General features: G+C 58.6%; 215 protein-coding genes, 6 tRNA genes and 3 pseudogenes (1 of these 224 cut by a window edge). 86 read left to right on the forward strand and 138 right to left on the reverse strand.

Annotation, left to right across the window (positions count from 1 at the left end; all coding sequences use genetic code 11):
* The first annotated feature begins 170 nt into the window (after positions 1-170).
* Positions 171-398 carry a YheU family protein gene (locus H8S56_RS04645; RefSeq protein WP_004879420.1) on the forward strand — a complete coding sequence of 76 codons (228 nt, stop codon included), beginning with the start codon at positions 171-173 and terminating at the stop codon, positions 396-398.
* 3 nt (positions 399-401) lie between these two features.
* Here H8S56_RS04645 and csrA read toward each other — a convergent pair whose 3' ends face one another.
* From csrA to H8S56_RS04660, 3 genes are all read right to left on the reverse strand, one after another.
* A complete protein-coding gene (gene csrA / locus H8S56_RS04650) occupies positions 402-599 on the reverse strand; it encodes a carbon storage regulator CsrA (RefSeq protein ID WP_024685494.1) in 198 nt (65 codons plus the stop codon).
* Positions 600-776: 177 nt separating this feature from the next.
* Positions 777-1,589, reverse strand: a complete 813-nt coding sequence (locus H8S56_RS04655) for an SDR family oxidoreductase (protein WP_187518015.1) — start codon at positions 1,587-1,589, stop codon at positions 777-779.
* Positions 1,590-1,692: 103 nt separating this feature from the next.
* Positions 1,693-2,070 (reverse strand): DUF2784 domain-containing protein, encoded by a 378-nt coding sequence (locus H8S56_RS04660; protein WP_187518016.1) that lies wholly within the window; start codon positions 2,068-2,070, stop codon positions 1,693-1,695.
* Positions 2,071-2,360: 290 nt separating this feature from the next.
* On the opposite strand from H8S56_RS04660, the gene H8S56_RS04665 reads away from it, so the two are divergent.
* Positions 2,361-2,519, forward strand: coding sequence for a DUF3309 family protein (locus H8S56_RS04665; RefSeq protein WP_073171148.1), 159 nt, complete (start codon positions 2,361-2,363; stop codon positions 2,517-2,519).
* Between the two features lie 92 nt (positions 2,520-2,611).
* Here the strand turns inward: H8S56_RS04665 and H8S56_RS04670 are convergent, their stop codons facing one another.
* The 3 genes from H8S56_RS04670 to H8S56_RS04680 form a co-directional block, all read right to left on the reverse strand.
* Positions 2,612-4,270, reverse strand: coding sequence for a cation acetate symporter (locus H8S56_RS04670; protein WP_024685497.1), 1,659 nt, complete (start codon positions 4,268-4,270; stop codon positions 2,612-2,614).
* On the reverse strand, positions 4,267-4,578 hold the full coding sequence (locus tag H8S56_RS04675; protein ID WP_187518017.1) for a DUF485 domain-containing protein: 312 nt from the start codon (positions 4,576-4,578) through the stop codon (positions 4,267-4,269). The genes H8S56_RS04670 and H8S56_RS04675 overlap by 4 nt, the downstream gene beginning before the upstream one ends.
* Before the next feature lie 236 nt (positions 4,579-4,814).
* Positions 4,815-5,669, reverse strand: coding sequence for a glycine betaine ABC transporter substrate-binding protein (locus H8S56_RS04680; RefSeq protein WP_024685499.1), 855 nt, complete (start codon positions 5,667-5,669; stop codon positions 4,815-4,817).
* A gap of 1,170 nt (positions 5,670-6,839) precedes the next feature.
* Between H8S56_RS04680 and H8S56_RS04685 the strand changes: the two genes are divergently transcribed.
* From H8S56_RS04685 to H8S56_RS04695, 3 genes are all read left to right on the forward strand, one after another.
* Positions 6,840-8,138 carry a serine/threonine protein kinase gene (locus H8S56_RS04685; protein ID WP_024685500.1) on the forward strand — a complete coding sequence of 433 codons (1,299 nt, stop codon included), beginning with the start codon at positions 6,840-6,842 and terminating at the stop codon, positions 8,136-8,138.
* Complete coding sequence (locus H8S56_RS04690; protein ID WP_187518018.1) at positions 8,131-8,943, forward strand: MlaA family lipoprotein; 813 nt, start codon at positions 8,131-8,133, stop codon at positions 8,941-8,943. Before H8S56_RS04685 ends, H8S56_RS04690 begins: the two co-directional genes overlap by 8 nt.
* Before the next feature lie 198 nt (positions 8,944-9,141).
* Entirely contained in the window at positions 9,142-9,996 is an 855-nt protein-coding gene (locus H8S56_RS04695; RefSeq protein ID WP_187518019.1) for a pirin family protein, read from the forward strand.
* Positions 9,997-10,145: 149 nt separating this feature from the next.
* On the opposite strand, the gene H8S56_RS04700 is transcribed toward H8S56_RS04695, so the two are convergent.
* Together H8S56_RS04700 and H8S56_RS04705 are read right to left on the reverse strand one after the other, a co-directional pair.
* Positions 10,146-11,330, reverse strand: a complete 1,185-nt coding sequence (locus H8S56_RS04700; protein WP_024686329.1) for a patatin-like phospholipase family protein — start codon at positions 11,328-11,330, stop codon at positions 10,146-10,148.
* Positions 11,331-11,380: 50 nt separating this feature from the next.
* Positions 11,381-12,313: a lipid A biosynthesis lauroyl acyltransferase gene (locus H8S56_RS04705; protein WP_024696010.1), complete on the reverse strand. Its 933-nt coding sequence runs from the start codon at positions 12,311-12,313 to the stop codon at positions 11,381-11,383.
* Positions 12,314-12,433: 120 nt separating this feature from the next.
* Here H8S56_RS04705 and minC point away from each other — a divergent pair, with 120 nt between their 5' ends.
* From minC to H8S56_RS04730, 5 genes are all read left to right on the forward strand, one after another.
* On the forward strand, positions 12,434-13,174 hold the full coding sequence (gene minC / locus H8S56_RS04710; protein WP_024686327.1) for a septum site-determining protein MinC: 741 nt from the start codon (positions 12,434-12,436) through the stop codon (positions 13,172-13,174).
* Positions 13,175-13,405: 231 nt separating this feature from the next.
* Complete coding sequence (minD, locus tag H8S56_RS04715) at positions 13,406-14,218, forward strand: septum site-determining protein MinD (protein WP_187518020.1); 813 nt, start codon at positions 13,406-13,408, stop codon at positions 14,216-14,218.
* The gene (minE, locus tag H8S56_RS04720) at positions 14,218-14,472 is read left to right on the forward strand and encodes a cell division topological specificity factor MinE (RefSeq protein WP_004879390.1); all 255 of its coding nucleotides are present in this window, start codon (positions 14,218-14,220) and stop codon (positions 14,470-14,472) included. Before minD ends, minE begins: the two co-directional genes overlap by 1 nt.
* A 90-nt stretch (positions 14,473-14,562) precedes the next feature.
* Positions 14,563-15,198 carry an RluA family pseudouridine synthase gene (locus H8S56_RS04725; RefSeq protein ID WP_187518021.1) on the forward strand — a complete coding sequence of 212 codons (636 nt, stop codon included), beginning with the start codon at positions 14,563-14,565 and terminating at the stop codon, positions 15,196-15,198.
* A 248-nt stretch (positions 15,199-15,446) separates the two neighbouring features.
* The gene (locus tag H8S56_RS04730) at positions 15,447-16,736 is read left to right on the forward strand and encodes a M18 family aminopeptidase (protein WP_024686324.1); all 1,290 of its coding nucleotides are present in this window, start codon (positions 15,447-15,449) and stop codon (positions 16,734-16,736) included.
* A gap of 59 nt (positions 16,737-16,795) precedes the next feature.
* On the opposite strand, the gene H8S56_RS04735 is transcribed toward H8S56_RS04730, so the two are convergent.
* Positions 16,796-17,515 carry a UTRA domain-containing protein gene (locus tag H8S56_RS04735; RefSeq protein WP_024686323.1) on the reverse strand — a complete coding sequence of 240 codons (720 nt, stop codon included), beginning with the start codon at positions 17,513-17,515 and terminating at the stop codon, positions 16,796-16,798.
* A 356-nt stretch (positions 17,516-17,871) separates the two neighbouring features.
* Here H8S56_RS04735 and H8S56_RS04740 point away from each other — a divergent pair, with 356 nt between their 5' ends.
* From H8S56_RS04740 to H8S56_RS04765, 6 genes are all read left to right on the forward strand, one after another.
* Complete coding sequence (locus H8S56_RS04740) at positions 17,872-18,939, forward strand: ABC transporter substrate-binding protein (protein WP_024686322.1); 1,068 nt, start codon at positions 17,872-17,874, stop codon at positions 18,937-18,939.
* Between the two features lie 99 nt (positions 18,940-19,038).
* Positions 19,039-19,845, forward strand: coding sequence for an alkaline phosphatase family protein (locus tag H8S56_RS04745; protein ID WP_024696012.1), 807 nt, complete (start codon positions 19,039-19,041; stop codon positions 19,843-19,845).
* Positions 19,842-20,684: an ABC transporter permease gene (locus tag H8S56_RS04750; RefSeq protein WP_187518022.1), complete on the forward strand. Its 843-nt coding sequence runs from the start codon at positions 19,842-19,844 to the stop codon at positions 20,682-20,684. The genes H8S56_RS04745 and H8S56_RS04750 overlap by 4 nt, the downstream gene beginning before the upstream one ends.
* Positions 20,671-21,468, forward strand: a complete 798-nt coding sequence (locus tag H8S56_RS04755) for an ABC transporter permease (protein WP_024686319.1) — start codon at positions 20,671-20,673, stop codon at positions 21,466-21,468. Before H8S56_RS04750 ends, H8S56_RS04755 begins: the two co-directional genes overlap by 14 nt.
* A 1-nt stretch (position 21,469) precedes the next feature.
* Positions 21,470-22,459, forward strand: coding sequence for an ABC transporter ATP-binding protein (locus H8S56_RS04760; protein ID WP_024686318.1), 990 nt, complete (start codon positions 21,470-21,472; stop codon positions 22,457-22,459).
* Positions 22,460-22,486: 27 nt separating this feature from the next.
* Entirely contained in the window at positions 22,487-23,140 is a 654-nt protein-coding gene (locus H8S56_RS04765; RefSeq protein WP_024686317.1) for an HAD family hydrolase, read from the forward strand.
* 171 nt (positions 23,141-23,311) lie between these two features.
* Here H8S56_RS04765 and H8S56_RS04770 read toward each other — a convergent pair whose 3' ends face one another.
* Positions 23,312-24,274, reverse strand: coding sequence for an NAD(P)H-quinone oxidoreductase (locus tag H8S56_RS04770; protein ID WP_024686316.1), 963 nt, complete (start codon positions 24,272-24,274; stop codon positions 23,312-23,314).
* 137 nt (positions 24,275-24,411) lie between these two features.
* Here H8S56_RS04770 and H8S56_RS04775 point away from each other — a divergent pair, with 137 nt between their 5' ends.
* Together H8S56_RS04775 and H8S56_RS04780 are read left to right on the forward strand one after the other, a co-directional pair.
* A complete protein-coding gene (locus tag H8S56_RS04775; protein WP_187518023.1) occupies positions 24,412-26,493 on the forward strand; it encodes a carboxy terminal-processing peptidase in 2,082 nt (693 codons plus the stop codon).
* Positions 26,494-26,614: 121 nt separating this feature from the next.
* Positions 26,615-28,387, forward strand: a complete 1,773-nt coding sequence (locus H8S56_RS04780; protein ID WP_187518024.1) for a bifunctional diguanylate cyclase/phosphodiesterase — start codon at positions 26,615-26,617, stop codon at positions 28,385-28,387.
* Positions 28,388-28,462: 75 nt separating this feature from the next.
* Here H8S56_RS04780 and H8S56_RS04785 read toward each other — a convergent pair whose 3' ends face one another.
* The 4 genes from H8S56_RS04785 to H8S56_RS04800 all read right to left on the reverse strand — a co-directional run bounded on the left by H8S56_RS04785 (position 28,463) and on the right by H8S56_RS04800 (position 30,858).
* A complete protein-coding gene (locus H8S56_RS04785; protein WP_024696015.1) occupies positions 28,463-28,846 on the reverse strand; it encodes a hypothetical protein in 384 nt (127 codons plus the stop codon).
* Positions 28,843-29,178 (reverse strand): helix-turn-helix domain-containing protein, encoded by a 336-nt coding sequence (locus H8S56_RS04790; RefSeq protein WP_187518025.1) that lies wholly within the window; start codon positions 29,176-29,178, stop codon positions 28,843-28,845. Before H8S56_RS04790 ends, H8S56_RS04785 begins: the two co-directional genes overlap by 4 nt.
* 98 nt (positions 29,179-29,276) lie before the next feature.
* Positions 29,277-29,729: a YkvA family protein gene (locus tag H8S56_RS04795; protein ID WP_187518026.1), complete on the reverse strand. Its 453-nt coding sequence runs from the start codon at positions 29,727-29,729 to the stop codon at positions 29,277-29,279.
* A 364-nt stretch (positions 29,730-30,093) separates the two neighbouring features.
* A complete protein-coding gene (locus H8S56_RS04800; RefSeq protein ID WP_024686310.1) occupies positions 30,094-30,858 on the reverse strand; it encodes an FKBP-type peptidyl-prolyl cis-trans isomerase in 765 nt (254 codons plus the stop codon).
* A gap of 440 nt (positions 30,859-31,298) precedes the next feature.
* Here H8S56_RS04800 and H8S56_RS04805 point away from each other — a divergent pair, with 440 nt between their 5' ends.
* Positions 31,299-31,838: a cupin domain-containing protein gene (locus tag H8S56_RS04805; protein ID WP_408003775.1), complete on the forward strand. Its 540-nt coding sequence runs from the start codon at positions 31,299-31,301 to the stop codon at positions 31,836-31,838.
* A gap of 31 nt (positions 31,839-31,869) precedes the next feature.
* Here H8S56_RS04805 and H8S56_RS04810 read toward each other — a convergent pair.
* The 5 genes and pseudogenes from H8S56_RS04810 to H8S56_RS04830 all read right to left on the reverse strand — a co-directional run.
* Positions 31,870-31,998: pseudogene (locus H8S56_RS04810) on the reverse strand (VOC family protein); the annotation flags it as partial.
* An 18-nt stretch (positions 31,999-32,016) separates the two neighbouring features.
* Positions 32,017-33,207 (reverse strand): CaiB/BaiF CoA transferase family protein, encoded by a 1,191-nt coding sequence (locus H8S56_RS04815; protein ID WP_187518027.1) that lies wholly within the window; start codon positions 33,205-33,207, stop codon positions 32,017-32,019.
* Positions 33,208-33,329: 122 nt separating this feature from the next.
* The gene (locus tag H8S56_RS04820) at positions 33,330-33,725 is read right to left on the reverse strand and encodes a hypothetical protein (RefSeq protein WP_024686306.1); all 396 of its coding nucleotides are present in this window, start codon (positions 33,723-33,725) and stop codon (positions 33,330-33,332) included.
* Between the two features lie 535 nt (positions 33,726-34,260).
* Positions 34,261-34,337, reverse strand: a tRNA-Asp gene (locus H8S56_RS04825).
* Between the two features lie 21 nt (positions 34,338-34,358).
* Positions 34,359-34,434 (reverse strand) — tRNA-Val (locus H8S56_RS04830).
* A 171-nt stretch (positions 34,435-34,605) separates the two neighbouring features.
* Here H8S56_RS04830 and rdgC point away from each other — a divergent pair.
* Positions 34,606-35,526 carry a recombination-associated protein RdgC gene (gene rdgC, locus H8S56_RS04835; RefSeq protein WP_024686305.1) on the forward strand — a complete coding sequence of 307 codons (921 nt, stop codon included), beginning with the start codon at positions 34,606-34,608 and terminating at the stop codon, positions 35,524-35,526.
* A gap of 84 nt (positions 35,527-35,610) precedes the next feature.
* The gene (locus H8S56_RS04840) at positions 35,611-36,576 is read left to right on the forward strand and encodes a bile acid:sodium symporter family protein (protein ID WP_187518028.1); all 966 of its coding nucleotides are present in this window, start codon (positions 35,611-35,613) and stop codon (positions 36,574-36,576) included.
* Between the two features lie 93 nt (positions 36,577-36,669).
* Here H8S56_RS04840 and H8S56_RS04845 read toward each other — a convergent pair whose 3' ends face one another.
* Positions 36,670-38,544: an MFS transporter gene (locus H8S56_RS04845; RefSeq protein ID WP_187518029.1), complete on the reverse strand. Its 1,875-nt coding sequence runs from the start codon at positions 38,542-38,544 to the stop codon at positions 36,670-36,672.
* Between the two features lie 222 nt (positions 38,545-38,766).
* Here H8S56_RS04845 and H8S56_RS04850 point away from each other — a divergent pair, with 222 nt between their 5' ends.
* Positions 38,767-42,240 (forward strand): hybrid sensor histidine kinase/response regulator, encoded by a 3,474-nt coding sequence (locus tag H8S56_RS04850; protein WP_187518030.1) that lies wholly within the window; start codon positions 38,767-38,769, stop codon positions 42,238-42,240.
* Positions 42,241-42,392: 152 nt separating this feature from the next.
* On the opposite strand, the gene H8S56_RS04855 is transcribed toward H8S56_RS04850, so the two are convergent.
* Complete coding sequence (locus H8S56_RS04855) at positions 42,393-43,331, reverse strand: aspartyl/asparaginyl beta-hydroxylase domain-containing protein (RefSeq protein WP_187518031.1); 939 nt, start codon at positions 43,329-43,331, stop codon at positions 42,393-42,395.
* A 166-nt stretch (positions 43,332-43,497) separates the two neighbouring features.
* Entirely contained in the window at positions 43,498-44,472 is a 975-nt protein-coding gene (cysK, locus tag H8S56_RS04860) for a cysteine synthase A (protein ID WP_024686298.1), read from the reverse strand.
* A gap of 123 nt (positions 44,473-44,595) precedes the next feature.
* Here cysK and H8S56_RS04865 point away from each other — a divergent pair, with 123 nt between their 5' ends.
* The 4 genes from H8S56_RS04865 to H8S56_RS04880 all read left to right on the forward strand — a co-directional run bounded on the left by H8S56_RS04865 (position 44,596) and on the right by H8S56_RS04880 (position 48,857).
* Positions 44,596-45,666: an AsmA family protein gene (locus tag H8S56_RS04865; RefSeq protein ID WP_187518032.1), complete on the forward strand. Its 1,071-nt coding sequence runs from the start codon at positions 44,596-44,598 to the stop codon at positions 45,664-45,666.
* 162 nt (positions 45,667-45,828) lie between these two features.
* Complete coding sequence (locus tag H8S56_RS04870; RefSeq protein WP_024686296.1) at positions 45,829-46,674, forward strand: AAA family ATPase; 846 nt, start codon at positions 45,829-45,831, stop codon at positions 46,672-46,674.
* A gap of 39 nt (positions 46,675-46,713) precedes the next feature.
* The gene (locus H8S56_RS04875) at positions 46,714-47,892 is read left to right on the forward strand and encodes a vWA domain-containing protein (RefSeq protein ID WP_187518033.1); all 1,179 of its coding nucleotides are present in this window, start codon (positions 46,714-46,716) and stop codon (positions 47,890-47,892) included.
* Positions 47,893-48,134: 242 nt separating this feature from the next.
* Positions 48,135-48,857, forward strand: a complete 723-nt coding sequence (locus H8S56_RS04880) for a WbqC family protein (RefSeq protein ID WP_187518034.1) — start codon at positions 48,135-48,137, stop codon at positions 48,855-48,857.
* A gap of 57 nt (positions 48,858-48,914) precedes the next feature.
* Here the strand turns inward: H8S56_RS04880 and H8S56_RS04885 are convergent, their stop codons facing one another.
* The 4 genes from H8S56_RS04885 to H8S56_RS04900 are packed head-to-tail and all read right to left on the reverse strand — an operon-like array spanning position 48,915 to position 51,604.
* Positions 48,915-49,667 carry a 5-oxoprolinase subunit PxpA gene (locus H8S56_RS04885; protein WP_187518035.1) on the reverse strand — a complete coding sequence of 251 codons (753 nt, stop codon included), beginning with the start codon at positions 49,665-49,667 and terminating at the stop codon, positions 48,915-48,917.
* A gap of 40 nt (positions 49,668-49,707) precedes the next feature.
* The gene (locus tag H8S56_RS04890) at positions 49,708-50,232 is read right to left on the reverse strand and encodes a DUF2937 family protein (protein ID WP_024686292.1); all 525 of its coding nucleotides are present in this window, start codon (positions 50,230-50,232) and stop codon (positions 49,708-49,710) included.
* Between the two features lie 41 nt (positions 50,233-50,273).
* A complete protein-coding gene (locus H8S56_RS04895) occupies positions 50,274-51,062 on the reverse strand; it encodes a class II glutamine amidotransferase (protein WP_024686291.1) in 789 nt (262 codons plus the stop codon).
* A gap of 59 nt (positions 51,063-51,121) precedes the next feature.
* Positions 51,122-51,604: an MFS transporter gene (locus H8S56_RS04900; protein WP_187518036.1), complete on the reverse strand. Its 483-nt coding sequence runs from the start codon at positions 51,602-51,604 to the stop codon at positions 51,122-51,124.
* A gap of 146 nt (positions 51,605-51,750) precedes the next feature.
* On the opposite strand from H8S56_RS04900, the pseudogene H8S56_RS04905 reads away from it, so the two are divergent.
* From H8S56_RS04905 to H8S56_RS04935, 7 genes and pseudogenes are all read left to right on the forward strand, one after another.
* A pseudogene (locus H8S56_RS04905) lies at positions 51,751-53,798 on the forward strand (S9 family peptidase).
* A gap of 82 nt (positions 53,799-53,880) precedes the next feature.
* Positions 53,881-54,357, forward strand: coding sequence for a cyclic nucleotide-binding domain-containing protein (locus H8S56_RS04910; RefSeq protein WP_024686288.1), 477 nt, complete (start codon positions 53,881-53,883; stop codon positions 54,355-54,357).
* Between the two features lie 65 nt (positions 54,358-54,422).
* On the forward strand, positions 54,423-54,797 hold the full coding sequence (locus tag H8S56_RS04915) for a YajD family HNH nuclease (RefSeq protein ID WP_024686287.1): 375 nt from the start codon (positions 54,423-54,425) through the stop codon (positions 54,795-54,797).
* Between the two features lie 185 nt (positions 54,798-54,982).
* On the forward strand, positions 54,983-56,722 hold the full coding sequence (locus H8S56_RS04920) for a copper resistance system multicopper oxidase (protein WP_187518038.1): 1,740 nt from the start codon (positions 54,983-54,985) through the stop codon (positions 56,720-56,722).
* Entirely contained in the window at positions 56,719-57,627 is a 909-nt protein-coding gene (locus H8S56_RS04925) for a copper resistance protein B (protein ID WP_187518039.1), read from the forward strand. The genes H8S56_RS04920 and H8S56_RS04925 overlap by 4 nt, the downstream gene beginning before the upstream one ends.
* A 49-nt stretch (positions 57,628-57,676) precedes the next feature.
* Complete coding sequence (locus H8S56_RS04930; RefSeq protein ID WP_024686284.1) at positions 57,677-58,177, forward strand: RNA methyltransferase; 501 nt, start codon at positions 57,677-57,679, stop codon at positions 58,175-58,177.
* 77 nt (positions 58,178-58,254) lie between these two features.
* A complete protein-coding gene (locus H8S56_RS04935) occupies positions 58,255-58,635 on the forward strand; it encodes a YgaP family membrane protein (protein ID WP_024686283.1) in 381 nt (126 codons plus the stop codon).
* A 4-nt stretch (positions 58,636-58,639) separates the two neighbouring features.
* On the opposite strand, the gene H8S56_RS04940 is transcribed toward H8S56_RS04935, so the two are convergent.
* Positions 58,640-59,089 (reverse strand): YcgN family cysteine cluster protein, encoded by a 450-nt coding sequence (locus H8S56_RS04940; RefSeq protein ID WP_024686282.1) that lies wholly within the window; start codon positions 59,087-59,089, stop codon positions 58,640-58,642.
* A 211-nt stretch (positions 59,090-59,300) separates the two neighbouring features.
* Between H8S56_RS04940 and H8S56_RS04945 the strand changes: the two genes are divergently transcribed.
* Positions 59,301-59,894, forward strand: coding sequence for a nitroreductase family protein (locus H8S56_RS04945; RefSeq protein ID WP_024686281.1), 594 nt, complete (start codon positions 59,301-59,303; stop codon positions 59,892-59,894).
* A gap of 140 nt (positions 59,895-60,034) precedes the next feature.
* Here H8S56_RS04945 and H8S56_RS04950 read toward each other — a convergent pair whose 3' ends face one another.
* The 5 genes from H8S56_RS04950 to H8S56_RS04970 form a co-directional block, all read right to left on the reverse strand.
* Positions 60,035-60,967 (reverse strand): D-2-hydroxyacid dehydrogenase, encoded by a 933-nt coding sequence (locus tag H8S56_RS04950; protein WP_187518040.1) that lies wholly within the window; start codon positions 60,965-60,967, stop codon positions 60,035-60,037.
* A gap of 72 nt (positions 60,968-61,039) precedes the next feature.
* Positions 61,040-61,333: a YcgL domain-containing protein gene (locus tag H8S56_RS04955; protein WP_024686279.1), complete on the reverse strand. Its 294-nt coding sequence runs from the start codon at positions 61,331-61,333 to the stop codon at positions 61,040-61,042.
* Positions 61,330-62,463, reverse strand: coding sequence for a ribonuclease D (gene rnd / locus H8S56_RS04960; protein ID WP_187518041.1), 1,134 nt, complete (start codon positions 62,461-62,463; stop codon positions 61,330-61,332). Before rnd ends, H8S56_RS04955 begins: the two co-directional genes overlap by 4 nt.
* 141 nt (positions 62,464-62,604) lie before the next feature.
* The gene (locus H8S56_RS04965) at positions 62,605-64,245 is read right to left on the reverse strand and encodes a phosphoethanolamine transferase (protein WP_024686277.1); all 1,641 of its coding nucleotides are present in this window, start codon (positions 64,243-64,245) and stop codon (positions 62,605-62,607) included.
* Positions 64,246-64,479: 234 nt separating this feature from the next.
* The gene (locus tag H8S56_RS04970) at positions 64,480-66,171 is read right to left on the reverse strand and encodes an NAD-dependent malic enzyme (protein WP_024695054.1); all 1,692 of its coding nucleotides are present in this window, start codon (positions 66,169-66,171) and stop codon (positions 64,480-64,482) included.
* 381 nt (positions 66,172-66,552) lie between these two features.
* On the opposite strand from H8S56_RS04970, the gene H8S56_RS04975 reads away from it, so the two are divergent.
* Positions 66,553-67,125, forward strand: a complete 573-nt coding sequence (locus H8S56_RS04975; RefSeq protein ID WP_187518042.1) for a manganese catalase family protein — start codon at positions 66,553-66,555, stop codon at positions 67,123-67,125.
* A gap of 60 nt (positions 67,126-67,185) precedes the next feature.
* Here the strand turns inward: H8S56_RS04975 and gvpU are convergent, their stop codons facing one another.
* Positions 67,186-67,656: a gas vesicle accessory protein GvpU gene (gvpU, locus tag H8S56_RS04980; protein ID WP_024686273.1), complete on the reverse strand. Its 471-nt coding sequence runs from the start codon at positions 67,654-67,656 to the stop codon at positions 67,186-67,188.
* A 310-nt stretch (positions 67,657-67,966) separates the two neighbouring features.
* Here gvpU and H8S56_RS04985 point away from each other — a divergent pair, with 310 nt between their 5' ends.
* Positions 67,967-69,337, forward strand: a complete 1,371-nt coding sequence (locus H8S56_RS04985; protein ID WP_187518043.1) for a GntT/GntP/DsdX family permease — start codon at positions 67,967-67,969, stop codon at positions 69,335-69,337.
* A gap of 12 nt (positions 69,338-69,349) precedes the next feature.
* Here H8S56_RS04985 and H8S56_RS04990 read toward each other — a convergent pair whose 3' ends face one another.
* On the reverse strand, positions 69,350-70,543 hold the full coding sequence (locus tag H8S56_RS04990; protein WP_187518044.1) for a XylR family transcriptional regulator: 1,194 nt from the start codon (positions 70,541-70,543) through the stop codon (positions 69,350-69,352).
* Positions 70,544-70,710: 167 nt separating this feature from the next.
* On the opposite strand from H8S56_RS04990, the gene xylA reads away from it, so the two are divergent.
* From xylA to H8S56_RS05010, 4 genes are all read left to right on the forward strand, one after another.
* A complete protein-coding gene (gene xylA, locus H8S56_RS04995; RefSeq protein ID WP_187518045.1) occupies positions 70,711-72,027 on the forward strand; it encodes a xylose isomerase in 1,317 nt (438 codons plus the stop codon).
* A 168-nt stretch (positions 72,028-72,195) separates the two neighbouring features.
* Positions 72,196-73,197, forward strand: a complete 1,002-nt coding sequence (gene xylF / locus H8S56_RS05000; RefSeq protein ID WP_024686269.1) for a D-xylose ABC transporter substrate-binding protein — start codon at positions 72,196-72,198, stop codon at positions 73,195-73,197.
* 109 nt (positions 73,198-73,306) lie between these two features.
* Positions 73,307-74,863, forward strand: coding sequence for a D-xylose ABC transporter ATP-binding protein (xylG, locus tag H8S56_RS05005; protein ID WP_187518046.1), 1,557 nt, complete (start codon positions 73,307-73,309; stop codon positions 74,861-74,863).
* Complete coding sequence (locus H8S56_RS05010; RefSeq protein ID WP_187518047.1) at positions 74,864-76,000, forward strand: sugar ABC transporter permease; 1,137 nt, start codon at positions 74,864-74,866, stop codon at positions 75,998-76,000.
* Between the two features lie 14 nt (positions 76,001-76,014).
* On the opposite strand, the pseudogene H8S56_RS24470 reads toward H8S56_RS05010, so the two are convergent.
* Positions 76,015-76,104 (reverse strand): annotated as a pseudogene (locus tag H8S56_RS24470) (type VII toxin-antitoxin system HepT family RNase toxin); the annotation flags it as partial.
* Between the two features lie 272 nt (positions 76,105-76,376).
* On the opposite strand from H8S56_RS24470, the gene H8S56_RS05015 reads away from it, so the two are divergent.
* On the forward strand, positions 76,377-76,649 hold the full coding sequence (locus H8S56_RS05015; RefSeq protein ID WP_024686266.1) for a hypothetical protein: 273 nt from the start codon (positions 76,377-76,379) through the stop codon (positions 76,647-76,649).
* A gap of 230 nt (positions 76,650-76,879) precedes the next feature.
* Here H8S56_RS05015 and H8S56_RS05020 read toward each other — a convergent pair.
* The 5 genes from H8S56_RS05020 to dapA all read right to left on the reverse strand — a co-directional run bounded on the left by H8S56_RS05020 (position 76,880) and on the right by dapA (position 80,575).
* Positions 76,880-76,969 (reverse strand) — tRNA-Ser (locus H8S56_RS05020).
* 92 nt (positions 76,970-77,061) lie between these two features.
* A complete protein-coding gene (purC, locus tag H8S56_RS05025) occupies positions 77,062-77,772 on the reverse strand; it encodes a phosphoribosylaminoimidazolesuccinocarboxamide synthase (protein ID WP_024686265.1) in 711 nt (236 codons plus the stop codon).
* A 28-nt stretch (positions 77,773-77,800) separates the two neighbouring features.
* Positions 77,801-78,559 carry an MBL fold metallo-hydrolase gene (locus H8S56_RS05030; RefSeq protein ID WP_024686264.1) on the reverse strand — a complete coding sequence of 253 codons (759 nt, stop codon included), beginning with the start codon at positions 78,557-78,559 and terminating at the stop codon, positions 77,801-77,803.
* Positions 78,560-79,678, reverse strand: coding sequence for an outer membrane protein assembly factor BamC (gene bamC, locus H8S56_RS05035; protein ID WP_024686263.1), 1,119 nt, complete (start codon positions 79,676-79,678; stop codon positions 78,560-78,562).
* An 18-nt stretch (positions 79,679-79,696) separates the two neighbouring features.
* On the reverse strand, positions 79,697-80,575 hold the full coding sequence (gene dapA / locus H8S56_RS05040) for a 4-hydroxy-tetrahydrodipicolinate synthase (protein ID WP_024686262.1): 879 nt from the start codon (positions 80,573-80,575) through the stop codon (positions 79,697-79,699).
* A 325-nt stretch (positions 80,576-80,900) separates the two neighbouring features.
* On the opposite strand from dapA, the gene H8S56_RS05045 reads away from it, so the two are divergent.
* Positions 80,901-81,464, forward strand: a complete 564-nt coding sequence (locus H8S56_RS05045; RefSeq protein ID WP_024695049.1) for a glycine cleavage system protein R — start codon at positions 80,901-80,903, stop codon at positions 81,462-81,464.
* Positions 81,465-81,473: 9 nt separating this feature from the next.
* Complete coding sequence (locus H8S56_RS05050; protein ID WP_187518048.1) at positions 81,474-81,947, forward strand: peroxiredoxin; 474 nt, start codon at positions 81,474-81,476, stop codon at positions 81,945-81,947.
* Between the two features lie 51 nt (positions 81,948-81,998).
* On the opposite strand, the gene H8S56_RS05055 is transcribed toward H8S56_RS05050, so the two are convergent.
* Both H8S56_RS05055 and H8S56_RS05060 read right to left on the reverse strand, forming a co-directional pair.
* Positions 81,999-83,069, reverse strand: a complete 1,071-nt coding sequence (locus tag H8S56_RS05055; RefSeq protein WP_187518049.1) for an AI-2E family transporter — start codon at positions 83,067-83,069, stop codon at positions 81,999-82,001.
* Between the two features lie 36 nt (positions 83,070-83,105).
* The gene (locus H8S56_RS05060) at positions 83,106-83,357 is read right to left on the reverse strand and encodes a sulfurtransferase TusA family protein (protein ID WP_024686258.1); all 252 of its coding nucleotides are present in this window, start codon (positions 83,355-83,357) and stop codon (positions 83,106-83,108) included.
* 140 nt (positions 83,358-83,497) lie between these two features.
* Here H8S56_RS05060 and H8S56_RS05065 point away from each other — a divergent pair, with 140 nt between their 5' ends.
* A complete protein-coding gene (locus tag H8S56_RS05065) occupies positions 83,498-84,931 on the forward strand; it encodes a M48 family metalloprotease (protein ID WP_187518050.1) in 1,434 nt (477 codons plus the stop codon).
* A gap of 79 nt (positions 84,932-85,010) precedes the next feature.
* Here H8S56_RS05065 and nadA read toward each other — a convergent pair whose 3' ends face one another.
* From nadA to H8S56_RS05080, 3 genes are all read right to left on the reverse strand, one after another.
* Positions 85,011-86,069, reverse strand: coding sequence for a quinolinate synthase NadA (gene nadA / locus H8S56_RS05070; RefSeq protein WP_024686256.1), 1,059 nt, complete (start codon positions 86,067-86,069; stop codon positions 85,011-85,013).
* 252 nt (positions 86,070-86,321) lie between these two features.
* Positions 86,322-87,509, reverse strand: coding sequence for an alpha/beta fold hydrolase (locus tag H8S56_RS05075; RefSeq protein WP_408003777.1), 1,188 nt, complete (start codon positions 87,507-87,509; stop codon positions 86,322-86,324).
* An 81-nt stretch (positions 87,510-87,590) separates the two neighbouring features.
* Positions 87,591-88,073, reverse strand: coding sequence for an Lrp/AsnC family transcriptional regulator (locus tag H8S56_RS05080; protein ID WP_187518051.1), 483 nt, complete (start codon positions 88,071-88,073; stop codon positions 87,591-87,593).
* A 188-nt stretch (positions 88,074-88,261) separates the two neighbouring features.
* Here H8S56_RS05080 and H8S56_RS05085 point away from each other — a divergent pair, with 188 nt between their 5' ends.
* Entirely contained in the window at positions 88,262-89,302 is a 1,041-nt protein-coding gene (locus H8S56_RS05085; RefSeq protein WP_187518052.1) for a zinc-dependent alcohol dehydrogenase family protein, read from the forward strand.
* 393 nt (positions 89,303-89,695) lie between these two features.
* The gene (gene katG, locus H8S56_RS05090; protein WP_187518053.1) at positions 89,696-91,966 is read left to right on the forward strand and encodes a catalase/peroxidase HPI; all 2,271 of its coding nucleotides are present in this window, start codon (positions 89,696-89,698) and stop codon (positions 91,964-91,966) included.
* A 163-nt stretch (positions 91,967-92,129) separates the two neighbouring features.
* Here the strand turns inward: katG and H8S56_RS05095 are convergent, their stop codons facing one another.
* From H8S56_RS05095 to H8S56_RS05130, 8 genes are all read right to left on the reverse strand, one after another.
* The gene (locus H8S56_RS05095; RefSeq protein ID WP_187518054.1) at positions 92,130-92,426 is read right to left on the reverse strand and encodes an STAS domain-containing protein; all 297 of its coding nucleotides are present in this window, start codon (positions 92,424-92,426) and stop codon (positions 92,130-92,132) included.
* A 13-nt stretch (positions 92,427-92,439) separates the two neighbouring features.
* On the reverse strand, positions 92,440-92,808 hold the full coding sequence (locus H8S56_RS24825) for a response regulator (protein WP_187518055.1): 369 nt from the start codon (positions 92,806-92,808) through the stop codon (positions 92,440-92,442).
* A gap of 54 nt (positions 92,809-92,862) precedes the next feature.
* Positions 92,863-94,182 carry an HD domain-containing phosphohydrolase gene (locus H8S56_RS05105; protein WP_235986748.1) on the reverse strand — a complete coding sequence of 440 codons (1,320 nt, stop codon included), beginning with the start codon at positions 94,180-94,182 and terminating at the stop codon, positions 92,863-92,865.
* 2 nt (positions 94,183-94,184) lie between these two features.
* Entirely contained in the window at positions 94,185-95,513 is a 1,329-nt protein-coding gene (locus H8S56_RS05110; protein WP_187518057.1) for an ATP-binding protein, read from the reverse strand.
* Positions 95,514-95,526: 13 nt separating this feature from the next.
* A complete protein-coding gene (locus H8S56_RS05115; RefSeq protein ID WP_024686249.1) occupies positions 95,527-96,138 on the reverse strand; it encodes a chemotaxis protein CheC in 612 nt (203 codons plus the stop codon).
* Positions 96,138-96,497: a response regulator gene (locus H8S56_RS05120; RefSeq protein WP_024686248.1), complete on the reverse strand. Its 360-nt coding sequence runs from the start codon at positions 96,495-96,497 to the stop codon at positions 96,138-96,140. The genes H8S56_RS05115 and H8S56_RS05120 overlap by 1 nt, the downstream gene beginning before the upstream one ends.
* 180 nt (positions 96,498-96,677) lie before the next feature.
* Positions 96,678-97,307, reverse strand: coding sequence for a response regulator (locus tag H8S56_RS05125; protein WP_024686247.1), 630 nt, complete (start codon positions 97,305-97,307; stop codon positions 96,678-96,680).
* Positions 97,308-97,309: 2 nt separating this feature from the next.
* Positions 97,310-98,770 (reverse strand): PAS domain-containing sensor histidine kinase, encoded by a 1,461-nt coding sequence (locus H8S56_RS05130; RefSeq protein ID WP_187518058.1) that lies wholly within the window; start codon positions 98,768-98,770, stop codon positions 97,310-97,312.
* A 219-nt stretch (positions 98,771-98,989) separates the two neighbouring features.
* Between H8S56_RS05130 and H8S56_RS05135 the strand changes: the two genes are divergently transcribed.
* Together H8S56_RS05135 and H8S56_RS05140 are read left to right on the forward strand one after the other, a co-directional pair.
* Positions 98,990-101,479, forward strand: coding sequence for an ATP-binding protein (locus H8S56_RS05135; protein ID WP_187518059.1), 2,490 nt, complete (start codon positions 98,990-98,992; stop codon positions 101,477-101,479).
* Positions 101,480-101,550: 71 nt separating this feature from the next.
* A complete protein-coding gene (locus tag H8S56_RS05140; RefSeq protein ID WP_187518060.1) occupies positions 101,551-102,621 on the forward strand; it encodes an HD domain-containing phosphohydrolase in 1,071 nt (356 codons plus the stop codon).
* Positions 102,622-102,906: 285 nt separating this feature from the next.
* Here H8S56_RS05140 and H8S56_RS05145 read toward each other — a convergent pair.
* The 17 genes from H8S56_RS05145 to H8S56_RS05225 all read right to left on the reverse strand — a co-directional run bounded on the left by H8S56_RS05145 (position 102,907) and on the right by H8S56_RS05225 (position 116,592).
* A tRNA-Lys gene (locus tag H8S56_RS05145) sits at positions 102,907-102,982 on the reverse strand.
* Between the two features lie 63 nt (positions 102,983-103,045).
* Positions 103,046-103,720, reverse strand: a complete 675-nt coding sequence (gene queC, locus H8S56_RS05150) for a 7-cyano-7-deazaguanine synthase QueC (protein ID WP_163032189.1) — start codon at positions 103,718-103,720, stop codon at positions 103,046-103,048.
* Between the two features lie 16 nt (positions 103,721-103,736).
* Positions 103,737-104,384 carry a 7-carboxy-7-deazaguanine synthase QueE gene (gene queE, locus H8S56_RS05155; protein WP_187518061.1) on the reverse strand — a complete coding sequence of 216 codons (648 nt, stop codon included), beginning with the start codon at positions 104,382-104,384 and terminating at the stop codon, positions 103,737-103,739.
* A 171-nt stretch (positions 104,385-104,555) separates the two neighbouring features.
* Positions 104,556-105,371, reverse strand: coding sequence for a tol-pal system protein YbgF (gene ybgF, locus H8S56_RS05160; RefSeq protein ID WP_080266022.1), 816 nt, complete (start codon positions 105,369-105,371; stop codon positions 104,556-104,558).
* Positions 105,372-105,377: 6 nt separating this feature from the next.
* Positions 105,378-105,875, reverse strand: coding sequence for a peptidoglycan-associated lipoprotein Pal (gene pal / locus H8S56_RS05165; protein WP_004879156.1), 498 nt, complete (start codon positions 105,873-105,875; stop codon positions 105,378-105,380).
* Between the two features lie 52 nt (positions 105,876-105,927).
* Positions 105,928-107,229 (reverse strand): Tol-Pal system beta propeller repeat protein TolB, encoded by a 1,302-nt coding sequence (tolB, locus tag H8S56_RS05170; protein ID WP_083185900.1) that lies wholly within the window; start codon positions 107,227-107,229, stop codon positions 105,928-105,930.
* Complete coding sequence (tolA, locus tag H8S56_RS05175) at positions 107,226-108,296, reverse strand: cell envelope integrity protein TolA (RefSeq protein ID WP_187518062.1); 1,071 nt, start codon at positions 108,294-108,296, stop codon at positions 107,226-107,228. Before tolA ends, tolB begins: the two co-directional genes overlap by 4 nt.
* Positions 108,296-108,760, reverse strand: a complete 465-nt coding sequence (gene tolR / locus H8S56_RS05180; RefSeq protein WP_002554654.1) for a protein TolR — start codon at positions 108,758-108,760, stop codon at positions 108,296-108,298. Before tolR ends, tolA begins: the two co-directional genes overlap by 1 nt.
* 14 nt (positions 108,761-108,774) lie before the next feature.
* Positions 108,775-109,470 (reverse strand): protein TolQ, encoded by a 696-nt coding sequence (tolQ, locus tag H8S56_RS05185; RefSeq protein WP_004879148.1) that lies wholly within the window; start codon positions 109,468-109,470, stop codon positions 108,775-108,777.
* On the reverse strand, positions 109,460-109,927 hold the full coding sequence (ybgC, locus tag H8S56_RS05190) for a tol-pal system-associated acyl-CoA thioesterase (protein ID WP_024686234.1): 468 nt from the start codon (positions 109,925-109,927) through the stop codon (positions 109,460-109,462). Before ybgC ends, tolQ begins: the two co-directional genes overlap by 11 nt.
* Before the next feature lie 136 nt (positions 109,928-110,063).
* A complete protein-coding gene (gene ruvB, locus H8S56_RS05195) occupies positions 110,064-111,122 on the reverse strand; it encodes a Holliday junction branch migration DNA helicase RuvB (RefSeq protein ID WP_024686233.1) in 1,059 nt (352 codons plus the stop codon).
* Positions 111,123-111,731 (reverse strand): Holliday junction branch migration protein RuvA, encoded by a 609-nt coding sequence (gene ruvA, locus H8S56_RS05200; RefSeq protein ID WP_004879141.1) that lies wholly within the window; start codon positions 111,729-111,731, stop codon positions 111,123-111,125. It abuts the gene before it with no gap.
* A 106-nt stretch (positions 111,732-111,837) separates the two neighbouring features.
* Positions 111,838-112,362 carry a crossover junction endodeoxyribonuclease RuvC gene (gene ruvC / locus H8S56_RS05205; protein WP_024686232.1) on the reverse strand — a complete coding sequence of 175 codons (525 nt, stop codon included), beginning with the start codon at positions 112,360-112,362 and terminating at the stop codon, positions 111,838-111,840.
* Between the two features lie 129 nt (positions 112,363-112,491).
* Entirely contained in the window at positions 112,492-113,238 is a 747-nt protein-coding gene (locus H8S56_RS05210) for a YebC/PmpR family DNA-binding transcriptional regulator (RefSeq protein ID WP_187518063.1), read from the reverse strand.
* Between the two features lie 114 nt (positions 113,239-113,352).
* Complete coding sequence (aspS, locus tag H8S56_RS05215) at positions 113,353-115,128, reverse strand: aspartate--tRNA ligase (protein WP_024686230.1); 1,776 nt, start codon at positions 115,126-115,128, stop codon at positions 113,353-113,355.
* Between the two features lie 290 nt (positions 115,129-115,418).
* On the reverse strand, positions 115,419-115,760 hold the full coding sequence (locus tag H8S56_RS05220; RefSeq protein WP_167525009.1) for a ribbon-helix-helix domain-containing protein: 342 nt from the start codon (positions 115,758-115,760) through the stop codon (positions 115,419-115,421).
* 358 nt (positions 115,761-116,118) lie between these two features.
* On the reverse strand, positions 116,119-116,592 hold the full coding sequence (locus tag H8S56_RS05225; RefSeq protein ID WP_004879132.1) for a Dps family protein: 474 nt from the start codon (positions 116,590-116,592) through the stop codon (positions 116,119-116,121).
* A gap of 468 nt (positions 116,593-117,060) precedes the next feature.
* Between H8S56_RS05225 and H8S56_RS24680 the strand changes: the two genes are divergently transcribed.
* Positions 117,061-117,666: a cold-shock protein gene (locus tag H8S56_RS24680; protein WP_187518064.1), complete on the forward strand. Its 606-nt coding sequence runs from the start codon at positions 117,061-117,063 to the stop codon at positions 117,664-117,666.
* 77 nt (positions 117,667-117,743) lie between these two features.
* Here H8S56_RS24680 and H8S56_RS05235 read toward each other — a convergent pair whose 3' ends face one another.
* Complete coding sequence (locus H8S56_RS05235) at positions 117,744-117,950, reverse strand: SlyX family protein (RefSeq protein WP_187518065.1); 207 nt, start codon at positions 117,948-117,950, stop codon at positions 117,744-117,746.
* Positions 117,947-118,378, reverse strand: a complete 432-nt coding sequence (locus H8S56_RS05240) for an HIT domain-containing protein (protein ID WP_187518066.1) — start codon at positions 118,376-118,378, stop codon at positions 117,947-117,949. The genes H8S56_RS05235 and H8S56_RS05240 overlap by 4 nt, the downstream gene beginning before the upstream one ends.
* A 979-nt stretch (positions 118,379-119,357) precedes the next feature.
* On the opposite strand from H8S56_RS05240, the gene H8S56_RS05245 reads away from it, so the two are divergent.
* The 3 genes from H8S56_RS05245 to H8S56_RS05255 all read left to right on the forward strand — a co-directional run bounded on the left by H8S56_RS05245 (position 119,358) and on the right by H8S56_RS05255 (position 123,588).
* Complete coding sequence (locus H8S56_RS05245; RefSeq protein ID WP_024686224.1) at positions 119,358-120,680, forward strand: OprD family porin; 1,323 nt, start codon at positions 119,358-119,360, stop codon at positions 120,678-120,680.
* 171 nt (positions 120,681-120,851) lie between these two features.
* Complete coding sequence (locus H8S56_RS05250; protein WP_187518067.1) at positions 120,852-122,567, forward strand: proline--tRNA ligase; 1,716 nt, start codon at positions 120,852-120,854, stop codon at positions 122,565-122,567.
* 64 nt (positions 122,568-122,631) lie between these two features.
* Positions 122,632-123,588, forward strand: a complete 957-nt coding sequence (locus H8S56_RS05255; protein ID WP_024686222.1) for a hypothetical protein — start codon at positions 122,632-122,634, stop codon at positions 123,586-123,588.
* A 36-nt stretch (positions 123,589-123,624) separates the two neighbouring features.
* On the opposite strand, the gene dinB is transcribed toward H8S56_RS05255, so the two are convergent.
* On the reverse strand, positions 123,625-124,689 hold the full coding sequence (gene dinB / locus H8S56_RS05260) for a DNA polymerase IV (RefSeq protein ID WP_024686221.1): 1,065 nt from the start codon (positions 124,687-124,689) through the stop codon (positions 123,625-123,627).
* 259 nt (positions 124,690-124,948) lie between these two features.
* Between dinB and H8S56_RS05265 the strand changes: the two genes are divergently transcribed.
* The 4 genes from H8S56_RS05265 (at position 124,949) to H8S56_RS05280 (ending at position 129,598) form a co-directional block, all read left to right on the forward strand.
* Positions 124,949-125,025 (forward strand) — tRNA-Met (locus H8S56_RS05265).
* 159 nt (positions 125,026-125,184) lie between these two features.
* Positions 125,185-125,261 (forward strand) — tRNA-Met (locus H8S56_RS05270).
* 351 nt (positions 125,262-125,612) lie between these two features.
* On the forward strand, positions 125,613-128,255 hold the full coding sequence (gene mprF / locus H8S56_RS05275; RefSeq protein ID WP_187518068.1) for a bifunctional lysylphosphatidylglycerol flippase/synthetase MprF: 2,643 nt from the start codon (positions 125,613-125,615) through the stop codon (positions 128,253-128,255).
* Positions 128,255-129,598, forward strand: coding sequence for a virulence factor family protein (locus tag H8S56_RS05280; protein WP_024695036.1), 1,344 nt, complete (start codon positions 128,255-128,257; stop codon positions 129,596-129,598). The genes mprF and H8S56_RS05280 overlap by 1 nt, the downstream gene beginning before the upstream one ends.
* A gap of 78 nt (positions 129,599-129,676) precedes the next feature.
* Here the strand turns inward: H8S56_RS05280 and H8S56_RS05285 are convergent, their stop codons facing one another.
* From H8S56_RS05285 to H8S56_RS05295, 3 genes are all read right to left on the reverse strand, one after another.
* Positions 129,677-131,572, reverse strand: coding sequence for a potassium transporter Kup (locus H8S56_RS05285; protein WP_187518069.1), 1,896 nt, complete (start codon positions 131,570-131,572; stop codon positions 129,677-129,679).
* Between the two features lie 212 nt (positions 131,573-131,784).
* Positions 131,785-132,108, reverse strand: coding sequence for a helix-turn-helix domain-containing protein (locus H8S56_RS05290; RefSeq protein ID WP_187518070.1), 324 nt, complete (start codon positions 132,106-132,108; stop codon positions 131,785-131,787).
* Positions 132,101-132,412 carry a type II toxin-antitoxin system RelE/ParE family toxin gene (locus tag H8S56_RS05295; protein ID WP_328803363.1) on the reverse strand — a complete coding sequence of 104 codons (312 nt, stop codon included), beginning with the start codon at positions 132,410-132,412 and terminating at the stop codon, positions 132,101-132,103. The genes H8S56_RS05290 and H8S56_RS05295 overlap by 8 nt, the downstream gene beginning before the upstream one ends.
* Before the next feature lie 278 nt (positions 132,413-132,690).
* On the opposite strand from H8S56_RS05295, the gene rimO reads away from it, so the two are divergent.
* The 5 genes from rimO to tsaA all read left to right on the forward strand — a co-directional run bounded on the left by rimO (position 132,691) and on the right by tsaA (position 136,631).
* A complete protein-coding gene (rimO, locus tag H8S56_RS05300; protein ID WP_024686215.1) occupies positions 132,691-134,034 on the forward strand; it encodes a 30S ribosomal protein S12 methylthiotransferase RimO in 1,344 nt (447 codons plus the stop codon).
* Positions 134,035-134,139: 105 nt separating this feature from the next.
* Entirely contained in the window at positions 134,140-134,583 is a 444-nt protein-coding gene (locus H8S56_RS05305; RefSeq protein WP_187518071.1) for a GNAT family N-acetyltransferase, read from the forward strand.
* 91 nt (positions 134,584-134,674) lie between these two features.
* Positions 134,675-135,385 (forward strand): rRNA pseudouridine synthase, encoded by a 711-nt coding sequence (locus H8S56_RS05310; protein ID WP_073164112.1) that lies wholly within the window; start codon positions 134,675-134,677, stop codon positions 135,383-135,385.
* 66 nt (positions 135,386-135,451) lie between these two features.
* A complete protein-coding gene (locus H8S56_RS05315) occupies positions 135,452-135,913 on the forward strand; it encodes a YehS family protein (RefSeq protein WP_024686212.1) in 462 nt (153 codons plus the stop codon).
* A 10-nt stretch (positions 135,914-135,923) separates the two neighbouring features.
* The gene (gene tsaA, locus H8S56_RS05320; protein WP_024686211.1) at positions 135,924-136,631 is read left to right on the forward strand and encodes a tRNA (N6-threonylcarbamoyladenosine(37)-N6)-methyltransferase TrmO; all 708 of its coding nucleotides are present in this window, start codon (positions 135,924-135,926) and stop codon (positions 136,629-136,631) included.
* A 48-nt stretch (positions 136,632-136,679) separates the two neighbouring features.
* Here tsaA and fpr read toward each other — a convergent pair whose 3' ends face one another.
* Positions 136,680-137,459 (reverse strand): ferredoxin-NADP reductase, encoded by a 780-nt coding sequence (gene fpr, locus H8S56_RS05325; RefSeq protein WP_024686210.1) that lies wholly within the window; start codon positions 137,457-137,459, stop codon positions 136,680-136,682.
* Between the two features lie 123 nt (positions 137,460-137,582).
* On the opposite strand from fpr, the gene H8S56_RS05330 reads away from it, so the two are divergent.
* A complete protein-coding gene (locus tag H8S56_RS05330; protein ID WP_004879099.1) occupies positions 137,583-138,509 on the forward strand; it encodes a LysR family transcriptional regulator in 927 nt (308 codons plus the stop codon).
* Positions 138,510-138,515: 6 nt separating this feature from the next.
* Here H8S56_RS05330 and H8S56_RS05335 read toward each other — a convergent pair whose 3' ends face one another.
* The 3 genes from H8S56_RS05335 to H8S56_RS05345 all read right to left on the reverse strand — a co-directional run bounded on the left by H8S56_RS05335 (position 138,516) and on the right by H8S56_RS05345 (position 140,558).
* Positions 138,516-138,881, reverse strand: a complete 366-nt coding sequence (locus tag H8S56_RS05335) for a diacylglycerol kinase (RefSeq protein ID WP_187518072.1) — start codon at positions 138,879-138,881, stop codon at positions 138,516-138,518.
* 82 nt (positions 138,882-138,963) lie between these two features.
* Positions 138,964-139,611 carry a response regulator transcription factor ErdR gene (erdR, locus tag H8S56_RS05340; protein WP_024686208.1) on the reverse strand — a complete coding sequence of 216 codons (648 nt, stop codon included), beginning with the start codon at positions 139,609-139,611 and terminating at the stop codon, positions 138,964-138,966.
* Between the two features lie 236 nt (positions 139,612-139,847).
* Positions 139,848-140,558, reverse strand: a complete 711-nt coding sequence (locus H8S56_RS05345; RefSeq protein ID WP_024686207.1) for a tRNA-uridine aminocarboxypropyltransferase — start codon at positions 140,556-140,558, stop codon at positions 139,848-139,850.
* A 217-nt stretch (positions 140,559-140,775) separates the two neighbouring features.
* Here H8S56_RS05345 and H8S56_RS05350 point away from each other — a divergent pair, with 217 nt between their 5' ends.
* Both H8S56_RS05350 and H8S56_RS05355 read left to right on the forward strand, forming a co-directional pair.
* Positions 140,776-141,192 (forward strand): quorum-sensing-regulated virulence factor family protein, encoded by a 417-nt coding sequence (locus H8S56_RS05350; protein WP_024686206.1) that lies wholly within the window; start codon positions 140,776-140,778, stop codon positions 141,190-141,192.
* Between the two features lie 348 nt (positions 141,193-141,540).
* Complete coding sequence (locus H8S56_RS05355; protein ID WP_187518073.1) at positions 141,541-142,659, forward strand: LOG family protein; 1,119 nt, start codon at positions 141,541-141,543, stop codon at positions 142,657-142,659.
* Positions 142,660-142,661: 2 nt separating this feature from the next.
* On the opposite strand, the gene recX is transcribed toward H8S56_RS05355, so the two are convergent.
* From recX to H8S56_RS05370, 3 genes are all read right to left on the reverse strand, one after another.
* Positions 142,662-143,129: a recombination regulator RecX gene (gene recX / locus H8S56_RS05360; RefSeq protein ID WP_024686204.1), complete on the reverse strand. Its 468-nt coding sequence runs from the start codon at positions 143,127-143,129 to the stop codon at positions 142,662-142,664.
* Positions 143,130-143,134: 5 nt separating this feature from the next.
* Positions 143,135-144,199 carry a recombinase RecA gene (gene recA / locus H8S56_RS05365; RefSeq protein WP_024686203.1) on the reverse strand — a complete coding sequence of 355 codons (1,065 nt, stop codon included), beginning with the start codon at positions 144,197-144,199 and terminating at the stop codon, positions 143,135-143,137.
* 93 nt (positions 144,200-144,292) lie between these two features.
* Complete coding sequence (locus tag H8S56_RS05370) at positions 144,293-144,793, reverse strand: CinA family protein (RefSeq protein ID WP_187518074.1); 501 nt, start codon at positions 144,791-144,793, stop codon at positions 144,293-144,295.
* A 487-nt stretch (positions 144,794-145,280) separates the two neighbouring features.
* On the opposite strand from H8S56_RS05370, the gene mutS reads away from it, so the two are divergent.
* Complete coding sequence (gene mutS / locus H8S56_RS05375) at positions 145,281-147,848, forward strand: DNA mismatch repair protein MutS (RefSeq protein ID WP_187518257.1); 2,568 nt, start codon at positions 145,281-145,283, stop codon at positions 147,846-147,848.
* Between the two features lie 234 nt (positions 147,849-148,082).
* On the forward strand, positions 148,083-148,406 hold the full coding sequence (fdxA, locus tag H8S56_RS05380) for a ferredoxin FdxA (RefSeq protein WP_024686200.1): 324 nt from the start codon (positions 148,083-148,085) through the stop codon (positions 148,404-148,406).
* A gap of 553 nt (positions 148,407-148,959) precedes the next feature.
* Here fdxA and rpoS read toward each other — a convergent pair.
* From rpoS to H8S56_RS05420, 8 genes are all read right to left on the reverse strand, one after another.
* Entirely contained in the window at positions 148,960-149,973 is a 1,014-nt protein-coding gene (gene rpoS, locus H8S56_RS05385; RefSeq protein ID WP_187518075.1) for an RNA polymerase sigma factor RpoS, read from the reverse strand.
* Between the two features lie 103 nt (positions 149,974-150,076).
* Positions 150,077-150,943 carry a peptidoglycan DD-metalloendopeptidase family protein gene (locus tag H8S56_RS05390; RefSeq protein ID WP_024686198.1) on the reverse strand — a complete coding sequence of 289 codons (867 nt, stop codon included), beginning with the start codon at positions 150,941-150,943 and terminating at the stop codon, positions 150,077-150,079.
* Between the two features lie 203 nt (positions 150,944-151,146).
* Entirely contained in the window at positions 151,147-151,782 is a 636-nt protein-coding gene (locus H8S56_RS05395) for a protein-L-isoaspartate(D-aspartate) O-methyltransferase (RefSeq protein WP_175561665.1), read from the reverse strand.
* A 41-nt stretch (positions 151,783-151,823) separates the two neighbouring features.
* Positions 151,824-152,573: a 5'/3'-nucleotidase SurE gene (gene surE, locus H8S56_RS05400; RefSeq protein ID WP_024686196.1), complete on the reverse strand. Its 750-nt coding sequence runs from the start codon at positions 152,571-152,573 to the stop codon at positions 151,824-151,826.
* A complete protein-coding gene (gene truD, locus H8S56_RS05405; protein ID WP_187518076.1) occupies positions 152,561-153,619 on the reverse strand; it encodes a tRNA pseudouridine(13) synthase TruD in 1,059 nt (352 codons plus the stop codon). The genes surE and truD overlap by 13 nt, the downstream gene beginning before the upstream one ends.
* A complete protein-coding gene (gene ispF / locus H8S56_RS05410) occupies positions 153,616-154,089 on the reverse strand; it encodes a 2-C-methyl-D-erythritol 2,4-cyclodiphosphate synthase (protein WP_024686194.1) in 474 nt (157 codons plus the stop codon). Before ispF ends, truD begins: the two co-directional genes overlap by 4 nt.
* A 94-nt stretch (positions 154,090-154,183) precedes the next feature.
* Positions 154,184-155,041 carry an S-formylglutathione hydrolase gene (gene fghA, locus H8S56_RS05415; RefSeq protein ID WP_024686193.1) on the reverse strand — a complete coding sequence of 286 codons (858 nt, stop codon included), beginning with the start codon at positions 155,039-155,041 and terminating at the stop codon, positions 154,184-154,186.
* A gap of 59 nt (positions 155,042-155,100) precedes the next feature.
* On the reverse strand, positions 155,101-156,213 hold the full coding sequence (locus tag H8S56_RS05420) for an S-(hydroxymethyl)glutathione dehydrogenase/class III alcohol dehydrogenase (protein ID WP_024695027.1): 1,113 nt from the start codon (positions 156,211-156,213) through the stop codon (positions 155,101-155,103).
* Between the two features lie 104 nt (positions 156,214-156,317).
* Between H8S56_RS05420 and H8S56_RS05425 the strand changes: the two genes are divergently transcribed.
* Entirely contained in the window at positions 156,318-157,214 is an 897-nt protein-coding gene (locus tag H8S56_RS05425) for a LysR family transcriptional regulator (RefSeq protein ID WP_024686191.1), read from the forward strand.
* Positions 157,215-157,227: 13 nt separating this feature from the next.
* On the opposite strand, the gene ispD is transcribed toward H8S56_RS05425, so the two are convergent.
* From ispD to rpsB, 23 genes are all read right to left on the reverse strand, one after another.
* A complete protein-coding gene (gene ispD, locus H8S56_RS05430; protein WP_187518077.1) occupies positions 157,228-157,938 on the reverse strand; it encodes a 2-C-methyl-D-erythritol 4-phosphate cytidylyltransferase in 711 nt (236 codons plus the stop codon).
* A 15-nt stretch (positions 157,939-157,953) separates the two neighbouring features.
* Positions 157,954-158,232, reverse strand: coding sequence for a cell division protein FtsB (gene ftsB, locus H8S56_RS05435; protein ID WP_004879054.1), 279 nt, complete (start codon positions 158,230-158,232; stop codon positions 157,954-157,956).
* A gap of 188 nt (positions 158,233-158,420) precedes the next feature.
* Positions 158,421-159,707 (reverse strand): phosphopyruvate hydratase, encoded by a 1,287-nt coding sequence (gene eno, locus H8S56_RS05440; protein ID WP_187518078.1) that lies wholly within the window; start codon positions 159,705-159,707, stop codon positions 158,421-158,423.
* 138 nt (positions 159,708-159,845) lie between these two features.
* Entirely contained in the window at positions 159,846-160,691 is an 846-nt protein-coding gene (kdsA, locus tag H8S56_RS05445) for a 3-deoxy-8-phosphooctulonate synthase (RefSeq protein WP_024686188.1), read from the reverse strand.
* 15 nt (positions 160,692-160,706) lie between these two features.
* Positions 160,707-162,338 (reverse strand): CTP synthase, encoded by a 1,632-nt coding sequence (locus H8S56_RS05450; protein WP_024686187.1) that lies wholly within the window; start codon positions 162,336-162,338, stop codon positions 160,707-160,709.
* Positions 162,339-162,602: 264 nt separating this feature from the next.
* A complete protein-coding gene (tilS, locus tag H8S56_RS05455) occupies positions 162,603-163,940 on the reverse strand; it encodes a tRNA lysidine(34) synthetase TilS (protein ID WP_187518079.1) in 1,338 nt (445 codons plus the stop codon).
* A gap of 93 nt (positions 163,941-164,033) precedes the next feature.
* On the reverse strand, positions 164,034-164,981 hold the full coding sequence (locus H8S56_RS05460) for an acetyl-CoA carboxylase carboxyltransferase subunit alpha (RefSeq protein WP_024686185.1): 948 nt from the start codon (positions 164,979-164,981) through the stop codon (positions 164,034-164,036).
* 127 nt (positions 164,982-165,108) lie between these two features.
* Positions 165,109-168,630, reverse strand: a complete 3,522-nt coding sequence (gene dnaE, locus H8S56_RS05465; protein ID WP_024686184.1) for a DNA polymerase III subunit alpha — start codon at positions 168,628-168,630, stop codon at positions 165,109-165,111.
* A 63-nt stretch (positions 168,631-168,693) separates the two neighbouring features.
* Positions 168,694-169,344 carry a ribonuclease HII gene (gene rnhB / locus H8S56_RS05470; RefSeq protein WP_024695024.1) on the reverse strand — a complete coding sequence of 217 codons (651 nt, stop codon included), beginning with the start codon at positions 169,342-169,344 and terminating at the stop codon, positions 168,694-168,696.
* Positions 169,345-169,355: 11 nt separating this feature from the next.
* Positions 169,356-170,498: a lipid-A-disaccharide synthase gene (lpxB, locus tag H8S56_RS05475; protein WP_187518080.1), complete on the reverse strand. Its 1,143-nt coding sequence runs from the start codon at positions 170,496-170,498 to the stop codon at positions 169,356-169,358.
* Between the two features lie 2 nt (positions 170,499-170,500).
* Positions 170,501-171,277: an acyl-ACP--UDP-N-acetylglucosamine O-acyltransferase gene (gene lpxA, locus H8S56_RS05480; RefSeq protein WP_024686181.1), complete on the reverse strand. Its 777-nt coding sequence runs from the start codon at positions 171,275-171,277 to the stop codon at positions 170,501-170,503.
* Entirely contained in the window at positions 171,274-171,714 is a 441-nt protein-coding gene (gene fabZ, locus H8S56_RS05485; protein WP_024686180.1) for a 3-hydroxyacyl-ACP dehydratase FabZ, read from the reverse strand. The genes lpxA and fabZ overlap by 4 nt, the downstream gene beginning before the upstream one ends.
* A 109-nt stretch (positions 171,715-171,823) precedes the next feature.
* A complete protein-coding gene (gene lpxD / locus H8S56_RS05490; RefSeq protein WP_187518081.1) occupies positions 171,824-172,879 on the reverse strand; it encodes a UDP-3-O-(3-hydroxymyristoyl)glucosamine N-acyltransferase in 1,056 nt (351 codons plus the stop codon).
* Position 172,880: 1 nt separating this feature from the next.
* On the reverse strand, positions 172,881-173,384 hold the full coding sequence (locus tag H8S56_RS05495) for an OmpH family outer membrane protein (protein ID WP_002554721.1): 504 nt from the start codon (positions 173,382-173,384) through the stop codon (positions 172,881-172,883).
* A gap of 45 nt (positions 173,385-173,429) precedes the next feature.
* Positions 173,430-175,814: an outer membrane protein assembly factor BamA gene (gene bamA, locus H8S56_RS05500; RefSeq protein ID WP_024686178.1), complete on the reverse strand. Its 2,385-nt coding sequence runs from the start codon at positions 175,812-175,814 to the stop codon at positions 173,430-173,432.
* A 74-nt stretch (positions 175,815-175,888) separates the two neighbouring features.
* Positions 175,889-177,241 carry a sigma E protease regulator RseP gene (gene rseP / locus H8S56_RS05505; RefSeq protein ID WP_024686177.1) on the reverse strand — a complete coding sequence of 451 codons (1,353 nt, stop codon included), beginning with the start codon at positions 177,239-177,241 and terminating at the stop codon, positions 175,889-175,891.
* A gap of 121 nt (positions 177,242-177,362) precedes the next feature.
* Entirely contained in the window at positions 177,363-178,553 is a 1,191-nt protein-coding gene (gene ispC, locus H8S56_RS05510) for a 1-deoxy-D-xylulose-5-phosphate reductoisomerase (RefSeq protein ID WP_024695022.1), read from the reverse strand.
* Positions 178,550-179,365: a phosphatidate cytidylyltransferase gene (locus tag H8S56_RS05515; RefSeq protein WP_024695021.1), complete on the reverse strand. Its 816-nt coding sequence runs from the start codon at positions 179,363-179,365 to the stop codon at positions 178,550-178,552. The genes ispC and H8S56_RS05515 overlap by 4 nt, the downstream gene beginning before the upstream one ends.
* Entirely contained in the window at positions 179,365-180,120 is a 756-nt protein-coding gene (uppS, locus tag H8S56_RS05520) for a polyprenyl diphosphate synthase (RefSeq protein WP_024686174.1), read from the reverse strand. The genes H8S56_RS05515 and uppS overlap by 1 nt, the downstream gene beginning before the upstream one ends.
* 16 nt (positions 180,121-180,136) lie before the next feature.
* Positions 180,137-180,694 carry a ribosome recycling factor gene (gene frr, locus H8S56_RS05525; protein ID WP_024686173.1) on the reverse strand — a complete coding sequence of 186 codons (558 nt, stop codon included), beginning with the start codon at positions 180,692-180,694 and terminating at the stop codon, positions 180,137-180,139.
* Complete coding sequence (gene pyrH / locus H8S56_RS05530; protein WP_024686172.1) at positions 180,691-181,434, reverse strand: UMP kinase; 744 nt, start codon at positions 181,432-181,434, stop codon at positions 180,691-180,693. The genes frr and pyrH overlap by 4 nt, the downstream gene beginning before the upstream one ends.
* Before the next feature lie 208 nt (positions 181,435-181,642).
* Positions 181,643-182,512 (reverse strand): translation elongation factor Ts, encoded by an 870-nt coding sequence (tsf, locus tag H8S56_RS05535; RefSeq protein WP_024686171.1) that lies wholly within the window; start codon positions 182,510-182,512, stop codon positions 181,643-181,645.
* A 190-nt stretch (positions 182,513-182,702) separates the two neighbouring features.
* Positions 182,703-183,446 (reverse strand): 30S ribosomal protein S2, encoded by a 744-nt coding sequence (rpsB, locus tag H8S56_RS05540; RefSeq protein ID WP_005615972.1) that lies wholly within the window; start codon positions 183,444-183,446, stop codon positions 182,703-182,705.
* A gap of 312 nt (positions 183,447-183,758) precedes the next feature.
* On the opposite strand from rpsB, the gene map reads away from it, so the two are divergent.
* The 4 genes from map (at position 183,759) to H8S56_RS05560 (ending at position 189,492) form a co-directional block, all read left to right on the forward strand.
* A complete protein-coding gene (gene map, locus H8S56_RS05545) occupies positions 183,759-184,541 on the forward strand; it encodes a type I methionyl aminopeptidase (RefSeq protein ID WP_024686169.1) in 783 nt (260 codons plus the stop codon).
* Between the two features lie 66 nt (positions 184,542-184,607).
* A complete protein-coding gene (locus H8S56_RS05550) occupies positions 184,608-187,307 on the forward strand; it encodes a [protein-PII] uridylyltransferase (protein WP_187518082.1) in 2,700 nt (899 codons plus the stop codon).
* Positions 187,308-187,339: 32 nt separating this feature from the next.
* Positions 187,340-188,533 (forward strand): succinyldiaminopimelate transaminase, encoded by a 1,194-nt coding sequence (gene dapC, locus H8S56_RS05555; protein ID WP_187518083.1) that lies wholly within the window; start codon positions 187,340-187,342, stop codon positions 188,531-188,533.
* 131 nt (positions 188,534-188,664) lie between these two features.
* Complete coding sequence (locus tag H8S56_RS05560; RefSeq protein WP_024686166.1) at positions 188,665-189,492, forward strand: matrixin family metalloprotease; 828 nt, start codon at positions 188,665-188,667, stop codon at positions 189,490-189,492.
* A 75-nt stretch (positions 189,493-189,567) separates the two neighbouring features.
* Here the strand turns inward: H8S56_RS05560 and H8S56_RS05565 are convergent, their stop codons facing one another.
* Positions 189,568-189,798, reverse strand: coding sequence for a hypothetical protein (locus H8S56_RS05565; RefSeq protein WP_024686165.1), 231 nt, complete (start codon positions 189,796-189,798; stop codon positions 189,568-189,570).
* Positions 189,799-190,027: 229 nt separating this feature from the next.
* On the opposite strand from H8S56_RS05565, the gene H8S56_RS05570 reads away from it, so the two are divergent.
* From H8S56_RS05570 to H8S56_RS05585, 4 genes are read left to right on the forward strand one after another with little or no spacing between them, the layout of a single operon-like run.
* Positions 190,028-190,375, forward strand: a complete 348-nt coding sequence (locus H8S56_RS05570) for an ArsC family reductase (protein WP_024686164.1) — start codon at positions 190,028-190,030, stop codon at positions 190,373-190,375.
* A gap of 45 nt (positions 190,376-190,420) precedes the next feature.
* Positions 190,421-191,455, forward strand: a complete 1,035-nt coding sequence (dapD, locus tag H8S56_RS05575) for a 2,3,4,5-tetrahydropyridine-2,6-dicarboxylate N-succinyltransferase (RefSeq protein WP_024686163.1) — start codon at positions 190,421-190,423, stop codon at positions 191,453-191,455.
* A gap of 59 nt (positions 191,456-191,514) precedes the next feature.
* On the forward strand, positions 191,515-192,720 hold the full coding sequence (locus H8S56_RS05580) for an aminotransferase class V-fold PLP-dependent enzyme (protein WP_187518084.1): 1,206 nt from the start codon (positions 191,515-191,517) through the stop codon (positions 192,718-192,720).
* On the forward strand, positions 192,717-193,124 hold the full coding sequence (locus H8S56_RS05585; RefSeq protein ID WP_187518085.1) for a SufE family protein: 408 nt from the start codon (positions 192,717-192,719) through the stop codon (positions 193,122-193,124). The genes H8S56_RS05580 and H8S56_RS05585 overlap by 4 nt, the downstream gene beginning before the upstream one ends.
* Here H8S56_RS05585 and tcdA read toward each other — a convergent pair.
* The gene (gene tcdA, locus H8S56_RS05590) at positions 193,115-193,945 is read right to left on the reverse strand and encodes a tRNA cyclic N6-threonylcarbamoyladenosine(37) synthase TcdA (RefSeq protein ID WP_024695018.1); all 831 of its coding nucleotides are present in this window, start codon (positions 193,943-193,945) and stop codon (positions 193,115-193,117) included. The genes H8S56_RS05585 and tcdA overlap by 10 nt on opposite strands.
* 237 nt (positions 193,946-194,182) lie before the next feature.
* On the opposite strand from tcdA, the gene dapE reads away from it, so the two are divergent.
* From dapE to H8S56_RS05620, 6 genes are all read left to right on the forward strand, one after another.
* Positions 194,183-195,334: a succinyl-diaminopimelate desuccinylase gene (gene dapE, locus H8S56_RS05595; protein WP_024686159.1), complete on the forward strand. Its 1,152-nt coding sequence runs from the start codon at positions 194,183-194,185 to the stop codon at positions 195,332-195,334.
* Positions 195,334-196,143 (forward strand): putative RNA methyltransferase, encoded by an 810-nt coding sequence (locus tag H8S56_RS05600; protein WP_024686158.1) that lies wholly within the window; start codon positions 195,334-195,336, stop codon positions 196,141-196,143. The genes dapE and H8S56_RS05600 overlap by 1 nt, the downstream gene beginning before the upstream one ends.
* 19 nt (positions 196,144-196,162) lie before the next feature.
* Positions 196,163-196,540 carry a hypothetical protein gene (locus H8S56_RS05605; protein ID WP_024686157.1) on the forward strand — a complete coding sequence of 126 codons (378 nt, stop codon included), beginning with the start codon at positions 196,163-196,165 and terminating at the stop codon, positions 196,538-196,540.
* A 380-nt stretch (positions 196,541-196,920) separates the two neighbouring features.
* Positions 196,921-199,413: a glycerol-3-phosphate 1-O-acyltransferase PlsB gene (plsB, locus tag H8S56_RS05610; protein WP_187518086.1), complete on the forward strand. Its 2,493-nt coding sequence runs from the start codon at positions 196,921-196,923 to the stop codon at positions 199,411-199,413.
* A gap of 62 nt (positions 199,414-199,475) precedes the next feature.
* Complete coding sequence (locus tag H8S56_RS05615; protein ID WP_187518087.1) at positions 199,476-199,880, forward strand: YbaY family lipoprotein; 405 nt, start codon at positions 199,476-199,478, stop codon at positions 199,878-199,880.
* Positions 199,881-199,953: 73 nt separating this feature from the next.
* Positions 199,954-200,643 (forward strand): DUF4197 domain-containing protein, encoded by a 690-nt coding sequence (locus H8S56_RS05620; RefSeq protein WP_187518088.1) that lies wholly within the window; start codon positions 199,954-199,956, stop codon positions 200,641-200,643.
* A 202-nt stretch (positions 200,644-200,845) separates the two neighbouring features.
* Here H8S56_RS05620 and H8S56_RS05625 read toward each other — a convergent pair whose 3' ends face one another.
* Positions 200,846-203,917 (reverse strand): efflux RND transporter permease subunit, encoded by a 3,072-nt coding sequence (locus tag H8S56_RS05625; protein WP_187518089.1) that lies wholly within the window; start codon positions 203,915-203,917, stop codon positions 200,846-200,848.
* Positions 203,918-203,923: 6 nt separating this feature from the next.
* Positions 203,924-205,024, reverse strand: a complete 1,101-nt coding sequence (locus H8S56_RS05630) for an efflux RND transporter periplasmic adaptor subunit (RefSeq protein ID WP_187518090.1) — start codon at positions 205,022-205,024, stop codon at positions 203,924-203,926.
* Positions 205,025-205,114: 90 nt separating this feature from the next.
* On the opposite strand from H8S56_RS05630, the gene H8S56_RS05635 reads away from it, so the two are divergent.
* Positions 205,115-205,753 (forward strand): TetR/AcrR family transcriptional regulator, encoded by a 639-nt coding sequence (locus H8S56_RS05635; RefSeq protein ID WP_024684708.1) that lies wholly within the window; start codon positions 205,115-205,117, stop codon positions 205,751-205,753.
* A gap of 16 nt (positions 205,754-205,769) precedes the next feature.
* Here the strand turns inward: H8S56_RS05635 and H8S56_RS05640 are convergent, their stop codons facing one another.
* The gene (locus H8S56_RS05640) at positions 205,770-206,564 is read right to left on the reverse strand and encodes a class I SAM-dependent methyltransferase (protein WP_187518091.1); all 795 of its coding nucleotides are present in this window, start codon (positions 206,562-206,564) and stop codon (positions 205,770-205,772) included.
* 97 nt (positions 206,565-206,661) lie between these two features.
* Between H8S56_RS05640 and H8S56_RS05645 the strand changes: the two genes are divergently transcribed.
* Positions 206,662-207,282 (forward strand): hypothetical protein, encoded by a 621-nt coding sequence (locus tag H8S56_RS05645; protein WP_024684706.1) that lies wholly within the window; start codon positions 206,662-206,664, stop codon positions 207,280-207,282.
* Here the strand turns inward: H8S56_RS05645 and H8S56_RS05650 are convergent, their stop codons facing one another.
* The 7 genes from H8S56_RS05650 to ppc form a co-directional block, all read right to left on the reverse strand.
* Entirely contained in the window at positions 207,283-207,972 is a 690-nt protein-coding gene (locus H8S56_RS05650; protein WP_024684705.1) for an extensin-like domain-containing protein, read from the reverse strand.
* A 2-nt stretch (positions 207,973-207,974) separates the two neighbouring features.
* Positions 207,975-208,808 (reverse strand): isocitrate lyase/PEP mutase family protein, encoded by an 834-nt coding sequence (locus tag H8S56_RS05655; protein WP_187518092.1) that lies wholly within the window; start codon positions 208,806-208,808, stop codon positions 207,975-207,977.
* Positions 208,809-208,857: 49 nt separating this feature from the next.
* Complete coding sequence (locus H8S56_RS05660; RefSeq protein WP_187518093.1) at positions 208,858-209,724, reverse strand: DUF72 domain-containing protein; 867 nt, start codon at positions 209,722-209,724, stop codon at positions 208,858-208,860.
* Entirely contained in the window at positions 209,724-210,044 is a 321-nt protein-coding gene (locus H8S56_RS05665) for a hypothetical protein (RefSeq protein WP_024684702.1), read from the reverse strand. The genes H8S56_RS05660 and H8S56_RS05665 overlap by 1 nt, the downstream gene beginning before the upstream one ends.
* 199 nt (positions 210,045-210,243) lie before the next feature.
* A complete protein-coding gene (tsaB, locus tag H8S56_RS05670) occupies positions 210,244-210,918 on the reverse strand; it encodes a tRNA (adenosine(37)-N6)-threonylcarbamoyltransferase complex dimerization subunit type 1 TsaB (protein ID WP_024695010.1) in 675 nt (224 codons plus the stop codon).
* A gap of 85 nt (positions 210,919-211,003) precedes the next feature.
* Positions 211,004-211,651, reverse strand: coding sequence for an adenylate kinase (gene adk / locus H8S56_RS05675; RefSeq protein ID WP_024695009.1), 648 nt, complete (start codon positions 211,649-211,651; stop codon positions 211,004-211,006).
* Positions 211,652-211,934: 283 nt separating this feature from the next.
* Positions 211,935-214,571 carry a phosphoenolpyruvate carboxylase gene (ppc, locus tag H8S56_RS05680; RefSeq protein ID WP_187518094.1) on the reverse strand — a complete coding sequence of 879 codons (2,637 nt, stop codon included), beginning with the start codon at positions 214,569-214,571 and terminating at the stop codon, positions 211,935-211,937.
* A gap of 245 nt (positions 214,572-214,816) precedes the next feature.
* On the opposite strand from ppc, the gene H8S56_RS05685 reads away from it, so the two are divergent.
* The 3 genes from H8S56_RS05685 (at position 214,817) to H8S56_RS05695 (ending at position 216,686) form a co-directional block, all read left to right on the forward strand.
* Positions 214,817-215,164 (forward strand): pilin assembly protein, encoded by a 348-nt coding sequence (locus tag H8S56_RS05685; RefSeq protein WP_187518095.1) that lies wholly within the window; start codon positions 214,817-214,819, stop codon positions 215,162-215,164.
* 265 nt (positions 215,165-215,429) lie between these two features.
* The gene (locus tag H8S56_RS05690) at positions 215,430-215,843 is read left to right on the forward strand and encodes a DUF4398 domain-containing protein (RefSeq protein WP_024684697.1); all 414 of its coding nucleotides are present in this window, start codon (positions 215,430-215,432) and stop codon (positions 215,841-215,843) included.
* Between the two features lie 60 nt (positions 215,844-215,903).
* Positions 215,904-216,686, forward strand: coding sequence for an OmpA family protein (locus tag H8S56_RS05695; RefSeq protein WP_024684696.1), 783 nt, complete (start codon positions 215,904-215,906; stop codon positions 216,684-216,686).
* A 64-nt stretch (positions 216,687-216,750) separates the two neighbouring features.
* Here H8S56_RS05695 and H8S56_RS05700 read toward each other — a convergent pair whose 3' ends face one another.
* The 12 genes from H8S56_RS05700 to H8S56_RS05755 form a co-directional block, all read right to left on the reverse strand.
* Positions 216,751-217,077, reverse strand: a complete 327-nt coding sequence (locus tag H8S56_RS05700) for a hypothetical protein (protein WP_187518096.1) — start codon at positions 217,075-217,077, stop codon at positions 216,751-216,753.
* Positions 217,074-217,976: an alpha/beta hydrolase gene (locus tag H8S56_RS05705; protein ID WP_187518097.1), complete on the reverse strand. Its 903-nt coding sequence runs from the start codon at positions 217,974-217,976 to the stop codon at positions 217,074-217,076. Before H8S56_RS05705 ends, H8S56_RS05700 begins: the two co-directional genes overlap by 4 nt.
* A 251-nt stretch (positions 217,977-218,227) precedes the next feature.
* Complete coding sequence (locus H8S56_RS05710) at positions 218,228-219,505, reverse strand: flavohemoglobin expression-modulating QEGLA motif protein (RefSeq protein WP_024694822.1); 1,278 nt, start codon at positions 219,503-219,505, stop codon at positions 218,228-218,230.
* Positions 219,506-219,538: 33 nt separating this feature from the next.
* Positions 219,539-220,084 carry a hypothetical protein gene (locus H8S56_RS05715; RefSeq protein ID WP_024685957.1) on the reverse strand — a complete coding sequence of 182 codons (546 nt, stop codon included), beginning with the start codon at positions 220,082-220,084 and terminating at the stop codon, positions 219,539-219,541.
* Positions 220,085-220,109: 25 nt separating this feature from the next.
* Positions 220,110-220,835, reverse strand: coding sequence for a TetR/AcrR family transcriptional regulator (locus H8S56_RS05720; protein WP_032610477.1), 726 nt, complete (start codon positions 220,833-220,835; stop codon positions 220,110-220,112).
* A 77-nt stretch (positions 220,836-220,912) separates the two neighbouring features.
* A complete protein-coding gene (gene lysS, locus H8S56_RS05725; RefSeq protein ID WP_187518098.1) occupies positions 220,913-222,415 on the reverse strand; it encodes a lysine--tRNA ligase in 1,503 nt (500 codons plus the stop codon).
* A 123-nt stretch (positions 222,416-222,538) separates the two neighbouring features.
* Positions 222,539-223,634 (reverse strand): peptide chain release factor 2 gene (prfB, locus tag H8S56_RS05730; RefSeq protein WP_122697295.1). Its coding sequence is split into 2 segments (ribosomal slippage): positions 222,539-223,561 and positions 223,563-223,634, totalling 1,095 coding nucleotides; the frame shifts between segments, so codons are not numbered across the junction.
* Positions 223,635-223,781: 147 nt separating this feature from the next.
* Positions 223,782-224,786: a response regulator gene (locus H8S56_RS05735; RefSeq protein ID WP_187518099.1), complete on the reverse strand. Its 1,005-nt coding sequence runs from the start codon at positions 224,784-224,786 to the stop codon at positions 223,782-223,784.
* Between the two features lie 45 nt (positions 224,787-224,831).
* Entirely contained in the window at positions 224,832-225,842 is a 1,011-nt protein-coding gene (gene cheB / locus H8S56_RS05740) for a chemotaxis response regulator protein-glutamate methylesterase (RefSeq protein WP_024694825.1), read from the reverse strand.
* Complete coding sequence (locus H8S56_RS05745) at positions 225,839-228,202, reverse strand: hybrid sensor histidine kinase/response regulator (RefSeq protein WP_187518100.1); 2,364 nt, start codon at positions 228,200-228,202, stop codon at positions 225,839-225,841. Before H8S56_RS05745 ends, cheB begins: the two co-directional genes overlap by 4 nt.
* A complete protein-coding gene (locus H8S56_RS05750) occupies positions 228,199-228,888 on the reverse strand; it encodes a chemotaxis protein CheW (RefSeq protein ID WP_187518101.1) in 690 nt (229 codons plus the stop codon). Before H8S56_RS05750 ends, H8S56_RS05745 begins: the two co-directional genes overlap by 4 nt.
* Positions 228,888-229,771, reverse strand: partial view of a CheR family methyltransferase gene (locus H8S56_RS05755; RefSeq protein WP_187518102.1) — the 3' portion only. The gene runs 391 nt beyond the window's last position; only the last 884 of its 1,275 coding nucleotides appear in the window; the start codon falls outside the window, past its right edge; its stop codon occupies positions 228,888-228,890. The genes H8S56_RS05750 and H8S56_RS05755 overlap by 1 nt, the downstream gene beginning before the upstream one ends.

Here is a 229,771-nt window from a genome sequence, read left to right on the forward strand (position 1 = left end):
CGTGAGTCGAGCGTTAGGCTCACTGAGTCCACAACCTGCGCCACGCTCCCTGCTCACACGCAGTAAAGGGCACGGTCACATTCCGTGGGCGGACCCAACTGATAGCCTTATAAATTGCGACATCCGATATCACCGCACTATCATCGCTGGCTATCGACACGAGAACCGCCATGCTCATCCCCTACGACCAGCTTGAACCTGACACCCTCACCCGCCTGATCGAAGACTTCGTCACGCGCGAAGGCACCGACAATGGTGACGAGACCCCATTGCAGACCCGTGTGCTACGCGTCCGCCATGCGTTGACCAAAGGCCAGGCCGTGATCTTTTTCGACCTGGAAAGCCAGCAGTGTCAGCTGATGCTCAAGCACGACGTGCCCAAGGAATTCTTCGACTGATCGTCAGACGGCAGGCGATCCGGACTGCTGCTGTGCCAGCTTGTTGGCGATGCGTCGAAAGACCTCGGCGCGATGGATCTTGATGTCCTTGGGCGCATCGATCCCCAGCCGGACCTGATTGCCGTTCACACCCAGAATCTGCACGGTAATGTCATCACCGATCGAAAAGGTCTCGCCAATTTCCCGCGTCAGTACAAGCATTTGTCGACTCTCTTGTTGTTACAAAAGAGTCAGGGTGCAGCGCAGGACGGGGGGCTTCAATACGGGCATAGCAAATCAGTAACGTCCTGCAAGTGCGCCGGAGCGCACTGACGGAAACGTCCTACCTGCCAGCCAAAATGCAGGAACTTTCACTCCGAACGCGCCGAGCACGCGCTATCAAAGCGCTTGTCGCGCCTTGGCACGCATCTTCGCGCACATGACGGTCATCTCGTCGTACATCGCCTCGGGATGCTTGCGCTTCAGGTCCCACGCCATGCGTCCTTCTTCATGAGGCAGGATCATGAATTCACCTCTGCCGACCTGCTGAAAAATGTGATCGGCGATGTCGCTCGCCGTGATCGGTGATTTCTCCAGCAACCGACCGATCTGTGCCTTCATCGCAGGCGTGGGCCCACGAAAGGAGTCCAGCAGGTTGGTCTGGAAGAATGACGGGCAGACGACATGCACGCCCACTTCCTGATCGCGCAACTCCACCAACAGGCTTTCAGACAAAGCCACCACACCGGCCTTGGCCACGTTGTAGTTACTCATGGCCGGCGCCTGCATCAGCGCGGCCATCGAGGCAATATTGATGATCTTGCCCTTGCTGGCCTGCAGCATCGGCAGGAACGCCTTGCAGCCCTTGACTACGCCCATCAGGTTGATTGCGATCTGCCAGTCCCAGTCTTCCAGCGACAGCTCATTGAAAAATCCGCCCGAGGCGACACCGGCGTTATTGACAATGATGTCGATGCCACCGAAACGCTCTTCGCAGGCTTGAGCGAACGCGGTCAGCTGGCTGTAATCGCGCACGTCGCAACGCTGCACGAAACCCTCACCGCCGGCTTCGCGAACCAGACCCAGGGTTTCCTGCAATCCGGCGTCGTTGACGTCCGACAGCGCCAGACGCCAGCCTTCGCGCGCCCAGCGCAGTGCAATTTCACGGCCCAGACCCGAACCGGCGCCAGTAATCATGATGCGGTTTTGCATAGCGGAATGCCTTGTGGTGTGCAGGAGTGATCCCAGTGTAATCACAGCCGGGGCCGGGCAACCCCAACATCAGAACGCTGAATACCCAGAGCTAACCCGCGTCTCATGCACGCCTGAGCCTGCGCGCGCCTCGCACCAACAAGACGCCGTAGACCGCCGCGTTAAGCAACACCACGATGCCTCCCAGCCAGAGCTGGATCTGTGGCGTCAGCGCTGCGGGGTAAATCAGCGGGATGAGGTAGTGCTCAACGAATCCTCCGTCATAGCCCTGCTCGCCTGCCATGGTGCGCAGCGCGTTTTCCAGCGGCGTCAGCGGACAATACAGGTGCAGGAACTCGACAGCCGCGCCCCATGTGATCGCTGGAATATGCAGCACTGCTGCCCACGGTTTGCGCAGCACGAGCAAACCACCCAACAAGACAAACAAAATAAACGCCAGATGAAAAAACACCACAGCATCGGCAGCAAGGCGATAGATCATGGGTAAGTCCCTAATCGGTCAACGCGAGGGGCGCGGAGGTTTAACGCCCTCATTAGTTCAATCTTTTATCGGTGTTTCTTGATATATCCAACACTCGAAAAATCGCAAAAAATACCTCCAAACCACTGATATTTAAACAATTTTAAAATTTGTAAGTTTTTATTCTTCATGAGTCGAACCTTTCATGATTCGCCGGAGTCGGATGTTTCAAGCAGGTAAAAACCAACGCCTTAGAGCTGAAAGATTTTAACTGCAGGAACTCTAACCGGAATTAAAAGAAGGAACTCATCATGGGCATCGGTACTATTCTAATCATCGTTCTGATTCTGCTGCTGGTCGGCGGCCTGCCGGTCTTCCCGCACTCGCGCAGCTGGGGCTACGGTCCGTCGGGCGTGATCGGTACGATCCTGATCATTCTGCTGATTCTGGTATTGCTCGGCAGAATATAACGTTCCGCCCAAAGCCCCGCTCTTGCAAGCGGGGCTTTTTATTGGACAAAAAAAAGCAGCCCGAGGGCTGCTTTTCTCATGCTGCGTATCGCTTAGTGTGACACCGCACCGCTGGCACCCAGGCCAGTCTGCGAGCGTACGAACTGCGGGTAGAACAAGGCGCGCTCGCCCTCTGCCGCTTTCGACTTGTCGGTGATGGAGAAGAACCAGATACCCACGAAGGCAATGGCGATGGAGAACAGCGCCGGGTATTCGTAAGGGAAGATGGGTTTCGGGTTGTGCAGGATCTGCACCCAGATGGTAGGACCAAGCACCATCAGCACGACAGCGCTGATCAACCCCATCCAGCCGCCGATCATGGCGCCACGGGTCGTCAGGTTTTTCCAGTACATGGAAAGCAGCAGGATCGGGAAGTTGCAGCTCGCCGCTACCGAGAACGCCAGGCCAACCATGAACGCGATGTTCTGGCTTTCGAAGGCGATGCCCAGCAGGATGGCCACGACCGCCAGAGCGATGGTGGTGATCTTCGAGATGCGAATCTCATCCTTCTCGTTGGCCTTGCCTGCCTTGATCACGCTGGCGTACAGGTCGTGAGACACCGCCGATGCACCGGCGAGGGTCAAACCGGCTACAACGGCCAGGATGGTCGCAAACGCAACCGCCGAGATGAAGCCCAGGAACAGACTGCCACCCACTGCGTCTGCCAGGTGAACCGCCGCCATGTTGTTACCACCCAACAGCGCACCGGCCGCGTCCTTGAACATCGGGTTGGTGCTGACCAGCAGGATCGCGCCGAAACCGATGATGAAGGTCAGGATGTAGAAGTAGCCGATGAAGCCAGTGGCGTAGAGCACCGACTTACGGGCTTCCTTGGCATCGCTCACGGTGAAGAAGCGCATCAGGATGTGAGGCAGACCTGCAGTACCGAACATCAGGGCCAGGCCCAGCGAGAATGCCGAGATCGGGTCTTTCACCAGCCCGCCGGGGCTCATGATTGCCTCACCTTTAGGGTGAACCTTGATGGCCTCAGAGAACAATACGTTGAAGTCGAAGTTGACGTGCTTCATCACCATCAGCGCCATGAACGAGGCACCGGACAGCAGCATCACTGCCTTGATGATTTGTACCCAGGTGGTTGCCAGCATGCCGCCGAACAGCACGTACAGGCACATCAGGATACCGACCAGTATCACCGCGACGGTGTAATCCAGACCGAACAACAGTTGGATCAGCTTGCCGGCACCCACCATCTGGGCAATCAGGTAGAACGCAACCACGACCAGCGAACCGCAGGCCGACAGGGTACGAATCTCTTTTTGCTTGAGGCGATAGGAGGCCACGTCGGCAAAGGTGTACTTGCCCAGGTTACGCAGGCGCTCGGCGATCAGGAACAGAATGATCGGCCAACCCACCAGAAAGCCGATCGAGTAGATCAGGCCATCGTAGCCGGAGGTGTATACCAGCGCGGAAATACCCAGGAAGGACGCCGCCGACATGTAGTCGCCTGCGATGGCCAGACCGTTCTGAAAGCCCGTGATCTTGCCGCCTGCCGAATAGTAGTCCGATGCTGTCTTGTTTTTCTTCGAGGCCCAGTAGGTGATGTAGAGCGTAAACCCGACGAACGCCAGGAACATCACGATCGCCGAAACGTTCAAGGGTTGTTTCTGAACCGCCCCGGTCAGGGCATCTGCCGCCATAAGGGCCGGCGCACATACAGAAAGGCCAATGGCCAGAGATAGACGACGGATCATTGCTGAGCCTCCTTGAGAATCGCATTGTTCAGGTCGTCGAACTCGCCATTGGCGCGGCGCACGTAAATGGCGGTCAGGATGAATGCCGAAATAATCAGCCCCACCCCGATCGGCATTCCCCAAGTAATAGAAGAGGTCGCGCTCAGTTTGGCACCCAGGATATGTGGCCCATACGCAATCATCAGGATGAATGCAGCGTAAAGTCCAAGCATGATCGCCGAGAGAGTCCAGGCGAAACGCTCTCTCTTGGAAACCAGCTCCTTGAAACGCGGGCTGTTTTGAATCGAGAGGTAAATGCTGTCGTTCATTGTTTTTGTCCTCGCAGCACAGATGAGATGTCACGTATTCCACTTTAGTCAGGTCCGGCGCGCACTCCAGACGACCTTAGTATTAGAACGACATTAGCCGTGGATTCGCGATGCTGCACCGGATCGTGAATCTTCCACCTCGCAGATACTTGAAAACAGGGATACCTGAAACGCAAAAAGCCGTCTGGCAATAACGCCAGACGGCCTTGTAAGCATTGAAAAAGACGCGTCAGGTGTTACTTGGCGGTCCATTCGGCAACGCGGTCAGGGTGCTTGGCTACCCATTCCTTGGCAGCAGCCTCAGGCTTCGCGCCGTCCTGGATAGCCAGCATGACCTCACCAATTTCGTCCTTCGACGCCCACTGGAACTTCTTCAGAAACGCCACAACGTCAGGCGCTTTCTTCTCAAGGCCCAGGCTTGCAACGTTGTCGACTGTTTCAGCAGCGCCGTAAACACCCTTTGGATCTTCCAGGAAGCGCAGTTTCCACTTCGCAAACATCCAGTGCGGCACCCAGCCGGTCACGGCAATGGATTCGTTACGTTTTTCGGCCCGGGTCAGCTCGGCAATCATGCCTGCGCCAGAACTGGCCTGCAGCTTGTAGCCGTCCAGTCCATAGTCCTTGATGGCCTGATCGGTCTTGATCATGACGCCTGAGCCTGCATCGATGCCGGTGATCTTCTTCTTGAAGGAATCATCGGTCTTGAGGTCTTCGATGGATTTGGCTTTCACGTATTCCGGCACGATAAGGCCGATCTTGGCATCCTTGAAGTTGGGTCCGTAGTTGACGACCTGATCCTTGTATTTGGTGTAGTACTCGCCGTGAGTACCCGGCAACCAGGCGGACAACATCATGTCCAGCTTGTCGGTGGCCACGGCCTGCCACATGATCCCGGCCGCAACCGATTGCAGCTTGACGTCATAACCCAGCTTTTGTTTGAGCACTTCGGATGCCACGAAGGTGGTGGCCACGCTGTCGGACCAGCCTTCTACATAGCCAATGGTCAGCGTCTTGGTTTCAGCAAGGGCCAGCGTGGAGCTGACAGCAAGTACCAGAGCGGCACCCGCCCCCAGGATTTTTCGCATCTTCATCGTCACTTCCCCGGAAGTCCTGCACCGACGGTTGTCGGGCATGGATAACGTTGTTTTTCAAGACCGCCTGTATGTCCGGCTTTGGGGCACACGGCGACCTTCACGCTTTGATCGGTCCTGCGCGCAATGTCACGCACCGCGACGCCACCTTGATAATCAACCTGCACAGGGTTGCGACATGCTCTGCCTGCGACACTTGAACAACGGGAAACGACATCAACAAGCCATCAGCGACATGGGTGGCAAAAAAAACCCGAAATTCCGTCTGGATCTTGCATGTCGGCAAAAAACGCGGCGCTTGACTGCAGACGTCAACCAACGATGACGTGTCATGTTGAGCCGGAAACAGGATGTGTTACCGCGCCCGGCTGGAGCATGACTGTTTCGGGTAACACGGAAACAATCTGACATGCGTCGCGCCTGTCTCGCACATCGAATTTTTTATAAGCAATTGATTTATATAGATTTTAAAAAGTTGGCACGCCTTCTGCTATCTCTCCTGCACAACAAAAACAAGAAATGTGCATCAACCCAATAAGAACAAGACGTAACGGCTCTGACATAACAAGAACAACACGGACAGAGACGCAGCTAACAGATTTTTTTGGAGTGGATCAGCTTTACAGGGACTTCTCCTACTGAGGCCCCGCGATCGGACAGAGAACAATAAAACTACCCCAAGGTAGCGCCAGAACCGGTTGGACCATGATGTTGTGCAGACAGGTGGTTAAAGTGAATCAGCGCTCAAAAAAATACGTTTGCTCTTGACCCCGGATGGGGGTCGCACAAAAACGCTGTAAAGGGTCTGGCACCAAAAACAACAATAGCCACCCTATAACAATAAAAAGAGCACGCAAAACACACTAGAAGGAGAGCCTCGGCTCTCCTTTGTGCTGTCTGCCTGTCAGGCCTGCGCTCTGTCTCCAGTAACGCCCCCGCCCCTACGGCATTGCCCGCCTGCTCTATAGGTGCGAGACACGGTCACCTCAGTTAGACGTTAAAAACCGGTCAGACGTAAAAAAACGCACAGATGTGCATTGCGAAATCCACAGAACGTGTATTGTTCCGTCAGGTTTACAAAGGTTCTTCCGGCAATGCGGCACTTTGGCACTATCCCGGTGGTCATAGCCTGCGTACCTCATCAGCACTTCTTTCCCAAGGGATTTAGTCATGCTCCGTTTTCTGCGCTTCGCTACCGTTCTCGGTGGCCTGTGTTTAAGTGCGTCCGCTCTGGCGACCAATGTCGACCCCGCTACCTATGGCTACCCGCTGACTAACCCGTTTGAAGCAACCATTGCTACAACGCCACCCGACTTGCGTCCTGACCTGCCTGACGATGAAGACATCGATCAGGATGTCTACACGCTCAACTTGCATCCTGAGCGTGAATTCACGCTGCCCGACAACTTCTGGGCTGTGAAGAAACTGCACTACCGCCTGGCCAAACAGGATCACGCTGCGCCGCTGATCTTCCTGATTGCAGGCACCGGCGCGCCTTACAACAGCACCATCAATGAATTCCTGAAAAAGCTGTATTACGGCGCGGGCTACCATGTTGTGCAGTTGTCGTCGCCCACCAGCTACGACTTCATGAGTTCGGCTTCGCGCTTCGCCACGCCCGGCATTTCCAAGGATGACGCAGAAGACCTTTATCGGGTCATGCAGGCCATCCGTGCCCAGCAGGCCCAGTTGCCTGTGACTGACTATTACCTGACCGGTTACAGCCTTGGCGCACTCAATGCTGCGTTCGTCAGCCAACTGGACGAAACCCGACGCAGCTTCAACTTCAAGAAAGTGCTGCTGCTCAACCCGCCAGTCAATCTGTACACCTCGATCAGCAACCTCGACAAGCTGGTGCAAACCAACGTCAAAGGCATCAACAACACCACGACCTTCTATGAACTGGTATTGGCCAAGCTGACGCGTTACTTCCGGCAAAAGGGTTACATCGACCTTAACGACGCTCTGCTGTTCGACTTTCAACAGTCCAAGCAGCACCTGACCAATGAACAGATGGCAATGCTGATCGGCACCTCGTTCCGCTTCTCGTCGGCCGACATCGCGTTCACTTCAGACCTGATCAACCGTCGCGGCCTGATTACGCCGCCCAAGTTTCCGATCACTGAGGGCACCAGCCTGACCCCTTTCCTCAAGCGCGCGCTGCAGTGCGACTTCGACTGCTACCTGACCGAGCAAGTGATCCCGATGTGGCGTGCCCGCACCGACGGTGGCAGCCTGCTGCAACTGGTGGATCAGGTCAGCCTGTATGCACTCAAGGATTACCTGCACAGCAACACCAAAATCGCAGTCATGCACAACGCAGACGACGTGATTCTGGGCTCCGGTGACCTGGGCTTCCTGCGCAAGACTTTCGGCGATCGCCTGACCGTTTACCCTTACGGCGGCCATTGCGGCAACATCAATTACCGCGTCAACAGCGACGCCATGCTGGAGTTCTTCCGTGGCTAAACGTCTTTTACTCCTTGCCGCCCTGCTCAGCGCTGGCACGGCCCAGGCCGCTGACGCGGACACCAGCAACAAAGCCCAGCACCCTGCTACCGTGGCGCGCCAAGTGGACGCTGACGGCTTCACTCAGCCGTTGAAATCGCTGCAATTCAACCCGGGCCTGGACCAGCGTGAGTTCGAGCGTGCGTCCATCAATGCCCTGGAAGTCTACGACCCGCTGGAGTCCTGGAACCGCCGGGTCTATCACTTCAACTACCGCTTCGACGAGTGGGTATTCCTGCCGGTCGTGAACGGCTATCGCTACGTGACGCCGGGCTTCGTGCGCAGCGGTGTCAGCAACTTCTTCAGTAACCTGGGCGACGTTCCCAACCTGCTGAACAGTCTGCTGCAGTTCAAGGGCGAACGCTCGCTGGAGACCACCGGCCGCTTGTTGCTCAACACCACCATCGGCATCGCCGGCCTGTGGGATCCGGCGACCATGATGGGGCTGCCGCGCCAGAGCGAAGACTTCGGTCAGACGATGGGCTTCTATGGCGTGCCTGCAGGCCCTTATCTGGTGCTGCCACTGTTCGGTCCATCCAACCTGCGTGACACCGGCGGGCTGCTGGTCGACTACAGCGCAGAAACGCAGATCAACTTCCTGAACGTGGCTGAAGTCAGCAGCGATCACCCGGAGATCACCGTGCTGCGGGCCGTCGACAGACGCTACGTGACCAGCTTCCGCTATGGTCAGTTGAACTCGCCTTTCGAGTATGAAAAGGTGCGCTACGTCTACACCGAATCGCGCAAGTTGCAGATCGCCGAATAAGCGAAACACGCTGAAAAACGGCCAGCTCGATCACTCGGGCTGGCCGTTTTTGTTTGGGGATCTGACGCGAGCGTCCAGAGGCTTCAAAAAACGACCTATATATCGATCAATCCGATCAAGCCTCCCCACTATTCGAAACCATCTATCGATCCAACAGGCATACCATAGGTCCATTACCCCTATGAGGAGTGCATGTTCATGGCTCAATTTCGTAAAGTCCTGTCGATCCAGACGGGCCAACCGACTTCCGATGGTGCCGGCGTGCGTCTGACGCGGGTGTTTGGCGGCCAGGGCGTGGAACAGTTCGACCCGTTCCTGATGCTCGACGAGTTTGGCTCAGACAAACCCGACGATTACATCGCAGGTTTTCCGCCACACCCCCATCGCGGCTTCGAAACCGTGACCTACATGCTCGAAGGCCGCATGCGCCACGAAGACCACATGGGCAACGTAGGTCTGCTGCAGGGTGGTGGCGTGCAGTGGATGACCGCAGCACGCGGCATCATCCACAGCGAAATGCCTGAGCAGGAAGAAGGTGTGATGCGCGGCTTCCAGCTGTGGCTGAACCTGCCGGGCAAGAACAAGCTGGCCGATGCCAGTTATCAGGACATCCAGCCGGAAAACATTCCTCGTCTGACCACGCAGGCAGGCGTCGACGTGGTGGTGATCGCCGGTCAGTTCGATGACGGTCAGGTTCAACAGACCGGCGCCGTGCAGCGCCCCGACACCGAGCCCCTGTATTTCGATTTTCACCTGCCGGCAGGCAGCGGCATCAGCCCACGCATCCCGCAAGGTCACCGTGCATTGCTCTACGTGTATGAAGGCAGCATTGAGGTGCAAGGCTGCGCACAAGCGATCGGCACTCGCCGCATGGCGCGTCTGGGCGATGAAGGCGAACTGCACATCACCAGCGAAAACGGTGCGCGCGTCCTGCTGATCGCAGGCAAACCGTTGCGAGAGCCGATCGTGCAGTATGGGCCGTTCGTGATGAACACCCGTGAGGAGATCGAACAGGCACTGCGCGATTTCCGGGATGATCGTTTGACGGCGTGACGTCAATTGTCCCAGCCGCAAGTAACGTATGAAAAACAGGCAACCTGCTGAATAAAGGCGATTTTTGCGGGAGCGAGCTTGCTCGCGAAAGGGCCAGCGCTGATCAACTCATGATGCGTTCGCGCTGGCCTTGCCCATCGGCACACGCCTCAAGGCAGCCGCAAAAACCGCTTCAACTCCGCCCCTTGAGCCATCGCGTCGTGCCGCCCCAGCTCGATCAATTCGCTGCAGTACCCCGATTCGAACAGCAGATAACTCAATACGCTGGCACCACTGGTCTTGGTCGCGCCCGGACCGCGCAGAAAGGTGCGCAGTGCAGGCGGCAGCTCGCGACGATGGCGGGCAGCGATCTCGTCCAGCGGCTGGCTCGGGGAGATGACCAGTACCTCTACTGGCGCCAGGCCTGGCTGACAACGGGCCTGTTCGTCGGGCAGTAACGCGCTGGCCATGTTCAACCGCTCAAGCAATTCGATGTCGCTTTCCAGATTGTCGATGAACGTACTGTTGAGCATGTGCCCGCTGATCTGCGCCAGGCTGGGTTGTGCGCCACTGGTAGGTCGAGAGGGCTGTTTCCTGGCCTGCAGACCACGCGGGTTGCCGCTCACGCCGACGACCAGCACGCGGTTGGCACCCAGGTGCAGCGCGGGGCTGATGGGGGCCGACTGGCGTACTGCGCCGTCGCCAAAATACTCGTCCTCCAGCTTGATCGGCGCGAACAGCAGCGGTATGGCCGAGCTGGCGAGCAAGTGGTCCACCGTCAGTTGAGTCGGCTTGCCGATGCGCCGGTGACGCAGCCAGGGCTCGATGGTGCCACGTCCCTGATAGAACGTGACCGCTTGCCCGGACTCGTAACCGAACGCTGTCACTGCTACGGCACGCAAGTGGTGGGCCTCGATGGCAGCATCGATCCCGCTGAGGTCCAGTCGCTCGGTCAACAGGTCACGTAAGGGCGAGCTGTTGAGCAAGGCCACCGGAATGTTGCGGCCAAGTCCGATCATGCTGCGACCAAAGAACCGCCCGGCCTGACGAATCACGCCCGGCCAGTCACTGCGCAGCACCTGATGGCTGCGGAACGACTGCCAGAACTCGGTCAATTGATGGATGGCGATACGAAAATGCAACGCGCCGCTGGCCAGCTTCACGGCATTGATCGCACCGGCCGATGTGCCGACGATGACGGGAAAGGGATTGGGAGAACCGGGGGGCAACAGGTCGGCAATGCCCGCCAATACCCCGACCTGATACGCGGCACGTGCGCCGCCGCCTGAAAGAATGAGCCCGGTGACAGGCTCGACATCGTTTGCAACAGGGGTCGCTACGGCGGATTCTGGCATCTACAACTGACCTCGGTGATCAACGACGCTTTTTATTATGTTTCTGCTTTTTATTTATGCTTTTTGTATAGCTTCGGTTCGCCAGCAGGTCGACTCTTGAAGCGGCGATGCGCCCACAGGTATTGCGATGGGCACTGGGTGATAGCACTTTCTACCCATTGATTGATGCGCAGGCAATCGGCTTCGTCGCTCTCGCCGGGAAAATCCTGCAACGGCGGATGAATCACCAGTCGATAGCCGCTGCCGTCCGCCAGACGCTGCTGAGTGAACGGTACGACCTGGGCGCGACCCAGCTTGGCAAACTTGCTGGTCGCCGTCACAGTCGCCGCCTGAATGCCGAACAGCGGCACGAACACGCTCTGCTTGGCGCCGTAGTCCTGATCCGGCGCATACCAGATCGCACGACCCGCACGCAAAAGTTTGAGCATGCCGCGCACGTCTTCACGTTCCACAGCCAGCGAATCGAGGTTGTGACGCTCGCGACCACGCCGCTGGACGAAGTCGAACAGGGCATTGCGGTGTTCGCGGTACATGCCATCAATGGTGTGCTGCTGGCCAAGCAAGGCCGCGCCGATTTCCAGCGTCGTGAAATGCAGGGCCATCAAAATCACGCCTTCACCCTTGTCACGTGCGTTCTGCAGATGCTCCAGCCCTTCCACGTGCGCCAGCTTCGCCAGCCGCTCTTTGGACCACCACCAGCTCATGGCCATTTCAAAGAAGGCGATACCGGTGGAGGCGAAGTTTTCCTTGAGCAAGCGCTTGCGCTCGGCAGAGGACAATTGAGGAAAACACAGCTCCAGATTGCGCGAGGCGATATATTTTCGATCAGTGGCGACCCGGTACATCACCGCGCCCAGCAGCCGACCAATGACCAGCAGCACACGAAACGGCAACTGCACGATCAGCCACAGAAGCCCCAGCCCCAGCCATAGCGGCCAGAAACGGGGGTGAAGGAAATGGGCGTTAAAGCGCGGGCGATCCATTTGGGCTTCCGTCAGAACAAAGGCCGCGCATTCTACATCGGTTCGACCGGCTTGCGGCCTGCGGGCGTTCTCGTTATAAGTCTCGGCACTTTTAGCGACAAGCTGTTGTGTAAGCCGACCATGAGCCAGATTGAATCGCAAAACCCGGAACCTGTATTTCAGCTCAAGGGCAGCATGCTTGCCATCACTGTGATGGAGCTGGCCCGAACCAATCTTGAAGCGCTTGACCGGCAACTGGCGGCCAAGGTCGCGCAGGCGCCCAACTTCTTCAGCAATACCCCACTGATCCTGGCGCTGGACAAGCTCGCGCCCAACGAAGGCTCGGTGGACCTGCCGGGGCTGGTGCGCATCTGTCGCCAGCACGGGCTACGCACGCTGGCGGTCCGCGCCAACCGCATTGAAGACATCGCTGCCGCCATCGCCGTCGACCTGCCCGTGCTGCCGCCGTCGGGTGCCCGCGAGCGCGTACTGGACCCGGTCGAAGCCGAGCCCCCGAAAAAGATTCCGGAAAAACCACCCGAGCCCACCATCAAGCCAACCCGCGTGATAACCGCGCCGGTGCGCGGCGGCCAGCAGATTTATGCCCAGGGTGGCGATCTGGTCGTGGTTGCACCGGTCAGCCCCGGTGCGGAACTTCTGGCCGATGGAAACATCCATGTGTACGGCCCAATGCGCGGTAGAGCGCTGGCAGGCATCAAGGGCGACACCAAGGCACGGATTTTCTGCCAGCAGCTGAGCGCCGAGCTGATTTCGATCGCCGGGCAGTACAAGGTGTCCGAAGACCTGCGCAGGGATCCGCTGTGGGGCTCGCCGGTACAAGTCAGCCTGTCCGGTGACGTGTTGAACATCATTCGGCTTTAACGGATACTGCCGCAATTTTTAAAGCATCCCTGATTCGTCGCGAAAACGTAGTAAAGGTTGTAGGAAATCCTGAGGAGCACTGCTTCTCATCCGGTATTTGAGTCGAAAGTTGCAGCGTGGAGCTCTCTTTCCGGTATCAGACCACAAGATTTCCATCATTCTTCGACTAACGCCGCGTCAAGGGATGCTCATCAGGGACTAAAAGTCCTTTTCCTCTAGGGGTGATTCACCTTGGCCAAGATTCTCGTTGTTACATCCGGCAAGGGCGGTGTGGGCAAGACCACCACCAGCGCCGCTATCGGTACAGGCCTCGCACTGCGCGGCCACAAGACTGTCATCGTCGACTTCGACGTCGGCCTGCGCAATCTCGACCTGATCATGGGTTGCGAACGTCGCGTCGTGTATGACTTCGTCAACGTGGTCAATGGCGAGGCCAATCTGCAGCAGGCCTTGATCAAGGACAAAAAGATCGAAGGCTTGTTCGTACTTGCAGCCAGCCAGACCCGTGACAAGGACGCATTGACCAAGGAAGGCGTCGAAAAAGTCCTGATGGAGCTCAAGGAATCGTTCGAATTCATCGTCTGCGACTCTCCAGCCGGCATTGAAACAGGCGCGCATCTGGCGATGTACTTCGCTGACGAAGCCATCGTCGTGACCAACCCTGAAGTGTCGTCGGTACGCGACTCGGACCGTATGTTGGGCCTGCTTGCCAGCAAATCCCGTCGCGCCGAAAACGGCGAAGACCCGATCAAGGAACACCTGCTGTTGACGCGCTACAACCCGGAGCGTGTCAGCAAGGGCGAGATGCTCGGCGTTGAAGACGTGAAGGAAATTCTTGCCGTCACGCTGCTTGGCGTCATCCCTGAGTCGCAAGCGGTACTTAAGGCCTCAAACCAGGGCGTGCCGGTTATCCTCGATGACCAGAGCGACGCAGGCCAGGCCTACAGCGATGCCGTTGACCGCCTGCTGGGCAAGACTGTTGACCACCGGTTCCTTGATCAGAAAAAGAAAGGATTGTTTGAACGCCTGTTCGGGAGCAATTAATGAATATTTTTGACTTCTTTCGTGACCGCAAAAAAGAAAGCACGGCTTCGGTCGCGAAAGAGCGTCTACAGATCATCGTTGCGCACGAGCGTGGCCAGCGCAGTACACCGGACTACCTTCCTGCCCTGCAGAAAGAGCTGGTGGAAGTGATCCGTAAATACGTCAATATCGAGTCCGACCAGGTACAGGTCGCTCTGGAAAACCAGGGCAGCTGTTCGATTCTGGAACTCAATATCACTCTGCCAGATCGCTGATCAGGCAGTCGCCCACGGCGGTATCGGTGCCCTCCCCAAGAGGTAACACCCTTACCGCCGTTGGCGTTTCTCGCGTTTCGAGGCCGTTGCATGCCGTTGTCGAACATCCGCATCATTCATCAGGACGCTGCCGTTCTGGTGATCGATAAGCCTACCCTGCTGCTTTCCGTCCCCGGTCGTGCCGACGACAACAAGGACTGCCTGATTACCCGCCTGCAGGAAAACGGCTACCCCGAGGCCCGCATCGTCCATCGTCTGGACTGGGAAACCTCAGGCATCATCCTGTTGGCGCGCGACGCCGACACTCATCGCGAGCTGTCACGCCAGTTTCATGACCGTGAAACCGAAAAGGCCTACACCGCACTGTGCTGGGGTCAGCCTGCACTGGACAGCGGCAGCATCGATTTGCCGCTGCGTTACGATCCACCGACCAAACCGCGCCACGTGGTGGACCACGAAGCAGGCAAGCATGCGCTGACCTTCTGGAAGATCATCGAGCGCCACGACACGCATTGCCGGGTCGAGCTGACGCCAATCACCGGTCGCTCTCACCAGTTGCGGGTGCACATGCTGTCCATCGGGCATCCGCTGCTGGGCGATGGTCTTTATGCGCATCCCGAGGCACTGGCGGCGTACCCGCGCCTGTGCCTGCACGCCAGCATGCTGAGCTTCACGCACCCTGTGACCGGCGAGCGGTTGACGTTTGAGTGCCCTGCGCCGTTTTGATGTGAGCTTTCGCCGCCGCGTCCAATGCCTTTAAACACCACGTAACCGGCTGAAAGACGCCATCTGTTGCGGGAGGCGGCTTGCCGGCGATGGTATCGGTTCAGTCGCCGACAAGGCGCTTGAGGCACCGTATCGCTGGCAAGTCACCTCACGCGATCCCGTATGGCGATGAAACACAGGGGTATATCCCGCGTACAGAGTTCATGGCCAATGCGGTAAACTCGCGCCATTGCTGTCTGGAGCTAGTTATGCGCGAAGAGTTGAATAAAGGCCTCATCGATTTCCTCAAGGCCTCTCCTACACCGTTCCACGCCACCGCCACCCTCGTTCAACATCTTGAAGCTGCAGGCTTCCAGCGTCTGGACGAGCGCGACACCTGGTCTATCGAAACGGGCGGACGCTATTACGTCACCCGCAATGACTCCTCCATCGTCGCCTTTCGCATGGGCCGCCAGTCGCCACTGACCGGCGGCATTCGCATGGTCGGCGCACACACCGACAGCCCGTGCCTGCGGGTCAAGCCGCAGCCTGAGCTGCAGCGTCAAGGCTTCTGGCAACTGGGCGTCGAAGTGTACGGCGGTGCATTGCTGGCGCCCTGGTTCGACCGCGACCTGTCTCTCGCGGGCCGCGTCACCTTCCGTCGTGACGGCAAGGTCGAAAGCCAGTTGATCGATTTCAAGCTGCCGATCGCAATCATTCCCAACCTGGCCATCCACCTCAACCGGACCGCCAATGAAGGCTGGGCGATCAATCCACAAAACGAACTGCCACCGATTCTGGCTCAGGTCGCCGGTGACGAGCGGGCCGACTTCCGCGCCCTGCTGACCGATCAACTGGCACGCGAACACGGCCTGAACGCCGACGTGGTACTCGACTACGAGCTGAGTTTCTACGATACGCAAAGCGCAGCGGTGGTCGGCCTGAACGGCGACTTCCTCGCCGGTGCACGGCTGGACAACCTGCTCTCCTGCTTCGCCGGACTGCAAGCGTTGCTCAACAGCGATACCGATGAAACCGCCCTGTTGGTCTGCACCGATCATGAAGAAGTCGGCTCGTCTTCGGCCTGCGGTGCAGATGGCGCAATGCTGGAACAGATCGTCCAGCGCCTGCTGCCGAGCAGCGAGGACTACGTTCGCACGATCCAGAAATCGCTGCTGATCTCAGCGGACAATGCCCACGGCATTCACCCCAACTACGCCGAAAAGCACGACGCCAACCACGGACCGAAGCTCAATGCCGGGCCGGTGATCAAGGTCAACAGCAACCAGCGTTACGCCACCAACAGCGAAACCGCCGGTTTCTTCCGTCATCTGTGCATGGCTGAAGAAGTGCCCGTACAGAGTTTTGTGGTGCGCAGCGACATGGCCTGCGGTTCGACCATCGGGCCGATCACGGCCAGCCATCTGGGCATCCGTACGGTCGACATCGGTTTGCCAACCTTCGCCATGCACTCGATTCGCGAACTGGCCGGCAGCCATGACCTTGCGCACCTGGTCAAAGTGCTCACTGCGTTCTACGCCAGCCACGAGCTGCCGTAACGCAAAGCGTCAAAACATCACGTTCGCAGGCGCTGGTCTGCGGACGTGACGTCTTATCTTCAGATATCCCGCACCATTGCGCTCACGTGAATGGCGTCATGACGCCAGTACTCCAGGTCGCAGTCGATCAGGCGGCCCTGCTGGTCGTAATTGACCCGCGCAATACGCAGGCCCGGACTGCCCAGCGAGACTTTCAAGGCAGACGCGGCTTCGGCATGCAACGCAGTGGGCACCATCTCGAAACGCACCTGACCGTAGCGCAAATCGTATTGACGGGCGTATAGCTCAGTCAGCGACTGCTCCATGTCGAAGTCCAGAATCCCCGGAAAGAATTCCGGATTGAGGTAGTGCTCGACGTACAGCACCAGACGCTGGTCGATACGTCGCGCCCGGCAAATCTGGATCACACTGGACAACGCAGGCAGCTCCAGCATCGCGCAGATTGCGGCCGACGCCGGTTGCAGGCGCGCGGAGAGAACCTGAGTCTGCGCCAGTCGTCCCTGCGCCGTGACCATGGCATGAAAGTGACTGCGACGAATCAGGTCGTAGGCCAGGCGCGGCGGCGAAATGAACCAGCCACGTCGCTCTTCGCGATACACCAGGCCTTGCGCCTCAAGCTGGACGAGCGCCTCGCGCAACGTGATGCGCGTCGTGTCGAACACTTCGCTCAGCTTGCGCTCGGCAGGCAGCTTACTGCCAGGCGGCAAGAGGCCATGCTCGATCTGCTCCTGTAGGGCATTGCAAATGGTTGTTACCGCTCGTGGCACATCTTCGCGCATTCCGCTACCTGTCTGGACTAGACCAGCCCTGTCATGGAGCACGCTTGTGCCCCTGTCTTCGTCATCAACCCTGCTGCCGCAAGCCTAGGCCGGGTTTATGACCGCCCGGTGACACCTTGCTTCATGATCCATGCCAAGCGCTCTGCGAACAGCCCTCAAGCCCTTGAAGGGCAAGCACTTCAGCGTGGTCTACGCTTAGCGCCAGGCACTGCCCGAAGGCAGGCAATGTGGAATCAGCCACGCTGCCCGACACGAAAATGTCATGCAAAAGGCCTAACTTGGCTCAGGTATTGCTGATCTAGACCAAACCATCCGCAACGAACACTTCGGTTAAAGAAGTGCACTAGGAGCTTCGAATGAAACATCTTTTGTTGGCATCACTCCTCGGTTCAGCCATCGCCCTGAGCACGGCGGCCATGGCTGCGGACACAGACCTCAAGACCCTGGAAGCAGCCGCCAAGACCGAAGGCGCGATCAATAGCGTCGGCATGCCCGATGACTGGGCGAACTGGAAAGGCACCTGGACTGATCTGGAAGCCAAGTACGGTCTCAAGCACATGGACACCGACATGAGTTCGGCGCAGGAAGTGGCCAAGTTCGATGCGGAAAAAGACAACGCCAGCGCTGACATCGGCGACGTGGGTGCCGCCTTCGGACCTATCGCCGTCGCCAAAGGCGTTACCCAGCCTTACAAGCCAAGCACCTGGAGCCAGGTTCCAGACTGGGCCAAGGACAAGGAAGGCCACTGGGCCCTGGCCTACACCGGCACCATCGCGTTTATCGTCAACAAGAACCTGCTGCACGGATCGGAAATCCCGAAAACCTGGGCTGACCTGAAAACCGGCAAGTACAAAGTGTCGATCGGTGACGTGAGCACCGCAGCACAGGCCGCCAACGGCGTTCTGGCCGCGTCCTTCGCCATGAAGGGCGACGAGACCAACATCGAGCCAGGCCTGCAACTGTTCACCGAACTTGCCAAACAGAAACGTCTGTCGCTGGCCAACCCGACCATCCAGACCATCGAAAAAGGTGAAGTCGAAGTGGGCGTGGTCTGGGACTTCAACGGCCTGAGCTACAAGGCCAAGATGGCCAAGCCTGATGATTACGTGGTGCTGATCCCATCCGACGGCTCGGTGATTTCCGGTTACACCACCATCATCAACAAGTACGCCAAACACCCGAACGCAGCCAAGCTGACCCGCGAATACATCTTCAGCGATGCAGGCCAGATCAACCTGGCCAAGGGCAACGCACGTCCGATTCGTGCCGAGCACATCAAGCTGCCTGAAGACGTGAAGGCCAAACTGCTGCCCGACGAGCAGTACAAAAACGTGACGCCGATCAAGAACGCTGAAGCCTGGGAAAAAACCTCCAAGTCGCTGCCTCAGAAGTGGAACGAGCAAGTCATCATCGAGATGAACTGACCCGTCCCGCGACTCAACACTGAGGTCGCACCGCACGCACGGGTGAGTCCATTCGCCCGTGCGTGATCCTGTCTTACTCTGCGTGCAAGCGAGTTGCTCATGAAACACAACGTCATTCTCGTCGTGCTCGATGGCCTCAACTACGACGTGGCCCGGCATGCGATGGGCCATCTTCAGGCCTGGCATGCCGCCGGACGCGCAGCGCTGTACAAGCTGGAGTGCGAGCTGCCCGCGCTTTCACGTCCGCTGTACGAGTGCATCATGACCGGTGTCGCGCCCATCGAAAGCGGCATTGTTCATAACAACGTTTCGCGCCTGTCCCGTGAGCGCAGCGTGTTCCATTATGCCCGCGATGCCGGACTGAGTACGGCAGCCGCCGCTTACCACTGGGTCAGCGAGCTGTACAACCGCACGCCGTTTAACGCAGCGCGCGACCGTCACACCGATGCACCGCAGCTGCCGATCCAGCATGGGCTGTTCTATTGGGTCGATCACTACCCTGATTCGCACCTGTTCGCCGATGCCGAGAGCCTGCGCCTGAAACATGCACCTGACTTTCTGCTGATCCACCCCATGAACATCGACGATGCCGGGCACAAGCACGGCCTCGATACGCCGCAGTACCGCAACAGTGCACGCAGCGCCGACATCATCCTGGCCGACTACCTGCAAGGCTGGCTGGACGGCGGCTATCAGGTACTGATCACTGCCGACCACGGCATGAACAACGACCGCTCGCACAATGGCCTGCTTCCTGAGGAACGCGAAGTGCCGCTGTTCGTGCTGGGTGAAGCCTTCAGCCTGGACCCGGACGCCAAGCCACGCCAGACCGACCTGTGCGGCACGATCTGCGAACTGCTCGGCGTGCCGCACGACAAACCCGTCTGCCGGGAGATGCTCAATTGACCACCTTTAGCCGAGGCAAGTGGCTGGCGCTGTTGTGCCTGGTGCCGTTTGCGCTGTTTTTCATCGTGTTTCAGATCGCCCCGCTGTTATGGGTGGCGATCCACAGCGTGCAAAGCGACAGCGGCTGGGGCCTGGAAAACTTCAGCAAGGCCTTCAATTCGCGCTTCTATCGACAGGCCATACAGTTCAGTCTGGAGATCAGTTTCTGGTCGAGCCTGTTCGGCATTCTGATTTCGATCCTGGGCGCCTATTCACTGCGCAAGGTGAATTCGCGACTGCGCGACTTTGTGAATTCGTTCGCCAACATGACCAGCAACTTCGCCGGTGTTCCGCTGGCGTTCGCGTTCATCATCCTGTTGGGTTTCAACGGCGCGCTGACCTTGATCCTGAAAGACGCCGGGATCATCGATGACTTCAACCTGTACTCCAAGACCGGCCTGATCATTCTCTACACCTACTTCCAGATTCCGCTCGGCGTTCTGCTGTTGTACCCGGCGTTCGATGCCGTGCGCGAAGACTGGAACGAATCGGCCGCCCTGTTGGGTGCCAGCAGCTTCCAGTTCTGGCGCTACATCGGTCTGCCCGTACTGACACCTGCGCTACTGGGCACTTTCGTCATTCTGCTGGCCAATGCCCTGGGGGCTTACGCCACGGTCTATGCGCTGACGACGGGTAACTTCAACGTACTGCCGATTCGCATCGCGGCCATGGTGGCGGGCGATATCACGCTCGATCCGAACATGGCCAGTGCGCTGGCGATGATCCTGGTAGGACTCATGACCCTGGTGACGTTGATCCATCAGTGGCTGTTGAAAAGGAGCTACCATGTCTCGCGTTGAAAAAGGGCCCGCCGGGGTCTACCACAAGACCGTGGTTTACCTGCTGTTTCTGATCCTTCTGCTGCCGCTGGCCGGCACGTTCCTGTACTCGATTGCCACCAGTTGGTCGGCAACCATTCTGCCCAGCGGCCTCACCTTCAAATGGTACGTGGCGCTGTGGAGCGACCCGCGCTTTTTGGCCGCCTTCGGGCAGTCGCTGCTGGTCTGTGTCGGTGCGCTGGTCCTCTCCGTGGTGCTGATTCTGCCGCTGCTGTTCGTGGTGCATTACCACTTCCCGCGCCTCGACGGCGTAATGAACATCCTGATCCTGCTGCCCTTCGCGGTGCCACCTGTGGTGTCGTCGGTGGGCCTGCTGCAACTGTATGGCTCAGGCCCGATGGCGATGGTCGGCACGCCATGGATTCTGATCGGCTGCTACTTCACCGTTGCCCTGCCCTTCATGTACCGCGCCATCACCAACAACCTGCAGGCGATCAACCTGACCGACCTGATGGACAGTGCACAGTTACTGGGTGCCAGCACCTGGCAGGCTGCGTTTCTGGTGGTACTGCCCAACCTGCGCAAAGGCCTGATGATTGCCCTGCTGCTGTCGTTCTCCTTCCTGTTCGGCGAATTCGTGTTCGCCAACCTGCTCGTCGGCACACGCTACGAAACCCTGCAGGTCTACCTGAACAACATGCGCAACAGCAGTGGCCACTTCAACAGCGCACTGGTGATTTCCTACTTCCTCTTCGTGCTGGTGCTGACCTGGGCCGCCAATCGACTGAACAAGGACAAAGACTGATATGAGTTTTGTCAGCATTGAAAACCTGCAGAAAAGCTACGCCAGCACGGCGGTGTTCAGCGACATCAACTGCAGCATCGGAAAAGGCGAGTTCGTCACCCTGCTCGGCCCGTCTGGCTGTGGCAAGTCTACGTTGCTTCGCTGCATCGCCGGCCTGACGTCGGTCAACAGCGGTCGCATCCTGCTGGACGGCCAGGACCTGGTTCCGCTGACGCCACAGAAGCGCAACATCGGTATGGTGTTCCAGAGCTACGCGCTGTTTCCCAACATGACCGTGGAGCAGAACGTCGCCTTCGGCCTGCGCATGCAGAAAGTCAGCACCGACGACAGCCAGAAGCGGGTCGCGGAGATTCTCAAGCTGGTCGAACTGCAGGACTTCGCCAAGCGCTATCCGCATCAGATGTCCGGCGGCCAATGCCAGCGCGTGGCTCTGGCTCGCTCACTGGTGACCCGCCCACGTCTGTTGTTGCTGGATGAGCCGCTGTCGGCACTGGATGCGCGGATTCGCAAACACCTGCGCGAACAGATTCGTGCGATCCAGCGCGAGTTGGGCCTGACCACTATTTTCGTGACCCACGATCAGGAAGAGGCGCTGACCATGTCAGACCGCATCTTTCTGATGAATCAGGGCCGTATCGTGCAGAGCGGTGATGCCGAAACCTTGTACACCGCGCCAGTGGACGCGTTCGCCGCAGGCTTCATCGGCAACTACAACCTGCTGGAAGCCGACGACGCCAGCCGCCTGATGCAGCGCCCGATCAACAGCCGCATCGCGATTCGCCCGGAATCGATTCAACTGAGCCTGACCGGCGAACTGGAAGGCCAAGTGCGCAGTCACAGCCTGCTGGGCAACGTCATTCGTTACCGCGTGCAGGCGCGCGGTGTGGAATTGGTGGTCGACGTACTCAACCGCAGCGCGGATGATCTGCACCCCGACGGCCGCCGGGTGACGTTGAATATCGAGCCCTCGGCGCTGTGCCCGGTGGCTTGACCGACAACTGATTTAAGGATGTACGCAATGGCTTTAGCAATTTTCGACCTGGATGAGACCCTGATCGGCGGCGACTGCGCCACCCTGTGGAGCGAGCAGATGGGCCGCCTCGGCTGGGTCGATCCGGTGTCGTTCATGCAGCGTAACGACGAGCTGATGGCCGCCTACAGCGCCGGGAAGCTGGCAATGGAAGAGTACATGGCGTTCAGCCTGGAGCCGATGGCTGGCCGCACCCCGGAGGAAATCGATCACCTGGTCGGCCCTTGGGTAGAAGACGTGATCGAGCCGATCATCTACAGCGATGCGTGCAAATGCATCGCCCGGCATCGCGCCAATGGCGACCGGATTCTGGTGATCTCTGCGTCGGGCGTGCACCTGGTCAAGCCGATTGCCGAACGTCTGGGCATCGACGAAGTGCTGGGCATCGAACTGGATGTGCAACACGGCGTTTACAGCGGCGCCACAGTCGGCGTGCTGACGTACCGCGAAGGCAAGATCACCCGCCTGATGGAGTGGCTGGACGCCGAAGGGGAAAACCTGGAGGGGGCAAGTTTCTATTCCGACTCGCGCAACGACCTGCCGCTGCTGCTCAAGGTCGACCATCCCAACGTGGTCAACCCTGACCCTACGCTGCTCGAACATGCCCAGAAAGCCGGATGGCCGGTGCACAGCTGGAGCTGAGGGCTCATCAAAGAAACACGGCCCCCTGATGGGAGGCCGTTTGCACGCGATGTTTTTTTCAGTCGACACGTGCAGTGAGTGATCCGACACCATCGCCGGCAAGCCGCCTCGCACAGACGAGTGCTTACCAAGACTCTTTCTGAAATGCGCGGCCCTTCTGGGCCGCGGTCATCACTTCAGACTTTCGTCGATCACCAGCACGATCTTGCCGGACACCTGATTGGTCGCCAGCTCTTCGAACGCGGCTTCTGCGTCGTTGATTGCAAAGGTTTTGGCCAGTTGCGGCTTCAAGCGACCTTCAGTGAACAGCGGCCAGACAAACTGCCCCAGATCACGCAGCAGGTCGGCCTTGAAGGTTTCGTCACGGCTGCGCAGCGTCGAGCCCATCAGTTGAATCCGTTTGCCCAGCACGTGAGCCAGATCCACCTGCGCCTCGCGCCCGCCCATCGTGCCGATCAGCACCCAGCGACTGTCCAGGCCGAGCAGCTTGACGTTCAGCTCGGCGTAATTGCCGCCGACCGGATCGAGAATCACGTCGAACGGTGCAAAATCGTTCAGGCCTTCCAGACTCTCGCTGCGCACCACGCCGCCCTGCGCACCCAATGCGACGCAATAAGCCAGCCGCTCGGCCGAGCCGACGCTGACCCAGACCGGGCTGCCGAACGCCTTGCAAAGCTGAATACCGGCTGAACCAACACCACTTGCGCCCGCGTGCAGCAGGACTTTTTCACCGGGCTTCACACCCGCCAGTTGAAACAGGTTAAGCCAGGCAGTGGCGTAAACCTCGGGGATCGCGGCGGCTTCATGCAGCGACAAACCTTCCGGGACCGGCAGCACATGACGTGCATCGACCACCACCTCTTCGGCCATCGCCCCGCCCGCCAACAGCGCGCAGACGCGGTCTCCGACCAGCCAGGACGTGCCCGGACCGACTTCAGCAATGACGCCTGAGCACTCCAGCCCCAGAACCGAGGTGACACCCGGCGGCGGCGGATATTTCCCGGCACGTTGCAACAGATCGGCCCGATTCAAACCCGCCGCAGCGACTTTGATGCGAACCTGCCCCACATCGAGAGCCGGACTTGGCTCTTCGACCCATTCCACATGTCCTTCAACGCCTTGCAATGCCTTCACAGTGCCTCCATAGTGAGTCCAGACTGAGCCCGTGGCTGTTTGCCCGGGCTTTTGCATTATGCGGCCGGGTCCGAAGGAACCGGCGACCTCAAAGACGGCCTAATATGCGTTATCAATTGTCCTCGCGTCGAATCAGCATGAAGCAACTATTCCCAAGCTCCGCCCTCGCACTGCTTATCGGCCTCAGCGTATTGCCGATGTCAGCCAGCACTTTTGCCGCCAACAGCTGGGATAATCTTCAGCCGGATCGCGACGAAGTGGTTGCCAGTCTCAATGTCGTCGAGCTGCTCAAGCGACATCACTACAGCAAGCCGCCGCTGGACGACAAGCGTTCGGCCATCATCTATCAGAGCTACATCAAGCAACTGGATCCGTCGCGCAGCTACTTTATGGCCAGCGACATTGCCGAGTTCGACAAATGGCAGTTCCAGTTCGACGACTTCCTTAAGAGTGGCGACCTGAACCCAGGGTTCACTATTTACAAGCGCTACCTGGACCGCATCAAGGCGCGTCTGGACTTTGCGCTTGCAGAACTGGCCAAAGGTGTCGACAAGATCGACCTCAATACCAAGGAAACCCTGCTGGTGGACCGCAAGGACGCCGCATGGCCCAAGGACACCGCCGAACTCGACGACCTGTGGCGCAAACGCGTCAAGGACGAAGTCCTGCGCCTGAAGATTGCAGGCAAGGACCCGGCGAAGATTCAGGAAACGCTCACCAAGCGCTACAAGAATCAGCTGGCTCGTCTGGGCCAGACCCGCGCCGAAGATATCTTCCAGGCGTACATCAACACCTTTGCCATGTCCTACGATCCGCACACCAACTACCTGTCGCCAGACAGCGCGGAAAACTTCGACATCAACATGAGCCTGTCGCTGGAAGGCATCGGTGCCGTGTTGCAGAGCGACAACGACAACGTGAAGATCGTGCGCCTGGTACCGGCAGGTCCTGCGGCCAAGACCAAGCAGGTTGCGCCGGCTGACAAGATCGTTGCGGTTGCCCAGGGCGACAAGGAAATGGTCGATGTCATCGGCTGGCGTCTGGATGAAGTGGTCAAGCTGATCCGCGGTCCGAAAGGCTCGGTGGTGCGTCTGGAAATCATCCCGGCCAGCAATGCGCCGAATGATCAGACCACCAAGATCGTGGCTATCACCCGTGAAGCGGTGAAGCTGGAAGAACAGGCTGCGAAGAAGTCGATCCTGCACTTGAATCAGGATGGCAAGGATTACAAGCTGGGCGTCATCGACATCCCCGCCTTCTACCTGGACTTCAAGGCCTACCGTGCCGGCGATCCCGAGTACAAGAGCACTACCCGTGACGTGAAGAAACTGCTGACCGAGTTGCAGGCCGAGAAGGTCGACGGCGTGGTACTGGATCTGCGTAACAACGGCGGTGGTTCGCTGCAGGAAGCCACCGAGCTGACCAGTCTGTTCATTGACCGCGGCCCTACCGTGCTGGTGCGTAACGCGGACGGCAAGGTCGATGTTCTGGAAGACGAAGCCAAAGGCGCGTTCTACAAAGGCCCGATGGCGCTGTTGGTGAACCGCCTGTCTGCGTCGGCCTCCGAGATTTTCGCGGGTGCCATGCAGGATTACCACCGTGCACTGGTCATCGGCGGACAGACGTTCGGCAAGGGCACCGTACAGACCATTCAGCCGCTCAACCATGGCGAGCTGAAGCTGACCCTGGCCAAGTTCTACCGCGTTTCCGGGCAGAGTACCCAGCATCAGGGCGTGGTGCCGGACATCACCTACCCGTCGCTGATCGACACCAAGGAAATCGGCGAGAGCGCCCTGCCCGAGGCCATGCCGTGGGACAGCATCAAACCGGCGATCAAGCCTGCCATCGACCCGTTCAAGCCATTCCTGGCGCAACTCCAGGCCCGTCATGAGGCGCGCTCTGCCAAGGATGCCGAGTTCGTGTTCATCGAGGATCGCCTGGCGCTGGCCAAGAAACTCATGAACGAGAAGACCGTCAGCCTCAATGAAGCTGATCGCCGCGCTGAACATGCGTCCATCGAAGGCAAGCAGCTGGCACTGGAGAACACCCGCCGAAAGGCCAAGGGTGAAGAACCGCTCAAGGAACTGAAGAAAGAGGACGAAGACGCTCTGCCGGTCGAAGACGAAAAGACCAAGCCGGAAGATGATGCATACCTGTCCGAAACTGGTCGCATCCTGATCGACTATCTAGGCCTCAGCGCTTCAGTTGCAAAGAAATAGGCGGCGTATGGCGTTTGATGGCCTATTAGTAGCAACGGTCATCAAACCGTCATGAAGCTGTCGTGAAATAACGGGCTGAACGTGAAGGCGTTCAGCCCTTTTTATTGCCATCGAGATGATCATGACCGTGACCGAACAGCTGGGCGCATTGAGTTCCATTCTGGCTCGTAGCGACTTGCACAGCCTGTTTCAGCCCATCATCTCGCTGTCGCAACGTAGCATCCTGGGCTATGAAGCCTTGACCCGCGGCCCGTCCAACAGCCCGTTGCACTCACCCCTGAATCTATTCGCCATCGCGCGCCAGGCAGGTCGCCTGAGCGAGCTGGAACTGAGTTGTCGCGAAAGTGCGTGTCGCCGTTTCAGCCAGCAGAAGCTGCCGGGCAAGCTGTTCCTCAACGTATCCCCGGAATCATTGCTCGAAACCTCTCACCCGCCCGGGCGCACCCTTGAGATGCTGCGTCGCTACGGCATCGCGCCAAAGGACGTGGTGATCGAACTGACCGAGCAAATGCCGACCGACGATTTCGACCTGCTGTACAACGCGCTGCATCACTACCGGGACATGGGATTTTCCATCGCGCTGGACGATCTGGGCGCGGGTTATTCCAGCCTGCGCCTGTGGTCGGAGCTGCGGCCGGATTACGTAAAGATCGATCGACACTTCATCGACGGCATTCATCAGGATGCCGTGAAGCGTGAGTTCGTCGGCTCCATGCTACAAATGGCCAAGGCCTCAAGGGCCATCGTGATTGCCGAGGGCATCGAACTGCCCGAGGAGTTGTCGGCGCTGACCGACATGGGCGTGGACCTGGTGCAGGGCTATCTGCTGGCGCGTCCGCAAGAACGCCCACCGCGCGATACCCGCGCCATGCTGCCCAAGGCCGAGGTACCTGCGCTGACGTTAAACGAGGAAGCGTCCGACCTCTCCGCCCTGCTCAGCCCGCAGCCATCCGTCAGCCAGTCCACACCGACCGCCGACGTGCTGGAAGCATTTCGCAAGCAAGCCAACCTCAACTCGCTGGCCGTGCTGGATGACGAAGGCCGGCCTTGCGGTATCGTCCATCGCCATTCGCTCTCCGAGGCGCTGCTCAAGCCGTTTGGCACCGAGCTGTTCGCCCGCAAGCCGATCAGCCGCCTGATGAGCGATGACTTTCTGGCCGTGGAGGTCAGCCAGTCGATGCAACAGGTCAGCCGCCTGCTTACCAGCCGCGCCCGTCAACGGATTGAAGAAGACTTCATCATCATCTTCAACGGCGCCTATATCGGACTGGGCCGGGTGATCGACGTGCTCAAGCTGATTACCGAAATGAAGATCCAGCAGGCGCGCTATGCCAACCCGCTGACCCTGCTACCCGGCAATGTACCGATTCAGCAATGCCTGACGCGCCTGATCCAGCAAAGCCGCGAATCGATGATCTGTTACGTAGACATCGACAGCTTCAAGCCTTTCAACGACATCTACGGATACGCGCGCGGCGATGAAGTGTTGCTGTGCCTGGCGCAGTGCCTGAATGATCGCGTCGACCCGAGCCGGGACTTCGTCGGGCACATCGGAGGGGATGATTTTCTGATGGTGCTGGGCTTCGAGGACTGGGAAAAACGCCTGCACCACCTGCTGGAGGACTTCCAGAACCAGTGCCGTCGCTTTTACCGGGCCGAGCATCTTGAGTCCGGTTGCTTTGTAGCGCTCAATCGCCAAGGGCAGCGTCAGGAGTTTCCTTTGTTGTCACTGTCGATCGGCGTGGTGCATTTGCGCGAAGAGAACTGCGTACACGTCAACGCCAGCCAGTTGGCCGACCTTGCCTCACAAGCCAAACATTTCGCCAAGGATGTGGCGGGCGCCAGCATTCATGTCATCGACTCGTCGCGACTGGACTTGCTGGTGGATGCATAAGGGAGACAAAACGGATCGTTGGTTACGCCGGGGCGCAGCCTGGTGCCCGGGACGCAAAGCGTCCCGTTTGGCACATCATGCGCTGCCCGTCTGGGCTTCGACTTCTGGATAGTTGTACTCGAACACGCGCACCACTTCGGCTGCGTGCCATGACGCGGCCGCTACACCATCGGAAGGTCCGGAAAAGCGTCCCAGGCGCTCGACACATTCAAAGAAACCGGGGCGTGGCAGACGACTTGCGCCCTGGCTGATCACCAGCGAACTGCGCAGTGGCCGTTCGGCACGGGCATCCATTGCCGCCAGATGCTCAAGCGCTGCCGTCAACGTCTGCATTGCCGGGGTGGGCAGTTGCAGGCGCTCCAGCAAGGCACGGTAGGTCACCAAATGACGCTGGCGACACGCGTGATCGAGCTCGTTCAACAACCCGTCCCAATGCTGACGGCTGATGCGCACGCTCATGACTCACCCCGCCAGCCCGGAACACCCAGCTCCCACGCCAGGCTCCGCTTGATGGCAGCATCGGGCTCTCGGGTGCCGCTTTCGATCAATTCAAGGTAGGAGGGGCTGATACCCACGGCGCGCGCCAGTGTCGAGACATCCAGGCCCTTGGCATCGCGCAGAGCACCCAACTGACTGAAAGCCGGATAGTCGGCAACTTCAAGTCTCGGCTGAGCCACTGGCGAGCGAGGCTTTTCAGCAAGGCCAGCGGCTTTTAGCAGCGCTTGATACTGAGCCCAGGGAAGCACCGCATATTCCGGCTCGCCATCACGAGATATCACTTGAAGATCCATAGACTCCCCTTGCAGGAAAACACCACATTTCGGACAGGTTTGCTCCATAGGTGGCATCTTAACAGCGCAAGACCATGACTTGTGCTCAAACGCTTCACTCAATCAACGCGCTTCTCTTTCTCCAGTAATGCCTGAGTTTCAGGCAATCGCTCGACCACGATCAGTTTTTCGGGCGGCTGCTGGTCACGCCAGGCGCGGAAGGCGTCGAGTTCGTCGGTCAGGTGCTTCATGACCCAGGCCAATACCGCGATGTCATCGAACATGCCAAGGCCAGGAATCCAGTCCGGAATCGCGTCCAGCGGGCTCAGGAAATACATCAGGCCGGCAACGATGGAAAGGATCGCCTTTGGGCTGATGTCACGGTATTCGCCACGCCAGTACGCCAGGCACAACCCCTGGAGAAGGCGCAGGTCGTCTTTGAGCTTGCCCAGACGACTGCCTTCGCTGTTGCCCTTGCGCGCCACGGCGAACAGAAGGCCTGGCAGGCGTCCCGCGGCAATGAGACTACGCGCTCCAGGCAAGTAACGAATCAGGTTCCACGGTGCTTTCATGTTCACTCCCGCTCAGAAAAGGTGACGATACACATCAGTTTCAAGAACCCGTCGGGCCATGCCCCAAGGTTATCCACATTTGTTGTGGATAACCTTGTGAACAGCCGCCCGTTTTTACCCTGGAGCCCCCGCGATCAGGGGCTCGGGGTTAAATCGGGCGTTTTTTACTCACATAAAAAAACCCATGAATTCGTTGACTTGGGAGCCTAGTTGAGGCTAATACGCCAGCACTGACGGACTGTCGGACAATACGACCGCCTTCCCCATGATAGTGGGACTGTGCACACAGCCAAGCGTTCGGGAAATACGCCGGACACAAAAACGCCCTGTCGAGACAGGGCGTTTTCAGTAGCCAGGTGTTGCGTTACTTCTTGGCCGGAGCCGATGCAGCTGGAGCAGCATCATCTTCGTCAGCACCCGGTGCTGGCGCAGCTGCCGGATCCTTGATGCCGAGCAGTTCCAGATCGAAGACCAGAACCGAGTTGGCCGGGATCATCGGGCTCGGGCTCTGCGCGCCGTAAGCCAGGTCGCTCGGGATGAAGAGTTTGATCTTCTCGCCCACGTGCATCAGTTGCAGACCTTCAACCCAGCCTGGAATCACGCCACCAACCGGCAGGTCGATCGGGCTGCCGCGCTCGACGGAGCTGTCGAACACCTTGCCATCAGTCAGTTTGCCTTCGTAATGAACAGTGACCACATCAGTCGGCTTTGGCTGAGGGCCATCGGCTTTCTTGATGATCTGGTACTGCAGGCCCGATGCGGTAGTCACAACACCGTCTTTCTTGCCATTTTCTTCCAGGAACTTCTTGCCGGCCGCTGCCGACTCTTCGCTCATCTTGGCCATGCGCTCTTCGGCACGCTTCTGCAGCGCGGCGAAAGCTTCAACCAGCTCTTCATCTTTGAGTTTCTGGTCTTTCTTGCCGACAGCGTCTTCGATACCCAGGGCCACTGCCTTGGAATCCAGATCGTCCATGCCTTCTTGAGCCAGGCTTTTGCCCATGTTCAGACCGATGCCGTAAGACGCTTTTTGTGCTGGAGTTTTCAGCTCGACAGTGCTGGCTTGTTTATCACAACCTGCGAGTACCAGACCGACCAGGGCAATCGCCGCTGCCAACCGATGCTGTTTCATGCTAATTCCTTGTTCATGCGCCAAAAGGGCAAACGAGTAAAGCCGCGAGCTTATCAGGCCGCCGCGATCAATGGCTACCGGCATCAGAGAGGCAAAACAGCGATAAGTTCAGGTATCCAAAGGTTTTACCGGTTTGACACCGGGCTGTTCAGTTGCAGTTCAGTTGACGATTCTCTCGCAGATCCGAGCGGGTCGATGCAGATGGCAACAGGCTCGACACGTGATACGCATATGTCCACTGCCTCATCGTGCCGCTGGAGGTTGGACGTTGGCCCGTCTGAAACAGGGTTTGTAAGAGTATCGACATGAAATTAAAGATAATTTTTAACCTCCCTGCGATGTGGTTCGATTCTCGGCGCGGGCATTGCAGCCCGAAACCTGCCACGGCCATCGACTGAAGCCCGAGGCTCCACGCCGTCTCTCGATATCAGGTAAGCCTTATGCAAATGACCCCTTGTAACACGACCAAGGTCTCGGCTCGCTCAGCGCGCAGGCACTCAGCTCAGTGGGCGCTGCTTGCTGCCACGATCATGCTGCCTCTTGGCAGTGAAGCCTTCGCGGCAACAGCACCGGCGGCAATGCCGACTCAGGGCATCAAGGCCTTCCGCCTGTGCACCGGCGCGGACAACCTCACCCACGTGGTGCGGGGCACCCTCGATCAAAACGCAATGGTCGACACCCGCGCCCTGCACTTCTCCGAAACCCCCGCTCACTCCACCTACAACTGGCACCCGGCACCTGAAGAGCAGTACGTGATCACCCTGTCGGGCACGCTGGAGTTCTCAACCACCGGCGGGGAAAATTTCGTACTGCATCCAGGCGAAGTCTTGTTGGCCCAGGACACCACAGGACCTGGTCATCGCTGGAAGCTGATCGACGATCAGCCGTGGCGGCGCGCCTACATTCTCACCCAACCGGATGCCGCCAAAGCCTTCGTTCCCGAGCAAGGGAGTTACAACAAAGGTGGATGTCAGGCCTGAGCTGATCATTGCGAACCGCGGTGCGCGCAGCTCAGCGGCTGTTCGCGCCCGACACCGGTTCACTGATCTCGATCAGATTCAGATCAGGATCGCACACGTAAACAGAGCGAATCGACCCGGTCGCGCCAGTGCGATTGATCGGGCTTCCGCCATCGACTATCTGTACGAGAATGGCTGTTTAGATGATCCCTAGTGCGCGCCACTGCGCCCGGGTGTCGGCATCAATGCCATGGGCTTGCAGCACCGCGTCCGTATGCTCACCCAGTGTTGGCGCGGCCGAGCGCACCTGACCCGGCGTATCCTGCAATTTGGGCAGGATCCCCGGAAGCGTCACAGGCGTACCGTCGTCCAGCGTGCTTTGCAGCAGCATGTCCCGCGCCAGATAGTGCGGATCATTGGCGATATCGGCGGCATCGTAGATTTTTCCCGCCGGGATGCGCGCTTCATTCAACGCATCGAGCACCTCATCCAGCGAGCGCTCGGCAGTCCAGGTCGAGATCGCTGCGTCGATGCGCGCCACGTGCCGGACCCGTCCATCGTTGTGCGCAAGGTCGGGATCGTTGGCGAGGTCCATCCGGCCGATCTTTTCCATCAGCCGTCTATAGATACTGTCACCATTGCCTGCCACCAGCGCGTACTTGCCATCATTGCACCGGTAGGCATTCGTGGGTGCGATACCCGGCATGCTGCTGCCTGCGGGTTCGCGGACGACGTTGAACACCGAATACTCGGGGATCAGGCTTTCCATGACGTTGAACACGGCCTCATACAACGCGACGTCTACCTGCTGACCTGCGCCGCCGTTCTGATCCCGATGACGCAGGGCGAGCAAAATGCCGACCACACCTTGCATCGCCGCCAGCGAGTCACCAATCGACACGCCAACCCGAACCGGCGTGCGCCCTGCCTCACCCGACAGGTGCCGCAAACCGCCCATGGCCTCGCCGATTACCCCGAATCCCGGTCGGTCGCGATAAGGGCCCGTCTGTCCATAGCCTGAGATGCGCAGCATGATCAGACGCGGGTTGAGCGCGTGCAGCGCTTCCCAACCCAACCCCCAACCTTCGAGGGTGCCGGGGCGGAAATTTTCGATCAGCACATCCGCATCGCTGATCAGGCGCCGAACCGCTTCCTGGGCTTGCGGCTGACGCAAATCGAGGGTGACCGACTTCTTATTGCGCGACTGTACGGCCCACCACACTGACGTACCGTTATGCAGCAGACGCCATTTACGCAGCGGATCACCCGTCAGCGGCGGCTCGACCTTGATGACCTCGGCACCGAATTCACCGAGGACTTTTGCAGCAAAGGGTCCGGCGATGAGTTGTCCGAGTTCTACGACTTTGATGCCTTGAAGAGGTAGGTTCATGACGCGCCCAGGTAGTGTTCGAGATCACAGGATGATCCGCGCAAACGCACAGGTTGAAAAGATGTCAGTGAACGGCAGACAAAAAGCCCCGCACTGGGCGGGGCTCGTTTTACAGGTGGCCGTCAGTGAATGCAGGCCAATTGAAAGCTCATTGCCGAATCACCGGAGGGTTCGTTCTTGCCGACCATCAGGCCCAGCACATTGACTTTCTCGGTTGTCGCCGCACCGCCCAGCTTGGCGTGGCCATGAAGCAGGCGGTCATAGTCGGATGTATCGATCGAGGAAACGGAGCAGAAACCGGGTGCCTGTTTGAACAGCCCGTCAGCGAACCTGACTTCATAGTTTGCAAAGTAATCTTTCTGACGAGTCAGGTTGATCGCCTTGATCCATGAAGAGGACTGGGCGATGACAGCACCGTTCTGATCGACCGTCGCCGTATGCAGCACTGGCGTCGCCAGGGCGCCGACAGAGACCACCATGGCACACGAAGCCAGCAATCCTTTAATACCTTTTTTCATACAAATCCCTTTGAGTTCTAGAACGCATCAAGTCCTTTTGATGGAACGGGTACGCCAGATTAGACAGTTGATTAACGCTTGAGGTCAGCCTTGGAAAGCTCCAGCCAACGTCCTGCAGCTAATACCACGCAATCGCCTTAATCAAGCCCGGGAACACCGCTTTTAAGCTGTAATTGGAGAATTACAAAACGCCAAGTCAATTCTTACGGCGCGCAGGAAAAAGAGATACAAAGCGGTTGGGCGTTTCACCGCGAGGGAGCAACACACAGCGATGATGCCGGTCGGCACTACGCACATGTGCGCCCCGGCCATCCGCATTCTCTTCAGGCTGAGATTGCGTGAGACGGCTCCGCTGACACGGCTCGTCTTTAGGCGGATGTGATGCCTGGAAACAGCATGCTTCGCTGACTCAACGCAGCGCTGACCAATCGGGAAAGGGGGGAATAGCGGAAAGACAGAAAGCAGAAAGCAGAAAGCCCGCACAAGGCGGGCTTTCTGTTTGCTTCAAGGAGTTCAAGGGCCTTGAAGCTGAATATGGCGCAGCGGACGGGACTCGAACCCGCGACCCCCGGCGTGACAGGCCGGTATTCTAACCGACTGAACTACCGCTGCGCGTAACACTAAGAGAGAGTTTGGTGGGTGATGACGGGATCGAACCGCCGACCCGCTGCTTGTAAGGCAGCTGCTCTCCCAGCTGAGCTAATCACCCTTCACTCTCGGTGTGGCGCGCATTCTACGGAGCGACCTGTACTCTGGCAAGCACTTTTTTAAATAATTTTTATAATCCTTCCAAAGGCTTACAAAGGCTGCGCGCAGGCTTGGCCCAAGAGGCTGAGGAGCGAATAATGCCCCCCTTTGTGTAGAAAGAGAGATTCACCTCATGTGGTTCAAAAACCTGCTTGTCTATCGCTTGACCCAGGATCTGCCTTTTGACGCCGAGGCGCTGGAAACAGCACTGGCGACCAAACCGGCGCGCGCCTGTGCCAGCCAGGAGTTGACCACTTACGGTTTCGTCGCGCCCTTCGGCAAGGGCGAGGACGCTCCATTGGTGCACATCAGCCAGGACTTCCTGCTGATCGCCGCACGCAAGGAAGAACGCATTCTGCCGGGCAGCGTCGTGCGTGACGCGCTGAAGGAAAAGGTCGAAGAGATCGAGGCCGAGCAAATGCGCAAGGTCTACAAGAAGGAACGCGATCAGCTCAAGGATGAAATCATCCAGGCTTTCCTGCCTCGTGCCTTTATCCGTCGTTCGGCCACCTTCGCCGCCATCGCGCCCAAGCAAGGCCTGATTCTGGTCAACGCATCCAGCCCGAAACGCGCCGAAGACCTGCTGTCCACATTGCGTGAAGTGATCGGCTCGTTGCCGGTTCGTCCGCTGACCGTCAAGGTCTCGCCAAGCGCGACCATGACTGACTGGGTCAAGACCCAGAAAGCGGCCGACCACTTCTTTGTTCTGGACGAATGCGAACTGCGCGACACCCACGAAGACGGCGGCATTGTGCGCTGCAAGCGTCAGGACCTGACCGGCGACGAAATCCAGCTTCACCTGAGCACTGGCAAGGTCGTGACTCAACTGTCGCTGGCCTGGCAGGACAAACTGTCGTTCGTGCTGGACGACAAGATGGTCGTCAAGCGTCTGAAGTTCGAAGACCTGCTGCAAGATCAGGCTGAACAGGACGGCGGCGACGAGGCGCTGGGTCAACTGGATGCCAGCTTCACCCTGATGATGCTGACCTTTGGCGAATTCCTGCCGCAGTTGTTCGAAGCATTGGGCGGCGAAGAAGTCCCGCAGGGTATCTAACGCAATAACGCTGTGGGTCCAAGCAAAGCGCCGTCTCTATAGACGGCGCGTTTATCTGGCACGTATAAAAAGAAGGAGCAGACCATGCGCGCCCTCGCCGCCTTGAGTCGTTTTGTCGGCAACACCTTTGCGTACTGGGTGCTGCTGTTCGCCATTCTGGCATTCCTGTTGCCACAGGTATTCATCGGCCTCAAAAGCTGGATTGTGCCGTTGCTGGGGCTGGTCATGTTCGGCATGGGCCTGACCCTGAAACTTGAAGATTTCTCTGAAGTTGCACGTAACCCCTGGCGCGTCGCGCTGGGTGTGGTCGCGCACTTTGTCATCATGCCGGGCGTTGCCTGGTTGCTGTGCCAGGTGTTCCAGTTGCCGCCTGAAATTGCCGTCGGCGTGATCCTGGTGGGCTGCTGCCCGAGCGGGACATCGTCCAATGTCATGGCCTGGCTGGCCAAGGGTGATCTGGCGCTGGCGGTCGCCATTGCAGCCGTCACCACCCTGCTCGCACCGCTGCTGACCCCGACACTGATCTGGTTCCTGGCCTCGGCCTGGCTGCCGGTGTCCTTCATGGATATGTTCTGGTCGATCCTGCAACTGGTGATGCTGCCCATCGTGCTGGGGGTTATGGCGCAACGCCTGCTGGGCGCGCGGGTCAGCTATGCGGTGGATGTATTGCCACTGGTGTCAGTGGTGAGCATCGTGATGATCGTCTGCGCCGTGGTGGCTGCCAGTCAGGCGAAGATCGCTGAATCCGGGCTGTTGATCATGGCCGTGGTGATCCTGCACAACACCTTCGGCTTCCTGCTCGGCTACTTCACTGGCAAGGTCTTCAAGCTGCCATTGCCCCAGCGCAAGTCGCTGGCGCTGGAAGTCGGCATGCAGAACTCAGGGCTTGGCGCCGCACTGGCCAGCGCCCACTTCTCGCCACTGGCGGCCGTGCCGAGCGCGCTGTTCAGCGTCTGGCACAACATTTCCGGTGCGTTGCTATCGACGTATTTCAGGAAAATGCCGGAGGAGGAAAGCGAGGTGACGTTGCGTAAGTCGGCGGTGGATTGACACAACTTCTGCACTGACCTGATCGCCCCTGCGGGCATTGCCGCGATCAGGTTCAGATGTGTGGCAGTCGGCGCTATGCGCAGGCTGCCAATCCTAACGCAGCGCCCCTCTCAACCCCTTCACCTGCTCACGCACCTCCACAGGCGCGGCGGCGTCTGCCGCGATGGGCGCACCTGCCACCAGCACAACCCGTGACCAGAAGCGGCGGAACAGTCCCTTCTCGGGATCGCGACTGAAGAAGCTGCCCCACAACCCTTGCAGCGCCATCGGGATCACTGGCACGGACGTTTCCTGAAGAATGCGCGTCATGCCGCTCTTGAACCCGCTGATCTCGCCATCTGTGGTGAGTTTGCCTTCCGGAAAGATGCACACCAGCTCGCCATCGGCCAGGTAGCGGGCAATGCGTTTGAAGGATTGTTCGTAGATCTCCATGTCTTCGTTGCGTCCGGCAATCGGAATGGTGCCGGCCGTACGGAAGATGAAGTTGAGCACGGGCAAACGGTAGATCTTGTAGTACATGACGAAGCGGATCGGCCGCCGCACCGCACCGGCAATCAGCAGCGCATCGACAAAGGACACGTGGTTGCAGACCAGCAGTGCGGCGCCCTCTTCGGGAATCTGATCAAGGTTGCGATGCTCGACGCGGTACATCGAATGGCCGAGCAGCCAGATCAGGAAGCGCATGGTGAATTCAGGCACGATCCTGAAGATGTAGACGTTGACCGCCACGTTGAGCAACGACACCACCAGAAACAGATGCGGAATGGTCAGCTCGGCAAAGCTGAGCAGCAGGATCGAGACAATCGCTGACAGCACCATGAACAATGCGTTGAGGATGTTGTTGGCGGCGATGACCCGCGAGCGTTCTTTCTCGGGCGTGCGTGACTGGATCAAGGCATACAGCGGCACAATGTAGAAACCGCCGAAGACGCCGATGCCCAGGATGTCGAACAACACCCAGCGACCCTGCGCGTAGCCCAGCACCGCCAGCCAGTCATTGGCCTGAACGTTCTGAGGAAAGCCGCCCGAATGCCACCACAACAGCAGACCGAATACGGTGATCCCCATGGAGCCGAATGGCACCAGACCGATTTCCACCTTATGCCCGGACAGACGCTCGCAGAGCAGCGAACCCAGTGCGATGCCCACAGAGAAAACCGTGAGAATCAGCGTGACCACGGTTTCGTCGCCAAACATCAACTGCTGGGCGTAGGCCGGAATCTGGGTGAGGTAGATAGCACCGACAAACCAGAACCATGAATTACCCACGATGGAGCGCGACACGGCAGGCGTCTGCCCAAGCCCCATGCGCAACGTTGCCCAGGACTGAGTGAAGATGTTCCAGTTGAGCTTCATTTCAGGAGAGGCCGCAGCCGCTCGCGGAATACCGAAGCTGGCCAGAAAACCCAGGCACGCAATCAACACGATGGCTGCCGAGACAATCCAGGCGTAGTGCGTGGCGGACATCATGACACCGGCACTGATGGTGCCCGCCAGAATCGCCAGAAACGTGCCCATCTCGACCAGCGCGTTGCCGCCCACCAGCTCGCTCTCGCGCAGGTGCTGCGGCAGGATCGAATACTTCACCGGCCCGAACAGCGCCGAATGCGTCCCCATCGCGAACAGCGCGGCAAGCATCATCCACAGATGATTGAACAGAAAGCCTGCAGCCCCCACCGCCATGATGACGATCTCGCCGAACTTGATGATCCGAATCAGCGTGTCCTTGGGATATTTCTCGCCGAACTGTCCAGCCAAGGCAGAAAACAGAAAGAACGGCAGAATGAACAGCAAGGCGCACAGGTTGACGTAGATCGAGCGATCCCCGTCGATGGCCAGCTTGTACAAAATGGCGAGAATCAACGACTGTTTGAAGACGTTGTCATTGAATGCCCCGAGGGACTGCGTAACGAAAAACGGCAGGAAGCGCCGCTTTCCTAGAAGGCTGAATTGTGACTGCTGGCTCATCGTCCGTGGTCCTGAGAGGCTTGGGCACACTGGCGTCGCCGCCAATCCGAGGCACATTGAAGACGCAACGCAGCGTAATGTCGATAGGATATTTCCGGTCGCCAGGTATGCCGAGCATGTTGGGCAGTCTGCGTCACCCCGCCACGCTCGACCTTGGTCGAGAAAGACGAAGTGCTGCGGTCGTGCGAGACTGCGTGCTGTCGATACGTTCTGGAATCCGATATGTCGCTGTCCAGCGGGCTGATCGCCGCCGTTGCCCTTGCCTACATGGCCATCATGTTCGCCATCGCCTTCTACGGTGACCGCTACAGCGCATCACTGCGCCCGACGATGCGTGCCTGGGTGTACAGCCTGTCGCTGGCGGTCTATTGCACCAGCTGGACGTTCTTCGGCGCGGTGGGTCAGGCAGCCGAACAGCTGTGGTCGTTCCTGCCTATTTATCTGGGACCGATCGTACTGATGGTGCTGGCGCCCTGGGTGCTGCAGAAAATGGTGCTGATCAGCAAGCAGGAAAACATCACCTCAATTGCCGACTTCATCGCGGCGCGTTACGGCAAATCCCAGTCACTGGCAGTCATGGTCGCGCTGATCTGCCTGATCGGCATGCTGCCGTACATTGCGCTACAGCTCAAAGGCATCGTGTTAGGGGTCAATATCCTGATCGGTGCCGTGGCTGATTCCACCGGCACGCGCGCTCAGGACACCGCACTGGTGGTGTCGCTGATTCTGGCGCTGTTCACCATCGTGTTCGGGGCGCGCAATCTGGATGTGACCGAACACCATCGCGGCATGGTTCTGGCCATAGCCTTCGAGGCACTGGTGAAGCTGTTCGCGTTCATGGCCGTCGGGGTATTCGTGACCTTCGGCCTGTACGACGGTTTTGACGACCTGTTCAATCAGGCCAAGCTGGCACCACGCCTTGAGGAGTACTGGAAAGACACGATCAACTGGCCGTCGATGTTCGTCCAGACCGGCGTGGCGATGATGGCGATTGTCTGCCTGCCCCGGCAGTTCCACGTCACGGTGGTGGAGAACATAGAGCCGCAAGACCTGAATCTGGCCAAGTGGGTGTTTCCGGCCTATCTGGCGCTGGCCGCGCTGTTCGTGGTGCCTATCGCCCTGGCTGGGCAAATGCTCCTGCCGGACTCGATGCTGCCGGACTCATTCGTGATCAGCCTGCCACTGGCGCATGCACACCCGTCCTTGGCGCTGCTGGCATTCATCGGCGGTGCATCGGCGGCGACCGGTATGGTGATCGTGGCCTGCGTGGCGTTGTCGACCATGATTTCCAACGACATGCTGTTGCCCTGGCTGTTGCGTCGCAAGAATACAGAGCGGCCGTTCGAGGCATTCCGGTACTGGATGCTCTCGGTGCGCCGCATCAGCATTGTGATGATTTTGCTGCTGGCCTACGTCAGCTACCGAATGCTGGGCTCGACCGCCAGCCTGGCAACCATTGGCCAGATCGCCTTCGCCGCAATCACTCAACTGGCACCGGCCATGTTCGGCGCGCTGTACTGGAAGCAGGCCAACCGACGGGGTGTGTTCGCAGGGCTGGCGGCCGGGATTTTCATCTGGTTCTACACGCTGGTGCTGCCCGTCGCGGCCCACGGCATGGGCTGGCCGCTTGAGGCCTTTCCACTGCTGGCATGGCTGCACAGCAACCCGTTCGATCTGCCGATCACGCCGATGACCCAAGGTGTGCTGCTGTCCATGGCGGGCAACTGCACGCTCTTCGCCTGGGTGTCGATGCTGTCGCGCACGCGGGTCACCGAACACTGGCAGGCGGGTCGCTTCATCGGTCAGGAAACCCAAGGGCGGGCCTACATGCGCCCGCTGCTGGCCGTGCAGATCGAAGACTTGCTCAGCCTGTCGGCACGGTTTGTCGGCGAAGAGCGGGCGCGTCAGAGCTTTACCCGTTTCGCCTACCGTCAAGGCAAAAGCTTCAACCCCAACCAGAACGCTACCGGTGAATGGATTGCCCACACTGAACGATTGCTGGCCGGTGTGCTGGGCACGTCGTCGACCCGGGCGGTCGTGAAGGCAGCCATCGAAGGCCGGGACATGCAGCTCGAAGACGTGGTGCGCATCGCTGACGAGGCCTCGGAGGTGCTGCAATTCAATCGGGCCTTGTTGCAAGGCGCCATCGAAAACATCACCCAAGGCATCAGCGTGGTCGATCAGTCGCTGCGGCTGGTGGCGTGGAATCATCGGTATCTGGAGCTGTTCAACTACCCGGAGGGCCTGATCGGCGTAGGACGTCCGATTGCTGACATCATCCGCTACAACGCTGAACGCGGGCTGTGTGGGCCGGGTGAAGCCGAAGTGCACGTGGCGCGGCGACTGCACTGGATGCGTCAGGGCCGCGCTCATACGTCAGAGCGGCTGTTCCCCAACGGCCGGGTCATCGAGCTGATCGGCAACCCGATGCCCGGTGGCGGTTTCGTCATGAGCTTCACCGACATCACTGCGTTCCGCGCTGCCGAGCAGGGCCTCAAAGGTGTCAACGAACGTCTTGAGCAGCGCGTAACAGAGCGCACCCACGAGCTGTCGCAATTGAACCAGGCCCTGACCGAGGCCAAGGGCACCGCCGAAGCAGCCAATGAATCCAAAACCCGCTTTCTGGCTGCGGTCAGCCACGACCTGATGCAACCGTTAAACGCCGCGCGGCTGTTTTCGGCTGCGCTGTCACATCAGGAAGAAGGCATCTCCAGCGACGCCCAGCAACTGATCCAGCATCTGGACAGTTCGTTGCGCTCGGCCGAGGATCTGATCAGCGACCTGCTGGATATCTCGCGCATCGAGAACGGCAAGATCGCCCCGGATCGTCAGCCCTTCCCGCTCAACGCGCTGTTCGACACCCTCGGAGCGGAATTCAAGGTGCTGGCACAGGAACAGGGCTTGAAGTTTCGCGTCAGGGGCAGCGCGTTAAGGGTCGACAGCGATATCAAGCTGTTGCGCCGAGTGCTGCAAAACTTCCTGACCAATGCGATCCGCTATGCCAAAGGCCCGATTTTGCTGGGCGTCAGGCGTCGTGGTGACAGCCTGAGCCTGGAGGTCTGGGACCGCGGCCCGGGTATTCCCGAAGACAAACGCCAGGTGATTTTCGAAGAGTTCAAGCGCCTGGACAGTCACCAGACTCACGCGGCCAAAGGGCTGGGTTTGGGGTTGGCGATTGCCGACGGCCTGTGCCGAATTCTCGAACATCCGTTGCAGGTTCGCTCCTGGACCGGCAAAGGCAGCGTGTTCAGCGTGCAGGTCCCCCTCGCCTCGCTTCAGGCACCCTTGCCTGACAAGCGGGTCGAGATCAATCGGCCTGCGCTGAACGGCACGCAGGTGCTCTGCGTCGACAACGAAGACAGCATTCTGATTGGCATGAACAGCCTCTTGTCGCGCTGGGGCTGTCAGGTATGGACCGCACGCAATCGTCAGGAATGCGAGGCGCTGCTGAACAACGGCGTCCATCCGCAGATCGCCCTGGTGGACTACCACCTGGACGAGGGTGAAACCGGCACCGAGCTGATGGCCTGGCTGAGAACCCGCCTCGGCCAGCCTGTGCCAGGCGTATTGATCAGTGCCGACGGTAGACCCGAACTGATAGCGCAAGTGCACGCCGCCGGGCTCGACTACTTGCCCAAGCCGGTCAAGCCTGCGGCATTGCGTGCGTTGTTGAGTCGGCACGTGAGTTTGAGTTGAGGCCGATGATGATCGCTCCCAAGCGGTAGCGGGAACACCTTCGATTATCGACCCGCGATGTCGGCATGGGTTTGGAGCAGCAACGTGGACGGACCTCCACCATGCGCATCAATCTGCAAGCCGTGCCGACATCGATCTAAACAGGCGAGCCTTTAACCAAACAACCAGTAGCCCAGCAGAGTCAGGACCAGTACCGCCAGCACAGGCCGTAAAACGCGGTAGGCCTTGGGGTTGCTGCGCTTGAACTGCTTGACCTTGCCACTGAAACCATCGCTGAAACGCTTGCTGAAAGCATATGCCTGGTTGATGCCGCCGACGCGTTCGTCGTCCAGATTCTGCGGTGCGGTTGCACGGCCCAGAAACGCACTGACGCTGCGGTTCACGCGAGTCATCAGGCGATTGGTCAATGGACGTTCGATGTCACAGAACAGAATCACGCGGGTCTGGGTGGTTTCGTTCTTGACCCAATGCACGTAGGTCTCATCAAACATCACGTCTTCGCCATCGCGCCACGAGTATTCCTTGCCATCGACGAAGATCCGGCAGTCGTCGGAATTGGGCGTGGACAGGCCCAGGTGATAACGCAAGGAACCGGCAAAGGGGTCGCGATGCGGATTGAGGTGGCTGTCGCCCGGCAACAGGGCAAACATCGCGCCTTTGACGTTAGGAATGCTGTTGACCAGCGCAACGGTCTTGGGGCACAACGCCTCGGCCGATGGCAGCGCCTTGTCGTACCACTTCAGGTAGAAACGCTTCCAGCCTTTCTTGAAGAACGAGCCGAAACCGGCGTCGTTGTTCTTTTCGGCGGCGCGAATATAGCCTTCGTCGAACAGGTGCATCGCTTCATCGCGAATGGTTTCCCAGTTGTCCTTGAGCACATCCAGCTCGGGGAACTTGCTGCGGTCCAGGTACGGCTTGGACGGCACACGGGAAAACAGGTACATCAGCGCGTTATAGGGCGCGAACAGCGCCGAATGATTCACGAACTGCCGCAACAATGGCAGTCGCGCCTGGCCGCGCAGGTGCACGTACAGTGTGCTGCCCAGAAAAAGCATCAGAATCAATGCCTTGGCAGCAAATGAAAGGGTCATGAAACTCTCCTTGAAGCGGGCAGACAACGCTGAACGTAACGCGGGTCATGAGGCAATGCAAAGCACCAGAAATGCCCGACGACCCGTGAAGATCGCCCGGCACTCGAAAGGTGGCCATCATAAACCCTTGAACCGCCCGCAAGAAGCGCACGCTGCCGAAGATGTGTTACTGCGACAGCTCCTGGTCAGTGAACAGGTCGCTGAACAGCATGGTCGACAGGTAGCGTTCGCCAGAGTCCGGCAGGACGACAACGATGGTTTTGCCCTGCATTTCCGGTTTCTCTGCCAGACGCACGGCAGCGGCCATCGCCGCGCCGCAGGAAATACCGCAGAGAATGCCTTCCTCCTTCATCAGACGACGGGCCATGGCCTTGGACTCGTCGTCCGTCACCCGCTCAACCCGGTCGATCAGTGAAAGGTCGAGGTTTTTCGGGATGAAGCCTGCACCGATGCCCTGGATCTTGTGGGGATTGGGCTTGATCTCCTCACCGGCCATCGCCTGAGTGATGATCGGCGAGCCATCCGGCTCGACGGCAACCGAAAGAATGGGCTTGCCAGCAGTATGCTTGATGTAGCGCGAGACGCCGGTGATGGTACCGCCAGTGCCTACGCCCGCTACCAGTACGTCGATAGCACCGTCGGTGTCGTTCCAGATTTCAGGGCCGGTGGTCTTTTCATGGATGGCCGGGTTGGCCGGGTTCTCGAACTGGCCTGGCATGAAGTAATTCTCAGGATCGCGAGCGACCAGCGCCTGAGCCTCGGCGATAGCCCCTTTCATCCCCTTGGCAGGCTCGGTGAGCACCAATTCGGCACCTAATGCCTTGAGCACCTTGCGACGTTCTATGCTCATGGAAGCGGGCATGGTCAGCATCAATTTATAACCACGGGCCGCAGCGACGAAGGCCAGCCCGATACCGGTATTGCCCGACGTCGGCTCGACGATGGTCATGCCCGGCTTGAGCTTGCCGCTGCTTTCGGCGTCCCAGATCATGTTGGCACCGATACGGCACTTCACGGAGTAACCCGGATTACGCCCTTCGATCTTGGCCAGAATGGTGACACCACGCGGCGCGATACGATTGATCTGTACCAGCGGCGTATTGCCGATGGAATGGGCGTTATCAGCGTAAATACGGCTCATGGATATGTCCTTGTGCACATCGATAAATAAACAAAGCCTATGCCGCCAGCCGTTGGGCGTCCAGTATCACCGAACCGATGCTGCCGAACGCAGTCAACCCTTCACTGCAACCGGAGACTCGTCATGAAACGTCGCTACAGTTGGCCGCTATGGACGCTGGCCACGCTGGTAGTCCTGCTGATCGGCCTGCACATCGCCCTGCCCTACATGGTGCGCAACTACCTGAACGACAAGCTCGCCGACATGGGCGACTATCGCGGTCAGGTCACTGATGTGGACCTGGCCCTGTGGCGCGGTGCGTACCGGATCAAGGGGCTGAACATCGTCAAGGTCGACGGCAAGGTGCCAGTGCCCTTCGTCAAGGCACCGATCATCGAGCTGGCGGTTAGCTGGCACTCGCTCTGGTACGACCACGCCGTCGTGGCGGAGGTTTTATTTATCGACCCGGAAATCAACTTTGTCGATGGCGGCAACGACAAACAGGCGTCCCAGACCGGTCAGGGCACTGACTGGCGCACCCAGCTGAACAAGCTGTTGCCCATCACCCTCAACGAAGTGCGCATCGGCAACGGGCGTATTACGTTCAACAACTTCAGTTCGACGCCCAAGGTGACCATCGAGGCCGACCGGGTCAACGCCAGTTTCTATAACCTGACCAACGTGGTGGACGTCGAAGGTAATCGCGACGCCAGCTTCGAAGGCAAGGCGCGCCTGCTGGGCCACGCCAGCCTGGAAAGCTCTGCCCGCTTCGATCCGCTCAGCAACTTTCAGGATTTCGACTTCCGCCTGCGCGCCACCGGCATTCAGCTCAGGAAACTCAACGACTTCTCCTCGGCCTACGGCAAGTTCGACTTCAACGCAGGTAACGGCGACCTTGTGATCGAAGCCCAGGCTGATAAGGGCCAGTTGAGCGGCTATATCAAACCGCTGCTGCGCAACGTCGATGTCTTCAACTGGCGTCAGGACGTGCAGGACAAGGACAAAGGCGTGTTTCGTTCGATCTGGGAAGCACTGGTGGGCACCAGCGAAACCGTGCTCAAGAACCAGCGTCAAAACCAGTTCGCAACCCGCGTCGACCTCAGCGGCAGCGTCCGCCAGCAAGACATCAGCGGCTTCCAGGCATTTTTGCAGATTCTGCGTAACGCGTTCGTGCAGGCGTTCAATGCGCGTTACGAGAGCAACAAGGATTCCTGATCCCCTGGCTCACCCCGGTCAAACCGTGACGCCCCATTCAAGAACTGAATGGGGCGTCTGCGTTCACAGGCGTCCGTTACGCACGTTATAGTCGAGGCATGTATGGCCACCATTTCGGCGTGCGGGCGCTGCGCCGCGCATGTCCTGCGAGAGGATTGATTGATGAAGTTTGAAGGCACCCCGGCATACGTCGCCACTGACGATCTGAAGCTTGCGGTCAACGCGGCGATCACTCTGGAGCGTCCGCTGCTGGTCAAGGGCGAGCCGGGCACCGGCAAGACCATGCTCGCCGAGCAACTGGCCGAATCCTTCGGAGCGCGGTTGATCACCTGGCACATCAAGTCGACCACCAAGGCGCATCAGGGACTTTACGAATATGATGCTGTCAGCCGCCTGCGCGACTCGCAGCTGGGCGTGGACAAGGTTCACGATGTGCGCAACTACCTGAAAAAAGGCAAGCTCTGGGAGGCTTTCGAGTCCGAAGAGCGCGTGATCCTGCTGATCGACGAAATCGACAAGGCCGACATAGAATTCCCCAACGACCTGTTGCAGGAACTCGACAAGATGGAGTTCTACGTTTACGAGATCGATGAAACCATCAAGGCGAAACAGCGCCCGATCATCATCATTACCTCCAACAACGAAAAAGAGCTGCCGGACGCGTTCCTGCGTCGCTGCTTCTTCCATTACATCGCCTTCCCGGACCGCGCGACGCTGCAGCGTATCGTTGACGTTCACTACCCGAACATCAAGAAAGACCTGGTCAGCGAAGCGCTGGACGTGTTCTTCGACGTGCGCAAGGTGCCGGGCCTGAAGAAGAAGCCTTCAACGTCCGAGCTGGTGGACTGGCTCAAGCTGCTGATGGCCGACAACATCGGCGAGGCCGTGCTGCGCGAGCGCGATCCCACCAAGGCCATTCCGCCGCTGGCCGGCGCCTTGGTCAAGAACGAGCAGGACGTGCATTTGCTGGAGCGACTGGCGTTCATGAGCCGTCGCGGCAATCGCTGATCCTCTTCATTCACCCTGCCACGAAAAAGGGCGACAGCCATGCTGCTCAACCTGTTCAACGAAATGCGTGCGGCCAAGGTGCCCGTGTCTTTGCGCGAGCTGCTGGACCTGATCAATGCGCTGAAACAGCGGGTCATTTTCGCCGACATTGACGAGTTCTACTTTCTGGCGCGCACGATTCTGGTCAAGGATGAACGCCATTTCGACAAGTTTGACCGGGCATTCGGCGCCTATTTCAATGGCCTGGAAAAGCTCGATGACCACCTGCAGGCGCTGATCCCGGAAGACTGGCTACGCAAGGAGTTCGAGCGCTCGCTGAGCGATGAAGAGCGGGCGCAGATCCAGTCGCTGGGCGGCCTCGACAAGCTGATCGAAGAATTCAAGAAACGCCTGGAAGAACAGAAAGAACGCCATGCCGGTGGCAACAAATGGATCGGCACCGGCGGCACCAGCCCGTTCGGCTCGGGGGGTTATAACCCCGAAGGCATTCGGGTCGGTGACGCAGGCGAGCGCAAGGGCAAGGCCGTCAAGGTCTGGGACCAGCGTGAGTACAAGAACCTGGACGATCAGGTGGAACTGGGCACGCGCAACATCAAGGTCGCCTTGCGGCGCTTGCGCAAATTCGCTCGCCAGGGCGCGGCAGACGAGCTGGACATTGACGGCACCATCGATCACACCGCCCGCGATGCCGGCCTGCTGAACATCCAGATGCGCCCGGAGCGGCGCAACACCATCAAGCTGCTGCTGTTGTTCGACATCGGCGGCTCGATGGACGCCCACGTCAAGGTCTGCGAAGAGCTGTTCTCGGCCTGCAAGACCGAGTTCAAGCACATGGAGTATTTCTACTTCCACAATTTCGTGTACGAGTCGGTGTGGAAGAACAACCTGCGCCGCGGGTCGGAGCGAACCTCGACTCAGGACCTGCTGCATAAATACGGTGCGGACTACAAAGTGATCTTCATCGGCGACGCTTCGATGGCACCGTATGAAATCACCCAGCCCGGCGGCAGTGTCGAGCACTGGAACGAAGAAGCAGGCCATGTGTGGATGCAGCGCTTCATGGCCAAGTTCAAGAAGCTCATCTGGATCAATCCCTACCCGAAAGACACCTGGGGCTACACAACATCGACGCACATCGTGCGCGACCTGGTCGAAGACCAGATGTACCCACTGACCTTGCGCGGCCTGGAGGAAGGCATGCGTTATCTGGCCAAATAAACCATTCCCCCTCTGTACCCAGCCAGTCATCGACTGGCTTTTTTTAAACCGACCAACAGCATGTTCGGTTTGTCACTTCAAACTACGCTCAGGTTTCTGACAACCATTTCAGGCTGTGTAAAAACATAGCGTAATTGTTTTCACGCAGTCTGAATCAGACGGTCATGTGCTGACTGAGTAAGTAGTCCTGCCGTTACTCCATCGTTTTGCCTAAGCAACCGTCGCGACTTCGCGGGTTACTTATGATTGAAACGCTCGGAATCATGCAGCCTTACTTTTTCCCCTATATTGGTTACTTTCAACTCATCGCCGCAGTGGAACGCGGACTGATCTTCGATATCGTCAAATACAAACGCAAAAGCTGGATGAACCGCAACCGTGTGCTGGACGGCTACGGTGGCTGGCAATACATCAAAGTCCCGGTCACCGCCAAAGACGGAACACTGATCAAGGACGCCACGATCATCGATTACACGGCCGCCCACAAACGGATCAGGAACCAGCTGGAGCACTACCGCTGCAAGGCGCCGTACTTCAAGTCCGTGATGCAATTGATCGACCTCACGTTCAACTCGCCGGACACCACGCACATCAGTGACCTGAATACCCGTTCACTGAGCGTTGTGTGTGATTATCTGGGCCTGCCGTTCACGTGGAAGACCTGCTCGGACATGAGGTTTGATCTGCCCGCGATTCAACATGCGGGGCAATGGGCACTGGAAATCTCCACATTAATGGAAGCCCGTCAATACATTAATGCCACGGGCGGACGCGCTATCTATGTCGCCGAGGAGTGGCAGGAACGCGGTATTGAACTGCGCTTTTTGACCCCCTCTTCATTCCGTTATTCCACGGTGCCTGATTCCCACTTTATAGAGAACCTTTCGATCGTGGATATATTGATGTGGAACAGTCCTGATACGGTGCTGGCTTATATACACAATGAAACAAGGGCCGTTATATAACCGGCCCTTTATCATGATTCATCACGGTGTTTCATGCCGTTAACAGTTTGCTGCGGTTCAACTGACTGCCGGCTCGCTCAGAGCCGCCCGAATACGCTGTACAGCTGCAACCGAACTGGCGTTATCGCCATGCACGCACAACGTGTCGGGCGACAGGAACAACTCGCTGCCATCAGAGGCTTGCAGCGGCTCGCCACGGGAAAAACGGATGGCCTGAGCGATGATCAGCTCAGGTTCATGGTGAACGGCACCGGGCAACTGACGGGACACCAGACGCCCCGCGCCATCATAGGCACGGTCAGCGAATGCCTCGAACCACAACTTAATGCCGAACTCATCGGCGATGGCCTGCGCCCCGCTGTTGTCGCGCATGGCCAGCAACATCAGCGGTAACTGATCGTCGTAGCGGGCAATGGCTTCGACCACAGCCCGCAACTGTGCCGGATTGGCCATCATGTCGTTGTACAGCGCGCCGTGCGGCTTGACGTAGCGCACCTCGCCGCCCTGTGCGCGACAGACACCGGCCAGCGCGCCGATCTGGTAATGCAGCAGGTCCTGAATTTCCTGCGGGCTGCAGGCCATCGAGCGGCGACCGAAGCCGACCAGATCCGGATAGGCGGGATGTGCCCCGATCATCACGTCGTGCTTGAGCGCAAGGCCGACGGTCTTGCGCATGACGCTCGGATCGCCTGCGTGAAAACCACAGGCGATATTGGCGCAGTCGATGAAAGGCATGATCTCGGCGTCCAGGCCCATGGTCCAGGCGCCGAAGCTTTCGCCGATATCGCAGTTCAGTAACAGGCTGCCCATGGGCGTGTCTCCAGTGTTAATGGGTGCTCGCCTGACGCGCCTAGCGCCAGTCTCTTTCCAGCTGCGGCTTGCGACGTCCGCCATGAACGACCCAGCCGAGCAACAGCACAACGCTTTCGATCACCAGCGCCAGCAGCAACGCGCTGATGATGCCCCAGGCGATGACCTCAGGTGCCAACAAAACTTGCCACGTGTAGCCATTGAAGGTCTCGCGACGGATGTCCGGATCCGAAGACGTGGCCACGTAGAACGCTCGTGAGTACCACGGCCCTTGCAGGCCCAGCCACTGGCGTTCCAGCACATGGGTACGGGTCAGCAGGGTGTCGATGTTGTCGGCATCACTGCGGAACACCGGATCTTCGCTGCTGCGGTAGTGCTGAATCAGCGCCTGTATATCGCCCTTGAAGAACTGCGCAGCGGTGTTGTTGTAACCCTTGATCGCTTGCTGGGCTTCGATCAGGTGCGCCTCGACACGCTTGCTGTAGTCACTGATGAAGCCGGGCACCTGTACGCCGAACAGCAGGCCTGCGGTGAACAGGACCAATCGCAGATAACTTCGCAGCATGGACATCCCTCTTGCGTTGAATTCCGTTTGAACGCGCGCCTTTATGGCATGACCGCTTCAGTCGAGCCCTTGGCGACACACTCACCCTTGCGCCACAGACTCCACTGGCCCGGCTCATAGGCGTTCCAGTTTTCGTTTGCAGTCAACGGCTCGGTGGCAATGACTGTGACCACATCATGCGGCGTGGTTTCCGCCTGAAAATCGACAATTACGTCAACGTCCTTCAAACGGGCCGGCCCAAACGGCGCGCGCCGGGTGATCTGGACCAGTTTGGTACTGCAAAAGCAGAACAGCCAGTCGCCATCGCTCAGCAGGCAGTTGAACACACCTTTGCTGCGGTACTCGCTGCAGGCCTGAATCAGTGTCGGCAACAATTGTTCAACTTCGACAGGCTCGGGAAAGGCTTCACGCACGCGGTTGAGCAGATCACAGAACGCCGCTTCGCTGTCGGTATCGCCCACGGGACGATAGAACGTGGCGCGCGGGCTGAATTCGGCGAGCTGGCCGTTGTGGGCGAAACACCAGTTGCGACCCCATAACTCACGCACGAAGGGATGAGTATTGGACAGGCAGACCTTGCCGACGTTGGCCTGACGAATATGGCCAATCACGACTTCGCTCTTGATAGGGTAACGCTGCACCAGTTGCGCGACTTCCGACTCGCAACTGGCGGCCGGGTCCTGGAACAGCCGCAGGCCGCGACCTTCGTAAAAGGCGATGCCCCAGCCGTCACGGTGCGGACCGGTTTTGCCACCGCGCTGCATCAGCCCGGTAAAGCTGAATACGATGTCGGTGGGGACATTGGCGCTCATGCCCAGTAGTTCACACATGTTCAGGTTCTCGCTTCAAGACGTTTTCAGGCTGCAAAGCAGGCCGACGAAGCGGGACCCTACAGACGCGGCTCGACCCGGGCGCCCCGCGCAGAAGCGGCCGGTGCCGGCGTCACGGGCTTGCGAGCATAACGCTCGTCACCGGCAAACGGTTCGTCTTCCGTGTCTGCTTCAACAGGCTCGGTGACGGGCTGAGGTTGACGGGCCTTGCGGCTTTTTTCGATCGGCCAGCGGATCAGCACGAACACCAGATAGGCAGCGAACGCAAACATGCCGTACATGGCCAGATCCGAAACGGCAGCCCACACATTGCTGCCGACCTTGAACATCAGGTCCAGCGCAGTAATTGCAACCGCAGGGGCATAGGCGTCCTTGGCGGGATCCACCATGGTCGGGGTGAACAGCAGCACGGCGGCGATGACCCGCAGCGGCTCCTTGAGGTAGCGCCACATCAAGCCGGTCATCAGAAACCATACCAGCAGGCAACCCAACGCAGCAAAAGCGTAGAGGCTCCAGGCGATCAGATAGTCGTTCTCGGTCATGTCGTCCGTGGTAAGGCAGGTAAAGAGGCGCTTATGATAACGGCTTTTCACTGGCCCGGCTTGCATGGGTTGTTCATTCAGTGCAGCGTCTACTCATATTTCATTCTATTGACGCCTTCAAAGAGAGCCCCGCATGTCCTTTTCGAATGCCACCTCCAGCGCCCCCATCGCTCGCAAGGCCGACGGCTCCGATCCCTATGCCTGGCTGCAGAACCGCGACACCGATGAGGTGCTCGACTATCTGAAAGCCGAGAACCAGTATCAGGAAGAGCAACTCGCAGACCAGAGCGCACTGCGTGAAACGCTGTTCCAGGAAATCAAAGGCCGCATTCTGGAAACCGACCTGTCGCTGCCCTCGCCGTGGGGCCCTTACCTGTATTACACCCGCACGACAGAGGGTGACGAGTACGCGCGCCACTACCGCTGCCCGCGTCCGGCGGATGATTCGAACACCGTGGACGAAGGTCGCGAAGAGCTGCTGCTGGACCCTAACGTCCTGGCCGACGGCGGCTTTTTTTCGCTGGGTGCGTTCAGCATCAGCCCTGATCATCAACGTCTGGCCTACAGCCTGGACACCAGTGGCGACGAGGTTTACCAGCTGTACGTCAAGGAACTGAGCACCGGTCAGGTCAGCAGCCTGCCGTTCGAGGATTGCGACGGCAGCATGACCTGGGCCAACGACAGCCAGACGCTGTTCTTCGGCGAGCTGGACGACACCCATCGTCCGCACAAGCTGTACCGCCATAGATTGGGTGACGAGTCCGCCGACCTGGTGTTCAGCGAGCCGGATGGCCGCTTTTTCCTGCACTGTTTCCGCACCAGCTCCGAACGCCAACTGGTGCTGCTGCTCAACAGCAAGACCACCAGCGAAGCCTGGGTGCTGGACGCCGAACATCCAGAGCAGGCCTTCGTCTGTCTGGCGCCCCGCGTCGAAGGCCATGAGTATTTTCCTGATCACGGCCTGCTCGACGGCGTCTGGAACTGGTTCATTCGCAGCAACCAGAGTGGCATCAATTTCGCGCTGTACCACGCACCCGAGAAGGCGAGCGGCGTTGTGACCCGCGATGACTGGCAGACGCTGATCCCGCACAGCGATTCGGTCATGCTCGAAGGCGTCGGCCTCAACGCCAAAGGCCTGAGCCTGAGTCTGCGCGAAGGCGGCCTGCCGATTATCGAAATCCGCCCTCAAGACCTGCCCGCCTATCGCGTGCAATTGCCTGATGCGGCATACAGCCTGTATGTGCAGGACTCACTGGAGTTCGACAGCCCGCGCATCCGCCTGCGTTATCAGTCGCTGAACCGCCCGCCTCAGGTCCGTCAGCTGGAACTGGCGACCGGCGAGCAAGTGGTGCTCAAGGAAACGCCAGTACTCGGCACCTTCGATGCCGACGCCTATGTCAGCAAGCGTCTCTGGGCAACGGCTGCCGACGGAACGCAGGTACCGATCAGTCTGGTGGTCAAACGCGAGCTGGCCGGTCAGGCGACGCCGCTGTATCTCTATGGTTATGGCGCCTACGGGGAAAGCCTGGACCCGTGGTTTTCCCACGCACGCCTGAGCCTGCTGAACCGTGGTGTGGCGTTTGCCATTGCGCATGTGCGTGGCGGCGGCGAGCTGGGCGAAGCCTGGTATCGCAACGGCAAGCAGGAACACAAACAGAACACCTTCGGCGATTTCATTGCCTGCGCCGAGCACCTGATTGCCGAAGGGCTGACCCGTTCCGAGCAACTGGTGATCAGCGGCGGCAGCGCAGGCGGCCTGTTGATGGGCGCGGTGCTCAACCAACGCCCGGAGCTGTTCAAGGCGGCGATTGCCGAAGTGCCGTTCGTGGATGTGCTCAATACCATGCTCGATCCCGAATTGCCGCTGACGGTGACCGAGTATGACGAATGGGGCAATCCCCAGGAGCCTGAAGTCTACGAGCGCATCAAGGCTTATGCGCCCTATGAAAATGTCAGCGCTCAAACCTACCCGGCCATGCTGGTGATCGCCGGTTACAACGACAGCCGGGTGCAGTACTGGGAGGCCGCCAAGTGGGTCGCGAAGTTGCGCGCCACGAAGACCGACGACAATCTTTTGCTGCTCAAGACCGAACTGGGTGCCGGACACGGCGGCATGAGTGGACGCTATCAAGGTCTGCGCGACGTGGCGCTGGAGTATGGGTTCATCTTCAAGGTATTGAAGATGGGCGAATGAACTTGGCGCTAAACGCCTGTCTTACTAGCATCGGGAGCAAGGATCTGCTCCCCTCTCCAACGCCTGATCACAAGACCGAACCATGTCAGAACAACTGTCCAACCTGAACAACGCCATACGCGACATGCTGCTGGACTGCGGCCTGTTCGATACCCTGCTGCCGGGCGATTTCCTGGCGGTGGCCGGTTACTTCAGCATCACCGACATCGAAAAGGGTGAAGCCGTGTTCGCCGAAGGCGATGCCGGGACCTTCATGTGCATCATCCATCAGGGCACCGTGTCCGTGCAGAAGCTCAACAGCGAAGGCCAGCAGGTCGAGATCGCCACCCTTCGCCGTGGCCGGGCTTTTGGCGAAATGGCGGTACTGGACGGCGAGCGTCGTTCGGCCAGTTGCATCGCGGCGACCCATTGCCAGTTGCTGAACCTGGGCCGCGACTCGCTGGACAAGATGCTTGAGGATGCGCCAAAGATCGCGGCCAAGATCATCCGCGCGCTGGCCATTTCCCTGTCGCGACGCCTGCGCATGGTCGACGGACAACTGCTCTCGCAGCAGGTGTGAGTTTGTTCATCTGGCGCTAAACTGCCGACATTCCGCTTTTAATGCGCACACGAACAGGTGACACCATGAGCACGGCCAATCCTCCTTCCAACACTGCCAAGCTGGACCGCATTCTGGCCGACGCCCAGCGCGACCGTGAAATGGGTTACCGCGACAAGGCCCTGCGCATGTACCCGCACGTCTGCGGCCGCTGTGCCCGCGAGTTCGCCGGCAAGCGCCTGAGCGAGCTGACCGTGCACCACCGCGATCACAACCACGACAACAACCCGCAGGACGGCTCCAACTGGGAACTGCTCTGCCTGTATTGCCACGACAACGAACACTCGCGCTACACCGACCAGCAATATTTCTCCGACAGCTCCCTGAGCTCACCGAAAGCCTCCAAGGCCACTCACAACCCGTTCGCCGCCCTGGCAGGGTTGATGAAGAAGGATGAGTGACGGGATCGCCCTGCGGAATACGAAATCTTTGTATGACGCCCCGCACAGTAATACTGCGGCGTCCGTATTTGGCGTGGCGCAACCTGACTGAAATGTAATCCCCCGCCCTTGCGCGTTGTGGCATCTTCCCGTCAAACCCGCAGACCGTATGGTCTGCGACGAACCGACTGACCGGATCCGCCATCATGCTTCCCAGAACATCAAGACGAACCTTCGTGAAAGGACTGGCCGCAGGCGGGCTGCTCGGCGGGCTGGGGCTTTGGCGCAGTCCGGTCTGGGCTGCGCCGCGTCCGGGGCAATTACTGGAATTGTCGGGCACGGAGTTCGACCTGTTCATCGGCGAAACACCCGTCAATATCACCGGCAGCCAACGTACGGCCATGACCGTCAACGGCGGCCTCCCCGGCCCTCTGCTGCGCTGGAGAGAAGGCGACACCGTTACGTTGCGGGTGAAGAACCGACTCAAGGACACAACGTCCATTCACTGGCACGGCATCCTCCTCCCCGCCAACATGGACGGCGTGCCGGGCCTGAGTTTCGACGGCATTGCACCGAACGGCCTGTATGTCTATCACTTCAAGGTCAGGCAGAACGGCACCTATTGGTATCACAGCCATTCTGGATTTCAGGAACAAGCCGGGGTTTACGGGCCGCTGATCATCGACGCGAAAGACCCCGAGCCGTTCAGCTACGACCGCGAGCATGTCGTCATGCTCACCGACTGGACGGACGAAGACCCGACCCGGTTGATGAAAAAGCTCAAGAAGCAGTCCGACTACTACAACCAGAACAAGCGCACCGTCGGCGATTTCATCAGCGATGTCAGCGACAAGGGCTGGAGCGCGACGGTAGCCGACCGCGCAATGTGGGCGCAGATGAGGATGAATCCGACTGATCTGGCGGATGTCAGCGGCGCGACCTACACCTACCTGATGAACGGCCAGGCACCGGACATGAACTGGACCGGTGCTTTCAAGCCGGGCGAGCGTCTGCGGCTGCGCTTTATCAACGGCTCGTCCATGTCCTACTTCGACGTGCGCATCCCCGGCCTGAAAATGACCGTGGTCGCCAGCGATGGCCTGCATGTCAAACCGGTGACCGTCGATGAGTTTCGCATCGCTGTGGCCGAAACCTTCGATGTGATCGTCGAACCTGCCGATGGGGCCTACACCGTGTTCGCCCAGGCGATGGACCGCAGCGGCTTTGCCCGAGGCACATTGACCAGCGTGCTGGGTCTTAAGGCCGCCGTGCCGCCGTTAGACCCACGTCCTTTGCTGAGCATGGACGACATGGGCATGGATCATGGCGCCATGAAACCTGACGACATGCAGGGGATGGACCACAGCCAGATGGGCCATGACATGCCAGGCATGGACCACAGCGCCATGCCGACACGCACGATGCAATCGCACCCGACCAGCGAGACTGATAACCCGCTGGTCGATATGCAAGCCATGAGCACCTCACCCAAACTCGACGATCCTGGCATCGGCCTGAGAAACAACGGCCGCAAGGTACTGACCTACGCCGACCTGCACAGCACCTTCGAAGACCCGGATGGCCGCGAGCCGAGCCGCACGATCGAGCTGCACCTCACCGGACACATGGAGAAATTCGCCTGGTCATTCGACGGCGTGAAATTCTCGGACGCCCAGCCCCTGAAGCTTCAATATGGCGAACGGGTCCGCGTGGTGCTGGTCAACGACACGATGATGACTCACCCAATCCATCTGCATGGCATGTGGAGTGATCTGGAAGACGAGAACGGCACCTTCAAAGTGCGCAAACACACCATCGACATGCCGCCGGGCACTAGACGCAGCTACCGTGTAACGGCCGACGCGCTTGGGCGATGGGCGTATCACTGTCATATGCTGTACCACATGGAAATGGGCATGTTTCGCGAAGTGCGGGTGGAAGAATGAAAAAGACTCAAGCATTGCACGCCCTCCTGAACCGCCCTCGCCTGTCCATCGCGCTGTTGAGCCTCACGGTGCTGATGACCGCGAAGGCGACGGCCGCCGACATGGAAGGCATGGACCATGGAATGAGTCACGGGATGGACCACTCCAGCCACGTCATGCCCGACAAGCAGGCGACACAATCAGCGCCCGAGCAGAGCCGGACCCCGATCCCGCCCATCACCGATGCAGACCGGGCAGCGGTGTACACCAGCCATGCGGGCCATCAGGTCCACGATGCTGCGATCAACTCGTTCTTTCTGGCCGAGAAACTGGAATGGCAGAACGCGGACGATGGCAGCGCGCTGGCATGGGATCTTTCCGGCTGGATCGGCGGTGACATCGACAGACTGGTGCTGCGTTCGGAAGGCGAACGCCTGAACGGCAAGACCCATGAGGCCGAAGTGCAGGCGCTTTGGGGTCACGCCGTCAGCCCATGGTGGGACGTGGTCGCCGGTGCCCGTCAGGATTTCAAACCCGGCGCTCCCCAGACCTGGGCGGCGTTTGGCGTGCAAGGCACTGTTATTTCCAGTCTTGAGGTCCAGGCCACCGCTTTTCTCGGCGAAGCCGGACAGACTGGCGCGCGGCTTGAAGGCGATTACGACGTGCTGCTGACCAACCAGTTGATCCTTCAGCCCACCGCCGAAATCAATGCGTATGGCAAGAACGATCCGCAACGCGGCATCGGCTCGGGCCTTTCCAATACCGAATTCGGGCTCAGGCTGCGCTACGAAGTACGCCCTGAGTTTGCGCCCTACATCGGCGTGACCTGGAACCGTACCTATGGCAAAACCGCCGATTACGCGCGCGATGAGGGCGAGGACTCAAGCGAGGCACGTCTGGTGCTCGGTGTGCGCATGTGGTTCTGACGTCCGGCACTCTTGTATAATCGGCGGTTTTCCCCAGAGCACCCTCCTCGTGGCCAACAAACGTTACGCCTGCATCGGTCTTTACAACCCCAAGTCCCCGGAAAACGTCGGCTCGGTCATGCGCGCTGCGGGCTGCTACGGCGTGGCTTCGGTGTTCTATACCGGCAAGCGCTATGAACGCGCGCGTGACTTCATCACCGACACCAAGAAAATCCATCAGGACATCCCGCTGATCGGCATTGAGGACCTCAAGAGCATTCTGCCGCTGGGCTGCATTCCTGTAGCTGTCGAGTTGGTCGAGGGTGCCAGGGCACTGCCTGAGTACACGCACCCGGATCGTGCGCTGTATATCTTCGGTCCCGAAGACGGCTCTCTCGATCAGGACATTCGCGACTGGTGCGAAGACGTGGTTTACATCCCCACCGAGGGCTGCATGAATCTGGCGGCCACGGTTAATGTCGTGCTCTACGACCGCATGGCAAAAGGCATCAATACCCGCTCAGGCCCCCAGTTCGGTCGCGAGAAGGTCGATCCGTCCAGCGAAGCCTGAAGTAAAAGCATTGAACCAGTCTCGCTCGCGGGCAGTCAGTTTCTGTGAACCGACTTACACCACTCTGGAGAGCCACCATGCGCGACACCCCGATTATCGAGCGTATCGACACACCTGATACCTTTCAGCCGCATCCCGATCAGAACGTGCAAGGCTGGGAGCGCATCGGCTCGCTGGCAGGCGGCGTGCTGATGATGGGTAAAGGCGTGCGTCGCGGCGGGTTCCTGGGCCTGATTCAACTGGCCATTGGTGGCGCAGTTCTGGCACGCGGCATCACCGGCCATTGCTCGGCCAAGAGCCTGATGGAAAAAGGTCGCAGCGACCTGCAAAGCGCACGCTCCACCCTCGAACGTGCCGGCGCAGAACTGACCCAGATGAAAGACAACGCTGAAAAAGCCGTGAAGACGGCAGCGGTCAACGGCATCGACGCACTGACCGAGCCCAAGCCCGGCGTCTGATTATTCAGCCCGCGCGAAAGATCAGGTGATCCTCCCAGTCGTCCTCGGCCACGCTCAGCTCACTGAGCATGCGTCCGGACTGGGAGATACGCTCGTGATGCACCGCATCCCGATCACCGCATACCAGATGATGCCAGAGCGGCAAGTCCTTCCCCTCGCTCACCAACCGATAGCCGCAGGTCGGCGGTAACCATTTGAACTCATCTGCCTGACCCGGCGTGAGCTGAATGCAGTCCGGCACCGACGCCCGGCGATTGGGGTAGTCAGAACACTGGCAGGTCTTGAGATCCAGCAACTTGCAGGCGATACGCGTGTAGTAAACGCTATTGTCGTCTTCGTCCTCCAGCTTCTGCAGACAGCATAGCCCGCAGCCGTCGCACAGCGACTCCCACTCGTTGCTGTCGAGCTGGTCGAGGGTCTTGCGGATCCAGAAGGGTTCAACTTTGGCGGCCATGGTTCAGACAACGGTATCGGCTGTGGAAAAGGCCGCCAGTCTAGTAGCACATTGAGTGCGGGCCAAGCACTTGCGACTGCCGGTAGCGAGGCTCTTGTCAGCGGTAAGGCAAAACAGTAGCTTTAGAGCGCTTTCAACGCGTCAACGCGATGCCTGCCGACACCGGCCCATCGAGCCACGCTCCCCTTGCGCTTTTCTTGACAGGATTTCCATGAGCACAAATTCTCGCATCGCAGAACACGCCATCGACCCGCAATTCACCGAGCGCTGGTCGCCACGCGCCTTTACCGGCGAAAGCATTCCCGAGGAAACCCTGCTGAGCTTTTTCGAAGCCGCACGCTGGGCGCCTTCGGCCTACAACTCGCAGCCATGGCGGTTTCTGTACGCCCGTCGCGACACGCCGAACTGGGAGCGTTACCTGGGTCTGCTGAACGAATTCAACCGCAGCTGGGCGCAACATGCCTCGGCACTGGTGATCGTCATTTCCAAGACTACGTTCACCGCGCCAGGCGCGACCGAAGAGGGTCCGGCCCTGTGGCACACGTTCGATACAGGTTCTGCATGGGGTTATCTGGCCCTGCAGGCCAGTCTGAGCGGCTGGCACACTCATGGCATGGCCGGGTTCGATCAGGACCTGACGCGCAAGGAGTTGAATATCCCTGAAGGCTACGCACTGCATGCTGCCGTTGCGGTCGGCAAGCAGGGCGACAAGTCGACACTGCCTGAATACCTGCAGGGCCGCGAAGCGCCAAGCCCGCGCCTGCCGGTCGCGCAGCTGGCAGCCGAGGGCGATTTTTCGCTTTAAAACGTGGGTCGTTTTCTCGCCGCGTCTCGACGCGGCGCTGCCTCGGAGCAAACACCCTTCCACTCAAAGAAGGGTGTTTCTTCAGTCAATCACGCGTTTGAGTGTGAGAGAGCGTGCTCCCGAAGCCTGACTTGAGCCACTCAATAGCCGCGTGAAAAATCCACTTCCCCGCGCAGCGCTTCACCGGCGTTCCAGGCCTTCAGGTTCTCAACGAACAATTCAGTCATGGCCACTGGCGAGGTCGGGGCAGAGCTGTGCCCGGTCAGCAGCAAACCGTAGGCCGTCCAGAAGGGATGGCGCTGCGGCAACGGCTCCTGACGGCAGACGTCAATCACAGCGCCCGCCAGATGCCCTTCCTTCAAGGCTTCGACCAGGTCGGCATCGACCACGGCAGCGCCACGTCCAACGTTGATGAACAACGCCGAGGACTTGAAGCTGGCAAATAGCTTTGCGTCGAACAGATCCTGCGTCTCAGGAGTGTTAGGCAGCAGGTTGATAACGTAATCCATGTCGCCAACCTGATCGTCGATATCGGTCAACGCCGAGACCTTAACGAATGGTGCCTGGGTGCGTGCCGCCGAAGCGACGCCGAACACCTGCACGCCAAACGGCACCAGAAACTCGGCAACCCGTTGACCGATGTCGCCTGCGCCCACAATAAGCGCCTTGCGCCCAGCCAGGCTCTGGCCCGGACGATTGTCCCACTTGCGCTCGACCTGGCTCATCAGACGCGCCAGCACCTCGCGCTCGTGACCGAGCATGTAGGTCAGCACGAACTCCGCCATGACCTGACCAAAAATGCCCACCGCGCGCGTCAGGCGATACTCACGAAACAGGCCATCGACCAGCAGCGGCGTGATGCCTGCCCAAGTGGATTGCAACCATTGGGGCTTGTGACCCTGGCGCAGCAGGTTGGCCATCAGGTCCGGCTGTCCCAGCCAGACCGGACAGTCGCAAGCCATTCGAGACAGCTCGGCGGAGTCGCCGCTGCTCAATACTTCCAGGTCAGGCGCGGCCTTGCGCAGTAGCTGGGTGTATACGGGGTAATCGTGCTCGGCAATCAGGACGCGCATGTTTCAAAAACCTTAAGAACGGGACAGACAACCCACGTCAGGCGTGGGTCGCTTTAAAGCGTGTAGGGTCAATCATATCGGATCGTTGCGGCGCAGCAGCTCTTCGGGCAGATGCTCGATGTACTCGTCTTCGGCAGGCGGCATCTGCAGGTGATAACCCTGGGTGTCGAGATTTTCCAGCACCTTGTGAATGTCCTCGCGCGACAGCGCCCGCTCTGGGCTGAGCACCAGATCGAATGCATGATGCGGTTTGCCGAACGCCACCAGCAGCTCAGGCGGCACACGTTTGAGCACGTCGCTTTTCAGGACGTAGAGGTACATTTCATTTCTTTTCGGGCTGCGATAGATCGAGCAGATACGCTTCAAGGCTGTTCTCCCTGCGTCGCCAGACTGTCTAGCAACGCCTGGCCCATCAATTCGCGACGCCAGCCACGCAGCGAATCGGGCAGTTGATAGGGACCGTCGGGATAACCGCTCTTGAGCAGGGATTCGAGAGTCTTCTTGCGAAGCATCAGTTCCGGTGCCATGTCCAGTTGCTCGGCGTACTGCTGACCGATCATCCTCAGGCGCTTGATGGCACCCGAGGCATCAATGGGCAACGGCTCGGGCAACGCTGGTGGCCACTCTTCAGGCGGCGTGCTGGCGGCGGTCTTGATCAGCTCCAACAGGAATTCACCGTCCTGACGAACCGTGCGCGGGTGCATGTCTTCGACCCGTGCCAGTGCGCCGAGATTGTCAGGCTGGGTCTTGGCCAACGGCCAGAGCGAGTGTTCACGCACGATGCGGTTACGCGGCACGTTGCGGGCACGGGCCTGCACTTCGCGCCATGCGCAGAGCCCACGCAAGACCGCGAGCTGCGCACGGGACAGTTTCCAGGCCAGCTTGGCGTCACGGTAGACCTCGTAAGGGTCGACCTCACGGCGCAGGTTGGCGACCAGTTCAGCGCCGTCTTCCAGCAACCAGGCATATTTTTCATCGGACAGACGCGGACGCAAAATACCGAACAGCTCAGCCAGGTGCACCGCATCTTCAGCGGCATAGCTGATCTGGGTTTCCGACAGCGGGCGCTGCAGCCAGTCAGATCGGGTTTCGCCTTTGGGCAGGTCGATGTTGAGCACCTCCTGCACCAGACGCGAATAGCCCATGGAAAAACCAAGGTTCAGGTAAGCGGCGGCCAACTGAGTGTCGAACAGCGGAACCGGCAGGCTGCCGGTCAGTCGCAGCAGGACTTCAAGGTCTTCGCTGCACGCATGCACGACCTTGATGACCTCGGGGTTTTCAAGCAACGCAGACAGTGGCGTCCAGTCATTGATCAATAACGGGTCAATCAACCAGGCACGTGAGCCGTCGCCGATCTGCAGCAACGCAGCGATCGGGTAAAAAGTGTCGACCCGCATGAACTCGGTGTCGAGCGCAACGAACGGCAGAGACTGCCACTGAGCGCAATGCTGGGCGAGGCTGTCGTCGTCGCGAATCCAGTGAATATCGATGGCCACACGGCTCTCCCTTCAACAATGGCGCGCAGTATATATCGCGACCGGGTGTTATCGCGCATCTGTCGTCCGGGTCTTGAGCATCTTCATACAAATGAGTGATGGAAACAGCCGGTCTTGCAGCTGTTTCTGACCCAGGCAGACTCACTGAGCGCTGGCCGTCACCTCACTGCGGCACCGGGCAAACATGTCCAGGCTGGGGTTGTAGACCTTTGTGTCGACTTTCAGCAGACCGAGCATGGAATGAAAGAGATTATCCTGGCTGAGCGGCGCGTTGCGTTCCTTGGCCAGGCACTCCGGGGTGACGGCAAACGAATGTTGATAGCTGTCTGACAACCAGATCATCATGGGGACATGCTTCTGTTGATCCGGAGCCAGCAGATACGGCGTGCCATGCAGGAAGAGGTTGTATTCACCCAATGATTCGCCATGGTCGGAAAGATAAATCATGGCCGTGTCGACTTTGTTCTGATGGGCACGCAGCACATCGATCAGTTTCGACAGCACGTGATCGGTATACAGCAAGGTATTGTCGTAACCATTGACGATGCTGTCGCGACTGCAATTGTTCAGCGCATTGCTTTCACACACCGGGGTAAACATTTCAAATGCTTTAGGGTAACGCTTGAAGTATTCCGGACCGTGGCTGCCCATCTGATGCAGAACCAACACGGTGTCTTTGTCCAGACTGTCGATAAACCCTTCAAGACCTTGCAGTAAGATCTCGTCCCGGCATTCATGGTTGTTGCACAACAATGGATCCTTGAGATTGCTTACATCCTGAAAAGCCACCCGGTCGCAGGTACCCTTGCAACCGGCCTGATTATCACGCCAGATCACATCGATCCCGGCGCGCTTGAGTACATCCAGCAACCCTTCCTGATTACGCGCCTTGGTGGCGTTGTAATCCTTGCGCCCCATATTGGAAAACATACACGGCACCGACACTGCGGTTTCAGTCCCGCACGAATACACGTCGGTGAAGGCCACCAGACCACTCTCTTTATTTAAATTCGGGGTGGTATTACGGCCATAACCGAGAATCCCGAAGTTTTCAGCCCTGGCACTTTCGCCGACCACCAGCACTGTCAGCGACTTGCGGGTGTGCGTCGCCCAGTCGGGTGAGCGCTTCGCGTCTTCACCCAGCTTCACGAACGGGCGCTGCGCAGAGATGATCTGCTCGCTCAGATAGCCCGCCGAGGCGCCAATATAGTTACTCGGCACCACCATCAAACGCAGCTCGTGGTGATTGCGAAACAGGGAAGACAGCCCCTGATAATTGGCCAGCGCTGCCCCGCCAATCACCACACTGCACACCACGCCCACCACCAGTTTGCTAAACAACTCGCGGTGCCAGCGGCGGTAATTGATGGGGGTTTTCCATAGCAGAAAAGACGGTAGAACACCCAGCAACAGGATGTAGACAACCAGTTTCAGGGAGAGCAACCCTTGCACTTCGGTCACATTGGTTTCCGCGAAATTGCGGAACATGCCGGCGTCGATCATCACGCCGTATTCGGTCATGAAATAGACCACCCCGGCGCTGATCATAAACATCAGGGTCAGCACCGGTTTGAAAATACGCCTGAACGCAATGAGCGTCAGGAAGATATTGAACACGCAGAAGATCATCACGCCAAACGCAATGCGCATGGCGATGCCCTTGGTATCAGCGCTGGTGATTGCGAAAAGATGCTGCCAAAGATTGATATTGAAGGCGACTAATAAAAAACCGCTGGCCAATAACGTTACACACTCAGGTCGAACACTTCTTATTCTCGGCATCGCGGTCTGCTTATGAAATGGATAGTCATCGGTACACCCAGAATCAGGCAACTCTCCGATGGAGCGGACTGTAAGCAGCCGCCTATCAATTTTATGTGAAAATCATGCGAACCCGCTGTTGGATGAATTTTATTTCACCGCGGCGTCGCCAACGCGCAGCCAAGGCACTGAACACGCTAAAAAAAACCCTCGCAAGCTGGCTTGCGAGGGCTTCGGTGTTGCTCGCTGAATCAATCAGACAGAGCGACGACGATAGGCGCGATAATCGGGCAGCCAGAAGTTGCGTTCAATGGCAGCCAGCAAGGCCTCCTCGGTGGTTTCCAGCGCCAGACCTTCAGCCTGGGCTTCCTTGGCGACGGCCAGTGCGATCTTGCGGCTGACCTTCTGGATCTCTTTGAGCGGCGGCAGAACAGCATCACCCTGCCCGGTCACCATCGGCGAACATTCGGCCAGTGCGTTGGACGCTGCCATCAACATGCGATCCGTGATGCGCGAGGCCTTGCAGGCCACGACGCCAAGCCCGATGCCGGGGAAGATGTACGAGTTGTTGCACTGAGCGATGTGCACAGTACGGCCATTGATTTCGACCGGTGCGAACGGGCTGCCGGTGGCGACCAGTGCATTGCCATCGGTCCAGCGCAGGATTTCCTCAGGCGTGGCTTCGACTTTGGACGTCGGATTCGACAGCGGCATGACCAACGGTTTGGCGCAGTGTTTGTGCACCTCGCGAATAACTTGTTCAGTGAACAGACCACGCTGGCCTGAAACACCGATGAGCACCGTTGCGCCCGCATGCGTCACCACGTCGAGCAAGGTCGGGAAGGCATCAGAGCCGGCAATCCAGCCCGATACATCGGAAGTGCTTTGCGCCAGACGCTTCTGGAAATCCAGCAGGTTGTCCATGCTGTCGGTCAGCAGGCCGAAGCGATCAACCATGAAGATGCGCTTGCGGGCTTCACTTTCGCTCAGGCCTTCGATCTGCATCGCGGCAATGATGTGCTCAGCGATGCCACAGCCGGCCGACCCGGCGCCGACGAACACCACTTTCTGCTGCCCGAGGGTTTCATTCTTGGCCTTGCAGGCCGCCAGCAAGGTGCCCACGGCCACCGAAGCGGTGCCCTGAATGTCGTCGTTGAAGCAGCAGAGCTCATCACGGTATTTTTCCAGCAACGGCATGGCGTTGGACTGGGCGAAATCTTCGAACTGCAACAACACATCAGGCCAGCGACGCTGAACCGCATCAATGAACAGAGCGATGAAATCTTCGTATTCCTTGCCCGACACACGCTCATTGCGCCAACCCATATACATGGGGTCGTCGAGCAACTCACGGTTGTTGGTGCCCACATCCAGCACGATGGGCAGCGTGTAGGCCGGGCTGATGCCGCCGCACGCGGTGTACAGCGACAGCTTGCCGATGGGAATGCCCATACCGCCGATGCCCTGATCGCCCAGACCTAGAATACGCTCGCTGTCGGTGACCACGATAATCTTGATACGGTCCTTGGTGGCGCTGCGCAGGATATCGTCGATGCGGTCGCGTTCCGGGTAGGAAATGAACAGGCCGCGGTGCGTGCGATAGATTTTGGAGAATTCCTGACACGCCTGGCCAACCGTTGGCGTGTAAATGATCGGCAGCATTTCGTCCAGGTGCGAGTCCAGCAACCGGAAAAACAACGTCTCGTTGTTGTCTTGGATCGAGCGCAGGTAGATGTGCTTGTCCAGATCAGTCGCGCACTGCTTGTACTGACTGTAAACCCGCGTGACTTGCTCTTCGATCGTCTCTACGTTCTGCGGCAGCAGCCCGATCAAATTGAATTCGACCCGCTCTTGCGGGGTGAAGGCACTGCCCTTGTTCAGCAGGGGCATTTCCAGCAGTGAAGGTCCTGCGTAGGAAATATACAAAGGTCGCGAAGTGTTGGTCATTTTTTCTGATCGCCTTTTTCGTCTACTCATTGATTCTGTGCATCGACCGGGGCGGGCAGCCTGGCGTTTTCTTCTTCTTTTTCTTTGTGTGCCAGCACTTTCAGGCCATACCGGATGTTAGTCAGTGTGCTATGTCAGGCCGACATCTTACTCGTCTCACCGTGAGTTGCGGCATTTTGTCGCGCAATAGATAGCCATATGACACTATCCGTTCAGCGGATCGGCATCCTCAAGGCCCTGCGCAAGAAGGCAGAATAGACGGCCGGAGCCGGTCTCTTTTTCTACCAGGGCGTCGGCCACCACTCCAAATACACTGAACCATGCTCGGCGCAGCATGCTCGGAAATAACGATTAAAGGCTACACAGCCATTGGAGACAGGCATGACCGACGCGACCGGCAACACCTGCATGTCCAATGTCGCTTTCTTTGATCTTCTGCTGCAACAGTTGCGTGGTACTGAAGGCGAACTTCCCATGGCGACCACGTACCTGAGCCAGGCGATCGCCGTAGAAGACCCCTTACACAAGGCGGTACTCATTCGAATCGCCAAAGAAAAAATCAAGAGTGCCACTGTGCTTGCGGGCATTCTTCTGGCGCTGGCAAAGGGTCGTACGGCGTCTGTTTCCGGGCAGTCTGAGAACACGGAGTTCGGCCGTTTGCTCAAACACAACGGCATTACCGGCAACTCGCTTGAGCGCGCCGAGGCCTCGGTGCACAACATGCCTGACCACTCGCACACACCCTCGTCCGGGCACCATAAGAATCATCGGCCTGACCACTCTCTAAGGCTAAGATCAAACATTGCGACCGAAGAGAGACAGATTGCGGTTTATGAAAAACTCACCCGACTGACCTCCAACAGCCACTTCGTGAGGGCGTTGAATCAGGTCAGACGGCGCCAGGTCAAACACCTGAACGAGTTCTCCAATCTGCTGAAAAAGATCAGACGCTAGGCCGTCGCCCAACGCAAAACCCCGACAATGATTGTCGAAGCCGGGCGCTGGGCACTCGCCTCACTTCTTGGCGATAAGACCGATGGTAAAACCGTCGACGGCTGCGATACGCCCACGCCACAGCACACCCGCATCACAGATAGGATTGCCGTCACTGGAGTAAGTCTGACAATCCTTCAGGTGAATGAAGTGAAAGGCTGGTGTGTCCTCGAATGAATCTCCCGGTTTGAACGACAGAATCATTTCTTTCATGGAAGCGTCAGTGCCATTGGCGAACTGACTGAACGGCGCAGAAATATCTTCGGCCAGTTGCTCGAAATAGGCGTCATGGGAAATCAGGTTTCCCGACACCAGATTGCCGCCTACTGAGAGGGTCACGCCCATTTCCACCTTGGTATTGGCAACGAACTTGACCAGCCATTGCAGCAGCCAGTCGATCTGCTTGCCCTGCCATTTGATCTGGGCAATGACATCATCGTGGCTTTGATCAGGAGACGGCTGGGAGTGTTGCGATTGATCGACGCTCGACATCTGAAAGCTCCTTGCTTCACAAAACGTGAACCCAAGGTATAGATCACATCGGCTCAAAGCGAAACCCGATAGTGCGCGGGAAAAGCGATTTTCAAGCCTTCAGCCCGTTCATCAGGGCAATGCCCTGCCCGCCAAAGGCGTTATGCATCTTCGCGATCGGTATTTGTGCCGACACCTGTGAAAATTTAACTGCGGCGCAATGCCGCATTCCGGTATCGTTGGGAAAATTGAAACAAATTGTATCAATTCTTGCTCAGGTACCCACCGGAGCCTGCGCATAAATTCCGCCTGAACGATAAGGGGGTCCGCGTTGGATCTGTCTTCTGCTGCCTGGGTGTTTCACGACACCCGCCTGATTATCTGCTGCCTGATTGCTATCGCCACGATCATCGTGCTGATCAGTGCCACCAAACTTCCACCTTTCCTTTCGATCCTCGTCGGCACGTTCATCGCAGGCATCGGTGCCGGATTGCCTGCCGAAGCCGTTGCAAAAGCCTTCAGTAAAGGTGCGGGCAGTATTTTGGGCGAGGCCGGGATCATCATCGCCCTCGGTGCGATGCTCGGTGCGTTGATGGCCGAATCCGGTGCGGCAGATCGCATCGCCTCCACCCTGCTGGGACTGGGCAAAGGTAAAGCGCTGCCGTGGGTCATGGCACTGGTGGCGATGGTCATTGGCCTGCCGCTGTTTTTCGAAGTGGGTCTGGTGATGATGGTGCCGATCATCTTCGTGATGGCGCGCCAGTCCGGTCAGCCACTGCTGAAAATCGCCATCCCGGCCCTGGCCGGTATGACGACCTTGCACGCACTGATGCCGCCCCATCCCGGGCCGCTGATCGCGGTCAGCGCCCTGCATGCTGATCTGGGGCTGACCATGCTCCTGGGGCTGTGCGTCGCGATACCTGCGGTGATTCTTGCCGGTCCGCTATATGGCAACTGGCTCTCGAAACGCATGCACATTGAAGAACCTGCCGAGCTGGGCAAACTGTTCAGTGCCAAGCCTGACGTCAGCCGCCAGCCAAGCTTCGCCATGTCGTTGCTGATCATCCTGCTGCCCGTGATTCTCATGCTCGGCAGCACGCTGGCCAAAGTCGCGATGGCGCCAGAGAGCAGCGTAGCGCTGACCCTGAAGTTTCTCGGCGAGCCGCTTGTGGCACTGGGTATCGCCGTGCTGGCCGCGACCGTCTGCCTGGGTTGGGCAAACGGTCTGTCGCGTGAGCATGTCGGCGGCACGTTGCGCAAAAGCCTGGCACCGATTGCCGTACTGCTGCTGACCATCGGTGCCGGTGGCGGCCTGAAGCAGACGCTGCTGGACGCAGGTGTCAGCCAGACCATCAGCAAGGTGGCCGAAGGCGCACACATGCCGTATCTGCTGCTGGCCTGGCTGATTGCCGTCGCTCTGCGTCAGGCGACAGGCTCAGCCACGGTGGCGACAACCACGACAGCCGGCATCCTCGCACCCATGATGGCGGGGCTTGCGCCAGTCGAGGCGTCCTTGGTGGCGTTGGTGATCGGCGCAGGCTCGGTGTTCTTCTGCCACGTCAACGATGCGGGCTTCTGGATGGTCCGTGAATACTTCGGCCTGCAGCTGAAACAGACACTCTGGGTGTGGTCGGTGCTGCAGACCATCGTGTCAGTGGTCGGGCTGGTGGGTACTTCGCTGTTGTGGCATTGGTTGACGTGAGACCGTGTCGCGTCAGAGACCTAGCGGCCTGCCACTGCCGCCCTGCTGATATTCCCTTGGCGTGCAACCGAACTCGCGGCGGAACACGGTGTGCAGGTATTGCGCCGACGTGAAGCCGCAGTCGCGAGCGATATCGGCGATTGCCGAATCCGTGTTCTCCAGCCCGCTGGCCGCTGCGGCCAGTTTGAAGCGCAGGATCTCGTTGTGCACGCTGCAGCCCCGCACCGTGCGGAAATGTGATTCGAGCGAAGAACGCGATATCCCCACATAGGCCGCCACTTGCGCGGTCTTGATGCCCTGGCACGCGTACTGGCGGATAAACAGCAGTGCCTGCATCACATACGGATCGCCCAGCGGTTGGTGCAGACTTGAAGCCTGCACGTTGATCGCATCGGGCGGTATCAGAACCTGGGTTCCGGTCGACGGCATGCCGTGCAGCATTTGATGCAGCAGATGCGCAGCCGTGCGGCCCATGGTTTCGGTGCCTTGAATCACCGAACTCAACGGTACGCGGGTCAAGGTACGGGTCAGCGGGTCGTTGTCGATGCCGATCAACGCCACCTGTTCCGGTACCGCAATGCCCGCCGTCAGGCAGGCTTGCAATAACTGTCGGGCGCGAGCATCACTGACAGCGATGATACCGATGGGTTTGGGCAGACTCTGCAGCCACGCAATCTGCTGTTCGACGGCGCTGTCCCAGAGCGGCGCGCTGGTGCCCATGCCGCGATAGATATCGACCTGCAACCCATCGCGCTGCAACAACCTGCGAAATGCCTTTTCCCGCTCCTGGGCCCAGCGATTGGCCTGGGACTCCGGCAGGCTGAAGCAGGCAAAACGTGTCAGCCCGGCTTCTATCAAATGCTCGTACGCCAGCTTCATCAAGGCGTCATTGTCGGTGGCGACGTAGGGAATCCCTTTCGGATAAGCGCGCGCATCCTGATAGGACCCACCCACTGCAACCACCGGCAATTTGATCCCCGCCAGCGCTTCGCCGATTAGTGGATCGTCGAAGTCGGCGATGATCCCGTCGCCCTGCCAGCGCTCTATACCGCGCAACCGGCAGAGGAAATCCTCCTCAAGAAACAAGTCCCAGGATGCGCGGGTGCTGCTCAGGTAGTTACCGATGCCGCTGATAATGCCGCGGTCGTAGATTTTGCTGCCGTTGAACAACAGCGCAATTCGGTGAACGGGAGGAACTGTTTTCATTGTTTTTACACTGCGTCGATAAACAGCGTGTTTCGACACAGACTAGGCGCGTGGACGACAGATCTCAATACTCAAAATCGCACTGCCTGTTGGTGACTTTCATAATCAATGGGTACAGGGACGTTGCTAGGATCGAGACACCACTAAGAACAATAAGGAACCTGCCCATGTCGCACTTCCCCACCGTCGACAAGATTGTCTACGAAGGGCCTTCCAGCGATTCCCTTCTCGCTTTTCGCCACTACGATGCCAACAAGCTGGTCCTCGGCAAACCCATGCGCGAGCACCTGCGCATGGCAGTCTGCTACTGGCACACCTTTGTCTGGCCAGGCTCCGACGTGTTTGGAGCCGGCACCTTCAAACGCCCTTGGCAGCGCCCGGCTGATCCTATGGAACAGGCGATCGGCAAGGCGCAGGCCGCTTTCGAGTTCTTCTCCAAGCTGGGTATCGACTACTACTGCTTCCACGACACCGATGTAGCACCGGAAGGCAGCTCACTGAAGCAGTATCGCAACAACTTCGCGCAGATGATCGACCACCTTGAGCGCCATCAGGAGCAAACAGGAATCCAACTGCTATGGGGCACGGCCAACTGCTTCAGCAACCCGCGCTTTGCCGCCGGAGCCGCCAGCAACCCGAACCCGGAGGTGTTTGCCTGCGCCGCCGCTCAGGTGTTCAGCGCGATGAACGCCACCCAGCGCCTGAAGGGCTCCAACTACGTATTATGGGGCGGCCGCGAAGGCTACGAGACGCTGCTCAACACCGACTTGAAACAGGAGCGCGAGCAACTGGGCCGCTTCATGCGCATGGTGGTCGAGCATAAGCACAAGATCGGTTTCAAGGGCGATCTGCTGATCGAACCCAAGCCGCAGGAGCCGACCAAGCACCAATACGATTACGACAGCGCCACCGTGTTCGGCTTTCTGCAGCAATTCGGTCTGGAAAACGAGATCAAGGTCAACATCGAGGCTAACCACGCGACCCTCGCCGGGCACAGTTTCCATCACGAAATCGCCACGGCGGTATCGCTGGGTATCTTTGGCAGCATCGACGCCAATCGAGGCGATCCGCAGAACGGCTGGGACACCGACCAGTTCCCTAACAGCGTCGAAGAGATGACCCTCGCCACGTACGAGATTCTGAAAGCCGGCGGCTTCAAGAATGGCGGTTTCAACTTCGACTCCAAGGTGCGTCGTCAGAGCCTGGATGAGGTGGATCTGTTCCACGGCCACGTCGCGGCCATGGATGTCCTTGCCCTGTCGCTGGAGCGCGCTGCCGCCATGGTGCAGAACGATCAGCTCCAGCAATTCAAGGATCAACGCTATGCGGGCTGGCAACAGCCGTTTGGCAAAGCGGTACTGGAGGGCGAGTTCAGCCTTGAGTCACTGGCCCAGAAGGCATTCACCGACGAACTGAACCCCCAGGCCGTCAGTGGTCGGCAGGAGATGCTAGAAAACGTGGTCAATCGGTTCATCTACCGCTGACCAATGGCTGTAATAGCCAGACTCCAGAGCGTTTGCTGGCCCGGCGAAGCAGTTACATTCTCACGACAAAACTCTGCTCGCAGAGCGCTGCAACTCTCTACAGTTCTACCGGCAGTCCGTTAAACGTCAGGCAGTGTCTTTCAAACAACAATAAAAGGACGCACCATCATGAAAAAACTACGACTCACATTACTCGCCAGTGCTCTGGCCCTGCTGTCGCTTCCCGTCATGGCCGACTCGGCCAATCCGAAAATCGGGTTTTCCATTGATGACCTGCGCCTCGAACGCTGGTCACGGGATCGAGACTACTTCGTCGCTGCCGCCGAGAAGATGAATGCCAAAGTCTACGTCCAGTCGGCTGACGCCAATGAGCAGAAGCAGATTTCGCAGATCGAAAACCTCATCTCCCGTGGCGTCGATGTGATCGTCATCGTGCCATTCAATGCCACGGTGCTGACCAATGCCGTGGCCGAAGCCAAGAAAGCCGGGATCAAGGTCGTGTCCTACGACCGGCTGATCCTCAACGCCGACATCGACGCCTATATTTCCTTCGATAACGAAAAGGTCGGCGAAATGCAGGCCAACGGTGTGTTGCAAGCCGCCCCCAAGGGCAACTACTTCCTGCTGGGTGGCGCGCCCACGGACAACAACGCCAAGATCCTGCGCGAAGGCCAGATGAAGGTGCTGCAACCGGCCATCGACAAGGGCGACATCAAAATCGTCGGCCAACAGTGGGTCAAGGAATGGAACCCGACTGAAGCCCTGAGCATCGTCGAAAACGCCCTGACCCGTAACAACAACAAAATCGATGGCATCGTCGCTTCCAACGACGCCACCGCAGGCGGCGCAATCCAGGCCCTCGCCGCACAGAAGCTGGCAGGCAAAGTACCCATCTCCGGTCAGGACGCCGATCTGGCAGCGGTCAAACGCGTGATCGACGGCACCCAGACCATGACCGTCTACAAGCCACTCAAACTGATCGCCTCGGAAGCCGCCAAGCTCTCTGTGCAACTGGCGCGCAACGAAAAGCCGACCTACAGCTCGCAGTACGACAACGGCAACAAGAAGGTCGACACCATCCTGCTGACGCCTACACCGCTCACCAAGGACAACATCGACCTGCTGGAAAAGGACGGTTTCTACACCAAGGCTCAGATCTCGGGGCAATGACCGATCAGGCTCGATTGAACGCCTGAGGACATCTCGCAGGACCGGCTCAAGCCTGTCCTGCGCAGACTTGCGAGATGTCCGTCTGTTGCCAACGTGTGAGTACCTCGTCATGTCCGACTACCTGCTGCAAATGAACGGCATCGTCAAAAGCTTCGACGGCGTCAAGGCTCTGAACGGCATCGACATCAAGGTCCGGGCCGGTGAGTGCGTAGGCCTGTGCGGTGAAAACGGTGCTGGCAAATCCACGCTGATGAAAGTCCTGTCGGCGGTCTATCCCTACGGCACCTGGGAGGGCGAAATCCTCTGGGACGGCCAGCCGCTCAAGGCACAGTCGATCAGTGAAACCGAAGCCGCAGGCATCGTGATCATCCACCAGGAACTGACGCTGGTGCCTGACCTGTCGGTGGCCGAAAACATCTTCATGGGCCACGAACTGACCCTGCGTGGCGGGCGCATGAACTACCCGGCCATGATCCATCGGGCCGAAGCGCTGATGCGTGAACTCAAGGTGCCGGACATGAACGTGGCGTTGCCGGTTTCACAATACGGCGGCGGCTATCAGCAACTGGTGGAAATCGCCAAGGCGCTGAACAAACAGGCGCGGCTGCTGATCCTCGACGAGCCCTCCTCGGCCCTGACCCGCTCGGAAATCGAGGTGTTGCTGGACATCATCCGCGACCTCAAGGCCAAAGGCGTGGCGTGCGTCTATATCTCCCACAAGCTCGATGAAGTCGCTGCGGTATGCGACACCATTTCGGTGATTCGCGATGGCAAACACATTGCCACCACCGCGATGGCGGACATGGACATCCCGAAAATCATCACCCAGATGGTCGGCCGGGAAATGAGCAACCTCTACCCCACCGAGCCCCACGACGTGGGCGAAGTCATGTTCGAGGCACGTCACTTCACCTGCTACGACGTCGACAACCCGAAGCGCAAACGCGTCGACGACATCTCATTCGTGCTCAGGCGCGGCGAAATCCTGGGCATCGCCGGGCTGGTCGGTGCCGGGCGTACGGAACTGGTGTCGGCGCTGTTCGGTGCCTACCCCGGTCGCTACGAAGGCGGAGTCTGGCTGGAAGGCCGTCAGATCGACACGCGCACGCCGCTCAAGTCAATCCGTGCCGGGCTGTGCATGGTCCCGGAGGACCGTAAACGTCAGGGCATCATTCCGGATCTGGGCGTGGGCCAGAACATCACCCTCGCTGTACTGGACAGCTACTCGAAAATGACCCGCATTGATGCGGAAGCCGAACTGGAGAGCATCGACCGGGAAATCTCGCGCATGCACCTCAAGACCGCGAGCCCGTTCCTGCCGATCACCAGCCTGTCTGGCGGCAATCAGCAGAAGGCGGTGCTGGCCAAAATGCTGCTGACCCAACCGCGTGTGCTGATTCTCGATGAGCCCACGCGCGGCGTCGATGTTGGCGCCAAGTACGAAATCTACAAACTGATGGGCGCGCTGGCGGCCGCTGGCGTGTCGATCATCATGGTGTCTTCGGAACTGGCCGAGGTGCTGGGCGTTTCCGACCGCGTACTGGTGATCGGCGAAGGGCAGTTGCGGGGTGACTTCATCAATCAGGACCTCACCCAGGAACAAGTGCTCGCCGCCGCGCTCAGCCATCCCGATGGCCATAACAATAATGATCGGAAGACCGCGTAGATGAATCAGGTCAAACAGCTTTTCTCACGCTACAAAATGCTCGCACTGGTCATCGCCGTGGCGATCATCTGGCTGTTCTTCAGCTGGCAGACCGAAGGCGGCTTCCTGACTCCGCGCAACCTGTCCAACCTGCTGCGGCAAATGTCGATTACCGGCATCCTCGCCTGCGGCATGGTGCTGGTGATCATCAGCGGCGAGATCGACCTGTCGGTGGGCTCGTTGCTCGGTCTGCTGGGCGGGCTGGCGGCGATTCTTGACGTGATCTACCACATTCCTCTACTCGCCAATCTGAGTATCGTCGCCCTGTGCGGGCTGATGATCGGCCTGGCCAACGGCTACATGACCGCCTACCTGCGCATTCCCTCGTTTATCGTCGGCCTGGGCGGCATGCTGGCGTTCCGCGGCATTCTGCTGGGCATCACTGGCGGCACGACTATCGCGCCTGTGTCACCGGAACTGGTCTACGTCGGCCAGGGCTACCTGCCCCACTCGGTGGGCACCGGCCTGGGCATCGTACTCTTCGCCCTGACCCTGTTCCTGACCTGGCGACAACGCCACAACCGCGCGCTTCATGGTCTGGCTGCACATTCCATGGTTCGTGATGCGACCCGCGTCGTGCTGATTGGCGCGGTGCTGGGAGGCTTCGTATACACCCTTAACAGCTACGATGGCATCCCGGTGCCCGTGCTGCTCCTGCTGGTGCTGCTGGGTGTATTCAGCTACGTGACCAGCCAGACCGTGTTCGGCCGCCGCGTCTACTCGGTGGGCAGCAACATGGAAGCCACCCGCCTGTCCGGCATCAACGTACAGGCCGTCAAACTGTGGATCTTCGGCATCATGGGCGTCATGTGCGCCCTCGCCGGCATGGTCAACACCGCCCGCCTGGCCGCAGGCTCACCCTCCGCAGGCAACATGGGCGAACTCGACGCCATCGCCGCCTGCTTCATTGGCGGCACCTCCATGCGCGGCGGCTCCGGCACGGTTTACGGCGCGTTGCTGGGTGCGTTGGTAATCACCAGCCTGGATAACGGCATGTCCATGCTGGACGTGGACAGTTACTGGCAGATGATTGTGAAGGGCAGCATTCTGGTGTTGGCGGTGTGGGTAGATGTGAGTACGCGGACGGGGCGGCGTTGAGGGGCTAGTGCTCGCTCAGCCAGCAACTCAAAGACATCGCGGGCGCTCTGCGGAACGCCCAGGCCTTCTCGTCGGACAAGGTGCTGCCCCATGACGAGCGCCGCTCAGGGATACTTAACGCCCCTTTCCCCCGAAAAACCTCATTGGGTACAAAAGGTGGTAAGCCATTCCTGGCACCCTGCCGACATTGGACCCTCACCTCATAACCCTGCGCAATAACCCCTCCACCAACAGCGTGTATACGAATAAAAATATTTTCTCATCGCATTTGCACGCCTAAAAAACCTGATCTATAACTTGACTGCCTGACAGTAATGGCAAATGGACACTACGCGTGTCATTCCAAAAACATACGTTTTATATGGAGATGTATCGTATGGCGACTGAACAATTTAGCTTGGGCGGCTGGAGCCCTTATCGCGAACTGACACCAAAAGATCAGGAAATCTTCAACGAAGCACTGGCCGGACTATTGGGCGTAAACTACACACCTAATCTGGTTTCGACTCAGGTCGTCAATGGCACCAACTACCGCTATCAGGCGAATGCAACAGTGCCTGGCCCGACGCCATACACCTGGCAGGCTATCGTGGAAATCTACGCACCTATCAATGGTGATCCACACCTCGTACAGATCATCAAGGTCTAACTACGTATCAAAACTTTCGGGGCATGCAAGAGCTGCAAGCCCCGAAGGCTTATCTCAATTCTCCACTATGCAAGCAGACTGCTGGGCACTCTGAAGAGGCACTTACGCAGCACGTTTACAGACGTGTTGGTGAGGTCGTAAATCCCACCAAATAGTAATGACGCGGAAATGATCTTTATTTCAGACAATAAAAAACCCGTAGCTGAATCAGCTACGGGTTTTTATTTGTATGGCGGAGAGATAGGGATTCGAACCCTAGGTACCGGTGAAGGTACAACGGATTTCGAATCCGTCCCATTCGGCCACTCTGGCATCTCTCCAACGGCGCGCATCATAACAGCATCGAAGCGTAACGCGAAGCCCTTAGGCTAATTTTTTTCGTGCTATCAAACGCTTGCGTCGTTTTTTTTGCTTAAAGCGGTACGCCAAGACGGTTGGCGACTTCTTCGTAGGCTTCGATGACGTCACCCAGGCCCTGACGGAAGCGGTCCTTGTCCATCTTTTTGCGGGTGTCTTTGTCCCACAGGCGGCAGCCGTCGGGGCTGAATTCGTCGCCCAGGACGATTTCGCCGTGGAATACGCCGAATTCAAGCTTGAAGTCGACCAGCAGCAGGCCAGCGTCGTCGAACAGTTTGCTCAGGACTTCGTTGACCTTGAGCGACAGCTCTTTCATGCGGACCAGTTGCTCGGCGGTACCCCAACCGAAAGCCACGACGTGGGATTCGTTGATGAACGGGTCGCCCTTGGCGTCGTCCTTGAGGAACAGCTCGAAGGTGTAAGGGTTGAGCTTGGTGCCCTCTTCGATGCCCAGGCGTTTGACCAGGCTGCCAGCAGCGTAGTTACGCACGACGCACTCGACCGGGATCATGTCCAGCTTCTTGACCAGGCACTCGTTGTCACCCAGCAGCTTGTCGAATTGGGTAGGAACGCCCGCTTCTTCCAGCTTCTGCATGATGAAGGCGTTGAACTTGTTGTTAACCATGCCTTTGCGGTCCAGCTGTTCGATGCGCTTGCCGTCGAACGCCGAGGTGTCGTTACGGAACAGCAGGATCAAGCGGTCAGCGTCGTCGGTCTTGTAAACCGATTTGGCTTTGCCGCGGTAGAGTTCTTCACGTTTTTCCATGATGGGCTCCGCTTGCTAAGTAGTTGGGCTAGGCGATGTGTCGCCAGTCGAGCCCTGAATCTTGATCGGCCAATTGTAGCCAGTCCGGGTCGCACCCGAGGGTGTCGACAAAACATTGCCGGGCCAGATGCGGCAGGTTGTTCTTGCTGCTGAGATGAGCCAGCACAAGGTGCTGCAAGCTCTGCCATCCCAGTTCGCTCACCAGGTTTGCGGCCTGATGGTTGTTCAAGTGTCCAGTTTCACAGCCTACGCGCTGCTTGAGAAAGACCGGGTAATGGCCTCGGGCAAGCATGTCGCGGCAGTGGTTCGCTTCGATCATCAAGGCATCCAGGCCGTGATAACGCTGCAGCACGTTCGGGCAATAGGACCCAAGGTCGGTCAACAGACCAAAACGGCGTCGACCGTCATTGAAAACGAATTGCGTGGGTTCGAGTGCATCATGCGAGACGGACACCACATCGATGTCCAGCGCGCCGACCTGCAATCGCTCGCCACCGGCCAGCAAACCCGCTGCCTCCACAGGCTTGCGCATCCCGCGCAAGGTACCGCCGCTGAGGTAGACCGGCAGATTGTAGCGCCGAGACAGCAAACCCACGCCATGCACATGATCGGCATGTTCGTGGGTTACCAGAATCGCGCTCAACTGTTCGGCGGCGACGCCCAGACGAGCCAGGCGTCGCTCGGTTTCCCGCAGGGAGAAACCGCAATCGACCAACACGTACGTATCGTTGCTTGCGACCAGCGTGCCGTTGCCACGGCTGCCGCTGCCCAGAACCGCGAAGCGCACTTAACCCAGGTTGTCTTGAATAACGCTCAATACGCGGCGAGCAACATCGGCTGGCGCGACAGTATTGATGTTCTTCTCGACAGTGACCTGAACGTTGTCACCCACTTTGCTCAGGCGAACCTGATAGCGCTCGGCGCGGGCGTCGATCTCTTCCTTGCTCTGCTTGCTACCAAACATACGGCCGAAGAAACCAGGCTCGTTTTCAGGCGTCTTGGCCTTTTCGGCGAGGTTGATGTAATACAGGCCCAGGCTGCGGTTGATGTCTTCTACGCGCCAGTCACCCTGATCCAGCGCACGACCGACACTCGACCAGGCACGGTCCAGGTCGGCACCCAGGTTCAGCACCGGGTTGCCGCTGCCGTCTTCGCTCAGGGCTACACGGCTCGGGGTGTCGTAGTCACGTGCGGCCAGCAGGGAGACCGAACCGCCTTTCTCGGCGTTGCGGCTCATGCTGGCCAGCAGGTCGTCGGTCAAGGCTGCATCCAGCCCCAGGTTAGTGGTGCGCGACGGGAACGCCACGTCGGCCGTGCTGCCAGCAGGACGCTCGACGCTGACCACATAGACTTCACTGGTGTTGCGCTGCACGCCCGGCTCGATGCGAACCCGCACGCGAGTCTCGGAGTCAGCTGCGACGCCGCTGGCGGTCAGACGCTTGGCCACCGAAGCGGACAGTTCGTCGAGACGCTGCCAAGAGGAGCTGAATTCGCCAGTCTGCGGACGCTCTTCAGCGATGCGGAAACCGTTGTCTTCAAAGTACTGGTGCGCAACCGGCCAGACTTCGGCAGGCTGGCGTTGGGCCAGGATCCAGCGAGCGTCACCGCTCTTCTGCAGGCTGTAGTCGCTCGACTCGGACGTCGTGGCCAACGGCAGTGGGCGGGGAACGATGTACTCACCGTCCTTCTGCGTGCTGTCGGCAACGTTGCGTGGAATCGGCAGCAGCGGGTCCAGGCGCTTCACGCCAGAGACGTCGGCAGGCACCTGCATCGGTGCGGTCTGGGACGCTTGAAGGTAATCGCTGCCGCGATCACGGAAGTAACCATCTTCACCAAACAGCCAACCGCAACCGCTGGTGCTGGAGATAATCAAGGCAAGTGCGGAAAGTCCGGCCAATCGCTTCATTGCGTAGTACTTCCTCAATTAAACCAGGACGCCGGACTGGCGCATGGCCTGTCGCAGCGGTTCGTGGCAGGCTTCGCTGAGCCAGGTGAGCGGCAGACGGATACCGTCCGGCATCAGACCCATTTCATGCAACGCCCACTTCACGGGGATAGGGTTGGATTCGATGAACAGTGTGTTGTTGAGCGGCATGAGCTTCTCATGGATCGCCCGTGCAGCAGCGGCATCGCCACGCATGGCCGCAGCGCAGAGATCGCTCATGGCGCGCGGGGCAACGTTGGCGGTCACGGAGATATTGCCTTTGCCACCGAGCAGCATCAGCTCGACGGCAGTGGCGTCATCGCCGGAATACACCAGGAAATCGCTGCTGACGCCCGCCAGGATGTCACGGGCGCGCTGCAGATTGCCGGTGGCTTCCTTGATACCGATGATGTTCTTCACGACAGACAGGCGCACGACGGTCTCTGGCAGCATGTCGCAGGCGGTACGGCCCGGCACGTTGTAGAGAATCTGCGGGATGTCGACCGCGTTGGCAATGTGGCTGAAGTGCTGGAACAGGCCTTCCTGAGTCGGCTTGTTGTAGTAAGGCGTCACCAGCAGGCACGCGTCGGCGCCTGCAGTCTTGGCGTTGGTGGTCAGTTCGACCGCTTCACGCGTCGAATTGGCGCCCGTGCCCGCAATCACCGGAATACGACCTGCCACTTGATCGACCACGCGACGGATGACTTCGATGTGTTCGTTCACATCGAGCGTCGCCGACTCGCCTGTCGTGCCGACGGCAACAATGGCGTTGGTGCCCTCTTGCAAGTGGAAGTCCACCAGTTTGCTCAGGCTGTCCCAGTCCAGACGACCTTGTGCATCCATGGGTGTGACCAGTGCCACCATACTGCCCGCAATCATGCAACCGCTCCTGCCGGAAAAAGAGAGCCGTAATGGTACTGGCGCTATCATCCTTGTACAAGCGAAGTACCGCGCTCTGAGCATTCCCCTGAGCGATGGTTTTCGCTACCCTTCGTCCTTTGATCGGTACTGGTCACCTGCGCACCTCGCTCAATCGGTCGAATTTGTCGCCAGAAGCCCTGCCCCAGCGCATTCCAGCCCAGCCATGGTTCTGCCATGCAGGCAAGGCGTGCCGGGGCCAAGGTCGGCATCCGGCGCTCTCGATTGTCGAAAAAGCCCCGCAAGACCGAAAAAGTACCGACCGCTCATCGTCTAGGAATGCTGCATGTCGTCCACCCCCACAGTTCGCGAACAATTCCTTGTCATCAGTGCCCTTGGCGCAAACCCCATGGAGCTGACCAACGTCCTGTGCCGAGCCAGCCATGAAAATCGCTGCTCGGTGGTTACCTCGCGCCTGACCCGCCACGGCGAGTGCAGCGCACTGATCCTTCAGGTGTCCGGCAGTTGGGACGCCCTGGCGCGTCTCGAAACCGGCCTGCCGGGCCTGGCCAAGAAGCACGCGTTCACGATCAGTGTCGTGCGCAGTGCCACGCTTGAAAACCGCCCCGAAGCCTTGCCCTACGTGGCGTACGTCAGTTCGGCGTATCGCCCGGACATCATCAATGAGCTGTGCCAGTTCTTCATCGACCATAACGTCGAACTGGAGAATCTGATCTGCGACACCTATCAGGCGCCGCAGACAGGCGGCACCATGCTCAATGCCACGTTCACCGTCACGCTGCCTGCCGGTACGCAAATCAGCTGGCTGCGCGATCAGTTCCTCGATTTTGCCGATGCACTGAACCTGGACGCGCTGATCGAACCCTGGCGCCCACAAGCCCCGATGTAAGGAATCCTCATGGCCGTTGCAGTCAATCAACCTGTTTCCGATTTCCAGGCAGCCGCCACCAGCGGCGTGACCGTCACCCTGTCCGAGCTCAAGGGCCGGCAAGTGGTGATTTATTTCTATCCAAAAGACAACACGCCGGGGTGCACCACCCAGGGCCAGGACTTCCGCGATCACATCGCGAATTTTCAGGCAGCCAACACCGTGGTGCTGGGTGTGTCCCGTGACAGCCTGAAGACGCACGAGAACTTCAAGGCCAAGCAATCGTTCCCGTTCGAGCTGATTTCGGACAAGGACGAAGCGGTCTGCCAGTTGTTCGATGTGATCAAGCTCAAGAAGCTGTATGGCAAGGAATACATGGGCGTTGATCGCAGCACCTTCCTGATCGACAAGGAATGTGTGCTGCGTCAGGAGTGGCGTGGCGTGAAAGTGCCCGGTCATGTGGCCGAAGTGCTGGCCCAGGCAGAAGCCTTGAACAAGGCGTGATGTGGTAAATCGCTGCGGCGCGCAACGCACCGCAGCGATGTTTCGCTAACGCTACAACAATGGCGCGACGGTTGGCTCGTTTCGCGGCCAGGCATCGATGACGGCCTTGAACAGGGTCGCCAGCGGAATCGCGAAGAAAATCCCCCAGAACCCCCACAACCCACCGAACAGCAGCACCGCGCAGATAATCGCGACGGGATGCAGATTGACGGCCTCGGAAAACAGCAACGGCACCAGCACGTTGCCATCCAGCGCCTGAATGATGCCGTGCACCATCATCAGGTAAATGAACTGGTCGCCCCAGCCCCACTGAAACAAACCGATCAGCGCGACGGGCACCGTCACCACCACTGCGCCGACATACGGCACCACCACCGAAATGCCGACCAGCATCGCCAGCAGCGCCGCGTAATTGAGCCCCAACGCAACGAACGCGATATAGGTCACGCCACCACAGATGAAGATCTCGATGACCTTGCCCCTGATGTAGTTGGCGATCTGGCGATTCATTTCCTCCGAAACACGGTTCAGCAACGCTCGCTCGCGGGGCAGATAACCTCTCACCCAGCGACCGATTATGCGGCGGTCCTTGAGGAAAAAGAACACCAGAATCGGCACCAGCACCAGATAGATCATCAGGTTGACCAGCAGCGGCAGGCTCGACAGGGAAAAGGTCAGCGCCAACTGCCCGAACTTTCCGATCTCGCCGCGTGCCACTTCAATGGCCTGCAACACCTGCTCGTCGGACACCAGATGCGGGTAACGCTCCGGCAGCAACAGCAACAAGGATTGCCACTTGGCGAGCATGCCCGGCAGTTCGTTGAACAGCGTGATCAGTTGATGCCAGAGCAAAGGCACCAGCACCAGCAGAAACACCAGTAATGCGCTTATGAACAGCGCAAAGACGAACGCGACCGCGCCCACCTCGGGAATGCGAAAACGCTCCAGAAAATTGACCACGCCTTGCATCAGAAACGCCAGGACCAGGCCGGCGAGAACCGGCGCCAGCATTCCACCCAGCGTGAGCACCAGGGTAAACGCCAGAAACAACAGGACTGCCAGCACAACGGCTTCTTCATCAGAGAAGTAGCGTTGCACCCAGCCGCGAAGCACATTGAACATCAAACATCCTTTTCGAAAAGATATCGCGGCGACCCGTCAGGCCTTACGTAGCCAGTAACGGTAGATCCCCGCCTCCACTTCCTCATGCACCAGTTCATGGCCCGCCAGTCTGGCAAAGGTTCGGAAATCACGCTGAGAACCTGCATCGGTTGCCATGACTTTCAGCACGGCACCGCTGGCCAGACGATTGAGCTCCATCTTGGCCTTGAGCAACGGCAACGGGCAGTTGAGCCCACACGCATCAAGCTCGGCGTCACACGCCTCGGGGCGCGTTACTGGGTCAGACATCGTTTCTCTCCTGGCAGACACATCGAATTACAAAGCAGGCCGCAAAAGAAGTCGCCGGCCAGCCAGCAAGAATACCTCACTCTGGTCAGCACGCCATTTAGCCAGCTACAGTACAGGCTCTTAAGAAAAGAGCTTCGTGCATGAATTTTTTGCGTCCTACACTGCTCACGCTCGCCTGCCTGTTTGCCGTGCCGGGCATGGCCGATGACCTGCCATCCCTGGGCGACTCCAGTTCTTCCATCGTCTCGCCCGAACAGGAGCACAAGCTGGGGCGCGCCTGGCTGGGCCTGTTGCGAGGTCAGGTCAGCCAGCTCTCGGATCCGCAGCTCAAGGATTACGTCGAGACGTCGGTCTATCGTCTGGCTGAAACCAGTCAGGTGCAGGACAGACGTCTTGAATTCATTCTGATCAACAGCCCACAGTTGAACGCCTTCGCTGCACCGGGCGGGATCATCGGCGTCAACGGCGGGCTGTTTCTCAACGCCCAGACTGAAGGCGAATACGCTTCGGTGCTCGCCCACGAACTCGCTCACTTGTCGCAACGCCACTTCGCCCGTGGCATCGAAGCGCAGCAGCGCATGCAGGTGCCGGTCATGGCCGCCATGCTGGCGGGTATCGTGATGGCGGCTGCCGGTGCCGGTGACGCTGGCATCGCCGCCATTGCAGGCTCTCAGGCCGCCGCCATTCAGGAACAGCGTCGCTTCTCACGCCAGAACGAGCAGGAGGCTGACCGCATCGGCATCCTGAACCTGGAAAAAGCCGGCTACGACCCACGCAACATGCCGACCATGTTCGAGCGCCTGATGCGCCAGTATCGATTCGATGCACGGCCGCCAGAGTTCCTGCTGACTCACCCGGTCAGCGAATCGCGGATTGCCGACACCCGCAACCGCGCCGAACAGGCCAAACCGGGCGGCAAGGAAGACAGTGTCCTCTATCAACTGATGCGGGCACGCGTTGCGCTCATCTACGAAGAAACACCCGGCATCGCCGCCAAGCGCTTCCGTGCGCAACTGGTGGAAAACCCGAAATCCGACGCGGCACGCTACGGCCTTGCCATTGCACAGATCAAAGGCGGCCAGCTCAATGAGGCCCGTGAGAGCCTGAAGCCGCTGCTGGAAAAAGCACCGAACGACATCACCTACAACCTGACGCAGATCGACCTGGACATCACCAACAATCGCCTCGCCGATGCGCAGCAACGGGTTGAGCGCATGCTCACGCTGTACCCGAACAACTACCCGCTCAATGATGTGCGCATCGACGTGCTGCTCAAACAGAACCGCACTGCCGAGGCGGAGAAAGGCCTTGAGGCGTTGCTGAAGACGCGTCCCGATGATCCTGACATCTGGTACGTCGTGGCAGAGACCCGCGGCCTCAATGGCAACACAGTCGGCCTGCACCAGGCTCGGGCTGAATACTTCGCGCTAGTGGGTGATTTCCGCCAGGCCATTCAGCAACTGGACTTCGCCAAACGGCGCGCGAGCAATAACTTCCAGCTGGCGTCACGCATCGACGCACGGCAGAAGGATCTGATCGAGCAGGAGCGGATGGTCAAGGACATGATGAACTGACAGCGCTTGAGTCATCCGCTCTGAAAACAGAAAGCCCGACATCTGAGTCGGGCTTTTCGTTTGCGCCAGTCAACGCCTGTCAGGCATTGCCCGCTTGCCGTATACGCGCTGCCTGAGTGAAGTCCAGCATGCGCTGCAAGGGGCGGATAGCATTAGGGATCAGCGCCGGATCGACGAAGATCTCGTTGGAGCCCTCTCGCAGACACTGCAAGGTGCGCTCAAGCGTGTTCATCGCCATCCACGGGCAATGCGCGCAACTGCGGCAGGCCGCGCCATTTCCGGCTGTCGGGGCTTCGATGAAGATCTTGTCCGGGCACACCTGCTGCATCTTGTAGAAAATGCCGCGATCGGTAGCCACGATGAAGGTCTTGTTCGGCAACCTTTGCGCGGCCGCGATCATCTGGCTGGTCGAACCCACAACGTCGGCCAGCTCAATGACAGCTTCCGGCGACTCCGGGTGAACCAGAATCGCAGCTTCGGGATACAACGCCTTCATGTCCTCAAGCTGCTTGGATTTGAACTCCTCGTGGACGATGCATGCGCCGTCCCACAACAGCATGTCGGCACCGGTTTCACGCTGGATGTAGCGACCCAGGTGCTTGTCCGGCGCCCAGATGATCTTTTCGCCGTTGTCCATCAGGCTTTCGACGATCTCCAGTGCGCAACCTGAGGTCACCACCCAGTCAGCCCGGGCTTTGACAGCCGCCGAGGTATTGGCATAAACAACGACCGTTCGCTCTGGATGCTGATCACAGAACGCCGAGAATTCGTCCACCGGACAGCCCACATCCAGCGAACAGGTCGCTTCCAGGGTCGGCATGAAGACGCGTTTTTCCGGGTTGAGGATCTTGGCCGTCTCGCCCATGAAACGCACACCCGCCACCAGTACGGTGCTGGCAGCGTGATTGTTGCTGAAGCGCGCCATTTCCAGTGAATCAGCCACGCAGCCGCCTGTTTCCTCGGCCAACGCTTGAATCACAGGGTCGCAGTAATAGTGAGCGACCAGCACCGCGTCCTGCTTCTTGAGCTCGGCTGCGATCTCGGCGCGATAATGCGCCTGTTCTGCTGGACTCAACGCCTTGGGCTGCTTGGCATCGAGATGCGCTTGTACCAGAAAGCGTTCGGAAATCTGTGTCATGTTCGCGGGACCTGAAGGCGCTTGAGCGCGAAAGGCAAGTTTACACCCGAAAGACAGGCATTAAATAATGCCGAAACGCTCAGTGTGCTGAGACCTTCCGGCCTGTATGCAGGCGTCTGTCCTGCATGTGAAGCGTGGCCGATTCTAGCTATAAAAAACTGATTTCACAGTAGTTTTTAAGTCGGCCCGAACAATGAGAATGACGCTTGGCCTAAAAGACAACAGGCCGGTAATCGGCACTAAAACAAATGTCTAGTGACGTGGCAGAACGGCGTTGCAGTTACCCGTAATACGCTCACCTGAAAATGCCTTGCGAACAAAGGTTACCGAATCGACCAGCGAGCCATTGACCGCTCCGGAATGATCCAGTTCAGGGTAAAGATGCCACTCGACTCGACTGCCTGCTTTACAGGCATCAGCGACCAACGCCGTCTGCTGCGCAACAGAAACATCGCGATCCTGACCGCCCGTCCCGATAAACACTGGAATATCTGACTTCAACGTCGGATAGGCTGACGCGGCATTTATCCTGTCGAGCACAGGCGTTGGTGATTGCCTGAAACTGTTGTCGAAGGTGAGCTGATCCGCAATTACTTGCTGTTCGATGGCGTGCAGGCAGGCACGTTGACTGAGTTGGAATGCGGGAATTGCCCGCTCGCTCAAATAGTCGCTGGGCACAAAGGATGGATCGAGCAGCGCGCCGGTACTCAATCTCAACAAGTTGTATGAAAACGTCGAAGGCGTTGATCCGCCTGGCGTGCCCGATCGTTTTCTTACTCCAGCGTAAGGTGTGCCTGTGGCAACCACACCCACAATGTCCAGATCAGGCGCATAGATTCGGGCATAGACCGCCGTAGCAAAAGCCGCTCGTCCGCCTTGGGACTGACCCAACACGACCACCCGCTTTGAAAGATCGAAACCACCGCTCATCACCGCTCGAACGCTGTCGAGGATGTTATACGCAAGCGGTCGGGTGAGCCCATAGGGATGGAGCCCGGGCGTTCCAAGCCCCTGATAATCGGTTGCCACCACTGCGTAACCGAGTGCAAGCCAGTGATTCAGGTAGCGGGTATCGCGCGGGCTGCGTCCTGCGAACGATGGCGCGCAGATGTCGGCGCTGCCCACCGTGCCGTGCGCCCAGGCCATCAGCGGCCAGCCACCCGGTGGCGGACTGCCTTGAGGAATGAACAGCGCGCCGGAAACAATGTCCCTTTTACGGCCCTCAATGCCATCCGTTGAGGTGTACAGAAAGCGGATGTTTCTGGACGCACCACCAAGACTCCGGGATACCGCCATTGGCTCGGATCGCAGCAGTTTCCCCGGCATTGCCGGCACGCTGTCGGTCCAGATGTAAAAGTCCGGTACCCCGCCATCGCCGATCGGGTAAGCATGGGTGGTACTGCTGCACCCGCCTTGCAGGGTCATCAGCAACACACACATTCCACTCATAAAGCGGCGGACTGACTCAGACAGTGGGCACATTTTCGCCTCTCATGATGTTCAAGACCGGACTGTCTTCCCTCAGAGACTCAACAACTCCGTCACCGGCAATCGATTGGTGGTTTTCATTTCGCGCAGTGAAAGATTCGAGCGAATACTTGATACCCCCGGAAGCTTTCTCAGCACACGCTCAACGAATCGGCTGTAGCTGTCCAGGTCCCTGGCGACAACCTGCAGTAAAAAGTCAGCCTCGCCCGTGGTGTTATGACAGCTGAGCACCTGAGGCGCCATCTCGATAAGCTTTTCGAACCGGGCAGTCGCCTCTTCACTGTGATCGGTACAGGAAATCTGCACGAACGCCATGACACCAAGCCCCAACTTCTTTCGATCCAGAATGGCCTGATACCCCTGGATGATTCCACGCTCTTCCAGTCGTTTTTGCTTTCGCCAGCACGAGGCTTCGCTCAGGGAAAGTGTCTCCGCCAGCTTGACGTTGGACAACCGACCGTCTCTTTGCAAACGATCGGCAATTGAAACATCAACTTTGTCCAGCACTTCATTCATGGGAGAACCTTTCTTTATTATCGATTTTATTGAAAGTTAATTTCACACCTCACTTATTGTCAATTGCAGTCTGAAAAGTCATTTCAGCGCTTTTATCCATAATAGGGTGCGGCAAGCAGATCGATTTCATCGCCGAATCGAACCCGCACCGAAAGGCAGGAATAACTACTCAAACACAGGTCGCTTTCATGAAAGCCATAGTCTACGAAGCCTTCTCGACACCGCCGCGCATGATGAGCGTGGATGATCCAACCCCTGAGCGCCATGGCGTTGTGATTCAGGTACAAGGTACAGGCGTCTGCCGCAGCGACTGGCATGGCTGGAAAGGCCATGACCCGGACATCCAGTTGCCGCATATCCCGGGGCATGAACTTGCAGGCATCGTGGCCGAGGTAGGTCATGAGGTCACAAAATGGAAAGTGGGTGATCGTGTGACTGTTCCGTTCGTGGGTGGCTGCGGTGCCTGCCCTGAATGCAACAGCGGCAATCAACAGGTCTGCCACACTCAGTTTCAACCTGGCTTCACTCACTGGGGGTCGTTTGCCGAATACGTCGGAATCCATCGCGCAGACCTGAATCTGGTGGCGCTGCCTGAAAGCATGGACTTCGCCACGGCCGCCAGCCTGGGATGCCGCTTCGTGACGTCGTTTCGCGCCGTGGTTGACCAAGGCAAAGTCTCTGCAGGTCAGTGGGTGGCTGTCCATGGTTGCGGCGGTGTAGGCCTGTCGGCCGTCATGATCGCTCAAGCCCTCGGCGCAAACGTCATCGCCATCGACATCTCGGACGACAAACTGGAACTCGCCCGCACGCTCGGCGCAGTTGCGACGGTGAATGCAAATCAGGTGGCAGACGTCACGGAGGCCGTTCTGGAAATAACACAGGGCGGTGCCCATGTTTCGATTGATGCGTTGGGCCACCCCACCACATGTTTCAATTCCATCAATAACCTGCGCCGTCGCGGCAAACATATCCAGGTCGGGCTGATGCTCGCCGACCAGGCAACGCCAGCGATCCCGATGAGTAAAGTCATTGGCTATGAACTTGAAATCTACGGCAGTCACGGCATGCAGGCGCATCGGTATGACGCCATGATGGCGATGATCACGTCGGGGAAGTTGAGCCCGGAGAAGCTCATCGGCAAAACCATCAGCCTTGAGCAATCCATTGATGCACTGGTGAACATGGACCAGTTTGAAACGGCAGGTGTAACTGTCGTGACGCAGTTCTAAGCCATGATGACTGCGCGGGCGTACCGACCATGACAAGAAACACAGGATCAACGTGGCCAGTCGCTTCGCCAGTGATACAGGCCAGAGTCTGCCTATCGAACCTTAATGTTCTTTCTATTAGAAATCTTCGTGAAGAGGGCTAATCTGGAGGGGCATCGGCGAAAGCCGTGCGATGTCACCCTGATAAGGAGATAAGAATGAGCTCAAGCCTGTTTTGCACGTTGTGGGCTCGCCTCGCGGCAATCTGATCATCGCTGTGCGGCGTATAAAGAGCCGGCCTGATCGCTGATCGGGCGGCCGTTATGAATCCTGTGCTATTGAGTTCCGTCACTGCTGTCTGAAGTCCGAGTGGACTGGGCGGCCGGATGCAATGACAAAAAAGGTGTATCAAGCATGTCAACTGAATCGAAATGCCCCTTCAACCACGCTGCTGGCGGCGGCACCACCAACCGTGACTGGTGGCCCAAGCAGCTGAATCTGAAGATTCTGCATCAGCATTCCACGCTCTCGGACCCGATGGGCGAGAGTTTCGACTATGCCAAAGAGTTCAAGAGCCTTGATTTCGAAGCGGTCAAACAGGACCTGCGCGATGTCATGACCCAATCTCAGGACTGGTGGCCAGCAGACTTTGGTCATTACGGTCCGCTGTTCATTCGCATGGCCTGGCACAGCGCCGGGACGTATCGTACAGGCGACGGTCGTGGCGGCGCGGGTGCCGGTCAGCAGCGTTTTGCACCACTCAACAGCTGGCCCGACAACGTCAGCCTGGACAAGGCACGTCGCTTGATCTGGCCGGTCAAGCAGAAATACGGCCGCAAGATATCCTGGGCTGACCTGATCGTGCTGACCGGTAACGTCGCGCTGGAGTCCATGGGCTTCAAGACGTTCGGTTTCTCCGGTGGTCGCCCGGATGTATGGGAACCGGAAGAAGACGTGTACTGGGGCTCTGAGACCACCTGGCTGGGCGGCGAAGAGCGCTATGGCGCGCAGAAGAAAATGCAGCAGCCTGGCGACGGTACGCTGGTCGCCGAGCCGGAGAATCACTCGAACGAAGAAAGCCGCACGTCGAGCGGTGAGCGCAATCTGGAAAACCCGCTCGCTGCGGTGCAGATGGGCTTGATTTACGTCAACCCGGAAGGGCCTGAAGGTGTTCCGGACCCGGTTGCCTCGGCGAAGGATATTCGTGAAACCTTCGGTCGCATGGCGATGAACGATGAAGAGACCGTGGCGCTGATCGCCGGTGGTCACGCGTTCGGCAAGACACACGGCGCGGGCCCTGCCGACAACGTCGGTCCAGAACCTGAAGCGGCAGGTCTGGAAGAACAAGGGTTCGGCTGGAGCAACAAATTCGGCAGCGGCAAGGGTGCCGACACCATCACCAGCGGCCTGGAAGTGACCTGGACTTCTACTCCGACAAAGTGGAGCAATGAGTACCTCGAAAACCTGTTCGGCTTCGAATGGGAACTGACCAAGAGCCCTGCAGGCGCACACCAATGGACGCCGAAGAACGGCGCAGGCGCTGGCAAGATTCCGGACGCCCACGACTCAAGCAAGCGTCATGCACCGAGCATGCTGACCTCGGACCTGGCACTGCGCTTTGATCCGGCTTACGAGCAGATTTCCCGACGCTTCCTGGCCAACCCCGATCAACTGGCTGACGCGTTTGCCCGCGCCTGGTTCAAGCTGACTCACCGTGACATGGGCCCACTGGCCCGCTACCTGGGCCCCGAAACACCGACCGAAGAACTGCTGTGGCAAGACCCGATTCCAAGCGTGGATCACGCCCTCGTGGATGATCAGGACGTAGCCGCGCTCAAGAGCAAGATTCTTGCCTCGGGGCTTTCGGCCTCGCAGCTGGTTTCGACCGCATGGGCGGCAGCGTCCACCTTCCGTGGTTCGGACAAGCGCGGCGGTGCCAACGGCGGGCGTCTGCGCCTCGCGCCGCAGAAGGATTGGGCTGTCAACCAACCTGAGCAACTGGCAGGTGTCTTGAAGACCCTTGAAGGCATTCAAGGCGAGTTCAATGCCGCTCAGTCGAGTGGCAAGAAGGTTTCGCTCGCCGACCTGATCGTCCTCGCCGGTAGTGCAGGTGTCGAGCAGGCTGCAAAAAATGCAGGCCAGCACGTCACAGTTCCTTTCACTCCGGGCCGCGCAGATGCGTCCCAGGAACAGACGGATGTTGAATCGTTCAGCTTCCTTGAGCCGATCGCTGATGGTTTCCGCAACTACCAGAAGGCACATTACAAAGTCTCTGCCGAATCGTTGCTGGTCGACAAAGCGCAACTGCTGACCCTGACTGCGCCAGAGATGACCGTGCTGCTGGGCGGACTGCGGGTCCTGAATATTAACGTCGGTGGCAACAAGCACGGCGTGTTCACTGAACAGCCGGGAACCCTGACCAACGATTTCTTCAAGAACCTGCTGGACATGGGCGTTGAGTGGAAAGCGACCTCGGGTGCAAACGACACCTTTGAGGCACGTGACCGCAAGACCGGCGCTGTCAAATGGACCGGCACCCGCGTCGATCTGGTCTTCGGTTCACATGCTCAACTGCGTGCGATTTCCGAGGTTTACGGCAGCGCGGATGCGCAAGAGAAGTTTGTCAAAGACTTCGTGGCAGTCTGGACCAAAGTGATGAACCTGGACCGCTTCGATTTGGCGTGATGCCGTTGGTTTGAAACGTGTTAAAGAACGCCTCCTTCTGTGGAGGCGTTTTTTTGATTATTAATAAGAGCTGATCGCTACGCACGGCCGCTCGCGAATTAAAATCGGCAAGGCAACCATGACTTTTACAACCCGCCACTGTTCACTTAATGAGTTTTCCCTTTCACGCATCCGTCTCCAACAGACGACTCAACCCGCGCGCTTCCAATGTACTGATCATCACCTCGCTGGCATTGCTCAACAACAGATGGCGCCCAAGGCGATCAGACTCAATCCTGGCCGTAATCAGTAGCTGCACACCCGCAGCGTCTATTTCCACGACATCACACAAGTCGATTTCTATTTCCTTTGCCATAGCGATCACCTCCAGCAACAGCTCGTGTTGGGCATGTGCCGTGATGATCGTCAGGTCTCCTTCCTTGATGACTATGCGCTGCAACAAGCCATCGGCGTTGCACATAATAGAGCCCTCTTCACAAAAGGATCAGGCCATAAACCGTCGCTAACAGATGATGGGGCTGAAACGGCTTGGAGATCCAATGCTTGACACCTGAATTCAGACCTCGCTGATGTGCTGCATCGTCGACCACGGTCGTAAGCATGATAACCGGAGTAAACCTGCAGCCTGGCAAGCACCGGACTTCCTCTAAGAAGGCCATTGCGTCCATAGCGGACATATCCCTATCAATCAGGATCAGATGCGCCTTGTTATTGCTTAGCCAAACCAGAGCGTCATTAGCCTCGCAGCTGTTGATCGCGTCATAACCGCCCCCCTTGAGGGTGATACTCAACATTCGGCTGAGGGAAGACGAATCACTCACTATCAGAAGCGATCGGACCATGGCATGCACTCCAGCGGAACCGGGTAATCCACGTACTGACAGTGATGGTTTGACTTAATGATCAGCCCGAATAAACACAGTGAAATGACCACCATCGACAGCTTCAAAAGCTAAAAGCTTTTCGATCAGCATGGGTGTCAACACCTTACCTTCGTTCAATAACAGCATTCCGTTACTGGCGTTCAGATTACGGTCAAGCACCATACCGGGCAGTAAACGCCGCACATCCAGTGCCTTGACTGAAGGGTCGATAAAGTTTTCCGGCAGATAACGGGTGCACACCTCGATAAATGGCTCAATCAGCCCGGGGTCGTAAAGCCGAGATTTGTTGTGGCGCAGATAGACCAGTGCCTCATCACGGGTGAGGTAGCGATCCAGCACCAGTGCGCATTGCAGCTCCACAAAATCAACTGCCAGCTTCAGGACCCGCGCGCCTAAAGGGATGGCCTGCCCTATGAGGCGATCAGGGAAGCCGCTGCCATCCCAGTGTTCCTGGTGATGGCGGATCAGATGGGTAGCATCCTGTAATGGCTCAAGTGCCATCAACAGCGCTTCACTCTTGCCAGGATAACTTTTGTAGACGTCGGCATGCGTGCGTAACAACAAATCGGCAGAGGCCAGCAACATCGGATCGGTCCAGCCCAGCTTGCCGACATTGTACAAGGCGGCAGCGATAGACAAGTTACGTGTATCCGCTTCGTTGAAATCATGGTGGGCACAGTAAGTGCGCACGACTTCTATGACGCGTTGATTGGTCTGACGCACACGCGGCACGCGCTGATTGGCCAGTAACGAAAATACTTCTGTACTGGTCACGTAGCTGTGTCGCAACTCGTCATACGCCAGATCAAGCATGTCTGCGGTCTGTTGCAACTCCGCCGTGCGCGCCTTGACCCGTTGCTCAAGGTTGTCATTAAGATCAATCAAGGTTTCGTTCTGCTCGCGGATACGTTCCACCAAGCTGTCCCGATCCCGGCGCACGCTCTGCATTTCCAAGGCCTGCTCAAGCGTGAGCCGAAGTTCATCATCATTCCAGGGTTTGCTGATATAGCGAAAAATGTGTCCCTCATTGATAGCCTTGGTGATCATGCTCATGTCGGCATAACCGGTCAGCAGAATATTCATGCACTCAGGATCGCGCTGATACACCTCGCTGAGCAAGGTTGGCCCATCCATGCCCGGCATGCGTGCATCACTGACGATCAGGTCAATATGGTGGAGTTCAAAAAGGCCCAAAGCCTGATCGCCACTGGTCGCCAACAGCAAGTCATAGGGTTTGCCCCGTAGTACGCGACGCAGGCTGTTGAGAATATTCTCTTCGTCATCCACCAACAGAACGGTATAGCGTTTTTCGCTCACAGATACCGTGTCCATGATCATTTTCCTTCTACAGTAGAAGTGGGGGAAACAGTTACCTGGGGTTGGCGCAATGGCAGCCATACACGGAAACAACTGCCCCGCCCCGGCTCACTCTCTACCGTGAGCTTTCCATGGTGTTTGACGACGATGTTGTAGGATAGCGATAAGCCAAGACCCGATCCCATACCAACTGGTTTGGTGGTGAAAAACGGTTCGAATATCCGGTTCTGGATATCAGCCGGGATACCATGGCCGTTATCGGCAACCTCAATGAATACCCCGTCACCCTCGCGACCACTGCTTATGATGATTTCACCGTGGGTATCCACCGCGTGGCTGGCGTTGATGATCAGGTTCAGGAAAACCTGATTGATCTGCGAGCCCATACATTCGATCGGTTCAATGTCGCCGTAGTACTTGATCACCTGCGCCTTAAACTTGATCTCATTCCAGATAACGTTGAGGGTACTGTCCAGCCCCTTGTGCAAATCGGCAAGTTGCCATTCACAGCTATCGACGTGGGAGAACTCGCGCAAGTCCTTGACGATCCGATTGACCCGGTCCAGCCCGTCGGCCGATTCTGCCAACAGATCGTCGATGTCCTGACGCAGAAAGTTGTAGTCGGTCTTGTCGCGAAGCTTCGCAAGCTCAGGGGAATCCTGAGTGCTGCTTTCGTCGCAGGCCCGCTCATAGGCATCAATCAGAGAGAACAGATCCGCAAGGTAACCACGCAGGCTGTTGACGTTGGAAGAAACAAACCCGATCGGATTATTGATCTCGTGAGCCACCCCTGCTGCAAGTTGACCTATCGCGGCCATTTTCTCGGATTGGAGCAACTGCGCCTGAGCCTCCTCAAGGCGTGCGATCAAGCGTGCCTGGGCGCTCTTTTCCGCTTCAAGCAACTCGTTGAGTTGCGCCAACTCCAGCTGCCGGGCAGCCGTGTCGGTCGCATCGCTGATGGCCAGCCCCACTCCCAGGGAGCCGCCATCGGCATCCTGTACCGGGAAGAAGGTGCAGTTCTGATACATGTGCCTGACCGACCCACTGATAGGCCGAGTGCTGTCGAAATTGAAGAGGTGCGGTCGCTGCTGCCAAGACGTAAAAGCGAAATTCTGCAAAGTGAAGACGCTGTTGATCTTTTGCCGAGTCCAACGCTCCGGCAGCTCCGGGAACGCTTCAAACAGTGTGTGCCCGAGCAAGGACTCAGCCGGGCGCCCGCTGTTGATGGACATAAAGTGGTTGGAGAACAGTACTTTGTACTCCTTATCCACCAGCAGCACGCCCATGTTGATGGCCTTGAGCATGGACTCAAGGGTTTCCAGGGAAATCGCCTTGTTGCCTGTCATGAAGATGCTCCTTTCAAAGCCCGTCAAGCAGACGATCAATCGCGCGGATGACGATACCGGCAGTCCGTTCAGTGATGCAGATCAGCAGGTCACAGGAAAACTGGTGAGCCTCGACCTCAAAGCGGATTTCCAGCACCATCGCCAGGTGTTCATTCAGGTTCAACTCTTCGAGACAATTTTGCGGCTCTTCACGGCGCACCAAGATCGAAGGGGCGTCATAGCTCACCTGGATTGCCACTTGCCGGGCCAACCCACTGATGCAGGCACCGGAGAGAATATTGGTGACATCAAGCATCAACTCTTCCTGTTGCTCCGTGCCACCGCCTTCATACCCCAATAGTTCGGCCAGATCATCGGCCCCCATCGCGCCAAAGCAAACGAACACTTCCCCACGCAACTCACCCAAAAAGGATTGGCGCGTCACTATGATGAAACTGCTGCGCAGATGATCTGGAAGCGACAGGTTGTCCTGCTCCCGCACCAGTGGGTGAATGAAAGGAACCGAAAGCGTAACGATGGTACCGGTCAACAGCGCCAAGCGCTCTGCAGCCTGTCCCATGGCAATGTTCATCAGTTCCTGCAATGCGTCGCGTTGATCTTCGGTGAGGGCGGCCAGGGTTTCCATCACAGCACCCCTATGACGTGCAAAGCATTGAGTACAGCTTCAGCCGTCACCGGCTTGGCGACGAACGCAGCAGCACCCAGATCAAATACTCGCTGTCTGGCCTGAGGCTGGATATCGGCACTGATCACCACAACCACCACATTGGCGTCTTCACGCTTGAGGGCTTCAAGCGTCTGGAAGCCATCCATAACGGGCATGGTCAAATCAAGGAACAGCAGTTCCACCAATCCGGCATGGTAGGCCTCCATCACCTCGACGCCGTTGCAGGCCTGACGGGTATCCTCGGTCAATACGGCGGGCAGTGAGCGCAAGACCAGCTTGCGAGACATGGATGAGTCATCTGCTATCAGTACTTTCATGGCGCACTCCACCTGTCTGAAGTGTCCTTCAGCCTCGGTCGGGCTGGAGAAACAACAATTCATCGGCACTTGAGTCCACTATCTCGCCACTCATATCAATGAGCCATCAGACAATGCTGATCTTGCGTTAAGGATTTGCGAAGTGTGTAGGGATTTCCCTACATGGCTTGCCCTATCTTTTCAGATCAAGTCCTGACTGATGGCATAACGCACCAAGTCGGTATTGGAGAGGAAGCTCATTTTTTCCATTAGGCGGGTTTTGTGAGTGCTGACAGTTTTGTTGCTGATCATGAGCTGTTGTGCGATTTCATTGACACTAAAGCCTTGGGCCAACAGGCGTAAAATTTGAAACTCGCGGTCCGAAAGACTTTCTCCGGGTGCTGTCGGCCCCGGCGAAGTGGTTTGCAGGGCGATCTGCTCGGCCAGTACGGGATCGAGGTAGCGCCCTCCCGCAGCGACCTTGCGGATGGCTGCCAGCAAGGTCTCGGGGTCGCGGTCCTTGGTCAGATAACCTGACGCACCCGCGCGAAGGGCACGCTGGGCGATGTGGGTTTCGTTGTGCATGCTCAGGATCAGAATCGGCAATTGCAGGTAATGTGCCCGGAGCCGCGCGATGAGACTTTCGCCGCTCTCCCCTGGCATGTTCATGTCCAGCAACAGCACGTCCACTTGATGCGTACGCAAGCCATCGAGGACCTGAGCGGCATTCTCAGCCTCCGCCACGACCTCCAGCTCTTTGACCAGAGCGAACAGTTGTTTAAGCCCCTCGCGCATGATCCGGTGATCATCGGCTATCAGTAAGCGAATCATGATCAGGCGCTCCTGTGATCGGGAATCCAAAGCCTTACCGCAGTACCGCTGCCCGGCATGCTGGAAATCTCAGCGCAGCCACCCAGCATAAGGGCGCGCTCGCGCATGCCAAACAGCCCCAGGGTCTTACCTCCCAGACTACGCAGTTCGAATCCTTGACCATCATCAACAATTTGCAGCAACCAGCGTTCGCCTTCATGGGTCAACGTAATATCCACCCGCGACGCATTAGCGTGCCGGGCAACGTTGGTCAGAGACTCTTGGGCCACCCGGAAAACGGCCGTAGCATCGGCGTCATTCAGAATCGGCAACTGTGCGGGTAAATCGAGGGTGCAAGGCATTGACCACTGACGTGTGAACTCGTCGGTCAGCCACTCCAGTGAGGCCGCCAGCCCCATGTTCAAGGCTGAAGGGCGCAGAGAATTTGAGACGTTGCGCACGACCTGTACCGTCCTGTCTGACAGTTGCAAAAGGTTGCCCACCTGCTCTCCCAAGGCCGGCAGTTGCGCACCGTACTGGAACCTGAGCAGGGAGATGCCCATCCGGATCGCGGTCAAGTACTGGCCCAGTTCGTCATGAATCTCTCTGGCGATAAGTTTGCGCTCTTCTTCGCGTGCATTCTCCCGACTGCTCAGCAAGTCATGCAGTTGGGCGTTGGACGACGCCAGACTACGCTGGGCATTGCGCAGTATGGAAATGTCACGAATGACCGCCAGCAAGCTGGTCAATCGTCCTTGCATATCCCATTCAGGTACCAAGCTGATCTGAAACACCCGCTGTTCTCGCCGAGAGCGCTGTCGCACGTACTCGTGCTGCACAGTACGCCCCCCTTCCACGGCCTCGGCGATAGCCTCGATCAGCATGCGCGACTGCGCACCTGGCCACAGGACCTCATCCAGCAAGCGGTGCAACAGGTTCTCCTTGGGCTGGTTCAGCCATTGCTCCAGAGTCGGATTGACGTATAGCAGTCGACGGTCTTTGTTAAGGCGGGCAATGCCATCCGGAGAGTTTTCTACCAACGTTCCGATTTCCTGCTGACGCTCACGCTCCTTGCGTTGAACCTCGCGAAGATCGGTGAAATCACGGGCAATGCAGACAATCCGCCGAAGCGCACCAGCCTCGTCCTTCAGCGGTACAAGATTGAAATGCACGTAGAGTGGCTGGGCGCCACAGGGTAACTGGGTATCGAGTTCGATAGGCCCGGCCACGTCGATGCAATGCAAGCAGATCGCTTCCACAATATTGGCGACTTCGAGTGTCAGAACTTGCCCAATGGCTTTACCGATCACTTCGTCCTGAGCACGAGCAAGTCGGCGATACAGGGCGGGGTTGGCCTCCAGGCAGATCAGCTCCAGCGTCGGCCCGATCTCCAACAGAGACATCATATCCAGCGAGTGCTCAAAAATTTCCCGATAACGGGGCTCGCTGTGTTCCCACTTCTCCTGTGTCAGGATCGATTCCATGCGTGCCGGTATCCCTGGGCGAGCTGAGGCGATGGCTCAACGTCAATCGGGGAGGGAAAGTACAGCTCGCTTTTCATCCCCGGAACGGGTGCGTCATCAATGACACACTCAATGTAATCCCCTTTTCTCCAATGAGCTGGACATTTTGAGAGACCGGCCCAAGAATGATATCAAAATAACATTATCCGCTCGAAATGCCGCGACGGCAGGAAGCACACCATGAGCCAGGTCAAGCCTAGCATCGAGTTCCGCCACTGGATCTGGCGAGCTTTTTTGCGAACTAGCCTCGTGCCCTTGGTCGTGGTCGAACTCGCCTTGCTGACTGCCTACTTTCTGGCCAACCAATCAATTCTCGATTCGCAAAGCAACTATCTGCACCAAAACGCCACTCGTGAGCTGCAAGCCTCGGTAAAACAGAACGCCGACATTGTTGATAGCGAGTTGGAGCAGATCAGCTCGTTGTCTCAGCTGCTGGCCAGCACTGTCGAAACGGAGCTCGCCGAAACGCTCCCCTACGAGCCAGCCAAACTAGCCACCAGCCCGGACGGCGTACGCTATAGCGATGTTAACGATGGAGGCGCCGCGTCGTTCTACTCCAATATCACACCGCTGGATCGACAGGACCTGGACATGGTCTCTCGCCTGAAACGCGTGGACTTTATGCTCAAGGCACTCAAGGATGGCAATCCGCTGATCACCAGCGTGTATTTCAACAGTGCCGACAGCTACAACCGCATTTACCCCTGGATCGATACCCTGGCCCAGTACCCTCATGACATGAACATACCGCTGTTCAATTTCTATTACCTGGCAGACACCAAACATAATCCCCTTCGCATACCGGTGTGGACCGACGTCTATTTAGATCCGGCGGGCAATGGCTGGATGATGTCCGTGGTCACGCCTGTCTACATAGGTGACACCCTTAAAGGCGTTGTGGGTATCGACGTCACCGTGGATGCCATTCTGCAAAAGATTGCCAGACTCCACGTTCCCTGGGCGGGGTACCTGACGCTGGTCAGCAAGGAACACACCATCATGGCTCTGCCAACAGAGGCCGAAAGCGACTTCGGCGTACCGCCGCTGGAAAGCAGCGCCGTTTACACAAAGATCAGACGCGAACACTTCAAGTCCTCAGAATTCTCCCTGGCATCCCATCCGGACCTTCGTGCTCTTGATTCGGCGCTAAAACTCCAGCCAGAAGGGCTGATTTCCGCAGAACTGGACAAGCGCACTCACCTGATGGCCTGGAGCAAGATCCGCTCGGCAGAATGGAACCTGCTGGCTGTGGTTGAGGAGCACATTGTCATGCAGGAAATCCAGCATCAGGCAAAACACTTTCAATATGTCGGATACCTGATGGTCGCAGGCCTGCTGGCTTTCTATGCCGTTTTTTTCGCCTACCTATGGATGCGCTCGCGTAGTCTGAGCCGACAAATCAGCCTACCCATGCTCGGGCTGGCCAACATGATGCGCGAAATTGGTCAGGGTAACTGGGCTCCGCGGGCTCCTCGCTCAAGCATCAAAGAATTGAATACCATGTCCAGTAAAACCCTGGACATGGGCAGGCAACTGGACGCAGCCGACGCTCGTCAGAGAGCCGCCCAGCAACGCCTTCAAATCGTGCTGGAAAACGTCACCGAAGGCATGTGGGAATACACGCCCCAGTCGGACACCTTCATGTTCAAGGGGCCTCTCTGCACACGCTTTGGGTTGCCAGCAACAAACGTCTCGCCCAAGCACCTGCTGGGCCTCATGCCGGAGGAGGATCGGCAAGGCTTCTGGCGTCTGCTCGAAGCCGTCCAGGCCAAAGAGGCCTGCGTAGCCGAAGTCGAGTTTCGTCTGCCTGACCGGCAGGGAGAACTGATCTGGCTGCTTTGTCGCGCCAGCACGCTGAGCAGTCCTGCCACTTGCAGCACCACAGTTGTCGGCACGTGTGTCGACATCGATACCCTCAAGCAGGTCGAACACGATTTACGCGAAAAAACCATTGAGGCCCAAGCAGCAAGCCAGACGAAATCGCGCTTCATCTCCAGCATGAGTCACGAACTCAGAACGCCGCTGAACGCGATTCAGGGGTTTGCCCAACTCAGTCAACTGCACCCCGACGTAAGCCCGGCACAAGCACACGCCTACACCCAAGAGATCATGAACGCCAGTAAACACCTCCAGCAGCTTGTGGAGGCTTTGCTGGAGTGGTCAAGCCTGCAGGCTGAAGCACCACGCCTCACACTCAAACCCGTTGATGTCGAGACCTTGTTTCAAGAATGCTTCGCGATGATCACACCGCAGACCTTTGCTCAAGGTCTCTCACTGAAAATACGGTCGCTGCCACAGCCGTGCCTTGTCATTGCCGATGGTAGACGTGTCAAGCAGGTGCTTATCAACCTTTTAACGAACGCAGCTAAATACAATCGGGCGAATGGGTCTATTGTCATCGGAGCTGAAGTTGATGAGCAGCAGCAGGTTGTTCGTCTTTTTGTCGAAGATACCGGACAAGGCATTGATGCTGAACTGCTGGAACAACTGTTCCAGCCCTTTCAACGCTTGGGCAAAGAGAACTCGAAAATCCAGGGAACCGGGATCGGTCTCGCACTGTGTCGGGAACTGGCGGAACTCATGAACGGCAAGATGGGGGTCATCAGCAAGGTCGCAACAGGAAGTCGATTCTGGATAGAGCTGCCGATGGGTTTTAGCCAGAACGTGTAAGGAGTCAAGCAACCCTTGTAGGCAAAGTCGCCAAGACCTGTTCCGTGCAGAAGTCTAGGAAGGAGTAACAGATGTTCTCGACCATCAGAGGCGATGCAGTCATCGTCATCATCGACGATGTAGCCACCAACATTCTCCTGCTGGAGTCATGTCTGCGTGCCTTCAACTTGCAGCACATTCGAACCTTCTCGAACTCCGCAGACGGTCTGCAATGGTGTCGGGACAACGATTGGGACCTCCTGCTGCTGGATCTCGATATGCCTTCCCCAAATGGCTTCGATATTCTCGACGCCTTACAGGGCAGGGACCGAACCGTCTCGTCAATCATCATCGTCACCGCCCTGGATGACCCGCATAGTCGGCGTATTGGTCTTGAAAAAGGCGCCAACGATTACATCTGCAAGCCCATCGATATGCCTGAGGTCTTGTTGAGAGTTCGTGGCTGCCTGATGCTTGCGCAAAGCAGCCGTCTGTTAAAAGCTGCCAAGCACGAGCTGGAGCTCAAGGTGGAGCAACGCACTGCACAACTTCAGGAGAGCTACCGCGCTATGCTGCGCAGCTTGAGCCGTGCCGCCAGTTACAGAGACAATGACACCGGCAACCACATCGACCGCATCGGGCAGTCGGCGGCGCTGCTGGCGAGAAAAATCGGCATGCCAGCAAGCTGGTGTGATCTGATCAGACAAGCAGCGCCCATGCACGACGTAGGCAAGATAGGTGTGCCCGACAGCATCCTGCAAAAACCTGGTCCGCTCACGAGCGAAGAACGTGCACAGATGCAGACGCACCCACGCATCGGGTACGAAATCCTGCACGACCCTCACGGCTCGGGTTTAACCGATATGGCCGCAGAAATTTCCCTCGGGCATCACGAAAAATGGGACGGCAGTGGCTATCCTTCTGGCCTGAAGGGTGAAGACATTCCTCTGAGCGCAAGAATTGTTGCCCTGTGCGATGTCTATGACGCCTTGCGCATGGTCCGCCCCTACAAGCCGGCGTGGGACATCGAAGCCGCCGCGAGCTACATCAAAGAGCATGCCGGCAGCCATTTTGATCCTGTATTGAGTGACGTTTTTTGCGAAGTAATCAACGAACTCGAAAGGCTCAAACTCGTCCATGAGGAGCACATGGAAAATAGCTGATCACACTGGAATTTAGTGAGCATTCACTCTTGAACGCAAGGGCCAGGCCGTACGGAACATTGCGTAGTCAGCGAACGGGTTGAAACGGGGATCTGCATAAACCTGTGTAGACTTCTACGCAGCCCCTGTCTCCGGAATCGATGTGGCCAAACGTGATCTCGAAGTCACGGCAGTCGTAAACCTTACGAAGGTGCCTGACCACGCAGATCTGCATCGCATGACGATCGTCAAGGCAAAAAAAAATCTGGAAATCCGCATTTTCATGGGCCTTCCAGATTTTCGAAATGGTGGGTCGTGTGGGATTCGAACCTACGACCAATTGGTTAAAAGCCAACTGCTCTACCAACTGAGCTAACGACCCTCTGTTGTGTGGCGCGTATATTACTGATTTTTATGAGTAATTCAACACCTATTTTTAAAAATTTTAAAAATAACGTGTCGGGTCTGCTACGCCGGCAGCGGCAAAGCCTTCTGCGCGCAGACGGCAGCTGTCGCATTTGCCGCAGGCACGACCCTGGTCATCGGCCTGGTAGCAGGAAACCGTCAGTGCATAATCGACGCCCAGCGCTGTGCCCGCCTTGACGATGTCGGACTTGCTCAGGTTCTGAAGCGGAGCGCGGATGGTGAAGCCCTGCCCTTCCACTCCGGCCTTGGTAGCCAGATTGGCCATACGCTCGAACGACTCGACAAACTCGGGACGGCAATCCGGATAACCGGAATAATCCACGGCATTCACACCAATGAAGATGTCACGCGCGCCCAAGACTTCTGCCCAGCCGAGCGCCAGTGACAGAAATACGGTGTTGCGTGCAGGCACGTAAGTGACGGGGATGCCTTCTGACGGCGCTTCAGGCACTGCGATGGAGCTATCTGTAAGCGCAGAACCGCCAATTCCATTGAGGTTGAGGCCGATGACCTTGTGCTCGATGGCCCCAAGGTCGCGAGCCACCTGTGCGGCTGCGTCGAGTTCGGCGCGGTGACGCTGCCCATAGTCGAAACTCATGGTGTAGCAGGCGTAGCCTTCAGCGCGCGCCATGGCAACGACCGTTGCGGAGTCCAGGCCACCCGACAACAGGATGACGGCTTTTTTCTCGGTCATGGTCAATTCAGTCATTTCAGCGCCCCGGCTCGTCGTCCCAAAGAAATTTATGCAGTTGCATCTGCAAACGTACTGGCAGGTTGTCAGCCACGATCCAGTCGGCCAGATCACGACCCTTGAGCTCATGATGGCTGGCAGAGAACAAAACTTCGCCAGCACGACGATCAAGCCCGTACTGAATCAGTTTGGAAACCGCCCAGTCGTAGTCCTCACGCGAACAGATCACAAACTTGACCTGATCGTTGGACGTCAGCAACTCGATGTTTTCGTAACGGTTACGCGTGACCTCTTTTGACCCTGGGGTCTTGAGATCGACGACGCGGCTGACGCGAGGGTCAACAGCGGAGATATCCAGTGCACCGCTGGTTTCCAGCGAGACCTCATATCCTTCGTCACACAGACGCTTGAGCAACGCAATGGCGTTGGGCTGCGCCAGTGGTTCCCCGCCCGTCACACAGACGTAGCGGGGACGGTAAGCCGCGACCTGCCCCATGATGTCATCGAGCGACTGAATGGTGCCGCCGGTGAACGCATAAGCGCTGTCACAGTACTGGCATCGCAAAGGGCAGCCGGTCAGGCGGACAAATACGGTGGGCAGCCCAGCCGTACGGGTTTCACCCTGTAACGAGTGAAATATTTCGGTGATGCGTAATGTGTCTTGCATATCAGCCACGGGCGTAACAGCTAAACAGGCCGTCCGCCTCCGTCAGGCACTTCAAGGAACCCTGCACTCGCAGAATCCAGCGAAGCGTAATGTGTACCGGAATTTCGGGTGCGAGATTCTAACGAAAAAAGCCGCGACGAGCGCGGCTTTCTTGATTTACGAGTCAGGACATCAGAGACGCTGAAGGTCTCGCTGTGCCAGCTGAGCGGCGGAAGTACCCGGATACTGGGCAACAACCTGCTGCAGAATGCCTTTGACCTTGTCATTATGACCCAGGCGGCGTTCAACATCCGCCAGCTTGTACAGCGAATCAGGCACTTTGGCGTGTTTCGGATACTGCTGACTCACTTTGGCGAATGCCTGACCAGCGCCTTGAAGGTCACCTTTAGCCAGATTCACTTCGCCCAACCAGTACTGGGCATTGCCCGCGTACGAGCTGTTCGGGTATTTGCGCAGGAATGCGGTGAAGGCCTGACTGGCCTTGTCGAAATCCTTCGCCTTGATCAAATCGAAGGCCGCTTCGTAATAAAGCTTTTCCTTCGCCGGATCAGGAGGCTCAGTGCCTGCTGCCGGTGCCTGAGCGGCTGGAGCCGAAGGCGTCCCACTGGCGTCAACTGCGCCACCAGAAGGTTGAGAATTATTGGTAGCCGGAGCGGCAGCGCCACTGGCTATACGTTGATCGAGTTCCTGATAACGCTCCAGAGCTTCCTGCTTCATGCGCTGGATGTCGTTCTGCTGGACCTCGACAACACCGCGCAAACGCGCGATTTCGTCCTGCATTTGTTGCAGTTGCATGAACAGCTGACCTTGTGCCGAGGGAGGAGGTGTAACCCCTCCCCCGGCATAGGCGCCGGACGTGCCATAACCCGCTGGCGGATAACTGCTGCTGCCAGAGCCAGAATTGTTATCGACCACAGGAGCCGCACCCAACGCTGAAAGCGGAAGGGCGAGGGCCAAAACGGTTAGAGCACGTCGGCACGTTCGCATGTCAAATTACTTACGCAGTTCGACGCGACGGTTCTGAGCCCACGACTGCTCGTCGTTGCCAGTAGCAACTGGACGCTCTTCGCCGTAGGAAACCAGTTCCAGCTGAGCTGGGGAAACACCTTGCAGTACTAGGTAGCGCTGAACGGCTTTCGCACGACGCTCGCCCAGTGCCATGTTGTACTCACGAGTACCACGTTCGTCGGTGTTGCCTTCCAGAACAACGCGAGCGCCGTTAGCTTTCAGGTCTTTAGCGTGCACGTCCAGGGAGCGCATGGCTTCTGGCTTCAGGTCCGAACTGTCGTATTCGAAGTAGAAGGTGGTGATTGCGCGCAGTGCAGCTTCTTCGCTCAGGGAGCCGTCAACAGCGCCAGTGTTGGCACCGTAACCAGCGTTAGGGTCGACAGCGCCAGCGCCGGCGTTATCGCCGCCTTTGGACGAGCAACCTACAGCTACAGCCATGGCCAGAGCCAGCGCAGCAAACTTACCAAACTTCAGCATTTCCATCTTGAAACTCCTAATGAACCCCAGTGTGTTAAGCAAATCGTGTAGCGCCGCGTCAGTTCAGGTAAGGGGACCAGGAAGGTTCTCTGACTTCGCCTTGAGCGGTAGGAAGCGGGAGCCTTACGCGTCCGTTAATGGACACGAGCATCAAGACTCCCCGGCCCTGCTGGCGGGTGGCGTAGATTACCATGGTGCCGTTGGGCGCAACAGTAGGCGACTCATCAAGGTTGCTATCTGTGAGGATTTTTACGCTTCCGCGGGCCAAATCCTGCACGGCGACCTTGAAATTAGTGAAGCCTTCCTGCCTGTGAATCATCACCAGCGTCTTTTCATCGGCTGACAATTTCGGATTGGCGTTGTAGTTACCCACGAACGTAACACGTTCGGCACCACCGCCATTGATATTGGTTTTGTAGATTTGCGGCTTTCCACCACGGTCCGACGTGAAGTAGATCGTCGAGCCATCCTTGCCGAAGAACGGTTCGGTGTCGATGGAAGAGTCATTGGTCACACGGCTCAACTGACGCGAAGCCAGATTGATCACGTAAATTTCCGGGTTACCGTCCTTGGACAGCACGAATGCCAGCTTGGTGCCATCCGGCGACCACGCAGGTGCGCCGTTCAGGCCTTCGAAGTTGGTGATCTGCTCGCGACGCCCGGTATCGATGTGCTGAACGAAGATGCGCGGACGCTTCTGCTCGAACGATACATACGCAATACGCTTGCCATCCGGCGCAAAGCGCGGCGACAGGATCGGCTCGCGGGACTGCAACAACGTCACTGCACGCGCACCGTCGTAGTCCGAACGCTGCAGGGTGTAACGCGTATTGTTTTCCGAGAAACGCTCTGCCGTGACGTACAGCATGCGCGTCGAGAACGCACCCTTGATGCCGACGAGCTTCTCGAAAGACTGGTCGGCAATGTAGTGCGCCATGTCACGCAACTGGTCGTTGGTGCCGGAAACGTTACCGGTCAGGACCTGTTGCTCGGTAGCGACGTTGAACAGCGCATATTGAATCTGCAGACGACCGCCTGCAGGAACAATGTTGCCGACCATGACGTACTGGGCACCCAGTGCTTTCCAGTCACGGAAAATGACTTCGCTGGCCTGAGTCGGCAAGCTGATCATGTTCTGCTTCGGGATCGGCGAGTAGTAGCCGGAGTTGCGCAGGTCATTGCCAATGATCTCCGCCATGTCTTCCGGCAGCACATTGCCGCCCTGCCAGCCAAACGGCACGACAGCGATCGGGGTGGCACGGTCACTGCCGCTGGTGACCAGAATGTTCTTTTCTTCTGCGGCCGCAACTCCGGCTGCACAGCAGAGAACGAAAAGCAGTCCTCGAAAAAGGTTGATCACAAGGCTAGATCTCCAGGTGTGAATGTCATCTTGAATGAACGATACGGAGCGAAGTCAGCAGGCTTGAGACCTTGCATTTCTGTCAAACGCCCAATGTTTTTCACCGCAGCAACCGCAGAGCTATCGAACGGCCCGTCACCACTTGACTTGGCAACCACAACCGAAGTGATGGTGCCGTCCGGCAACATGTTAATCCGCAACTCTACCGTCATGTTGTTACGTGCCGATGGAGGACGACTCCAGCCTTCGGATGCACGCACACGAATCAGATCGTCGAAGCTGCCAGCGGTTTCCGCACCCTGCTCATCTGCCTTAGCCTGTTGGCGTTCCGTTTTATCGGACAGCAAATCGGCCAGTGCCTGCGCCTTCTTGTCTTCGGCAGATTTACGAGCGGCTTCCTGCGCTTTCTTGGCGGAGTCGGCAGCGGCTTTCTTCTTAGCGTCCTCAGCAGCCTTCTTCTTGGCGTCTTCAGCGGCCTTTTTCTTGGCCTCGTCAGCAGCCTGCTTCTTGGCTTCCTCGGCAGCAGCCTTCTTGGCGTCTTCCTCGGCTTTCTTCTTCGCTTCGTCTTCAGCTTTTTTCTTGGCTATGTCGGCCAGTTGCTTTTCTTCAGCTTTTTTGGCGTCGGCGACCTTCTTGGCCTCATCAGCTTTCTTCGCATCGTCAGCCTTTTTGGCTTCCTCTGCTTTCTGCTCGGCCTTCTTGGCTTCGTCGGCAGCCTTTTGTTCTTCCGCTTTTTGAGCGGTCTCTTCTTTCTTTTGTTCCGCAGCTTTAACAGCTTCCTGTTTCAACTGCTCGATTTTCTTCTGCTCCAGCTGCTCGACTTCAGTCTGTCGCGCAGCAGTCTTCTTCGCCTCGCCAGCAATTTTCTGGTTGGTCTGGGTCGTCGCCTGACTTTTGGACTTGAGCTGGTAAAGCGTTGCCTGAACGATAGGCTTGGCTTCAGGCAGATCGGGCGTCATGGCAAAGCTCACGAACAGCATGCCAAAAATCAGGATATGCAACGCCACAGCCCAGACACTGGGCCAGAAATAGCTTTCCGAGGCAGTCGGCTCTCGAATCGGCTGCATCAGGGTGCCTCGGTAATCAGGCCAACGTTCCCGACCCCGGCTTTCTGCAGCCCGCCCATCGTGCCCATGACAGAACCGTAATCAACAGTCTTGTCACCACGAATGAACACCTGTGTCTGCTTGCCGGCATCACGTCCGGCAGCGACGATCTTGGTGACTGCGGCCGTCAGCTGCGGCAGGGTCATCGCCTTGTCCATCTGCTTGTCGGTGTCGACTTCGCTGCCAAGGTTCCAGTAATAGGTCTTATCAGCCTTGATCGAAATGGTCAGGACCTGGTTGTTATTGTCTTGCGGCAAAGCCTCGCTGGAGACCTTGGGCAAGTCGACCTTCACGCCCTGGTTGATCATGGGAGCCGTCACCATGAAAATCACGAGCAGCACCAGCATCACGTCGATGTAGGGCACTACGTTCATTTCTGCGACCGGCTTGCGTTTTCTGCGTCGATCTCGAGCGATTAAAGCCATGGGGGATTACCTGCTCACTCTTCGCTGGTGTGCACTTTACGGTGCAGGATGGCCTGGAACTCTTCAGCGAACGTGTAGTAACGGCTGATCAGGGTCTCGCTGCGTGCGGAGAAACGGTTGTAGGCGATAACGGCCGGGATTGCCGCGAACAGGCCAATGGCTGTCGCGATAAGGGCTTCGGCAATACCTGGTGCTACGGTGGCGAGGGTCGCCTGCTGAGCGGTCGCCAGACCACGGAAGGAGTTCATGATCCCCCAGACGGTACCGAACAGACCAACGTACGGGCTGGTAGAACCCACGGTTGCCAGAAACGACAGGCCGGATTCCAGTTTTTCTTCCTCACGGGAAATGGCCACGCGCATGGCACGGGCCACACCTTCCATCACCGCATCAGGATCAACGCCGGACTGCTGACGCAGACGGGAGAATTCCTTGAAACCGGCACGGAAGATCTGCTCGACACCCGAATCCGGATCAGGATTGCTGCCTGCCTGACGGTACAGCTTGGACAAGTCGATACCCGACCAGAAGCGCTCTTCAAAGCTGTCCAGTGCACGTCGACCTGCACGCAGCATATTGCTGCGCTGAAAAATCACGATCCATGACGTGACCGAGGCGGCCACCAGAATCAGCATCACCAACTGAACAACAATGCTGGCATTGCTGACCAAACTCCACATGGAGGAATGGTCGACGACGTTAGCTTCCACGCTTTATCTCCTGCTCTGAATGTGTACCCGCGCCACTCTGGACGGCAAAGGCCGCGCGCAGAGTTTCGGGAATGGCCCGGGGTTTCAAACTATCGGCGCGTACGCACGCCACCAAGAACTGCCCCTCACAGAGCAGCGTTGCATCCGACGCCCGCCTGACTTGCTGTTGAAAGCGCAGGCTGACACGGTTCAATTCGATTACGTCTGCACTGACGAGCAACTCGTCATCCAGCCGCGCCGGCTTGTGATAACGCGCTTCGCTTGTGTGCACGACAAACAACAGGTTGTCCTGCGCCATTGCGGACTGGGCAAACCCAAGCTCGCGCAGCCGCTCGGTACGAGCCCGCTCCATGAATTTCAGATAATTGACGTAGTAGACGATGCCGCCGGCATCGGTGTCCTCGTAATAAACGCGACAGCGATGTGCGAACGACTGAACCCCGTTTTGCGCGCGCATACTCTAGTGCTTACTCCTCACGTTGCCAATCGGGTCAGGCAACTGTTTTTCAACGATTTGCCGCTTATTGCCTGTAACACTTGCGAGACTGGCAATCTGACCACGCAAACCGCGAATAAATCGCAGGTCTTCGCTTTTAATCGGCCGCGTCATCAACAAATTCCTCCGACACCGGCAACTCGCCCATCCTTGAGGGGATGTTCAGACCGAAGTGCAGATAGGCGTGACGCGTCACCACACGGCCGCGAGGTGTGCGCATCATATAGCCTTGCTGGATCAAATAGGGTTCGAGGACGTCCTCGATCGTGTGGCGCTCTTCGCTGATGGCGGCTGCCAGGCTGTCCACGCCCACCGGACCGCCGTCGAACTTCTCGATCATGGTCAACAGCAAGCGCCTGTCCTGGTGGTCGAACCCATGTTCGTCGACATCCAGCAGGTTCAGGGCCTTGTCGGCGGTCTGGCGGGTAATCTGCCCATTGCCGCGCACTTCGGCGAAGTCGCGCACGCGGCGCAGCAGACGGTTGGCGATACGTGGCGTGCCGCGAGCCCGACGAGCAATCTCGAATGCGCCCTCCGGCTCGATGACCAGCCCCAAGATCCCGGCTGACCGGGTCACGATGGTCGACAAATCGGCGATGCTGTAGAACTCAAGGCGCTGCACGATACCGAAACGGTCGCGCAACGGGTTGGTGAGCATGCCGGCGCGGGTGGTCGCTCCGACCAGCGTGAACGGCGGCAGATCGAGCTTGATGGAGCGCGCAGCAGGCCCCTCCCCGATCATGATGTCCAGTTGAAAGTCTTCCATTGCCGGATACAGGACTTCTTCCACAATGGGCGACAGCCTGTGTATCTCGTCAATGAAGAGCACATCGTTAGGCTCAAGGTTGGTCAGAATCGCGGCCAGATCGCCGGGCCTCTCCAGTACAGGACCTGAGGTGCTTTTGATCGAGACCGACATTTCCTGAGCAATGATATTGGCCAGCGTGGTCTTGCCCAGGCCCGGTGGCCCGAAGATCAGCGTGTGGTCCAGCGACTCGTTACGGCCTCGCGCAGCCTGGATGAACAACTCCATCTGCTCGCGGACAGTCGGCTGGCCGATGTAGTCGGCCAGGCTCAGCGGGCGAATCGCACGGTCCAGTTGCTCGTCACGATCACGGCCGCCGGTGGCGGTTATCAAACGGTCGGCATCTATCACTTATCCCATCCCCTTCAATGCACGCCGGATGAGATCGGCACTGCTCAAGTCTTTTTCCTTGATGGCAGAAACGGCCTTGCTCGCCTCCTGAGGTTTGTAGCCCAGCGAAATCAAGGCGCTGACCGCATCGGACTCAGCCGACGCCACAGGTTCGGCCTGATTCGGACCACTGGAAACCAGAGTGAAGGTACCGGGCAGCGATTCCCAGGCCTTGAAGCGGTCCTTGAGTTCCACCAACAGACGCTCGGCAGTCTTCTTGCCGACGCCTGGAATACGCGTCAGCGCCGAGGTGTCCTGAGCCTGAACGCAGCGCACCAGCTCGTCGACCTCCAACCCCGACATCAATGCCAGTGCCAGCTTGGGGCCAACGCCATTGAGCCGGATCAGTTCTCGAAACAGTTCGCGCTCGCGCTTCTCGTAAAAGCCATACAGCAGATGTGCGTCCTCGCGGACCACAAGATGCGTGTGCAGGGTCACAGGCTCGCCAACATGGGGCAACCGGTAGAGCGTGGTCATGGGGACCTCCAGCTCGTAACCGACGCCATTGACGTCCAACACCAGGTGCGGAGGCTGTTTTTCGGCCAGAAAGCCGCGTAAACGTCCAATCACGTATCAGATCCTTTCGTGTTGCCTATCGCTTGCGCGAAAAAGTTGGAGACAATCATCACAGGAGTTGCCAGACCTGCAAGTAAAAAAATGCGTACGAATGATGCCGTCAGAGACGCAGCCTGCCGCCGCGACTGCGCGCGGCCCCCAGACCATGAGGGATCAGACTGGAACGGGTATGCGCGTGACACAGGGCAATGGCCAGCGCATCGGAGGCATCTATCTGCGGCTTCTGGGTCAGCTTGAGCAAATGCATGACCATCATCATCACCTGCTCTTTATTGGCCCCGCCGGTACCCGCTACGGCCTGTTTGACCTGAGTAGCCGTGTATTCAGCGATTTCCAGCGCCTCTTCTGCGCCCGCCACGATGGCTGCGCCTCGGGCCTGGCCGAGCTTGAGCGCCGAATCGGCATTGCGCGCCATAAAGACTTTTTCGATGCCCATGGTGACGGGACCGTAGGTCTTGATGACTTCACGAACGCCGCGATAGACGATTTGCAGACGCTCGTGCAGCTCACCACTGCCGGTGCGAATGCAACCCGATGCCACGTAGACACAACCACGGCCGGTATCACGTACCACGCCATAGCCGGTAATTCGCGAACCGGGGTCGATACCAAGAATAAGAGTCATAACGCCTGCAGCTAAAGAAGATGACGCAACACAATGAGCGCAGCATAAAGGCAGAAGCCGGAGGCCGATAGCCGCATGACACTCACGGCTTCGATCCCCCGGCTTCCGATACAGCTCGTTTTATGGCGATCAGCCCAATTGCTCCATGACCTCGTCAGGAATTTCCGCGTTCGAATAGACGTTCTGCACGTCATCCAGGTCCTCAAGCATGTCGATCAGCTTCAGTACTTTTTCAGCGGTTTCCAGGTCAAGCAAAGCGCTGGTGGTCGGCAACATGACGATCTCTGCATCCGCCGCCTTGAAACCAGCCGCTTCCAATGCGTTACGCACTGCATAGAACCCGGAAAAAGACGTGAACACATCGATGGAGCCGTCATCATTGGTCACGACATCATCAGCGTCCGCCTCCATCGCTGCTTCGATCAAGGCGTCTTCATCGACACCTGCAGCAAAAAAGATCTGACCCTTGCGATCAAACAGATAGGCCACCGAGCCGTCGGTACCCAGATTGCCGCCACATTTTGTAAACGCGTGACGCACAGCCGCGGCAGTACGGTTGCGGTTGTCGGTCATGGTCTCGACCATGATCGCAACGCCACCCGGTCCGTAACCTTCGTAACCCAGCTCTTCAACGTCATCACCATCAGAGGCGCCCACACCACGTGCCACAGCACGATCGATGGTGTCTCGGGTCATGTTGGCACCGAGCGCCTTGTCCAGCGCCAGACGCAGACGCGGGTTAGAGCCCGGATCACCCCCACCCTGACGAGCGGCAACGGTCAGCTCACGAATCCACTTGGTGAAGATCTTGCCTTTCTTGGCATCCTGACGCTCTTTGCGGTGCTTGATGTTCGCCCACTTAGAATGACCTGCCATTTCTCGCTCCAGATTCTTTTTGAAACACCTTCACCTTTCGCCTCATACAGCAGGCAAAAAGCTTCACTCGATTCGGGCAATGCAGGGCGTATCCAGGATACGCCCTGCCCGGCATCACTCGGCCTTTGGCTGCTCGCGCAGGCGAATGTGCAGTTCACGCAGAGCCTTGGCATCCACGACACCCGGCGCCTGCGTCATGACGTCTGCAGCGCTCTGGGTTTTCGGGAAGGCAATGACTTCACGAATGGACTGAGCGCCGGTCATCAGCATGACCAGACGATCCAGACCGAACGCCAGACCGCCGTGCGGTGGCGCGCCGTATTTCAGAGCGTCGAGCAGGAAGCCGAACTTCTCCTGCTGCTCGTCTTCAGCGATACCCAACAGACGGAACACAGCCTGCTGCATTTCCTTGCGATGGATACGGATCGAACCGCCGCCCAGTTCGGTGCCGTTCAGCACCATGTCATAGGCGCGGGACAATGCAGTGGCCGGATTGGCTTCCAGCTCTTCAGGCGTGCACTTGGGTGCCGTGAAGGGGTGGTGCAACGCGGTGAAGCTGCCGTCGTCATTCTCTTCGAACATCGGGAAATCGACGACCCACATCGGGGCCCACTCACAGGTGTGCAGTTTGAGGTCGTTGCCAACCTTGATCCGCAGTGCGCCCAGTGCTTCGCTGACGATCTTGGCCTTGTCAGCACCGAAGAACACGATATCGCCATCCACTGCGCCCACACGATCCAGGATCACATTGAGGTTGGCTTCAGGGATGTTCTTGACGATGGGCGACTGCAGGCCGTCAACGCCATTGGCGCGCTCGTTGACCTTGATGTACGCCAGCCCCTTCGCACCGTAGATGCCGACGAACTTGGTGTAATCGTCGATCTGCTTGCGCGGCATGCTTGCCCCGCCTGGTACGCGCAGAGCGGCAATGCGGCATTTTGGATCGTTGGCCGGGCCACTGAACACCTTGAACTCGACATCCTTGAGCTGATCGGCAACATCGACCAGTTCCAGCGGGTTACGCAGGTCAGGCTTGTCGGAGCCATAACGACGCATGGCCTCTTCGAAGGTCATGTGCGGGAATTCATCGAATTCCAGATCAAGGACTTCCTTGAACAGCTGACGCACCATCTTCTCGGTCAGACCGATGATGTCTTTCTCGTCGAGGAAGCTGGTCTCGATGTCGATCTGGGTGAATTCCGGCTGGCGGTCGGCACGCAGGTCTTCATCGCGGAAGCACTTGGCGATCTGGTAGTAACGATCGAAACCGGCAACCATCAGCAACTGCTTGAACAACTGAGGCGATTGCGGCAGCGCGAAGAAGCTGCCGGGGTGTGTGCGGCTAGGGACCAGGTAGTCGCGAGCGCCTTCCGGAGTAGCACGCGTCAGAATCGGCGTCTCGACGTCGAGGAAGCCGTTTTCATCCAGATAACGACGGATGCTGGTGGTGATGCGCGAACGCAGACGCAGCTTCTCGGCCATTTCCGGACGACGCAGATCGATGAAACGATAACGCAGACGGGTTTCTTCACCGACGTCCGAATACTCGTTCAACGGGAACGGCGGGGTTTCCGACTCGTTCAGCACTTCCAGCTCATAGCCCAGCACTTCGATGGCGCCAGACGCCATATTGGCGTTCACGGCACCGGCAGGACGCGCACGAACCTTCCCGACAACCTTGACTACATACTCGCTGCGAACACGGTCGGCAGCGGCAAAGGTATCGGCACGATCAGGGTCGAACACCACCTGAGCCATGCCTTCACGGTCGCGAATATCGAGGAAGATAACGCCTCCATGGTCACGGCGACGGTGGACCCATCCGCAAAGGGTAATTTCCTGACCTTCCAGGCTCTCGTTCAGTTGGCCGCAATAATGGCTGCGCATCATGATGGTGTTTTCACTTCTCGTAATTCGAAAATTCGGTGGGGCTTTCGCTCCTGGCTTGCGCTCAATAGTGCAAGGCACCGGCACACAGTTCAAGCCAGCCCTCGCCCACGCAGAGTCATGCCCGTTAGCAAGGCGGAGGATTATATAGAGTTAATCGTTGCCGTGCAGCCGAACGAACCTATCCTGCCAGGATAAGTTCGCATCTGCCGCCTGCACCTGAAGGGCTTGCGCACGACACAGGGAAGGCACGGGCCCGCCGGAGGCGAGCCCGCTGGAATGAGGGGATCACGCTATGCCTGGGCTACATCCAGACGATCGGTCTTTAACAGGTGCGCCACACAGACCACCCGGATCAGACCGCTGAAATTCTTTACACCACCGTAACGCAGATGCACCTCTCTATCGATGTAGGAAAGCACGGTATTCACCGAACAATCGTTGGCGTTGGCGATACCGGTCAGAATATTCCAGTATACGTTCTCAAGACGCAGGCAAGTTGCCAGTCCATTGAGCCGTACCGACTTGGAATGAGGCTGGGCCAGCATCATATTGAAATCCTCGACAAAAGGATCATTGCGCGTCATCCACTGACGATTTGATTCTTTAACCTCACGTTCAACACCTCGTGGCATGATAGTTGTTACCCCTAAAAAATGGACTTTAAAAGCCGGGAATGAAATATTTATAAACAAGTGACTACCCGATCTATAAAGCCCGATCCATGATTTTATATCCAGCAGGGGTTACACCTTATTGCTGTAGGACATGACCACACGAGAATAGGGAATACCGGTCGCTGTCATTGTGACAAGTCAAAACGACAGCACAGCATTGCTTGCGTGGAACGCGGGTGATTACCCTGAAGCCTGAACGGCCAACACACGGCATGGGAAGCCAGGCCAGCGCACACAGGAGCCTGCCACGAAGCCTGAACACGCTACAGCGCAAGGCTAAAGACGAGTAGCAATTGGCTGCCACTCGCCCGGATCTTTATTTGGATTCAAGCATCGAGCGCAACATCCATGCGGTTTTTTCATGAACCTGCATGCGTTGAGTCAGGAGATCAGCAGTAGGCTCATCACTCACTTTATCCAACAAAGGAAAGATACTACGCGCCGTGCGGACAACAGCCTCTTGACCTTGCACCAGACTTTTGATCATATCTTCAGCGCTCGGCACGCCCTCTTCTTCCTTGATGGTAGACAGACGGGCGTACGTTGAATAAGTACCCGGCGCAGGAAAACCCAACGCACGAATACGCTCAGCAATAGAGTCCACTGCCAGGGCCAGTTCGTTATATTGCTCTTCAAACATCAAGTGCAACGTACGGAACATAGGACCGCTGACGTTCCAGTGAAAGTTATGAGTCTTGAGGTAAAGCACATAAGTATCCGACAGCAGATGCGAAAGACCGTCCACGATCGATTTACGATCTTCTTCACTGATACCGATATCGATTGCCATGTTTCATGCCCTTTCATTGAGGAGTGGAAAGCAGTAACACCCCCTACTCTATCAAGAGAACCCGGGGCGGCGCAGCTTTCTATAGAGTCCTGGCAGAAGGGGGAGCAAAATGAACAGGAGGCGAGGCATGACCGTCCGGCATTCTCGACCAGCGGCGACGGGTGGGCCGCCTGCGCTGAGCCTCGAAAACGCCTCGCTCAGCAGGCAGGGCTCTGTTCCGGGGGTTGCAAGGATTTCGAGCGCGCGTTTCACAACCCCTTCACTTAAACAGATTTATTTGCACAGGCCGCTGATTTGAGTAGCACCGGGCTTTGCTGTTAAATACACCGCGTGTCGCTATTGAGTTGTCATCTGTCTTGGCGCATAGGCTGGACCATCGTTCGTGCATCACGCCTCCTCTTTTTTAGAAGCGTACCGAACGGTACCCGCTATTTCTGGTAATCCTTCTCGACTTGTGAGCTTTTTAAAATGTTAAAAATTGTCCATCTGGTAACGGGAGCCGCAGCACTGCTGCTCTCTTTTATCCCCAGCCTGCGTAGCGAGGCCATGTCTCCCTACCTGCAACAGCCCGATGCGGTTTATCTGGCGTTCTTCGGGCTGCTCAACCTGGTACTTGCCCCAGTGATCCCCTACTGGAATCGAGGTGCACGTCATACCCTGCAAAACCTGGTCAGCGCTTTGCTCGTTGCTGCGGTCGTGCTGCAAACCCTGACCTTGCTGGTTCCATTACAAATCATCGCAGGCCAACCGGCCATCATCATCAGCCTGGCCATTGCCATTGTGGCTGTCGCGCTGCACCTTGGCGTGAGCTTCTATCGGTCGTCTCCCTCGCCAGCACCTCAAAGCCATGACATGGGCAACCGTGATACCGGCACTGTGAAATGGTTTAATACCTCAAAGGGTTTCGGCTTCATTTCGCGGGACTCTGGTGACGATATTTTCGTGCATTTTCGCGCCATTCGCGGCGAAGGGCATCGCGTACTGGTCGAAGGCCAGCGCGTGGAGTTCTCCGTCATGAACCGTGACAAAGGCCTGCAGGCAGAAGATGTGATTGCAGCGCTGCCACGTCGCTGATCCGTATGGCATAAATGTCATGACATAAAAAAACCGCGCCCTTCCTGTGGAGGCCGCGGTTTTTTTACGCCTGTCAGTCAGTAATGAGGCGGCGGAGCATCTTCTTCAAAGGTTTCGAACTGATTGCCAAGCTCTTCCTGCCGCTTGAGCATCGCCGACATCTGCTGCTGCAAACGATCAAGCTCTCGCCTTTGCGCCACCAGCACGTCGTTCAAAGCCTGAATCGTATCGTCCTGAAAAGCCTGGCGACTCTCCAGCTCCATGACTCGCTCATCAAGGCTCATGCTGAATCCCCCTCAAATCGAAAATCGTTGATCAGTACGGCCCGGAGCTGCTCACGAATCGAAACGAACTGTTCCTCTGTATAAGGTACGGCAGGGTGCTTGCCCCACACAGGTGCAGGCCAGGCGATATCGTTTCGCTTGCGCACAATGACATGCATGTGAAGCTGGCTGACGACATTACCAAGCGCCGCGACATTAAGCTTGTCAGCGCCAAACAACACCTTGAGCGTCTTTGACAGAAAGGAGGTCTCCTGCCAGAGCTGCAATTGATCGTCGGCACTCAGATCGAAGACCTCACTGATATCCGGGCGTCGCGGTACCAGAATGAACCAGGGGTAATTCGAATCATTGGAGAGCAATAACCGGCAAAGCGGGAAATCGCCCAGAGCCAGGGTGTCTTGGTGCAAACGTGAATCCAGAACGAACACGATAAAGGCTCCTGATTGCCACTTGAATGTCTGGTTGACCCGCTCGGCAGCAAGGTGCCAGGTAACACATCACAGGATACGCGTGATGAGGTAACGCTTCACCCCCACATAAGGCCGACATCATGCAGGCCAGCCACAGCGTGTGAGAAAAGGCTCCATCGAAAAGGCCCGCACCAATATGTAGCCCTATTGGCACCAACGCACTGCTTTGGCTCGCATTCCGAGTGTGCAGGACCATGGTTAGCAGCCTTAACCCATCCCCGATTCAGACCCGATTCAACGACTGCCTGATATAGGGTCATGAAAATGAAACACCTGGACGTTCACCATAACGACGTGTCAGTGACCCGCCCCAGCTTCATGCAACACCGCTGGCGAATGCACCAAAAACACACACTGCTGTTGCCGTCGCAACACCAGAGGGGCGGGATTTACCCAAAAACAGCTCAGCCCGGTAACAATTTTCTGGTTACACGCTACCCTGAGAGAGAGGAAAGACCGGGAGAGAGATTTTTCTATAAAAAAAATAGCTATTAAAAACAATGAAATACAGCTTGAATGCAACGCAGATTCTGATTTTTCACGTTTTTTTCTTATTTTCAGGAACTTTGTGCACGCTTGTTGCTATATCACCCATATGATCACGGTGTCCCTGGCGGAAAACAGAGACACCCTGACCAAGGGAAAAGGTTGCGATCGGCGGAACAGCTTTTGCCGGCCCTGGATCACAAGGCCCAGGCTTGATGCCAACGCAACAGCGATCACTGAAGTGCGCACTGGGGATGCACAACCCCATGGCGACATGGACGACGCAGCAAGCGACACCGGCGTAAAGATTCTGAAAGGATAGGGTTGTAACTATCGTAAGCACCGTCAGCGTGATGTAGATTTTCCGCCGACAAAAATAGAAAGAGCCGCCCAGATAAAAAAACAGGTGGGACGGCATAGATCTCTTCTAAAAACCAAAGGAGCAATCACGATGAGAGTGATGAAGTGGAGCGCAATCGCACTGGCCGTTACTGCAGCCAGCACCCAACTGGCAACGGCTGCACCGTTCGTCAGTGATCAGGCCGAGGCCAAAGGCTTTGTTGAGGGGAGCACTCTTGACCTGAAATTGCGCAATTACTATTACAACCGTGACAAGAAGGCTGGTGCCCAGGACGATCGTGACTGGACCCAAGGCATCTGGGCAAACTTCAGCTCCGGTTACACCCAAGGCACCATCGGTGTCGGTGTAGAAGCCTTCGCTTACGCCGGTGTGAAACTCTGGGGCCCAGACAAGTACTCAGGTTCGGGTAACCTGATCACCGACTCTGCCGGTAACAACGAAAATACACAGAGCAAAGCCGGCGGCGCCGTCAAGTTCCGTGTTTCGAAGACTGAGCTGAAAGTCGGCGACATGCAGCCAACCAGCCCGGTGTTCGCGGTCGGCGGCTCGCGCCTGCTGCCACAGACTGCCAGCGGTATCAGCTTGCAGAGCAGCGAGATCAAAGGCCTGGACGTTGAAGCAGGTCACTTCTACTCTGGCACCAGCCAGGACGACACCAGCCACGGCGGTAGCATCTTCGCCAACTACGCTGGCGTTCGTGCAAACAGCGCTGACTTCGCTGGTGGTAAATATGCCATCACCGACAGCCTGGGCGTCGGCTTCTACGCCGCCAAGCTGGAAGACGTCTGGGATCAATACTACGGTAACGTGAACTACGCACTGCCTCTGGGCGGTGACCAGTCCCTGGCATTCGACGCGAACATCTATCGCACCGTTGACGAAGGCAGCGCCAAAGCTGGCTCGATCAGCAACACCGCGTTCTCCGGTTCCGCAGCCTACTCGTTCATGGCCGCACACACCGTGACCCTGGCGTTCCAGAAGATCAACGGCGACACCCCGTTCGACTACATCGGTATTGGTGACAACAACCGTGGTGGCGACTCGATCTTCCTGAACAACTCGATCCAGTACTCCGACTTCAACGGTCCGGGTGAAAAATCCTGGCAGGCTCGCTACGACCTGAACATGGCTCCGTACGGCGTTCCAGGCCTTAGCTTCATGACCCGTTACATCAAGGGTACTGACATCGACGGCACCAAGACTCCGACCGGCAGCGCATACGCTGGCCTGTACGGCGCAGATGGCGAGCACCACGAGACCAACCTCGAAGCCAAATACGTCCTGCAAACCGGCCCGGCCAAAGACCTGTCCTTCCGCATTCGTCAAGCATGGCACCGCGCCAATGCTGACCAGGGCGAAGGCGATGTCAATGAGTTCCGCCTGATCGTCGACTACCCAATCTCGGTTCTGTAATCGCGATTCGGTTCTCGGTAATAGAAGAAGCCCGGCTCATGCCGGGCTTTTTCATGCCGCCTGAAAAGTGCGGCCTTACCGCTCGACTGCCTTGCACGGCCTGTACGCCACCGGCACATCACCGTACAATCCCGAGTCATTTCCAGTCTCAGCAACCGACAACGGCCAACCATGCGCACCAGTCAATTTTTGCTCGCCACACAGAAAGAAACCCCTTCCGATGCGGTCGTGGTCAGCCATCAGCTGATGCTGCGCGCCGGCATGATCCGCAAGCTCGCCTCTGGCCTGTACACCTGGCTGCCGATGGGCCTGCGCGTGCTGCGCAAGGTAGAAGCCATCGTTCGCGAGGAGATGGACGCTGCAGGCGCACTTGAAATCCTGATGCCGGGCATTCAACCCGCAGAACTGTGGCAGGAGTCCGGCCGCTGGGTGCAGTACGGCCCTGAATTGATGCGTCTGGTCGACCGCCACAACCGTGATTTCTGCCTGGGCCCGACCCACGAAGAAGTCATCACCGATCTGGCCCGCAACGAGCTGAACAGCTACAAGCAGCTGCCAATCAACATGTACCAGATTCAGACCAAATTCCGTGACGAGATCCGCCCACGCTTCGGCCTGATGCGCGGCCGCGAGTTCGTCATGAAGGACGCCTATTCGTTCCACGCCGATCATGCCTCGTTGCAGGAAACCTACGATCGCATGCACCAGGCGTACAGCAACGTCTTCACTCGCCTGGGCCTGAAATTCCGCCCGGTCGAAGCTGACAACGGCTCGATCGGCGGCGCAGGCTCCCACGAATTCCACGTACTCGCCGAGTCAGGCGAAGACGATATCGTCTTCAGCGACGGCTCCGATTACGCCGCCAACATCGAAAAAGCCGAAGCGGTGCCCCGCGAGACTTCCCGCCCTGCGCCGACAGAAGAGCTTCGCCTGGTCGATACGCCGAACGCCAAGACCATTGCGCAACTGGTCGAAGGCTTCAACCTGCCGATCGAGAAGACCGTCAAGACGCTTGTGGTGCATGCCGCCGAAGAAGGCAAGCTGATCGCCTTGATCATTCGTGGCGACCACGAACTCAACGAAATCAAGGCCGGCAAGCTGGAGCAGGTCGCAAGCCCTCTGGTCATGGCCTCCGAAGCCGAATTGCGTGACGCAATCGGCGCAGGCGCAGGCTCGCTGGGCCCTCTGAACCTGCCACTGCTTTGCGTCATCGACCGCTCGGTCGAGATGATGAGTGACTTCAGCGTCGGCGCCAATATCGACGATAAGCACTACTTTGGCGTCAACTGGGAACGCGACCTGCCGGTTCCGACCGTTGCCGACCTGCGTAACGTGGTCGCCGGCGATCCAAGCCCGGATGGCAAGGGCACGCTGGAGATCAAACGCGGCATCGAAGTCGGACACATCTTCCAGCTGGGCACCAAGTACAGCGAAGCGATGAAGTGCCAGGTGCTCGGCGAAAACGGCAAGCCGGTCAACCTGTCCATGGGTTGCTACGGCATTGGCGTATCCCGTGTAGTGGCCGCCGCCATCGAACAGAACAGCGACGAAAACGGCATCATCTGGAACGACACCCTCGCGCCATTCCAGATCGCCCTGGTGCCGCTGCGCTATGAAACAGACGCCGTACGCGAAGCCACCGACAAGCTGTATGCCGATCTGAAGGCAGCCGGCTTTGAAGTCCTGCTCGACGACCGCGACAAGAAAACCAGCCCCGGCATCAAGTTCGCTGACATGGAACTGATCGGTATCCCGCATCGCATCGTTGTCAGCGATCGCGGTCTGGCCGAAGGGAATCTGGAGTACAAGAGCCGTACCGAGTCGCAACCGCAAGCCATTGCAGTCGCTGACGTGCTGTCGTTCATTCAGGGCCGCGTGAAACGCTGAGTCAAAGGCGCACCGACACCTGTCGGTGCGCCACTCACCCGCCCCATCCGCATCAAGAGATCCCATGCTCAAACGAAGCACCCTAAGCCTCGGCAGCGCCGTTCTCTGCGGCACTTTCCTCGTCGGCGGCTGTGCCAATCAGTTGTCACAACGCAGCGAGCACGAAGAGCGCGTCGAGCGCAAACTGCTCGAACACACCTTGCAGGTCGACATCGGCGAACCCAAAACGCTCGAATTGCCGCAACGTCGTGTGCGGATTCACGAGCATAAATCCTTCGAAGTCACCGATTTCGAAGTGACACGCCACTACGATCGCTACACCCCTTACCAGCCCTGGCGGGAAGTCTATGAAATCCCATTGGGCGCAGTCGCAGTCGTGGCCGGTGTTGGCGCCAATGTAGTCAACGTATTCGCGCTGGGCAGCCTGCCCGACAGTGTGACCAAGGACTGGATCAGTTATGGCGTGGCCGGGCTGAATCCTTTCATGAACGCCCCTTCTCACGGTCGCGCCCAGCAAAACCTGGCGGGTATCGATGAGGTTCAGAAGGACAAACGGATCGAGAACTCCACCCTGCCCTGGAACGAGCGCTCGGTGATGGTCAAGGCGGGCAATGAAACCCACGAAATGTCGACAGACCGTAATGGCGTGCTGCGGCTCAATTTGCTGGACAGTCCGTTTGCAGAACAGGACCTTAGCCGTGTCACCCGCCTCTATATAAATGTGGAGGATGAACAGGACAACGCACACGCCAACGCGAGCCTGCCAATCAGCCATTCACTGCGCGGCAAACTACTGGAAGCCCACGCGCTGATCTACGATGACCTTGAAGACGACGAAGTCAGCCAATGGGTTCACCGGGTCAAGCGGCTGTCAGACATGGGACTGGAAGAAGAAGCCAGTGAACTGGAACAAAGCCTGATCGAACTCACACGCAACGATCCTCAGTTGCAGAACGAGTTTCTGAAGTCGCTTGCACGGGACGCCGGTCGCCTGGTCGCGGTACCTGCCGAAGCGCCTTGATCGTGCCAGCAGGTTTCGTGACGGTCCCGAAACCTGCTACTGACGCGCGAACAGCTCGAGCTGTTCATGCGCGGCGCGCAAATCATGCAGCCGTACACCCACCCCCAGCAAACGAACCGGCTTGCCGCCTCGCGCAAACGCCTGAGCCAGCAACTGCTCGTAGCTGCCCAGATCCCTACCCGCGCCGGTTTGCTCCAGGGTAGTCTGCGTGAAATCGTGAAACTTGACTTTCACGAACGGCTTTCCGGGACGGTACTGCCCCTCCATTCGCTCCATCCTCCCGGTCAACGTTTCCAGCAGCGCGGGAAGCTTTTCAAGACAACTGGCCAGATCGGGCAAATCCGTATCGTAGGTGTTTTCGACACTCACTGACTGACGTCTGCTGTCGTTTTGTACAGGCCGGTCGTCAATACCGTGCGCCAGACTCCAGAGCCGCTCGCCAAAACTGCCAAATTCGCGAACCAGTGCAAGCTTGCTGCGACTGCGCAGGCCTTCGCAGTCGACGATCCCCAGGCGACCCAACTTATCAGCGGTCACCTTACCGACACCGTGCAGTTTGCTAACCGGCAGCGAGGCGACGAATGCCTCGACCTGATCCGGCGTGATGACAAACAGACCGTTCGGTTTCTTCCAGTCACTGGCAATCTTGGCCAGAAACTTGTTGGGCGCTACGCCTGCCGACACCGTGATGTGCAATTGATTGGACACCCGACGTCGAATGTCCTGAGCGATACGAGTGGCGCTGCCAGAGAAATGGCTGGAATCCGAGACATCCAGAAAGGCCTCATCCAGGGACAAAGGCTCGATCAAGTCGGTGTAATCACGAAAGATCGTCTGAATTTCCCGAGATGCTTCCTTATAGGCATCCATGCGTGGCTTTACGATGGTCAGGTCCGGGCACAGCTTGAGGGCATGACGAGAGGACATTGCCGAGCGCACCCCGTAAGCCCTTGCCTCGTAATTACAGGTCGCGATCACCCCACGCCGCTCCGCGGAGCCGCCAACCGCCAGCGGCTTGGCCGCAAGACCGGGGTCGTCACGCATTTCGATGGCTGCATAAAAGCAGTCACAGTCGATGTGGATGATTTTGCGTTGCGTCATGACCTGCTGAGATGTTGAATCCATGGCCGTGCAGTATCTCACCGCTATCAGCCGCTGACACGCACGCCCTCACGCCGGGCGATGAAATGGCTCTGCAAACCTGTTTTTTGTGGGCAAATGCTGCTTAAAGTCCCGCAGACAGGGCGTCAAAGGCAATCGACCCCCTCCTGCCGATTCGCTAAGCATTTGAAGGAAAAGCATTTTTCCAAAACTAACCGTTGACACACCGCCAAGTCTCTGTAGAATGCCGGCACACAGACGCGGGATGGAGCAGTCTGGTAGCTCGTCGGGCTCATAACCCGAAGGTCGTCGGTTCAAATCCGGCTCCCGCAACCAAACATCAAAAAAGGCTACTCGAAAGAGTGGCCTTTTTTGTGCGTGCCCGATAAGACACTTATCAGGGCGATCAATGTCCGGTACCCAGGGTTAATTTCCAGAGCACGAACATTAAGGGTTGACACTTCGGCGTTCAGCTGTAGAATGCCGCCACACAGACGCGGGATGGAGCAGTCTGGTAGCTCGTCGGGCTCATAACCCGAAGGTCGTCGGTTCAAATCCGGCTCCCGCAACCAAACATCAAAAAAGGCTGCTCGAAAGAGTGGCCTTTTTTGTGCGCGATCAAAAAGTTTCATGCAGCATCTGTAACTGTCTGACAGAAAAGGCTATTTGATCGGCCCTCTGAAGCCCTATTATCATGAATGTCACGTAATGTTTCCATTTACGACAGTTTTTTCACCTGCTGCCGATAGGCTTATGACTAAGCTGAATCACACCTGAATCAGCGCTGAACAGCACTACCCCGCTCCATTCGCTATTCGCTCGTTAGGCGTTGACGCGCTAACATCCTGAAATATTTTTTGCGTAGGGATTGGTAACTTGGCTGTATACCTCCATCCTGTCGCGCACGATCCAAGGAGTGATTGATGCGCGACAACACGTCAGATTCCAATGAAACAGTGAATGCCGATCAACCTGAGAAGCCTGCGCGCCTGAACTGGCGTGAGCTGCTGAGCAAGTATCGCCAGCCAATCGGGCTGGCCGTGATGCTGCTGCTGTTTGGCCTGGCCTTGATCGCCTGCCGACACATGCTTATCGAAATGGACTGGTATGCGCTGCAGGACTCCCTGCTGGCCGTGCCTCTGCCATCGCTGGGCGGCGCACTGCTGGCAGCGATCGTTGGCTACGTCATTCTGATGGGCTATGAGTTATCCGCCAGCCGCTACGCCAACGTCGACCTGCCGACCAAGACGCTGATTCTGGGTGGCTTCACCTCGTTTGCGATCGGCAATGCGGTGGGCCTGTCGATGCTCTCCGGCGGCTCGGTTCGGTACCGGCTGTATTCAAGGCATGGCATTGGCGCGATTGAAATTGCCCGCATGACCGTATTCGCCAGCCTCTCGCTGGGCTGCGCGTTGCCGCCGCTGGCTGCATTGGCGACCCTGAGCAACCTGTCCGGCGCGTCGCTGGCGCTGAAATTGCCGGTCGAAGTGCTGGCCGTGGTGGCAACAGCGGTACTGGTGGGCAGCGTGCTGCTGGCCGTCGCGATTTATCGCCGTCGCCTGCCGGAACAGGATATCGCGCACAACATTCTGGTACGCCTGGGTCGCCGCACGCTGCGCCTTCCCGACCTGCGCCTTACGCTTATCCAGTTGGTGATCACGGCCCTGGACGTTGCGGCAGCAGCGCTTGTGCTTTATCTACTGCTGCCCCACGCGCCACCGCTGGGTGCCTTTCTGCTGATCTACCTGCTGGCGCTCGCTGCGGGCGTACTCAGCCATGTACCTGGTGGCGTCGGGGTGTTCGAAGCCATTTTGCTGGCGGCGTTCGCCAATGAACTGGGGGCCGCCCCGCTGGCGGCGGCACTGCTGCTGTATCGCCTGATCTATGTCGTCCTGCCGCTGCTGCTGGCGTGCCTGACCCTGCTGTTCACCGAGGCGCAGCGATTGCTGCCAACCCGGCAGGCAATGCGTGTCGCTTCAGGTCTGGCAGCGCCGATTCTGGCACTACTGGTTTTCTTGTCGGGGGTGGTGCTGCTCTTCTCTGGTGCCACCCCTGAAATTGATACCCGACTGGAAAACGTCGGCTTCATGATTCCCCATCGGCTGATCGATGCCTCGCACTTTGGTGCGAGTCTGGTGGGCGTGCTGTGCCTGCTGCTGGCTCAGGGTCTGCGTCGTCGACTGTCCGCAGCCTGGATCCTGACTGTCATCCTGTTGCTGGTGGGTGCCGTACTGTCGATGTTGAAAGGCTTCGACTGGGAAGAGGCCAGCCTGCTGTTGCTGACTGCCTGCCTGCTGATGACCTTCCGCCGCTCGTTCTATCGGCCCAGTCGCCTGCTGGAGGTGCCGTTTTCTCCGCTGTACCTGATCGCCAGTGTGTGCGTCGTCGGCGCATCGATCTGGCTGCTGTTATTCGCCTATCAGGACGTGCCGTACAGCCATCAACTCTGGTGGCAGTTCACGCTGGACGCTGACGCCCCGAGAGGCCTGCGCTCAGCGCTAGGCAGCGCCGTACTGCTGGTGGTGGTGTCGTTGACCTGGTTGTTGCGTACCGCACGACCGGTCATCAAGCTGCCTGACGCCGCCGATCTGGATAAAGCTGCAGAGATCCTCAAGGCCTCCAACCAGCCTGATGGTGGTCTGGTGCTGACGGGTGACAAGGCGATCCTGTTTCATCCGGCCGGCAATGCCTTCCTGATGTACTCGCACCGTGGCCGCAGTCTGGTCGCACTTTACGATCCGATCGGCCCGACACAACAGCGCGCCGAGCTGATCTGGCAGTTCCGCGACCTGTGTGACGTGCACCACGCCCGTCCCGTGTTCTATCAGGTTCGTGCCGAAAACCTGCCGTTCTATATGGATATCGGGCTGACAGCCATCAAGCTTGGCGAAGAAGCACGGGTTGACCTGCGGCGCTTCGACATTGAAGCCAAAGGCAAGGAGATGAAAGACCTGCGCTACACCTGGAACCGCGGTGGCCGGGATGGCCTGTCGCTGGAAATCTACGAGCCTGGCGCTGCACCTATCGAAGAGTTGAAAGTCATCTCCGACGCCTGGCTGACCGGCAAGAACGTGCGCGAGAAAGGGTTTTCTCTGGGCCGCTTCAACCCCGAGTACCTGAAGTATTTCCGTATTGCCATCGTTCACTTCGAGGGCAAGCCGGTCGCTTTCTCCAACCTGCTGGAAACCACCACACCGGAGCTGGCCAGCCTGGACCTGATGCGTTCGCATCCGGATGCGCCCAAGCTGACCATGGAGTTCATGATGGTGGGCCTGATTCTGCATTACAAAGCTCAGGGTTACGCGCGCTTCAGTCTGGGCATGGTGCCGCTTTCAGGCCTGCAGCCGCGTCGCGGAGCGCCGCTGACCCAACGTCTGGGGTCGATGATCTTCCGTCGCGGCGAACAGCTCTACAACTTCCAGGGTCTGCGCCGCTTCAAAGACAAGTTCCAGCCCGATTGGGAACCTCGCTATATGGCCGTGCCTGCCGGACTCGATCCGCTTGTGGCACTGGCTGACACCGCTGCCCTGATTGCGGGCGGCCTGACTGGATTGGTGAAACGCTGATGATTCGACGCTCCTGGCGCTTTTTGCTCGCAGCTCTGGTAATTGTTCTTGTAGCCGCATTGGGGGCGTGGATCTGGACCCGCCCCGCTCCACCCGCCACCCTTGAACGCTTGACGCTGGATGATGGCGCCGCATTGACCAGCGTGACTCCGGCAACACGCATCAAGACCCGCATCGCCCTGGCCGTCACCGCTGAAGAAATGCTCACCGACAAGCAATTGCTGGCGGTGAGCAAGGATGCGTCGGCGCGCATCGTCCAGGTTGTCCTGCCCAAGGACGACTGCGTGATGCAGCAGAAGACCTTCCAGAGTGCGCTCGAAAAACTCGACGGCCCCGCAATGGTCGTGGGCGGCATAGGCCCTGGCGCGACGCTGGCATGGCGCTGGCTGGCCGGGCAGACCGATGACAAGGCGCAAGCCATCTCCGTCGGCTTTGCGCTGGAGCACGTCTCCAATCCACCGCCAGTCGTAGAAGAAGGCGACACACCGCCACGTATCTGCGATGTCCCATTGCCTCAGAAAGCGCCTCACGGTCATTGGCTGGCCGCGTGGAATGACGCCCCGGACGACCCCAGTGCTGCGTTCGTGCGTGATCAGACCAATGCCGACACCAGCATCAGCGATTACGACATTAAGCTGCCGCAGGTCCTGAACACCGAACTGCGTCACCTGCTGCTGGGCGAAAACGATGCGGGTGGGCTGGGCATTCCGGTCGTTGAAGTGCCGGCCAGCCAACCGTCCGACACTGTGACGCTGTTCATGTCCGGCGACGGCGGCTGGCGCGACCTGGACAAGGTCGTGGCAGGCGATATGGCGAAGATGGGTTATCCGGTAGTGGGCATCGACGTGCTGCGCTACTACTGGGAACACAAGACCCCAGAGCAGACCGCAGTAGACCTGACCGACCTGATGAACCACTATCGCCAGAAATGGGGCACCAAACGCTTCATTCTTGCCGGTTACTCATTCGGTGCAGACGTCATGCCAGCGATCTACAACCGCCTGGCGACTGACGACCAGAACCGTATCGACGCAATCATCCTGCTGGCGTTCGCCCGGACAGGCAGCTTCGAGATCCATGTGGACGGCTGGCTGGGCAACGCAGGCAAGGAAGCGACCACCGGACAAGAGATGGCGAAACTGCCGGCTGCCAAGGTGTTCTGCGTGTATGGCGTCGAGGAGAAGAAGGACAGCGGTTGCACCGACACCACAGCCGTGGGTGAAGCGGTGCAGTTGCCGGGTGGTCATCACTTCGATGAAGACTACCCTGCCCTGGCCAAGCGTCTGATCGACGCGATCAATAAGCGTCAGGGCAAGACAGGCGCAACGGCCGGCGCTCAATAACCGCTCCGTTATCCAAGCCAAAAAAATCCCGGCACCGTGAGGTGGCCGGGATTTTTGTTGGCGGGTACCTCTGACAGGTTACATCTCGACTTGTGTACCCAGCTCGATCACGCGATTGAACGGCAGCTTGAAGAAGCGCAGGTTGCCGTTGGCGTTCTTGAGCATGAACGCGAACAGCGCTTCTCGCCAGCGGGCCATGCCTACCATCTTGGACGGAATGACGGTCTCGCGGCTCAGGAAGTAGGTCGTACGCATCGGACTGAAGTCCAGCTCGGCCAGATGACACAAGGCAAGCGCAGCAGGCACGTCCGGCTCATCGATGAAACCGAAGTGCAGGATGACGCGATAAAAACCCTCGCCATAGGACTCCACTTCGAAGCGCTGCTGGGTCGCAACCCTCGGCGAATCTTCGTAGACCACCGTCAGCAGCACGACCTGCTCGTGCAACACCTGGTTGTGCAGCATGTTGTGCAACAGTGCGTGCGGCACGGCGTCCGAACGCGCGGTCAGAAAGACCGCCGTGCCTTGCACGCGATGCGGCGGCTGCACCCGAATGCTGCCAATGAAGATCGGCAGCGGCAGACCGCCTTCGTCGATACGCTCTGCGAGCAACTGTTTGCCGCGCTTCCAGGTGGTCATGAGGATGAACAGCACAGCGCCGGCCAATACCGGAAAGGCACCGCCCTGGAAGATCTTCGGTACGTTGGCAGCGAAGAACAGACCATCGACCAGCAACAGACCAATCAACAACGGAACGGCCAGCAACGGCGGCCATTTCCACAGCAGCAGCATGACCGAAGACACCAGAATCGTGGTGCAGAGCATGGTTCCGGTGACCGCCACGCCATAGGCAGAGGCCAATGCACCAGACGATTCGAAACCGATCACCAGCAGGATGACGCCTGCCATCAGCGCCCAGTTCACCGCGCCGATGTAGATCTGGCCCTGTGCGTCGCTCGACGTGTGCTGGATATACATGCGCGGAATGTAACCGAGCTGAATAGCCTGCAGCGTCATGGAGAACGCACCGGAAATCACCGCCTGCGAGGCAATGATCGTCGCCATGGTCGACAAGCCGATCAGCGGCAGCAGCGCCCAACCCGGCGCCAGCAGATAGAACGGATTGCGAACGGTCTCGGGGTTGCCCAGCACCAGCGCACCCTGGCCGAAGTAGTTGAGCAACAAAGCAGGCAGGACGAGGATGAACCAGGCCCGCGAAATCGGCTTGCGGCCGAAGTGCCCCATGTCTGCGTAGAGAGCTTCCGCGCCGGTCAGCGCCAGCACCACGGCACCGAGAATCGCGACGCCGATACCTGGATGGATAATAAAGAAGTGAACACCCCAGGCAGGATTCACCGCCTTGAGCACTTCCGGCGACTGCATGATGCCGTAGACACCGAGCGCGCCCAGCACCACGAACCACGTCACCATGACCGGACCAAACAGCACGCCGATGCGCGCCGTGCCGTGGCGCTGAATCAGGAACAACCCGATCAGCACCACCAGCGCCATAGGCACGATCCAGCGCTCCAGCCCATCGAATGCCAGCTCGAGCCCTTCCATCGCCGACAGCACCGAAACGGCCGGCGTGATCATGCTGTCGCCATAGAACAGCGCCGCACCGAACAGGCCGAACACCACCATGAGCATTTGCAGCTTGGGGTATTTGGCCGTAGCCCTGCGTGCCAGCGCCGTCAGCGCCATGATGCCGCCTTCACCCTGATTGTCGGCGCGCAGGATAAAGACCATGTACTTGAAGGACACGACCCAAATCAGCGACCAGAAAATCAGCGACAGCACCCCCAGAATCGCGTCATGCGAGACTTCGACCCCATACCCGCCCTGAAACACTTCTTTAAGCGTATACAGAGGGCTGGTGCCGATATCGCCATACACCACACCCACCGCAGCGATCAGCAGCCCTACGGGCCTGGCCGCCTTTCCAGAACCTTCATGACTGTTTGTTTGACTCATCCACTACTCCCGGAAACCAGACATGAGGTTCAATCCACTGTGAACTTCACAACGCGTAACAATTCAGATCCGCCCAGACATTGACACGCCTTGACGCGATGGCGCGAAGCATAACGCAGCGGTGGGTGTAATTCTCTTCCAAGACGGCTAAGGAATGACAATGCCCAACAAAAAGCCCACCAAAATAGGTGGGCTTCAGATTCATCCAGTTTTTACGCAAAGACGACCTCAACTCGTCCTTCACCACCACGAGAGCGCGGAGCTGTCTTCACGACAATTTGCACATCGCGTCCAAGGCGAGAGAGGCAATCGATCATCTTCGACTCGCTGATGCCTCTGAATTTACCTCTTAGCATCTCTGATACTTTGGGCTGAGGCATGGCCAAGAGCCGGGCCGCTTCGACTTGGGTAAGATGTCGAGCCTTGATAATGGCTCCGATCTTGGTCGCCAACTGGGCCTTGATCAGCATCTCCTTAGCGTCGTCTCGACCGAGGTCGGCGTAAACGTTGCCACTACTATCTTCGATATCAGTCATTTTTGACCTCCTTGGCATGCTTTTCTGCAGCTCTGAGTCGAGATTTGATCAGATCAATGTCGTGCTGCGCTGTCTTGATGCCCGAAGTCGACTTTTTCTGAAAGCAATGCAAGGCATAGACCGCGCTTCCAAACTTTACGGTATACACGGCTCGATAAGTGTCCCCATCATAGTCCTCAACAACCTCAAGCACCCCGGCTCCAGAAAACCCTTTCAAGGGCACGGCTTGAACATGCTTGTTTCCCTGCTGAGCCTGATGGAGCGCATAACCAAATACATCCTGTACATCCTCGGGCATTGCCAAGAGATCTTTTTTACTGCCAAACAACCAATACAGTGGCTTCACTACCAGACCGCCCGTCCTATCCAACACAGATAAAATATACCCGTTTAGGTATAGAAACAATCAACGATCCTGCTGCTGACGCGCAAGACGTTCCGCACTCGTCGTAATTCTCGTCCTAACGCTGGTCATCGCGCCCACTCATCGCTAGAATTGCGCACTTTTTGATCAGAGGCGCAACCAAGCGCCCAATCGGTGCCTGCACGCAGTGTCCAGGCCCCTTAACGCCGAGGTTCGCCATGTCCACCGTCACCACGCCATCCGCCCCAAAGGTTGGATTTGTCTCACTGGGTTGTCCGAAAGCGCTCGTCGATTCAGAACGCATCCTGACTCAGTTGCGCATGGAAGGTTACGAAGTCGTTCCGACTTATGAAGATGCCGACGTGGTTGTCGTCAACACCTGCGGTTTCATCGATACGGCCAAGGCTGAGTCGCTGGAAGTGATCGGTGAGGCGCTGGCGGAAAACGGCAAGGTGATCGTGACCGGTTGCATGGGCGTTGATGAAAGCGTGATCCGCAAAGTGCACCCGAGCGTGTTGTCGGTCACCGGTCCTCAGCAGTACGAGCAGGTCGTCAATGCCGTGCACGAAGTCGTCCCGCCGCGCCACGACCACAACCCGCTGATCGATCTGGTGCCGCCACAAGGCATCAAGCTGACCCCGCGTCATTACGCTTACCTGAAGATCTCCGAAGGCTGCAACCATAGCTGCAGCTTCTGCATCATCCCGTCGATGCGCGGCAAGCTGGTCAGCCGTCCGGTGGGCGACGTGCTGGATGAAGCCAAGCGTCTGGTCAAATCCGGGGTGAAAGAGCTGCTGGTCATTTCTCAGGACACCAGCGCCTATGGCGTGGACGTCAAGTACCGCACCGGTTTCTGGGATGGCCAGCCGGTCAAGACCCGCATGACCGAGCTGTGTCAGGCGCTGGGTTCCATGGGCGTCTGGGTTCGCCTGCACTATGTGTACCCGTACCCGCACGTCGACGAGCTGATCCCGCTGATGGCTGCCGGCAAGATCCTGCCGTACCTGGACATTCCGTTCCAGCACGCCAGCCCCAAGATCCTCAAGTTGATGAAGCGCCCTGCGTTCGAAGACAAGACCCTGGCCCGCATCAAAAACTGGCGCGAGCAGTGCCCGGACCTGATCATCCGCTCCACCTTCATCGTCGGCTTCCCCGGCGAAACCGAAGAAGACTTCCAGTACCTGCTGGACTGGCTGACCGAAGCCCAACTGGACCGCGTCGGCTGCTTCCAGTACTCGCCGGTAGAAGGTGCGCCCGCCAATCTGCTGGACGCCGCCGTTGTACCGGACGATGTGAAACAGGACCGTTGGGATCGCTTCATGGCCCACCAACAGGCCATCAGCGCCGCTCGTCTGCAGATGAAAATCGGCCGGGAAATCGAAGTGCTGATCGACGAAGTCGATGAGCGCGGCGCAGTCGGCCGCTGCTTCTTCGATGCCCCTGAAATCGACGGTAACGTGTTCATCGGTCTGGAAGACGACAGCACCGTCAAGCCAGGCGACAAGATCATGTGCCGCGTGACAGACGCGGACGAATACGATCTGTGGGCCGAAGTCATCTGATCGTCGCTCCCGCTCCATGAAAAAGCCCTGCCCGTCGAAACGGCAGGGCTTTTTCGTTTGATTTCGTGGTCTATTCACAGACAGACCAATGGGAGCAATGGCGCGATGGAGCTCTACTTTCCAGACAAGAACGACTACCCGGCTTTGGTGGACGTGTGGGAACGCTCGGTGCGTGCGACCCACGACTTTCTGCCGGATGCCTACATCACCCAGTTGAAGGACCTGCTGCTGCGGCAGTATCTGGACGGCGTGACGCTGTTCTGCACCCGCGACGTGCAACTGAAGATCACCGGTTTCGCGGGCGTTAACCGAAGCAAGCTGGACATGCTGTTCATCGACCCTGAGCACCGGGACCAAGGGCTCGGCAAACAGCTGCTGGCCCACGCCATCGCGCATTTTCATATCCGTGAACTGGATGTGAACGAACAAAATCCACAAGCATTGGGCTTTTACCTCAAGCACGGTTTTACAGTGTTCAGCCGCTCTGAGGTCGATGGCCTGGGGAACCCGTACCCGATGCTCAGAATGCACCTGAACCGCCGCGCCTGATATCGTCGCAACACCAATTGCAATGTTGCCGCGATTAACCGGGCGCAGGCGGTTACAATGGCGCCTTTCTCATCAGTAAACGGCTTCTTTCATGACAGACCCCATTCGCCTCTCCAAACGCCTCATTGATCTGGTCGGCTGCTCCCGCCGGGAGGCCGAACTGTTTATTGAAGGCGGCTGGGTCACCGTGGATGGCGTGGTGGTCGATGAGCCACAATTCAAGGTGGATACCCAGAAGGTCGAACTGAGCCCCGACGCCAAGGCCGACTCGCCGGAGCCGATCACGATCATCCTGCACAAGCCCGCCTCAGCCACCGCTGAAAGCGCTCTACAGATGATCACGCCGGGCACACTTTCAGAGGAACACAGCTACGGCAAGCGCCCGCTCAAAGGCCACTTTCTGCGCCTGGAAACGACTTCCAGCCTGCAGGCCAACGCCAGCGGCTTGATGGTGTTCAGCCAGGACTGGAAAATCCTGCGTAAACTCACCGACGACCGCAGCAAGATCGAACAGGAATACGTGGTGGAAATCTCTGGCGAGATGGTTGCCCACGGCCTGAACCGCTTGAACCATGGCATGACGTACAAAGGCAAGGAACTCCCGAAGGTGAAAGCCAGCTGGCAGAACGAAAACCGCCTGCGTTTCGCCATGAAAAATCCGCAGCCCGGCGTCATCGCCCAGCTCTGCGAGGCCGTTGGCCTGAAGATCGTTTCCATTCGCCGCATCCGCATCGGCGGCGTGTCCATGGGCAAGTTGCCTGAAGGGCAATGGCGCTACATGACGACCAAAGAAAAGTTCTAACCCCCCCATTACAGAGCGCACGGGCTTGTTCGTGCGCCGTCAGAAGACTTACAGGACTCACGCCTCATGATGAACAACGACGTATTGCGCAGCGTGCGCTACATGCTCGATATCAGCGACAGCAAAATTGTCGAGATCACCGGACTCACGGGCTTTGAGGTCTCCAAAAGCGACGTCATTGCGTTCATGAAGAAAGAGGAAGATGAAGGCTATCTGGATTGCAGCGACGAAGTCATGGCGCACTTTCTGGATGGCCTGGTCTATTTCAGACGTGGCAAGGATGAAAGCCGTCCGCCTCAGCCAATCGACCTGCCGATCACCAACAACATCGTCCTGAAGAAGCTGCGAGTGGCCTTCGAACTGAAAGAAGACGACATGCACGCGATCCTCAAGTCTGTCGACTTCCCGGTTTCCAAGCCTGAACTGAGCGCCCTGTTTCGCAAGGTCGGTCACACCAACTACCGTGAGTGCGGCGATCAACTGCTGCGCAACTTCCTCAAGGGTCTGACCCTTCGCGTTCGCGGCTGAGTCGGCACGCATGACCTATACCGTTTCACCTGTCGGCTACGTGCGCTCCTGCTTCAAGGAGAAGTTCGCCATTCCACGCCAGCCGCACCTCGCCCCGGCAGCGCGCGGCGTGCTGGAACTGGTCGCGCCGTTCGATCAGGGCGAGGCGGTGATGGGGCTTGAGCAGGTCAGCCATGTGTGGCTGCTGTTCATGTTCCACCTGGCGCTGGAAGAAAAACCGCGCCTGAAGGTCCGTCCGCCTCGCCTGGGCGGCAATCAGTCGATGGGCGTCTTCGCGACTCGCGCCACGCATCGTCCCAACGGCATTGGTCAGTCGGTGGTCAAGCTGGACAGGGTTGAGGCCGGGCGTCTATGGCTGTCGGGTATCGACTTGCTGGACGGCACGCCGGTGCTGGACATCAAACCCTACGTGCCCTACGCCGACATGATCGACAGCGCGACCAACCTGATGGCCAACGCAGCACCTGCGTTGATCCCTGTGCAGTGGCAGGCTGCCGCGCAGGCTCAGGCGCATGAACACGCTTTGAGGCTGGGCGAGCCGCTGATCGAGTTGATCGAGCAGTGCCTGGCTCAGGATCCGCGCCCGGCGTATCAGGTGCCTACGCCAGAACGGCGCTATGGCGCACAGTTCTGGGATCTGGACGTGCGCTGGCATTACCCGCAGGCAGGCGTCATCTGCGTGCTGGAAGTGGTCCCGGCAACAAATCCCGGACAATAAAAAGCCCGCCTCCCCTGTACACAGGAGAGACGGGCTTTTCGATCCGGCTTACTTCTCGACGAACGCACGCTCGATCAGGTAATCGCCAGGCTCGCGCATGCGCGGAGAAACCGTCAGGCCGAAGCTGTTGAGCACTTCGCTGGTCTCATCGAGCATGCTCGGGCTGCCGCACAGCATGGCGCGGTCATCCTGAGGATTGATCGGAGGCAGACCGATGTCGGTGAACAGCTTGCCGCTGCGCATCAAGTCGGTCAGACGACCTTCGTTCTCGAATGGCTCACGGGTCACGGTCGGGTAGTAGATCAGCTTGTCGCGCAGCGCTTCACCGAAAAACTCATTCTGCGGCAGGTGCTCGGTGATGAACTCGCGATAGGCAACTTCGTTCACGTAACGCACACCGTGGCACAGGATGACTTTCTCGAAGCGCTCGTAGGTTTCAGGGTCCTGGATCACGCTCATGAACGGCGCCAGGCCTGTGCCTGTGCTGAGCAGGTAAAGATGCTTGCCCGGCTTGAGGTCGTCCAGCACCAGCGTGCCCGTAGGCTTCTTGCTGATGATGATCTCGTCGCCTTCCTTCAAATGCTGCAGTTGAGAGGTCAGCGGGCCGTCTGGCACCTTGATGCTGAAGAACTCCAGATGCTCTTCCCAGTTAGGGCTGGCAATCGAATACGCACGCATGAGCGGGCGACCGTTTGGCTGCTGCAGACCGATCATGACGAACTGACCGTTCTCGAAACGCAGACCAGGGTCGCGGGTGCACTTGAAACTGAAGAGGGTGTCGTTCCAGTGATGGACGCTGAGGACACGCTCGTGGTTCATGTTGCTCATGTACGTGGGAACTCCTGAAAATTTCGTGCGCGCAGGGGCACAGCGCTATTGCGCGACATTCTAGTGGCAGACACAATATCTGTTAAATGAATTATCAAGATATGGGTTATCGGTTATATAGATATGCGATTCACTCTTCGTCAACTTCAAGTATTTGTCGCCGTCGCCCAGCAGGAAAGCGTGTCGCGCGCTGCTGTGTTGCTTTCGCTCTCCCAGTCAGCGGCCAGCACCTCGATCACCGAACTGGAACGCCAATCCAGTTGCCAGTTGTTCGACCGCGCCGGCAAACGGCTTAGCCTCAATGCCACAGGTCGCCAGCTGTTGCCACAGGCGGTTGCCCTGCTCGATCAGGCCAAGGAAATCGAAGACCTGCTCAACGGCAAGTCAGGTTTCGGCTCACTGGCGGTCGGGGCGACACTGACCATCGGCAATTATCTGGCCACGCTGCTGATCGGCGGCTACATGCAGCGCCACCCGGAAAGCCAGGTAAAGCTGCACGTTCAGAACACCGCGCATATCGTGCAGCAAGTCGCGCATTACGAGATCGACCTGGGCTTGATCGAGGGCGACTGCAGCCATCCGGACATCGAAGTGCAATCGTGGGTCGAGGACGAGCTGGTGGTGTTCTGCGCGCCGCAACATCCGCTGGCCAAGCGCGGCCAGGCCACGCTTGAAGAACTGACGCGCGAAGCATGGATTCTGCGTGAACAGGGTTCGGGCACACGACTCACCTTCGATCAGGCCATGCGTCATCATCGCAACGGCCTGAACGTCAAGCTGGAACTGGAACACACCGAAGCCATAAAACGCGCAGTTGAATCAGGGCTGGGGATTGGCTGCATCTCCAGGCTGGCGCTGCGAGATGCGTTTCGTCGCGGCAACCTGGTCGAACTGACGACGCCGGATCTGGACCTGTCGCGGCAGTTCTACTTCATTTGGCACAAACAGAAATACCAGACGTCCGCGATGCGCGAGTTTCTGGATCTCTGCCGGGCATTCACAGCCGGTGTGCAACGCAGCGACGAGATTGTGCTGCCGAGTCTGTATTGATCGGCATCAGCCCAACAGAACGATGGCCCACACCAGGCCAATCATGCTCAGGGCGATAAACTGTGCCGCGCTGCCCATGTCTTTGGCGTTCTTGGACAGTGGATGCAGATCCAGGGAGATCCGGTCGATGGCGGCTTCGACGGCCGAGTTAAGCAACTCGACGATCAATGCCAGCAGACACACTGCTACCAGCAGCGCATGCTCGCCTTTGCTGACATTAAGGAAAAACGACAGAGGAATCAGTACCACATTGAGCAGCACCAACTGGCGAAAAGCGGCTTCGCCCTTGAAGGCGGCCGTCAGGCCATCCAGCGAATAACCTGCGGCATTAAGGATTCGTTTCAGACCGGTTTGGCCTTTGAAGGGCGACATAGAGAGGCTGCTGTACAGTGAGGATGAGGAAAGCTAAGGGAACACAGGTCAAAAAAGCGTGAACATTTTATCTGACTGGCATTTAGCTGGCTGAAATGGATTCGAGTTGCTGCAGTAGCAGCGCCGCCTGGGTTCGGGTACGCACGCCCAGCTTGCGAAAGATCGCCGTCACATGGGCCTTGATCGTGGCTTCCGAAACGCTGAGCTCAAACGCGATCTGCTTGTTCAGCAAACCCTCACACACCATGGTCAATACCCGGAACTGCTGTGGCGTCAGGCTGGCAAGGCCTGCACTTGCCGCCTTGGCCTCGGCTGACACGCTGATGGTTTCGTTGACCTGTGGCGGCCACCAGACATCGCCTTCCAGAACAGTGCGTACTGCATGCTGGATGGACTCAAGCGAACTGGACTTGGGAATGAAGCCGCTGGCCCCGAATTCCCGGGAACGAACCACGATGGACGCCTCTTCCTGCGCTGAAACCATCACCACCGGAACCTGCGGATACTGCCCGCGCAACAGCACCAGACCGGAGAAGCCGTAAGCGCCCGGCATGTTCAGGTCCAGCAGGACCAGATCCCAATCAGCCTTTTGTGCCAGACAAGACTCCAGTTGCGCGATGCTGTCGGCCTCGACCAGCCGAGCGTCAGGCCCCAGGCCGATGCTCAACGCCTGACGCAGCGCACTGCGAAACAGAGGATGATCGTCGGCGATCAGGATGTCGTAGGTCATGTGTTGATCCTGTTTTTATAGTGAGGGCCAGCCATGCAGGCCGCTCAGCAAGGCATCCGGAAATGCCGGCAATTCACGATACCCCAGCGGGCAGGTGCAGCATCAAACCTGGTGAATCGGCGTCCAAGCGGCGCCAAGCATGCCCAGCAACACCATGTGGGTCAAGCATCAAGCGCCCCGGAGATGACAACGAGATGGCATTCGGCCAACAAGTGTCGCAACAGACGCTTGAGTGGCTACAGAAAAGGTTTCAAATGCGTGTGCGCCACGTCATCCGGATCGATCGGCCGCTGGTACTTGGCACCCAGGTAGTGCGCACTGAAGACATCCAGATAGGCATCCAGCACACCACTGGCGTTGTTATCATCGGCCAGCTCAAGACACAGCGCGGCCACCTCGGCCGTGCAGAAGTGATCATCGCGCCTGGAGCGGCGCAACCGGTAACGGGAAATCTGCTCCGGCTCAAGGCTCAGGACTGGAAACTTCTCAAGATAAGGGCTCTTGCGAAACATCTTGCGCGCTTCCGTCCAGGTGGCGTCCAGCAAAATGAATAAAGGACGCTTACCGTCTTCGCGGACCACCTGGGTGACTACCCGCTCCTTGGCCACGAACTCGCCGGGGAAGACGATGTACGGTTGCCACTGCGGATCGTCCAGCAACGCCAGCAACTGTTCGTCCACATCGATTCTCGACCAGCCAAACGCGTGGGTGTCCTTGATCACATCGGCGATCAGCCAGCCGGTATTGGTCGGTTTCAACGGCTCGGTGTCGTACATCAACAGACACATGCCCGAATCGGCTGCCACACTGGGCCTCCACGCACATAGACAATAGCTGAAGATCACCCGGCAATCCGGGCATCGCGGCGCGCGCGAGCCTCGGGCAATAAAGGGCTTGGTGCTACGGGCCAGACGCTCATCGCGCAGGCGGGAGACAGCGTGACTCATTGCAGCACGCGCCAACAGAAGGAATGCATCGACACCACGAGAACTCGGCAGGATTAAAGTGCGCGCAGTTTATCAGAGCTGCCGGCCGTACAACCCTAGGCTGCGTGAAGACTCCTGTCTTATACTGCTGCGCCAGTGAAACCCGCAGTCGGCAGGTTACCGGAACGCACTTTGAAGTCGCTGGTCCAACGGCCAGCTACTTAATCAGGAGAGTTTAATGCTGCGCCTCATCGCCCCTACCCTTACGCTTTTGCTCGTTGCTCCTCTGTGCGCCCAGGCGGCGTCGAAGCAGGAGTTTGAACTCAGCAAGATGCTGGAAAAAGTCGCGAAGGAAAGCAGCGTCGGTACGCCTCGTGCGATCAACGAAGACATTCTGGATCAGGGCTACACCGTTAACGGCAAGGAACTGATCAACCATTTGAGCGTACGTGAAGGCCAGGCGCAGCAAATGCGCGCCAATCCAGATGCCATGCGCAACCAGCTGGGCAACAGCGTGTGCCACAACAACGGCTTTCGCCAGTTGATGACCAAAGGTGCCGTGCTCAAGTATCAGTTCACTGAGTACAAGACCAACCGCCCGGTCGCTACCCAGACCTTCCAGGCCTCGGATTGCACGGTCAAACCCAAGCAGTAAGCATCAAGAAAGTCCCCCCGTGCGCCTGCCCATCAGGCGCACTCTGTGCTCGTTTCGAGACATCCTTTAACGCCGCGCCTCTGACGACGAACGGAGAAACGGTGGTCTTTTCGAAATAACCGGCACATCATCGATTCGACAGCAGAGGCAGGCTGGCGCTATAAACGTCTGACAGCCAACCTGTAAAGTTCAGGCACATGAACACCAGGAGTGACACGTTCGTGTGCATCAATCGTTTCTTGACCCAAGGAAACAGACAGAATCTCTACGGTCAGACGTTGGCGTGGTGAGTGTTATCGCCAATCGACTTCGACCGGATCGACGATTCTGCAGGAGGAGAAATCTTGAATGCCGTATGTACCTAACGATCTTCTGTCGCAGCACTTTCAAAGCAATGGCCTGGACCTGACCGGCAAGATTGAAGAACACATCCATCAGGTTGCCCCAGACAACCCTAATCTGGCGCTTTACCGAGACATGATACTGACCGTGCTGCGCATGGCTCAGGATGACAGCAACCGCTGGAACGCCAAGATAACACTGCAAACCCTTCGCGAACTGGACAGTGCCTTCAGAGCACTTGAGCGATTCAAGGGGCGACGCAAGGTCACCGTATTCGGCTCGGCCCGAACGCCCATGGAACATCCGCTCTATGCGCAGGCTACGGAGTTGGGCGCAAAGCTGGCGCACTCCGACATGATGGTGATCACCGGCGCAGGCGGCGGCATCATGGCAGCAGCTCACGCAGGAGCAGGCCTGAATCACAGCCTGGGTTTCAATATCACCCTGCCTTTTGAACAACACGCCAATCCCACAGTGGAGGGGACAGAAAACCTGCTGCCCTTCCACTTCTTCTTTACGCGCAAGCTGTTCTTCGTCAAGGAAGCCGATGCACTGGTGTTATGCCCAGGCGGCTTTGGCACACTGGATGAAGCACTGGAAGTACTGACCCTCGTTCAAACCGGTAAAAGTCCGCTGGTGCCCATCGTGTTGCTGGATACGCCCGGCGGCAGCTTCTGGCAAAGTGCGCTGGATTTCATCAAGAACCAGCTGGCGGACAATCATTACATCCTTCCGGCCGACATGAAGCTGATGCACTTGGTGTACAGCGCTGACGAGGCTGTTGAAGAGATAAACCGGTTCTACGCGAACTTCCACTCCAGCCGCTGGCTGAAGAACACGTTCGTGATCCGCATGCACCACGCCCTCAGCCAGCCAGCACTCGAGCACCTGCAAGAAGCGTTTGGCGATCTGTGTTTGAGCGAAAACTTTCACCAGCATGAATATAAGGACGAGGAACACGACGAGGCCCAGTTCAGCCACCTGACCCGGCTCGCGTTTACGTTTACCGGGCGCAATCAGGGCCGTCTTCGGGAGCTGGTGGACTACATCAACTTGCCGGAAAACTGGTCAAAACCATCAGGTGAAAAACAGCCGACTCACGAACGCGAGCCGTTGAAGGCCTGACGTCAATCATCCCCGCCACGGCCGCTCAACAGGCGGCCGATCATGTCCAGCGGGTACCCTCGATAGCTCAGAAAACGCCCCTGCTGAGCACGCTCACGCGCGTCGGCAGGCATCCTTCCGGCAAACTTTCGCTGCCAGGTTTCCTGAAGCTTTTCTTGCCAATTCACACCACACTCTCTCAGCGCCTGTTCGATATCAGACCGTTGCAAACCCCGTTGACTGAGTTCTTCACGAATGCGCACAGGCCCGTAGCCGGAACGAGACCGGTAAGAGACAAAGCTTTCAAGATAACGGGATTCAGAGAGCAGACCTTCCTCGATCAGGCGATCAAGCTCGGCTTCGATATGCTCGGGAGAAGCGCCGCGCTGACGCAATTTTCGCGTCAGCTCGACTCGACCATGCTCGCGTCGCGCGAGCAGGTCCATTGCAGTTCGCCTGACGGCGACGGGTGTATCAAGCACGACAGACATGAGTATCAGATATCGGCGTCTGCTTCAGCCATGTCATCAGCCACTGCTGGCTCGCGGGAACCGACAGCCTTGGTGTCGACGCCTGGCTTCAACAGCTTGTCGCGAATCTGCTTCTCAAGGGCGTTACCGATTTCCGGGTTATCCGCCAGGAACTTGGCCGAGTTGGCTTTACCCTGACCGATCTTGCTGCCCTGATAGCTGTACCAGGCACCGGACTTCTCGACAAAACCGTGAAGCACGGCCAGATCGATAATTTCGCCATTCAGGTAGATGCCCTTGCCGTATAGGATCTGGAACTCTGCCTGACGGAATGGCGGAGCCACCTTGTTCTTCACGACCTTGACGCGGGTCTCGCTGCCGACCACTTCGTCGCCTTCCTTCACAGCACCTGTACGACGGATGTCCAGACGTACCGATGCGTAGAACTTAAGAGCGTTACCACCGGTGGTGGTTTCCGGGCTACCGAACATCACACCGATCTTCATGCGGATCTGGTTGATGAAGATCACCAGGCAGTTGGCGTTTTTGATGTTACCGGTGATCTTGCGCAGTGCCTGCGACATCAGACGAGCCTGCAGACCTACGTGCATGTCACCCATCTCGCCTTCGATTTCCGCTTTCGGAACCAAGGCAGCAACGGAGTCGACCACGATCACATCGATGGCGTTGGAACGCACCAGCATGTCGGTGATTTCCAGTGCCTGCTCGCCTGTGTCCGGCTGCGAAACCAGCAGGTCGTCGACATTGACGCCCAGCTTGCCCGCGTATTCAGGGTCCAGTGCGTGCTCGGCATCGACGAACGCGCACGTTGCGCCCATTTTCTGGGCCTGGGCGATGACAGACAGCGTCAGCGTGGTTTTACCGGAAGATTCCGGGCCGTAGATTTCAACGATCCGGCCTTTTGGCAAACCGCCGATACCGAGCGCGATATCCAGGCCAAGCGAACCGGTGGAAATGGAAGGAATCGCCTGGCGGTCATGGTCACCCATGCGCATTACGGCACCTTTACCGAATTGACGCTCGATCTGACCCAAGGCCGCAGCCAAGGCTTTCTTCTTGTTGTCGTCCATTGAAGTCCTCACGTAATCAAATTCAATTAGGGCCTTGATGGCCACAATACCTGTATAAGTAGACAGTATTATTCCACAGGGATCGGCGCTCGCCTACCCCTGTTTTGGCATTTCTCCGGAAGCGAGTGCGATGAGCCCCTCTAGAGCGGCCTTTACCGTTTGTCGGCGTACTTGCTCACGGTCGCCATCGAACCCGTAGCGCCTGGTCACAAGGACGTCACCGTCGCCCCAGCATACCCACACGGTGCCTACCGGCTTGTCGACGGAACCGCCACCCGGCCCTGCCACGCCGCTGACAGCTACGCCAAACCGGGCACCGCTTTTGAGCTGTGCGCCTCGGGTCATGGCCTCGACCACCTCCTGGCTGACCGCACCGACAGAGGCGAACAAGGCCTCAGGCACATCCAGTTGACGCGTCTTCTGGGTATTGGAATACGTCACATAACCGGCCTCGAACCAGCTGGAACTGCCAGCGATGCGCGTAATGGCTTCAGCGATGCCGCCTCCCGTACAGGATTCGGCAGTGGTCACCTGCGCATCAACAGCCTGAAGACGCTTGCCTAGCGAGGTGGCAAGCCGGGTTATTTCGTCCACGGTACTTTCCTGTCAAACCCCAACGATGGATGAAAAGCCTACGCTTTAATGCAAACGACTGCATCGGCAGCCGCTTGCCGGATCAAGCGGGCTACCCGTGTTTTGCAACCGGCTTCCTGACTGTTTCGACGGTGGTTTCTCGCGGCCTGCGCTTCGCCTCGTCCAGAGGAATGAAACGCCCGGTGACAGAATCCCTTGCTCGTTTGTTCGCCATATAAAAGTCCTTTTTCATATCCGGCACACCGACAGCCGGTGACCGTGCCGCAAGTCTATACAGCAATCGGGCGCTCATGGCCGTTCGGAAACCCGAGGTCACGATTAGGCATCCTTCACACCGGAACTGCGCCTGCGCAACGTGCGTGATAACCTTGCGCCCATCGCAAACACTCGGCAGACATCCCTCGGTACACGGAGGGATTACATGTCGCACCCCGAAGTTTGCCCCACACTTCTCAAGAACTTGCCTAACTTACTGATGAATAAAGCAATTTCCGACCTCTCCGCACACACCCCCATGATGCAGCAGTACTGGAAGCTGAAGAATCAGCATCTGGATCAGTTGATGTTCTATCGCATGGGCGACTTTTACGAAATCTTCTATGAAGACGCCAAAAAGGCCGCCAAGTTGCTGGATATTACGCTCACGGCGCGTGGCCAGTCGGCAGGCCAGAGCATCCCCATGTGCGGCATTCCTTACCATGCGGCCGAAGGCTATCTCGCCAAACTGGTCAAGCTGGGCGAGTCGGTGGTGATCTGCGAGCAGATCGGCGATCCGGCCACCAGCAAAGGGCCGGTTGATCGTCAGGTCGTGCGCATCATCACGCCTGGCACCATCAGCGATGAAGCACTGCTCGACGAGCGTCGTGACAATCTGATCGCTGCAGTGCTTGGGGACGAACGGCTGTTCGGACTGGCCGTGCTGGACATCACCAGCGGCAACTTCAGCGTGCTGGAAATCAAAGGGTGGGAAAACCTGCTGGCCGAGCTTGAGCGCATCAACCCGGTTGAGCTGTTGATTCCGGATGACTGGCCTCAGGGCCTGCCGGCCGAAAAGCGTCGCGGCTCACGTCGTCGGGCACCCTGGGATTTTGAGCGCGACTCTGCGCATAAAAGTCTGTGTCAGCAGTTTGCGACCCAAGACCTGAAGGGCTTTGGTTGCGAAATGCTCACCCTGGCGATTGGCGCAGCAGGCTGCCTGCTCAGCTACGCCAAGGAAACCCAGCGCACCGCCCTGCCGCACTTGCGTAGCCTGCGCCATGAGCGCCTGGACGATACCGTGATCCTGGACGGCGCCAGTCGCCGTAACCTTGAGCTGGACACCAACCTGTCCGGCGGCCGCGATAACACCCTGCAATCGGTGATGGACCGCTGCCAGACCGCAATGGGCACGCGCCTGCTGACACGCTGGCTGAACCGCCCGTTGCGCGACCTGAGCATTCTGCAGGCGCGTCAAACCTCAATCACCTGCTTTCTGGAACGCTATCGCTTCGAGAACCTGCAACCGCAACTGAAAGAAATCGGCGACATCGAGCGCATCCTCGCGCGGATCGGCCTGCGTAACGCACGTCCGCGCGACCTTGCACGCCTGCGCGATGCGTTGAGCGCCCTTCCTGAACTACAACTGGCGATGAGCGAGCTGGAAGCGCCCCATCTGCAACAACTGGCGCGTACTGCCAGTACCTATCCTGAACTGGCCGACCTGCTGCAACGAGCGATCATCGACAACCCTCCTGCAGTGATCCGTGACGGCGGCGTTCTGAAGACCGGTTACGATGCCGAACTGGACGAGCTGCAATCGTTAAGCGAAAACGCCGGCCAGTTCCTGATTGATCTGGAGGCCCGCGAGAAGGCCCGAACCGGCCTGGCCAACCTGAAAGTCGGCTACAACCGAGTTCACGGTTATTTCATCGAACTGCCGAGCAAGCAGGCTGAACAGGCGCCGGCCGACTACATTCGCCGTCAGACGCTCAAGGGTGCCGAACGCTTCATCACCCCGGAACTCAAGGAATTCGAAGACAAGGCCTTGTCTGCCAAGAGCCGTGCACTGGCTCGGGAAAAGATGCTCTACGAGGCGTTACTTGAGGACCTGATCGGCCATCTTGCACCACTGCAGGACACTGCGGCGGCCTTGGCTGAACTGGACGTATTGAGCAACCTGGCCGAACGCGCACTCAACCTGGACCTCAACTGCCCGCGTTTTGTGGCAGAGCCTTGCATGCGCATCGAGCAAGGTCGTCACCCGGTGGTAGAACAGGTACTGTCGACACCGTTCGTGGCTAACGACCTGGCACTGGATGACAACACGCGCATGCTGGTCATCACCGGCCCGAACATGGGCGGTAAATCGACCTACATGCGTCAGACCGCCTTGATCGTCCTGCTCGCTCACATCGGCAGCTTCGTGCCTGCCGCACAGTGTGAACTGTCGCTGGTTGACCGGATATTCACCCGGATCGGTTCCAGTGATGACCTGGCAGGCGGGCGCTCGACGTTCATGGTGGAAATGAGCGAGACGGCCAACATCCTGCATAACGCGACCGACCGCAGTCTGGTCCTGATGGATGAAGTGGGTCGCGGCACCAGTACCTTCGACGGTCTGTCGCTGGCCTGGGCTGCGGCAGAATGCCTTGCCCAGTTGCGGGCCTACACCTTGTTCGCCACGCACTACTTCGAGTTGACCGTTCTGCCGGAAAGCGAGCCACTGGTCAGCAACGTGCATTTGAATGCCACCGAACACAACGAACGAATCGTGTTCCTGCACCGCGTCCTTCCAGGGCCTGCCAGCCAGAGCTACGGTCTGGCAGTCGCACAGTTGGCGGGGGTTCCAGGCAAAGTCATCACGCGCGCCAAGGAGCACTTACAACGCCTGGAGACCACTAGCCTGCCCCATGAGCAGCCTCGCACCAAACCGGGCAAGCCAGCGGCACCCATGCAAAGCGATCTGTTCGCCAGTCTGCCTCACCCGGTCCTCGAGGAACTGTCGAAGGTCAAGGTCGACGACCTCACCCCGCGTCAGGCACTGGATTTGCTATATACATTGCAAACTCGACTGTGACGCGAGCCGTTACATGCTGTTAGAATCCCGCGCGGTCTGGGATGCGCTCAGCTTTTAGCCTGGCTGAGCAGCTGTTCAAGCCGCGTGAAGACGCAGCGAACCAAGGGTGAGTGGCATGCGATGCAGCAAGCCCCTCATCAAAAGCACGTGTTTTCATAGGGCCGGGAACCGTCCCGAACCTGGCAACCCTGTCTGGAAGGGCTCTGCCGCAGCCGCCTGAGGAGAGAATTAGAAATGACCTTCGTCGTCACCGACAACTGCATCAAGTGCAAGTACACCGACTGTGTGGAAGTCTGTCCGGTGGACTGCTTCTACGAGGGACCGAACTTCCTGGTGATTCACCCGGACGAGTGCATCGACTGCGCACTTTGTGAGCCTGAATGCCCTGCCCAGGCGATTTTCTCTGAAGACGAGATTCCGGCCGGTATGGAAAACTTCATCGAGCTGAACGCAGAGCTTGCCGAGGTATGGCCGAATATCACGGAGAAGAAAGACGCATTGCCGGATGCAGCAGAGTGGGACGGAAAGAAAGACAAGATTACAGATCTGGAACGCTAGATCCCAGACAATGAAAAAGGCCCTCTTGAGGGCCTTTTTCGTTTATCAGAGTCCGATGCCCCTGATGTAAAAAGGGGCGGTTTGACCCGCCCACGTTTTTTCCCTAATCCCTGTAATCCCTTTTCATCATCCTGATGAATCGCCTCCTGCGATGTCCTCGACCTTCATCCTTGAAAGTGTGTACCGGTCCGTTGGTACGGCTCCGATACTAGTGGTTTGACGTGCAGAAACAACCGGCGAAGCGCAGCAAAATATTTCCACTCGCAGCGAAAGCCGATAAAAAAGAGAATCTAAATCAGAGAGTTAGGTCGCCCAAGGCACTGTATGTACATTTAATCGCACCTGGAAAACCTTGATCACCTACAGGCTGTGTACGCAATTGCCTACATGATATTGGCGCTCTAACCTCGACACTCCAGCCTGTGCAGTCGTGACCATGCCGACACCAAGGCGCAATATCGGAATGAAAAAAAGACAGTAAAATGATGAAGACCATATAAAAAGCCGATATGAATGTGGAATTCATATCGGCTTTTTATAACGCGGGGATTGGTTACTGGAACAGCGACTCGCTCGAAAGACCATTTTTTTCGAGGATCTCACGAAGGCGCTTGAGGCCCTCAACCTGAATCTGCCGTACACGCTCGCGCGTGAGACCGATTTCCAGGCCTACATCTTCAAGGGTACTGCTCTCATGACCTCGAAGGCCGAAGCGGCGTATGACAACCTCACGCTGCTTTTCGGTCAGTTCGGACAGCCACAGATCGATACTCTGTGAAAGATCGACATCCTGCAGAAGCTCGCAGGGGTCTGTAGGACGGTCGTCCGTAAGCGTATCGAGCAGGGTTTTGTCCGAGTCAGGCCCCAGCGAGACATCAACAGAAGACACACGCTCATTGAGCCCAAGCATGCGCTTGACCTCGCCCACCGGTTTTTCCAGCAGGTTGGCGATTTCCTCAGGGGATGGCTCGTGGTCGAGCTTTTGGGTCAGCTCCCGGGCGGCACGCAGATAAACGTTAAGCTCTTTGACCACATGAATCGGCAACCGGATGGTCCGGGTCTGATTCATGATTGCCCGCTCGATGGTCTGACGAATCCACCAGGTAGCATAGGTCGAAAAGCGGAAACCGCGCTCGGGATCGAACTTCTCCACAGCCCGGATAAGACCCAGATTGCCTTCTTCGATCAGGTCCAGCAATGACAGCCCACGATTGACGTAGCGCCTGGCGATCTTGACCACCAGTCGCAGATTGCTCTCAATCATGCGTTTGCGCCCAGCCGGATCACCACGTTGCGACAAGCGTGCAAAGTGGACTTCTTCTTCCGGAGACAGCAGAGGGGAGAAACCTATTTCATTGAGATACAACTGGGTAGCGTCGAGCGCCCGAGTGTAATCAATATATTTGTGTTGTTTGAGCGATGATGTAGACGGCTTCGCCTTCGCACGACCCGAGGCGGCAGTAGACGGCCGCTTCTCGTTCGGCGATTCCTCAAGGACAATGCCAGCTTCCATGAGGAGCACGTCATCATCAATGTCAAACTCCGGCGCTTCGTTGCTAAGAGCCATTGTTATAGTCCTTTGGTGAGTTCGACCTCAAGCTCCAGCGACGCCTATTTCCGTGGCAACGCTTGAGCCTGTTCCTTCTGCGCCAGGAACAGGCTGACAACACTCAACGGCGTGGCAAGAATCCGAGCGGATCTACAGGCTTTCCTTGACGGCGAATCTCAAAATGCAGTTTCACCCGGTCAGTTCCTGTTGACCCCATTTCGGCAATCGTCTGCCCTGCCTTGACTTGCTGCCCTTCCCGAACCAAGAGCCTGCGGTTATGACCGTAGGCACTGACGTAGGTATCGCTGTGTTTGATGATGATCAATTCGCCGTAGCCCCGTAATCCACTTCCGGCGTAAACGACCGAACCATCAGACGCTGCCAAAACAGGCTGTCCCAAATCACCAGCGATATCAATTCCTTTATTCAAACTACCGTTTGAAGAAAATTTTCCTATCAGTATGCCACTTGAAGGCCAGGTCCACCCGCTCGGGGACTTGCCGGCCGGGCCGGTTGCAGTGGTTGCGGAAGGGGGTATGACCACAGGTACGACCGCGATCGGCTTGGAAATAACGGTGGTTTTTACCGAGCCGGAACTGCTGGTCGTGGTGGAGGTGCTGGTGACCGGGCGGCCCGAATCAGCTGCGGAAGCTACACCCTGCGTTGAAGAAGAGCGTCCATCAAAGCGAATCGTCTGACCGGGCTTGATGGTAAAGGGCTCCGGGATCTGATTACGAGCGGCCAGAGCCTTCCAGTCCCAGCCGTAACGAAACGCAATTGAAAAAAGTGTATCTCCGCGTTTGACCACATACTGGCCCGTCGTGACTGCCGGGCGTTGAGGCACGGAGTTGCCGTTACGATCGACAACGCGAACGCCGCCCGAAGGCGAACTGGAACAGCCGACCAAGAGGACACTGAGAGCAATGCCAATCAACAGACGCTGATAACTTCTTGAAGACCTGAGCTGCTGAATGACTGTGTGACTCACCCGCCACTCCCTTTACTGGTGACTGAATTCAAAAGATGCCTATTGTGCCGCAAGTGCGGCGGGCAACCAGTACTTAACTGCGTCAAAACCCTATGGCGTGCAGATCCGGCAAAGAATCGATGCAATTTTGCCATCGTTATCATGAACAGACGGCTGTAGACCGGCGCTACGCGTCAGAATTCACTCACAACGTCTGTCGTCATTCATGCAATGGGGCCGTTCAACAACGGCACGAATCGTACGGCGCCCAGAACATGTCGGGAAAACCCGTTTTCCTCGCGGATGATCAGCATCAATTGCTGGACCTCGCCCGAACCGACCGGTATGACCAGTCGACCGCCAGGTGCCAGCTGATCGAGCAGCGCCTGGGGCACGTCCGTCGCCACCGCCGTCACGATGATACCGTTGTAGGGCGCCAGTGCTGGCCAGCCCTCCCAGCCGTCTCCCCATCGAAACACCACATTGCGCAGGTTGAGCTCGACCAGACGCTCCTTGGCCCGGTCCTGAAGCACCTTGATGCGCTCCACCGAAAACACCCGCTCCACAAGCTGCGACAACACCGCTGTCTGGTAGCCCGACCCCGTGCCGATCTCCATGACCTTGTCCAGCGGACCGGCCGCGAGCAACAGCTCGCTCATGCGCGCGACCATGTAGGGCTGGGAGATCGTCTGGTTGTGGCCGATAGGCAGCGCCGTGTCTTCATAAGCGCGATGTGCGAGCGCCTCATCCACGAACAGGTGCCGAGGTGTCTTGCGAATCACGTCCAGGACGCGGGCGTTAGTGATGCCTTCTTCATACAAGCGTTGAATCAAGCGCTCGCGAGTGCGCTGCGAGGTCATTCCGATCCCGCGACGCAACAGATCATCTTGCTCGCGTGACATCAGCGCAGTCCCTCCAGCCACGTATTAAGGCTGCTGAAACCGTCCTGATAGGTGCGATCCAGTTGCAGCGGCGTAATCGATACATAGCCTTGCATGACGGCGTGAAAGTCAGTCCCTGCTCCGCCGTCCTCGGCGTCGCCGGCTGCCGCAATCCAGTAACCGGCACGACCACGAGGATCGACCACCTTGATAGGCGCTGCTGCGCGCGCACGATGACCCAACCGGGTCAACTGAATACCGCGTACGTGGTCAAGTGGCAGGTTGGGGATGTTCACGTTCAGCACCGTACGCGGAGGCAGATCGAGTTGCTCATGGGCTTGTACCAGCAAACGCGCGTAATGCGCCGCCGTGGCAAGGTTGTCCGGCTGGCGCGACAGAAACGAAAAGGCAAACGAGGGGCGCTGCAGAAAGCGTCCTTCGAGCGCTGCGGCCACCGTGCCGGAATACAGCACATCGTCGCCGAGGTTAGCCCCCAGATTGATACCCGAAACAACCATGTCCGGCTCGCGCTCCAGCAGCCCGTTGAGACCAAGATGCACGCAATCGGTCGGCGTGCCATTCACGCTGATAAAGCCATTGGCCAGCGTCTGCGGATGCAGAGGCCGATCCAGGGTCAGCGAACTGCTGGCACCGCTCTTGTCTTGATCAGGCGCGATAACCACGCACTCAGTGTAGTCCGCCAACGCCGCATACAGCGCCGCCAGACCGGGTGCACTTACCCCGTCATCGTTTGAAATCAGAATACGCATGGGCTGTCCGTCTGCCCAACCGGCACCAGATCGACGAGCTCGCGCACCAATACGGTGGCAAAGCATCCAGGCGGAAGGACGAATTCCAGTTGCAGAATGTCAGGCTCGGGATAATGCCACGTCAGCCGCCCAATGGGCAGCCGCAGGATGCGACGTTCGTGCTCCATTCCCGCTCTGATGAGCCAGTCGCGAAGCGCCGGATGTTCGGCGGCAACGGCATTCTCCAGGTCGCCTGTGATGCCCAGAGCTGGCGATGGGCCTGCGCCCCACTGCGGGCCGGTCGGGTGCAGGTCCAGAATGGCCAGACGCGGGTCGCTGCACTCATCCACACCCGCTGGAAAAAAACTCCGGCTGTCAGTGAACGCCAGCAAATCGCCCACTTGGGCACGTTGCCAGCTGCCGTCTGCGACACGGGCCGCCAGCACCTGATTGAACAGGTAGCTGCGGGCAGTTGAAAGCAGGCGCGAGCGGACTGCGCGCTGTTCGGGCAATGCCTGACGAGACGCATAGTCGCGCGCTTCGCCCAGATTGCCGCCTTGATAGCCGAAGCGCTGGACGCCGAAGTAATTCGGGATACCCAGACGGGAAATCGACTCCAGGCGCTGATTCAGCGCGGCCTGATCGGCGTCCAGCCGAGTGAGGCGCAAGGTGAAGCCATTGGCTGCATGAGCACCGCGCTGCAGCTTGCGCTTGTGACGTTGCGTTTTGAGAATCTGCAGGGTCTCATCTTGCGCCGCGGACAGATCGGGGTCGGCCTTGCCGGGCAGTTGAATACTGAACCACTGACGCGTCAGCGCCTGCCGGTCTTTCAGACCCGCGTAACTGACCGTACGCAGTTGCACACCCGCCGCCCGCGCCAGGCGACGGGCCGCTTCTTCGGTATTGAGGCCACGTTTCTCGACCCACAGCCACAAATGCTCGCCATCACCCGAAAGGGGAATGTCGAGCACTTCGTCGACTTGAAAGTCCTCGGCAGTTGCCTTCAGAACAGCGCGTCCCAGTGCATCGCCATAGGCCCGCGGCCCTAACAGTTCCAGTTCGGTCATGCGCGCAGCAACAAGGCGACGGCATGTACGGCAATGCCTTCTTCACGACCGGTGAAACCCAGTTTCTCAGTCGTGGTGGCCTTGACGTTGACCTGATCCAGCTCGACCTGCAGGTCTTCGGCAATCAGGGCACGCATGGCGTCGATGTGCGGTGCCATCTTGGGCGCCTGGGCGACGATGGTGGCGTCGACGTTACCGACCTTCCAGCCCTTGCCCTGCACCTGCTTGAGCACATGGCGCAGCAGCACGCGGCTGTCAGCCCCCTTGAACTGTGGGTCAGTGTCCGGGAAGTGCTTGCCGATGTCGCCCAGTGCCGCAGCGCCGAGCAAGGCGTCGCTCAGCGCGTGCAGCAGAACGTCGCCATCCGAATGGGCCAGCAGGCCGAACCCGTGTGCAATCCGCACGCCGCCCAAGGTGATGAAGTCGCCTTCAGCGAAACGGTGCACATCATAGCCGTGGCCAATACGCATAAAAAAACGCCCTGAAAAAAGTCAGGGCGTGATTCTACCTGCTTTGGCACAGCTTGGGTTTGTCAGAGACAACACCACTCGCCGGGCAACCCCATCAAAGCGTCCCTTGATCGAACAAGGCACTGGCGTGATGGCGCAGGTGGTCTTCGATGAAGCTGGCGATGAAGAAATAGCTGTGGTCGTAACCAGGCTGCATTCTCAGTACCAGCGGCTGCTGCGCGGACTTGGCGGCCTGAACCAGCGCTTCAGGCTTGAGCTGAGTCACCAGGAAGTCGTCACGATCACCTTGATCGATCAACGTGGGCAGCTGCTCTGTGGCATCGGCCATCAATACACTGGCGTCCCACTCACGCCAACGCGAACGGTCCTCTCCCAGATAACGGGAAAACGCTTTTTGACCCCAAGGGCAATCCATTGGGTTGCTGATCGGCGAAAACGCCGAAACCGACTTATAGCGACCCGGATTGCGCAAGGCACAGACCAGCGCCCCATGCCCGCCCATCGAGTGACCGCTGATGCTGCGTGCCTGCGACGCCGGGAAATGCGCCTCGATAAGACCCGGCAGCTCAGTGACTACATAATCGTGCATTTGATAATGGCGGGCGTAAGGCTGTTCAGTGGCATTGAGATAGAAGCCGGCTCCCAGACCGAAATCCCAGGCTCCGTCAGGATCGCCCGGCACATCCGGGCCACGCGGACTGGTGTCCGGAGCCACGATTATGATGCCCAGTTCAGCCGCAACCCGCTGAGCAGCCGCCTTCTGCATGAAGTTCTCATCGGTGCAGGTCAGGCCGGACAACCAGTACACAACCGGCAACTTGCCGCCCTGCTCTGCCTGCGGCGGCAAATAGACCGCAAACACCATATCGCAGCCCAGCACGTGTGAGTGATGCTTGTAACGCTTGTGCCAGCCGCCGAAGCTTTTCTGGCAGGAAATGTTTTCCAGGGTCATGGTGGACTCCGAACGTCTGGCAGCAAGCCCGGTCTGGGCCTGCCGCGCGCCGCTGCTGTTTAGAAGTGGATGACGGTACGGATGCTCTTGCCTTCATGCATCAGGTCAAAGGCCTTGTTGATGTCTTCCAGACCCATGGTGTGGGTGATGAATGTATCCAGCGGTATCTCGCCGGTTTGTGCCATGTCGACGTAGCTCGGCAACTCGGTACGACCCCGCACGCCGCCGAACGCCGAACCGCGCCAGACGCGCCCGGTTACCAACTGGAAAGGACGGGTGGAGATTTCCTGACCCGCACCGGCCACGCCGATGATGACTGACTCGCCCCAGCCCTTGTGACAGCACTCGAGCGCCGCACGCATCAACTGCACATTGCCGATGCACTCGAACGAGAAGTCCACGCCGCCGTCGGTCATGTCGACGATGACCTCCTGAATCGGGCGGTCGAAATCTTTAGGGTTCACGCAATCAGTTGCGCCCAGCTGTTTGGCGATCTCGAACTTGGCCGGGTTGATATCGATGGCGATGATTCGCGAGGCCTTGGCCTTGACCGCACCGATCACAGCCGACAGGCCGATGCCGCCCAAACCGAAAATGGCCACGGTGTCGCCCGGCTTGACCTTGGCGGTGTTGAGCACGGCACCAATACCGGTGGTGACGCCACAACCCAGCAGGCAGACTTTTTCCAGCGGGGCTTTCTTGTCAATTTTCGCGACCGATATTTCCGGCAGCACGGTGTATTCGGAGAACGTCGAAGTCCCCATGTAATGGAAAATCGGCTCGCCTTTGTAGGAAAAGCGCGATGTGCCATCCGGCATCAGACCCTTGCCCTGAGTGGAGCGGATCGACTGACACAGGTTGGTTTTGCCAGACAGGCAGAATTTGCACTGACGGCATTCCGGGGTGTAGAGCGGAATTACATGATCACCCACCACGACGGAGGTCACCCCTTCCCCGACCGCTTCAACAATCGCGCCGCCTTCGTGGCCCAGGATCGCCGGGAAGATGCCCTCGGGGTCGGCACCGGAGAGCGTGTAGGCGTCGGTGTGACAGACGCCGGACGCCACGACTCGCAACAGCACCTCGCCAGCCTTGGGCATGGCGACATCGACTTCAACGATTTCCAGTGGCTTCTTGGCTTCAAAGGCGACAGCAGCGCGTGACTTGATCATCAATCTTCTCCAGCGAATAAAAACAAGGTCTGGAGTGTAGTACAGTGCCATTTGATGAGTAATGCGGCTAAAAGCAAAACATTAATGCTGTACAGGGATAATGAATGCACACCAGTCGCTGGGAAGGTCTCGACGAATTTGTGGCGGTGGCCGAATGTGGCCAGTTCACTGCTGCGGCACAACGGCTTGGCGTGTCTTCTTCGCACGTCAGTCGCCAGATTGTTCGTCTGGAAGAAAGGCTGCAGACCCGTTTGCTGTATCGCAGTACCCGCAAAGTGGCGCTAACCGAGGCGGGCCAGACCTTTCTGCATCATTGCCAACGCCTGCAGGACGGCCGCGAAGAAGCCTTGAGGGCCGTCGGCGACCTGACCAGCGAACCCAAAGGGTTGTTGCGCATGACCTGCGCGGTGGCGTACGGAGAACGATTCATCACGCCGCTGGTGACACGCTTCATGGACGTGTACCCGCACTTGCGAGTCGACATCGAACTGAGCAACGAGACTCTGGACCTGGTTCACGAAGGCATGGACCTGGCGATCCGCCTCGGTCGGCTGCAGGATTCGCGCATGGTCGCCACACGCCTGGCACCGCGCCAGATGTACCTGTGCGCAGCCCCTTCCTACATCGCACGCTATGGCCGTCCACACAGCCTGTCTGAACTGAGTCGCCATAACTGCCTGATCGGCGGCAGCGACACCTGGCTACTGCAACAAAACGGGCGTGAGTTTTCTCAGCGCGTACAGGGCAACTGGCGCTGCAACAGTGGCCAGGCAGTGCTCGACGCTGCGTTGCATGGCGTCGGTCTGTGCCAGCTACCGGACTATTACGTGCAGAAACATCTGAAGAGTGGCGCGCTTGTTTCTCTGCTGGAGCCGCACCAGCCCCCCAACACTGCCGTGTGGGCGCTGTACCCACAGCAAAGGCTCCTGTCACCCAAGGTTCGCAAACTGGTGGATTATCTGAAAGAAGGGCTGGCGATGCGCGAAGAGTATCGCCAGTAAAACACTCAGTGATTCAACGACTGAAATCACTACGGCGCTGACGCAACCACTCCAGATCCTCAGGTCGAGTGACTTTGATGTTATCGGAGCGGCCTTCAATCAATCGGGGCGACTGCCCCGCCCACTCGATGGCCGACGCCTCATCAGTGATCGTCACGTTCGACACCAGACTGTCGGCAAGCGCACGGTGCAAGGCACCCAGACGAAACATCTGCGGTGTGTAGGCCTGCCAGATCAGGCTGCGATCAACCGTCTCCACCACACGACCGGCACTGTCGACGCGCTTGAGCGTGTCCCGCGCCGGGACGGCGAGCAGGCCACCCACCGGATCGTCGGCCAGTTCGCTGAGCAGAGTGTCCAGGTCGCTGCGCGCCAGATTGGGACGCGCGGCATCATGGACCAGTACCCAATCGTCATCGCCGGCACCCTGCGCGTGCAGATGCAGCAAGGCATTGAGCACCGAGCCCGAACGCTCCTTGCCGCCATCAACCCGCTGAATTCGCGAGTCCAGCGCACAGGGCAACGCAGGCCAGTAAGGATCGTCCACGGCAAGGCTGATCACCAACCCCTTGAGACGAGGGTGATCCAGAAAACTTAACAGGCTGTGTTCAAGAATGGTAAGGCCGCCCAACTGCAGGTACTGCTTGGGACGGTCTGCTGCCATGCGGGCACCGATACCCGCTGCAGGTATCACCGCCCAGAAGGCAGGGAGAAAGTCTTTCATGACACCTACTTTTTATTATTGCGCAAGCTGATAGAGGGTTTCGCCATCCTTGACCATGCCCAGTTCATGACGGGCACGCTCTTCGACCGTCTCAAGCCCTTTCTTCAGCTCCATGACTTCAGCGTCGAGCACGCGATTGCGCTCCAGAAGGACCTGGTTTTCAGCATGCTGATCCGCGATCTGCTGGTTCAGGCTGGCCACTTGCGCCAGGCTGCCATTACCCACCCACAGGCGATACTGCAAACCGGCAAGCAACAACAGCAGGATAAGGAACAACCAGTTAGGACTGCGCATTGAAATATCAGGTACCCAGTAAAAAGACGGCAGAGCCAACACGATAAACAAATGACTGAGGGCATTGAGCCTGACGAAAGCCAGGCTCAATCACTCCAGGTTACAGCGGAGCGTCAGCATTAACGCTGCGGATCAGGCCGGATGAACCGACTTTCCCGCAACGCCCTGCGTCTTTTACCATCTATGGCTCAACCGCGAAACTCGGCACGGCCGTTATAAACCGCCTTGGAGCCCAATTGCTCTTCGATGCGCAGCAGTTGGTTGTACTTGGATACACGGTCGGAACGGCACAGAGAGCCGGTCTTGATCTGCCCGGCAGACGTGCCCACGGCCAGGTCGGCAATGGTCGAATCTTCGGTTTCACCGGAACGGTGAGAGATCACGGCGGTGTAACCGGCAGCCTTGGCCATTTGAATGGCTTCCAGCGTTTCGGTCAGGGTGCCGATCTGGTTGAACTTGATCAGGATCGAGTTGGCGATCTTCTTGTCGATGCCTTCTTTCAGGATCTTGGTGTTGGTCACGAACAGGTCGTCGCCCACCAGCTGGGTCTTGTGGCCGATCTTGTCGGTAAGGATTTTCCAGCCAGCCCAGTCGGACTCGTCCAGGCCATCTTCGATGGAGATGATCGGGTGCTTGCTGACCAGATCGGCCAGGTAGTCAGCGAAACCGGCAGAGTCGTACTCGCCCTCTTCGCTGAGCTTGTACTTGCCGTCCTTGTAGAACTCGCTTGCCGCACAGTCCAGGGCCAGGGTCACGTCGGTGCCCAACGTGTAACCCGCGTTGGAAACAGCCTCGGCGATGGCTTTGAGTGCTTCTTCGTTGGACGCAAGGTTAGGTGCGAAACCACCTTCATCGCCCACAGCGGTGTTCAAGCCACGCGCTTTGAGTACGGCCTTGAGGTGATGGAAAATCTCGGTGCCCCAGCGCAGGCCTTCAGCGAAAGTCTTGGCGCCCACAGGCTGAACCATGAATTCCTGAATATCGATGTTGTTATCGGCGTGCTCGCCGCCGTTGATGATGTTCATCATCGGAACCGGCATCGAGTAGACACCCGGTGTACCGTTCAGGTTGGCGATGTGCGCGTAGAGCGGCAGATCCTGATCCTGCGCAGCTGCCTTGGCGGCCGCCAGGGAAACGGCGAGGATCGCGTTGGCGCCCAGGCTTGCCTTGTTCTCGGTCGCGTCCAGCGCGATCATTGCGTGGTCCAGTGCCTTCTGGTCTACCGGATCCTTACCCAACAGCAGGTCACGAATCGGACCATTGATGTTGGCGACTGCCTTCAGAACGCCCTTGCCCATGTAACGGCTCTTGTCGCCATCACGCAGCTCCAGCGCTTCGCGCGAGCCGGTTGAAGCACCGGACGGCGCGCAGGCGCTGCCAATGATGCCGTTATCGAGGAGCACATCTGCTTCCACGGTGGGATTGCCACGGGAGTCGAGAACTTCACGACCTTTGATGTCGACGATTTTTGCCATTGTTGTAAACACTCCAAGATTGACGAAAACGACGCAGCTGGAAAACGATGTTCGCGATCAGGCACAGAAAACGGCAGGCCCGAATGCGACAACCCCGTCACGAATGACGGGGAACGGCACTTTACCGGAGAACCCTGTTCAAGCGGTCTCTACGATCGGAAAACTTTTGACAAGTTCATCCAGCGACTTGAGCTGGGCCAGGAACGGCTCCAGTTTGTCCAGACGCAACGCGCAAGGACCATCGCATTTGGCATTGTCAGGATCCGGATGGGCTTCCAGAAACAGCCCGGCCAGATTCTGGCTCAGACCAGCCTTGGCCAGATCCAGCACCTGGGCGCGGCGGCCACCGGCCGAATCTGCGCGACCGCCCGGCATCTGCAGGGCATGGGTCACGTCGAAGAACACCGGGTACTCGAACTGCTTCATGATGCCGAAGCCGAGCATGTCCACCACCAGGTTGTTGTAACCGAAGCTGGAACCACGCTCACAGAGAATCAACTGATCGTTACCGGCTTCTTCGCACTTGGTCAGGATGTGTTTCATTTCCTGAGGTGCGAGGAACTGTGCCTTCTTGATGTTGATGACCGCGCCGGTCTTCGCCATCGCGACCACCAGATCGGTCTGGCGGGACAAAAAGGCAGGCAGCTGAATGATGTCGCACACTTCGGCCACAACAGCCGCCTGGTGCGGCTCATGCACATCGGTGATCAGCGGCACATTGAAGGTGCGCTTGATCTCTTCGAAAATGCGCATGCCCTCTTCCAGACCCGGCCCACGATAAGAGGTGACCGAAGAACGGTTGGCCTTGTCGAAACTGGCCTTGAACACGTAGGGGATGCCGAGCTTTTCGGTAACCCGAACGTATTCTTCACAGACCTGCATGGCCATGTCGCGGGATTCGAGCACATTCATGCCGCCAAACAGAACCATTGGCTTGTCGTTGGCGATCTCGATGGAACCTACGCGGATGATTTTCTGAGCCATGTGCTGATATCCCTGTCAGGCGTTCTTTTGACGTTGAGCCAGTGCGGCCTTGACGAAACCGCTGAACAGCGGATGGCCGTCACGTGGCGTCGAGGTGAACTCCGGGTGGAACTGGCAGGCGACGAACCATGGATGATCCGGTGCTTCGACCACTTCAACCAGTGCGCCGTCGCCGGAACGACCGGAAATCTTCAGGCCCGCTTCGACCAGCTGTGGCAGCAGGTTGTTGTTCACTTCATAGCGATGACGGTGACGCTCGACGATCACATCATTCTTGTAGCAGTCGTGAACCAGCGAGCCCGACTCCAGCTGGCATTCCTGTGCGCCAAGACGCATGGTGCCGCCCAGATCGGAGCTCTCAGTGCGGGTTTCGACAGCGCCGGTCGCATCTTCCCACTCGGTGATCAGACCGACGACAGCGTGTGCACTGGTACGATCGAATTCGGTGGAGTTAGCGTCCTTCCAGCCCAGCACGTTACGTGCGAACTCAATGACCGCCACTTGCATGCCCAGGCAGATGCCCAGGTATGGAACCTTGTTTTCGCGGGCGAACTGAACAGCCGTGATCTTGCCTTCGACACCGCGCAGACCGAAACCGCCCGGAACCAGAATTGCGTCCACGCCTTCGAGCAGACCAGTGCCCTGATTCTCGATGTCTTCGGAATCGATATAGCGCAGGTTGACCTTGGTGCGGTTGGTGATACCGGCATGGCTCATGGCTTCGATCAACGACTTGTAGGCGTCGAGCAACTCCATGTACTTGCCCACCATCGCAATGGTGACTTCGTGTTCAGGGTTGAGCTTGGCATCGACCACCTTGTCCCATTCGGACAGGTCGGCACCGCCGCATTGCAGACCGAAACGCTCGACGACGAAATCGTCCAGACCCTGCGAGTGCAGGATGCCAGGGATCTTGTAGATGGTGTCGGCGTCTTCCAGCGCAATGACCGCACGCTCTTCAACGTTGGTGAACTGAGCGATCTTGCGACGCGACGAGGTGTCGATCGGATGATCGGAGCGGCAGACCAGAACGTCAGGCTGCAGGCCGATGGAGCGCAGTTCCTTGACCGAGTGCTGAGTGGGCTTGGTCTTGGTTTCGCCCGCTGTCGCGATGTAAGGCACCAGTGTCAGGTGCATGAGCATCGCGCGGCGTGCGCCGACTTCGAAACGCAGCTGACGGATGGCTTCCAGAAACGGTTGCGACTCGATGTCGCCGACCGTACCGCCGATCTCGACCAGTGCCACGTCGGCATCGCCTGCACCCTTGATGATGCGGCGCTTGATCTCGTCAGTGATGTGCGGAATGACCTGAATGGTCGCCCCCAGATAATCACCACGGCGCTCTTTGCGCAGGACGTGTTCGTACACACGGCCCGTGGTGAAGTTGTTGTTCTGGGTCATGGTGGTGCGGATGAACCGCTCGTAGTGACCAAGGTCCAGGTCGGTTTCAGCGCCGTCGTGAGTGACGAACACCTCACCGTGCTGGAACGGGCTCATGGTGCCTGGGTCCACGTTGATGTAGGGATCCAGTTTGAGCATGGTGACTTTAAGCCCCCGCGCCTCCAGGATGGCCGCCAATGAAGCCGAGGCAATGCCTTTCCCCAATGAAGAAACAACACCGCCCGTGACGAAGATGTAGCGCGTCATGAAAAACCCTAGAAGTCTGCGTTAAAGCGGTCAGAGCCGCCGGGGAAAGCGAAGGAAGGCCGAAGCCTCCGATTACCGACAAAATTCACGGTGAACTCCCGAAACTGCTGCGTTGAAACCGACCGGCCAGAAGCCTGCCTATTGCGCGCCACATTTTAAGAATCGCCCAGTAAACACTGGTTGGTAACCGGCAACTTGCGTTGTTTCAAAAGAACCAACAGAAGCTGTATCAAGAAGGGAGCGTAGTCTACCTGAAAGGGCCTTTCAGCTCAAACTTTGGTCGCTGGCCGGTGCCATCCACTGTAAACGCCAGCTTCCATTGGGCGCAGCGTCCAGTCCAGGCAGGCCGGCCACTGCCAGCAACTGATCATCGCAGTACAGCAGCGGCAATCTGCCGCGGACGAAGGACGGCACGTGCCGCTCATTGAGCAGACGCTTGAGATCGCGATGTCCACGTCCTGCGACCTGCAGGATTTCAGAGCCCTGACGATAACGCACCTCAACCGGTGCCGAAGGCGCGTCGCCTTGCAGAGTGAGCTGGCCGTTGCCAGGCAGGCGCAGCGGCTGACGGGGATCAGGCCAGGTACTCATGCCTTTGCAAGGCCGCAGCCAGGGTCCAGACAACCACCAGATATGCCCTTGCGTACGATGCAGCTCTCCGTCAGCCAGCCGCCAGACCGGCTGCGCCCCCTCCCCCGCATCCCGCAACGTTCCCCACCCGGCCCAGTGATCGGTATCAGGCAAGAGGGTCAGTGGCGCGAGCCAGTGACGCAGTGCGTTGCGTTGCCGAGTCGCGGACAACCCTGCGAGAGGAGCGAGGGCCAGCACTGGAAGGCCGAGCCAGGCAAACGGCGTGGTGGCCCGCGCGTCAGCCAGATCCTGTTCGGCCAGCTCGCCCAGCAGCTGTTGGGCCTCTCCAAGATGCCGGGCCGTGCGCGCCATGCTGGAAACAGCCTGCGGCCATCTGGATGTCAGCACAGGCATTATCTGTGCACGCAGGAAATTACGTGAAAACCGCACGTCGTCATTGCTGGGGTCTTCGATCCAGTTAAGGCCATGCTCGCGGGCATAGCCTTCAAGCTCGCTGCGTGAACAGTCAAGCAGCGGCCTGACCAGATGCCCCAGCCCCAACGTACGATACTCGGGCATCGCAGCAAGCCCTCGAACGCCGGCACCACGCAACAGACGAAACAGCAGTGTTTCAGCCTGATCGTCGCGATGCTGCCCCGTCAGCAACACCTCCGCCTCGCCAAGCTGCCCGCAAAAGGCTGCATAACGTGCCTCTCGGGCCGCCCGCTCGATGCTGGCGCCCGACTCAACCTTCACGCTGATCGTCTGGAGCGGCACACCAAACGCCTGACAGACCTGCAGACAATGCGCCGGCCAGCCATCGGCAACCGCCTGCAAACCGTGATGAACATGGATAGCTTTCAGAGCGGGCAGAGGCTCGCGCCTGGCCAGTTCAGCCAGAAGATGCAACAGAACAGTGGAATCGAGGCCGCCGGAGAACCCGACATGCCAGACAGGTGCATCGCGCCAAGGCATCAGCGCCTGAAGAACCCTGGAGGGGAGATCATGACCGAGATGTCTGGGATGGGTCATTGATAAGCTCATTCGTCCCGGGCAACGCTGTGCCACGGTGTCTGCTGTGAGAGCGCGCCATGCCAGAAACACAGCGCCCTCTCTCGCATCGCCTTACAGGCCGTAGCTCATCAGACGATCGTAACGACGGGCCAGAAGCGCGTCGTTGTCGAACTTCTTGAGCATTGCCAGCTGGCTGCTCAGTTCTTCACGAATCGAAGCAGCGGCTGCCACCGGGTCACGGTGCGCGCCACCCAGCGGCTCGTCGATGACCTTGTCCACGATACCCAAGCCTTTCAAGCGCTCGGCAGTAATCCCCATGGCCTCGGCAGCATCCGGCGCTTTCTCGGCAGTCTTCCACAGGATCGAAGCGCAGCCTTCCGGCGAGATCACCGCATAGGTCGAATACTGCAGCATGTTCAGTTGGTCACACACGCCGATGGCCAGTGCCCCGCCCGAACCGCCTTCACCGATTACAGTGGCGATGATCGGCGTCTTGAGACGCGCCATGACACGCAGGTTCCAGGCAATCGCTTCGCTCTGGTTGCGCTCTTCAGCATCGATACCAGGGTAGGCACCAGGCGTGTCGATGAAGGTCAGGATCGGCATCTTGAAGCGCTCGGCCATTTCCATCAGGCGGCAGGCCTTGCGATAGCCTTCAGGGCGTGGCATGCCAAAGTTGCGGCGTACCTTTTCGCGAACTTCGCGGCCCTTCTGGTGACCGATCACCATCACCGGCTGGCCTTCCAGACGCGCTACGCCGCCGACAATGGCCGCGTCATCGGAAAAGTGACGGTCGCCGTGCAACTCATCGAACTCGGTGAAGATGTTTTCGATGTAGTCCAAGGTGTACGGACGACGCGGATGACGCGCCATGCGCGCGATCTGCCAGCTGGTCAGGTTGCCGAAGATACTTTCAGTGAGCGTTCTGCTCTTGTCTTGCAGCCGGGAGATTTCGTCGCCGATGTTCAGCGAGTTGTCATTACCCACCAAGCGCAGTTCTTCGATTTTGGCCTGCAAGTCAGCGATAGGCTGTTCGAAATCAAGAAAATTCGGGTTCATAGGCATCCGTCTTGGGTAGACGGCCAAGAGGCCGGCCGGTTGATCCGTCTGCGCCTTTCCCTGGGGAACAGGCGCGTTCAGGTCGAAATTAAAATTCAGGGCTGAGCGCAGATCGAGCCTGCGGCGTTCAGCGATACTGGAGAAAGACGTTCTCACGTCCGAACTGGTCACGCAGAGCTTGAATCAAGCTGTCCGCCGGATCAATTCGCCATGCTTCTCCGAATTGCAGCAACGCTTTGGCATCCTTCCCGGTGTAGTCCACAGTGATCGGGCAGGCACCGCGATGGCGTTTGCACAGATCACCAAGCCAGCGCAGTCGATCACCCTTGAGCGCATCGGCATGCACCGTCACTCGAAGGCTCTCGGCCAGATTGGTTCGCGCATCCTCAATGCTCATGACGCGCTTGGCACGCAACCTCAAGCCGCCCGAGAAGTCATCATTACTGACTTCGCCCTCAACCACCACCATAGCATCGGTCTGTAGTAACGACTGTGCAGAATGGAAGGCCTCGGCGAAGAGCGACGCCTCGATACGCGCCGAGCGGTCGTCCAGGGTGATGAACCCCATCTTGTCGCCCTTCTTGTTCTTCATCACGCGCAGGGCAATGATCAACCCTGCGACGGTCTGGGTGTCTCTGGCTGGCTTCAGGTCGATGATGCGCTGACGGGCGAATCGCCGAATCTCGCCTTCGTACTCGTCGATCGGATGCCCTGTCAGGTAAAGCCCCAGGGTTTCCTTCTCGCCGCGCAGACGATCCTTGAGGCTCAGCTCGCGGGTCTTGCGATGGTTGGCGTAGACGTCGGCGTCTTCTTCCACGAACAGTCCGCCAAACAGGTCCGAGTGGCCGCTGTCACGGCTGCGAGCGGTCTGTTCTGCGGCCTGAATGGCTTCTTCCAGCGCGGCAAGCAGTACCGAGCGGTTACGGTCGATATTGGCCTGATAAGCCTTGGGCTCCAGCTCGAAATAAGGGCCCAGTCGATCCAGCGCACCGCTGCGGATCAGGCCATCCAGCGTGCGCTTGTTCACGCGCTTGAGGTCGACACGGGCGCAGAAGTCGAACAGATCCTTGAAGGGCCCGTTCAGGCGCGCCTCGGTGATCGCCTCGACCGGACCCTCGCCCACGCCCTTGATCGCGCCCAGACCATACAGAATCCGGCCGTCGTCGCTGACCGTGAACTTGAAGTCCGAGGTGTTCACATCCGGCGCGTCGAGGCGCAGCTTCATCGTGCGCACTTCTTCGATCAAGGTCACGACCTTGTCGGTGTTGTGCATGTCCGCCGACAACACGGCAGCCATGAACGGCGCCGGGTAATGGGTCTTCAGCCAGGCGGTCTGGTACGACACCAGACCGTAGGCGGCGGAGTGAGACTTGTTGAAGCCGTAACCTGCGAATTTTTCTACCAGGTCGAAAATGTTACCCGCCAGATCCGGGTCAATGTTGTTGGTCTTGCAACCGTCAATGAAACCGCCACGTTGCTTGGCCATTTCCTCGGGTTTCTTCTTACCCATTGCGCGGCGCAGCATGTCGGCGCCGCCGAGGGTGTAGCCCGCCATGACCTGCGCGATCTGCATCACCTGTTCCTGATACAGAATGATGCCGTAGGTCGGTGCCAATACTGGCTTCAACCCTTCGTACTGATAATCGACGTGCGGGTACGACAGCTCGGCGCGACCGTGCTTACGGTTGATGAAGTCGTCCACCATGCCCGATTGCAGAGGCCCCGGACGGAACAGGGCCACCAGTGCGATGAGGTCTTCCAGGCAGTCGGGCTTGAGCTTCTTGATCAGCTCCTTCATGCCCCGCGACTCGAGCTGGAACACGGCCGTGGTCTCGGCACGCTGCAACAACTGATAGGTCGGCATGTCATCGAGCGGGATGAACGCGATGTCCAGCGGCGCTTCATTGACCTTGGCGCGGTCGCGATTGATGGTCTTCAGCGCCCAGTCAATGATGGTCAGGGTTCGCAGCCCCAGGAAGTCGAACTTCACCAGGCCTGCCGCCTCGACGTCATCCTTGTCGAACTGGGTTACCAGGCCATCACCGGCCTCGTCGCAGTAGATCGGCGAGAAATCCGTCAGCTTGGTGGGCGCGATCACCACACCCCCGGCGTGTTTGCCCACGTTACGCACGACGCCTTCGAGCTTGAGAGCCATTTCCCAGATTTCAGCGGCTTCTTCATCGACCTTGAGGAAGTCGCGCAGGATTTCTTCCTGCTCATAGGCCTTTTCGAGGGTCATGCCGACTTCGAACGGGATCATTTTCGACAGCCGGTCTGCCAGGCCGTAAGACTTGCCCTGCACCCGCGCCACGTCCCGCACCACCGCCTTGGCCGCCATCGAACCGAAGGTAATGATCTGGCTTACCGCGTTGCGGCCGTATTTTTCGGCTACATAGTCGATAACCCGGTCGCGACCATCCATGCAGAAGTCGACGTCGAAGTCGGGCATCGAAACCCGCTCGGGGTTAAGGAAGCGTTCGAACAGCAGGTCGTATTCCAGCGGATCGAGGTCGGTGATCTTCTGTACATAGGCGACCAGCGAACCGGCACCCGATCCACGCCCAGGCCCCACCGGCACGCCGTTGCTCTTGGCCCACTGGATGAAGTCCATCACGATCAGGAAGTAACCGGGGAACCCCATCTGGATAATGATATCCAGCTCGAAATTCAGCCGGTCGACGTACACCTGTCGTTTGGCGTCGTAATCTTCCGTGGTGTCCTTGGGCAGCAGGACCGCGAGGCGTTCCTCCAGACCGTCGAACGAGACCTTGCGGAAATACTCATCGATGGTCATGCCATCTGGAATCGGGAAGTTGGGCAGAAAGTGCGTGCCCAGCTTGACGTCGATGTTGCAGCGCTTGGCGATTTCGACACTATTGGTCAGTGCCTCGGGCAGATCGCTGAACAGCTCGGCCATTTCTTCCGGGCTTTTCAGGTACTGCTGGTCGCTGTAGTTGTGCGACCGGCGAGGGTCGTCCAGCGCGCGGCCTTCACCGATGCAGACGCGGGTTTCATGGGCTTCGAAATCGGTCTGTTTGATGAAACGCACATCGTTGGTCGCCACCAGCGGTGCGCCATGCCGGTCAGCAAGAGCGACAGCAGCATGCAGGTGCTCTTCATCGTTATTGCGGTTGGTGCGCTGCACCTCGATGTAGAAACGATCCGGGAAAACCGACATCCACTCACGCAGCAAGTCGTCGGCCTCGCCCGGATTGCCGCCGAGCAGCGCCATGCCGATCTCGCCTTCCTTCGCCGCAGACAGCGCGATCAGGCCATCGCTGGCCTGTGCCACCCATTCGCGCTGGATCACGATCTGGCCGTTGCGCTGCCCTTCGATGAAGCCGCGAGAGATCAATTCGGTCAGGTTGCGGTAGCCCTTGGCATTCATGACCAGCAAGCTGATACGGCTAAGTGCTGCGTCTTCATCACGGCCTGCCAGCCACAGATCGGCCCCGCAGATCGGCTTGATGCCAGAGCCCTGCGCGGCCTTGTAGAACTTGACCAGCGAGCACATGTTGTTCTGATCGGTCACCGCTACGGCAGGCATGTTCATGCCGGTCAGCGCCTTGATCAACGGTTTGACCCGGACCAGACCATCGACCAGCGAGTATTCGGTGTGCAGGCGTAGGTGAACAAAAGAAGCCGGCATGGTGATCCTATAACGCGAAAACGGAAAACGAGGGCGCGATTGTAGCGAGCCTTGACTGAAACGTCAGTCCTGCAGCAAACCCATCGACGGGTGACCCTGCGCCATCATCATGGCCGCGCGGGCTTCATGGGCAGCGCGAACCGGCGCAAAGGAGCGGCGATGAATCGGCGTCGGCCCCAGCCGTGCGAGGGCTTCCAGGTGCACAGGGGTCGGATAACCTTTATGACCGCCCATTCCGTAACCCGGATAAATAAGCTCGAACGCGGCCATTTCCCGGTCACGACTGACCTTGGCGAGAATCGATGCTGCTGCGATGGCAGGCACCTTGGCATCACCTTGCACGACGGGCGCGCACGGCACGGACAGTTGCGGGCAGCGGTTGCCGTCGATCAGGGCCAGCCTGGGCGTAATGCTCAACCCCTCGACCGCACGCTTCATGGCTAGCATGGTGGCATGCAGAATGTTCAGTTCGTCGATTTCCTCGACTTCGGCCCGGGCGATAAACCAGCAAAGCGCCTTTTCCTGAATCTCATCGAACAGCTTCTCGCGCCTGGCTTCGGTGAGCTTCTTGGAATCGTTGAGCCCCAGAATGGGCCTTGCCGGATCGAGAATCACAGCAGCCGTCACGACCGCGCCGCACAGCGGCCCACGACCGACTTCATCGACACCTGCGACCAGATCTTCGACCAGCGTGAAATCCAGACCTGTTTGAATCATGGGGTTACTCACAGTGAGGACGGCTGGCCAAGCAGATTCAATACCGCATCGGCAGCCTGATTGGACGCGTCGCGGCGCAGGGTCCGATGAATTTCATCGAACCCCTCGGTCTGCACCTGACCGGCGTCGATCAACGGCAGCAGCGTTTGAGCGAGTGCCTCAGGCGTCGCGGCGTCCTGCAACAGCTCCGGGACCAGCAGACGCTGAGCCAACAGATTGGGCAGTGAGACGTAAGGGCTTTTGACCAGTCGCTTGAGTATCCAGAAGGTCACCGGGGCCATACGATAGGCAACCACCATCGGCCGCTTGTAAAGCAGCGCTTCAAGCGTTGCCGTGCCAGAGGCAATCAACACCGCATCACAGGCTGCCAGCGCAACATGCGACTGACCATCGAGCAGGGTGATGGGCAGGTCGCGGCCTTGCAGCAAGGTTTCAATCTGGGCACGTCGCTGCGGGCTCGCGCACGGCAACACAAAACGCAAATTTGGACGCTGCGCCAGCAGGCGTTCAGCGGCGTCGAAAAACAAGCTACCCAGCCGCCCCACTTCTCCGCCACGGCTACCGGGCATCAGCGCAACGACAGCACCCTCGCCTGTCAGCCCAAGCTCAGCGCGCGCGGCGCCACGGTCGGACTCCAACGGGATCGTATCCGCCAGCGGATGCCCGACGAAACGGACCGGCACGCCCTTTTCTTCATAGAAACGGGCTTCGAACGGCAAAAGCGTCAGCATCAGGTCGCAGCCCTCACGAATCTTGAGGACACGCTTTTGGCGCCAGGCCCAGACAGACGGACTCACGTAATGGACGGTCTTGATGCCGGCGCGGCGCAGCTGCAGTTCGATGTTGAGGGTGAAATCGGGCGCGTCGATACCGATGAACACATCAGGCTTTTCATCGATCAGCGTCTGGACGAGCAACTTGCGGCGAGCCAACAGCTCACGCAGACGCCCAAGCACTTCCACCAGTCCCATGACGGAGAGGCGTTCCATGGGGAAATAGGACTGCATGCCCTGCGATTCCATGAGTGGGCCGCCCACGCCGATGAACTCGACATTGGGGTGACGCGCCTTGATGGCACGCATCAGACCGGACCCGAGGATATCGCCGGACGCCTCGCCGGCTACCAGAGCGACACGCAATAGGCTCGCCATGGTTAGCGGGTGATGCCGCGAGTCGAGGTCTGAATGGACTGCAGGAACACGGCAACCTCGGGAAACTGAGCTGCAGGTTCTGCCAGATCGGCAATCGCCTGATCAACCGTCAGCCCTTGACGGTAGACAGTCTTGTAGGCCCTGCGCAACGCGTGGATAGCCTCTTCCGAGAAACCACGACGGCGCATGCCCTCGAAGTTCATGCTGCGTGCTTCGGCCGGATTGCCGAACACCGTCACGAACGCCGGAACGTCCTTGCCGATGGCGGTGCCCATGCCGGAAAAACTGTGCGCGCCGATATGGCAGAACTGATGCACCAGCGTGAAGCCGGAGAGAATCGCCCAGTCATCGACATGCACATGACCTGCCAGCGCTGTGTTGTTGACCAGGATGACGTGGTTGCCGATAACGCTGTCATGCCCGATATGGGCGTACGCCATGATCAGGTTATGGTCACCCAACGTGGTTTCGGCGCGATCCTGGACCGTGCCACGGTGGATTGTCACGCCTTCGCGGATCACATTGTGATCACCGATCACCAGACGCGTTTCCTCGCCTTTGTACTTCAGATCCGGCGTGTCTTCGCCTACCGAGGAAAACTGATAGATGCGGTTGTGCTTGCCGATCCTTGTCGGGCCTTTGAGCACGACATGAGGACCAACCACTGTACCCTCGCCAAGTTCCACACCGGCTCCGATGATCGACCAGGGGCCGACCTCCACATTGTCGGCCAGAACGGCCGTCGGATCGATGATTGCGCGAGGGTCAATCAAACTCATAGCTTGCGTTCCGCACAGATGATTTCAGCGGAGCATACCGCCTTACCGTCGACGGTGGCTTTGCATTCGAATTTCCAGATCTGACGCTTGCAGCTCAGGAAATTGGCTTCCAGCACCAGCTTGTCGCCCGGCAGAACCGGCTGACGAAAGCGCAGCTTGTCCGAACCCACGAAATAATAGAGGGTGCCGTCGGACGGCTTGGCATCCAGCATTTTGAACGCCAGGATCCCGGCAGCCTGCGCCATGGCCTCAATGATCAGCACGCCCGGCATGATCGGGTGCTGAGGAAAGTGGCCGTTGAAAAAAGGCTCGTTGACGCTGACATTCTTGTAGGCGCGAATGGTTTTGTTCTCGATATCCAGCTCTGTCACGCGATCCACCAAGAGGAACGGATAACGATGAGGCAGGTATTCGCGAATTTCTTTGATGTCCATCATTTCGAGGGGAAGCCTGTAGTAAAGATTAGGAGTGCGTCGCGACTGCGCAGCACTCCTCTACATCAAGGAGGCAGTTTATCGACTGTGCACGCTTGATATTAAAAAGGTATCAGCCATCAGATGAAACATTACCGACGCTGGTCACTGTCTCGACAACCTTTTCGAGCTTTTGCAGACGACGAGCCATGTCATCGATCTTGCGTAGCCGTGCCGCGCTCTTGCGCCATTCGGCGGCAGGCTGCATGGCAGTGCCCGAAGAATAGGAACCGGGTTCGGTGATGGAATGCGTCACCATGGTCATCCCCGTGATGAAAACACCATCACAGATCTCGATATGACCCACCAGCCCTACGCCACCGGCGAGCATGCAGTGCTTGCCGATCTTCGTGCTTCCGGAGATGCCGACACAGGCCGCCATGGCCGTGTGGTCGCCAATCTGTACGTTGTGAGCAATCTGAATCTGGTTATCCAGCTTCACGCCGTTACCAATCCGGGTATCTGCCAGCGCGCCGCGGTCGATGGCGGTGTTCACGCCGATCTCCACGTCATCGCCGATCGTGACACCACCGATCTGCGCGATTTTCTGCCAGACGCCCTTTTCATTGGCAAAGCCGAAACCTTCGCCGCCCAACACTGCACCGGATTGAATGACCACACGCTTGCCGATGCGAACGTCGTGGTAAAGCGTCACACGAGGTGCCAGCCAGCCGCCTTCTCCAATCTCGCACCGGGCACCGATGAAACAGTGCGCACCGATGGTGACCTGCGCCGCGATCCTGGCACCGCTTTCGATCACGGCGAACGCACCAACGCTTGCAGCAGGATCGACAACGGCGTCAGCGGCAACCACCGCTGTCGGATGGATACCGACAGCCGCCTTGGGCTTGGGATCGAACAGGTGGGAGATTCGGGCATAGGCCAGGTACGGATCCGGCACCAACAGCGCATTTCCGGTGAAACTGTCGGCATCTGCAGGCTTGAGCAGCACGGCAGCGGCCTGAGTGTCGACCAGAAACTTACGGTATTGAGGATTTGCCAGGAAACTGATCTGATCAGGGCCAGCCTCTTGCAAAGTGGCCAGCCCGTTGATGTCCTTGTCCTTGTCGCCACGTAGCGTGGCGCCCAGGAACTCGGCCAACTGGCCGAGCTTGATGGTCGCGCTCATATTACTTCAGCTGATTCATGCGCTCGATGACCTGGCGAGTAACGTCATACTGAGGTTTGACGTCAATCACCGCACCGCGCTCGAATACCAGGTCGAAACCACCTTTCTTGATGACTTCTTCAACAGCCTGATCCAGCTTTGGCTTGAGTTGCTTGAGCATTTCACGGTCGGCCACGGCCTTGGCTTCGTTCAGCTCCTTGGACTGGAACTGGAAGTCGCGAGCCTTTTGCTTGAATTCAAGCTCCAGACGCTCGCGCTCAGGCTGAGCCATCTTGTCGCCGCCGCTTACCAGACGATCCTGGATACCCTTGGCGCTGCTTTCCAGGCTTTTCAGCTTGGTCAGTTGCGGGCCGAATTTCTTCTCGGCATCAACGGCGTACTTCTTGGCAGCGTCAGATTCCAGCAGAGCCATCTGATAGTTCAGTACAGCGATTTTCATGTCAGCAAAAGCAGGGCTTGCGACCAGAACAGTGGCCAGCAGTACCAATTGAGTCAACTTACGCACAATACAACTCCTACAGAATTCGTTGCGTTAACAAAGGTCAGGCGGTTAGAAAGTCTGACCCAGGGAAAATTGGAAAACCTGAGTTTCGGAATCGTCGTCCGGTTTCTTGATCGGCATCGCCAGGGCGAAGCTCAAAGGACCGAGCGCAGTGATCCAGGTCACGCCGACACCGACCGAACTGGCCATGCCGGAGAAGTCCACGTTGTTGCACTGGACGCGCTGGCCATTGACCGTTCTGCTCGAATCGCAGTTGCTGTCGAAGACGTTACCCACATCCCAGAACACGGACGTACGCAGCGAACGCTGATCCTTGATGAACGGCAGAGGGAACATGACCTCTACACCGCCCTGAACCAGAACGTTACCACCGAATGGCAGCGGATCCTGATCGGGGTCCTTGATCGTTCCTGGCCGGCCACCTTCATCCGCGCCTCTGCTTGGCGTGCTGCGAGGCCCCAGCGTGCTGTCTTTGAAACCACGAACCGAGTTGAAGCCACCCGCATAGTAGTTCTCGTAGAACGGTAGCCCGTCGGTGGAACCGTAACCGTCGCCATAACCCAGTTCTGTATGCAGACGCAGGGTGTAGTTATCCGAAATCGGATGGAAGTACTGAGCGCGGTAGTCCAGCTTGAAGAACGACAGATCGCTGCCCGGCAATGTGGACTCGAACACCAGGCTCTGAGAGTGACCGCGGGTCGGCAGCACGCCCTTGTTGAGGGTGGATTCGGACCAGCCCACGGAAGCCTTGAAGTTCAGGAAGTTGTCGCCTTCCTTATCGAGGAAATCAAAGATCTCATCCACGGTGTATTTACCGGTCTTGATCTTGTCCTGCTGAACGTTCAGCCCGTAAGTCAGACGCGAGGTCTCACTGATCGGGTAGCCCAGGCTGATACCAGCACCCAGGCTGTCGACTGCGTAGCTTGCCACGTCAACATCGAGGTCATCGTAGTTGGTGGTGCGGTAGAACGCGTTGTAACCCAGGCTCACGCCGTCCGGCGTGTAGTACGGATCGACATAGCTGAAGTTGTAACGGCTCTGGTATTCGGAACGGGTCAGACCGATGCTGACCTTGTTACCTGTACCCAGGAAGTTGTTCTGGCTGATCGAACCGCCCAGGATCAGGCCGGCGCTCTGTGCAAAGCCGACGCTGGCCGTAATGGAACCCGAAGCCTGCTCTTCAACTGCATAGTTCACGTCAACCTGGTCGTCGGTGCCCGGAACGGCCGGAGTCTCGACGTTGACTTCCTTGAAGAAGCCCAGACGATCCAGACGAGTCTTGGACTGGTCGATCAGATAGGTCGAAGCCCAGCCGCCTTCCATCTGACGCATTTCACGACGCAGCACTTCGTCCGCAGACTTGGTATTGCCACGGAAGTTGATGCGGTTCACGTAGGCACGCTTGCCGGGATCGACCACGAAGGTGATGTCCACGGTGTGGTCTTCGTTGTTAGGGGTCGGAACGCCGTTCACGTTAGCGAAGGTGTAACCCTCGTTACCCAGGCGACGGGTAATCAGCTCAGACGTCGTGGTCATGACCTTGCGCGAGAAGACCTGGCCCGGCTGAACCAGCATCAGGGACTTGACCTGATCTTCAGGGACTTTCAGGTCACCGCTGAGCTTGACCGACTTGACGCTGTACTTCTCGCCTTCGTTGATGTTGACCGTGATGTAGACGTTTTTCTTGTCAGGCGTGATGGACACCTGAGTCGAGGCGATATCCATGTTGATATAGCCGCGGTCGAGGTAGTACGAACGCAGACGTTCCAGGTCGCCGGACAGCTTTTCGCGAGCGTACTTATCGTCGTTCTTGAAGAAGGACAGCCAGTTGGAGGTCTTGAGCTCGAACAGGTCGACCAGATCGGAATCAGGGAATACGGTGTTGCCCACCACGTTGATGTGCTGGATGGACGCAACGGTGCCTTCATTGATATTGATCTTCAGGCCAACGCGGTTACGCGGCTGCGGCACGACTTCGGCAGCAACCTCGGCCGAGTAACGACCCTGGGCCACGTACTGGCGCTGCAGTTCGTTACGCACGCCTTCGAGTGTCGCGCGCTGGAAAATTTCACCTTCAGCCAGGCCCGACTGTTTCAGGCCCTTCATCAGGTCCTCGGTGGAGATCGCCTTGTTGCCTTCGATCTCGATGCTGGCAACCGAAGGACGCTCCACGACGGAGATGACGAGTACGTTGCCATCGCGACCCAGCTGGATATCTTGAAAGAAACCGGTCTTGAACAACGCACGAGTGGCATCGACCAGACGACCGTCATCCGCCTGCTCACCCACGTTCAGTGGCAGTGCACCAAAGACGCTGCCGGCGGAAACCCGCTGCAGGCCGTTGACACGGATATCGGAGATGGTGAAGGACTCGGCGTGAACTTCAGCGATCATCAGTGCGGCAAGAACCGCAGTTAGCAGCAGACGTTTCATGAAGTCCTTTCTTATTCCAACTGGCAATAAACAAACTGCCGCAAAATGCGGCAGATTCGCAACTCGGCAACGCTTTACAGTCGGCCCAGATCGTTGACCAGCGCGAGCAACATAACGCCCACCACCAGACTGATACCGATCTGTGCCCCCCAACCTTGAACCTTTTCCGAAAGGGGGCGACCACGCACCCACTCGATCAGATAAAACAGCAAATGCCCCCCGTCCAGGACGGGAATGGGCAGCAAATTCAGAACCCCTAGGCTTATGCTCAGATAAGCGAGGAAGTTGAGAAAGTCTCCAATGCCCGACTGGGCCGAAGCGCCCGCCACTTTAGCAATGGTTATCGGTCCACTCAAGTTTTTTACCGAGAGCTCACCGAACAACATTTTCTTGAGCGAGTCCAGGGTCAGCACGCTCATGGTCCAGGTACGCTTCACACCCTCGGCCATGGCGGCGAACGGACCGTAACTGACTTCACGCAGCATTTCAGGAGGCCAATCGACCGCCTTGACGCCTGCACCCAGATAACCGGCAGCAGCCTTGCCTTCGCCACGGGAGGCGAGCGTGACAGGCATGTCAAGCGATGCACCGTCGCGCTCGATGCGCATCGAGACCTTGGCACCTGGGCGCTCGCGCACCCAGTCGACCAATTGCTGCCATTCATTGAGCGGTTGTCCGTCGACAGAAATCAGACGGTCACCCATCCTGAGACCTGCTGCCTGGGCCGGCCCTTTTGGATCGAGCTCTGCGAGCACCGGGGCCAGCGCTGGACGCCATGGACGAATGCCGAGGGATTTGATCGGATCAGGCTCTTCGGCACCCTTGAGCCAGTTATCAAGCACCAGCTCACGGGAGGTATCGACCGTCGAGCCCTGCTCTCTGAGCTTGACGGCGACCGTGCCGCTTTCACCCAGGCGCCGAACCAGTTGAAGGTTGACTGCGGACCAGCCGGAGGTCGGCTCGCCATCAATGGAAACGATCTCCTGACCGGAAGCGAGACCTGCGCGCTGAGCGATGCTGCCTGCCTCTACTGCACCAATGACCGGACGCACCTGTTCGCTGCCGAGCATCGCCAGCAGCCAGAAGAACACGATGGCCAGGAGAAAATTCGCCGTCGGACCGGCAACGACGATCGCGAAGCGCTGATAGACCGTCTTGCGGTTGAAGGACTGATCGGCGAGCTCAGGCGGAACATTGCCTTCGCGCTCATCGAGCATCTTCACGTAGCCGCCCAAAGGAATCGCGGCGATGACATATTCAGTGCCCTGGCGGTCGTGCCAGCGCACAAGTGGCGTGCCGAAACCGACCGAAAACCGCAGCACCTTGACGCCACAACGCCGAGCCACCCAGAAATGGCCGAATTCGTGGAAGGTGACCAGCACTCCCAGCGCAACCAGGGTGCCGACAATCATGTATAACGCGCTCATCGACTTTCTCCGGGTACCGACTCGTCGGCAAGTGTGTTTATCATCGCAGGCCCAGGGACCTGCCCGTGACGCACTCCATCAGGCCCTTCACCGGCTGCCTTGCACACTGATTCGTGCAACGTTATCGCCCATGCCGCTCAAGCCATTGCCCGGCCAGCACTCGCGCACGACTATCAGCAGCGAACACGGCATCAAGCTCTTCAACCTGGCTCACCGGTTCAAGGCTCAGCACGTCTTCGATAATGCTGGCGATTTCCAGATAACGGATACGCCCATCAAGAAAGGCAGCCACGGCCACTTCATTCGCAGCATTGAGCATCGCAGGCCCACTGCCACCCGCCTCTGCCGCCTGCCGGGCGAGCCGCAGGCAAGGGAAACGCTTATCGTCGGGCTCCTGAAAATCCAGCTGACCAATGCGAAACAGATCCAGCGGTGCCACGCCCGATTCTACACGCGCAGGCCAGGCCAGCGCATTGGCGATCGGCGTACGCATGTCGGGATTGCCAAGCTGAGCCAGAACCGAACCATCGACGTAGTCCACCAGCGAGTGAATCACGCTTTGCGGATGGATCACGATTTCCACTTGCGAAGGACGAGCATCGAACAGCCAGCACGCCTCGATCAGCTCAAGCCCCTTGTTCATCATGGTGGCCGAGTCGACGGAGATCTTGCGACCCATCGACCAGACTGGATGGGCACACGCCTGATCAGGCGTTACATCATGCAGTTGAGCCAATGGCGTCTGCCTGAACGGGCCACCTGATGCGGTCAGCATGATGCGCCGCACGCCAACCTTGCCCAGACCGCGCGCGAAGTCGGCAGGCAGGCACTGGAAGATCGCGTTGTGCTCGCTGTCGATGGGCAACAGCACCGCACCACTGCGGCGCACAGCCTGCATGAACAGCGCACCGGACATGACCAGCGCTTCCTTGTTGGCCAGCAACACCTTCTTGCCGGCTTCGACGCCAGCCAGTGTGGGACGCAGACCTGCCGCACCGACAATAGCGGCCATGACCGCATCGACCTGGGGATGGGCAGCGACTTCGCAAAGCCCCTCCTCCCCGACCAATACGCGGGTATCGAGCCCGGCGGCGGCGAGATCATCCTGCAACTTGCGAGCGGCGGCCTGCTCAGGCACGACAGCGAACTGCGGCGTGTGCTTGATGCACAGCGCAAGCAACTCATTCAGGCGCGTGAAGCCTGTCAGTGCAAACACTTGATAAAGCGCAGGATGACGCGCAACCACGTCCAGCGTGCTAAGGCCTATGGAACCGGTAGCACCCAGAATGGTGATCTGTTGCGCACGACTCACATCACACCCCAGTCAGCAGCCCAGAGCAGCACGGCAAAGACCGGAATGGCCGCAGTCAGACTGTCGATACGATCCAGAACGCCGCCATGGCCCGGCAACAGATTACTGCTGTCCTTGACCCCGGACTGACGCTTGAACATGCTTTCGGTCAGGTCACCGATCACCGAAATGAATACGACGACGGCTGCACCCAAGAGCCCGGCGATAAACTGGCCGATCGTCCAGTCGCGGGAGATACCCAATGCCGCTGTGATCCCGAGACTGACCACCAGACCACCGTAGACACCCTCCCAGCTCTTGCCCGGGCTGACCTTGGGCGCGAGCTTGCGCTTGCCGAACGCCTTGCCGGAGAAATAGGCGCCGATGTCGGCAGCCCAGACCAGCACCATGACCGCAAGGATCAACCAGTTGCCCAACGGCCATTGCTTGATCAGCACCAGACCTTGCCAGGCCGGCAGCAGGATAAGCAGACCGATCACCAGCTTGCAGGCCGCACTGGCCCAATGCTCGCTGGAATCGGGGTAGGTGAGCACCAAAAACGTTGCTACACCCCACCAGATGACTGCAGCGACGAGCACCCAGGGCTCAAGTCCTGGCAGCAGGTACATGAGAAACAACAGGACAGCCACCACAGCGGCATAACCGATGCGCATCGACTGCCCGGCAAAACCTGCCAGCCGCGCCCATTCCCATGCACCCAGCACGACGACAAACCCGATGAACAGTGCGAAATACGCACCGGTCAGAAGAAAGAAGCCGCAGAGGGCAATCGGCAACAGAATGAGTGCCGTGATGATCCGTTGTTTCAGCATTAAGCCCGGGCTCCAGCTTCTACCTGTTCGCTGGTTTTACCGAAGCGACGTTGGCGAGAAGCGAAATCAGCCAGCGCAGCGCGCATGGCATCGTGTTTGAAGTCCGGCCAGAACAGGTCGGAGAAGTACAGCTCGGCATAAGCCAGCTGCCAAAGCAGAAAGTTGCTGATACGGTGCTCACCGCCGGTGCGTATGCAGAGGTCTGGCAATGGCAGGTCGCCAGTTGCCAGACACGTCTGCAACAAGCCCGGAGTGATGTCCTCCGGCTGCAGATGCCCGGCCTGAACCTCACGCGCCAGACGCTGTGCAGCCTGTGCGATATCCCACTGCCCACCGTAGTTGGCAGCGATCTGCAGCACAAACCGGTTGTTACCGGACGTGCGCAGTTCAGCCTCGCGCATGGCAGCCTGAAGTTCAGGATGAAAACGCGAGCGATCACCAATGATTCTCAAGCTGATGTCGTTCTCGTTGAGCCGCTTGGTTTCACGGCGCAACGCCGTGAAAAACAGCTCCATCAGCGCACCGACCTCTTCAGCCGGGCGCTGCCAGTTCTCACTGGAAAACGCGAACAGTGTCAGCACCTCGACCTTGGCTTCTGCGCAGACCTCGATAACGGCACGCACGGCATCAACGCCCGCCTTGTGGCCCGCAACGCCTGGCAACAGGCGTTTCTTGGCCCAGCGATTATTGCCATCCATGATGATCGCAACGTGGCGCGGCACCGATGATGGCCCGGTCGTTTTTGTCTTTTCCATTAAAGCGCCCCGACCCTTATACGGCCATCAGGTCTGCTTCTTTTGTCTTGGTTGCAGCATCGATATCTGCTTCAGCCTTGTCGGTCAGCTTCTGGATATCAGCAGCGGCACGACGCTCTTCGTCTTCGCTGATCTCCTTATCCTTGACCAGCTTTTTCAGATCGCCCAGCGCATCGCGGCGAATGTTACGCACGGCAACGCGAGCATCTTCAGCAGCACTGCGCGCCTGCTTGGTGAAGCCCTTGCGGGTCTCCTCGGTCAGGGCTGGCATGGAGATCAGCAGCATCTCACCGAGGTTGGTCGGATTGAGGTTCAGACCGGCGCTCTGGATCGCCTTGTCGACGGCCGCCAGCATGTTGCGCTCGAAAGCCACAACCTGCAGCGTACGGGAGTCTTTCACAGTGACGTTGGCCACACCGCTCAACGGGGTATCGGCACCGTAGTAAGGCACCATCACGCTACCCAGGATACTTGGGTGGGCCTTGCCGGTACGAATCTGGCCAAAGGCATGGCTCAGGGATTCGAGTGATTTCTGCATGCGCGCCTGAGCGTCTTTTTTGATTTCGTTGATCATTGTTGAACTTCCTCGATCAGGGTTCCTTCAGCGCCACCGTGAACAATATTGAGCAGGGCGCCGGGTTTGTTCATGTTGAAAACACGCAACGGCATCTTGTGGTCGCGGCACAGGCAAATAGCTGTGAGATCCATGACACCCAGTTTGCGATCCAGCACTTCATCGTAAGAAAGATGATCGAACTTCTCGGCATTGGGGTCTTTGAACGGATCAGCGGTGTAAACGCCATCAACCTTGGTTGCCTTGAGCACAACGTCGGCGTCAATTTCGATGGCTCGAAGACAAGCGGCCGAATCTGTCGTGAAGAACGGATTACCCGTACCTGCAGCGAAAATCACCACTTCCTTGGCGCTCAGGTGACGCATCGCCTTGCGACGATCGTAATGATCAGTCACACCCACCATCGAAATGGCGGACATCACGATAGCGGTAATGTTAGCGCGCTCCAGTGCGTCACGCATGGCGAGTGCATTCATCACAGTGGCCAGCATGCCCATGTGATCACCTGTTACCCGATCCATGCCGGCAGCGCTCAAGGCTGCACCGCGGAACAGGTTGCCACCACCGATGACCAGCCCGACCTGAACGCCAATGCCGACCAGTTGGCCGACTTCCAGCGCCATGCGATCCAGCACCTTGGGATCGATGCCGAACTCTTCGGAGCCCATCAGGGCCTCGCCGCTAAGCTTGAGTAGAATGCGTTTATAGCGAGCCTGATAACCACTGCCCTGCTGAGCCATTGCGAATCTCTCCTGCGGCGTTTTCTGAAAAAAAATCTGTGCGGGCTTTATACAGCCTGCTCTTACTCTAGCCTGACGCTATGTGAGCGTCGGGAGAATGCGGCCTTATGAGCTGATTCTCCAAGGAAAAAATTCCTTGCTTCTTTCGACAAAGAGGCCGCACGCGTGAGCGGGCAGCCTCTTTGGGGCGACAGTTTGGAAAACCGTCTTACTTCTTGCTTGCCGCTACTTGAGCAGCGACTTCTTCAGCGAAGTTGTCGACTGGCTTCTCGATGCCGTCGCCCACTTTGTAGTAGGTGAAGGAAACGATTTCAGCACCGGCTTTCTTGGCCAGATCACCAACCTTGATTTCCGGGTTCTTGACGAACGCCTGCTCGACCAGACTGGCTTCGGCCAGGAACTTGCTGATACGGCCGCTTACCATCTTCTCGGCGATCTCGGCAGGCTTGCCTTTCAGCTTGTCTTCGTTCAGTTGCAGGAAGACGTTTTTCTCGCGCTCGATCGCTTCTGGCGAAACGTCGGATGGCAGCAGGAACTCAGGGTTGCTGGCAGCTACGTGCATCGCGATGTCTTTGGCCAGCTCAGCGTCGCCGCCTTTCAGGACAACCACAACACCGATCTTGTTGCCGTGCAGGTAAGCATTGACCACGTCGCCTTCGATGCGGGCAAGGCGGCGAATGTTGACGTTCTCGCCAACCTTGGCAACCAGAGCGGTACGCTCGACTTCCTGAGCTTCGATCAGCGGAGCTGCGTCGGTCAGTTTGTCAGCGAATGCTTTTTCGATGCTGCTGGTCACGAAGTTCTTGAAGTCGTCCTGCAGAGCCAGGAAGTCGGTCTGCGAGTTGACTTCGATGATGACAGCGGACTTGTTGTCGTCAGCGACCTTAACGGCGATAGCGCCTTCAGCAGCAACGTTGCCTGCTTTTTTGGCGGCTTTGATGGCGCCGGAAGCACGCATGTCGTCGATTGCTTTTTCGATGTCGCCGCCAGCCTTGGTCAAGGCCTTTTTGCAATCCATCATGCCTTCGCCGGTACGCTCGCGCAGTTCTTTGACCAACGCTGCAGTAATCTCTGCCATTTCAAAATCCTCTTGGATAGGTCTTCAACCATTCCACCCGACTAAACGGGCGTGCAATTCTTGAAAATTCAGGGTGGCAGCGACACATGACACTAAAACCATGCCCGCTCGCCCACAAATCATTTCATAGGTGGCAAAAAGGGGGCTAAGCCCCCTTTTCGCGTACTGAGTAAACGCCAGGCGTTTTTACTCAGCCTTCTACAGCTGCTGCAGCTGGAGCTTCTTCGACGAATACGTCGGTGCCGCCAGCAACATTGTTACGACCACGGATAACAGCGTCAGCCATCGAACCCATGTACAGCTGAATGGCGCGAATGGCGTCATCGTTGCCTGGGATGATGTAGTCAACGCCTTCCGGGCTGCTGTTGGTATCGACGACGCCGATGACCGGGATGCCCAGCTTGTTGGCTTCGGTGATCGCGATGCGCTCGTGATCAACGTCGATAACGAACAGTGCGTCCGGCAGACCGCCCATGTCCTTGATACCACCCAGGCTGCGATCCAGTTTTTCCAGATCACGGGTACGCATCAGGGCTTCTTTTTTGGTCAGCTTGGCGAAAGTACCGTCTTCTGCCTGTACTTCCAGCTCGCGCAGACGCTTGATCGACTGACGAATGGTCTTGAAGTTGGTCAGCATGCCGCCCAACCAGCGATGGTCGACGTACGGCGAACCGCAACGTGCTGCTTCTTCAGCAACGATCTTGCCAGCGGAACGCTTGGTGCCGACGAACAGAATCTTGTTTTTGCCCGAAGCCAGGCGCTCAACGAAAGTCAGAGCTTCGTTGAACATAGGCAGGGTTTTTTCAAGGTTGATGATGTGAATCTTGTTACGCGCGCCGAAAATGTACTTACCCATTTTCGGGTTCCAGTAACGGGTTTGGTGACCGAAGTGCACACCGGCCTTCAGCATATCGCGCATATTGACTTGGGACATGATAGTTCCTTGATAAGTCGGGTTAGGCCTCCACGTATCCCAATGACCAACCAGTGGCATGAGCCAAGGGCACCCAGGTCATCGTGTCGACACGTGTGTGGGTTTGAGCTTCCAGGACGGACCTTGGAAAGCGGCGCATTTTATATCACAAAAGGAAAGAGAACGGAACTCCAATCAAGTGCTTGTTTCGCCACGCCTTTGCCCTACTCCTGCCGGCATATAAAGGAAGCGATGATCACCCGCCACGCAACGGTCTGGTAGAATCGCGCCTTTGCGCACGAAACGCGCACACGACATGCCGAGAGCCCCTGTATGACTATCACCCTCAAAACCCCGGAAGACATCGAAAAGATGCGCATTGCCGGCCGTCTGGCCGCCGAAGTCCTGGAAATGATCGGCCCTCACGTCAAGCCGGGCGTGACCACCGAAGAGCTGGACCGCATCTGTCATGACTATATCGTCAATGAACAGAAGGCGATTCCTGCGCCACTGAATTACAAAGGCTTTCCCAAATCGATCTGCACCTCGATCAATCAGGTGGTCTGTCATGGCATTCCGGGTGAAAAGCAGCTCAAGAATGGCGACACGTTGAACATCGACGTCACCGTCATCAAGGACGGCTATCACGGCGACACCAGCAAGATGTTCCATGTGGGCACCGTGCCGGTGTGGGCCGAACGCCTGTCTCAGGTCACTCAGGAGTGCCTGTACAAGGCCATCGAGATCGTGCGTCCCGGCACCCGACTCGGCGATATCGGCGCGGTCATCCAGAAGCACGCTGAAAAGAACGGCTTTTCCGTGGTACGCGAATTCTGCGGTCACGGCATCGGCAAGGTGTTTCATGAAGAGCCGCAGGTCATGCACTTCGGCGAAGCCGGTACCGGCATCGAGCTGCTTGAAGGCATGACCTTCACCATCGAGCCGATGATCAACCAGGGCAAGGCTGAAACAAAAATCCTCGGCGATGGCTGGACGGCGATCACCAAGGACCGCAAGCTCTCGGCGCAATGGGAACACACGATTCTGGTCACCGCTGACGGTTACGAGATCTTCACCCTGCGCAGCGACGACACCATCGCACACAAATCGCCCTGATCAACGCGACGCAGGCTGCTTGCCCGACAGAACATTCGTACAGCACGACATGAGGAAAGCCGTTCCATGCCGCAGGTAGATCCCGATTTGTTCGACCGTGGACAGTTCCAGGCCGAACTGGCCCTGAAATCCAGCCCGATCGGTGCCTTCAAGAAAGCCATCCGCAACGCGCGCGAGGTTCTGGACGAGCGCTTTCGGTCAGGCCGTGACATCCGCCGACTGATCGAGGATCGTGCCTGGTTCGTCGATAACATCCTGTGCCAGGCATGGGATCAGTTCGACTGGAGCGAAGACGCCGATATCGCACTGCTGGCGGTCGGCGGCTATGGCCGCGGCGAACTGCACCCCTACTCCGACATCGACCTGCTGATTCTGCTGGACAGTGCCGACCACGAAATCTTTCGCGAGCCTATCGAGCGCTTTCTGACCCTGCTGTGGGACATCGGCCTGGAAGTCGGCCAGAGTGTGCGCTCGGTGGACGAGTGCGCCCAGGAAGGCCTTGCCGACCTCACCGTCATCACCAACCTGATGGAAAGCCGCACCATTGCAGGTCCCGAGCACCTGCGCCAGCGTATGCTGGAAGTGACCAGCCCGCGCCACATGTGGCCGAGCAAGGACTTCTTCCTGGCCAAGCGCGCCGAACAGAAAAACCGTCACCACAAGTACAACGATACCGAGTACAACCTGGAGCCGAACGTAAAAGGCTCACCCGGTGGGCTTCGCGACATCCAGACCATTCTCTGGGTGGCACGCCGCCAATACGGCACCCTGAACCTGCACGCCCTTGCAGGTGAAGGTTTTCTGCTGGAAAGCGAAAACAACCTGCTGGCCTCCTCCCAGGATTTCCTGTGGAAGGTCCGCTATGCGCTGCACATGCTGGCGGGACGCTCCGAAGACCGCTTGCTGTTCGATTATCAGGGCAGCATCGCTGGCTTGTTGGGGTATCAGGACAGCGATGCCAAGCTGGCCATAGAGCGCTTCATGCAGAAGTACTACCGCGTGGTCATGAGCATCGCCGAACTCAGCGACCTGATCATCCAGCACTTCGAAGAAGTCATTCTGTCGGACGACGACAGCGGCACTCCCCAGCCGCTCAACTCCCGCTTCCAACTGCATGACGGTTATATAGAAGCCACACATCCGAACGTCTTCAAGCGCACCCCGTTCGCCATGATCGAGATTTTCGTGCTCATGGCTCAGCACCCGGAAATCAAGGGCGTGCGCGCGGACACCATTCGGCTGCTACGCGAACACCGGCACCTGATCAACGACGATTTCCGCAACGACATTCGCAACACCAGCCTGTTCATCGAGCTGTTCAAGTGTGAAATCGGCATTCATCGCAATCTGCGCCGCATGAACCGCTACGGCATTCTGGGCCTGTACCTGCCGGAGTTCGGCCACATTGTCGGCCAGATGCAGCACGACCTGTTCCACATCTATACGGTCGATGCGCACACGCTGAACCTGATCAAGCACCTGCGCAAACTGCAGTACACCGAGGTGTCGGAGAAATTCCCGCTGGCCAGCAAGATCATGGGCCGCCTGCCGAAGCCGGAACTGATCTACCTCGCCGGGCTGTATCACGACATCGGCAAGGGCCGCGGCGGTGATCACTCCGAGCTGGGTGCCGTCGACGCCGAAGCCTTTGGCACGCGCCACCATCTGCCCGCCTGGGATAACCGGCTGATCGTCTGGCTGGTGAGCCATCACCTGGTCATGTCCACCACAGCTCAGCGCAAGGACCTTTCCGACCCGCAGGTCATCCATGACTTCGCTCAATTCGTGGGCGATGAAGTGCACCTGGATTACCTGTACGTGCTGACGGTTTCCGACATCAACGCCACCAACCCCACGCTATGGAATTCGTGGCGCGCCAGCCTGCTGCGCCAGTTGTACACCGAGACCAAACGCGCATTGCGTCGAGGACTGGAAAACCCGGTGGATCGCGAAGAGCAGATCCGTCGCACGCAAATCGCGGCGCTGGACATACTGGTGCGCAACGGCACCGACCCCGATGACGTCGAGCAGCTCTGGTCCGCCCTAGGCGATGATTACTTCCTGCGCCACACTGCGGGCGACGTGGCCTGGCACAGCGATGCGATCCTGCAGCAGCCGGCCGATGGTGGTCCGCTGGTCCTGATCAAGGAAACCACGCAGCGAGAATTCGAGGGCGGCACGCAGATCTTCATTTATGCACCGGATCAGCATGACTTCTTCGCGGTGACCGTGGCCGCAATGGACCAGTTGAATCTGAACATTCACGACGCCCGCATCATCACCTCCAGCAGCAAGTTCACGCTCGACACCTACATCGTGCTCGACAATGAAGGCGGCTCGATCGGCGACGACCCGGCGCGCGTGGAAGAGATCCGCGAAGGCCTGACCGAGGCGCTGCGCAACCCGGACGACTACCCGACGATCATCAAACGACGCGTGCCACGGCAGCTCAAGCATTTTGCCTTCGCCCCACAGGTCACGATTCACAATGACGCGCAGCGGCCGGTCACGGTACTGGAACTGCTCGCGCCGGATCGCCCCGGCCTGCTGGCACGTATCGGCAAGATTTTCCTGGAATTCGATCTGTCATTGCAGAATGCCAAAATTGCCACGCTGGGTGAGCGAGTCGAAGACGTGTTCTTCATTACCGACGCCGACAATCACCCCTTGTCAGACCCGCAACTGTGCAGTCGATTGCAGGAGGCGATCATCAAGCAACTGAGCGTCAACTCGCAGCCAGGCGGCGATTTGCGCATCAGTATTTAACCTTCGACGCAGTCCTTGAGAGCCTTTGACTCATGAACAACGCCATGCAACTGCTTCAGCCCTATCCGTTCGAAAAGCTACGCGCCCTGCTGGGCAGCGTGACGCCCAATCCGGAAAAACGCGCAATCGCGCTGTCCATCGGCGAGCCGAAGCACCGCTCACCCGACTTCGTTGCCAAGGCGCTGGCCGACAACCTGGACCAGATGGCGGTCTACCCGACTACGCTGGGCATTCCCGCGCTGCGCGAAGCCATTGCAGGCTGGTGCACGCGCAGGTTTGATCTGCCCGAAGGCTGGATGGATCCAGCGCGTAATGTGCTGTCGGTCAATGGCACGCGCGAGGCGCTGTTTGCGTTCACTCAGACCGTCGTCAATCGCAGCGATGACGGCCTGGTGGTCAGCCCGAATCCGTTCTATCAGATCTACGAGGGTGCCGCCTTTCTGGCGGGCGCGCAGCCGCATTACCTGCCCTGCCTGAGCGAAAACGGTTTCAATCCTGATTTCGATGCCGTGACACCGGACATCTGGAAACGCTGCCAGATTCTGTTCCTGTGCTCACCCGGCAATCCGACCGGCGCGTTGATCCCTGTCGAAACCCTGAAAAAGCTCATCGCCCTGGCTGACGAGTACGATTTCGTGATTGCCGCCGATGAATGCTACAGCGAGCTGTATTTCGACGAGCAGACGCCGCCGCCGGGCCTGCTCAGCGCCTGCGTCGAACTGGGCCGCCAGGATTTCAAGCGCTGCGTGGTGTTCCACAGCCTCTCCAAGCGCTCCAACCTGCCGGGCCTGCGCTCAGGTTTCGTGGCTGGCGACGCGGATATTCTCAAAGCGTTTTTGCTGTATCGCACCTACCACGGCTGCGCCATGCCCGTCCAGACTCAACTGGCCAGCATCGCTGCCTGGAATGACGAGGAACACGTGCTCGCCAATCGCGACCTGTATCGCGAAAAGTTCGACGCGGTACTGGATATCCTTGCCCCGGTACTGGATGTTCAGCGCCCGGACGGTGGTTTCTATTTGTGGCCACATGTGGGAACCGACGACGCGGCCTTCTGCCGTGACCTGTTTGTCGATCAGCATGTGACCGTTGTCCCTGGCTCGTATCTGTCACGGGAAGTCGACGGCGCTAACCCGGGCGCAGGCAGGGTTCGACTGGCGCTGGTTGCGCCGTTGGCCGAATGTATTGAGGCTGCCGAACGCATTCGTGACTTCGTGCGCAAGTAAGCCAGTCACTGCGCCGCCTGCAACGTGCGGCGCAGTATTTAGTTAACACCTTCCAGCGTATCGACTGTTTATCTTCGTGGTTCACCTATCGCGCGCCCATTCAGGAAGCGCCTAACACGAAGATGACCTGCATGTCTGAATTACAAACCCGGCAAACCCTGCCCCTGCTCTGTTCGATGCGAGACGCAGAGGACTATCAGGCCTCCTATGAGACGGCCATTCGCGAAAACCCGGCCAACGCATCCATCACGCCGACCTACGAATCGGAAACGGGCTACGCCTCGGAGACGAGCGAGCGAGAGCCACGCATTCTGGTTGCCTTCAATAAGTATTGGGCTCGGGGTAGAACCCTGAAAATCGCATTCCTCAAAAACCCGCCCGCCCCACTGACCGGCCCGATCATCGATGCAGCCCGCAAATGGCTTCCCCACGTCAATCTGAAGTTCGAGTTCGTGACCGGCGGACCCAGCGACATTCGTATTGGCCTCAATACACATCTGAACTGGAGTGAGCTGGGCACCGACGCCCTTCTGATCGCTCAGGACCAACCCACCATGGAGTTCAATTTCGGGGAGCTGTTCGAAGCGGATCTGAAGCCCAAACCCGAGCTCGAAAGAATTGTGCTGCACGAGTTCGGACACGTTCTGGGCGCCGTGCATGAACATCAGCATCCAGACGCCAAAATTCCCTGGAACGAGCCGGTACTACGCCAGTTGCTGGCCCTGGCAGGCTACAGCGACGCGCTTGTCGCGAAAAACTTTCTCGACCAGTATGAGGCGGCTGACTTTCATTATTCGGCGTATGACAAGGACTCGATCATGCACTTTGACATCCCAAATGCACTCACATTAGGCGACGTCGAGGTGATAAACACCGGCAAGACGCTGAGCGCAAAAGACATTGAGTTCATGCAATCAATCTATCCTGACCGCAGCAACTCCAAACACGACGATTCATAACGCTGCGTGATCCTGCATCGAGCAGTGTGCCGCGTGTCGCACCAGACTTCACGCGGCGCACATGCTCAAGAGAGCCTAACCCCGAGCCCTCAACGTTTCAGCGATCCAGCCTACAGCCCAACCAACAGGATCATGAGAACGCATGGGTAACAACGGCTTTCCTTCTCGCGCTGCCATTCGCCCCTCTGCCTCCGCCTCGCTGTGAATCCACAGTGTGTTTTGCTTGAAACCTTCAGCGCGTTGACGTTCCCTGTAGTAGCGTTGCCGGACAAGCGCTTCCTGACGCTTTTTTTCTTGTTCAGACATAACGCACCAACCTTGAAGTGGAGCGTTATCATTGCCCGCGACGAGTGGTCGCTCAAGGTTGTAAGAATGAAACTTTCTTAATGATAGTTACAATGATTATCTAATTACGGCTGCGCGCAATGCCAACGTGCGCAAAGCGTTGAATGCGCCGACGTGGCATAATCACCGGCTAATTTTCACGGGAGGCGGTAGGGAACATCCGACAACGACAAGCTCCCTATAAAAATCAATGACTTACACTCTATTTGGCATCAAAGCCTGCGACACCATGAAAAAAGCGCGCACCTGGCTCGACGAACATTCCGTCAGCTACGACTTTCATGACTACAAAACGCAAGGTATCGACCGTGAGCACCTCACCCAGTGGTGCAACGAGCACGGCTGGGAAGTCGTGCTGAACCGTGCGGGCACCACCTTTCGCAAGCTCGACGATGCGCAGAAGGCCGATATCGATCAGGCCAAGGCCATCGAACTGATGCTCGCGCAGCCGTCCATGATCAAGCGCCCTGTGCTCGATCTCGGCGACAAGACCCTGATTGGCTTCAAACCCGACCTGTATGCAGCGGCCGTTCAGTAAGCCGGGACGCTACTGATAGCCCTTAGATAAGTTACGAGGTATTCCATGTCCACTACCCTGTTCAGCCTGGCCTTCGGCGTTGGCACTCAAAACCGCGAAGGCGCATGGCTGGAAGTGTTTTATGCCCAGCCGTTGATCAATCCGTCGGCAGAACTGATCGCAGCCATCGCGCCAGCGCTGGGCTACACCGGCGGTAATCAGGCCATCACGTTCAATGTCGATCAGTCGTACAAACTGGCCGATGCCGTCAAATCGATCGACGCTACCCAGGCTGCGCTGCTCAACCGTCTGGCCGAGAGCCACAAGCCGCTGGTCGCTACGCTGCTGGCCGAAGATGCCCCGCTGACCTCGACACCCGAGGCTTACCTCAAGCTGCACCTGCTGTCGCATCGTCTGGTCAAGCCGCACGGCCTGAATCTGACCGGCATCTTCCCGTTGCTGCCAAACGTGGCCTGGACCAGCCAGGGCGCTGTGGACATGAGCGAACTGGCCGAGCGCCAGCTGGAAGCGCGCTTGAAGGGCGAGCTGCTGGAAGTGTTCTCGGTGGACAAGTTCCCGAAAATGACCGATTACGTGGTGCCAAGCGGCGTGCGTATCGCTGACGCAACACGTGTGCGTCTGGGCGCTTACATTGGCGAAGGCACCACGGTGATGCATGAAGGCTTCGTCAACTTCAATGCCGGCACCCAGGGTCCGGGCATGATCGAAGGTCGCGTGTCGGCTGGCGTGTTCGTCGGCAAGGGTTCCGATCTGGGTGGCGGTTGCTCGACGATGGGCACGCTGTCCGGTGGTGGCAATATTGTCATCAAGGTCGGCGAAGGTTGCCTGATCGGTGCCAACGCCGGTATCGGCATTCCTCTGGGTGATCGCAACACCGTGGAATCGGGCCTGTATGTGACGGCTGGCACCAAGGTGGCATTGCTTGACGAGAACAACGAGCTGGTCAAGATCGTCAAGGCTCGCGAGCTGGCCGGTCAGGACGATCTGCTGTTCCGTCGCAACTCGCAGACCGGCGCAGTGGAATGCAAGACCCACAAGTCGGCCATCGAGCTGAACGAAGCACTGCACGCTCACAACTGATGCCGTGGGCGGGTTCGGGGCCTCAGGCTCTGAACCCGCTTCAACACGCTGGAACGACCATGCCCCTCCTTTCTCCCTGGCGCGCTGACTTTCCTGCCATCGCCGCCTTGCAGCGCCAAGGCCAGATCTATCTGGACAACGCCGCCACCACGCAAAAACCCCAGGCATTGATCGATGCCCTGACTCATTACTACGCAAACGGTGCCGCCAACGTGCATCGCGCGCAGCATCTGCCCGGCGCACACGCCACCCAGGCGTTCGAGAACAGTCGCAGCAAGGCTGCCCACTGGCTCAATGCGGGTGACTCGGGACAGATCATTTTCACCCACGGCGCGACCTCAGCCCTGAACCTGCTGGCCTACGGCCTTGCGCACGAGTTCACGGCGGGCGACGAAATCGTCATCAGCGCGCTGGAACACCACGCCAATCTATTGCCCTGGCAACAACTGGCGCAGCGTCTGGACCTCAAGCTGGTCATCCTGCCACTCGACACCCATGGCGTGATCGACTGCACGGCAGCGGCCCATCTGATCGGATCCCGTACCCGGTTGCTGGCCGTCAGCCAACTCTCCAATGTCCTCGGTACCGTGCAACCCCTGTCGCGCCTCATCGCGCTGGCCAAGGCACAGGGCGCACTGACAGTCGTGGACGGCTCGCAAGGCGTGGTCCATGGCCGTCATGACGTTCAGGCGCTGGGCTGCGACTTCTATGTGTTCTCAAGTCACAAGCTGTATGGCCCTGAAGGGCTCGGCGTGCTGTTCGGCCGCAACGACGCATTGCCCAGTCTGACGCACTGGCAGTACGGCGGCGAAATGGTCTTGACCGCTGATTATCATCATTCGAAGTTCAGACCAGCACCGCTGGGTTTCGAGGCCGGTACACCGCCTATCGCCAGCGTGATCGGCCTGGGCGCAACACTGGATTACCTGGACAGCCTCGACCATCAGTCGGTGGCAGAGCACGAACTCAAACTGCATCGCCGATTGCTCGAAGGCCTGCAGCAACGTGACGGCATTCAGGTGCTGGGCTCACCGGATCTGGCGCTGGTCAGCTTCGTGGTCGAAGGCGTGCACAACGCCGACCTTGCGCATTTGCTGACCGAACAAGGCATTGCTGTGCGCGCCGGTCATCACTGTGCCATGCCGCTGCTCAAGAGCCTCGGCCTTCCCGGTGCCATCCGGGCTTCACTGGCGCTGTATAACGATTCGGATGACCTGCTGCAATTCTTCAGTGCGCTGGATCAGGCACTGGACATGCTCAGATGAGTCTTCCTCCGCTCGCCCAAACGGCGCTCGACACGTTCAACCAGCAGCAAGGCTGGGAACAGCGCGCGCGCCTGCTGATGCAATGGGGCGATCGACTGCCGGCCTTGAGCGATGACGAAAAATCGGATGAGTATCTGGTGCACGGTTGTGAAAGCAAGGTCTGGCTCACCGGCACCGTGACCTCAGGCCACTGGCAGTTCCGCGCCAGCAGCGATGCACGCCTGATACGCGGGCTGGTCGCGCTGTTACTGGCCCGGGTAAACGGCCTCTCAGCCGAAGCCCTGCACAGTGTGGATTTGCCGGACTGGTTCAGCCAACTGGGCTTGAGCCGCCAGTTGTCACCCTCGCGCAGCAACGGCCTGAACGCTGTGCTGGAGAAGATGAGAACGCTGACTCAAGCCTGATCGCAAGATACCGCAGCAGGCTTGACCCGTTCCGAAGGGCGGCGTGTACCGGCAACCAGCTTGTCCACGGCTCGCGTGGCGGCAATCATGCCAAACGATGCCGTCACCATCATCACCGCACCGAACCCGCCCGCGCAGTCCAGCTTGACCCCGTCGCCGACAAATTTCTTTTCCAGACAGATGCTGCCATCCGGTTTCGGATAGCGCAGTTGCTCGGTAGAAAATACGCACGGCACGCTGTAGTGACGGTTCGGGGTTCGTGAAAAGCCATAGTCGCGGCGCAGGGTCGAGCGCACCTTGGAGGCCAGCGGGTCGTTGAAGGTGCGGTTGAGGTCGGCGATCTGAATCAGCGTGGGATCAATCTGCCCGCCCGCGCCACCGGTGGTGACCATCTGGATCTTGCGACGTTTGCACCACGAGATAAGCGCCGCCTTGGCGTTGACGCTGTCGATGCAGTCGATCACGAAGTCCAGTTGCGGCGTAATGCACTCAGCCATGGTATCGCGGGTCACGAAATCAGCCACCGCGTGCACCACGCAATCAGGGTTAATCGCCCGAATACGCTCGGCCATCACTTCGACTTTCGCACGACCCACCGTACTGTCCAGCGCGTGCAACTGACGATTGGTATTGCTCACGCAGACATCGTCCATGTCGAACAGCGAAATCTCACCCACACCGCTACGCGCCAGCGCCTCTGCTGCCCAGGACCCCACGCCGCCGATACCGACTACCGCCACATGCGCGGCACGCAGGCGCTCCAGCCCCTCGATGCCGTACAAACGGGCAATGCCTGCGAAACGTGGATCTTCTGCGCTCATGATCAATACCTCAAAAACCGGCGCGCATTATAGGGGTTCACACGCCTTGCGACACCCTTCGCGTCCCGCTCTCCAGTCCGTTGATAGAAACGGGCATAAGCAATGGGCACATTGAGGCCAAAACGTTGAGGTGCTGACAGAACAGCAAGACATGATAAACGACGGCCTTGAGGCCGTCGTTTTGCTATAAGATAACGCCCTTTTCGCGCCCCCAGTCTTGCTACCGGAGTTCTGTACATGACGGCTTCATCCGACCTTTCGCCCACCCTGCAGCTTGCCTGCGATTTGATCCGTCGACCGTCGGTCACGCCCGTCGATGCCGATTGCCAGACCGTGATGATGCAGCGGCTGGGCGAGGCCGGGTTCAAGCTTGAGCCGATGCGTATCGAAGAAGTAGACAACTTCTGGGCGACCCACGGCACCCGGGAAGGTCCGGTGCTGTGTTTTGCCGGCCACACCGATGTGGTGCCGACCGGGCCGGTCACGGCCTGGCAGAACGATCCGTTCGACGCACTGATCGACGAGCACGGCATGCTGTGCGGACGCGGCGCGGCGGACATGAAGGGCAGTCTGGCGGCGATGCTGGTGGCAGCCGAGCGCTTCGTCGCCGACCATCCCGATCACCGGGGATCGGTGGCGTTTCTGATCACCAGCGACGAAGAAGGTCCGGCGCACCACGGCACCAAGGCAGTGGTCGAGCGTCTGGCGGCGCGCAAGGAACGTCTGGACTGGTGCATCGTCGGCGAACCGTCAAGCACCACGCTGGTGGGTGATGTCGTCAAGAACGGCCGTCGTGGCTCGCTGGGTGCCAAACTCACCGTGCGCGGCAAACAGGGGCATGTCGCCTATCCGCACCTGGCCAGAAACCCGATTCACCTGGCCGCGGCCGCGCTCGCCGAGCTGGCTGCCGAGCACTGGGACAACGGCAACGATTTCTTCCCGCCGACCAGCTTCCAGATTTCCAACCTCAATTCCGGCACAGGCGCGACCAACGTGATTCCGGGCGATCTGGTGGCGGTGTTCAACTTCCGTTTCTCCACCGAATCGACGGTCGAAGGCCTGCAGCAGCGCGTTGCCACCATTCTCGACAAGCATGAGCTGGACTGGCACATCGACTGGGCGCTGTCCGGTCTGCCGTTCCTGACCGAACCGGGTGCGTTGCTGGACGCGGTGTCCGCAAGCATCAAGAGCGTCACGGGCCGCGACACCCAGGCTTCGACCAGTGGCGGCACCTCGGATGGTCGCTTTATCGCAACACTGGGCACCCAGGTGGTTGAGCTGGGCCCGGTCAACGCGACGATCCATCAGGTCAACGAGCGCATTCTGGCAAGCGACCTCGACGTACTGACCGAGATCTACTACCAGACACTGGTCAAGTTGCTCGCCTGATGCTGACGTGTCCGATCTGCTCGGCACCGCTCAGTGCGGCCGACAATGGCGTGGTCTGCCCCGCCAATCATCGCTTCGACCGTGCGCGGCAGGGTTACCTGAACCTGTTGCCGGTGCAGCACAAGAACAGCCGCGACCCTGGCGACAATCAGGCGATGGTCGAGGCACGGCGAGACTTTCTCAACGCAGGCCATTATTCGCCGGTCGCCCGGCGACTGGCCGAGCTGGCGGCTGAGCGCAGGCCTGCCCACTGGCTGGACATTGGCTGTGGCGAGGGTTATTACACCCAACAGATCGCCGAGGCGCTGCCCAGATCCGATGGCTACGCGCTGGATATCTCACGCGAGGCCGTCAAGCGCGCCTGCCGTCGTGATCCGAAGGTGACCTGGATGGTCGCCAGCATGGCCCGCGTGCCATTGCCGGACGCCAGCTGTCAGTTTCTGGCGAGCGTTTTCAGCCCTCTGGACTGGAACGAAGCCAAGCGTTTACTGACGCCGGGCGGCGGGTTGATGCGCGTCGGCCCGACCAATGAGCACTTGATGGAACTGCGCCAGCGTCTGTACGACGAAGTGCGCGATTACGCCGATGACAAGCACTTGGCACTGGTCCCGCAAGGGATGCAGCTCCAGCACAGCGAAACGCTGCGCTACACGTTGAAGCTGATCGACGGCCAGTCACGCGCCGACCTGCTGGCCATGACCCCGCACGGCTGGCGCGCGAGCGCCGAACGTCGCACCGCCGTCATCGAGCAACCCGGACCGTTCAAAGTCACCGTTTCCATGCGCTACGATTATTTCGTGCTGCAATAAGCATTCAAAAGAGGCACCCATGCGCCAACCTGATATCGAGATTTACCTGAAAGACGAAGACGTCGATCACAAGGCTATCGCCCAATGGCTCGGCCAGGCCCTTGGCCCTTGCAGCGACTGGGTCCAGAAAGGTCAGACCTGGAAGTGCAAGGCTGGCAGCGTGCCGGTCACCTGGCTGCCGAAGGCGGTGGGCAAGTGGAACAGCCTGTACCTGGAAAGCGACCAGACGCCGTGGGAAGACGACATCGCCTGCGCCCGCGCCGCGTTTGCTGCGCTCAACGTCGAAGTCCGCTGTGCACCGGGCACCTGGGTGGAAGAGGAAAGCGACGACACCGCCGACCGCTGGATGCGCATCAGTGCCGATGGTGAAGAAGAAATCACCTGGCGGACTTCGTAAGCGACAGGATTGCAGCTGGCACACACAGCTCTGATCCTGCCCATGCGCCGCGCCCATCGTTATGCACAAGTCCTGCTGCAACCACCGACTGTGGGAGGCGGCTTGCCGGCGAGGCGTTTTCTTAAGCAACCCATCAGCGGCTGAACTGACGCCATCGCCGGCAAGCCGCCTCCCACACGTAAGCATTCGGTCAGACACGTTCGTTTTGGCCCCGGTTTTCCGCGTCTTCCGGACGTGTGTATAACGATGAGTGCTCCGCGTGAGCATGCAGCCCGTGACGCTCTGCGCACTCGGCTCACGTCACCCTTTTTGCCCATCGCCTCGGGATGCGTCACACTGGCGCCATCTCGGGCAGCCGCCCTTTATTCAGCAGAAGCCGTATGACTCGCTCTCCGTTCCGCCGTCTTGTATTCGGCACTCTGCGCCGTTTGTTGTACCTCTGGGTTCGCTCGGAAACCATCAATCAATCGTCTTTCACACTGAACCTGGATCGCAGCCGTCCGGTGTTCTATGCCCTGCAATCGCCGTCGATCAGCGATCTGGCGGTCATCGACACCGAATGCCGCAAGGCTGGTCTGCCGCGCCCGGTGCTGTCGGTCTCGGTCGGCAAGCTGATGGAGCCCGCTGCGTTCTTCTACCTGACGCCTTCCCCGGACTGGCTCGGCCGCCACGACAAGCGCGGCGCACCGCCCACGCTTGAGCGGCTGGTCGCAGCGGTCAGCCAGAACCCGGCCGAAGATGCGCAGATCATTCCGGTCAGTGTGTTCTGGGGCCAGTCGCCCGATCGCGAATCCAGCGCCTGGAAGCTGCTATTTGCCGACAGTTGGGCCGTTACAGGTCGCCTGCGTCGTCTGGTGAGCATTCTGATTCTGGGCCGCAAGACGCGCGTGCAGTTTTCTGCGCCCATTCACATGCGTGAACTGGTTGATGAGAATAAAGGCTACGAGCTGACGCTGCGCATGACACAGCGTCTGTTGCGCACGCATTTCCGCAACCTGAAAAGCGCCGTGATCGGCCCCGACGTGTCGCACCGGCGTAACGTGGTCAAGGGCCTGCTGGACGAGCCGTTGGTCAAGCAGGCCATTCTTGAGGAAGCCGAGCGCGAGAAGATTTCCGAAGACAAGGCCCGGGCGCTGGCGCTGCGTTATGGCAATGAGATCGCCTCGGACTACACCTATTCGGCCATCCGCTTTCTGGAAGTGGTGCTGAGCTGGTTCTGGAACAAGATCTACGACGGCATCAAGGTCAGCCACATCGAAGGCGTGCAGGAAGTCGCGCCCGGCCATGAGGTCATTTATGTGCCCTGCCACCGCAGCCACATTGATTACCTGCTGCTCTCTTACCTGCTGTTTCGCAATGGCCTTACGCCGCCGCACATCGCGGCGGGCATCAACCTGAACATGCCGGTGATCGGCAGCCTGCTGCGACGCGGCGGCGCGTTTTTCATGCGCCGCACCTTCAAGGGCAACCCGCTGTACACCGCGGTGTTCAACGAATACCTGCACACCTTGTTCACCAAGGGTTTCCCGGTCGAGTACTTCGTGGAAGGCGGCCGCTCGCGCACCGGACGCATGTTGCAACCCAAGACCGGCATGCTCGCCATCACGATGCGCAGCTTTTTGCGCAACTCGCGCATGCCGATCGTATTCATCCCCGTGTACATCGGCTACGAGCGGGTACTTGAAGGGCGCACCTATCTGGGTGAATTGCGCGGCGCGACCAAGAAGAAAGAGTCGATCTTCGACATCTTCAAAGTCATCGGCGCGCTCAAGCAACGCTTCGGTCAGGTTTCGGTGAATTTCGGCGAGCCGATCAAGCTGGCCGAGTATCTCGATGCCGAACAGCCGAACTGGCGTGAACAGGAGCTGGCTCCGCAGTTCAAGCCGGACTGGCTGAGCGGCACCACCCACCGCCTGGGCGAACGTGTGGCTCAACACCTGAACGAAGCGGCAGCCGTCAACCCGATGAACCTGGTGGCCGTGGCGTTGCTGTCCACCCATCGTCTGGCACTGGATGATCAGGCCATGGAACGGGTGCTCGACCTGTACCTGACGCTGCTGCGCGCCGTGCCGTACTCGCCGCACACGACCCTGCCGGAAGGCGATGGCCGCGCGTTGATCGAGCATGTGAAAGGCATGGACCTGCTCGCCGAACAAAAGGATGCGCTGGGCCGGATTCTGTACCTGAACGAGCAGAACGCCGTTCTGATGACGTACTACCGCAACAACGTGCTGCACATCTTCGCGCTGCCGTCGTTGCTGGCCAGTTTCTTCCAGAGCTCTTCGCGCATGAGCCGTGAGCTGATCCTGCGTTATACCCGGGCGCTGTATCCGTACCTGCAATCGGAGCTGTTCATCCGCTGGCCGCTCAGCGAGCTGGACGAGGTTGTGGACCAGTGGCTGGCGGCTTTTGTAGAGCAAGGTCTGCTGCGTCTCAAGGACGACGTGTACGTCCGCCCGGAGCCCAGCTCTCGCGAATTCGTGCTACTGACCCTGTTGTCACGCGCCATTGCTCAAACCCTGCAGCGCTTCTACATGGCCATCGCTCTGCTGCTCAACAGCGGCCAGAACACCCTGAGCCCCGAGGAGCTGGAGGACCTGTGTACGGTCATGGCCCAGCGTCTGTCGATTCTGCATGGCCTGAATGCGCCGGAATTCTTCGACAAGAGCCTGTTCCGGCACTTCATCCAGTCCCTGCTCGACCAGGGCGTGTTGCGCAAGGACTCCGCTGGCAAGCTCAGTTATCACCCGCTGCTCGGTGACCTGGCCGAAGGTGCCGCCAAACGCGTGTTGCCGGCAGAGATCAGGCTGTCGATCCGGCAGGTGGCGTTGCACCAGCACGAAAATGTAACCGAAGCAGACCCGGTCAGCTGAATGCGCTAAATTCCCGCCGATCACGCCAGGCTTCTTCTGGCGTGATCGAAACGGAGATTCACATGAAAAAGCTCAGCCTCATCCTTGCCACTGCCCTGCTCGGAGCCTGCAGTAGCCCGCAAACACCCCACGCCAGCCTCGACGGCGAGGTGTTCTACCTGCAACGCATCGCCCTGCCGCCTTCTGCTGTCCTCAGCGTCAGCCTTCAGGATGTCTCGAAAGCCGATGTGGCTGCCTTGCAACTGGCGCGTCAGAGCGGCCCGGTGAAAGGCCAGGTCCCGCTGGCATTTCACCTGGAATACGACGCCGCTCAGGTCCAGCCAGGTCATCGCTATGCAGTCAGTGCGATAATCGAAGCCGACGGCAAACTGTTGTTCATCAGCACCGAACAGCATGCTGTAAAACTGGACGGCACCGATCCCGTTCCCTTACGCATCAGATTGAACCCCGCGCAGCAGCTTCCCTGATACGCTCACTGCCATACAGCGCCGATATATGCTTTGGTGCTGCTTCCAAGATTTCTCTTAAAAGGATGCTGCCATGCTTCGCCCCTCGTTTACCTTTGCTGGCCTCTGCGCAGGCCTGCTGCTGTCGGCCAACGTTTTCGCCCTGTCGCTGGGCGACCTGTCGCAATCAGACGCCACGGGCGGCCTCAAAGACGCCTTGACCCAAGGCGCACAAGTTGCCGTCAAGCAACTGGGCGTACCCGGCGGTTTCAGCAAAAACGATGAAGTGCGCATCGAACTGCCTGGCAAACTGGGTCAAGTCGCCAAGAAAATGAAAATGCTCGGCATGGGCACTCAGGTCGATCAGCTGGAAGCCAGCATGAACCAGGCCGCCGAAGCCGCTGTGCCGCAGGCGCAAGCGCTGCTGGTGGATGCCGTGAAGAAAATGAGCGTGACCGACGCCAAGGCGATTCTCAGCGGTGGCAAGGATTCAGCGACTCAGTACCTGAACAGCAGCAGCCGCGAACAGATCCGCGCAAAATTCCTGCCCATCGTCAAGAAAGCCACCGATCAAGTCGGTCTGGCGCAAAAATACAACGCTTTTGCTGGTAAGGCGTCGGCACTGGGCATGCTGGATACCAAAAGCGCCAACATCGAAAGTTACGTGACCGAACAGGCGCTCAACGGGCTGTTCGAAATGATCGCCAAACAGGAAGAAAGCATCCGCGCCAACCCGGCCGCGGCCGCGACGGGGCTGGCGAAAAAGGTATTTGGTGCCTTGTAAGCGCTTCGGCAAACTCGTGGGAGCGGACTTGTCCGCGAATGCTGTAATTCAGTCGATGAATATTCGTCTGATGTAATGGCCTTTTCGCGGACAAGCGGAACGCCGCCCGGTCCGCTCCCACTGAGTTTGCTGTGCGACAGCGCTACGTGCAGGACGTGGTAGCGCCTCCCACAATCCGATACTCGCCGCGAGATCACACCGATCAAACGCCCTCCACTTTCTTGACCCTGAACCACGCCGCATACAGCGCAGGCAAAAACAGCAGCGTCAGTGCGGTGGCGACGATCAGGCCGCCCATGATCGCCACGGCCATCGGGCCGAAGAACAGGCTGCGTGACAGCGGGATCATGGCCAGCACAGCGGCCAGTGCGGTCAGCACGATGGGCCGGAAGCGGCGAACGGTGGCTTCGATGATCGCGTGCCATTGATCCAGCCCGGCGGCGATGTCCTGCTCGATCTGGTCCACCAGAATCACCGAGTTGCGCATGATCATCCCCGACAGCGCGATGGTGCCCAGCATTGCCACGAAGCCGAACGGCTGGTTGAAGATCAGCAGAAACAGCGTCACCCCGATCAGGCCCAGCGGCGCGGTCACGAACACCATCAGCATGCGCGAAAAGCTGCGCAACTGGATCATCAGCAAGGTCAGCACCACAACGATGAACAAGGGAACGCCGGCATTGACCGAGTTCTGTCCGCGTGCGGAATCCTCTACCGTACCGCCCACTTCCAGCAGATAGCCGTCCGGCAATTCGGCACGCACCGACTCCAGCGTCGGCAGGATCTGTTTGACCAGCGTTGCCGGTTGATCCTTGCCGTAGATGTCAGCGCGCACGGTCACGTTCGGCAAGCGATTGCGGTGCCAGATAACGCCCTCTTCAAAGCCGTAATCCAGAGTGGCCACTTGCGATAACGCCACACTGGTCCCGTTTTGCGTGGGAATCGCCAGACTGGACAGCGACTCCAGTTGCTCACGCTCGTTGCGTGTGCCGCGCACCATGATGTCCACCAGTTCATCGTCTTCGCGATACTGGCTGACGTTGGAGCCGGTGAGCGAGTTGCGCAGGAACGCCGACAAATCTGCGGTGGTCACGCCCAGGGCACGCGCGCGATCCTGATCGATGTTCAGGTGCACGACTTTGCTTGGCTCTTCCCAGTCGAGGTGAACATTGGAGACGTGGGGGTTTTCGCGGACCTTATCCTGCACCTTGCGCGCCAGCGCGCGCACCACTTCGATGTGCTCGCCGGTGATGCGAAATTGCACCGGATAGCCCACAGGCGGGCCGTTTTCCAGACGCGTCACCCTGGAGCGCAGGGTCGGGAATTGCTCGTTAAGGTGGCTGATCAGCCAGGTGCGCAGCGCCTCCCGGTCTTCAATGCTGCGGGTGAGCACAACGAACTGCGCAAAGCTGGGCGCGGGCAATTGCTGGTCCAGCGGCAGGTAAAAACGGGGCGAGCCGGTGCCGACGTAAGCGACGTAGTTGTCGATGCCTTCGTGCCCCTTGAGCATCTGCTCCAGGCGCTTGACCTGCTCGGCGGTGTTGACCAGCGAAGACCCTTCGGCGAGCTTCAGGTCGACCATCAGCTCCAGACGACCGGAAGCCGGGAAGAACTGTTGCGGGACGAACTTAAACATCACCACTGACAACACGAACAGACCGACGGTGGCCACGATCACCGTCTTGCGGCGACGCACGCACCAGCCCACCAATGCACGGATACGCTGGTAGAAAGGCGTCGCGTAAGGGTCAGGTGCGTGGGCCCCGCCATGCTTTTGCGCATGCCGCCTGGCAAGGTCCGGCAACAGCCGGTCGCCCAGATACGGCACAAACATCACCGCCGCAATCCACGAGGCAATCAGGGCAATGGTCACCACCTGAAAGATCGAGCGGGTGTATTCGCCGGTGCTTGATTGCGCGGTGGCAATCGGCAGAAAACCCGCTGCCGTGATCAGCGTACCGGTCAGCATCGGGAACGCCGTACTGGTCCAGGCGAAGCTGGCCGCCTTGAGCCGGTCGTAACCCTGTTCCATCTTGATCGCCATCATCTCTACAGCAATGATGGCATCGTCCACCAGCAACCCCAGTGCCAGCACCAGTGCACCGAGCGAAATCTTGTGCAGGCCGATGCCCAGGTAATACATGGTCGCAAACGTCATGGCCAGCACCAGTGGAATGGACAACGCCACCACCATGCCGGTACGGACTCCCAGCGAGAAGAAACTCACCAGCAGGACGATGATCAACGCTTCGGCCAGTACCTGAACGAACTCGCCGACACCGGTCTTCACGGCTGCAGGCTGGTCGGACACCTTGCGCAATTGCATACCGGCCGGAAGGTTTTTCTGCAGCCTGGCGAACTCGGCTTCCAGCGCCCGCCCCAGCACCAGAATGTCGCCGCCGTTTTTCATCGCCACGGCCAGGCCAATCGCATCGTCGTCCATGAAGCGCATGCGCGGCGCGGGTGGATCGTTGAAACCGCGATGGACGTCAGCCAGATCACTGATGCGCAAGGTACGGTCGCCAACCCGAATCGGGAAGTTGCGAATCTCGTCGACGCTTTCGAAACGGCCACTGACACGCAGCTGGATACGCTCAGTGGAAGTCTCGAAGAAACTGGCCGCCGACACGGCATTCTGCGCTTCAAGGGCCTGCTGCACCTGCTGCAACGGCAGGCCCAGCGTGGCGAGCTTGACGTTGGACAGTTCGATCCAGATCTTCTCGTCCTGCAGACCGATCAACTCGACCTTGCCGACATCCTTGACCCGCTGCAGTTGAATCTGAATACGGTCGGCGTAGTCCTTGAGCACCGCGTAATCAAACCCCTGGCCGGTCAGCGCGTAGATATTGCCAAACGTGGTACCGAACTCATCATTGAAGAACGGTCCCTGCACGCCAGGCGGCAGGCTCTGGCGGATATCGCCGACCTTCTTGCGCAACTGATACCAGAGTTCGGGCAGATAGGCGGAGAAGATCGAGTCGCGCGCCACGAACGTGACCGTGGACTCCCCAGGCCGCGAGAAGGATGCAATGCGCTCGTACTCGCCGGTTTCCATGAGTTTCTTTTCGATGCGGTCCGTGACCTGACGGGCCACTTCTTCAGCGCTGGCGCCGGGCCACAGGGTGCGGATCACCATGGCCTTGAAGGTGAACGGCGGATCTTCGCTCTGACCCAGCTTGGTGTAGGACAACGCGCCGACGATGGCCAGCACGATCATCAGATACAGCACGACCTGGCGGTGACGCAGCGCCCATTCGGAAAGATTGAAATGCATCGAGGCCTACTCCTTGGCAGCCAGTTTCACGGCCCGATTACTGCGGTCCACTGGACGAATTCGCTCGCCTTCGCGCAACACATGCCCGCCTGCGGCCACGACCCAGTCGGTCTCTTTCAAGCCTTGAAGCACCGGCACCGACTCCTGGCCATAAGGCCCGACCTGCACCGGCACGCGGCTCACGGTGCTGTCGGGAGCGACCCGCCATACATACGTGCCACCGTTCTCGGCCGTCAGTGCCGCGAGCGGCACCGCCAGCGGCACTGCGTGCTCGGACGCGATGAACACCCGGGCACTCTGGCCCAGCTCCACCGGGACCTGCCCGCTGGCAAACGCGACGCGCGCTGCGAAGGTTCGCGAGCGGGGATCGGCGGAAGGCGACAATTCACGAATGCGGCCGGGGAAGCGTTGATCGCGCAGCGTCCACAGCTCGACCGAGACCGGCTGACCGACCTTGAAACGGGCAAAGTTCTGCTCCGGCAAGCTGATCGACACTTCCCGCTCACCGTCGGTGGCCAAGGTGAAGACGGTCTGCCCCGCAGCCACCACTTGCCCGACCTCCACCGAACGCCTGGCGATCACGCCATCTTGTGACGCGCGCAGCACGGTGTAGCTGGTCTGGTTGTCGGCAACCGTCAGCTCGGCCTTGATCTGCTTGAGTCGCGCTTCGCCCGAGCGATAGAGGTTTTCGGCGTTGTCGTATTGCGAACGGCTGACCATCTGCCGGTCCAGCAGGGTCTTGTAGCGATCCCGCTCCGAGCGCACCAGTTGCAGGTTGGCTTCGGCGGCGGTGACTTGTGCGCGGGTGGCGTCCAGTTGCAGGCGTACGTCCTGCGCGTCCAGCTCGGCCAGTGGCTGGTTGGCCTTGACCCGCTGCCCCTCCTCGACCATGCGCTTGCTGACCTTGCCGGAGATACGGAACGCCAGCTCAGGCTCGAAGCGCGCACGGACCTCGCCAGGGTAGCTGTCCATGGATTGAGCGGAAGGCAACGGCTGCACCACCATTGCAGGACGAATCACCACAGGCGCGGTGCTCTCCTGGCCGCAGGCGGTCAGCAATGAAACCAGACACAGGGGAACGACAAGCGGCATGACATCGCGGAACATGATGTAAACCTTCATCAAAACAAGCTTGGAATAATTGTACTGGCGAGTATATTAAAAATTATCAAACTCACCAGTACATTATTCGAAGCCATGCCTGACGCCCCATTGAATACCGGACCCGGTCGCCCCAAGGACCTTGAGAAGCGCAAGGCCATTCTTGAGTCGGCGAAGAACCTGTTCATCAGTAACGGCTACGTGAATACCAGTATGGACGCGATTGCCAGCGAAGCCGGCGTCTCCAAGCTGACGGTCTACAGCCACTTCACCGACAAGGAAACGCTATTCTCAGCCGCCGTGGTGGCGCGTTGCGAAGAGCAGATGCCTGCTGTGCTGTTTCATCTGGCGCAAGGCGCGACCGTCGAGACCGCGCTGCTCAACATCGCCCGCGCCTTCCAATGCCTGGTCAACAGCCCCGAATCCCTCGAACTGCACCGATTGATGGTGACGCTGGGCTCGCAGGATCCGCAGCTGTCGATGATCTTCTTCGAGGCCGGGCCGCAAAAGCTCATCAGTGAAATGGAACGCGTGCTGATCGAAATCGACGCAACCGGCAGCCTGCGCATCGAAAATCCTCTGCGGGCTGCCGAGCATTTTCTGAATATGGTGAAAGGTATTCACAACTTCCGCTTGCTGGTGGGATGCAGCGTGCAGCCGGACGAAGACTGCGCCGAGCGGCATGTGCGTGAGGTCGTCACGCTGTTCATGCGCGCCTATGCCCCAGGCGACTGATCGACGAATAACCGGCTCACTCGACGGGCCTGGGCTTCAAGGCTTTCTTCGGGTAAATGTCATAGCGGCTGGATTTGCCATCCAGTGCGTAGCCCGGTTTGGCACCGTCAATGCAAGGTGCCTTACGCGGACGCTTGACCACGACACGGTGCGTGGCCAACGCCAGCGCCGCTTCCAGCAAGGCGGGCGCATCCATGTCATCGCCCACCAGCGGACGAAACAGACGCATCTCCTTTTTGACCAGCGCGGTTTTTTCCCGATGCGGGAACATGGGATCAAGGTAGATGACTTGCGGCGGCTCGCCCTGCCAGTCACGAATCAGCTGGATAGAGTTGCCGGTCAGCAAGCGCATCTGATTGATGATCGAACCCACATCACGGTCGTTGCGCCCACGTGACAGCCCGTCCTCCAGCAACGCAGCGATGATCGGCTGGCGTTCGATCAGACTCATCTCGCACCCCAGACTTGCCAGCACGAACGCATCCTTGCCCAACCCCGCCGTGGCATCCAGCACACGAGGCCGGATACCCGGCTGGATGCCCACTGCCTTGGCGATCATCTGCCCGGTGCCGCCACCGAACAGCCTGCGATGGGCCACCGCGCCCTCGACGAAATCGACCCGCACCGCCCCCGGCGCATCGTCACCCAACTGCTGCAACTGCAGGCCTTCGTCGGTGACTTGCAGGGCAAAATCCGCCTCTTCGTCCTGCAACGGCAAGCCCAGCCGCGCCGCCCACTGCGCGGCCTGATCCTGCCCACTTGCGGTCAGGGCTTCGACCCGTATACGACTGCCTGCCTGCTGTTCACTCATTGCGCCCACACACTCAAAAATTGTTAATGATCGGCAAAATCTGCCGATAACCAAAGTATCCGGCATTTTGCCAGACCCAAGGCCAGTACTGATCGCTATGTCAGACATTGTTCAAACATCCATTGGCTATTTGTCGCACTCAGGCGACTTTAGCGTCCGCAACAGCCGCACCCTCGGTGGTGTCACGCAGTTGTGGTCGGATGCGTTTGCACGAGCGATGGCCGATCAGGTTGCCGACAGCACCCCGACCCCCGTGCATCCCAGCACTGTGGAAGTGGACGTTGAGACTGGCGAGCCGGTTGCCGGTGCCAAAACCCTGGGCAAGATTGTCGAGCAGCGCGCCTGTCCGGTCGCCGACACCGAAGTCAAACCACCTGAACCGCTGTTTCTGCCGATTGCCGAATTCGAACTGGATTTGCTGCCTCCACCAGCAGAACCGTTCAGCATTGCTGACATCATTGAGCAGCAGCGCCATCTGGAATTCGAAAGTAACTGGGTGCGGCCTACCGTGCTCAACGCCCACAGCGACGTGACGCCTGGTCCAGCACCACAGCCACGTGCGCTGCATCTGCCTATCGCCGAGCTCGAATGGGAACTGGCTGACAAGGCCGCCCTGCCGCTGGACGAAGAAACCCTCGCCACGCAACAGCGTCAGTTCGACTACGACAGCGTCTGGGCCCGCCCGTTGATCCTGCAAAACCTGCGCATGGCGGCCTGATCAGCGACACACCTGCCAACGTCCCATGTCCACATGAAAATGATCACGATGCGCCGCGTTGTACTCCGGCCCCAGCACCGTGCTGAAGCTCTTGCAGGCCCCATCACGCACTAGCCTGAGAAAGCGCCCTTTATCCCCGGTATCGTTCCAGTCCTTGAGCAGATTGATACGTTGACCGTCGTCCAGACGGAAACCGGCGATATCCAGCGCATTGGCGGTCGCATGCTGACTGAGCCGGCTATTGGCGCGGTTGTAGATGTTGCGACAGGCAAAGCTGCCAAGGTGATCGATACGCGCAACGCGCTGACCGAACACCGTCTCAGCCGCGGGTTGCAGCGCATGGATATCGAACAGCACATAAGCCACGGCCAAGGGGCAACTGGCCAGAAAGCTGCTGCTCAGCGCCACATCCCCACCCTGCACGCGCAAGGTATTTTCCAGTGGACATCGCGCCGAATCCGGGCTGTCGGCCTGACGACTGAAACGCAGCCCGGATGCGCTCAGCACCTGATCGCATAACGCCGGGTCATCTCGCAGGCGTGACAACTTGAAGGGCGTCAACAGATTCGGCTCGGCGCGAACATCCAGCGGTGCCCAAGGGTTCCATTGCGGAGGCACGTCGACCCAGCCACGCCACACCGCGAAAACCCCGACTGCGCACAGCACCAGCAACATCAGGAATACGCGCATGCTCAGCCCTTGAACAGATCGTTCAGTTGATCGAAAGGCAACGCCTGTCCGGCGTAATTGAACGTGCCGTAGTGACGGATTTCCTCCGCTGCACGATACAGCCCACCCAATGCTGCGCGCGCCAGCGAAGAGCCGACGCTGATGCGTTTGACGCCGCACTCGCTCAGGTCCGCAACCGAAAGCGCCACGCCACCCAGCCCCATCAGAACATTCACAGGCCTGGGCGCGACCGCACGCACGACGGCGATCACCTCTTCACGAGTACGCAGGCCGGGCGCGTAGAGCACATCCGCCCCCGCCTCTGCGTACGCTTCAAGCCTGCGCAAGGTGTCGGCGAAGTCCATCCGGCCGTGCAACAGGTTTTCCGCCCGCGCCGTCAGCATGAAAGGAAACGGCAGGTCGCGCACGGCAGCGACCGAAGCCCGCACGCGCGCAACGGACAGGTCGAAGTCATAGATGGGGTTGTCTGCCTGCCCGCTGGCGTCCTCGATGGAACCGCCCACGATACCCGCCGCAGCCGCCTTGAGCAGCGTCTCGGCGCAGCCTTCGGGGCTGTCGGCAAAGCCGTTTTCCAGGTCGGCCGCGACCGGGAGTGGCGTGGCCGCGACAATAGCCGCCACGTTGGCGAGGGTGTCATCGCGGCTGAGTGCGCCCTCGGCGTCGGCGCGGCCCAGGGCGAATGCCAGACCGGCGCTGGTGGTCGCCAAGGCCTCGAAACCCAGCGACGCCAGTAGCTTTGCCGAGCCTGCATCCCAGGGGTTGGGCATCACGAACGCACCTTCGCGCTCATGCAAGGCCTTGAATGTCTGTGCTTTGAGACGTTGTTGCGAGTCCATGGGCGTGCTCTCCGGGTGACAGGTTTCAATAAACCCACACCTATCGACCTCAGAGCAAGCCCAACTGCTCCACCTCTGGACCACGATCCAGTTCAGACAATGGCGGCAACCCTGGCAGGCGCACCATCAATTGCTCATGAAAGCGCCGCGCCAGATCAGGCGCCCGCAGGTTATCCGGGGTGTGCAGGAACACGTAGGGCACACGACCCTCTTCAATCCACACGGCCACCTTCTCAACCCACTGCACCAGAAACGGGTCATTGGCTTCCAGCTCAGGGCGACCGATGAATCGTACCTGAGGATGTTGAGTCAGTGCGGCTGGGCGAGCGGGCACCTTGGGTTTCTTGGACTGTGCATGCAGCACGGCGGGGTCACTGGACACGCAGCTGAACAGCGCGCGCGAGTCCAGGCAGATGCGTTCGATGCCACGGTCCAGCAGAAGACGATTGAGCATGCGCTCCTCATCGCCTTTCATGAAAAAGGCCATGTTGCGAACTTCAACGGCCAAGGGCACGTTCAACTCATCAATGAACCCCGCCAGTTCTGCCAGGCGCTGTGGCGTGAAACTGGCCGACAACTGCAACCAGAACGGCGCTACGCGCGTGCCCAGCGGGGCCATGAGTTGAATGAACGTTTCAGCAGCGGTTACCTGGGCACGCAGATCGCCGCCGTGGCTGATGTCGCGGGGAAACTTGGCGGTGAAGCGAAAATCTTCCGGCATCACTTCGGCCCAACGCTGCACGGTGGAGGCCGCGGGCCGGGCGTAGAACGTCGTATTGCCTTCGACGACATTGAAGACTTGGGTGTAAAGGCTCAGAAAGTCAGCAGGACGAGCCTCTTCGGGGTACAGCGAGTCGCGCCAGGCGTTTTCGCTCCAGGACGGACACCCCAGGTAGTAAGGAAGACCGGACACCATCAGACGTGAAGATCGAGCCCCGATACTTCAAGGTCCCAATCCACAAAACTGGCCGTGGTCAGGTAACTGGCCAGGGCGTTGGCGACACGAGAACTCATGGAGCGCGGAAAGATGATGTCCTGAGGACGTGCGGGTACATTGCCAGTACTTGAAATCGGGCCCTCATCCGCCTGACGGCGGGCAGCATTGGCAGGCGCAGGCAGCGCGGGGAGGTCCGCGTCGGAAGAGATTTCCTCGAAGGAACCCTCCACCGTCGAAGGGCGCTTCTGCGGCTTTCGCTTGATGGGGTATGAACGTTGTGATGGTCCGTCAATGCGCATCGGTAGTTACTCGGCTTCTGTAGTGGCAATTTAACGTTACAGTCCGGATACTGGCAAATTCCCTAACGTTAACTAGACCACACATATTGCAAATTGTTTGAGCCCAGGCGCTTGAAGTCACACTAAAACGATAAACGGTAGATGGCAAATTGATACGCAGGTTGCAATCGTCATAACTCGGGGGTTGCAACGCTCACCACTATCGCGCCTTTGGCGTCGCCACTTTGTCACGTAGATAGACCGGCTGCGCATCATCCGCCGGCACGGCTTCGCCGCGATTCCAGGCGAAGGTGGCAAGCGTCAGCAGATCCTGAGCATGAGGCAGCAGGCTTGCATCCTGCCCCGCCAACGTAACCGGGATACGCTCGGCATAGCCCCAACCGGTGCCCGCGCCGAACCACTGCCCCGTAGCGTCCAGGGGCAAGGCGGCCAGTTCGGGCGCCATGACCGCTTCATGACCGACCAGACGCATCTCGCCCGCCCTCTCGTGATAGCAACCCCAATAGACCTCATCCATGCGCGCATCAATGGCCGCAGCCACCTGCGATACACCCTGCTCGCGGTAGGCTCGCTGCGCCAGCACCGCCAGGTTGGAAACCGGCAAAACGGGACGCTCCAGCGCGAAGGCCAGTCCCTGAACGACACCGATCGCAATCCGCACACCGGTGAACGCTCCCGGACCACGGCCGAAGGCAATGGCGTCCAGCGCCGACAGGGCAATCCCCGCCTCGGCCAGCAGGTCCTTGATCATCGGCAGCAGGCGCTGGGCATGCAGGCGCGGAATCACCTCGTAGTGGCTCAGTACCTTGCCGTCATGCAGCAAAGCGACCGAGCAGGCTTCAGTGGCGGTGTCCAGGGCCAGCAAGGTGGTCATCGGTGTGTCCGTCGTCATGGAAAAGTGGCGCAGTATAAATGACAAATGGCCCGCAAGCGGGCCATTGTTGAGACGCTGTATCGACTCAGCTCAGTGCTTTGAGCACTTTTGCAGTGATCTCTTCAACAGAACCGACGCCCGGAATGTGGCTGCACTTGGGCTTGCCGTTCTGCGCGCTCAGTTTGCTGTAGAACTCGACCAGCGGCTTGGTCTGCTCGTGGTAGACCGCCAGGCGATGGCGTACGGTTTCAGCGACGTCGTCAGGGCGCTGAACCAGGTCTTCGCCCGTGACATCATCCTTGCCTTCGACCTTCGGCGGGTTGTACTGCAGGTGATAGGTGCGCCCGGAAGCCGGGTGAACACGACGGCCGGACATGCGCTGGACGATTTCTTCGTCATCGACAGCGATTTCCAGTACGTGGTCGATTTCCAGACCGGCCTTGAGCAGTGCCTCGGCCTGTGGAATGGTGCGCGGGAAGCCGTCGAACAGCACGCCATTCTCGCAATCCGGCTCGGCCAGACGGTCCTTGATCAGGCCGATGATCAGGTCATCGGAAACCAGACCGCCTGAATCCATGACGCTCTTGGCCTTGATGCCCAGCTCTGTACCGGCCTTGACCGCTGCGCGCAGCATGTCGCCTGTCGAAATTTGCGGGATGCCGAACTTTTCAGTGATGAATTTTGCCTGAGTACCTTTACCGGCACCGGGAGCTCCCAGCAGAATCACGCGCATCGTCATGCTCCTCAAATTTTTTATATAGAAATCATAGGATTCGCCTCATGGGCCAATCTAAAAAACTGAATCAGGCCAATAGGCCAAAAGGCTGATCAAGATACACAGCCGACCCGAGGCGCACAAGCCGCCGAAAGTCGCAGTAACCCCACGGCGCACCCGCATGTGCGCCGTGATTATCAAGCGGTATGACCTACTGCAACCTCTTGGGCAGGTTAGCCCGTAAACGCCATACCCGCCCTGACGGGCGTCAAACAGACAGCCTGTCGCCAAACGGACGCACTCAACCGGTATTGCGCAGCCCGGCGGCAATTCCCGCCACGGACACCAGCAACGCCAGTTCCAGAGGGCTGTCCAGATTCGCCTCGCGATGCCGGGAACGAGAAAGCAGCTCCGCCTGGAGCAGATGCAGCGGGTCCAGGTACGTGTTGCGCAAGCTGATGAACTCAAGCGTTTCCGGGCTGTGTGCCAGCAATTGCGTCTGGCCGGTAAGTCCCAGAACCACGTTGCAGGCCTGCGACAATAGGTCGCGTAAATGTGAGCCTAAATGTTGCAGTTCCTGACTGACCAGCCGCTCATCGTAGAGCCGCGCGATGTCGGCGTCGGCTTTGGCCAGCACCATTTCGAGCATGTCGATGCGGGTCCGGAAGAACGGCCAGCGTTCGCGCATCTGCGCGAGCAAATCACCCTCTCCACGTTCCAGCGCCCTGGTCAACGCAGCTTCCCAGCCCAGCCAGGCGGGCAGCATCAACCGCGTCTGGGTCCAGGCAAAGATCCACGGGATCGCACGCAGGCTTTCAACCCCACCTTCACGGCGCTTGGCGGGACGGCTGCCCAGCGGCAAACGGCCCAGCTCCTGCTCAGGCGTGGCCTGACGGAAATACTCGACGAACTCGGGATTTTCCCTGACCACTGCACGGTAGGCGCTGACACCGTCGCTGGCCAGCTGGTCCATCATTGTGCGCCACGCCGGTTCAGGCGGCGGAGGCGGCAGCAAGGTTGCCTCCAGCACAGCGGCCAGATACAGGTTGAGGTTCTGCTCTGCAATGTCCGGCAAGCCGAACTTGAAGCGGATCATTTCACCCTGTTCAGTGGTGCGGAAACGCCCTGCCACCGAACCCGGCGGCTGTGAAAGGATGGCCGCATGCGCCGGGCCGCCTCCACGCCCGACCGTACCGCCACGGCCGTGGAACAACAGCAGTTCGACCTGCTGATCACGGCAGATCTGCACCAGTTTTTCCTGGGCCCGATACTGCGCCCAGGCCGCCGCCGTGGTGCCGGCGTCCTTGGCCGAGTCGGAATAACCGATCATCACTTCCTGAGGGCCGTGCAAGCGCGAGCGATATCCCGGCAGACCCAGTAGCGTTTCAATGACCGGGCCAGCGTTGTCCAGGTCGGCCAGCGTCTCGAACAGCGGCACGACACGCATTGGCCGTTGCAGACCGGCTTCTTTAAGCAGCAGCTGCACGGCAAGCACGTCGGAAGCGGCGCCCGCCATTGAAATCACGTAAGAACCCAGCGAGGCTGCAGGTGCCGCCGCCACTTCCCGGCACGTGGCCAGTACTTCTGCGGTATCCGCTGCGGGCTTGAAGTAAGCGGGCAAGAGCGGACGACGGTTGTTCAGCTCACGCAGCAAAAATTCGATGCGCGTCTGTTCGTCCCATTCCTCGTAACGGCCCAGCCCCAGATAGTCGGTGATTTCCGTCATGGCCGCGCAATGGCGACTGGAGTCCTGACGCACGTCCAGACGCACCAAAAACAGGCCGAAGGTCACGGCGCGACGCAGGCAGTCCAGCAGCGGACCGTCGGCGATCACGCCCATGCCGCACTCGTGCAGTGACTGGAAGCAGAGCATCAAGGGCTCGATCAACTCGCGATTGTCGTGCAGCACGGCCTCAGGCGCAGGCTGCGTCACGGTGAGCGAGGCATTGGCCCAGTTACGGGTAGCCCGCAAGCGCTCACGCAAGCGTTTGAGTTCGGTGCGGTACGGCTCGGCAGTGTCGCCCGCACTGGCCCGCAACGCGTCGCTAGCCTGTTGCATCGACAGGTCGGCCGCCAGACTGTCCACGTCACGCAAATACAGGTCGGCCGCCATCCAGCGGGCCAACAGCAGCACTTCGCGGGTGACGGCAGCAGTGACGTTCGGGTTGCCGTCCCGATCACCGCCCATCCATGAAGCAAAGCGGATAGGGGCCGCTTCCAGAGGCAAATGCAGGCCGGTTGCTGCTTGCAGCGCCAGATCGGCCTTGCGCAGGTAATTGGGGATCGCATGCCACAGCGAATGCTCGATGACCGCAAAGCCCCACTTGGCCTCGTCGACCGGCGTCGGCCGGATGCGGCGAATTTCCTCGGTGTGCCAGGCTTCAGCGATCAGACGCTGCAAGCGTGAGGTGATCTGCTCGCGCTCCAGGCTGTTCAGGTCACGATGGTCCAGTGCCGCCAGTTGCGCGGCGATGGCATCGTACTTCTGGATAAGCGTGCGCCGCGCCACTTCGGTCGGGTGCGCGGTGAGCACCAGCTCAATCTCCAGCTTGCCCAGTTGCCGCGCCAGTGCGTCGGGCGTATGGCCTTCGCGCTTGAGGCGCTCCAGCAGCTCCGGCAGCACACGGGATTCGAATGGCTGAGGCTGCGCGTCGTCGCGCCGGTGCATGAGCTGGTATTGCTCAGCGATATTCGCCAGGTTCAGGAACTGATTGAAGGCACGGGCAACAGGCAGCAATTCGTCGTCTTCAAGGCTGTCCACGCTCGAACTGAGCGCCTCCGCACCTTCGGCCGAACCGCGCCGGCCGGCCTTGGCGCTTTTGCGAATGCGCTCGATCTTCTCGAGAAAATCAGCACCGCGTTGTTCGCGAATGGTGTTGCCCAACAGCTCACCCAGCAAGTGAACGTCTTCGCGCAAACGCGCATCGATATCAGCCATCGTTCCCTCTCCCGGTTTTTATATGGGCTTTTGCCTGACTGCTCACCCGAACTGAACGGGTGTCTTCAAATCCGCACTGCCAACAGTGCATCAAAAGTAGGTTCAGCGACAAATCCTTGTGCAGATGCCTTCATGAATTCGTCGCACATCACCCTGGCGTTCAGACAGACTAATCTCATCCTTGAGCCACACAACGACTCACCACCGGACAGACTCGCCACGAGCGAGCCCATCGAGAGGTCACCATGAAAATCCGCGAGCTTGCCCAGCACTGGGAACGTAATGCCAAGGGACGCCTGACCAAGACCCGCTATGCGATTCATCTGGACATCGAATCGGCAGCACGACTGGCCGCACTCTGCGAGATGTACCCCAAACATCATCCTGAAGAGCTGTTGGGCGAACTGATCGGCGCGGCCCTGGAAGAACTGGAAGCCAGCTTTCCCTATGTAAAGGGATCGCATGTGGTGTCCACCGATGAAGAAGGCGACCCGCTGTATGAGGACGTCGGTGCCACCCCACGTTTTCTCGCGCTGTCCAGACATCACCTGCACACTTTGTCCGAACAGCAAGACGCTGCGACGGACGACTGAACAGTCTGTAAAGCGACGTTACCTACAAGCCCGTCCGTGCCGAAAACGGCGGGCTTGAAGCGTTACACCCGATACCGTGTCTGAACCGCGATCCGCAAAACGTTCATGGTCGCTCGAAAAATATTTATCTGAACTATTCAAAAACCGCGAAGGTCCGAGCCATTAACCATTACAGGAAAGCCCGAAGAGCAACAGGCGGTTAACAAACCTGATGCGCGGCCTGAATAACGACTGTAATGGATAAAATCACGTTTGGAGTCAGACAATGGAGTTGATCACCATGAACACCCCTACTGCCAAAACCAAGTTCAAAGGTCTGCGCGGGCTGAAACTCGCTGCGCTGGCTCTGGGTAGCACGTTCATCCTTGCAGGTTGTGCAGGCAACCCGCCATCCGAGCAGTACGCCGTTTCTCAGTCGGCCGTGAACAGCGCAGTCAGCGCTGGCGGTACTGAGTTTGCTGCGGTGGAAATGAAGTCGGCTCAAGACAAGCTCAAGCAAGCTGATCTGGCCATGCAGGACCACAAGTACGACGAAGCTCGCAAGCTGGCCGAGCAGGCTGAGTGGGACGCTCGTGTAGCCGAGCGCAAATCCCAGGCTGCCAAGGCCGCCAAAGCCGTGCAGGATGCTCGTCAGGGCGTCAACGAACTACGTGAAGAAGGCATGCGCCAGGTGCAGTGAGCACCGCCATCCAGCTTTGGTTTTCATGCATTCGTAATCGATTAAAGGACGACCCTAATTATGCGTAAACAATTGATGATCCCTGCCCTGCTGGCCATGAGCGTTGCCTTGGCAGCCTGTGCCACCAAGCCAAACCCTAACCTTGATCAGGCGCGTACCAACTTCACCGCCCTGCAGACCAACCCGGACGCCACCAAGGTTGCCGCGCTGGAGACCAAGGACGCGAGTGAATGGCTGGCAAAGGCTGAAAAGGCCTTCCGCGATGACGACGACGTCAAGAAAGTGGACCAGCTCGCTTACCTGACCAACCAGCGCGTTGAACTGGCCAAGCAGACGATCAACCTGCGCAACTCCGAAGCTGCACTGCAGAACGCTTCGGCCGAACGCGCCAAGGCTCGTCTGGATGCCCGTGACGCTCAGATCGCTGCGCTCAAGAACAGCCTGAATGCCAAGCAGACCGAACGCGGCACCCTGGTGACCTTCGGTGACGTGCTGTTCGACTACAACAAGGCTGAACTGAAGCCAGGCGCTCAGGGCGACATCGGTAAACTGGCCGCTTTCCTTCAGGAAAACCAGGACCGCAAGGTGATCGTTGAAGGCTACACCGACAGCACCGGTTCGGCTGCCTACAACCAGTCGCTGTCCGAGCGTCGCGCCAATTCGGTTCGCATGGCGCTGACCCGCATGGGTGTAGACCCAACCCGCATCGTGGCCATGGGTTACGGCAAGGAATACCCGGTTGCTGACAACACCAGCAACTCCGGCCGTGCCATGAACCGTCGTGTGGAAGTAACAATTTCCAACGACAACCAGCCGGTTGCCCCACGTTCTTCGATGAAATAATCGACTGAGCGGCTGCACCTAAAGCCCCGCCTGCGCATACAGGCGGGGCTTTTTCATGCCTGCGTTATTGTGCTGGCGCTGAGCGGTCCTGAGTCACGCAGCGCACAGCCTGCTGTCGATCATCGACCAGTACGCCCGACAGCCCCTTGCGCGAGGTGTCGAACAGCACCAGCACGCCATCAATGCACTGTGCGACTTCTGCCGCAGGTGTGGCGGCAACTTTGTAATCCTCACCCGGCACCGTCTTCAGCAAGGTGAATTCACTGAGCAACAGCGCATCCTCAGGCCGGGCAAAATGCAGGTAGCCGTAATACCACAGGCAGCCGACCGTGCCGATGATGCTCGCGATGCCGGTCAGAATCATGCCTCTGACGTTGTGCTCCTCGCTCATTCCTGCGTCTCGGGTTGCTTTGAAGCCGCCGGGTAATTGGGCACTTCGGCCAGACGACGCAGACCGTTGAAGTGCTGCGGATCCTCCAGGTAACGCACCATCACTTGCCGCCACAACGGATCGGCGAAGGTCTGCACATGCCCGCCGCGGGTCAGTTGCAGCACACGGGGCGGTGGCGCGGCCTTGTACAGGCTGATGCCATTGGCGAGCGGCACCAGAGTGTCGTCCATGCTCTGGAAGATCAGCATCGGCGTACCAGCCAGTTGCGGCAGCCCGTTCAGCGCGCTGTCGCCGTCGGGGATCAGCCAGGACAGCGGGGTTTTCAGAGGCCAGGTCAGCCAGGACGTGCCCAGCGTGTAGCGTGCGACGTTGCGATAACTGGCAGGCGTGCCGTCCAGAATCAAGGCTTTTACCCGGGCACGCTCCTGCGGGTGCTGCGACAGATAATGCACTGCCAGCGCGCCCCCGATGCTTTGTCCCAGCACTACCAGCGGCGCATTCTTCACCTCGGGCGCGGCGTTCAGCCAGTCAAAGGCCGCCTGAACATCCTGATAGATCGCAGGCAGACTCGGCTCGCCCTGCGACCGACCGTAACCACGGTAATCGAGCATCAGCACCTGATAACCCTGCTCGGGCAGCCAACCGCTTCCCCCCAGATGCCAGGACAGGTTTCCGCCGTTACCATGCAAGTGCAACACCGTGCCCTTGACCGGCACGCCCTCCTTCGCCGCAAGCCACCAGCCATGCAGACGCGTGCCGTCTGCGGCCGTCAGGTTGACGTCACGGTACTGCAGACGCGCCTGGTCCGGCGTGAACGGCAGACCCGGCTCCGGGTAGAACAGCATAGAACTGCAGCCGGCAAGACTGAGGAGCAAGGCAAGGATGCTGATCAGTTTCAAATGGGGCGTTCCTTGAAAGAGTCAAAATCGTGCCCACGCTCAGCACTCGCGGAGCATCCTGGGCGGTGTCGCCACGCAGGAGCGTGGGAACGATCATCAAACCTGTGGGAGGCGGCTTGCCGGCGATGGCGTCAGTTCACTCACTGATGTGTCGCATCAAAAAACGCATCGCCGGCAAGCCGCCTCTCACGGTCCATTGGGTTGCTGCACGGCTTGCGTATGGCGCGGAGCGTGCGAACCCATCAGGATCATCAGAGAATATTCGAGTAATCCGCCTCAATGCGATCCAGGCTCAGGTGATTGAGGAAGTTGGAGAAGCACATCCAGGCCGACAACGCATTCATGTCTCGGAACTGCTCGGGCAGGTATTTGGGGGCGACCACCAGACCTTCATCGACCAGTTGGCGCAGGGTGCGCATGTCTTCCAGCGTGGTCTTGCCGCAGAACAACAGCGGTACCTGTTCAAGCTTGCCCTTGCGCACAGCAAGCTGAATGTAGTTGTAGACCATGATGAAGCCTTTCAGATACGACAAGTCCTTGGTGAACGGCAGCCCGTTGGGCACCGAACCACGAAACACCCGGCTGGCATTGCCATAGCTTTCCGGCATGCCGAAACCCTGCTCGCGGTAGAACTCGAACACTTGCAGAAAATCCGCGCCTTCCTCGGCCATGTGAATGGCGCGCGTGCGGTTGGTCAGCTTGCGTAGACGGCTGGGATAGGACGCAAAGGCGATGACTTCCATGAGGATCGCCAGACCTTCCTGGGTCACCGTCGAGGACGGTGGCCCCTTGGACAGAAAGGTGCAGATCGGCTGGTTCTGACCATTGAGCGTGGTGCCGACATGCACCAGACCTTCGTGGACTTCCAGGGCTCGCACATCGCGCTCATTGAACATCGCGTCGCTGCGGATCTTGATGTAGTCCGCGCCCGCCGCCGCATCGGCCACAATACCGTCGGATTCGAAAACGCGGATGGTTTCCTCAGCCTCGCCGAACACCCGGTTCAGGCGCGATTGCAGCAAGGCCACGGCGTCCTTGGCAGTCAGGGTTTTCGGCTCGTCCTTCAGATCGCCACGTCCGGCGATGTTGTTCAGGTAATCGGACAGCATCAGCCCCAGATCGGCCAACGTGGGATCGCCCGCGTGAAACGCATCGGAGGCCGCGCCGTACAATTCCTGAGAGATCAGCCCGAAGTCGGGTGTGCCACGCGCTTCAAGCATGCGGATTACCATGCGGTATTCCCGGCACATCCGGCGCATGATCTGCCCAACCGGATTGAACTGACCCAGTTGGCGCGTGACGTCGCGCTCGATGTTCTGGAATTCCTGCTTGAGGGCGCTGGAATCGAAGCCCAGTGGGCGATTCTCGTAATACGCACGATCCACGGCAGGCATGACCTTGCCTTTGGCAGTGAGGAAGTCCCGGCGGACCGTGTCGTCCCACTTCACCGCATCCAGCACGCGAATCGGTGTCTGCGCGGCAACAATTCGATCCGATAAAACACGAATAGTCTGTTGGTACTCGTCCACCCGGTACTCCTTGGCTGGTGGGCTATCGCCCTACTACTTGACGGCGCGCTGGTAGCGCGCGACCTCTAGAAAAACATCGGAGTTGGCGGGGTCGTCGAGGTAGCCGAATACCTGTTCAAGCGAACTGGTAATCAGAATGCCCTTGCCCGCTTCACTCTCGATTGACTGACCGTCGAGCTTGTTCTGCTCGACCCACTGACCGACGCGGTCCATGTCCAGACTATAGACAACCAGTTCGCCACTGCCGGTCAGCTCGAACCCACCCAGGCCGTAATGAGCACCGTACTTGTCCGGGAGATTTGCCGACAGATACCAGCGGCTGCCATGGCGCGCCACGGTCACGGTGTAGTCATCGCCGTGACGCCTGTCGCCCTTGCGATAACTGACGGCCTTGTAGCTGTTGACCCCGGCACGCGAAACATCCAGTTCCAGAGGTTCACCCCAGGCATTCTTGCTGGTCCAGTGACCCAGTAATCCGGGCGGTGCGGCATCGCGAGCGGGAATCGGGTCCTTGAAGGTCACCAGACAGCCACTGAGCAACAGGAACGACAGCGCAACCATCACGCGCCAGCTCTTCATGGGGTTCTCCTGAACAGAGGTTTCGTCACCCTCGAACCGGTTGAGGGGTTCCGAGCACCAGACGCATCTGGCGGGTGAGAATACAGAGGATTTCTTCGTCCGCCTGACGCTGCGGGCCATGAAGCAGACCTTGATATTCCATCCGGCGGATGAGCCCCGTCAACACTTGCGCGTCCTGATAAGGCTGCAACGAGCCAATCACCTGAAAAAACTGGCAACTGCCCTGCAGCAGAATTTCCTGATGCGCCATGACCAGCGGGGTCAGACGCGGATTGATCAGCGCTTCATGATAGAACGCCTGCTCGGCAATCAATGCATCGCGACGGGTGAGCAGTTGATGGCGGATGTACTCCATGACCATTCGGGCAATATCGTCGGCCAGACGAAAGCGGTCGCTGGGGCTGCCAGAACTGCGCGCCATCATGTCGCGCAGCATGACCTCGGTGTTCTGCCACAGCTTGACCAGATAGTCGGCGCTACGCTGCACGTACTGAGCGAAGGCATCGGTCAGCAGGTCATCAATGTCCTTGAAATAATACGTGGTGGCCGACAGCGGTACGCAGGCTTCGGCGGCGACGGCGCGATGGCGCACCGCTCGCACGCCATCACGCACTACGATGCGCATGGCGGCGTCAAGAATCACCTGCCTGCGCTGCTCACTGCCCTCCCGGCTGGTCTTGCGACCCTGGTACTTGACACTTTTGGCCACCGCGCTCGCTACGCCGGCAGCCCCTTCTCTGGCAATCGTCACACCATATTCCTTATAAAATCGTCCTGAAAAAGACCCAAAAAAAAGCCGCCCATTCGAGGCGGCTTTCTTTTTTTTCACTACGCTTGCGGGCGCATGTGCGGGAAGAGGATAACGTCCCGGATCGAAGGCGAGTTGGTGAGCAACATCACCAGGCGGTCAATACCGATCCCCTCACCGGCAGTTGGCGGCATGCCGTACTCCAGCGCACGCACGAAGTCGGCGTCGTAATGCATGGCTTCGTCGTCGCCCGCATCCTTGTCGGCCACTTGGGCCTGGAAGCGTTCGGCCTGGTCTTCGGCATCGTTGAGCTCGGAATAGGCGTTGGCGATTTCACGACCACCGATGAACAGCTCGAAGCGATCTGTCACGTTCGGGTTGTCGTCGTTGCGACGGGCCAGCGGCGAAACTTCGAACGGGTACTGGGTAATGAAGTGCGGCTGCTCCAGCTTGTGCTCGACCAGCTCTTCGAAAATCATCACTTGCAGCTTGCCCAGACCTTCGAAGCCCAGCACCTTGGCACCGGCCTTCTTGGCAATGGCGCGAGTCTTGTCGACGTCTTGCAGGTCGGCGGCGGTCAGCTCGGGGTTGTACTTGAGGATCGAGTCGAACACCGACAGGCGTACGAACGGCTCGCCGAAATGGAACACCTTGTCGCCGTACGGCACATCGGTGGTGCCCAGAACCAGTTGAGCCAGTTCGCGGAACAGCTCTTCGGTCAGGTCCATGTTGTCTTCGTAGTCAGCGTAGGCCTGGTAGAACTCGAGCATGGTGAACTCGGGGTTGTGCCGGGTCGAGACGCCTTCGTTACGGAAGTTACGGTTGATCTCGAACACTTTCTCAAATCCACCCACAACCAGCCGCTTGAGGTACAGCTCAGGCGCGATACGCAGGAACATTTCCAGGTCCAGCGCGTTGTGATGGGTTTCGAACGGCTTGGCCGCCGCGCCGCCAGGAATGGTCTGCAGCATCGGCGTTTCGACTTCCAGGAAGTCGCGTTTCATCAGGAAGCTGCGGATATGAGCGATGACCTGCGAACGCACGCGGAAGGTCTCGCGCACCTCCTCGTTGACGATCAGGTCGACGTAGCGCTGGCGATAGCGTTGCTCGGTGTCGGTCAGACCGTGGTGCTTGTCCGGCAGCGGACGCAACGACTTGGTCAGCAGGCGCACGGTGGTCATTTCGACGTACAGGTCGCCCTTGCCGGAACGGGCCAGGGTGCCTTCGGCGGCAATGATGTCGCCCAGGTCCCAGGTCTTGACCTCGGCCAGCGTCTCTTCAGGCAGCGTCTTGCGATTGACGTAGACCTGAATACGACCGGTCATGTCCTGGATCACCATGAACGAGCCACGGTTGAGCATGATGCGACCGGCAACCTTGACCGGAATCTCTGCCGCAGCCAGATCTTCCTTGGTCTTGTCGGCGTACTGCTTCTGCAGATCGTTGCAGTAGCTGTCGCGACGGAAGTCATTCGGGAAGGCCTGACCCTTGGCGCGGCCGGCAGCAAGCTTTTCCTTGCGCAGGGCGATCAGGGTGTTTTCTTCCTGTTGCAGGGCTTGCGGGTCGAGTTGTTGGTCGCTCATGTTTTCAGTCATTCCATCACAGGTTCGTTGCCCCGGTTCATCCGGGTTCGCGGGCGAGGCAGATAGCCGTCCCGGACGCTTGCAAAGGGTCGCACCCACGGCGCGGCCCCTGCGAAGCGTGCATTACAGCCCTTGTTTGAGGCTTGCGATCAGGTACTCGTCAAGATCGCCATCGAGCACCTTGTCGCAGTCGCTGCGTTCGATGTTGGTCCGCAGGTCCTTGATGCGCGAGGCATCCAGTACGTAGGAGCGAATCTGATGACCCCAGCCGATGTCGGACTTGGTGTCTTCCAGCGCCTGGGACGCTGCGTTGCGCTTCTGCACTTCCTGCTCATACAAACGGGCCCGCAGCATTTTCATGGCGGTGTCCTTGTTCGCATGCTGGGAACGTTCGTTCTGGCAGCTGACCACGGTGTTGGTCGGCACGTGGGTGATACGCACGGCAGAGTCAGTGGTGTTTACGTGCTGACCACCGGCACCGGAGGAGCGGTAGGTGTCGATGCGCAGATCCGACGGGTTGATGTCGATTTCGATGTTGTCATCGATTTCCGGCGACACGAATACAGCCGAGAACGAGGTGTGACGACGGTTGCCGGAGTCGAACGGGCTCTTGCGCACCAGACGGTGCACGCCGATCTCGGTGCGCAGCCAGCCAAAGGCGTATTCGCCCTTGATGTGCACGGTCGCACCCTTGATACCGGCGACTTCGCCAGCAGACAGCTCCATGATGGTCGCATCGAAACCGCGCTTGTCAGCCCAGCGCAGGTACATGCGCAGCAGGATGTTGGCCCAGTCCTGTGCTTCGGTACCGCCGGAACCGGCCTGGATGTCAAGGTAGGCGTTGTTGGGGTCCATCTCGCCGCTGAACATGCGACGGAATTCCAGCTTCTCCAGCGACTCACGCAGGCGCTCGACTTCAGCCGCGACGTCATCGACGGCCGCCTGGTCTTCTTCTTCGGCCGACATCAGCAACAGGTCCTTGGCATCGGCCAGACCGGACGTCATTTCGTCGAGTGTGTCGACGATCTGCGCCAGCAAGGCACGCTCGCGGCCCAGGTTCTGTGCGTATTCGGGGTTGTTCCAGACGTTTGGATCTTCGAGCTCGCGGTTGACTTCGGTCAGACGATCATGTTTGTGATCGTAGTCAAAGATACCCCCGAATGGTTTCGGAGCGCTCGGACAAATCCTTGATGCTGTTTAGGATCGGGTTGATTTCCATGGTAGGCAGCACTCGCAGGCGAAATTTTCAAAGCCGACGAGTATACCCCAGGCAACGCCATCAATGCAGCCCGTCTAGGGGCCTTGTGACGCCTATTTGCAGCAATACGGTGCGCAGAGGTCCCCACACACCTGCACGGATGTCCGATCAGCCTACCGCCACCTGATTGCGACCGTTGTTTTTGGCCGCGTACAGCCCCTTGTCGGCATCCAGAATGAGCTGTCGACTGTTCAGCCCGACCTGCGGCCCGACGGTCGCCACACCGATACTGACGGTCAGGTGTGCCCCCTCGGCGGGCGCAATATGAGGGATGTTCATGCCCACGACGCTCTGGCGCAGTTTCTCTGCGATCAAACGCGCACCGCCCGGAGACGTGTTGGGCAATACCATCGCAAACTCTTCACCACCATAGCGGGCCGGGAGGTCGGACGGTCGGCTGCAACTGTTGCGAATTGCCTTGGCGACCTGGCGCAACGCTTCGTCGCCTTCAAGATGCCCGAAGCTGTCGTTGTAGGCCTTGAAGTAATCGACGTCGATCATCAGCAGCGACAGTTGCGTCTGGTCACGGGTCGCACGACGCCATTCCAGTTCGAGGTATTCGTCAAAATGGCGACGGTTCGACAACCCGGTCAGGCCATCGGAGTTCATCAGGCGCTGCAGCACCAGATTGGTGTCAAGCAACTGCTGCTGGCTGACGCGCAAGGCGCGATAGGCTTCATCGCGTTGCAACAGGGTCAGATAAGAGCGCGAGTGGTAGAGAATCCGCGCGACCAGCTCAATGTTGTCCGGCAACTTGACCAGGTAATCATTGGCGCCGGCGGCAAACGCTGCGCTCTTGATCAGCGGGTCTTCCTTGGTGGACAGCACGATGATCGGGATATCGCGCGTAAGCGGGTTGCTGCGGTATTCACGCACCAGCGTCAGACCGTCCAGGCCAGGCATTACCAGATCCTGCAGAATGACCGTCGGTTTGATATGGACTGCCTGGGCGATGGCTTGATGCGGATCGGCACAGAAGTGGAAGTCGATCGAGCTATGGCTGGCCAGACCACGCCTCACCGCTTCACCGATCATGGCTTGATCGTCGACCAGCAGCACCATCGCAGAGTTTTCATCCGGTGTTTTGATGTCGTCCATCTGCACATCAAGCATGTCGTTTCTCCTGCTCACCGGGCTGCAGTGAGTTCACCTGGGAAGTCATTGAGCGAATACCTCTACAAGGCGTGGGGCAATAGCCGTCAACGTACGGATCTCGACGGCCGCGTCGATGGCAGCCGCTGCCTTGGGCATACCATAGACGGCAGAGCTTGCCTGATCCTGGGCAATGGTCAGAAATCCGCGTTCACGCATTGCCTTGAGCCCCATCGCACCATCGCGACCCATGCCCGTCAATAAAACGCCCACTGCATCTCCACTCCAATAGCGCGCCACACTCTCGAAAAATACATCGATAGAGGGCCTGTAAATTTCGTTAACTGGCTCGGCCGTGTACGCCAGCGTGCCGCCTTTGAGCAAACGAATGTGATGATTGGTGCCCGCCAGCAGGACCTTGCCACGTTGCGGAACCTGCCCCTCGCACGCCAACTGCACAGGCAGCCCGGACGCGGTGGACAGCCACTCGGCCATACCTGCGGCAAAGACCTGATCGACATGCTGCACCAGCACGATTGCCGCCGGAAAGGTCGGCGGCAGGGCCTTGAGCAGTATCTCCAGGGCGGCAGGACCACCTGCTGAGGAGCCGATGGCAACCAGCCTGTCACGCCGGACCGCTTCACGCAAAGGTGTCGCCACCGTACGTTCGTGAGTGTTGCGCTGACCCACCAGCCATTCGATATTCAGAATCTTGCGCAGCAGCGGCGCCGCCGCTTCCTTGGGATTGCCTGCGCCGATGGCTGGCGTGTCCACCACATCCAGCGCACCATGGCCCATGGCCTCGAATACGCGGTGCACGTTCTGTGCGCGATCCACCGTGACAATGACAATAGCGCATGGCGTGCTGGCCATGATCTGGCGCGTGGCTTCGACACCGTCCATGACAGGCATGATCAGGTCCATCAGGATCAGATCAGGCGTTTGCTCGGCGCAGGCGCGCACCGCCTCGGCACCATTGCCCGCCACCCATATCACCTGATGCATGGGCTCGAAAGCCAGCGCCCGACGCAGTGCTTCCACTGCCATGGGCATGTCATTGACGATAGCGATCTTCATGCCTGCGCATCCCCTATCAGCTCGACGACAGCGTCGAGCAAGGCATCATCATGGAAACTGGCTTTTGCCAGGTAATAATCGGCACCCGCATCCAGCCCGCGGCGTCGATCTTCCTCTCGATCCTTATAGGAAACCACCATTACAGGCAGCGATTGCAGCCGTGTATCGCGACGCAACAGGGTGACCAGTTCGATACCGTCCATGCGCGGCATGTCGATGTCGGTAATCAACAGGTCAAAATCTTCAGAGCGCAGGGCGTTCCAGCCGTCCATGCCATCGACGGCAACTGCAACTTCGTAGCCGCGACCGACCAGCAGCTTGCGCTCCAGCTCACGCACCGTCAGCGAATCATCGACGACCAGCACACGCTTGCGCGACACGCTGTCGATCTGGCGGTTACGCCGGTCGATACGTTCCAGACGCCCGGTATTGAGCAGCTTCTCGACGGAGCGCAGCATGTCTTCCACGTCGATGATCAGCACCACCGAGCCATCGTCGAGCAGCGCCCCGGCCGAAACGTCCTGCACCTTGCCCAGCCGCGCGTCCAGGGGCATCACCACCAGCGTGCGCTCGCCGATGAAGCGCTCGACCGCAACGCCATACACCGCGTCACGCTCGCGGATGACCACGACCTTGAGCGCCTCGCCCGCGTCCTGCAGCGAAGGCCGGTGCAACAACTGACTGGCCGACACCAGACCGACGTGGCGTTCTTCATCCCAGAAATGCTGTCGCCCCTCAAGCTGGACGATGTCATCGGGCTGCAAATCGCGCATGCGTTCGATGTGTGCCAAGGGGAAGGCATAGGCTTCTCCCCCGACCTCAACCACCAGACTGCGCACGACGGACAGCGTCAGTGGCAACTCGATTCTGAAACGACTGCCCTCGCCCGCCCATTGCTGCAGTTCGACGCTGCCGTGCATCTGGCGAACCATATGCTGCACGGCATCCAGTCCCACGCCACGCCCGGACACCTGAGTGACCTTGTCGCGCATGCTGAACCCAGGCAGAAACAGGAAACTCAGCAGCTCTTCTTCGCTCAACTGGGCAGCGGTGGCGGCCGGTGACAGGTTACGCTGCACGATGCTCTGACGAAGCCGTTCCAGATCCACGCCGCCGCCATCGTCGCTCAACTCCACTACCAGCAGACCGGCCTGATGTGAGGCCTGCAGGCGGATCAGACCTTCGGAGTCCTTACCCTGGGCAAGCCGTCTTTCCGGCGACTCGATACCATGATCGACCGCATTGCGCAGCAGATGTGTCAGCGGAGCTTCGAGCTTTTCCAGTACGTCCCGGTCGACCTGGGTCTTGTCGCCCTCGATCTGCAAACGAACCTGCTTGCCCAGTTCGCGTCCCAGGTCGCGCACCATGCGCGCCTGACCGGCCAGCACGTCGGCGAAAGGCCGCATGCGGCAGGCCAGCGCGGTGTCATACAGCAACTGCGCTCGCTGCCCGGACTGCCAGGCGAATTCATCCAGCTCCGCAGTTTGCTGAGCCAGCATCTGCTGCGCCTGAGATAACAGACTGCGCGCATCTTCCAGGGCTTTCTGCGCGTCGGCATTCAGGCCGTCTTCGCCGAAGCTGGCACCCAGCACTTCAAGGGCGCGATCACTGCTGCTTTGCAGACGCTTGAGGCGTTGCATGCCGGCCAGCAAAGGCTTGAGCCGCTGGGTCTCGACCAGGGATTTACTCGACATGTCCAGCAGACCGTTGAGGCGCTCGGCAGTGACCCGCAGCACCCGCTCGCCACCTTCGGTCACCCGACGCTCACGCAGCGGCCCGGTCGAACGGGCTTCAGATTCACGCTGCTCAGCTACTGCCGGCGTTTGCTCGGGGCCCGGATCGCCAGGCACCGGGTCAACCGTCGATACGGCTACCGACTCCGATGCAGCGGAAGATTCAAGCAGCTGCAAGGCGCTGGCCAGCAGCGGATCAGGCATCGGCACGCTGACGGTGCGCGCCGCTCCGGCACCGGAGGTCAGCAAGGTGTTCAGCTTTTCGACATAAGCATCGATATCGGGCTGGCCGACACTGTTACCGCCCGGCGTGGCAATGCGCACCAACAGATCGGTGCCGGACAACAGGGCGTCGATATGATCGGGCTGAAGGAGCAACCGCCCCTCCTGCGCGCCGACCAGACAATCCTCCATCACATGCGCAACACTGACCCCGAACTCGACCCCGACAATCTTCGCCGCGCCTTTGAGCGAGTGGGCTGCACGCATGCAGGCTTCCAGTTGATCGGCCTGAGTCGGGTTACGCTCCAGCGCCAGCAGACCCGCACTCAGGACCTGAGTCTGCGCATCGGCTTCCAGTGTGAACAGTTCGAACAGCGAGGCGTCGCGCATTTGATCTGGCGTCATGTAAGGCTCCGGTGCACCGCCGACAGCAACTGTTCTTCATCGAGCCACCGCAGGCTGCGGTCCTTCCAATGAAACACACCCCGGGTAAAGCGCGCATTGGCATGCGTGCCGGACGCCGAAGCGGCTTCCAGCTCGCGCTCGTCGATGGCATGGATACCCTCCACCTCATCCACCGGCACCACGACCGGCCCGCCTTCGGCTGCCAGGATCAGCATGCGCGGCAACGTTCGGGCAGATTGGGCCGCGACCGGGTTGCTGTCCAGACCCAGCAGTTCGACCAGCGAAATACAGGCCACCAGTGCGCCGCGCACATTGGCGACCCCCAGCAAGGCACGCGAGCGCTGGTGCGGCAGGGAGTGGATCGTCTGATTGGGAGCAACTTCCGACAGGCAACGCGACGCCAGCCCCAGCCACTCCTCCCCCAGACGAAAGACCAGAATCGAGCGCGTCTTGATGTCGCGCTGCAAGACCGATCCCTGAAAATGTTCGTGACGCTCCTGAGCCAGTGAATAACGATCAAGCAGGCGTGTCGCCGCTGCCGAGTAGACCGCGCAGTTTCGGCAATGAATGTGATCTTCGAGCAACGGGCATGAGCGGTCGCCGTGAATGCCGATACGGTTCCAGCAGTCATCGATGTCCTGAGCCTGATCATGGGTAATGCCTGAAAAACCGAACGCGCCCGTCATCAGTGGCTTCCTTGTTTATTCGCGCCGCGCGCTGCGCGGTCCTGCAGTCGACGGGCACCTGCGCTGTCCCCCTGCGCGGCCAGCAGCGCGGCCAGTTGCGCCAGCGATTCAGAGTGCTGCGGCTGCAGATAAAGCGCCTTGCGGTAAAAGCCCTGGGCCTCGGCCACACGGCCCTCCACTTCACTGAGCAACCCCAGCCAGTAGAACACCTGAGCGACAGGCTCATACTGCTGCAGATAACGCTCGCAGGCAGCGCGCGCCTCAACACTTTTGCCTTCATTGGCCAGGCTGGCAATCGTGGTCAGCAGCGTCGCGTTTTCAGTATTACCCGTCGGTGCGGCGGGTTTGACACTGGGCGCAAAAGCCGTCGAGTTTCGCGAAACGGGTTTCGAGGCGGGCAGGCGCGCCAACGGTTCAGATACCGGGCGCGGCGCAGCGCTGCTGACCGGCGCAGGCAGGGTGGGCGCAGTTGCCTTTTGCTGTGGCGCGTGGTGAAACACGAAGGACTGGGCAATGCCCAACGAGCGCATGCCGATAGCGGACAGCAGGTTGCCCTCTGCCGGCCCGATGAACAGCACGCCATCTTCCCGGGTCAACTGCTTGAGCACCTGGAATACGTGCTGTTGCGTCTGGCGATCGAAATAGATCACCAGATTGCGGCAGAACACGATGTCGTAGGCCACCTGCGTCGCGAGCTTGGGGTCCAGCAGGTTTCCAGGCTGAAAGTCGATGCAATCGCGTACCTGACCGACTATCTCGAAACCCTCGGCGACGGGGTTGAAGAACCTCTCGCGAAAACTCAGGTCGCTGCCCCGGAAGGAGTTCTTGCCATAAACGCCATGTTTGGCGCGCGCAATGGAGATGGGGCTGATATCAATGGCGT

Source organism: Pseudomonas triticifolii (assembly GCF_014358015.1).
In the GTDB taxonomy this organism is placed as follows: domain Bacteria; phylum Pseudomonadota; class Gammaproteobacteria; order Pseudomonadales; family Pseudomonadaceae; genus Aquipseudomonas; species Aquipseudomonas triticifolii.

Excerpts from the sequence above, each read along its gene's own strand:
- H8S56_RS04645 (WP_004879420.1), top strand. The coding sequence starts at position 171 with ATGCTCATCCCCTACGACCAGCTTGAACCTGACACCCTCACCCGCCTG.
- csrA (WP_024685494.1), bottom strand. The coding sequence starts at position 599 with ATGCTTGTACTGACGCGGGAAATTGGCGAGACCTTTTCGATCGGTGAT.
- H8S56_RS04655 (WP_187518015.1), bottom strand. The coding sequence starts at position 1,589 with ATGCAAAACCGCATCATGATTACTGGCGCCGGTTCGGGTCTGGGCCGT.
- H8S56_RS04660 (WP_187518016.1), bottom strand. The coding sequence starts at position 2,070 with ATGATCTATCGCCTTGCTGCCGATGCTGTGGTGTTTTTTCATCTGGCG.
- H8S56_RS04665 (WP_073171148.1), top strand. The coding sequence starts at position 2,361 with ATGGGCATCGGTACTATTCTAATCATCGTTCTGATTCTGCTGCTGGTC.
- H8S56_RS04670 (WP_024685497.1), bottom strand. The coding sequence starts at position 4,270 with ATGATCCGTCGTCTATCTCTGGCCATTGGCCTTTCTGTATGTGCGCCG.
- H8S56_RS04675 (WP_187518017.1), bottom strand. The coding sequence starts at position 4,578 with ATGAACGACAGCATTTACCTCTCGATTCAAAACAGCCCGCGTTTCAAG.
- H8S56_RS04680 (WP_024685499.1), bottom strand. The coding sequence starts at position 5,669 with ATGAAGATGCGAAAAATCCTGGGGGCGGGTGCCGCTCTGGTACTTGCT.
- H8S56_RS04685 (WP_024685500.1), top strand. The coding sequence starts at position 6,840 with ATGCTCCGTTTTCTGCGCTTCGCTACCGTTCTCGGTGGCCTGTGTTTA.
- H8S56_RS04695 (WP_187518019.1), top strand. The coding sequence starts at position 9,142 with ATGGCTCAATTTCGTAAAGTCCTGTCGATCCAGACGGGCCAACCGACT.
- H8S56_RS04700 (WP_024686329.1), bottom strand. The coding sequence starts at position 11,330 with ATGCCAGAATCCGCCGTAGCGACCCCTGTTGCAAACGATGTCGAGCCT.
- H8S56_RS04705 (WP_024696010.1), bottom strand. The coding sequence starts at position 12,313 with ATGGATCGCCCGCGCTTTAACGCCCATTTCCTTCACCCCCGTTTCTGG.
- minC (WP_024686327.1), top strand. The coding sequence starts at position 12,434 with ATGAGCCAGATTGAATCGCAAAACCCGGAACCTGTATTTCAGCTCAAG.
- minE (WP_004879390.1), top strand. The coding sequence starts at position 14,218 with ATGAATATTTTTGACTTCTTTCGTGACCGCAAAAAAGAAAGCACGGCT.
- H8S56_RS04725 (WP_187518021.1), top strand. The coding sequence starts at position 14,563 with ATGCCGTTGTCGAACATCCGCATCATTCATCAGGACGCTGCCGTTCTG.
- H8S56_RS04730 (WP_024686324.1), top strand. The coding sequence starts at position 15,447 with ATGCGCGAAGAGTTGAATAAAGGCCTCATCGATTTCCTCAAGGCCTCT.
- H8S56_RS04735 (WP_024686323.1), bottom strand. The coding sequence starts at position 17,515 with ATGCGCGAAGATGTGCCACGAGCGGTAACAACCATTTGCAATGCCCTA.
- H8S56_RS04740 (WP_024686322.1), top strand. The coding sequence starts at position 17,872 with ATGAAACATCTTTTGTTGGCATCACTCCTCGGTTCAGCCATCGCCCTG.
- H8S56_RS04745 (WP_024696012.1), top strand. The coding sequence starts at position 19,039 with ATGAAACACAACGTCATTCTCGTCGTGCTCGATGGCCTCAACTACGAC.
- H8S56_RS04755 (WP_024686319.1), top strand. The coding sequence starts at position 20,671 with ATGTCTCGCGTTGAAAAAGGGCCCGCCGGGGTCTACCACAAGACCGTG.
- H8S56_RS04760 (WP_024686318.1), top strand. The coding sequence starts at position 21,470 with ATGAGTTTTGTCAGCATTGAAAACCTGCAGAAAAGCTACGCCAGCACG.
- H8S56_RS04765 (WP_024686317.1), top strand. The coding sequence starts at position 22,487 with ATGGCTTTAGCAATTTTCGACCTGGATGAGACCCTGATCGGCGGCGAC.
- H8S56_RS04775 (WP_187518023.1), top strand. The coding sequence starts at position 24,412 with ATGAAGCAACTATTCCCAAGCTCCGCCCTCGCACTGCTTATCGGCCTC.
- H8S56_RS04780 (WP_187518024.1), top strand. The coding sequence starts at position 26,615 with ATGACCGTGACCGAACAGCTGGGCGCATTGAGTTCCATTCTGGCTCGT.
- H8S56_RS04785 (WP_024696015.1), bottom strand. The coding sequence starts at position 28,846 with ATGAGCGTGCGCATCAGCCGTCAGCATTGGGACGGGTTGTTGAACGAG.
- H8S56_RS04790 (WP_187518025.1), bottom strand. The coding sequence starts at position 29,178 with ATGGATCTTCAAGTGATATCTCGTGATGGCGAGCCGGAATATGCGGTG.
- H8S56_RS04795 (WP_187518026.1), bottom strand. The coding sequence starts at position 29,729 with ATGAAAGCACCGTGGAACCTGATTCGTTACTTGCCTGGAGCGCGTAGT.
- H8S56_RS04800 (WP_024686310.1), bottom strand. The coding sequence starts at position 30,858 with ATGAAACAGCATCGGTTGGCAGCGGCGATTGCCCTGGTCGGTCTGGTA.
- H8S56_RS04805 (WP_408003775.1), top strand. The coding sequence starts at position 31,299 with ATGCAAATGACCCCTTGTAACACGACCAAGGTCTCGGCTCGCTCAGCG.
- H8S56_RS04815 (WP_187518027.1), bottom strand. The coding sequence starts at position 33,207 with ATGAACCTACCTCTTCAAGGCATCAAAGTCGTAGAACTCGGACAACTC.
- H8S56_RS04820 (WP_024686306.1), bottom strand. The coding sequence starts at position 33,725 with ATGAAAAAAGGTATTAAAGGATTGCTGGCTTCGTGTGCCATGGTGGTC.
- rdgC (WP_024686305.1), top strand. The coding sequence starts at position 34,606 with ATGTGGTTCAAAAACCTGCTTGTCTATCGCTTGACCCAGGATCTGCCT.
- H8S56_RS04840 (WP_187518028.1), top strand. The coding sequence starts at position 35,611 with ATGCGCGCCCTCGCCGCCTTGAGTCGTTTTGTCGGCAACACCTTTGCG.
- H8S56_RS04845 (WP_187518029.1), bottom strand. The coding sequence starts at position 38,544 with ATGAGCCAGCAGTCACAATTCAGCCTTCTAGGAAAGCGGCGCTTCCTG.
- H8S56_RS04850 (WP_187518030.1), top strand. The coding sequence starts at position 38,767 with ATGTCGCTGTCCAGCGGGCTGATCGCCGCCGTTGCCCTTGCCTACATG.
- H8S56_RS04855 (WP_187518031.1), bottom strand. The coding sequence starts at position 43,331 with ATGACCCTTTCATTTGCTGCCAAGGCATTGATTCTGATGCTTTTTCTG.
- cysK (WP_024686298.1), bottom strand. The coding sequence starts at position 44,472 with ATGAGCCGTATTTACGCTGATAACGCCCATTCCATCGGCAATACGCCG.
- H8S56_RS04865 (WP_187518032.1), top strand. The coding sequence starts at position 44,596 with ATGAAACGTCGCTACAGTTGGCCGCTATGGACGCTGGCCACGCTGGTA.
- H8S56_RS04870 (WP_024686296.1), top strand. The coding sequence starts at position 45,829 with ATGAAGTTTGAAGGCACCCCGGCATACGTCGCCACTGACGATCTGAAG.
- H8S56_RS04875 (WP_187518033.1), top strand. The coding sequence starts at position 46,714 with ATGCTGCTCAACCTGTTCAACGAAATGCGTGCGGCCAAGGTGCCCGTG.
- H8S56_RS04880 (WP_187518034.1), top strand. The coding sequence starts at position 48,135 with ATGATTGAAACGCTCGGAATCATGCAGCCTTACTTTTTCCCCTATATT.
- H8S56_RS04885 (WP_187518035.1), bottom strand. The coding sequence starts at position 49,667 with ATGGGCAGCCTGTTACTGAACTGCGATATCGGCGAAAGCTTCGGCGCC.
- H8S56_RS04890 (WP_024686292.1), bottom strand. The coding sequence starts at position 50,232 with ATGCTGCGAAGTTATCTGCGATTGGTCCTGTTCACCGCAGGCCTGCTG.
- H8S56_RS04895 (WP_024686291.1), bottom strand. The coding sequence starts at position 51,062 with ATGTGTGAACTACTGGGCATGAGCGCCAATGTCCCCACCGACATCGTA.
- H8S56_RS04900 (WP_187518036.1), bottom strand. The coding sequence starts at position 51,604 with ATGACCGAGAACGACTATCTGATCGCCTGGAGCCTCTACGCTTTTGCT.
- H8S56_RS04910 (WP_024686288.1), top strand. The coding sequence starts at position 53,881 with ATGTCAGAACAACTGTCCAACCTGAACAACGCCATACGCGACATGCTG.
- H8S56_RS04915 (WP_024686287.1), top strand. The coding sequence starts at position 54,423 with ATGAGCACGGCCAATCCTCCTTCCAACACTGCCAAGCTGGACCGCATT.
- H8S56_RS04920 (WP_187518038.1), top strand. The coding sequence starts at position 54,983 with ATGCTTCCCAGAACATCAAGACGAACCTTCGTGAAAGGACTGGCCGCA.
- H8S56_RS04925 (WP_187518039.1), top strand. The coding sequence starts at position 56,719 with ATGAAAAAGACTCAAGCATTGCACGCCCTCCTGAACCGCCCTCGCCTG.
- H8S56_RS04935 (WP_024686283.1), top strand. The coding sequence starts at position 58,255 with ATGCGCGACACCCCGATTATCGAGCGTATCGACACACCTGATACCTTT.
- H8S56_RS04940 (WP_024686282.1), bottom strand. The coding sequence starts at position 59,089 with ATGGCCGCCAAAGTTGAACCCTTCTGGATCCGCAAGACCCTCGACCAG.
- H8S56_RS04945 (WP_024686281.1), top strand. The coding sequence starts at position 59,301 with ATGAGCACAAATTCTCGCATCGCAGAACACGCCATCGACCCGCAATTC.
- H8S56_RS04950 (WP_187518040.1), bottom strand. The coding sequence starts at position 60,967 with ATGCGCGTCCTGATTGCCGAGCACGATTACCCCGTATACACCCAGCTA.
- H8S56_RS04965 (WP_024686277.1), bottom strand. The coding sequence starts at position 64,245 with ATGCCGAGAATAAGAAGTGTTCGACCTGAGTGTGTAACGTTATTGGCC.
- H8S56_RS04970 (WP_024695054.1), bottom strand. The coding sequence starts at position 66,171 with ATGACCAACACTTCGCGACCTTTGTATATTTCCTACGCAGGACCTTCA.
- H8S56_RS04975 (WP_187518042.1), top strand. The coding sequence starts at position 66,553 with ATGACCGACGCGACCGGCAACACCTGCATGTCCAATGTCGCTTTCTTT.
- gvpU (WP_024686273.1), bottom strand. The coding sequence starts at position 67,656 with ATGTCGAGCGTCGATCAATCGCAACACTCCCAGCCGTCTCCTGATCAA.
- H8S56_RS04990 (WP_187518044.1), bottom strand. The coding sequence starts at position 70,543 with ATGAAAACAGTTCCTCCCGTTCACCGAATTGCGCTGTTGTTCAACGGC.
- xylA (WP_187518045.1), top strand. The coding sequence starts at position 70,711 with ATGTCGCACTTCCCCACCGTCGACAAGATTGTCTACGAAGGGCCTTCC.
- xylF (WP_024686269.1), top strand. The coding sequence starts at position 72,196 with ATGAAAAAACTACGACTCACATTACTCGCCAGTGCTCTGGCCCTGCTG.
- xylG (WP_187518046.1), top strand. The coding sequence starts at position 73,307 with ATGTCCGACTACCTGCTGCAAATGAACGGCATCGTCAAAAGCTTCGAC.
- H8S56_RS05010 (WP_187518047.1), top strand. The coding sequence starts at position 74,864 with ATGAATCAGGTCAAACAGCTTTTCTCACGCTACAAAATGCTCGCACTG.
- H8S56_RS05015 (WP_024686266.1), top strand. The coding sequence starts at position 76,377 with ATGGCGACTGAACAATTTAGCTTGGGCGGCTGGAGCCCTTATCGCGAA.
- purC (WP_024686265.1), bottom strand. The coding sequence starts at position 77,772 with ATGGAAAAACGTGAAGAACTCTACCGCGGCAAAGCCAAATCGGTTTAC.
- bamC (WP_024686263.1), bottom strand. The coding sequence starts at position 79,678 with ATGAAGCGATTGGCCGGACTTTCCGCACTTGCCTTGATTATCTCCAGC.
- dapA (WP_024686262.1), bottom strand. The coding sequence starts at position 80,575 with ATGATTGCGGGCAGTATGGTGGCACTGGTCACACCCATGGATGCACAA.
- H8S56_RS05045 (WP_024695049.1), top strand. The coding sequence starts at position 80,901 with ATGTCGTCCACCCCCACAGTTCGCGAACAATTCCTTGTCATCAGTGCC.
- H8S56_RS05050 (WP_187518048.1), top strand. The coding sequence starts at position 81,474 with ATGGCCGTTGCAGTCAATCAACCTGTTTCCGATTTCCAGGCAGCCGCC.
- H8S56_RS05055 (WP_187518049.1), bottom strand. The coding sequence starts at position 83,069 with ATGTTCAATGTGCTTCGCGGCTGGGTGCAACGCTACTTCTCTGATGAA.
- H8S56_RS05060 (WP_024686258.1), bottom strand. The coding sequence starts at position 83,357 with ATGTCTGACCCAGTAACGCGCCCCGAGGCGTGTGACGCCGAGCTTGAT.
- H8S56_RS05065 (WP_187518050.1), top strand. The coding sequence starts at position 83,498 with ATGAATTTTTTGCGTCCTACACTGCTCACGCTCGCCTGCCTGTTTGCC.
- nadA (WP_024686256.1), bottom strand. The coding sequence starts at position 86,069 with ATGACACAGATTTCCGAACGCTTTCTGGTACAAGCGCATCTCGATGCC.
- H8S56_RS05075 (WP_408003777.1), bottom strand. The coding sequence starts at position 87,509 with ATGTGTGTGTTGCTGATGACCCTGCAAGGCGGGTGCAGCAGTACCACC.
- H8S56_RS05080 (WP_187518051.1), bottom strand. The coding sequence starts at position 88,073 with ATGAATGAAGTGCTGGACAAAGTTGATGTTTCAATTGCCGATCGTTTG.
- H8S56_RS05085 (WP_187518052.1), top strand. The coding sequence starts at position 88,262 with ATGAAAGCCATAGTCTACGAAGCCTTCTCGACACCGCCGCGCATGATG.
- katG (WP_187518053.1), top strand. The coding sequence starts at position 89,696 with ATGTCAACTGAATCGAAATGCCCCTTCAACCACGCTGCTGGCGGCGGC.
- H8S56_RS05095 (WP_187518054.1), bottom strand. The coding sequence starts at position 92,426 with ATGTGCAACGCCGATGGCTTGTTGCAGCGCATAGTCATCAAGGAAGGA.
- H8S56_RS24825 (WP_187518055.1), bottom strand. The coding sequence starts at position 92,808 with ATGGTCCGATCGCTTCTGATAGTGAGTGATTCGTCTTCCCTCAGCCGA.
- H8S56_RS05105 (WP_235986748.1), bottom strand. The coding sequence starts at position 94,182 with ATGGACACGGTATCTGTGAGCGAAAAACGCTATACCGTTCTGTTGGTG.
- H8S56_RS05110 (WP_187518057.1), bottom strand. The coding sequence starts at position 95,513 with ATGACAGGCAACAAGGCGATTTCCCTGGAAACCCTTGAGTCCATGCTC.
- H8S56_RS05115 (WP_024686249.1), bottom strand. The coding sequence starts at position 96,138 with ATGGAAACCCTGGCCGCCCTCACCGAAGATCAACGCGACGCATTGCAG.
- H8S56_RS05120 (WP_024686248.1), bottom strand. The coding sequence starts at position 96,497 with ATGAAAGTACTGATAGCAGATGACTCATCCATGTCTCGCAAGCTGGTC.
- H8S56_RS05125 (WP_024686247.1), bottom strand. The coding sequence starts at position 97,307 with ATGATTCGCTTACTGATAGCCGATGATCACCGGATCATGCGCGAGGGG.
- H8S56_RS05130 (WP_187518058.1), bottom strand. The coding sequence starts at position 98,770 with ATGGAATCGATCCTGACACAGGAGAAGTGGGAACACAGCGAGCCCCGT.
- H8S56_RS05135 (WP_187518059.1), top strand. The coding sequence starts at position 98,990 with ATGAGCCAGGTCAAGCCTAGCATCGAGTTCCGCCACTGGATCTGGCGA.
- H8S56_RS05140 (WP_187518060.1), top strand. The coding sequence starts at position 101,551 with ATGTTCTCGACCATCAGAGGCGATGCAGTCATCGTCATCATCGACGAT.
- queC (WP_163032189.1), bottom strand. The coding sequence starts at position 103,720 with ATGACCGAGAAAAAAGCCGTCATCCTGTTGTCGGGTGGCCTGGACTCC.
- queE (WP_187518061.1), bottom strand. The coding sequence starts at position 104,384 with ATGCAAGACACATTACGCATCACCGAAATATTTCACTCGTTACAGGGT.
- ybgF (WP_080266022.1), bottom strand. The coding sequence starts at position 105,371 with ATGCGAACGTGCCGACGTGCTCTAACCGTTTTGGCCCTCGCCCTTCCG.
- pal (WP_004879156.1), bottom strand. The coding sequence starts at position 105,875 with ATGGAAATGCTGAAGTTTGGTAAGTTTGCTGCGCTGGCTCTGGCCATG.
- tolA (WP_187518062.1), bottom strand. The coding sequence starts at position 108,296 with ATGCAGCCGATTCGAGAGCCGACTGCCTCGGAAAGCTATTTCTGGCCC.
- tolR (WP_002554654.1), bottom strand. The coding sequence starts at position 108,760 with ATGGCTTTAATCGCTCGAGATCGACGCAGAAAACGCAAGCCGGTCGCA.
- ybgC (WP_024686234.1), bottom strand. The coding sequence starts at position 109,927 with ATGCGCGCGCAAAACGGGGTTCAGTCGTTCGCACATCGCTGTCGCGTT.
- ruvC (WP_024686232.1), bottom strand. The coding sequence starts at position 112,362 with ATGACTCTTATTCTTGGTATCGACCCCGGTTCGCGAATTACCGGCTAT.
- H8S56_RS05210 (WP_187518063.1), bottom strand. The coding sequence starts at position 113,238 with ATGGCAGGTCATTCTAAGTGGGCGAACATCAAGCACCGCAAAGAGCGT.
- aspS (WP_024686230.1), bottom strand. The coding sequence starts at position 115,128 with ATGATGCGCAGCCATTATTGCGGCCAACTGAACGAGAGCCTGGAAGGT.
- H8S56_RS05220 (WP_167525009.1), bottom strand. The coding sequence starts at position 115,760 with ATGCCACGAGGTGTTGAACGTGAGGTTAAAGAATCAAATCGTCAGTGG.
- H8S56_RS05225 (WP_004879132.1), bottom strand. The coding sequence starts at position 116,592 with ATGGCAATCGATATCGGTATCAGTGAAGAAGATCGTAAATCGATCGTG.
- H8S56_RS24680 (WP_187518064.1), top strand. The coding sequence starts at position 117,061 with ATGTTAAAAATTGTCCATCTGGTAACGGGAGCCGCAGCACTGCTGCTC.
- H8S56_RS05235 (WP_187518065.1), bottom strand. The coding sequence starts at position 117,950 with ATGAGCCTTGATGAGCGAGTCATGGAGCTGGAGAGTCGCCAGGCTTTT.
- H8S56_RS05245 (WP_024686224.1), top strand. The coding sequence starts at position 119,358 with ATGAGAGTGATGAAGTGGAGCGCAATCGCACTGGCCGTTACTGCAGCC.
- H8S56_RS05250 (WP_187518067.1), top strand. The coding sequence starts at position 120,852 with ATGCGCACCAGTCAATTTTTGCTCGCCACACAGAAAGAAACCCCTTCC.
- H8S56_RS05255 (WP_024686222.1), top strand. The coding sequence starts at position 122,632 with ATGCTCAAACGAAGCACCCTAAGCCTCGGCAGCGCCGTTCTCTGCGGC.
- dinB (WP_024686221.1), bottom strand. The coding sequence starts at position 124,689 with ATGACGCAACGCAAAATCATCCACATCGACTGTGACTGCTTTTATGCA.
- mprF (WP_187518068.1), top strand. The coding sequence starts at position 125,613 with ATGCGCGACAACACGTCAGATTCCAATGAAACAGTGAATGCCGATCAA.
- H8S56_RS05280 (WP_024695036.1), top strand. The coding sequence starts at position 128,255 with ATGATTCGACGCTCCTGGCGCTTTTTGCTCGCAGCTCTGGTAATTGTT.
- H8S56_RS05285 (WP_187518069.1), bottom strand. The coding sequence starts at position 131,572 with ATGAGTCAAACAAACAGTCATGAAGGTTCTGGAAAGGCGGCCAGGCCC.
- H8S56_RS05290 (WP_187518070.1), bottom strand. The coding sequence starts at position 132,108 with ATGACTGATATCGAAGATAGTAGTGGCAACGTTTACGCCGACCTCGGT.
- rimO (WP_024686215.1), top strand. The coding sequence starts at position 132,691 with ATGTCCACCGTCACCACGCCATCCGCCCCAAAGGTTGGATTTGTCTCA.
- H8S56_RS05305 (WP_187518071.1), top strand. The coding sequence starts at position 134,140 with ATGGAGCTCTACTTTCCAGACAAGAACGACTACCCGGCTTTGGTGGAC.
- H8S56_RS05310 (WP_073164112.1), top strand. The coding sequence starts at position 134,675 with ATGACAGACCCCATTCGCCTCTCCAAACGCCTCATTGATCTGGTCGGC.
- H8S56_RS05315 (WP_024686212.1), top strand. The coding sequence starts at position 135,452 with ATGATGAACAACGACGTATTGCGCAGCGTGCGCTACATGCTCGATATC.
- tsaA (WP_024686211.1), top strand. The coding sequence starts at position 135,924 with ATGACCTATACCGTTTCACCTGTCGGCTACGTGCGCTCCTGCTTCAAG.
- fpr (WP_024686210.1), bottom strand. The coding sequence starts at position 137,459 with ATGAGCAACATGAACCACGAGCGTGTCCTCAGCGTCCATCACTGGAAC.
- H8S56_RS05330 (WP_004879099.1), top strand. The coding sequence starts at position 137,583 with ATGCGATTCACTCTTCGTCAACTTCAAGTATTTGTCGCCGTCGCCCAG.
- H8S56_RS05335 (WP_187518072.1), bottom strand. The coding sequence starts at position 138,881 with ATGTCGCCCTTCAAAGGCCAAACCGGTCTGAAACGAATCCTTAATGCC.
- erdR (WP_024686208.1), bottom strand. The coding sequence starts at position 139,611 with ATGACCTACGACATCCTGATCGCCGACGATCATCCTCTGTTTCGCAGT.
- H8S56_RS05345 (WP_024686207.1), bottom strand. The coding sequence starts at position 140,558 with ATGAGTCACGCTGTCTCCCGCCTGCGCGATGAGCGTCTGGCCCGTAGC.
- H8S56_RS05350 (WP_024686206.1), top strand. The coding sequence starts at position 140,776 with ATGCTGCGCCTCATCGCCCCTACCCTTACGCTTTTGCTCGTTGCTCCT.
- H8S56_RS05355 (WP_187518073.1), top strand. The coding sequence starts at position 141,541 with ATGCCGTATGTACCTAACGATCTTCTGTCGCAGCACTTTCAAAGCAAT.
- recX (WP_024686204.1), bottom strand. The coding sequence starts at position 143,129 with ATGTCTGTCGTGCTTGATACACCCGTCGCCGTCAGGCGAACTGCAATG.
- recA (WP_024686203.1), bottom strand. The coding sequence starts at position 144,199 with ATGGACGACAACAAGAAGAAAGCCTTGGCTGCGGCCTTGGGTCAGATC.
- fdxA (WP_024686200.1), top strand. The coding sequence starts at position 148,083 with ATGACCTTCGTCGTCACCGACAACTGCATCAAGTGCAAGTACACCGAC.
- rpoS (WP_187518075.1), bottom strand. The coding sequence starts at position 149,973 with ATGGCTCTTAGCAACGAAGCGCCGGAGTTTGACATTGATGATGACGTG.
- H8S56_RS05395 (WP_175561665.1), bottom strand. The coding sequence starts at position 151,782 with ATGACCTCGCAGCGCACTCGCGAGCGCTTGATTCAACGCTTGTATGAA.
- surE (WP_024686196.1), bottom strand. The coding sequence starts at position 152,573 with ATGCGTATTCTGATTTCAAACGATGACGGGGTAAGTGCACCCGGTCTG.
- truD (WP_187518076.1), bottom strand. The coding sequence starts at position 153,619 with ATGACCGAACTGGAACTGTTAGGGCCGCGGGCCTATGGCGATGCACTG.
- ispF (WP_024686194.1), bottom strand. The coding sequence starts at position 154,089 with ATGCGTATTGGCCACGGCTATGATGTGCACCGTTTCGCTGAAGGCGAC.
- fghA (WP_024686193.1), bottom strand. The coding sequence starts at position 155,041 with ATGACCCTGGAAAACATTTCCTGCCAGAAAAGCTTCGGCGGCTGGCAC.
- H8S56_RS05420 (WP_024695027.1), bottom strand. The coding sequence starts at position 156,213 with ATGATCAAGTCACGCGCTGCTGTCGCCTTTGAAGCCAAGAAGCCACTG.
- H8S56_RS05425 (WP_024686191.1), top strand. The coding sequence starts at position 156,318 with ATGCACACCAGTCGCTGGGAAGGTCTCGACGAATTTGTGGCGGTGGCC.
- ispD (WP_187518077.1), bottom strand. The coding sequence starts at position 157,938 with ATGAAAGACTTTCTCCCTGCCTTCTGGGCGGTGATACCTGCAGCGGGT.
- ftsB (WP_004879054.1), bottom strand. The coding sequence starts at position 158,232 with ATGCGCAGTCCTAACTGGTTGTTCCTTATCCTGCTGTTGTTGCTTGCC.
- eno (WP_187518078.1), bottom strand. The coding sequence starts at position 159,707 with ATGGCAAAAATCGTCGACATCAAAGGTCGTGAAGTTCTCGACTCCCGT.
- kdsA (WP_024686188.1), bottom strand. The coding sequence starts at position 160,691 with ATGGCTCAGAAAATCATCCGCGTAGGTTCCATCGAGATCGCCAACGAC.
- H8S56_RS05450 (WP_024686187.1), bottom strand. The coding sequence starts at position 162,338 with ATGACGCGCTACATCTTCGTCACGGGCGGTGTTGTTTCTTCATTGGGG.
- tilS (WP_187518079.1), bottom strand. The coding sequence starts at position 163,940 with ATGACCCATCCCAGACATCTCGGTCATGATCTCCCCTCCAGGGTTCTT.
- H8S56_RS05460 (WP_024686185.1), bottom strand. The coding sequence starts at position 164,981 with ATGAACCCGAATTTTCTTGATTTCGAACAGCCTATCGCTGACTTGCAG.
- dnaE (WP_024686184.1), bottom strand. The coding sequence starts at position 168,630 with ATGCCGGCTTCTTTTGTTCACCTACGCCTGCACACCGAATACTCGCTG.
- lpxB (WP_187518080.1), bottom strand. The coding sequence starts at position 170,498 with ATGGCGAGCCTATTGCGTGTCGCTCTGGTAGCCGGCGAGGCGTCCGGC.
- lpxA (WP_024686181.1), bottom strand. The coding sequence starts at position 171,277 with ATGAGTTTGATTGACCCTCGCGCAATCATCGATCCGACGGCCGTTCTG.
- fabZ (WP_024686180.1), bottom strand. The coding sequence starts at position 171,714 with ATGATGGACATCAAAGAAATTCGCGAATACCTGCCTCATCGTTATCCG.
- lpxD (WP_187518081.1), bottom strand. The coding sequence starts at position 172,879 with ATGAGCGCGACCATCAAGCTCGGCCAGTTGGCCGAGTTCCTGGGCGCC.
- bamA (WP_024686178.1), bottom strand. The coding sequence starts at position 175,814 with ATGAAACGTCTGCTGCTAACTGCGGTTCTTGCCGCACTGATGATCGCT.
- rseP (WP_024686177.1), bottom strand. The coding sequence starts at position 177,241 with ATGAGCGCGTTATACATGATTGTCGGCACCCTGGTTGCGCTGGGAGTG.
- H8S56_RS05515 (WP_024695021.1), bottom strand. The coding sequence starts at position 179,365 with ATGCTGAAACAACGGATCATCACGGCACTCATTCTGTTGCCGATTGCC.
- uppS (WP_024686174.1), bottom strand. The coding sequence starts at position 180,120 with ATGGAAAAGACAAAAACGACCGGGCCATCATCGGTGCCGCGCCACGTT.
- frr (WP_024686173.1), bottom strand. The coding sequence starts at position 180,694 with ATGATCAACGAAATCAAAAAAGACGCTCAGGCGCGCATGCAGAAATCA.
- pyrH (WP_024686172.1), bottom strand. The coding sequence starts at position 181,434 with ATGGCTCAGCAGGGCAGTGGTTATCAGGCTCGCTATAAACGCATTCTA.
- tsf (WP_024686171.1), bottom strand. The coding sequence starts at position 182,512 with ATGGCAGAGATTACTGCAGCGTTGGTCAAAGAACTGCGCGAGCGTACC.
- rpsB (WP_005615972.1), bottom strand. The coding sequence starts at position 183,446 with ATGTCCCAAGTCAATATGCGCGATATGCTGAAGGCCGGTGTGCACTTC.
- map (WP_024686169.1), top strand. The coding sequence starts at position 183,759 with ATGACTATCACCCTCAAAACCCCGGAAGACATCGAAAAGATGCGCATT.
- H8S56_RS05550 (WP_187518082.1), top strand. The coding sequence starts at position 184,608 with ATGCCGCAGGTAGATCCCGATTTGTTCGACCGTGGACAGTTCCAGGCC.
- dapC (WP_187518083.1), top strand. The coding sequence starts at position 187,340 with ATGAACAACGCCATGCAACTGCTTCAGCCCTATCCGTTCGAAAAGCTA.
- H8S56_RS05560 (WP_024686166.1), top strand. The coding sequence starts at position 188,665 with ATGTCTGAATTACAAACCCGGCAAACCCTGCCCCTGCTCTGTTCGATG.
- H8S56_RS05565 (WP_024686165.1), bottom strand. The coding sequence starts at position 189,798 with ATGTCTGAACAAGAAAAAAAGCGTCAGGAAGCGCTTGTCCGGCAACGC.
- H8S56_RS05570 (WP_024686164.1), top strand. The coding sequence starts at position 190,028 with ATGACTTACACTCTATTTGGCATCAAAGCCTGCGACACCATGAAAAAA.
- dapD (WP_024686163.1), top strand. The coding sequence starts at position 190,421 with ATGTCCACTACCCTGTTCAGCCTGGCCTTCGGCGTTGGCACTCAAAAC.
- H8S56_RS05580 (WP_187518084.1), top strand. The coding sequence starts at position 191,515 with ATGCCCCTCCTTTCTCCCTGGCGCGCTGACTTTCCTGCCATCGCCGCC.
- H8S56_RS05585 (WP_187518085.1), top strand. The coding sequence starts at position 192,717 with ATGAGTCTTCCTCCGCTCGCCCAAACGGCGCTCGACACGTTCAACCAG.
- tcdA (WP_024695018.1), bottom strand. The coding sequence starts at position 193,945 with ATGAGCGCAGAAGATCCACGTTTCGCAGGCATTGCCCGTTTGTACGGC.
- dapE (WP_024686159.1), top strand. The coding sequence starts at position 194,183 with ATGACGGCTTCATCCGACCTTTCGCCCACCCTGCAGCTTGCCTGCGAT.
- H8S56_RS05600 (WP_024686158.1), top strand. The coding sequence starts at position 195,334 with ATGCTGACGTGTCCGATCTGCTCGGCACCGCTCAGTGCGGCCGACAAT.
- H8S56_RS05605 (WP_024686157.1), top strand. The coding sequence starts at position 196,163 with ATGCGCCAACCTGATATCGAGATTTACCTGAAAGACGAAGACGTCGAT.
- plsB (WP_187518086.1), top strand. The coding sequence starts at position 196,921 with ATGACTCGCTCTCCGTTCCGCCGTCTTGTATTCGGCACTCTGCGCCGT.
- H8S56_RS05615 (WP_187518087.1), top strand. The coding sequence starts at position 199,476 with ATGAAAAAGCTCAGCCTCATCCTTGCCACTGCCCTGCTCGGAGCCTGC.
- H8S56_RS05620 (WP_187518088.1), top strand. The coding sequence starts at position 199,954 with ATGCTTCGCCCCTCGTTTACCTTTGCTGGCCTCTGCGCAGGCCTGCTG.
- H8S56_RS05625 (WP_187518089.1), bottom strand. The coding sequence starts at position 203,917 with ATGCATTTCAATCTTTCCGAATGGGCGCTGCGTCACCGCCAGGTCGTG.
- H8S56_RS05630 (WP_187518090.1), bottom strand. The coding sequence starts at position 205,024 with ATGTTCCGCGATGTCATGCCGCTTGTCGTTCCCCTGTGTCTGGTTTCA.
- H8S56_RS05635 (WP_024684708.1), top strand. The coding sequence starts at position 205,115 with ATGCCTGACGCCCCATTGAATACCGGACCCGGTCGCCCCAAGGACCTT.
- H8S56_RS05640 (WP_187518091.1), bottom strand. The coding sequence starts at position 206,564 with ATGAGTGAACAGCAGGCAGGCAGTCGTATACGGGTCGAAGCCCTGACC.
- H8S56_RS05645 (WP_024684706.1), top strand. The coding sequence starts at position 206,662 with ATGTCAGACATTGTTCAAACATCCATTGGCTATTTGTCGCACTCAGGC.
- H8S56_RS05650 (WP_024684705.1), bottom strand. The coding sequence starts at position 207,972 with ATGCGCGTATTCCTGATGTTGCTGGTGCTGTGCGCAGTCGGGGTTTTC.
- H8S56_RS05655 (WP_187518092.1), bottom strand. The coding sequence starts at position 208,808 with ATGGACTCGCAACAACGTCTCAAAGCACAGACATTCAAGGCCTTGCAT.
- H8S56_RS05660 (WP_187518093.1), bottom strand. The coding sequence starts at position 209,724 with ATGGTGTCCGGTCTTCCTTACTACCTGGGGTGTCCGTCCTGGAGCGAA.
- H8S56_RS05665 (WP_024684702.1), bottom strand. The coding sequence starts at position 210,044 with ATGCGCATTGACGGACCATCACAACGTTCATACCCCATCAAGCGAAAG.
- tsaB (WP_024695010.1), bottom strand. The coding sequence starts at position 210,918 with ATGACCACCTTGCTGGCCCTGGACACCGCCACTGAAGCCTGCTCGGTC.
- adk (WP_024695009.1), bottom strand. The coding sequence starts at position 211,651 with ATGCGCGTGATTCTGCTGGGAGCTCCCGGTGCCGGTAAAGGTACTCAG.
- ppc (WP_187518094.1), bottom strand. The coding sequence starts at position 214,571 with ATGGCTGATATCGATGCGCGTTTGCGCGAAGACGTTCACTTGCTGGGT.
- H8S56_RS05685 (WP_187518095.1), top strand. The coding sequence starts at position 214,817 with ATGAAAATCCGCGAGCTTGCCCAGCACTGGGAACGTAATGCCAAGGGA.
- H8S56_RS05690 (WP_024684697.1), top strand. The coding sequence starts at position 215,430 with ATGGAGTTGATCACCATGAACACCCCTACTGCCAAAACCAAGTTCAAA.
- H8S56_RS05695 (WP_024684696.1), top strand. The coding sequence starts at position 215,904 with ATGCGTAAACAATTGATGATCCCTGCCCTGCTGGCCATGAGCGTTGCC.
- H8S56_RS05700 (WP_187518096.1), bottom strand. The coding sequence starts at position 217,077 with ATGAGCGAGGAGCACAACGTCAGAGGCATGATTCTGACCGGCATCGCG.
- H8S56_RS05715 (WP_024685957.1), bottom strand. The coding sequence starts at position 220,084 with ATGAAGAGCTGGCGCGTGATGGTTGCGCTGTCGTTCCTGTTGCTCAGT.
- lysS (WP_187518098.1), bottom strand. The coding sequence starts at position 222,415 with ATGAGCGACCAACAACTCGACCCGCAAGCCCTGCAACAGGAAGAAAAC.
- H8S56_RS05735 (WP_187518099.1), bottom strand. The coding sequence starts at position 224,786 with ATGCTTGATGTGCAGATGGACGACATCAAAACACCGGATGAAAACTCT.
- cheB (WP_024694825.1), bottom strand. The coding sequence starts at position 225,842 with ATGAAGATCGCTATCGTCAATGACATGCCCATGGCAGTGGAAGCACTG.
- H8S56_RS05745 (WP_187518100.1), bottom strand. The coding sequence starts at position 228,202 with ATGACGCCAGATCAAATGCGCGACGCCTCGCTGTTCGAACTGTTCACA.
- H8S56_RS05750 (WP_187518101.1), bottom strand. The coding sequence starts at position 228,888 with ATGACGGGCGCGTTCGGTTTTTCAGGCATTACCCATGATCAGGCTCAG.